This is a genomic window from Aquimarina discodermiae (assembly GCF_040786235.1).
Classification (GTDB): Bacteria; Bacteroidota; Bacteroidia; order Flavobacteriales; family Flavobacteriaceae; genus Aquimarina.
Map to the genome: position 1 here is coordinate 1 of NZ_JBFMKP010000010.1, position 161671 is coordinate 161671.

Below are 161671 nucleotides of genomic sequence, written 5' to 3' on the forward strand. Positions count from 1 at the left end.
ATCAACTATTTGGTCATACTCTTTACAAAATTCATCAATAATACAGAATATTTCAGTAACTTTAGCATAAGATATCATAGATAGGTTTTTAGATTAATAAATTGAAATTCAGTACTTTAATTCACTAAAAACTTATCTTTTTTGCTACAAAAAATCCTCTAAATATTAATCGAACTCAGGTTAATACAACAGATCAAAAAGTCATTGATAGTATTCTTAAATTAAAAGAAAAACACAAGCGGTGGGGTGCTAAAAAAATCAGAGTTTTATTGTTTAAAGAATTTACAAAAGAACAAATTCCATCTGTGGTGACTGTTCATAATATTCTTCGAAAAAACGGTTTGGTATCTCCTCAAAAACGCATGCGAAGAATAAAGCCTCTCTACCCTATTTTTGATCCAAAATCGTGTAATGAAGTATGGAGTGCCGACTATAAAGGAAAGCTCTTAATGGTATAATCCCCCCTATGTTTAGGACAGAATATTAAAAAAATAATATGTTAATGATTTTTAAAGAGGGGGTCTGGGGGGGGGGAGACTCATAACTTCCCTTTTTTGTTAACAACCCTTCTTTCATTTTGTTTTTCATTTAGGTTTTGTTTATAAACCGCTATTGGATGTTCATTATCCAGATTTTGATGTCTACGCTCTTTGTTATAATAGTTGAACCAAGTTTTTACTCCTTGGTAACATTGTATTCCATCATCAGCTGGGAACAAATATACATGTTCATATTTTAGACTTCTCCAAAGGCGTTCTATAAAAATATTGTCAATGGCTCTTCCTTTTCCATCCATGCTTAATCGGATATTTCGATCTTGGGTTACATAGTTACTAAATTCCAGAGCAGTAAACTGGCTACCTTGATCGGTGTTTAGAATCTCTGGAGTTCCATATTTTTCTATAGCAGTATTCAAAGTCTGTTTGCACCATTCAGCAGTCATGGTATTAGATAATGACCATCCGACTACAAAACGACTATACAGGTCAATAATGGCAACTAAATACAGATAACCACCTTTTACAGGAACATAAGTAATATCCAACGTGTTTTACAACAGTATAATCACTATATAACTTAAATATATCTTCTATATGAGATTCATTAATTTCTATTAAATCAAATCTATCAGATTTCAGGGTAGGGAAATTTTTCAAATCAATTCTTTATGTGATATAAGTTGCTAACTTTAGAATAAGCTTCTAAAATTTTCAAATAACTATAAAATTTGTTTGCTCAAATTATGAGGTCTGGTCACAAGCTGCTATCCGTTTTTTATAATAATCTTCTAAGGTAAATAGAACAGGTGAGAAAAATTCGTGCGTTTCTATTAAGTTTATGATTCTATCGGTTCTAAATTCTCGATAGTCTTTTCTTAATTGACAATAGGCAATCATAATCCAAGTATTGTTGGTAAAATAAACTCCTAACGGCTCGATCAACCGTTCACTATATTTTTTTGATGCGGTCGCATATTCTATTTTAAGTACTCTGAAATTGGTAATTGATTGCTGTATGACCGATAACGAGGTACTAGCGTTTAGGCCGTCATGACGAAATGTAAAAACTCGTTGATCCAAAATTTCAAGTTTCTTTTTTTGATTTCCTCTTAACACTGCAATTACTTTATCTACAGCTTCCTGATATTCATTAATCAATGACTGATCATTATTTGTCTTTATTATTTTTGCAGCGGTAAGCAAAGCATTTGCTTCTTTTTCTGTAAACATTACTGGAGGCAATGTATATCCATCTACCAAATAATATCCTGTTCCTGCTTCTGCACCTACAGGAACCCCTGCCTCTGTTAAAGCTTGCATATCTCGATATATGGTTCGTACACTAACCTCAAACTTTATTGCTAACTCTGAAGCTTGTATAACTTTTCCCGATTGTAGTTTTACCAGGATTGCGGTTAATCTATGTAAGCGTTTCATTATTGACCTTCTTGTTCTTCTGCAGATGGATTAATTCCTTCAATTTCATTTAAATCGGTAATATTCTCCATAAAATATTCAATTTCTTCACCTTCTTCTTCAGGTTCGGTTTGTACTACTTCTTCATTACTATTTCTTTTATCTTTTATCATACCCCCAGTCATTATCAAACTGGTTCCTATAATTACAAATAATAAAATGCCAGGTTCAAAACCTTCTATCGTAGCTTCTGCGGGAATCGCATAAAATAATAATACAGTAATCAAGCCTCTGGGAGCAATATATAATTGAGGAGAAATATCTTTCCCCATAAAAAGACGAAGCAACCCAAATCGAATCACGTATATAGAAATCAATATTAAAATACTTATCAAAGTAACTTTTAGACTTAATAAAGAAGAAAGAACAATTGTAATTCCGAAAATCACAAAAAATAATGTCCTTACTACAAAAGCAGTTTCTGCGGTAATCACATGTAGCTCATGATAAATAGACTTTGCTTTTTCGAGATCGAGATACTCTCTTAATTTCCCTCTAAAAAACAATTTCATATTGGCTATTACCAATCCAAAAATAAGAATAATGATGAGCGAAGATAGGTGCATTTTTTTTCCTAAAGCGTACAATAACAACAATACTGCAATCAATAAGAATAATTTTACCTGACTTTTTATTTTCTGAAAAATTAGAATAATCGCATAACTTACCACCAATGAAATTACAACAGTAAGTATTAGGTTTAAAAAGAAACCCACTACTCCAGAATCTTCTGCAGGATTTAGTCTTCCTGCCAGAAAATAGAACAACATAATCCCCAAAATATCAGAAAAAGTACTTTCGTAAATATGAAATTCTTTCTTTAAATCTGATAAACCGGAAACACTAGGTATAATAATGGCGCTAGAAAGTATCGATAGCGGAGTTGCATATAACCAGGCAGATTGCATTGTCATTCCATCTATTAGTGCTTTTAATATTACAGCGGCTATAAACGTAGAAGCTACCAAACCTAAAAGAGCAATCGAAAAAGATTTTACTATAGGAATAAGTTTATCTCCTTTAAGCTCTAGTTCGAGAGCAGCTTCTAAAACAATCATTATTAACCCAACAATTCCTAATACCTCGAGCATAGGAAAAAAATTAATGGCATCTCCTACTCCAAATGCTTTAAGAATATACTGTAAAATAATTCCTAAAACAATTAACAGAAGTACCGCGGGCACATTGGTTTTTTTTGCAACCCCATTAAATATAAAAGACAAAATAATTGTTATTGAGATGCCGATGATAACATTGTACGAAGAAAAAATTTCCATAGGTTGGTTTAAAGATAATGCTTGAGTAAACGGATGAAAAGATAATAAATTATTTAATTTTAAATACTAATAAAGAGGAGTATACTTATCTTTATTGAGTTACTTACTTTTAGCGTATGATATTCGAAACAGAAAGATTAGTAATTAGAAAACTACATACATCAGATATTAAAGAATTTTATGACATGCAAAACAACCCTAAGGTTATGCAGTACATAAAAGATACTATGAATAGGCATCAAAGTGAGTTAGAACTAAAAAGATTTATTGATTACTATACTAATGATACACTTTACTATAACATATGGGCCGTAGAAGAAAAAAAAGAGCAAATATTAATTGGTATATGTGGTGTATATAAAAACATACGATCCGAATATGAAATAGCTTATAGATTAAGAGAATCATATTGGCAGAAAGGATTTGGAAAAGAAATAGCAAAAAGTTTGATTAACTATTGTTTTCTTGAAACCAATATCGATGAACTCACTGCATATGTAAGAACACAAAATAAAGGATCTATAAGTATTCTCGAAAAAGAAATGCAATTTGTATCCGAATTTTATTGCGAAAAGGCAAGTACTTATGAAAGAGTGTACAAGCTAAAAAAGAAAAACTGGGTAGTTGCATAAAGTTTCTAATTTAAAACTTTTTTTATGTCAAATCAGGGATTGATTATTGAAGAACGCAGTCGGGATATTGGTGATTTTATTGTTGGCAGACTTATTCCATTTAGAAAAAAAAGAATGGTAGGTCCTTTTATTTTTATTGATCATATGGGACCAACGACCATCAAAAAAGGAAACTATATCGACGTTGGACAACATCCTCATATTGGTTTATCTACCCTTACGTATTTGCTAGAGGGTGAATTAATCCATCGAGATAGCATTGGTACCTCACAACGTATAAGTCCCGGATCTGTAAATTGGATGGTTGCAGGTAAAGGAGTTACTCATACAGAACGAACCCCTATAAATTTAAGAAATGATCTTGAGCATAGGGTTCATGGATACCAAATATGGGTAGCATTGCCAAAAGAACTCGAAGATATAACTCCAGAATTTCATCATTTCGAAGTTAATGAATTACCTAACTGGCAACATAACGGAGCAAATTTCAGGCTTATTGCGGGTAGCGGATTTGGAAAAAAATCTCCGGTACCAGTACACTCTGATCTCTTTATGGTCGAAATAATTACAGATAAAAATTATGAACTACAAGTAAAAGGAGAATTAAAAGGTGAAATCGGTATCTGCATTGTAAAAGGAAAAATTAGAGCATGTGATAACAATATAGAGCAAGGAAATATGTTAGTGTCTAAAATCGAAAATGCATGTAATATATTAATAGATCCCAATACCCATATTATTTTGTTTGGCGGTCAACCTTTTAATGAAAAACGTCATATCTACTGGAATTTTGTATCTAGCAGCTTAGAAAAAATTGATCATGCAAAAAAGCGATGGAAAAATCACGACTTCCCAAAAGTAAAAGACGATGATTCTTATATTCCACTACCCGAATAAAGTATTAAAAAGGTTATACTAGTTCTCTTCTTAATTCATTCAAGGTCATGTTACTATTAATTAATTTGGTAATTACTTCTTCTCTAAATTCATCCAAATCATCATAGTCATAATACTTAGCCCATTTATGTGTTTCTAGTAAGTTTTTAATTTGTTTAATCAGTTTACGGGTTGCATCTGCAGATCTTACCACCGCCATTTGATCATAATCGGGGTTATCCTTATGCATATAACTTACTTTTTTGTTCTCAAAATCTACCGAAATGTAATATGCATCTACATCGGGGTCTAGGTTTTCTCTAAAATCACTCCAATCGGCATATCCCAATCGAAGATCGTCTATCTCTGCAGGGAAATCTGATACCAATCGCCATTGGCATTTTGCTGCTCTTCCCCAATGGTTAGACATTCTATATACTCCATGTTTGGTATAATAATAAGTACTTCCAGACTCGCTTCTGTAGTTTGGTTTACGTCTAGAGATTTCTCGTAAAGAAGCTCCTCTAAACACACAATATGTCTTATTAAAAAAATTATAGCGAGTATAGACCTTTACCTGCTTTTTTTCCTGATGTTCCAATTACTTTTGTTTTTCCAATTGCAAAGAAATCATAATTTTATCAGAAAATGAAAACAAGTTTTTAACATAATTTAAGAAACCCTATTAATGTCAAAATGATTGCTTTATTAAAACTGTTTAAAGTTTATTTATTAAATTCATAAAAAAAAGTAAGGAAATGGGGTCAAACAAGACTTTTAATCTCATTATTCTATATATTTACCCGAGTTTTCAAACCAATTGCAATGTCTAAGGAAAGAGAAAAGATTATAGCCAAGTTAGAAGAACAAAAGAAGAACCCAAATCTTAGGTTAAAATTAAAAGAGCGAACAGAGTATTTTACAAATTTGCTTTTTTATACGTTATTCGATATCGACACAGAAGTAGCTAAAAATATTGATCTTCTGGAAAAAACTTTTGAAGAACTTGTTGATTTAGCATGTTGGGATACCGAAAAACCTTGCAGTAAACTTTGGCAATCTTATCTAGAGACCTTACCTGGGATTCTGGAAAAACTAAACCTGGATGCCCAAGCGTTTATAGAAAGCGATCCGGCAGCCAATTCTATAGAAGAAATTTATATGGCTTACCCTGGGTTTTATGCAATTGCTATTTATAGACTTAGTCACGAATTGCAAAAATTTGGTTTACCATTGGTCCCTCGTTTAATGACAGAATACTCACATAGATTAACAGGTGCCGATATTAATCCAGGTGCCGAAATTGGAGATTCTTTCTTTATCGATCATGCCACTGGTATTGTTATTGGTGAAACTGTTATTATAAAAAACAATGTAAAAATCTATCAGGGAGTTACATTAGGAGGGTTATATGTTGCTAGAAAATTACGTAATGTAAAACGTCACCCTACGGTAGAAAATAATGTTACCATCTATGCCAATGCAACCATATTAGGAGGTAGTACCATTATTGGTGCAAATAGCACTGTTGGTGGTAATGCATGGGTAACTTCTTCTGTACCAAAAAATTCAATCATTTCTAATACTGCAGAAATCAAGATAAAAAAAGTTATTTAATGTCACATAGCATCTTAGACCTTATCGGAAATACACCTTTGATAAAGGCTACTTCGTTAATCAAAAATCCAAATATTTCATTATATCTAAAACTAGAAGGTCACAATCCAGGTGGTAGCGTAAAAGATCGTGCTGCCTACAACATGATAAAATCTGCACTAGATCGAGGTGAAATCAATTCTGAAAGCAGACTTATTGAAGCTACCAGTGGTAATACAGGAATAGCATTGGCAATGATCGCAGGTATTTTTAAGCTTAACATAGAGCTTGTCATGCCAGAAAACTCTACCAAAGAACGTGTACAAACCATGCGTGCTTATGGCGCAAAAGTTACCCTTACACCGGCAGATGATGGTATAGAGGGCTCTAGAGATTATGCAGAAGCCAAAGTGGCAACAGAAGGTTATGTGATGCTTAACCAGTTTGCGAATAATGATAACTGGAAAGCGCACTATAAAACAACCGGACCAGAAATCTGGAAAGATACCGAAGGAAAAGTAACACATTTTGTTTCCTCTATGGGAACAACAGGTACCATTATGGGGACTTCTACTTTTCTAAAAGAACAGTCCCAGGCAGTACAAATCATAGGTGTACAACCTACTGACGAATCCAGAATTCCTGGAATAAGAAAATGGCCAAAAGAATATTTACCTAAAATATTTGATGCTTCTAAAGTAGATCAGGTAATAGAAGTTAGTCAGGAAGAAGCTACCACTATGGCCAAGCGACTTGCCAAAGAAGAAGGTGTATTTTCTGGTATGAGCAGTGGCGGAGCGGTAACTGCTGCTGTTAAGCTTGCAGAAACTTTAGATAGCGGTGTACTTGTAGCCATCATATGTGATCGTGGAGATCGTTATTTGAGCGCTGACTTATTCGATTAAATTATTTGTATCGAATAAACTCACAATACACCAGCAAAAAACAATTTTTAGATTTCTAAACTTACCGCAAATAATTATCATGAATTAGATTATTGACCTAAGCCAGGAAATCTTTTCTGGAATGCCTGTATACAAAAGTTTACCCCAGGTAAAAATAAGCATGTACAGCTCTCATGAAGAATGGGAAGGTATAAAACATCCTTAAAATCCTACCCAAATGTTAACAAATTAGAGGAGGTACAGGTTCTCCCATAAGAGCTGTTGCTATATTTAAGTAATGATTCTAATTTATAGTAATAGTATCATATATCGAAAACATACTCCATAGAAGTAACAGTTTATCTGTAAATACCATAACCTTATCAAAAACCGATAGTTTTTTTCAGAAGTAATATAGGTTCACACACTTTCCCACTATTATTTTTTAATAATGCATGTTTATTGCATTAAGAATTGCATTTTTTGATAAAAACCTGTAAAACAACCTAATACTCAAGAGTAAAAAATCATTTGACTTATTTTACCATTTTTTGAAGAATTCTTGACTTATTTTACCTATTTGTAATTAATTATTTGATTTTTAACATAATAATTTACGTAGCTTTTTAAAAAAACATATTTTTATACTATTAACTAATTTAAATACCCGATCACTTTATTGGGGGTTTAACTCAACAATTTTACTTCACATGTACACAAACATTTTAAGCGGAAGGCTTTTTCTTCCCATGATTTTTCTGGCATTATCACTAAGTGTTAATGCACAAAACAAGAAAGAAGCTCAACAAATTCGTAGTCAATACAATTTGTCTAAGCTTCAAAAAATTGAACAGGATTTTTCTACAGAATCCCAAATCCAAAAACAAGAGGCCTTAAAGATGGCTAAGCAACGTGGCTGGGAAACAAAAGTTACCAATCCCGATGGAAGTTATATGGAGCTTCAAAGGGTTGAAAACGGTAGACCTATCTACTATTGTACTACCAATGTAAACTCGGCTAGATCCTCCCGAACCAACCATCTAAATAGTGGTGGCTCATTAGGTCTCAATCTTATGGGGCAAAATATGACCGCTTACGTTTGGGACGGCGGTGTCGCCGATCGTAATCATCGCGAATACGATGGACCCGGCGGAAATAATAGATATACCCCAGGCGATGGAAGTGCCTCTAGAGATCATGCAGCACACGTAGCGGGCACCATTATGGCTTCTGGCGTTACTGCCAGTGCCAAAGGTATGGCACCACATGCAAGAGTCATTGGTTACGATTGGAATAGTGATTTATCTGAAGCTACTTCTGCTGCTGCTAACGGAATGTTGGTTTCTAACCATTCTTACTCTCTGAGAGGAGAACCTGCTTCTTCTTACGGGGCATATATTACAGAGTCAAGAAATTGGGATCGAATCATGTTTAATGCACCAAACTATTTGGTAATTACTTCTGCAGGTAATAATGGAACAGCCAACATCAATAATAATCCGGTAGGAGGAGTAAATGGCTACGACAAGTTAGTAGGGCGTGCAGCTGCAAAAAACACTTTAACAGTGGCTAATGCTCGAAATGCTAATATAGACAATAATGGTAATTTAATTTCTGTATCTATTAATAGTGGAAGTAGTCAAGGGCCTACTGATGATTTAAGAATTAAGCCAGATATTGCAGGAAACGGAACAAATATATATTCGACGCTAAGAAATAATACCTATGCATCCTATACGGGTACTTCTATGTCTTCACCAAATGTAACAGGTACACTTTTACTTTTACAACAACATCAAAGAAACACACACGGTTTTTTTATGAAAGCAGCTACCCTAAAGGGATTAGCACTACATACCGCAGATGATGCAGGAACTAATGGCCCTGATCCTAATTTTGGTTGGGGATTACTTAATGCAAAACGAGCCGCAGAAGCCATAACTCAAAAAGGAAATCAATCCAGAATAGAAGAATTAACACTTAGTGCAGGTCAGACCTATACCATAACTGTAAATTCTGATAATGTAAATCCATTATTAGCATCTATTTCCTGGACAGATAGAGCAGGAACAGTTAATAACTCTGCAAACTCACCCAATCCAGTTCTTGTAAACGATTTGGATATTAGAGTAACTAAATCGGGAACAACTTATTCTCCCTGGAGATTAACAGGAGTTACTACAAACGGGAGAGGTGACAACACTGTAGATCCCTATGAGCGAGTTGATATTTCGAGAGCTTCAGGAAGCTATACCATCACCGTTACTCACAAAGGTAGCTTAACTGGTGGTAGCCAGGCATTTTCGCTAATTATTACAGGGGTGACCGATACGCAAACTCCTTGTACTGCTACGGTTCCTACCGGAGTTACAGCTTCTTCTGTATCAGGAACCAGCGCTACAATTTCGTGGTCTGCCGTATCTGGTGCTACTTATGATGTTAGATATCGTCAAACGGGTACTTCTTCATGGACTACAGTTGCTTCATCTGGTACATCGGCATCCTTAAGCGGATTAAATACTACTACTCAATATGAAGTTCAAGTACGCAGTAAATGTTCATCAGGAAACTCTAATTACAGTTCATCGATAAACTTCACGACTACCACTGTTGAAATCGATTATTGTACTCCATCAGCAGGGAGTCCCGACGGGCAGCACATCACTAATGTCACTATTGGCAGTATCAACAATAATTCTGGAGCTGGCAACAACGGGTACACCGATTATACGGCTCAAAGTACTGACCTAAGCGGAAGTGGTACTTTATCCGTTACAGCTCAATCTACTTGGGCATTAACTAAAGCAAAAGCCTGGGTAGACTGGAATAAGGATGGTACGTTTAGTAATTCTGAAGAAGTACTTAATGGAGCAGGAACTGTAACCAATAGAACATATACAAGTACCATAACAGTTCCTAATGGAGCTTCAGGAGCGGTTAGACTTCGTGTTAGAGTAGCATACTCTAGTGATCCTACCCCATGTGGAAACATCCATTTTAGTGACACAGAAGATTATACCCTTAACCTAGGAGGTATAAATCCTGGCGATACGCAAGCACCAACTAAGCCGACTAATTTAACAGTAACCAGTGTTACAGATGATGAAGTAAATTTAAGCTGGACTGCATCAACTGATAATGTTGGAGTAACTGGATACGACGTTTACAGAGATGGTAATTTTCTGGGAACTACCGATAATGGAGATACAACGGCTAGAATTTTTAATTTAGAGCCAAATACAAGATATACCTTCTATGTGATTGCAGTTGATGCCGCTGGTAATAAATCAACCGCTAGCGATACAATAACTGCTACTACAGGAGGCACAAACCCTGGCGATACGCAAGCACCAACTAAGCCGACTAATCTAACAGTTACCAGTGTTACAGATGATGAGGTAAATCTAAGCTGGACGGCCTCGACCGATAATGTTGGAGTAACCGGATATGACGTTTATAGAGATGGTAATTTTCTAGGAACTACCGCTATTGGAGATACAACAGCTAGAGTTTTTAATTTAGACGCAGATACAAGATATACCTTCTATGTGATTGCAGTTGATGAAGCTGGTAATAAATCAACCGCTAGTGATACGGTAACCGCTACGACTACCGGAGGAGGAGGTACAAATCCAGAATATTGTACCCCATCAGCAGGAAATTCAGGAGGACAACACATCACTAATGTTACTATTGGTAGTATCAATAATAATTCTGGAGCTGGAACTAATGGGTATACCGATAATACATCACAAAGTACTAACATAAGTGGTAGTGAATCTTTATCGGTGACTACTCAAGCTACTTGGGCATTAACCAAAGCAAAAGCTTGGGTAGACTGGAACGGAGATGGTACTTTTAGCAATTCTGAGGAAGTACTTAATGGATCTGGAAGTGCGACCAATAGAACCTATACCAGTAATGTAAGCGTTCCAAATGGGATTTCTGGTGCGGTTAGGCTTCGTGTAAGAGCATCTTATTCGAATGACCCAACCCCTTGTGGAACAATCTATTTTAGCGATACAGAAGATTATACCATCAATGTTTCTTCATCTGGTGCTAACGTAAATTTATCTAAAGCAGAAAATGCTGGTATTTCTTTCTTCCCGAACCCTGCAAGTAATTTTGTTACGATACAAGGAAACTCCTTAGTTTCTTATAGAGTCATCAATATTATTGGGCAAACGGTTCAAAAAGGTAAATTAACTACGAATCAGGTTAATCTTTCTAATTTAAGAAATGGGATTTATACAATAGAAGTTGTTCGTAATGATCAAAAAACATTTAGGTCTAAAATTCTTAAGAAATAAACGATAGTAATTCCTAACTAAAAGAATTAAACCCCAAACTAAATAGTTTGGGGTTATTTTTTGCCCTATTTGAAAAAAACAATAACTGTATAAGTAACATTCTATAAACTCATGACATATACTGATACTTCATAAAGTAACTACTAGTAAAAATTATTTAACTAAGTATATGAAAAGAGAACAACATTTAGTATTCTGTAAAAAATGCACACATCGAGAAATGGATTTACAACAAGGGCTTATTTGCTCGCTTACTCAAAAAAAGGCTGATTTTATAAATGAGTGTCGTAATTTTACTCTTGATCCTAATTATCAGGAACGCTTTGATGATACAGAGCTCTTAGAGAATCATGTCATGAAAAGCTTGATTGATGATAAAATATTAAATAAACTAAGATTAGAACAAAACTACCCTTTTGGATTAATTTCTGGAATAATCACCGGTATTATTGGGGCAATACTTTGGGGAGTAATCTCTTTGGCCACCGGATACCAAATTGGTTATATGGCACTTGCCATAGGGGCTGCAGTAGGGTTATCCATTCGATTTACTGGTAAAGGAGTAGATCAGATCTTTGGGATCTCTGGTGCCGTAATCTCTATACTAAGCTGTTTATTAGGTAACTTCTTTAGCATTATTGGTTATTTAGCTCATCAGGAAAATTTGGGATATCTAGAAACGCTAGTGCTATTTGATTATTCATTATTACCAGCAATATTACAGGAAACTTTTAATTTTATGGATTTATTATTTTATGGAATCGCTGGTGCCCAGGGTTATAAACTTGCCTTTAGGACTTTTACAGAAAAGGATATCGCAGTAATAAAAAATTAATTGAATGTGCGGAATGAATAATAACTCATCATTATCAACCTGACTTATTTCAGGTTCTTGTTATAAATTATTGCATATGAGTGTAATAAGATTCCGAAATAAATTCGGAATGACATTGAAAATATCATTATTACACAAAGCGGATAATCATAAAATTAATTATGGATATTCACAATACAATACTAACTTTGAAATCGAATATAAAATCTACTACTTTAGTTTAAAAGAGCCAAACATGCTTCCTGATCAAAAACTGCTTATACAAACATTAAAAGAATATTTTGGTTACGATAGTTTTCGTCCTTTACAGCATACTATTATTACCTCTGTTTTTGAAGGGAAGGATAATTTGGTCATCATGCCTACAGGAGGTGGTAAATCTATTTGTTATCAATTACCTGCTACATTACTACCAGGGGTTACTTTGGTCATTTCGCCACTTATCGCATTAATGAAAGATCAGGTCGATGGACTTATTGCTAATGGTATCGAAGCCGCTTATATAAATAGTAGTCAGACAGAAAGTGAGCATCAGAACATCATTCAAAAAATAATAGATAAGAAAATTAAGCTATTATATGTGGCTCCAGAAAGTCTTTCTTTTTTGGATGTTATTTTTTCAGAAATTAAGATAAGCCTAATTGCTATAGACGAAGCCCATTGCATCTCTGCCTGGGGTCATGATTTTAGGCCCGCCTATACCCAATTGGGCTACTTAAAAAATAAGTTCCCTCAAACCCCGGTAATTGCATTAACCGCAACAGCAGACAAAGCAACCCGCCAAGATATTTGTGATCAATTAAATATCCCTAATGCCACGCAACATTTAGCATCTTTTGATCGTAAAAACCTAAGTCTTGAGGTACGACCTGGTAATAAAAGGATCGAACAGATTATCGATTTCCTTAAAGATAAAACAAATGACTGTGGAATTGTATATTGCTTAAGCCGAAAAACAACAGAATCACTAGCAGAAAAATTAAGGCAACAGGGATATGCTGCCGAGGCTTATCATGCAGGGATAGAACACCAGAAAAGATCGCAAGTACAAGAAAGCTTTATTAATGATACTATACAAATTGTCTGTGCAACAGTCGCTTTTGGAATGGGGATTGACAAATCTAATGTTCGTTGGGTAATTCATTATAATCTACCTAAAAATATAGAAGGATATTATCAGGAAATCGGTCGTGCAGGAAGAGATGGTCTCCCATCAGAAACACTATTGTTTCATAGTTATGCAGATGTGGTGCAACTACAAAAATTTGCGAACATGTCTGGTAATCAAGAGGTACAACTGGCAAAGTTAGAACGAATGAAACAATATGCCGATTCTCTAAGCTGTAGACGTAAAGTATTATTAAGTTACTTTGGAGAACTAATACAAGAAAATTGTGGTAATTGTGATGTCTGCAAAAACCCACCAATATTTATCGATGGCACTATAATTGCACAAAAAGCATTATCTGCAGTAGCTAGAGTGAAGGAACAAGAACCTATAGGCACCATCATAGATACCCTAAGAGGGGCGCAAAATGCCGCTGTGTATGATAAAGGGTATCAACAACTAAAAACTTATGGTATTGGCAAAGACATTTCATGGAGAGATTGGCAACAATATATCATCCAGTTAATCAATCAAGGGTATCTGGAGATTGCATTTCATGAAAATAACAAACTTAAGCTCACTTCGCTCTCTCGACATATTCTATTTGAAGGAAAAAAAGTAAGCCTGGCTCATTTAAAAGAATTTGAAAAAACAAAACAGGTAGCCATAGAAAAGATCGATAAAGGTAAGGCTCCTGATCTCTTCGAAAAGCTACGATTGTTACGCCTAGAATTGGCAAAAGAAGCAGGTATACCTGCCTACCAGATTTTTAATGATGCTACATTAAAGGAAATGGAAAAGTTTCGCCCAATGACCGACGAAGAATTTATGCAAATCAACGGAGTTGGACGTCAGAAAATGCAAAACTATGGATATCAATTTATAAAGTCGATTATCGATTTTTCTAACGAAAAAAAGAAAAAAAGAAAAACCAGTGTTAATAAGGGAAATACACATAAAGAAACCTTCGCCCTATATCAACAAGGATTGTCTATAGAAGAAATATCGTCGCAACGTAAACTAGCGACATCTACAATTTTTTCTCATATTATGAAACTGTATAGTGATGGCGAAGCTATCGATCTGAATACCTTTATTAGCAAAGAAGATATTGATGCGGTCAAAAAAGCTAAAACAGAATTAGAAAACCCAGAAACCCTAAAGCCTTATTTTGAATATTTTGAAGAATCAATGTCTTATAATACCATAAAACTAGCACTCACTATTCTCGATCAGGACTCTTAATATTTATACCAGTTCTATATTTTATTTTGAAATATGGAGCAAAAAGAAACAATTTTAATAGGTAATATCATTTGAGAAATGGTATTACTATATATTCGATCCAAATTTATTTAAAATACTCACTTTATTATTGGTAGTAATATAAGGATCATCAATAGCTTTTTTAATCAATTCACGGGTATTATTTTTATGCAACAATAATGCATACATCTCTAATATTGTGATTCCATTTATATGTTCTTCTTTGATAGTTAACACATCACCTTCTCTTACTTCTCCTGGCTCAAGTACTCTTAAATACACCCCTGGATATTTCCCTAAAACAAAGTCTTTTACCATTTTTTGTGTTTTAAAACGTACTCCCAATTTATAACAGGGTTGCCTGGGTTGAGAAATTTGTACTATAGCTGTACCCACCGAATAAATAGATCCGATCTTAACGATACTTTCATCTAATTCTTTTACTGTAAGGTTTTCACCAAACATTCCATAATCCCATTTTAAATCAGGGTACTTTTCTTTCCAGAATGGATAGTGATCTGCCGAATACATATAGCAGGCTTTATCAACGCCTCCATGTACTCTTCTATCCATTACATGATCTTTTTTAACATCTTCTTTTTCCAAATAAATAGGTTCATTAACGGGATATTTATAGATTCCTGTTTTCACTTCTTTATTATTCCATATAATAGTTGTCGGTACTCCAATATTAGTTGATAAAATCTTCATGCTAGTCATTTTTAAAATCAACAGTATTCAAAATTAATCCAGATCCAGGTACAATATGTTCCAAAACAATTTCTTCTGATTTTGGATCTAGCGTTTTACGTATATAATCCAAATCTATTTTTCCTTTTCCCAAATCTAATAATGCTCCCATCATTAATCTAATTTGATTTCGCTTAAAGCCCTCTCCTTTTACTCTTAACAAATAACTTTCTTTAGGAAAAAAATTCGCTTTATAAATTTCATTTTTCACTATTTCACAACAACTAATCTCACCTTCTAAAATTGTATGTTTTGTAGGGCGATGACAATACGATCTAAAACAATGTTTCCCTTCAAACAGTTTAGCACCAAGTTTCATAGTTGCTATATCAAGTTCTTCTGCTATATTATACATAAAAGGAGCACAAAATGGGTGAAACTTTTCTCCAAAAGAAAATAGATATACATATTCCTTCACTTTGGGAGATTGAATAATATTAAATTTTTCATCCGTTTCTTTTATATCTAATGCCCTAATGTCTTGAGGAAGATTTTTATTAAATAGCGGAAAAAAAGATGTCATATCCAGGGGTTGGTGATCGACAAACAATTCTATATACGTTTGATTTGCAGAAACCTTTGCATCAGTTCTTCCCGAAGCCAATACTTTAAAATCTTTATGCTCTAGAACATACGATACGGTTCTTTCGACCATACGCTGTAGTGTATTTACATTTGGTTGTTTTTGCCACCCGTGATATCTAAAACCAAGATATTGTAACTGAATAATATAATAAAAACGTCTTCGAAACATTGAATATGTGTTTTACATAGATCGAATATAGATATTTTATGCATTTCACCGATAATTGTAAGGTTTTTATTATAAAAATATCATAAACCTCAATCTTTAATTTATTATATTTGGGTAAAGCTAATTAATAATTTAAAATCGACTTAGTTATGGTAAAAGCAAAATATCAAAGTGTACTTGATTTAGGACAAGAGTTAAACATTCAAAACGGTAATGTTTCTGAAGAAAAAGGAAAGTTAAAGATCAAAGGTACTGCTAAAACCCAGTATGAAAAAAATCAGCTTTGGGACAAAATAAAAGAAATAGGAGGAGATTCTCCATCAGATATCATAGCCGATATCGATGTAGAAGATAGCTCTGTATATCATAGACATATTGTAAAAAGCGGTGAATCTTTAAGCAAAATTGCAAAACACTACTATAAGGATCCTATGAAATATAAAGCAATTTTTGAGGCCAACACAAATATTCTTTCAAATCCAGATGTGATTCATCCAGATCAAGAATTAGTGATTCCTAACTTATAACAAGTACACTCTACTATAATCAATTAAAAAGGCCACTCAAAAGGTGGTCTTTTTTGTATATAGTGATATGTAAATTTTATATGTATATTAGCCCTCCCCCCATAAAACGTTAACTAATTTTTAAGTAAAACGTTGGTTGTTAAACACAAGTACGAATTCTTTTTAATAAATAATTAACAAAATTGTACAGAAATCCCTATTTTTGTCTATTAAGCAAATATTAATCCTACTTATATGAAGACACGACTATTTATGATCGTGGGTCTAATGGTTTTACATTTGAGCTATGCTCAAGATAAAAACTATTGGAATCAAAGCCCCAAAAAATCTCAACTAGAAATTATCCCCAATTATAATAAACTAAAAACATCCAATAACAATGTATATGGCTTAAATATAGATGGGCTTAGAAATGCATTATTAGCTGCTCCAGAGCGAAGCAACTTGCAACATCGTTCTAACAATATTATTTCTTTTCCTGACCGTGATGGTACCATGTTAGATTATGAAATGAAGGAAATTTATATACTTCATCCCGATTTAGCGAAAAAATATCCCTCTATCAAATCTTATGTAGGTACCCAGGTTGTAAATAGATTAAACACTATAAGAATTAGTATATCTGACAATGAGTTTCACGGTATGATCTTAAAACCTGATGCTCCTTCTGTATATATTGATCCAATCACTACCGACAGAAAAACATATGTCACTTATAATAAAGCAGATATAACCAAAAACAAAGAGTTTAGATGTCTTTTTGATGGTAATAATAATCCTTTAGAAAAAAACAACATTGACTTTAAGCTGGGCCATCAAAAAAATGCTAATGACGGTACCCTTAGAAAATATAGAATCGCTATTGCATGTACTGATGAATATTCTCAATTTCATCTTAATAATCAAGAAATACCCTCAGGTGCTTCAGATACTGCTAAAAAGGAAGCTGTACTTTCTGCTATAAATACTACAATGGTTCGAGTAAGTGGTATTTATGAAAGAGATTTAGGTGTTACTTTTGAGATCGTACCTAATAATACAGATATTATTTATTTGTACCCAGGTACCAATAATCTAAATAACAATAATGCAGATGTTCTTATCAATCAAAGTCAGGAAGTTTGTGATGATGTCATCGGTTCTGCAAATTATGATATAGGACATACTTTTAGTACCGGAGCAGGTGGTCTCGCTGGTTTAGGAGTAGTCTGTAGTAATAATCGTAAAGGAGAAGGAGTAACAGGATTGTCTAACCCGATCGGTGACCCTTATTATGTTGATTATGTTGCTCACGAAATAGGACACCAATTTGGTGCTAACCATACCCAAAACAATCCATGTAATAGAGTTCCTACAACTTCTGTAGAACCAGGAAGTGCATCTACCATTATGGGATACGCTGGTATTTGTACCCCCAATGTTCAAAATCAAAGCGATGATCATTTTCATGCCATTAGTATTCAAGAAATGTGGGCACATGTTACCAGTACTTCTTGTGCAGAAACTACTTCAACAACAAATGTTGCTCCCGTTGCCAATGCAGGAAATAATTTTACGATACCAAAATCTACCCCTTTTATTTTAAAAGGTAATGCAACTGATGCCAATGCAGATGAACTAACCTATAATTGGGAACAAATGGATACGGAATTTGCAACAATGCCTCCTAGTAGTGCATCTACTGTTGGACCCGCGTTTAGATCATTACCATCTTCTATGTCACCTGATAGATATATGCCAGAGTTAATAACTGTTGTTGGTGGGAGCACAGCATCTACATGGGAAGTAATCCCTTCTGTTGCCAGAACAATGAATTTTAGACTTACGGTAAGAGATAATCAATCCGGTATCGGAAATACTGATTCTGATGACATGGTGATCACCGTAAACGGAACAGCAGGACCCTTTTTGGTGACAACACCAAATACAAATGTAAATTGGATGTCAGGTACCACTCAAACCATCAATTGGGATGTAGCAGGCACAACAGCTAATGGTGTAAATGCCGCTAATGTTGATATTTTATTATCTATTGATGGAGGATTTACTTACCCTATTACACTTGTTCTTGGCACACCAAATGATGGTACTCATGATATTATTGTACCTAATAGCCCCGGTACAAATAATAGAATTATGATAAGAGGCTCAGAGCATATTTTTTATGATATATCTAATGCTGATTTCCAGATTAGCAGTGGTGGTGCTGATGATACCGAACCCCCTTCTGATCCAACCAACCTGGTAGGTTCTAACTTAACTCATGCAACTATTGATCTTTCATGGAATCCGTCTACGGATAACGTTGCTATAAACGGATATGATGTATACCAAGGAAATACTGTAATTGCTACAGTACCCGAGACAACTTATCTTGTTACAGGATTAACTCCAGAAACCGAATATTCTTTTAGAATAAGAGCAAAAGATGTTGCTGGTAATGAATCTGGGTTTAGTAATACGGTTACTGTAACAACTTTAGAAGACATTAATTTAGATTCACAGCCCCCAACAATACCTGGTAATCTAAGTGCCAGTAACCCAACGTCAACTACCATAGATCTTTCCTGGTTTCCTTCTACAGATAATATAGGAGTTACAGGATATGATATATACAGCGGTGATGATATCATTGCCACTGCAACTTCTTCACCATATACTGTTACCGGATTAACTCCCGAAACTACATATTCTTTTAGAGTAAGAGCCAAGGATGCCATCGGAAATGTTTCTGACTTTAGTAATATTGCTACAGCAACAACATTACCCGCATGTATCGAGGTAACCTTAAATTTAAATGTAGATCAATTTCCTGAAGAAATAAGTTGGCAAATCACAGATGGCAATAATCAAATAATTGTTTCTAATGAAACTGTAGCCTCATCCTCTTCCACAACACCTACAGCATGCTTAAAACCAGGAACTTATACTTTTACTATTACCGATAGTTTTGGTGATGGCCTCTGTTGTAATTACGGCGAGGGTTCTTATACATTAACTGCAAACCCAGGAAACAAAGAGCTCGCATCGGGTAGAGAATTTGGTACTTCTGAAACTACAACATTTACCATAAATGATTCTATAGAAGGAGTTGTTATTAATGAATCAAGCTCTACAACATATTCTGAAACTATTATTATTTCACCAAACCCATTAGGCGGTGCCAATTCTATACTAAATTTTGATGGGCCCTTTAGTAGTCTTTCTGTAACAGTAATTGATTTTTCAGGAAGATCTGTTTTTAAAGAAAATAATGTACAAAATAAGTCTATCGATTTACATGCACTTTCTAGTGGTACATACTTTGTTAAAATATTATCTGGTACTAAAACAGAAAATCAAGTTAATCAATCAGTGTACAAATTGATTATAAAATAGACTTAATACTATAATAATCAACTTATTATATGCGCTAAAAAACTAACATGATGTTTTTTAGCGCTTTTTTTTGCGATATCTTCAATTATTTGTCTTAAAACAAAGTATTTCACATAAAACCTTTATAAAGTTACGGTTTTACTGTATTTTTGTAAAGAAATTATTAAATTTTGTTAATGAAAAAATTATTACTACTCATTTTGCTATGCACAATAGTAGAGATTAATGCACAATCTTTATCCAAAACCCATATCATATACGAACGTAAAGATCAAGTTGTTTTAAACGATGGAAAACAATATCAAATAGTGCTTAACCAACCTTTCTACGAAGTATCAGATAATACTATAGCACCTTACAAAGAATCTAATGGTCATGTTTTGAGATTAAATCGTGTTTTGAGACTAAAAGATAAAGATGGTATTTATATAGAATTAATTGAATGGGTAAAAGAAGAGCATATTAAACTATATCTTCTTAGAGGTATTGGTAACGAGCAATAGTGCTTGTTACAAGAGATAAATTATGCTAATTGTAAAATTTTTACTTTAGCCAGTTTCAAAATTTGATCAAACTGCTGATCCAAAGTAAGATTAGAATTATCAATTTTAACAGCATCTTCTGCTTTTTGAAGCGGTGAGTCTTTTCTTGTACTATCGATATGATCTCTATTCACTACATTTTTAAGAACATCTTCATAGGTAACATCGTCTCCTCGTTCTTTTAGTTCAAGAAATCTGCGCTCTGCCCTATCTTTGGCTGTGGCAGTCATAAAAAGCTTAAGTTCTGCATCAGGAAAGACAACCGTACCTATATCTCTTCCATCCATCACAATACCTCTATTTTTACCCATTGCCTGTTGTTGTTCTACCAATTTTCGCCTAACACTGGAAACAGCTGCTACCTTGCTTACCACTCTAGAAACAGACAATGTACGTATCTGATGCTCTACATTTTCACCATTAAGTAATACTTCTGCTAATTTTGTTTTAGGGTTAATTCTAAAAGTTATGTTAATTTCTGGAAGCTTGTTTTCTAAAATTTCCTTATCAAAATACGAATCATCAATAATCCCCTTACGCATAGCATAAAGCGAAATTGCACGATACATTGCTCCTGTATCTACATAAATATATCCTAGCGCTTTTGCCAATTGTTTTGCAACGGTGCTTTTTCCTGTTGAAGAATGCCCGTCTATAGCAATAATAATCTTTTGCTTACTCAATTCCTGATAAATAAAGGGTTACAACGTTTCAAAAATAAACCAAACAATCCTGAAAATACAAGTTTAATCCAAAAAATGTAGTATTTAAATTCTCTTTTTCTAATTCTCTCTTTCATATACTTTCAATATTGTTAAAGATTTCTAAAGACAACAATATTTGATCTGATCAATGGTTATTCAAACTTAACCCCCTTGCACTATGAACATAAGTTACTTTAAAATAAAATTCATTCTTAATAACCAAAGTAACCTATTATATTATGAGTTTTTTTGATTTTCTTAACCAAAAAATTGCTGTAGATCTTGGTACTTCTAATACACTCATTATCCATAATGGTAAAATTGTAATAGACAAACCATCTATTATTACCATTCACCAAATAACAGGAAAAATAATAGCTGTTGGTAAAGAAGCGGGTATGATGCGTGGTAAAATCAATAAAAATATAAAGACGATATATCCTTTTAATAATGGTGTTATCTCCAACTTTGATGCGGCAGAAAAAATGTTAAAAACATTTATCAAAAAACTATCTTCTTTTAATTCATCTATATTTTCCACATCGTATAATATGATTATATCGATACCCTGTGCCAGTACAGAGGTCGAGATGAGAGCTGTGCAAGAGTCTGCCAAACGGTTAAACGCCAAACAGATATTTTTAATACCAGAGCCTATTGCTGCAGCTCTTGGTAGCGGTATTGACATTTTGGAACCCAAGGGTAATATGGTAGTAGATATAGGGGGCGGAACTACAGAAATTGCAGTTATTTCATTAGGTCGAATTATTAACGGACAATCTATTCGAATAGCAGGTAACATATTTAACCAGGATATTATTCAATATATACGAGAACATCGTAATTTACATATTGGAGAATCGATGGCAGAAAAAATAAAGCTAAAAGTAGGTGCTGCAATTACTAATTTAAAATCACCCCCAAAAACAATTCAGGCAGAAGGTAGAGATATGCTCACAGGTAAACCCAAGCAAATACAAATATCTCATAAAGAAATAAAGAAAAGCCTGAATGTTTCTATTTCGCAAATCGAAAACGCCATTCTTGAAACACTTTCTGAAATTCCTCCAGAAATTTCTGCAGATATTTATAATACAGGCATTTTGTTAACTGGTGGTGGTTCTATGCTAAGAGGATTAGATGAACGATTATCAAAAGCAACCGAATTACCTGTTCATTTGGGTGATCATCCTTTAAAAGCAGTTGTTAAAGGAAGTAGTAAAGTTTTGAAAAATTTGGATTACTATAAAAATGTCCTTGTCAAAAAGAAATAAAAAAGAGGAGTTAAAAACTCCTTTTTTTATTTTAGTCAACTACCTCGGAGCAAGCTCACGAGGCATCCAGCGGAAAAACAGTTTTTACATTTCGAGGCGGCAAGCCTCGAGAATTAAACTCCACAATGTGGATTAAAAACTATAATGTCTTAGCGTTCGCTACTTTGTTAGCTGTGATAGCTATCTTCAAAACATCCTTCATTTCTCTGACATAATGAAATTTCAATCCTTTTAGATATTCAGGTTTGATTTCATTTATATCTCGTTTATTATCCTCACAAAGTAGTATTTCTTTTATATGTGCTCTTTTTGCAGCCAGTATTTTCTCTTTAATTCCGCCTACGGGCAACACCTTACCTCGCAAAGTAATTTCTCCCGTCATAGCTAGACTTTTCTTTACTTTACGTTGTGTAAATAAAGAAACTAATGAAGTTAACATTGTCACACCAGCACTAGGACCATCTTTTGGAGTAGCTCCCTCAGGAACATGTATGTGTACATTATATGTATCAAAAATTTCTGGATTTATCTTCAACTCCTCTGCATTGGCTTTAATATATTCCATCGCAATGGTTGCAGACTCTTTCATAACCTTTCCTAGGTTTCCAGTAATACTTAAGGTTCCTTTACCTTTAGAAAGAATTGACTCTATAAATAAAATATCTCCTCCTACACTAGTCCAAGCCAACCCAGTAACAACCCCAGCTACATCATTATTTTCATATTTATCACGCTCTAACTTTGGTGGGCCTAATACCTCTATAATATCTTCATTACTGATCTTAATATTATAATCTTCTTCCATTGCTATATTTTTAGCAACGTATCTAACCATTTTGGCTATTTGCTTTTCTAAACCACGTACTCCAGACTCTCTCGTATACCCCTCTACAATTTTCTCTAATTGTGCTTTACCTAGTTTGATATGTGATTTACCTAAACCATGTTCTTTTAACTGCTTTGGCAATAAATGTTGTTTGGCAATCTCTATTTTTTCTTCTATAGTATACCCGGTAACATTAATTATTTCCATTCTATCTCTTAGAGCCGGCTGAATGCTTCCCATGTTATTAGAAGTAGCAATAAACATAACCTTAGAAAGATCAAATCCCATTTCAAGAAAGTTATCATGAAACTCAGAGTTTTGCTCTGGATCCAAAACTTCTAACAATGCAGATGATGGATCTCCTTGATTACCAACAGATAATTTATCGATTTCGTCTAACACAAATACCGGGTTACTGGTTCCTGCCTTTTTTAGACTTTGAATAATTCGACCAGGCATTGCACCAATATAGGTCTTTCTATGCCCTCTTATTTCGGCCTCATCTCTTAATCCTCCAAGGGATATACGTACATATTCTCTCCCCAAAGCCTCTGCTACAGATTTTCCCAAAGATGTTTTACCAACACCAGGAGGGCCGTATAAACATAAAATCGGAGATTTCATATCATTACGTAATTTTAGCACTGCCAAATATTCGATAATACGACGTTTTACTTCATCCAGACCATAATGATCTCTATCCAAAACTTTCATAGCACGTTTCAGATCAAACTTATCAGTACTATAGGTATTCCAAGGTAAATCCAAAAAAAGATCTAAGTAATTGCGTTGTATAGAATACTCGGCTACCTGTGGATTCATTCTTTGCATTTTTGCTAATTCTTTATCAAAATGCTTTTTGACCTTTTCATCCCATTTTTTATCATTTCCTTTCTGGCGCATTTCTTCAATTTCATCCTCATGAGATACTCCTCCTAATTCTTCCTGGATAGTCTTCATTTGTTGATGTAAGAAATACTCTCGCTGTTGTTGGCTCATATCATGCTGAACCTTACTCTGTATTACATTTTTAAGTTCCAATTTCTGAAACTCAACGTTCATATACTTTAACGTGGATAATGCTCTTTTTTTAAGGTCATTTATTTCTAACAAATTTTGCTTTTCCTCTACAGGAAGATTTAAATTTGAAGAGACAAAATTTATCAAAAAAGAGTTACTCTCAATATTTTTAATCGCAAAAGAAGCTTCTGAAGGTATAGCAGGACTTTCCTTAATAATTTCTAGAGCCAGTTCTTTTATAGAATCTATAATAGCACTAAATTCTTTATTTTCTTTAGCGGGTCTCGCTTCTGGAACTTCTCTTATTTTTGCTTTTAGATAAGGTATCTCTTCTACTACTTCGTCTATATAAAACCTCTTTTTACCCTGTAAAATCACAGTAGTATTACCATCTGGCATTTTAAGAACTCTTAAAATACGTGCTACTACCCCTACTCTATTAATATCATTTAAAGACGGGGACTCTATTCCTTCTTCTTTTTGTGATACCACTCCTATAGTTTTACTCCCATTATTGGCTTCGTTAAGCAACTTTATAGAAGTATCTCTTCCTGCAGTGATCGGAATAACCACTCCTGGGAAAAGCACAGTATTTCGTAATGGTAAGATTGGTAATATTTCTGGTAGATCTTCTTTATCTATTTCTTCTTCATCTTCAGGAGTCATTAACGGGATTAACTCTGCATCTTCATCTATCCCCTGAAATGACAAACTGTCAAGAGTTGTAAATTTGGTTTTTGTCATATGTATATATAAAGTCATTTTGTCACTATAACAAAATACTATTCTTTTTTTAAATTACTGAATCTAAACGATATCTCTGTAAACACTAAATAATCTAAGCTTTTTACATCGATTCTTACTTTAATGTTTCAATTGTTATGCCATAAGTTTTGAAAAAAAAAATTAAAAACTGTAACAAAACAAATCAATCAATATCTTTATGTAAAAGTAAATTAATTTTTTGGCACTAACCCAACTAAATACAGAGCAACTCGTTGCAAAATGTCGAGAGCAAAATCAAAATGCTCAACTCGAAATTTATAATAGATATTATAAAGCGATGTATAACACGGCATTAAGAATTATTAAAGACCAGGCAGAGGCAGAAGATGTGATGCAAGAATCTTTTTTAACAGCATTTACAAAATTACACATGCTAGACGATAATTTATTATTTGGAGCATGGTTAAAAAGGATAGTAATAAATGCAAGTTTGACAGTAACTCGTAAAAATGATTTACATCGTGAGGTTGCCTTAGAAAATATTGAGTACACATTGACAGATACAAGTGAAACCATAGAAAAAGATGTAACAAAAGAAAAAGTGCACACAGTAATAAACACACTAAGTCAACTAAAAGGAAGTTATAGTACTGCCTTATCATTACATCTGATAGAAGGGTATGATTATGAAGAGATTTCTGAAATTATGAATATATCTTATGGAAATTGCCGTACACTGATATCAAGAGCAAAAGAAAGTTTACGTAAAAAATTACAATTCGTATGAAGAAGGATGGAATAGAACAATTATTTGAAGATATGCATAACCAATTAGACATATATGAACCTTCAGTGAATCATGAAGCTCGTTTTCTCGAAAAATTGCAACAACAAAGCAAGGTTGTAGTGCTTCATCCCAAAAAGACAAATTGGTATAAGCAAATAGCTGTTGCCGCATCTATAGCAGTGCTTTTAGGCACCATATTTTTTACGTCTATAAATCCTGCAAAGGAAGAAGTGGATCTTGCAAATATTTCGCCTCAGATGCATGAAACCCAAAGCTTTTTTGCTTCTGCAATTCAGGTGCAACTTGAAGAAATAGATGAAATTTCTTCTCCAGAAACAAAAATACTAGTTACTGATGCTATGAAGCAACTAGAAAAATTAGAGTCAGATTATGAAGTATTAAAAAAAGATCTTTTTCATAGTGGTAATGATAAACGCGTAATCAGTGCCATGATTAAGAATTTTCAACAACGTGCCAACTTATTAGAAGATGTACTTGATAAAATGAACACCATTAACGATTTAAAATTACACAAAAATGAAAACTATATACTTTAAAATATTTTATTTACTCCTCTTTCCTTCGCTGATTTTTGCACATGAAGGAGGTTTAAAAGGTAAATACACCAAACAAAAGACTATCAAAAAAGAGTTTAAGGTAAACGAAAATGCATTGCTAAAAATAAGTAACGATTACGGCAATTTAGATATCACCTCTTGGAATGAAAACAGGGTCGTTATAGAAGTTTCTATCAAAGTAAGTGGTAATAACGAAGAAAAAGTGATAAAAAAACTAGAAACGATCGATGTACAATTCAATACGTCTACTCAAGAAGTTAGTGCCAAAACTATTTTCAACAAAAATAATAACTCGTGGTGGGATAAATGGACGGGAGGATGGAATAGCGACATTAATATGAAAATTAACTACACAGTTAAGGTACCTGTTTCTAATAGAGTTGACCTCAATAATGACTACGGAAATATTACTTTGGATAAAATAAAGGGTGATTCTAAAATTAATTGTGATTATGGCCAAATTATTCTAGGTGAACTATTAGGCAACAATAACTATATTAATATTGATTATACCAACAACAGCTCTATAGCATTTATTAAGAACGGAAAAATTAATGCTGATTATTCTGAATTTGAAATCGGGAAAAGTGACCGAATAGATCTCAATGCAGACTATACCCGATCAAAATTTAAATCTATCAAAAACTTAAATTACAATTGCGACTATGGATCTATTCGCATCGAAGACGGAGGTAGAATTGTTGGTGATTCTGATTATGTAAGTACCAAAATTAAAAACATCCATGACGAATTAATCATTAATTCTGATTATGGTTCTATAGAAGTACAGGCGCTACAACCTTCTTTTAGAAATATAAGTATTAAAACAGATTATACCGGGGTTAATATAGGCTATAGTCAAGGTTGCAATTTTGACTTAGCTATCAAAACATCCTATGGAGGTGTTAAACTTGATGAAGGAATAGAGATTAATAAAAAATATGTGAAAGATTCTAAAAAAGACTATCAAGGATATTACGGAAAAACAAATAGTGGCAGTGCAATAAATATTACTTCTAGTTACGGAGGAATTAAATTAAGAAAGAATTAAATCAAAAAATCAATCATTATAATGAAAACAGTTGTGTTAATTATGGGCATTGTCCTGTGTAGCATCTCCTCATTGCATGCGCAATGGGGTGCTACACAAAAAGTAAAAGGAAATGGTAATTCAATTTCCAAAGCTAGAGAAACATCAGATTATGAACAAATTAAAGTAAAGGGTAGTTTGGATGTATCTCTAATATTTGGCACAGAAGGTAAAATAAATATTGAAGGGGAAAGTAACTTAATCCCATATATCATTACTAAAGTCGAAGATGACGTGCTAAAAATTTATGTGAAAAAAGGATATTACTTAAAGCCATCAACAAGTAAAAAATTAATTATCACAGTACCTTTTAAAGATATTAATAAGGTTACTCTTTCTGGGTCTGGTGATATATATAGTTCTGATACTATAAAAGCTACAGAATTTGTAACGGGTGTATCCGGTTCTGGTGATGTAAAATTAGTTGTCGAAGCAAAAAACGTAAAAGGTCAGGTTTCTGGTAGTGGAGATCTAACCATAAAAGGAACAGCCGATAGTTTTACAGCAGGTGTATCGGGTTCTGGAGATATTTCTGCGTATGATCTAAAAGCAAAAAATGCATCTGTCAAGGTAACTGGATCGGGAGATATCGAACTAACAGCAACTTCTACCCTAACTGCTCGTGTATCGGGATCAGGAGATATTTACTATAAAGGAAATCCTGAAAAAGAAGATAAAAAAGTTTCGGGGTCAGGAGATATCACAAAAAGGTAATTCTTTGTAATAAAAATAGTATAGTATAAACCGTTTAAAATAGGATTCATTATTTCAGACGGTTTTTCTTTTTTTATATGCTATTATATAAATATCTTATAAGAGAAAATAAATAACCCGAGATTTGTTGTCGACAATAAAGGCTATCAAAAAAACAAACACTATTACAATACTCTCTATTCTTTATGTTTATTAAAAAATGCTGTCGGGGTCGTTTGAGTTACTTTCTTAAAAGCTCTATAAAAACTGGTTTTACTACTAAAACCACACTCTTCTCCAATAGCTTGAACAGATAGCTTTTCTAACGCTCCAGAACACAACATCTCTTTTGCTTTTTCGATACGATGGGTATTGACCATTTCATAAAAATTAACTTTTAGCTGCTCACTTAACACCTGCGAAATATGGTGTGAAGGTACATTGATCGCATCAGAGACGTCTGCAATTTTTAAATTTGGGTTTAAATATGATGCTTCTTCTTTAAAATAAGTTTCCAACTCTTTCTGTATTTGTTCTGCCCTAATATCTGATAATGGTGAAGTTTTATATTTTATTCCTTCCAGTACCGGTAGTACCTGTTTTATATCAACAATCCAATACCCTAATACCAATATAGCTATTGACATCAACCCAGATAACACAATTTCTGCTGTAATTGCCGATGCTCCTGACAACAAAAACCCCGTTTGCAATACTAATTCTGTTAAAGCTAACAACGTAAGTAATACACAAAAACGTTTCAATAAAATACTATTCTTTTTGTCTCTTTTATTTATGTACAAAAATGAAACAATTGCATAACCAAGTAATAAAATTAAGTGCAGGCTATTCTGAAGCCAAACTGAAAACGATACCATTCCATTTGGAAGAATTTCGTAGTAATAATTAATCATTACTAGTTTTGTTGTCGCATCCTCAAAATATTTAGGAATCAATATTCCTAAAACTATTATAAAGGGTAAAAGATGTAAAATATCTACCTTTTTTAATCGGAAAGTAAAATCTCCATAGCTTTTAACAAACAAGTAAAAAGATGGCCCTGCCAAAAACAATAAAGGGTATCCTATCCCAAAAAGGTGCGGCCATTGTTTAATAAGTTGAGTAGTAAACAGAAGATAGGTTACCAAATGTTGCACTATCCCCAAAAGAGCTAATGCCAAAAAGTATCTAGACAATTTTAAAGATTTACTCTTAAGAATAATTAATATCATAAAACAGCCTATAAGCGTAACGCCCCCTAATAAAAAGGTAATAAAAAAGGCAAAAGATTCAATACTATTCATATCATAAAAATAGTACTCCATAATTAAATGAGAAAGTATCTATACACATAATTATTAGCAAGGTGTTTCAATTAATTGAGTGCACCCTATTTATTAGCAACTCATGGGTTTTCTTAGGTACTTTTACTCAAAAAACAAATAGATATGATACACAAAATTTTAAAAGGATTAGCACTATTCTTAGTAATAGATATTGTACTACTATTAATTTATGGATTTGTTCAATATCCAAAGGCAAAAGGCAAACAACATTTTACTGCTGAAAGAGTTATACATACTCCAAAAGAAAAAGTCTGGAAAGTAATATCTGATGTAGGCAATTATCATCAAGTAACGGCTCCTAGCATTCATCATGTGAAAATTGTTTCTGGTAGTGGCCTTGGTATGAAACGTGTATGTAGTGCTCCTGATGGCAGTAGTTGGGAAGAGACCTGTATTCTCTGGAAACCAGGAGAAGAGTTCAGGTTTAAGGTAAACACAGAGAAAGAAGACTATCCTTTTCCTCTAAAATCTCTAGCAGGCTCCTGGAAAGTGGAAACAGTAAGCCCCCTACAAACGAATTTAGTATTAGATTTTACCTACGAATTTGACAACCCATTTCTAAGTGGCTATTTTCTTGATATTGGTACAAAACAAGCAAAAGAGGATACAGAATATTTATTAGATAACTGGCAGAGGTTAGCAGAGAAATGATCTGTAAATAGCACTATTGATATCAAAACACCTTATAGATGATCATTAGCTTGATAAATTATACCCTAACAAACCAGATTGCATGTTACACATGTTCTTAAACCATATTAACATTATTTAGAAAGCCCCTTTAAATACAGTATTTTTTTCTAAAGAAAAGGGAATCTATCTAAATTCTTTAATGGTAAGTTTTATACAAAAAACTTCATGCAACATTTTATGCTATAGAAAATAATAGTAATTTTAATTACGGGCATACAAATAAAAATTTTATGTTATATTATACCCACATACTAAAATAGTATTTTTTGAAATGCTATTTTAGTATGATTTTTCACCCCAAAAAAACCTTTGTATTGCAATTCTTCAAAAAAAAAGAGACTCCTCTAAAGGAGTTCATACCAAATGGCTATGTGGATATACATTCGCACTTACTTCCTGGCATTGATGATGGCGTAAAAACAGCATATCAATCTGCATATATATTAGAACGATTTGAAAACCTTGGGGTAAAAAAAATTATTACCACACCTCATGTAATGAATGACATATGGCCCAATACATCCCAGACAATCACTAGTAAACTAAGTGAACTAAAAGAAATTATAAGTTCATTAGGCATTAAAAATATTGAAATACAAGCGAGTGCCGAATATATGATGGATGATTTATTTTACAAGCGATTGAAGAGTAAAGATATTCTTCCTATTCATAAAAACTATATTCTTGTTGAGATGTCTACATTTAATCCTCCTATAAGTTTAAATGAAATTTTATTTGAAATTAAATTAGCAGGTTACACTCCTATACTTGCTCACCCAGAACGTTATACTTTTTATCAAAATGATTTAAAGAAATATGACGAATTGAAAGAATCTGGTTTTCAATTTCAGCTTAATCTACTCTCTTTAACGGGGTATTATGGAGAAGAAATTAAAGCTTTTTCTAAAAAACTAGTAAATCTTGGATACATAGACTACACCGGTACCGATATTCATAATTACCATCAATTAGAAGTTTTGGAAAAAGGAATTGATTTCAAATTTATCAAAAAAATCACCTCATTGATGGAGAATAATTCTATCTTTATTTAGCTATAGACAAAAAGTAAAATTATTTCTTACCATACCCATATCCATAGTTATAACCTGTTTTGGTATCTGCCGCGTTTAGCAATACGGCTATATTAGGCAGACGTTTTTCTTGATATAAGTTCTCAGGTACCTGTAAAACTCTTTTATCAGAATAATTCTCCCTAACTATATAAACACTCAAATCTCCAAATTTTGCTAACAACAGTGTATCTGTTACCAAACTAACAGGTGCTGTATCAACAATAATATAATCGTATACTTTTTCTAAGTATTCAAAGATATCTGATACTCTATCATGCATCAAAAGTTCTGCAGGATTAGGTGGTATGGCTCCAGATGGTATAATATCAAACGAGGCTTCTTCTTTATCTTTATAAATTATATCTTCGGGTTTTAGATCCGAATTCATTATATAATTAGTAAGTCCTTTAGAATCTTTTCCATTAGGTAGATCCAAAAATTTATGAAATTTCGGATCTCTTAAGTCCGTCCCTAAATAGGCTACATTTTTACCAGAAATTGCCAAGGTTTTTGCCAAATTAGAAGATACCAATGTTTTTCCTTCACCAGAAATAGTAGAAGTAACAAAGACAACTCTTCCTTTTGTTTTATTACTAGAAGCCATTAAGAAATCCAAATTAGTTCTTAATATCCTAAATGCTTCAGCGATTCCTGATCTATCATTTTGAGAGATCATTATTCGCTTTTTAGATTTTTTTACTTTGGGTATCGATCCAATGATTGGCATACTAAGCATCTTTTCTATTTCTTCTCTAGAGCTTATCTTAACATTAAGTAATTGCGATATATAAATGATCATAAAAGGCAATATCAACCCAAAAAAAACAGCTCCTGCATATATCATTTTCTTATTAGGTGAAACAGGAAAAGAGCTTAATGTTGATGCTTTATCAATGACTCTGGTATTTGATAACGTAATATGACTTGCAATTTCTGCTTCCTCTCGTTTTTGCAGTAAATAAAGATATAACTGTTCTTTTATGGTTTGTTCACGCTCTATAACCCTAAGATCTTTTTCTCGTATAGGAGCACTATATAGCTTCCCACTAAAATACTGATCTTGGGTTCTCAAGCTTTTAAGCCGAATATTAATTGAATTTTTTAAACTATTTAAACTACCTAGCAAGACCTGTCGTAAACCATCTATCTGTTGATCTATATTTACCACAACCGGGTTTTGTTCACTAGAAGTCTTTAACAAACGTTGTCTTTGCAAAATCAATAGATTATACCTGGATACAGTAGATGATATTGTTGCATCAGAAAACCCGAGGTTAGCAGGTACAAGATCATGTTTCCCTTCTTGACTAAGCACAAACCTCTTCATGGATGCAATAAGATTGAGCTGTGTATTTAATCCCGCTGTTTCTTGTACATTTTTAGTGTCTAGATTAGAAAACTGCTGAGCTTGTGCTCCAATATCTGTTGTTAATCCATATTTTGAAAGGTATCCAGCAGCTTCATCATCGACCTCTGTCAAATCACCTGATATCAATGCCAAACGATCATTAATAAACTCTGCTGTTCTGGCGGAAGCTCGTTTTTTATTCTCTATAGTTGCTTTGCTATATTCTTCGACCAGATTATTAACAACATCCCTCGCCTTATTCACGACAGGGTCATTAAGAGAAAGTCTCACAATAGACGAACCTTTTAAAGAAGATACCGCAACTCTATTTCTATAACCTTCGGCAACCAACCTAACAGGTGTTATTTGTATTTTTATTATTTTACCAATGTTATTTTCTATTTTTTCAACACTTGGTGTAATCACAATATCCCCTACATCACTATTAATAGTTTTTCCGAAAGAGTGATTACTAAGCTTCTCCCCTTTTTTATTTACAAACGAAAAAGAAGTTTTAGAGTCAATTCTAACATTAAAAACTTTAGATTTTTTGTGCACTATCGAATCATCAGATAAAAAATTGATTTCTACTAACGATCTAGGATAATTTTCTACTTCGAGAATTCTACCTTCCGTAAAATAACGAACATTTAATTTCAAATTATTTACAACATTGGTAAATAAAGTTCTTGATTTTAGGATTTGTATTTCATTTTCTCTCTTATTTTCGCCTTCTTCTAATAGTCCCAAATCTTTAAATGCAGACAATTCTGGTGCACGCACATTATCATCTGAAGATATCATTATGGTAGAAGATACATTATACTGAGGAATTGTATATCTAACCTTTAGAAAAGCTAATGTTCCAAAGATCAAAACGCTAATCACAAACCAATACCAATATTTTAGGTATTTAGCTATTTGATCTCTAAGATTAAAACTAAATCCAGAAGTAGCTTCAAAAATAGTATTAGATTGAGGTGTATTATTAGAAATCATATTGTTTTATCTTATGATCAAAGTAATAACTGATAAAGTAACCCCTATCATACTTATAATAACATTAAGTAAATTACTGCGAGTTTTTGATTCTTTTACTCTAGACTCGTTTGGTTCGATGTACAATACATCATTTTGTGCTAAATAATATACGGGGGAATCAAAAATAGTTTTAGAAGTTAAGTCTATTCGATGATACGTATTTACTCCTTCATTTTCTCGAATTACCATTACATTTTCTCTTTGCCCTTTAATGGTCATATCCCCTGCTAAGCCAAGGGCTTCTATAATCGTAATCCTTTCATTTGGTATTGTAAAGGATCCTGGTCTTACCACTTCTCCCATAACGGTAATCTTAAAATTCTTAAGTCTTACACTTACTATAGGGGCATTGATGTATATTTTTAATTTTTCTTTAATTAATTCTTTAACCTGAACGCGATTTAACCCTGCTATTTTGAGGCTTCCTACTACCGGGAAATCAATATTTCCATTTTCATCTATAAGATAGGTGGGCTCTACAGAACTATTTCCACCGCTACTCTCCCCTAACACTGCGCTAGTCGAAGACCCTTGCATAAGGTTAAATGGTCTTGCCGCATCCATATCTGCTGCAGAAACCAATATGCTTATGATATCATCAACTTTAAAAACAGGTGTAAAAGTGGTGGTTGACGGAATTTTCTCTAAATTTTCTGAGTTTTGAAAATAAACCACATTGGTTGGAGCTTTACATGAGAACAAACCAATAAACACGATACCAAAAAACAGTAATCTATATTGCATATTATTAATACTTTAAAAGTAATCCCTTTATATAAGACAAAAATATAACTTTATTTAGTTTAGCAATGATATTTTGTCTTACTATTATTTATTTATCTAATTAATAAAAGTTCGGGGAAGAATTTGTCAAAATAGACAAATGAAACTTTTTTGTGTTATACGCAATTACATTAAAATTATTTATCTTTCAAAATTCTAACTAATAATTATTTAAACAAGAATTTTTCTGTTCTCATTAGTATTTCCTTTAACCACTTTAGTAGCAATACCTTTGTTCATTTTATCAATGCTTTCGAAAGTAGAATTATTAGAAATAAACTCTGGAACAATTTCTTTTAGTTTGCCTACGATTTGATGGTCTTGATTCAGTAAATTCATGATACAAAGGTCATCAATTTTATCCATTATCATTTCACAATCATCTCCATCGCTAAACTTACTTATCATAATTTTTTTATGATAAGTCGGCAATGTATTTTCTGTATCAGCAAGAAGTTCCTCATACAGCTTTTCTCCAGGTCGTAAACCACTAATCTCTATATCTATATCCTCTGGGTATTTAAGTCCTGAAAGTCTAATCATCTTTTTAGCAAGGTCAAATATCTTTACAGATTCACCCATATCAAAAATAAATATCTCACCTCCATTACCCATGGTACCTGCTTCAATCACCAATTGTGAAGCTTCAGGTATTGTCATGAAGAAACGTGTTACATCCTTATGCGTAACAGTCAAAGGTCCTCCCTTTTGAATTTGTTTTTTAAACAAAGGAATTACAGAACCGTTTGATCCTAAAACATTACCAAATCGCGTTGTTATAAATTTTGTCTTACTTGTTTTGTGTAGACATTTTATATACATTTCTGCAACTCGCTTTGTTGCTCCCATTACATTTGTTGGGTTTACTGCTTTATCTGTTGATACAAAAACAAACTTATCAACACCGAATTGAGATGACAAGTCAGCCAATCTCCTTGTTCCTAAAACATTAATTTTTATAGCTTCGCATGGATTGCTTTCCATTAAAGGTACATGCTTATAAGCAGCGGCATGAAAAACCATATTAGGCCTATGCTTTTCAAAAATTGTTTCTACTCTTTTATGATCTCTAATGTCAGCAACAATTGGAGTAAAGTTACTTACTCCTTTACTTAATAATTCTTGTTGCAAATCATATAATGGAGATTCAGCCTGATCTACTAATACAAGATGTTTATAGTTATAAAACGAAGCTTGTCTCACTATTTCACTTCCAATAGAGCCTGCTGCTCCGGTAATCATCACAACCTTACCATCTAACTCTTTCTTAATATTTTGATTCTCCATATTAATAGGAGCTCTTTCTAATAGGTCTTCTATTTGTATTTCTTTTATCTGAGAAACCTTTAACTTTCCATCAATCCAATCATTTACAGCAGGAATAATCTTTACAGAAACTGAGAGCTTTAACAAATCATCAGATATTTCTGATAATCTTTTCTTGCTGATATGAGGAATCGATACTATTATCTCTTTAATATTGTGTTTTGCAACAAAATCTTTATTTACTTTACCAGAAGAGTATACTTTGATTCCATTAATGGTCTTACCAAATTTTTGAGGGTTATCATCAATAAATCCAAATAACGACAATGATCTATTAGAATCATTTGTAATTGCAGCTTGGGTAATTAATCCAGAATCACCAGCACCGTAAATAAGAATTCTTGAGTTCTTCCCTATTTTAGATTTTATATAGTAATAACAGTATTTAAAAATCAAACGACTTGTAGTAAGCGTAATTATATTTAATAAATAATGTATGCAAATAATAGACACAGGTATATTTAAAAGCTCTGGCAATAACGATAGCCTACTAGAAGCCATCAAAAATCCAGTTAAAGCAATCAAAATGGTTACAGCCAGAAACAGATTATAAGCATCTTTCATTCCAGTATGCCTTACCACTCCCTTGTGCGATCCTATTAACAAAAAACTAAGTGTTGCTATACTTGTAATGATTGGTAATTGGTATAATAAATTGGTAGCTTCAAAGTCTAGTGTGATTCCAAATCTTATCACATATGCCAAAAAGAAATTAAAAATCGTGATAAAAACATCGATTGCTAATACCACCCATTTTGACGCGTGTTTATGTGAATTATTAATTAAAAAGTCTTTTATCATTTTAATACATTTTTAATTACAGATACAATTCTAAATAAATCTTCTTCCTTCAGGTTTGATCCACTTGGCAGACACAAACCACGATCAAAAAGATCGTCAGAAACACCATTGAGGTAGGCATCACAATCTGCAAATACAGCTTGTTGATGCATGGGTTTCCATAAAGGCCTTGATTCGATATTCTCTTCTTGAAGTGATAATCGTATTGACTCTCTTAACTTATATGAAGTGGTTTCTATACAGGTTAACCATCTATTTGAGCTATATCCTGTTGGTTCTTCTAAAAATTTTATTTCCGAGGAATCTTCTAAGTGCTTTTTATAAAATTCAAAATTTCGACGTCTATTAGCGACATGAGCATCAAGAACTTCCATTTGTCCTCTTCCGATACCTGCCGTTATATTACTCATTCTATAATTATAACCTATTTCTGAATGTTCATAATGAGGAGCATTGTCTCTGGCTTGAGTAGCCAGAAAAATAGCCTTTTCCTTGTGTGCTTGATTTTTAGAAATCAAAGCACCACCTCCTGAGGTGGTAATAATTTTGTTTCCATTAAAAGAAAGAATAGCTATATTTCCGAAAGTACCACATTTTATACCTTGATAACTACTACCTAATGCTTCTGCACTATCTTCTAAAACGGGAATTTTATAAGAAGAAGCTACTTGATGAATAGCATCTACATCATATGGCATACCATACAAATGAACAGCAATTATAGCTTTAGGTTTGTTACCTTTTGCTATTCTATCTTCTATAGCTTTTTCTAATTGAAGTGGACAAATATTCCATGTCTTGCGTTCACTATCTACAAAAATAGGTTTTGCTCCCAAATAAACTATTGGATTAGCAGAGGCAGCAAAAGTCATACTTTGGCAAATAACCTCGTCCCCAGATGTAACTCCTAGTAGTTGCAGTCCTAAATGCAAAGCCCCTGTTCCTGAACTAAGTGCAGCAGCATGTACCTCCCCTTCTAAGTAAACTTCAATATCTTTCTCAAAACCATTAACGTTTGGTCCTAACGGAGCAACCCAGTTGGTATCAAAAGCTTCTTTTACAAATTTCTGCTCTGTTCCTCCCATATGCGGTGAAGAAAGCCATATTTTTTTCGAATCAATTATATTCATATTTTCCCATTAATAATGAACAATAAGACATACCCATCAAAAATTATCATATAATAACTTTTGATTAACTCTTTAATGACGATCTAAAAAATGGTGGAAGAAGGGGGTAGACTTCCTATCAATTTTAACTATACAATTAAATGTAATTCCGGTAGCTAAAATAGTATAGTTTAACGAATTATCAGCTTAAATTATCACTTTTTAGACAGAATACTGAAATAAACGCCCAAGTACCAAAAATAGTGTAAATATCCCCATTTTTTACGGAAATCCCGTAAGAAAAATAGCATACCCTACGTACAGAACTACTTGTGAAAAAAATGTAAAATAATTCGATAAACGCAATTTTAACTCTCTTTAACCTAAGAAAATAACATTATTTCAATTAACTCAAAAATTTAACATTTCTCTTATCTGACATCAATTAGCCACCACAAATATACTGTATAAACTCATTACATTTACCGGAAAAACACCTTTTTATCATAGGGTTAATTTCCCCCTATATAATTTAACAATTCTCTATTTTCACTTGTGATTTTCTATCTAAGTTGCATTCTTTTAAGATTTATAAAAAAAAATCATCAAATACTTGATTTATACAATTAATTACATAAAATTTACCGCCTTAAAGTATAGAAACAAGCAATATACTTTACACAAAAAACAACATCTTTATTTAGATTTTTAATAGTATAAATGGTATTTAACTCCTTAGATTTTTTCATATTCTTACCAATAGTGTTTATAATTTATTGGTTTGTTTTTCATAAGAAAGTTACTTTACAGAACACATTCGTTCTTGTTGCCAGTTATATCTTTTACGGCCTATGGGATTGGCGATTTCTATTCTTAATTTTGGCAAGCACTATTGTAGATTTTTTTGTAGGGCAAGCAATACATAACAGTTCATCAAATAAGGATAAAAAAGTTTTTTTATGGGTTAGTATTGTTTTTAATATTGGTCTTTTAGGTTTTTTTAAATACTATAATTTCTTTATAAATTCCTGGGAAGATCTACTAGCAGGTTTAGGCTACGAAACACATAATTCCTGGACACTTCAAATAATTTTACCGGTTGGAATCTCATTCTACACTTTTCAAACAATGTCTTATTCGCTAGACATTTACTACAAAAGGTTAACTCCTACCAAAAACTTTATTTCTTTTGCAGCTTTTGTTAGTTTTTTTCCTCAATTGGTAGCTGGACCAATAGAAAGAGCTTCGAATCTATTGTCACAGATTACTACCAAGCGGGTATTTAGTTATGATCAATGCACAGCTGGCCTAAAGCTCATCCTTTGGGGGCTGTTTAAAAAAGTGGTGATTGCAGATTCTATTGCTCCAATAGTAGATGATATTTTTCTAAATTATAATGATTATTCTGCTTCTACCCTTATTCTTGGTGTATCGCTGTTTAGTTTTCAAGTATACGGGGATTTTAGCGGTTATTCTGATATTGCTATTGGTACTGCTAAATTATTTGGAATCGAACTCATGTCTAATTTCAAGTTCCCAACATTTTCGAGAAATGTTGCAGAGTATTGGCAAAGATGGCATATTTCTTTATCAACTTGGTTTAGACATTATTTATATATACCTCTTGGAGGTAGCAGAGTAAGCAAACTTAAATCGGTGCGAAATATTATTATTGTTTTTTTAGTAAGTGGTTTTTGGCATGGAGCAAACTGGACATTTATAGCTTGGGGAGCTATTCATGCTGTTTTATTTATACCCGTATTTTTGATGGGCAGAAATCGTATTTATATGAATTCGGTAGTTGCAGAAAACAGTTGGTTCCCATCTTTAAAAGAGATTGCCCAAATCCTTTTAACATTTATACTTGTTACATTTTCACGAGTTTTCTTCAGATCACAGTCTATTACAGATGCTTTTGGTTATTTAAAACAAATTTGTACGAACTTCTCTTACGAAGCTTATCAACACCCACTAGGATATCGAATGATAGATTATTTTGTTTTAATCGCTATTTTTGTGCTATATGAGTTTAGGATGAGAAGAGATGAACGAGCTCCTTTTAAATTTAAATCAAAAATTATACGATTTATTGTTTACACTATAATAACTCTATGTTTACTATTATTCTTTGACGATAGTATTGATCGATCATTTATTTATTTCCAATTCTAAACTATTAAATGAAAAAACTTGTTATCAAAAGTGCGATTTATTTCTTCTTTATACTACTGGTATTAGAAGTTATTGTTCGTATTTTTCATTTAGGCAAAGATACTCCTGCTCGTTTTCTTGACAGTTATGAAGTAGAGAAATGGAAACCAAACCAAAATGGGTTTTCTGTTACAGGTAATAGAAGGCAAAATTTTTCTGAGTATCATATCAACTCTTCTGGTTACAACTCATATCGAGAATTTACTCCTACAAAAGATAAGATCGAAGTAGCATTAGTTGGTGACTCTTTTATAGAAGGTTTTCATCAGAACTATTATAATTCTATCGGTAAGAAAATTGAAACTAAAATCCCGAAGATTGAAGTATACGAATATGGATATGCTGGTTACGATTTTGCTGATCAATTACACCTGGTACACTCTTATAAAAAACAGTTTGATCTTATTGACCATGTTATTTTAGGCATCAAATTTTCCAACGATCTTACTCGTGGGGAATATAATATTATGAGAGGAAGATTAGATCTCGAATCCCCGATAAATAAACTTTTAAAGAAAAGTAAACTGTTAGTTTATTGTAAGAGCATAGGAGTTCTTGATCCGCCACAAGAACTTATTTATCGAATTAGAAAAACCCTTAGACCGCAACAGAAAGATGCTGCCATAGATAAAAATGAAGCATTACGAATACAACAAGAAAATGAAAAAAAATATCTTGAAAACTTCAAAAGCTTGGTTTCAAAATACAATTATGATAAAAAACGATTTACGCTACTTTTAGATTCGAGGATCACAAATTCTACTTTTCTCTCTTATTTAAAGAAAAATAACTTTACATATATAGACTTTGCTACTTCATTCGAGGCGAGTAAAAAATCCACCACCCTAATTTATGACAGGCATTGGAACAATCATGGCAGAAATCTAATAGCAAAGACCATTATAGAACATCTTACTACGATTAAGATATTCAGGTAATTTTACTTACCCTCATTACCAATATCTTTTAGCTAACTATTACTTTTTGCATTTTTGAGCTTCCGAGAATCAAAAAAGATTTCTCTGTTTTAGAAATTTCAACCACGCTAACATTAGAAATATGCTCTATAGAAGTGTAAACAAAATCGAAAACTATTTTTCTTAAAAAATCATAATCAGAATGATTATAATCGATTACTGTATGCTTATCATTATAATTTAGATCTTCAATTTTAGATACTTGACAAAACATTTCGTCATTAGAAATAGCCTGTTTCTTTCGAGTTTTATATTTTTTATACTTAACGTAAGTCTTTTTATATACAAATTCTTTAAAACTGACTTTGATATATTCTATCATTGCCTTTAATACTCCTAAAAAGGAGTTTTTGGGGTAAATAATTTGATGTTCAAAATTATAAACATGGTTACACCATTCTCTTTTATAACTAAGATCTCCCATCCCCATTTCATAAGATTTATGACCATTTTGGATACACCAATCTAATTTTTTAAGAATTTCTACATTACCTAAACTAAATTTTCTAAAATCGATATCATATGAAGAAATTGCGCTAAAAAGACGTTCTTTAAAGTGATGATTAAGTGATACTACAATCGGAGTCTTCTTATGATAAACAACAAACAATGAAGCTTGCTTTTTATTAATCAATGAAAAATACATATCCTTATAATAATCCCAACGCAAAAGACTTTGACTTACATCATTACGTTCTTCAAATCTTTTTACCAACATTTCCTCTAAACGATCCATTAGTTCATGATACTCTTCTTCTTCTATAGCCCCATAATAAGTTTTATAAGAGATATCAAAACATGTTTCTAATCGTTTTACCCTGCGCCTAATTGCTTTTGCATTACTTCTAAAACGATGCTTAACATAGGCATCTGCATCTACAAACCCATCTAAAAAGATTGTATACCCTTTAAAAAATTGCTTTACTTTTTTAACAGCAAGAACCTTATGATCAATTTCTGGCTTAAAATAATCTGGAATAAAAAAAACAGAATAAACAGAATCTTTCTTGTCGACTATTTTTTTATCATAATCTGGGTTTAATATTTGTTCTTGATTTTTGGACGCACTTAATTTTGAAAAAATATTTGGTATTGACTTCTTCTCGTATAACTCAAAAAAATAATCGATATGAATCTTTTTCATTTTTAACATCTATAATAAGGAAAGAAATAATCCTTAAGATTTTCTTTATGAACCGAGGAGTAATCATGACTAGCTTCTTTGCATAATTCGTCGTATACCACTTCATTAACGATTTTTCTGCCAGTACAAAATACCACGTCTTCATCTTTTGGAAAAAGTGATTTTTTATTTTTATACAACCCATCTCCATCTTTCATTCCTCCTCCTAACACATAATATTTAACTCCATTATGAATAGCCCATTCTATGATTTTTACTCTAAGAAAATCATTCGGTCGATAACTAAAATACTCGGCATTGGTACCTCCTAAAAATGCAAAAAAGGTATCTTTATAGTTAATTATCAATTCAATAGATATAGGGATATCCTCAAAATAAGTTACTGCAATAGAAAAGTTATCAAGATTCGATAATATTAAATTTTCGAAATAGGAAGCAGAAAAAAAGTAAATACTATCTGCATTATTTCGATTCATAGTGCTTACATAAATTTCATTAAAAATACTTATAACTTCTTTCGTTATTTGATCTTTATGAAAAATCTTAAATTCTAATTGATAGTTTGTTGCTTTTCTAAAATTATTCCTGACTTTAGGCAAGAAAGAAGTCCATTGATCTTCAAAATTTTCTAATAGATTACCTTTTACATTTGATAATGTTTTAACCAAACATCCCGAATACCCTGTAAAATTTTTATTCAGGCTAAATCGAATAAACTCGGCTACTACATTATTATCTTGATACCATTGATCTACTTGGGTCCAAAAATAGGTAATATCGTCTTCTAAAACTGTATCTTCATTATATAAAGGTCCGCTATAACCATAAGGGCTAATAACGTCAAAGTAGGGGGTTACTTTATTATTTATACCTATTTGTCTAAAGACCATAGGCATTAAAATAATAGGGGTATCATCTTTATAAAACAGAAAATAACACAGTCTATCAGTATCTTTTTCAAAATGCTTCAAATGCTCTACAGAATAATACACATTATTACCCCATTGATTTTGGAGAAGCGTCTTATACTCTATTACATCAGAAGTATTATCAAAATGTTTAATTATCAGTTTGTAGTTTTGCTTCAATTGTAAAATTATTTCATACGGGTTTATAGCTTAATTTAATTAGGGGAAACGTATTTATGAACTTTAATTTATTCGATTTTTTTCAAAGAAATAATCATTAATTTTTTTAGACAACACCTGTGATAACCATATAATTCTTCCACAGTGTTCTACATGCCAAACCGCTTTTCCTTCGAATATATTTCCGGCAAGCAGCGGTCCTGCTATATGTAAATTTTCGGTCGCCTCTAATGATTCATTTACTTCAAAACCAATCTTAGAATCATTTGGTTTACAATACCCTTTACGAATCATATTTTTTAGAAGAACGGGGACATTCTGTCTATCAAAATTAGTACTTCCTACACAATTAATTACAATCTGTATTGGGCTTTTATATGTTTTATTATTTGATGATTTTGTATCTAAATACTCTAACTCATATAAACCAAGTGCATTTTTATTTATATTTATAAATCTTCCGGCAAGGTGTTCAAACCGATTTTCATTTTTTAAACTATCCACTGTTTTCGAATAATGAAATCCAGCACATCGTTGTCGTCTACCAATTTGATTACCGTGATGACAAGCAAATTTTTCTAATTCTTCATAAGTCAATTTACTCAATAAAGAACCAAAAGCCTTAGAAATAATATCAACTGTAGATGCGGCTCCTAAGTTTATCTCATCTGCATAATCAAGATCCTTATAAGCAGCTTCGGCAATTATTTTTGCTGTAATATCATTTTCATTGGCAAGTGCCAACAGATTATAAGGGGTATACTCTTCTCTCTTTTTATGATCTATCACCGCATCTGGTAATAAACCTTGCGTAGACAATATAATAAATTTATCAATATTGGATTTTATTTTTTCAATATCATTTAATTTATATAACATCTCTAGGCCACTTGCATTTGCACCTACAATAAGAGCATTTACTTTACTTTCTGGATGTTTAGCCGTAAAGCTCTCTATTTTCTTAAGTATTTCGGCAAGCTCTGGAGTATATGGATTATTTACAAAAAGTAGGTTTTCTTCTTCTACCAAACTCTCATCACGCCAGAGATTATTAACTGGTAAAGATCCAACAGAAACTATTACTTTTTCTGAAATTATGCTTTCTTTACCTTCTAAGAACAATTCGTAATAGTCTTCTTTTTTATCCAGGTCAATTACTTCTGCGTTAACATAATTTATAGTAACAATCCCTTTATTTTCAAAAAACTCTAATCTATTTTTAACTTTCTCATGTATGTACAATCCAAAAAAGCGTCGTGGAATAAATAGATCTTCCCATTCATTATTGGCTATTTCTTTAGCATGTACGGTTAACCAATCCAACGACAACTTACCCCCATCATTTTTTAATTCATCAAGTAACCATTCTTTATTAGCATTTAGCCATTTCAGAAACTTACTAAGTTCTGGTTCTGGCAAAAAATTTCTTAACGATGTTATTAAATGTACAGAAAACCCAGATCTAGCTCCATAAGGTATCCCTGTATGAAATTCATGATATTTATCTATTATTGTGATATCTATAGTATTGTTTACAGATTGCTCTTCAATACGATCCAGCAAGTGTAAAATGGTAAAGGAAGATGATATTCCAGAACCAATAAATACAATATCCGAAGTTTTAATTTTATTTTCAGAATGCATGAATTATGGTTGTTTTGTTTTTATTATTCTGCCAGGATTACCAACTATCGTGACATAATCAGGAACATCTTTTATAAGTACGGTTCCTGCTCCTATTAATGTTTCTTTTCCTATTTCTTTTATTCCGGTCATTGCTGTAACTCCCATGCCTACATATGCATTTTCTTTAACATGTATCAATGCTCCTATATTCACTCCAGAAGACATAAACACTCCATCTTCGAGCGTTACATGATGCGCAATGGTGCTATCCATATTTATCATGATATAATTACCAATGGTTGTATGAGGCATTACAATATTGCCAGCAAGCATATATACTGCTTCCCCTATTGTTACATCGGGCGCAATGGATACGGTATGATGCAAAAATCCAGGAATACCATACCCTTCTTTCTTTAAAGTAGAAAGATACTCTACACGGACAGCATTTACTCCTATTGGGCAATATACGTCTTGAATTTTATTCTTGAACTCATCCAAAAATAAGTCTCTATAGGTCCCTAATACAGGAATATTAATCACCTCTTTACCTTTTAAATCGGGATTATCATCTATAAAGCCGATAATATTAACTCCCGCTTCTTTAAGATAAGAAGCATATACCTGCCCTTGTGTACCGGCTCCAATAATTACTGCACTTTTCATTTTACTAGTTATTTCCATTAAAAGTTGGCATGTTTATATTCTCACCACTATTAATATCTTCTTTAAAGAATACTTTTTTGATCGTTAATAAAATTATTTTAACATCTGTCAAAAAACCTATGTTATCTGTATACCAAACATCAAGCTTAAATTTTTGTGCCCATGAAATAGTATTTCTACCATTTATTTGAGCCCACCCTGTTATACCTGGTTTAACTAAATGTCTTTTTCTCTGCTCTTCATTATACAAAGGTAAGTACTTTACCAAAAGTGGCCTTGGGCCAATAAGACTCATATCTCCCTTTAAAACATTAAATAATTGAGGGATTTCGTCTAACGAATATTTTCTAATAAACTTACCAATACTTGTTATTCTTTGTTCAAAAGGTAACAACTCTCCATTTGCATCTTTTTTATCATTCATACTCTTGAACTTGATAATCTTAAATATTCTTTCATTTTTACCTGGTCTCGGTTGAAAGAAAAATGGTTTGCCATTATTTGTAAATAGCAATATTACCATCACCACAAAAAAAACAGGAAATAGGCATAAAATACCAACCAAGGAAATGCAAAAATCCAACACACGTTTAAAAAACAATTTGTACATAGTAATGTTTAATTCTACCTAACGTATTATTTATATTAATTTTATATCTAACTATCTACTTTTGACAAGTATCGTTCTCCCTTTTGTAAGGTTCTAATTTCTTTTCCGGGAACCCCAAAAGCTAATTTAAAATCCACTATATTTTGCAATATTAATGAACCTGCTCCAATTACACTATGGTTTCCTATACAAATACCTTGTATTAAATTTGCACCTAATGATATGGCACTGCAAAAACCAATAGTTACATTTCCTCCTACCGTAACACCAGGAGCAATACTTGAAAAATCTCCTAAAACACTATCATGACCAAAACTTGAGTTTGTATTAACAATACAGTTATCTCCTATTTGCGCATCTGCATTTATCTTGACAGCTATTAAAATAGCAGTTCCTTTTCCTATTTTAGCACTATTACTTACAATCGCAGTTGGATGAATTACTGTAATAAACTCAAAATCTTTTACAATTTGTCTAATTTTTTTAGACATAGTATATCTGATCCAATTATCCCCAATTGCAATTATCCCTCTTTTTATACCTTTTTCAGCAAGGTTTCTTATCTCATCTTCAGGCCCTAGAATTTTGTACCCATGCACTTTTATACCTTTAGGTTTAAAAGAATCTACTAAGCCATAAATACTATACTTTGCAGTCATCTCGACCACTTCTATAATCACCTTAGCATGACCAGAAGCCCCTATAATCACAATGTCTTCCATGATTTTCAAGTTTTATAATGCGTGCTAAAGAAATAAATCAACGCATTATAATTCTATGATAAAAATCATGAAACCCTTGTTTGAATTCTTTACTGATTAAAGGGAATCCAACTAACTATTGTAATTCTAACTCGATTGTATTTAATAAATCTCCTACATTACTCATATTCATCAAGTCCATTAGTTTAAACTTAATACTAAAAGTTTTCTCTACTTCAGAAATAATCATCATATGCGTAATAGACTCCCAACCATCTACATCATCGGCAGTAGTAGCATCTGTTAAATCAAAATTAGTATGTTCTAATACTGTAACAAAGGCATTGGTTACCTTTGATAAAATTTCATCTCTTGTCATTCTAGTTTTAATTTATATCAAAATATGTTCTTAATTTTTTTCTATCGATTTTTCCGTTAATACTATGGGGAAATTCCTTTACAAAGCTTATATGTCCTGGAATCATATATTCTGGCATCTTGGTTTTCATATGCTCTACGATTTTCTTTGTATCAAAAGAATCTCCTTCTATCGCCAAGCCTAATTCTGCATTCCCTAGATTATTGGTTATATCTAATGCAACCATATTCACTTTCTTATCAGACATCGCTTTGGCATGAAATTCTATTTCGGCCAATTCTACTCTATAGCCTCTAATTTTTACTTGGAAATCTGCCCTTCCAACATATAGAAAATCATTTTCATCGTCCTTAAAACAAAGGTCTCCTGTCTTGTAATATCGTATTTTCTCTGTATTATCTTCTTTGACAAAAAAACTCACTGCATTTCGTTCTTCATTTTTCCAATAACCAGGTGTTATCTGTGGGCCTCCCAGACACAATTCTCCGGTCACCCCAATAGGGACTTCTTCATTTTTTTCATTTACAACCAGGTAATGTGTATCTTTTTGAGGTGTTCCTATTGCTATAATACCATTATGAGCTTTTTGATGTGTTTCTTTGTGATATGGATAAAACCCACTATAAACGGTAAACTCTGTTGGCCCATAGTAATTAAATATTTTACAATTCGGAAGGCAATCACTCCACTCTTTTGCTATATCACTATGCAAAGCTCCTCCTCCAAAACTACAATACCTTACATCGGGTGCATTAATCTCTGAAAAATACGGTCTAAGATAATTTATAATAGATGGCACCATGGTAAGCACGGTTAATCTTTGTTCTTTTATCAGTTTAAATATATAAAAGTACTTTATTACATTTTTGGGAATCGTATAGATACAAGCCCCTGATAAAAAAGGGAACAAATACGTTACCACAGAGAAATCGAAGGTAAGTTCAAACATCTGTAAACAACGATCTGAAGAGGTTAGATTAAAAGTTTCCTCGGCGTCTATGGCATTGACTAATGCATCTACATTGTTAAATGTTATAGGAACTCCTTTTGGCAAACCTGTAGTACCTGATGTAAACAAAATATAAGCTAATTGTTCTCCTGATACTTTATTCGGAGATAAATTAAGTGCCGTATTTTCTAATTCAGACGAAGAAATCACCTTATAATCCTCATATAAAGAAGTTTTTGATGAATCCAACACATATTTTGTTTCTGTAAGTTCGAAAACCTTGGTGTTTCGCTCTAACGGAGATGATGGGTTTACAGGTACATATGCCTTCCCTTCAAACCACAATGCGATAATACTGGCATAGGTTTGTAAATCATCATTAGTAACCAGCCCTATTAGTTTTTCTGTATCATCTATTGTTGTTGCAATTGCTGCACGTATCTTAGAAATTTCTAATGCAAAATCCTGATAGGTATAAAACGTTCCGTTGATACAAAGTGCATTTTGCGTCAGATTACTTTCTATAGATGCTTGTAATTGTTTTACAAATTTCATTTTATCATTATTTATCTAAAATACTATTTCTAATATCGGTACTAACCTATTCGAGATTTCTTATTTTCTCAATAATAAACTAATTAGTAAAAATGTCCATCTCTGTTAAGCATAGTTGTATTTTCAAAATCCAATTTTGTTTCATTATGTGCCAAACCTTTTTTTGTCACCTTATGTGTAAAAACGGTAGTATACTTTTTGGTAATACTATCAGATAACCTGGTGTCATCTGTAAAAATAAATTTCGCTTTCTTTTTAATACAATTCTCTACTAAAGCATCTATACATACATCATAATATTGATCTTCTATAACCAAAAAATATTTTACATTAAATTCATTATAATTAATCACATATGAAAAGAAGCCGATCAATTGTTCTCCATTCATTACCTTTACATTATGCATTTTAATGTTGGTACTCACTCCTGTTTGTAACGATGTATATGGATGTTTTTTCGGAATTGGAGTCTGCATATATTGACTTGTTGAAATTTGCCAATTTACATACTCTTTGGTTTTATAAATTAGATCATTTTTACACAAAGGCTGTAATAATTCCCAAGTTTTATTATCTAACTGAGGAATATACTCGTATTCTAATGACTTTGTGTTATTCTTCAATCTTGAACGATTTATAAATCTTAAAAATGAAGCTACGGTATCATCTATGACTTTTAAGATGGGATTAAATGGTTTTAAAAATGAAAACCTGCCTATTAACATCGAGGCATCTAAACTAAAAAAAATAGTATGTCTTAATCTAGAAGCTATTACAGTAAAAGGTTGTTTTTCATAGAATGAGGTCACGTTTTCTGCATAGGACTTAATAAGCACTTGTTTACCTGTTAAGTTGACCGCCTCATTATATATATAGGTTCCTAATACGGTGTCTTTATATTTTTTATCGACCCACCAGGAGATCATCCAATAAACCTTACTACCTTTTTTACCATTCTCATTTAAAAAATCTGGAAACATGAAGACAAAAGAAATCATTTTGTCATCTTCATACCCAAGAACTCCGCAATAATCTTCTTCTTCTATTCTATCATTGGCTACCAACCATAAAGCTTTACTTTTTGGTAATGGAGTAAGATCACCTTTCCAATATGTATTTTGTTCTATGCCCTCCCTTAACATCCTTTTTGTTAAGGCTACTATTTCCAAATTCTTACCCATATGTCTTGTCTAAAACATTATTCGTTTAGTTATTGCCATTAAAATACTCTGACGATAACTCTTCAGATAAGTTTACATCTTTTTTCTGAAGTACTTTTTTAAGTGTTAAGCCTAGTATTTTTATATCAAGCAAAAAGCTACAATTAGCAACATACCATACATCATATTCAAACTTTTTTGTCCAAGAAATAGAATTTCTTCCATTTACTTGTGCCCAACCTGTGATACCTGGTTTTACATCATGACGTTTTTTCTGAATACTATTATAAATGGGGAGGTATTCTATAATTAGGGGACGTGGACCGATTAAGGACATATCTCCTTTTACAACGTTAATTAATTGAGGAATTTCATCCAAAGAGGTCTTTCTCACAAAAGCTCCCACTTTAGTAATTCTATCTTTATCCTCTAATAAATTACCTTGTTGATCCCTCTTATCATTCATAGTTTTAAATTTCAGGATACTAAAATTTTTCTCATTCTTTCCTGGTCTTTTTTGCACAAAGAAGGGTTTACCTCCATTTGCTATCGCCAGAAAGATAACTAGCACTATAAATAATGGGGAGATCAAAATTAGTAAAATTAATGATATACTAAAATCGAGAATCCTTTTTAAAAAAAATGTATACACAATTGCAAAATTTAATCACTAAACGTTTGCCATTTCATTAACCATGACCCTTCTTTTTCCCGATGCAAGTAACGGAATTTCATCTACATATTCTATAGTAATTTTTGCATCTTCGCCCAAATACTCTTTAAACTCGTTAACGAACTCTTCTTCTCGTAAAAATTTATCTTCAGAGTTTATTTTAAAACAATAAGTTCCTGGCGCTTTTTGTATCAATTGACATTGATTTAACTCCTGATAATTGTTGGCTAGCATTATTAAATTACTAGTTATAATCTCTCCTTTTGTATCATAGATCACATCAATTTTTCTACCACTAACTTCTAGAAAAACAGGCTTAGAGTTAATCACATCTTTAATCCCTATATCCCCCGTATCATATCGTATTAAAGGCATGCAATAGTTAAACAAATCTGTTATTACAATTCTACCGGGTTGCCCATCTGGCACTCTTTTATTAGAATCAAGTGCTAAAATTTCTATCAAATAGCTAGCCTCATTAATTTCGAAATATTTTTTATCTCCCAAGGGTTGCTGCGCCATAATACCGTTCTCTACATTAGAATATCTAGAAACTACTTCGGTTCCGAAGTGTTTATATACCCCCTGTTTTGTGTAGTCATTTAATCGTTCTGACATTGCAATAACAGATTTCAACTTCCCTTTTACTTTTGGTGTTTCGTTTTTGTCCAGATACCTACAAATTGTTTCATATCCAGAGGCGTATCCTAGCCAACTATTCGAATCGTTGCTTTTAGAAAGTCTATCGATTACATCTTTGACAACTTCTTTATTTTTAAGTTCGAATATTTCTACGGGAACTACATTTTGTAACAATTTTGAAATAAACCCTTTCTTTTCATAAGCGTTCCATAATCTGAAATAAGTCAATTTATTACCGATTTTAAAACCTGCTTTTTCAGAGAAATAGATTGTATCAGCCATATTCCTGACTCTCTTGTTAGTATTCTGATGCGCTGTAAACGGTGTTCCTGTAGAACCACTGGTACTAACTGTAAACTTTGGAAGATCTATATAATCTTTGGATTGGAAACCTTCATAATTATCCTTTATAATATTTTTATTAATAACAGGAAAATCTTCTATACTATCATACTTTTTATAAGCATCATAAAACCCTGTTGATTTTACAGCGTGCTCTAGTAGATACTGTAAATTTTTATTTTTTAAATCAATAGATTTTTGAGAAGTGGGGTTCTCTACAATAAATTTAATTTCATCATAGTGGTTTCTTTTTTTTCCTCCCTTAAGCGTATCTACTGTCCAGAATGCTTTGTTTCTAAGTAACTCTAATGGTTTCATTATCATTTTATTTTAAGCTTCTTCCATAATTTCTTTGGCCAAAGGATGTTTTAACAATCCTTGGTATACCAGATCAGGTCCCAAAAGCGAATTATTATCGTTTCCTTCTATTACCACGGGTCCATTTTTACTAATGGCAATATCCCAACCTATAATTCTATCAGGTATATGAGTAACACATTTCCTAACAACTTCGCACGCTTCCTTAAAATACGGTATTTCATATCCATCAAAAATCACTTTAGAATCAGGATGTCTATCCAAACGTTTACCGCCATGTTGCATAAATTGGTAACTTTTCCCTTTAAGTTGTCCTTTCTCAATATCGATTCCAACCCAAAATCCTCCAGAAGTACTATTATCTAAAACACTCCCTCCTCTACCAAAACGCATATAAGCACATAAAATATGTGTAGTTCCGTTTTTATCTCGGTATGTATCAAAACGTATAGAATTAACACTACCTTCATATATGGTATTGATTAAATCGTGTTGAATAATTAACTCTTGATGTATACAATCATTAGCTAGGATATAGGCACCATATTGATCTAATTCTTGTTCGAGATTATCTTTTGTGATAAGATATGATCCAACACCACCCATCTCTGCTATTGCCTTAACAAAAACTTTTGTATTTGATGTTTGCACAAATAGATCATTAAAATATTTATATAAATCATCTATAGTAGCGACATTATATACCTTAGCCCCTAAAAAAAAGTTATGCTTAAAATTATAACTTACCATTAAAGGGACAGGCATGTTATTCCGTTCCATAAAAATAGCAAAGGTTAATTTATTTCTTAGTAACGAAGCATATTGATAAAGATGAAGATTTTTGGATAACGTTATTTTATCAACTTCTTTACTACTCAAATAATCTTTATAATTCCCAACATCTTTTCTGTATAAAAACTTTCCAAAATAAAAAAATGGGAACTCCTTTTTTACGATCCAAAAGATTATACTTTCTTTTATTATTTGAAAAATCCCTTTTTTTTCGTTCTCATCATTTACAACAACGGATACTCTTTTTTTTAATAAAGTTAGCTTTTGCTTCATCCAAAAAATGTTAATTAATTAATTAATGATCTATATTCGCTTAACAATTGATCCCAAACATACTGATTATTATATCTACTTACAATGGATTCTCTTGCATTCGAGGCCATAAGGTCTCTTAATGATTTATCCTCTACTAACTTTTTTATACTCTGATATAATCGCTCTGTATTCTTAACTGGTATAATTTCACCATTTACCTGATCTGTTATTATTTCATTGCAACCATTAATATCAGTTACAATACTTGCTAATCCCATAGCTCCTGCTTGCATTACAACATTCGGGAATCCTTCTCTATAACTTGGAAATGCTAAAATAGTTGAAATTGCAAAATAAGGTCTTACATCGGTTTGCCAACCAACAAAAATTATATTAGGATTAGTATTAATTTCATGTTCTGTTTCTGGTAATAAAGGGTCTAAATCCTTCTCATAAGTTCCTACCAATAAAAGCTTACAGTTAGAATGCTGACTCCCTATTTTCTTAAATGCGCCAATTAATTCATTAATTCCTTTATCTTTTACCAATCTACCTACATAAATAATGACAGTATCTGAAGATTTTATCTTTAATTCATCCCGTAAATTTTGATTATCCTTATCTGAATAAAGTTGAGGGTCAAAATGAGAAGTATTGATACCATTAGAACTTCCTTTACCAATAACTTTAAGTTTTTTTTCTGTAGTATAACCGTTTTCTTTTATAATATCATTAAGACCATACGAGTTAGGGTAAATCATAGTAGCACATCTGTAAGTAAGTTTTTCTACTGTATCCAATAAAATACGTTTCTTACCAGTTGCTTCTAATAAAGGTAATCCGGCTATTGTATGTAATCGATGTGGTACTCCTGCAAATCTAGCGGCAATCATCGAAAGTGTCCCAGCTTTGGGAGTATGACTATGAACAATCGTTGGTTTCTCTTTTTTAAAAATCTTATAAAGCTTATAAACAGCCTTTAGATCTTGTATAGGAGTAATTTTTCGTGTCATTTCTACAGGATACACCTCTATTCCTTCTTCTTTAGAAACCCTGTCTAAGCGATCTCCTCCTTTACCAGATATACCAATAATAGTATAGTGTTGAGACATGAATTTTAATTGCCCCTTTAAAAGCCCCCCTAATGACATCGGAACAGTAGTAACACGAATAATTTTATTCATAGTGTAAATTTAAAAATACCAGTAATTAATTTCTTAAAATTATACTACAAATCTATAACTTATAACTTGCTCAAGTAATAATTTATTCGGTTTTTTATTGTTCAAAAAACATTATTGAATTTATCACAAACATATTTCTGATTAACATAAAAAAAAGCAATTAACAATATGTTTTTTATGGATATCCCGTAATTATTTAATTATCTATATACAAAAAATATAATTTAACTAAAAAATTAACTAAACTAATCACTATAGAACCCAATTAATCGACGAAACTACATTTTTGATGAATGAATCTATAAAATAACATCTATCACATGGAAAGAATACCAATATAATGTTACTTTTCTTTTTGTACTCTGCTTGTACACTTGTAATCAAGAAAGTGTAGACGATTTAGTTCCCGAAACCGAATAGACTTCTAACACAAATCCTACAGATGGTGTAACTTCCGACGATGTGGTTTCACCAGACCTACCAGAAAACGTAGTTACAACTCCTTGTGATTTTGACTTATCTAAAGTTGTTGCCAAATCTACCATTATATTAAATTGTGTTATAGATTTAAACGGTGCTACAGTAACACTACCTTTTAATGTAAAAGTAGAGTTTGAAGGAAGAGATATTGTTGGCGGTGGTAAACTAGTTTTTTCTGGGGGTTCCATCGATGATAGATTATTAAGCTCTGACCTTACGGTGATGGGTAACGTAAGTTAAAAAAGTCCTGTTTTAAATTTTACGGATCTAGATGGGGTATTGTAGAAGGCATAACTAATAAAGAAAATGCTTTAAATAATAATACACGACTAGAAAACACAATGAATCTTGTAAAAAAACTAGGAGCAATCACTTTTGAAATAGATAAACTTGATGCCTATTTTGAAGTTGCTACTGTGACAAGTACCACTTACCTATCAAAATTTTTATTCATCACTTGAAGCTATAAACGTTCCTTCTAATTTTGTACTCAAAATGACTGATAATACAGTTTTAAGAGTGCAACCCAATAGTAGAAAAAACTATGTGTTATTAGCAATACGTGAAGTATCTAATAGTAAGGTTTATGGAGGGATTCGTATTGGTGATCGCTTAAAACATGATGATCATTCTCAACCGGGGCCACATGCATTTGGACATGTAATGATGATTCATGGAGCTAATAATGTAGAGGTTAATGGTGTTACTATGAAATATGGTTTGGGCGATGGTCTGCATATAGCCAGTATTGGATTTACCTTTGAAGCTGGTTATGTACCATCTAAAAATATAAAAGTAACCAATTGTATATTTGATAGTAATAGACGAAATAATGTGTCTATAACAGATGGGTTTGATATTGATATCGACAAAAATACATTTTTGAGGGCAGGTATCGACCTTCCTAACTCTGAAGGGAAAGCCCCTGGTTTTGCTCTTGATATTGAAGCATCTAGGGCATCTGTAAATGGTGAGCTAGTATTTTATGAAGATGCACATCATATCACCATTAGAAGCAATGTAGAAAAAGATAGTAAATATGGATCATTTATAGTTGCCATTGGACATGATGTTACTATAGAAAATAATAAAACTGAAAAAGCTATATCAATAGGTGCAGGATACAATGTCACAATTTCTGATAACGAATTGACAGCTAATCCCAATAACAAAAGTAGTGCTGGTATCGTAACAGGGCACCCTGATGCCAAAGATACTTACAACAATGTGATTTCTAATACTACAATAAAAGGATATAACGTTGCTATTGCTGCTTACCAAAGGGATACAGAAATTTATGGAAATAATATTATAGATTTTGATATTGGTATACAACCAAAAAACATCAAAAATTATGAAATCTATAATAATACATTTACAAGTACGGTAAGTAATAGTATCGGTATTTTTGGGAACCTAACTACTATGGAGAATGTAAATATTTATGAAAACAATTTAAAAAACGTGGCTCGTGAAAGTTTTAAGTTCGTAGCAGTAAATGAAGGTGTAGAAGCAGAAAATTTCAAAATAACAGTAAGAAATAACCAACTTGCAAATTCTGGAACATTTAGTCGTTCTAATGGTATAGACTTTATGAATAATCAAACAAAAGAAGGTATCATATTTATCAATGCCAAAAATATGAGCGTATCTGGTAATAATATAGAATCAACAGGGCAAGATGCAATTAGAATAAAAGAAGGTTGTAGTAATCTAACAATACAATCCAATACAATAAAAGTAATTGGTAACAACTTGGATTGTATTGATCAAACATCTGGAGGAACTAATATTACTATAAGCAACAATACTTAACCAGAAATCATTTTTGTTGTTATTAAGACGAAAAGGTCCAGGGTTTGTAACTCTGGACCTTTTTTTATTCAACAAATATATAAAGGTTACTTATTTTATTAGAAGATTAAGACATTCCTTCAAAAATATTAAACTTGGTATGATACTTTATAATTTTAGGTTTATTAGAAATCCATTAGATTTGTATGAACCGTCTAGAATTAAATAGTAATTACTATGATACCTTTTTAATTACCTATCAATTAAAAAATTGAATAAAGATGAAAGTTACTGCCGAAAAAAATGAAAAGGTTGCCAATATGATATTTGCATCCATTTATCCACTTTACCTGAGTAAATTAGAAAAAAAAGGTAGAACAAAAGAAGAACTCAACCAAGTAATTACATGGTTTACTGGTTTTGATCAAGATACTTTACAAGCACTTATTGATGAAAAAGTAACGTTTAGAACATTTTTTCAAAAAGCTAAAATAAATCCAAACGCACACTTGATTAAAGGAGTCGTTTGTGGGTATAGAATTGAAGAAATAGAGGATGAATTTGAAGTGTATAAACAATGTAGGCGCATGGAAAAGCTGATTGATGAATTGGCAAGAGGTCGTAAAATGGAAAAAATTTTACGTGAAGAAAAAAAGTAGAAACTGGTACCAACAAACCTAAACTGAATTAAAGCGCAGTATAGCCAGAACGTTAGCCACAAATTAAAAAAACTTTATAAATGAAAATTAAACCATACCCAGAATTTAACGAAGTTTTTGATTTTGATATAGATTATTATTTACAGACATTTTATGAATTCTCTATAAACAAAAGCTAAACTTTCAGCTTAATAATCAATTTGGGGCTTTTAGAAGTGTAATAGAGATTGGTCGAATAATGAAGAAATAAGCCCAATTGTATATGATGAAAACACCGATGAACTAAAAGACACTGAACCATTATGATAAACCAAAAATCAAAAATATAAATTCGTTTCAGGTAATTGATAAAATAGTTGGTTTTAAATTTTTTACTGAAGGAAATGATACAGTATTATTTTATGATGATGCTGGTAAAATATTAAGTTTAAATTTATATTCGTAAAAATATCTGGTAACAAAGTATCTAAATTACAACTCTTTTTCATCGCTACGCTTCATATACAATCGTTGCAGGTAATTAGGAAAAATCAGTAAATGAATGAATCGCGAAATCATAGACATAAATGATTGTACAATTTTATTGGAAGAAGCTTCTACCAATAAAACTTTGGTGGACTCATGTTATTTTGACGAACCTGTTATCGCTATTGCCTTTTATGGTGCAGGAGATGTTAGTCTTAAAATTAAATACAAAGGCAAGACAAAAGAATTTCAACATACTAAAGGTATGGTTCTCTCATTTTATGCTGATGAAAAGGTAGAGTTCGAACATTTTGTTTCAGACCAAAAACCGTTACAATGCTTGGTGATAGCAACCGCCATTAAAAACTTAGACAAGTTACCCAATGGAGAAGGACAATTTTTAGAACAGTTTTTGTCGCAACTGGTACACCCAAAAGATCATTATGTAGAAGGCCCTGTATTTAAGATGACTCCAGAAATGTTTCTATTGGTAGAACAATTCTTCAGCAATTCTTATGAAGGTGAAATTAAAATGATGTTCTACAAAAGCCATATGACCGCTTTACTTTCACATTATTTTGGGCAATTAGCAAATCAACAATCCACCAAAATAGATACGGCAAAACTTAAACAAATTAACCTAGCTCAAGAAATTTTATTATCCGATTTTGAAAACCCACCTTCCTTAACCGAACTTGCCCATAAAATTGGAACCAATACCAATAAACTCAAAAAAGAGTTCAAAGCTCAATTTGGCGTTCCGGTGTTTAAATACTTACAGAATGAACGTTTAAAGAAAGCCTATAATCTAATTAAGAATGAGCAAAAGACCATTCAAGAGGCTGCTTGGGCTGTGGGTTATGATAGTTTAGGTTCTTTTTCTAATGCCTTTGAAAAAAAGTTTGGTTATAGACCTAGTCAAGTATAAATTCTTTTCGAATAAATCATAATTCTTTCTAAATAAGTCCCTGATTCACGACAGCTATAGATTTGTATCATAATTTAAAATCAAAGATTATGATACATAATAAACTACTTAGCATTGTATGCGCCATTTTAGTCTGGATTTTAGGCGTTAGCTTTTACCTCGCATCGTTTTATGTTCGCATTCTGGAAAATCCAGAGCAACAAGCCAATATCGTACTTGCATTAGTCATTATCCCTAGTGCTTGTTTTGGAACTTATTTGTTCTATAAAAATGGGTTCCTAAAACCATCTACACTGGCACTTACGTTTGTAATCGTAGCTATTACATTAGATACATTGATAACAGTTCCTGTATTTATAATTCCAAACGGTGGTAGCTATTCGTTTTTTTTCGGAGACCCTATGTTTTATACCATTGTAGTTGAGTTTTACTTCATTGTATTGTATTACGGGAACCATTTAACTCAAAAATTAAAAGTATGAAAAACGCTATTTTCTTTACAACTGTTTTATTGAATGCACTTTCTGCAGGTTTTTTCCTCGCTTGGTCAGTTTCGGTCATATTAGGAACGAAAAAAGTAAGTGATTTTACTTACTTAGAAACCATGCAAAACATTAACAGAGAAATCCTAAACCCTGTATTCTTTATAGTATTCTTCGGAAGCCTGATTACATTGATTATAAGCACTTATGTGCAATTTAATAACAAACCTGTGTTTTGGCTGGTCTTGGCATCAGCAATCATTTATCTAATTGGCACTTTTGGAGTTACTGCCTTTGGCAATGTTCCTTTAAACAACAAATTAGATGCATTCAATATTACCAAATTTAGTGCATTAGAGTTAAAAAATTTCAGGACCTATTATGAAAGTACATGGAATCATTATCATAGCATTCGAACTATTTCTGGTATGATTTCATTCGTATTATTACTTATAGCATCATTTATTCAAAAAACATTTTAAAACAACACATTATGAAAACAAACATTTTGGTTATTGGAGGAACCGGTAAAACTGGTCGTCGAGTTGTAGAACAATTACAAAATAAAGGCATTGAACCTAGAATTGGCTCAAGGCAAGCATCTCCAAGCTTTGATTGGAATAATAAAGATACTTGGGTAAATGCCTTAAACGGTATTGAAAAAATGTATGTTACCTATTATCCAGACTTGGCTGTTCCTGGAGCAAAAGAAGCTATACAGAGTTTAATTCATTTATCTAAAAAACTTGGTGTAAAAAAAATAGTTTTGCTTTCAGGAAAAGGTGAAACCGAAGCAGAAGCTTGTGAAAAAATTGTAATGGATTCTGGGATGCAATATACCATAGTTAGAGCTTCTTGGTTTAACCAAAATTGGAGCGAAAGTTTCTTTTTAGAACCTATTCTATCGGGTGAGGTAGCATTACCCATGTCTGATGTTTTAATTCCATTTGTAGATACCAATGATATTGCCGAAGTTGCTGCCAATCTCCTATTGGATGATACATATAATGGTGAGATCATTGAGGTAACAGGACCAGAATTAATTACTTTTAAGGATATCATTAACATCATTTCAAAGACCAGCAACAGAGATTTAAATTTTTATGACATCACATTAGAACAATATATAGATGGCATGAAAAAAATGCAAATACCAAATGATGTTGTTTGGTTAATAGATTATTTATTTAGTCATGTATTAACTAACCCAAAAAACCAACAGGTTGTTAATGATATAGAGCAAGTTTTAGGTAGAAAGGCAAAAACATTCTTAGAATATGCAGAAGAAACTGCTAAAACTGGGGTTTGGAGTCAAGTTAAAAACAACATAAACACCTGAAAATAAACATATAATTGTTAGTAATTTCCAAAAGAGTCTATAATTTCAAAACGTTTTTTGAAATATCAATCCCGTAATAGATCGTATCGTTACTTAAGTTACTAAAGGAATAATCTAAACATATAACAACTATATAAAATCAAACCTTAGCCTCACATAATTAAACAAAATTAAGGTAGAAAAAGAGAGAGGATTATCTATGTTGACGAAGTTTGAAACTTCTATTTGCATCTAATCGTAATCCTCTCTTTTATTCTTTCTGATAACTTCTTAACTTTACTATCTTTTCAAACTTAAGAAGTGTTTAGATCATTTGTCATCTTTGGTAGGTAAATTGAACACAGAAAGACGTTGCCAACAATTAAATGAAACATCCCCTAAAACAACATATTGAAGAAATAATTAAGCTAACAGAAGAAGAGTTTGATTTTATCTTGAGTCATTTCGAAAAAACAACGAAACGTAAACATCAATATATTTTACAAGAAGGTGAAACTGCTGATAAGGAATATTGGGTAGTAAAAGGTTGCTTAAAAAGTTACTATTTGGATGAAAACGGAAAAGAACATATTTTACAGTTCGGAATGGAAAATTGGTGGATAACTGATTATGAGTCTTTTGTAAAACAATCTAAATCAAAAATCAATATTGATTGCATAGAAGATTGTGAGCTACTATATATAACATTTGAAAACAGGGAAAAACTCACTAGAGAATTGCACAAAATGGAACGATTCTGGGCAAAGAAAAGTAAATTTGGTAGAATAGCACTTCAAAACAGAATCTTATCGTTACTAAAAAACTCTTCAAAAGAACGATATCAATTACTACTAGAACAATATCCAAAACTTTTTCAAAGAGTACCTAAAAAACTTATAGCTTCCTATTTAGGTGTTAGTAGAGAAACATTAAGTCGATTAAATTCGTAATAGAAATTTCTTTAGCGTGTGACATTTATCACAAATAAATAGTGACAATGGTCCTGTGGCCCCTCCTACCCTTTTTTGACATTTGTATCATAATAATTTTAAAAAATTAAATGATATGAACACTTTAGAAAAATTTAAAAACAAGGATATCGGATTACTCTTACAAAGGCTAAGTATTGGCATTCTTATTTTATTACACGGCATTGCAAATTTCACCTCTAATTATTCATTCATCAAAAGTTTACTAAACGATATTGGTATTCCAGATTTTGTTGCATATTCGGTTTTTATAGGCGAAATAATAGCACCAATACTAATTATCATTGGTTGGAGAGCACGATTAGCAAGTTTAATTTTAGGATGTAATATGCTAATTGCTATTCTATTAGCGCATTCAGCAGATATTTTCACCCTAAATCAATTTGGAGGTTGGGGAATAGAACTACAAGGCTTATATCTATTTGGTACTATAGTCATCTTTTTCTTGGGAGTAGGAAAATATGCAGTATCAACCACTTCGAAATGGGATTAATTCTTAAAACTCAAATTTTAAAATCATTAAAACAAATTATGCCGTACATCAATATAAAAGTTACAGAAACCAATGTAACAAAAGAACAAAAAAGACTTTTAATCGAAGGAGTAACTCAATTATTAGTTAACGTTTTAGACAAAAGTCCCGAAACTACACATATTGTAATAGATGAAATACCTTTTGAAAACTGGGGATTTAATGGAAAACAATCATCAGAAATTAACAAATAATCCAATATATATGAAGAACATTGAAGAAATTAATGATCTAATTAATAATTACATTGAAGGTATTTTTTATGGAGATGTAATAAAACTAAAAGCATGTTTTTATAAAAACACATGTATACATGGGCATATCAAAGGGGTTAACTATGTAAAAACTGTAACAGAATATCTAGAAAGTGTAAAAAACAGAAAAAGCCCAAAAGATGTAAACGAGGTTTTCAACATGAAAATCATTGGGATAGATAGTACCTATAAAATAGCCATGGTAAAAGTACATATGCCAATGTTAGGTTATAATTATTATGATTATTTATCTCTTTTTAAAAGAAATGATGCTTGGGAGATAGTTAATAAAGTATTCATTCATGTAGAGTAGTCTAATCCTACTTTGTTATTTTTAATCAATAGATTTTAGATTAAATACATTTTAAGGAAAATACAGTTTACATCCCTCTAAATCTACCTTCAGAAGGGAGACTTAAAACCTCTTCCTTTGAAGGAAGATTGCGATGGATGTTTTATAAAAATCCTAAAATAACAAAGTAGAGCTAATTTCTAATTGAGCAGATAACTGTTATAACATCATATAAAATTAAATACTGGGTTCTAACTTACTTGGTTTGTTCTATTTTTAGTAAGTTACATAACCAAAAAGAAGGGGTTAATCGCTTGGATGATGAAATCACCTCAAGTTAGATTTCAGAAAAAATGTAAAGAACGCCATACTGAATAACTCAAATGAAAGCTAAACTTATAACCATAGTATTTTTGATCTTACTAGGAATTTCTTTCAAAACGATTGAAAAAGAAAATGGTTCTATTAAAAAAATAAAAATTGAATGGGTAAAAAATCTTAAAGGAGATTTTTCTTTCAAAGAAGAATGGAGTTATCCTGAATGTGTTTTTAAGAACAAATTTGGGCAATTAACTTGCGATGGAATTTGCCCACCAGAAATATACCAAATGAAAGATAAATCAGGGAGGATTTATAAAGATTCATTACAAGCATTTTATAAAATAGTCGATACTACGCATATGTCCCATTCTTTAAAATCAGAAAATAGAATGTATGAATATGTAGGAACCAATTTTATCAACTTTGAAAAACAGAAAAATGGAATAATAAAAGGAGAGTCATTAACAGGTGTTTCTACACATAGTAAATTGATGATAGAAATAGAAAACAACTATTGTTCTGCTTGGGTTGATTTTAATAGTATTAGAGATTTAGGACAAAATACGTTTCCTTTAGAAAATGAAACCATCAAAATTGATAAATTACTATTTGATAAAGGAATTATTAAGGCTGTATTTGATTTTAGTTTTAAAAATACAATAGCATCTGATGAAAAACTCTTCTGGAAAGGAAAGATCTATAGTAAAATCAAAAACTGATCTCAAATAGTATCTTTATAAAACAAATGTATCCAAATAGACCTTGACAATTTAAAATTGACCGTACTCAATAAAAAAGCTATCAGAGCAATAATAGTAAAAACTCTTAGAGGTGATAAATCAATAAAATACCAAAACACCACAAGACTTATTATCATTTGTGCCACAGCAAGTCCATAACTCACAAACATAGCCCCAAAAAAGAAACCTGTTTCTCGCTCAAATTTATAGTTACATACGAGGCATCTATCGTTCATTTTAGGAATGTTCAACAATAGGATACTTCCCTTATTTTTAAAAATATTTCCTTTTTTGCATTTCGGGCACTTACACTTCATAGTATCAATAACTCTACTCATAACATAGGATTTATTATACTGCAAAATTAAGACCTAAAATTACTTTTATTACTGTAAAATATACACCATTTTTTGTACTTTTAGGACATTTTCATGAAAATCCCTGTTCTAAATATTAGTCAATTTAATGAATCTGTATCGCTCAACGATGTGTACATTAATTCTTTTTCGAATCATATACAACTCAACAAGAATTTAATCGACAAACCTCATAGTCATAATTTCTATCTCTGTGTACTCTTTACTGAAGGCACAGGTATACATGAAATTGATTTTAATTCTTATACTATAACACCGGGTAAGGTATTCTTTCTAAAACCAGGGCAAACACATTTTTGGAAATTTGAAACACAACCCGAAGGATTTATCTTTTTCCATTCTCTAGAATTTTATGAATTAAAGTTTTTAGAGCATAAACTACATTCATTTCCATTTTTTTATTCATATCAAAACCCTCCTGTATTAGAATTAGCCTCCAAACAGCTTTACGAATTAAATCTAAAATTTCAGGAAGCCTATACCGAATATTTACAAAATAATCTTCTAAAAGAGTTAAAAATAGTAAACTCACTAAACAGCATTTATATAGAATTAACAAGAGCTTATACAGTAAATATCAATTTAAAAAAACTTAATTCTTCTAATTATACTAACATACTAGAAACATTAGAAAATTTAATAAACACCCATTTCTATAAAGAGAAATTCCCCAAATTTTATGCTTATAAATTAAATATAACCACCAAACATCTTAACAGAGTAGTAAAAAAAACAATTAATAAAACTACAAGTCAATTAATTTCTGAAAGAGTAATCCTAGAAGCAAAAAGATTGATTGTACATTCTCAAGACGATTTATCAAATATCGCATATACACTCGAATTCTCTGACTATGCCTATTTTTCAAAATATTTTAAGTCAAAAACTGGTATGACTCCATTAGACTTTCGGAAAAAGTACGATAATAACATTTTATAAAACTAGTTACTGTACTCCCCTACTTACATGTTTAATATTTGAATTGTATTTATTAGATTCGATGATAAATACAACGCTATTAAACCAGTATAAACACGATAACATTAATAGACAAAATGAAAAAAGCATTTTTAGTTTTTCAAATATTGATAATGAATTTAAGTTTTACTCAAACAACTGCGACGGAATAAAAGAGATCTCAGAAAAAAATGCGAAATGCGACCAGAAAATTGTTTTCAAACTAATATTAACATTACTTAAAATCTAAAAGTATGGTAACATTTTGCTCTGCTTAGACATATATATTAAACGTAGTACGTAATTAATAACTTTAAACCGAATCTAGTTGGGAATAATTTGCGAATTATATAGAATTAATGACTCAAAAATTGAAGAGTTGAAAAAATTAGATCACGAAGTAGCTGAAGAGTATCTTGATGAGAATTACGCTTACGTTCATGGAAAATATCATAAACAAAATGATACGGTTTTCTCAATGGATAAAGGGTGGGGAATTACTCTCTTCTTGATTCAAGAATGTGATAATTCTACAGGCAAAATTTTAGATAAATTAAATGACCGATTTATAAAATCTAATGATGTCAAATTAATAAATAAAATATTAGAATCTATACAAATTGAGGATTTGAAAAATGTATATGACAAAGAAAAATTAATTAAAAATCATGTTTACGGTGCCAAATACGAAGTACATTGGGAATATATAAATAATTATCATTTAAAATTGTACAAGTCTGGATTTAAACGAGCTTCCGAGTTAAATGACGGGATAGCAATAAATTATAGTTAAAAAGAAAACAACATATTACAATATTTGAGCTATGAAAAAACTTACTTACTTTTTATTTCTACTATCAACTCTTGCAATAAGTCAAAATAATGGGTTTATTGAAGTAGAGGTAAGAGATTCCATAAGAATTGATCCTATAAGTTTTATTTATGAAATTTCCATTGACGATTCTAAATTTTTAAGATATGAAGAAGATGGAACTAGAAATGATATCGAAGCCAGAAAAAAACTAAATGAGAAATACGTAGAGTTAGGTTCATTTTTAAAATCAGGAGGTTATCAAACAAAAAACCTAAATAAACAAAATTATGAATTACATAGTTATGTTGGTTTTTTAAAACTGGGATATGCAGTTAAACTCAAAAGCGCAGAAGAGTTGGATAAACTCCTAACAGAATTAAAAAAACTAGATTTTGTTAGAGCTTCAATTGGGGAATTTGAATTACCTGAGGAGTCTGTTTCTAATAAAAGGCTTTTTAAAAAGCTTATGGAAAAAGCATTCTCAAAAGCAAAAACTATAGCAGAACTTTCAAAGCTTAAATTAGGTAGAATTGTAGAGTTTAAAGAAGTTCGGGAAATAGATAACATCTCTTTTAATTTAATGGACATCTATGTGAAATCCCAAGAAAAAAGAACAATAGGTAATACCAACGGAACTTTATACGCTCTAAGTTGGAAAGCAGCGGTTATTAAATTCGTTGTAGAATGATACTGCATACAATACTATATATTATTTAAAAACAATAACGGTTTGAGTCATAACTCGAACCGTTTTTTTATTTAGAAGGTATACACCTAATTGTTATGGCTTATTTCATGTGAATTCATTACTTTTAATGTCAAACATCGTTATCAACCCTAATAGACCTCTGCTTTGAAGATTAAAAGATTCTGGAAACGAATTTTGGTAGTACTAATTTTAGTTCCTACTATATTGATAGGTGCTCTAATGTTATACATTCAGAGTAACCAATCTGAAATTATTAAAGGAGAAATCGCAAAACTAAACGAAGAACACAAAGGGCTGATTCGTATTGGCGAAAGTAAATTATCTCTTTTTGGTAACTTTCCGTACATCTCTATCAAGGTGTATGATGTGCAAATTTTTGAAACAAAAGAAAACAATGCCCCCATCATCATGGATGTAAAAGATATCTACATAGGCTTTAACCTATGGGATATGCTAGGCGGCAATTATGATATCCAATCTTTATTCGTTGAAGAAGGTGTTTTTAATATTGTTATCCACGAAAATAATACAACGAATATTCAAAACTCTTTAGCAAGCACTTCTGAAACAGAAACTCCGGCTACCAATATTCATCTCAAAAAAATTAAACTCAAAAACCTGGATATACATACCTTAGATGAAGCTACCAATACAGATGTAGAAAAATTTATCTATACAGGTAAAGGTGGTTTTAGCCAAAAAGATAGTGTTATTGCAGGTCATATCGATACCGATCTTGAGTTAAATGTAATCAAAGACGGAGACACTACTTTTATCCGTAAAAAACATTTTGAAATTCATACCGACCTGGTATTTAATGAATACACTGGTATTCTGGATATATCACCCTCGGGTATTGCTATGGAAAATGGTGATTTTGAATTAGAAGGTTCTATAGACACCAAAAATGATGTAGATCTTGACCTTTCTATAAAAGGAACCAAACCTAATTTTGATATGCTCATCGCATTTGCTCCCGCAGATGTAATACCTGTATTAGAAAAATACAAAAATGCTGGTGAAATCTATTTTAACGCAAGTATCCAAGGGCCTGCCAATAAAGGAAATAGACCTTTTATCAATGCCAAATTTGGGGCCGGAAAAGCCTTTCTAGAAAATACGGCAAGAGAGAAAAGGATAGATAATATGGGTTTTAATGGTCATTTTACCAATGGAGAAAATAGAGATGCCAGTACTATGGAGTTTTCTCTAACCGATATGACCGCGACTCTGGAAAAGGGGGAATTTAAAGGGGCTATTTTTGTAAAGAATTTTGACTCTCCAGAAGTTGATATGCAAATAGATTCGAATTTTAATCTCGATTTTATTGCAGAGTTTTTAGAACTGGAGCAAGTACAAGAGGCCTCTGGACAAGTTTCGCTCAAAATGAATTTTCACGATATTATTGATATTGATAACCCAGAAGTAGCCTTACAAAAACTCAATCAAGCCTACTTTGCAGAATTGATTGTAAAAGACTTGAGTTTAATAGCCGAAAAACTTCCTGCTCCCCTGCATGATCTAAATGTGCATTTAGTCATGAATGGTAAGGAAGCTACCCTGAAACAGTTCGAATTATTACTAGGAAAATCGGATCTATCCATAACCGGTTTTCTTTCTGACTTACCTGCCGTTATACATCATACCAACATCCCGGTAGAAACGCATTTAGATATTGCTTCCAAATACTTAGATATTGCCGAACTAACCCGTTTTTCAAAACAAGATACTACCAAAACTGGTTTCGACGAGCAAATAAAAGATTTAAGCCTGGGGCTTTCTTTTAAAGCTTCTGCAAAAGATTTTACAGAATCTGCCTATTTACCAAAAGGTGAATTTTTTATCGATAGCTTGTATGCAGACCTAAAACATTATCCGCATAAACTACATGATTTTCATGCCGATGTATTAATAGATGACAAAGACTTAAAAATAGTAGATTTTACGGGGTATATAGATGATAGTGATTTTCATTTTGACGGTTTAATACATGATTATGCTTTTTGGATGCAACCCGAACTTAACGGAGATGTAGATTTGGATATCAATATTACTTCTAAAAAATTACGACTAGAAGATGTCTTTTCATATAAGGGTGAGAATTATGTTCCAAAAGAATACAGGCACGAAATTTTTGATGATTTAGCATTACATTTTGCTTCTAGTATGCATTATAAAGATTCTGCTTTACACTCTATCGATTTGGCTTTAGATAAGTTAGATACAAAAATGGAAGTACATCCGCTTCGCTTTCATGATTTTAGAGGAAATATACATTATGAAGACCAACATATTGTTATAAAAGACTTTCATGGAGAAATAGGAAACACTAACTTTAATTTTGATTTAAACTACTATTTAGGAAAAGATCCAGAAATAAAGAAAAGAGATAATTACCTGGCAGTAAAGGCTAACTATATTGACTTTGACGCGCTTTTCAATTTTGATTTAAGTCCACCAAAACCTGCTGCAGGTGTTACTTCAAAAACTGCAGATGTTCAGGAACATGCAGAAGCCTTCAATTTATACGAGTTGCCATTTACCGATATGCAGTTTAAAGCAGATATCGCTCACTTTATATACCATAGAATAGATCTTCAAAATATCATAGCAGATTTAAGAACAACTCCCGATCATTACATTTATATAGATACGTTACATATGAACGCTGCAGGAGGGAATATTCGATTAAATGGATATTTCAATGGTAGTGATCCAAAACATATCTACATGCAGCCGGATTTGGTGATGAATAATGTTGATCTGGATAAACTGTTATTCAAATTCGAAAATTTTGGGCAAGACCATCTCGTTTCAGAAAATTTACAAGGAAAACTTACCTCTAGAATTAAAGGTAAGATTAGAGTATATCCGGATATGGTACCAGATCTGGATCAATCCACCATAGAAATGGATGTAAAAGTATTAAACGGAAGGTTAAAAAACTATGATCCCATGCAGGCACTTTCGGACTATATGGGTGATAAAAACCTGCAAAACATTCGGTTTGACACTTTACAAAATAGCTTGGATATAAAGAAAGGTAAGATTACTATTCCTGCAATGAGGATCGAATCTACTTTGGGTCATATAGAATTGTCAGGCACCCATGATAACGATCAAAATATTGATTATTATGTGCGTATTCCCTGGAAAACCGTAAGAAAAGCTGCATGGCAAAAGTTATTTGGAAAAAAGAAGGATAGTATTAGCGGTGAACCACAAGAAGATGAGATAGTAGAAGTAGATCCTAATGAAAAAATAAAGTATCTTAATCTAAAGATCAAAGGGAGCATAGATGACTACAAGGTATCATTGGGAAAGAAAAAAGAAAAGTAATAGCCGATTTTGAAATTTTACTAGCTAGTTAAAAAACAACTTATTCATTTAGATTGGTCTTGCTCTGATGTATATCTTTATGATTAACCACAACAAAATTATCACTTTATACATGAATGTAGTTACCAGAAAATCCGAAGTTAAAGAATACCTGCGTAGTTGTATTTCGGCTTATCAGGAAAATGGAGTATCTGCATGCGTATTAACACTTAGCAATCAAATACTAAACAGAAAAGTAAAATTCCCATTACTAGAATTTTGCGCACATGAACTGTCGCAAACCATAAAAGAAAGTGAGCAAATTTTGTTGTGTGATAAGATAGAAGCTTTAAAAACAGAAGGCGGTAATGTTATTCTCGGTATCATGCTACAGAATAGACTCGAAAATCATTTCCAGGAATCTATTGACAAGGCTACCGAATATACCTCGAAAGCTACTATTTGGTATGTATGTGATATCATAGGCGAAAGACTTTATGGCTATGCAATGCTGCACTACTCTACTAAAACCATCCCCGAAATACAAAAACTTTCTACTCATCCAAAAAGATGGGTCGTACGCTCTTTGGGTGCCGGAGTGCATTATGCGGTTAGAAAAGGATTAGATAGACAAAATATATCTTCTTTGTTTATGATTTTGATGTCTAAGGCAAATAGTAAAGATAAGGAGATCAGACAAGGTATAGGATGGGCTGCAAAAACAACCGCAAGGTATCACCCTGATATTATTGAGCAGTTTGATGAAGAAATTCGAAACCAGGAAAAAGTAGCCAACTGGTTTAGAAGAAAAATTGCTATAGGACTAGAAAGAAATGAGTATGATAAAAGAAATTGAGGTTACGTCTGTCCTAAACAAGACAAAGAAAAGAGACCCTTGGTTTTTAGATGACTATACCTTCAATCCGTATAGTAGTTGCTCATTTAATTGTCTGTATTGTTATATCAGAGGAAGTAAGTATGGTACTAATCTAGAAAAAAAACTATCGGTTAAGACTAATGCAATCGAATTATTAGATAAACAATTGGCAAATAGAGCCAGGAAAGGGCAATATGGAATCATTGTACTGTCATCTGTAACTGATCCATATCTTCAAATTGAGAAAGAATATAAGCTAACCCAGCAGGCTTTAGAAGTCATTCTAAAACATAAATTTCCGGTTCATATCATCACCAAGTCAGATATGATATCTCGTGATTTTGAATTATTAAAAGAAATAGAACAAAATGCCATACTCCCATCGGATTTATCACAATTAAAAAAGGGAGTCATCATTAGTTTTTCGTTCTCGACCATACAAAACAACATAGGTAAAATCTTTGAACCTGGAGCTCCCCTACCTACCAAAAGAATAGAAGCGCTTCGACATACCATTAATCAGGGATTTCTAACAGGTGTAAGTTTTATGCCCTTGATTCCGCACATAACAGATACTTCAGAACAACTACATCAATCTTTCAAATTATTCAAAGATATAGGTGTTGACTATATTTTTCCAGCCACAATAACTTTGTTTGGAAATGGAAAAGCAGACAGCAAAACGCTTATCTTTAATGCCATAGAAAAATACTACCCAGAACTACTAGAGAAGTACAAAAAGTTTTTTGCTACAAGCACACAAATGCCTGCCTATTATCAAAATGCATTTCGAAAAAAAATGAATGAACTTTGCCAGGAATATGGATTACATAATGATATTATCAAAGCAGCCGTTAGCAAGTATACTTCATAGTCGTATACTGGGTGATTGTGCTACAACTTAATATTAGTAACAATTATAAAGAAAAACATTCGTTCTAGATTTTACAAACTAAGATGTACACTTATGAAAGTTTTTCTACCCGATTTCTTAAGTAGTAAAAATACCGTTCCCAAAAAAATAGTATTGCTATTACCGTTATTATGTTGCTTGTACAATGTAAACGCTCAGGTACTATTTAGAATAGAACCTGGATTTCTTATTGAAAATGAATCCAAAAATTTAGGGCTATTACTCAATATTGAACCTAAAGTTCAAATTTCTGAAAATAGCATCATTGGATTGAGGTTTGGAATTGCATTAAATTCACAAAAATTTAAAAATATCGACAACTCTCAATTTCTTATCGATAACCAAGACAATTATGCAGTTATTTCCTTTGTACCGACCTATGATTATTTTTTTAATAAAAATAAATATCGCCGCCCTTACCTTGGGTTAGGTTTAGGATACTATTTACTTTTTGATGATTTAGATGTTTTGACTCCAAACGGTTCTAGAGAGGTAATAAAAGGAAGTACCAAAAATCAATTAGGTGTTTTATTAAGAGGTGGACTTGAGGTAGGTACTATTAGATGTGGATTAGAATATAATCTCATTAACAAAGCTGATATTGAAATGCCAAATGGACAAAAAATTGGAGTAGTAAATAACAATTACCTTGGACTATCCATTGGATTTATAATTGGTCGCAAGAAAAACTAAAAGTTTGACTGTTTTCTATACTAGATGATTGACCAAGTAACTATTCGCACAAGGCGTTATTTTTATTTTAGCACCTTTTAAAACAAATCTGCCAAAACCTTATTTCCCTTACTATTTAAATGCCCATTAGACACAAAATAGTTTTTCAAATCATCTGGAAAATCAATCACATCTATAGATACCTTGGGAGTCTTGTAAGCATAAGAATGAATACCGTTTACTTTGATTCTACCCAAATTGTTAATCACAATTATTCTTATTTCCTGGTCGTAGTTTTCTTGTATGATATCATTAAGCCCATAAAAATTAGGATAAATTATGGTAGCGCATTAAAGGTAAACTTTTCTGTAATGTCCAATAAAACATGTTAATTAACAGTTATTTCTCACAAAATAAGTCCTGTAATAGTATACAATCAATGAGAGTACTCCTTGAAAATCTAGCAGCAATTATAGAAAGCATACCTGCTTTGGGTTTGACTATGAATAATGGTTGGCCTATTTTTTTAAAGTCTTATAAAAGAAGTAATTTTTCGCATATTTTCTAATGCATATATGGCTATTCCCCCTTTCTATTGAAACCCTGTCAAAGTGTAATGATTTTTAAAAGTGTCTTAGCTGGTCAAGTTCTAATTTATTTTCGGTCAAAACCAAAAAAACAAGATAAATTTATAGTGACCTTTTACTTCGTAACGCTGCTATGAAGTTTAAAAACACTTCAATTGACCAAAAAATCATCTTTTCGTATAAATCAAAAAAGTTTACACCAGTTGGATATAAATTTCAAAATACCAGGAATTAATTTGTTAAAAATTATACCGTAAATCTATAACTTACAACTTACTGAAATAATAAATTGTTCACCTTTTTATTCATCCAAAAAACAATATTGAATTAATTTTAAAATATTTTACATTACTACAAAAAAGAAATTATTCGAATCATTTTCAAGTAAATACGGGAACATTTTTGTTTTTTAAATTTTTTTTAACAAAAATTTAACCTAATTAATCGCTATAAAACACAATATTATCGACGAAAATATGTTTTAAAATAAAGACTGTATGAAATAACATATAAAACCAAACCAAATAAATTTCCCCCAACATGAAAAGAATTCCAATACTGCTATTTTTCTTTTTTGTTTTCTGCTTATATGCTTGTAATCAAGAAAGTGTAGAAGATTTAGTTCCTGAAACCGAAGAAACTTCTAACAACGATCCTTCAAGTGATGAAACTTCTGATGATGAGGTTATACCAGAATTACCAGAAAATGTAATTACAACTCCTTGTGATTTTAACCTCTCTAACGTTGCGGCCAATTCTACCATTGTGTTAAATTGTGTTTTGGACTTAAATGGTGCTACTATAACATTACCTTCTAACGTAAAATTTGATTTTGAAGGAGGTGATATTGTTGGTGGTGGTAAACTAGTTTTTTCTGGTGGTACGATTGACGGTAGATTGTTAAGCTCTGACCTTACCTTAGAAGGAGACGTAACTTTGAAAGATTCGTCATTTAAATTCTATGCATCCAGATGGGATATTGTAGAAGGTATTACAACATCAGATATTGCTTTACAAAATACAGCAAAATTAGAAAACTTAATGTTTCAGGTTAAAGAGTTAGGTGCTACTACCTTTATTATAAATAATTTTGATGCTTATTTTGAGGTTACAAAAATAACCCCTCCTAACGTTCATGTGTTTAAAGCTAGTAAAGAAGCTATTAATGTGCCTTCGGATTTTCATTTAAAAATGACTAACAAGACTCATTTACGCACATTTCCTGCAGAAGCGGGAGTAGAAAACGGAGCGATTATATCTATTGAAGATGTTTCTAATGTCATGGTTAGCGGAGGTACTTTACATGGGGATAGAGATCAACGTGTTTATTCTTCTTCTGATAATGGATTAGAGGGGTCACACCTTTTTTACATAAACTCAGGAAGAAATGTAACTCTTGATGGTATTACATTTATAAATGGTTCTAAAGGAGCCCTAAGTATAATGTCTAAAGGCTTTTCATATAATCCAGATACTTATAAGCCTACTACTGGGGCAACCATTAAAAATTGTACTTTCAAAAATTCTAGAAGAATGGGTATTGCACTTACCGATGGGCGTGATATCTATATAGAAAATAATACTTTTATTAATTCTGGACAGCCTTCTTCTAATTCTGACGGCGGCGAAGTTGGTTATGCGATTAATATAGAACCCGCAAGAAGAAGAGATGAAAATGGTGAATTACAAGAGCAGCAAAAAGTATTTGATGTTTTTATTAGAAACAATACCGAAACAAATAGTAGAGGTGGTTTTGTAACCGTAACAATTGGCCAAGATATAACTATAGATGATAATGAGATCGATACAAGAATTGTATATTCATTAACATCAGGTACCCGAATCATAAACAATCAGTTTACGGCCTCTGCAAAATCTTCTGAAAGTTTTGCAATTTTTGCAGCAGGTGTAGGTGAAACCGTTTTTAATAATGAAGTAAGCGGAAACCATATCTCTGGATATAGTTTAGGAATTTCTGTAGGCTCGCGAGAAGCTCATATTAACAACAATACAATAGTGAATTGTGAAAATGGTATCCAATTGTCCAAACCTTATGATGCTGTAATAGAAAACAATAAAATAACTGTTTCAGGAAGAGGAATTACAGGTACAAACACTTTTGCGAGTAATACCCAAATTAATAATAATGAAATTAACGCTAGTGGTTTTCATTTATACTTTGTTCAGTTAAATAACAAAGATGGACAAGAAAACTATCAGGTAAATGTTGAAAATAATAAATTTGTTACCAACTCTAAAAAAGTAGTATTTTCTAATATCAATGGTGTTAACTTTAAAAACAATCAAGTTATTGGTGGATTAGAGATTGGAAATTCTTCCAACATAACGGTATCCGAAAACACTTTTAAACCCGATGAAAGTGATGGTATTAGATTGTATAGCACCAATTTAGATGTTTCAATTCTTGAAAATACAATTTCAGAGCCCACCGGAGCAGCTAGATATGTCTGTATAAATGACGACTCTAATGCTTCTAGCGTTATTACAAACTCTGGAAACACTTGTAATTAAACTTTTTAAAATACAGTAAAACAATAAGGCCTATATACTAAAAATATAGGCTTTATTTTGTGTTAATTTTTTCTATTATTTTTTTTGTGAAAATTCGAGCGCCTGTGTCGTTTAAGTGAGATTTATCATGAAATAGTTCTTCTTTACCATAAAATTCTTCATCATTAAAAAAATCTAAGAATTGAATGTTCTCCTTTTCTGATAATTCTACCATCATATTGTATGACAAATTTTTGGATAAATCCACTTCATAAAAAGTTGGAGAAGTTACAAAAATCAACTTTACATTATTCTTCCTTGCATTATATATAAACTCGGTAAATGAGTTTACAAAATTCTCGTCAATTTCTTCAATATATTCTTTTTCAAAAACATCATCATGTTGTTGATCTTTTGAAGGGTTGATTTTACCATATAAAGGTCGATACCCATTAGTATCGATTTGTGGAGATAAAAAATAACGTATTACATGAACAATTGTCGAATTAGATTGATATGCCTTAAAAAAAAGTTGAAAATTTAAAAGTTTGGATTTTAAGCTCAAAATGGACTCTAATTCATCTTTGTAGTCTTCATAATACGGGTATAAATCCGCCAATCTGTCATAAGCAATATCTGACTTAAACAAAAAGTTTTCATCAATGTTTAAAATCATGATATCCGGCTTTTTATTTCTTAAAATCATTCTTTGCATTGCAAGATGAAACAAAAGTTGTTGTCCCTCTGCTCCATTATTGTAACAAGAAGTTTTCAATTCTTTTTCAAATATTTCAGGAACATAATGTCTATGAGCATGCGAGCTTCCAAAAATCATTATTTTGGCATTCGATTCTCTAATAGCATAGATAGATCTAGCATATTTACCCGTTTTTTGTTGAAAAAAAAGTTGCTTTGTAATCGACCCTAAAGCAAAATCTATTATTAGAAACAAAATAATAAACTTCGAAAGTTTTAATAATGTTATTTTATATTCCATTTTTATAGTTTTCAAAATTGAAAATATATAAACTGACTTTCTCCAAACACTCCTAAATATAGAATTATAAATACTATAGTAGCATACCAAGCCATTCGTATTAACCCAAATTTATTTTTTGAAAATGAATAAAAGGAATTAAAATACTCTCTCTTTAGTTCAACCGTAAAAAGAATACTAATTGCCAACAAAGCATACAACAAAGCAGCTATGTCATCACCACTACCAATGTATAGATTCCCTGGTACTGTTAAAACCTTATAAATAATATAAAAAGCATCATTAACACTATTAGATCTAAAAAAAACCCAAGTAAAATTAACAATACAAAAAGTTATAAAAACGTTTAAAACTCCTTTTCTTTCTTTTTTAAACAATAAGGTTTCTATAATTAAATATATCCCGTGGATTGCACCCCATATGATAAACGTCCAATTTGCTCCATGCCACAAACCACTAATCAAAAACGTAATAAACAGGTTAAAAAACCATCTGGGTTTTTCTACACGATTACCCCCTAACGGAATATATACGTAATCTCTAAACCACGTTGACAAGGAAATGTGCCATCGACTCCAAAATTCTCTTAAAGATGTAGAAAAATAAGGCCTGTTAAAATTTGTTATAAGATCGAACCCAAAAAGCTTTGCTGTACCTATGGCAATTAGAGAATAGCCGGCAAAATCTCCATAAATTTGAAAGGCAAAAAGTATGGTAGCTACTATAAAACTAATCCCTTCATGATTCTCGATATTATTATAAACTGCATTTACATAAATTGCTGCTCTATCTGCTACAACCAATTTCAAAAAAAAACCCCAAATTATAAATTTGATACCAGTAGAAATATAACTGTAATTATATTTTCTTGGTCTCAAAAATTGCGGTATTAAATTACTGGCTCTTTCTATTGGACCTGCCACTAACTGAGGAAAAAAGGAAACAAATGTGGCAAAAGCAATAAAGTCACTAGTGGGTATTATTTTTTTCTTGTATATATCTATAGAATAGGATAAGGTTTGAAACGTATAAAAAGAAATTCCCACTGGCAGAATTACTTTGATCAACCATGAATTATCGGATTGATAACCAATAGACGACAAAGCACTGATCCAAGATGTTATAAAAAAATTATAATATTTAAAAAATACCAATAACCCTATATTAAATATAATACTAACTCCTAGCCATTTTTTTCTGGTAAGCTTATTTTCTGAATTATATAAGCATTTTCCAACAAAAAAATCGACAATCGTACTTAATGCAATTAATACTAAAAACCTATAATCCCACCAACCATAGAAAGTATAACTTGCTATTAATATTAAACAATTTTGTCCCTTTACACTTTTCCCTAAAAAAAACCAGTATAAGACAAAAGTTATTATTAAAAAAAATAAGAAGTCAAACGAATTAAAAAGCATGCATCAAATTCTTTGTTTTAATAATAAAGAAAACTATGTGACATCATAAAATTATACTTTAGCATACTTATCAATAGAAAAGTTTCTCTTAACTGCATCAAATTTTCCATTAGGCCCTAAAGGAATATCGGTCACAATATTAAACTTAAAATCAATACTACTTCCTAATCTCTCTTTTAGATTTTTAAGTAAATTATCTCTCATTACCTCATTAAAATTTTGATCTGCTATAATATTTACTATAACATCTTGAGGACTTTCCTGTATAATCTGACTTTTAAGAATTCCTTCTAATCCTTTATAAGCTGTATCCATTCGCCCCACGTATCCCTTTTCTTCTGTCCATAAAATATCGTCTTCTCTACCTGTAAGTTTTTCGATAATTGGCATTACACAGTTACAAGGACATTTTTTTGATGCTTCACTTAATAATACAGTATCTTCTATATTATATCTAATCAATGGTGTTTTTAAATTCGTAAAACTAGTTACCACTAATTGTGCAACATCTCCCGGTTTTGCAACTTCTCCACTACTATTAATAAACTCAAAATAACCAGAATCCATATTTAAGTGTAAATTTCCTTCTATACATTCTGTGATAAAAGGACTTCCTTCACTAGAAGCATATTGATTGAATACTTTACAGTTAAACGCTTTTTCAATTTCCAACCTTTGATAATCATATAAAGTTTCTGCTGTTACCGCTATTGCTTTTGGCTTAAAATTTAGTTTAATATTATTTTGATTTATGAATTTACTAATGATATACACTGCAGAAGGATATCCGTCTATTAATACGGGTTTAAATCGCTTAATTTTTTTTACATAATGGTACATATTATCCTCTGTTAGATGATATGTAGACATTAACAATTGGTTTTCAAAATAATTATACACCCAAAAAGGTGGTTTTCTGGTAGAAGGATGTACTATCAATCTTCCTGAAAAACGAATTTGCCTTACTCTTTTAGTATGTAATCCAATAGTGTAATGAAATCTTCTCCACAAAGCAAAAGATCTATTTATTGACTCTTTGTCCAGATAATTTATAGTAGGAGAACCCGAAGTTCCACTGGTATACCCAACTGCATCTTTTGGTCTTTTAGTATTAACAATAAGATCTGCATTACTTTTCCTTTCTGCCTTTTTTAGAATAGGCATTTTATTAAGAACTTCATAAGGATCTTCTTGAATCATTTGCATTGTTATACCCAATGATTTCATGATTTTACTATACCATTCGGAATACTCATACGCTTCACTCAACAAAACTACAAGTCGATTCTTTTGATATTGGATTATGGTTTTTTCATCAGCATTCCATAAACCTATATATTCTTTTAAATATGCTTCAAACTCTTTGGTATATCGCTTCTTACTATTTTGATATGCTTTTATATTTAAAAGAAGAAATTTAAATGGGTATGGTAACTTATTGTATATGTTTTCTTGTAGTTTCCCCATAATTATTTACTTATCTGTTTTAAATAAAATTCTTCAATTTTTCTAGTATTCGATATAATATCATACCCTCCTTTAACAATGGCTTCTTTAGTGTTTTGCTTTTCATAACCTTTACTATTTAAAATTTGATCTGCCCAAAACCGGGGAGAATCTTGTATTGAAAGAAATTTGATATTACTCGTTAATTCCACTTCTTTAGTGATCGTATCTGATGCAAGAATTTTTAATCCAGATGCCTGAGCTTCTATTAGGGTAACTGGCAAACCTTCATAAAAAGAAGGAAAAACAAAAAAATGCAGCATTTGGCATAATTTAGGGATATCAGGGCGTACTCCCAAAAATTGAATTTTATGATCTACTTTCATTTTTTTAGCCGCTTGCTCTATATTACTTCTTAAAGGACCATCTCCTATTAATACTAAGCTAACATTCTCTTTTTTATTTAATACTTCTTCAAATATTTTCAATAAAAACTCATGATTTTTTTGGCTTACAAACCTTCCAATATGACCTAGAACCAACTCATCACAAAGGCCAAGTTTTTCTTTATAAGCTGCTTCAATTGTCTTGTCATATAAAAAACTCTCTGTATCAATTGCATTATTCATTGTGGTAAAAGGAGAGTTATCAAATAACCACTCCCCTGCTTTTTGACCACAGGACAGAAAATGTGTTGCGTGATTTTTAATTCTTTTCTTTAACTGAAGTTTTATTATTTTTTTTATAGTTTCACTTTTACTTTCTTTTGATTTAAAAAGTGAAAATATATTTACCTTATCAATTGCAATATGAGCATGTGCAATACGACATGGAATACCAAACTCTTCTGCTATTTTTAAAGGAAAGCAACTAAATGTATTTAAATGAGAGTGAATTATCCTGTACTCATTATGTTGGTTCAAAAATGCTCTAAGTTCTTTATAATACTTGTTTGGAAATAATGGGTTGATTGCATCAAATCGGTAAATATTACCTCCCATTTCTTCTATTTCATCATCAAAAGCTCCTCTATTTTTCCTATGTACTAAAAAATCAAATTGAATCCTACTTTTATCCAATTTTCTATAATAGTTCATAATCATAGACTCTGCCCCTCCACGATTCATGACCGTAAAGACTTGTAGTACTCTAAAGACTCCCATTAAAATTCTCCTTTTGTTTTAATTCTTATATAAATATTTAATGCAACTCCAAACGGAATTGCTAATATGGTTATTAACTTTTGAGGAGACTCCTTTAAAAATGCAATATTTTTAACAAACATAGAGCTAGACACATAATGAATAGCATTTTTAAACTTCTCTTTAAAACCACGACCTAATTTCATTCTGCTTTTTCTTGAAAATGCAAAACCATTTGGGTGTCTTCTATATTGTTTAAGCATATTCATACTAGAACCATCCTGAAGATATTCTACAATACAAAACACTTCATTTACTGGCAATAATTTATAATCCTGATCTATCAACTGGTATAAATATCCTAGTGGTACAAAACGCTCTCCTTCAAAAATAGGATATGCAGGGTATTTTTTCACTACCTCTGTTCGATATACTAATTTTTTATCTCCCAACACCTTATGAGTATGATATATATCATACAAGGTGGTCTCTTTTACATGGTCTGGTATTGGGGTACCAATAATATCTCCTTTTATATTGGCATCAAGACCAGCTATTCCTGCAAAATGAGGTTTATCCTTGATTGTCTCCCAATGTATCAGTATTTTTTGGATGGCATCGTCTGGCATATAATCATCACTATCAATACAAACGTTAAGCGTAGTCTCTATAAGTCTATATGCTGCATTATGCCCACCATGCATACCTTGATTTGCTTGATAGTGATATATAATATCTATACTGTTCTCATCGATCCATGACTGTACCAATGTTTTTGTATTATCGGTAGAACCATCATCAATAATAAGCCAAACAAAATCCTGGTTAGTTTGCCGTATCAAACTTTGATAACATTGATCAAGGCAATATGCTCTGTTATAAGTAGGAGTAAATACTGTAATCGTTTTCATGTTTTATCATTAATTTGTCTCTAATTAAGAGTATAAATAGTACATTGAATAGGTAAACATAAAGTAAACTAATAACACTTTACCTATCATAAAATGGTGATCTTTAAAAAATTTTTGTTTAAGAAAAGGGTAAACTATAATTAGTCCCATCATAAACCATGATAAATAAGCAAATCTATTAGAGTAATTAGCTCTAATAATTAATACCCAAAATCCATTACAAATTAGATATGTATTAAGAAGCTGATAATAAAGAGTGTCTTTAAAATCTTTCTTATAAACAAAATACCAACCAGCAAAAACGGCAAAAGCACTATGAAATAAAAAGTCCCATCTAAACCCTGTACTTGCAAACGTCCCCTCTTCTGATTGAGATGTTAAATATCCAGAAAGTCTATCATCTGCAAATCCTAAACTACTAAAAATGGATATCCAAACTCCGCCCATAACTAACGACAAAGGAATACACGCCAACCAACCTTTTAAATATGTTTTAGGGTTATTATAGAAATAGGTTACTATAAAAGCCAAAATAGGTAAAAACATTGTTGAATGAAAAGACGATGATAGTATAAATAATATTGCCATAACAATCTTGTTTCTATAATAACTAACTCCCAATAAAAAAACAGAAGTAGCGGCTCCATTTCTAATACCATTAACACCATAGGTATAGAAAGAGAAAGAAACAACAAACATTAAAAACGCATAAAACCAATATTCTTTAAAAAATGTCTTTGAAATTTTATACAATGGAAGAATATATATAGCAGCAGTAACTGTAAAAAAAGTACGTGTTGTAACTATATAGGACAGCGCCTTCATGTATACATGAAAAAAAATATCTTTTGTCCCCCGTATTTCTCCACCTAAACGATAATAATCAAAATATCGGGTATAGGTACGCATATCTCCAAAATATCTACCACTTAACTGTCTTTGACCTAAGTATAAAATCAAAAAGACAATAATAATATATCCAGTAACATTGATATAACTAACATTTATTTTATCCTCTATTTGTAATATACGAGTATGCAACAAAGTAAATAACACAAAGAAAAAAAGAATATTTATGTAAACCGGAAAATATATTTCTACAGGAACAAAATCAAACATGTTCTTTTAATTTTACGTTTTTGCCTTTAGATTCATACAAAAGCTAAATGATTCTATAAGCTCTGTCAAACATATGAATTCTTTTTTACTTTATATTTTACTATACATTATATCTTAAATTCCATAAATAGAATCACATAGGTTTTTGGTAAACTCTTTACCTGAAAATTTATCTATATGGTGCCCATCATATGTTTTATACTTGATCTCTTTACAACTGTTAAAATCAAAAAAAGGAATATCTTTTGCGTTTGACAATGAATCAATAATGTGTCCAAATTTTGGGTAAAACTGTTCTTCATAACCTAAATACTCTTTGCTTATTGGCATTCTTACCATGTATACATTTCCATGCTGCTTCAATTTTGTAATCAAAGTATCTAAGCTTTTAATTCGCATTTTAGATAATTTGAATTTTTCCCGATCTCTTAAAAACACTCTAATTTGTTTCTTCTTCCAATTTTTAAAAACTAATTCATTTTTAGGCAAATTGGTTTCCTCTAACCAACCATCTTTATGAAGAACAGAACTTTTTCTATAAACCCCTTTAAAATGAAAAAAAGACAAGTTTTTGATTAGGTATTCATAATTTGGGTTGATAGATACAAAACTCATATTATGTGGAGGTTGATCTGACTCTCTAAACTCTCCTTTTTGGTTATCATAATCTTCATGAGACGTTAACATTTCTGGCGTAATAGAAATTATAAAAATTCCATCCTTAGATGCTTTATCTAATTTTTTAAAAATACTTTTATTATATAAAGGACCTATAATAGCTTGTGCAATGGTAAAGCTATAATTAAAAATGGGTAAGTCTAAATCAGTATCTTTAAAATACTTATTAATAACTCTAGGTTGAATTCCTTGCAAACTTCTTGAGTCGCCTATAATCATTGACTTTGCTTTAGGTGTTGTGAATTTTTCGTAAAAATAATCTATGGATCCTCCATAATTCATAAGAACAAATGTCAATACTCCAAGGCATATCATGAAAAAAAGACTTAATTTAAAAAGTAAACGTTTCATATTGATTTAAAATTGAAAATAGATAAAAGTACTCGCGCTCTTTCCAAAAAACAGGATTAACAAAAAAATAGATATGTAAGCTCCCCATCTTACATAAACAGGAAAGTTACTAATATCAAAATCATGCTTTTTTTCTCTGTTATACCACTCTACTCCCACAAAAAAACCTATTAGACCTATGGTTATAATGGCTACATTACTAAACAAAACCGTTGGATTAGTAAACAAACTTGAAGAAAAAATAATCCCCAAATAATCAAATGCCATGGTAACACTCTCTGCTCTAAAAAAAATATCTGTTAGCATGATCAAAACAAATAGCAACAACATTTTAGCTATTTCTTTTACAGACGGAAACAATTTTCCTTTGGCTACAATCTCTGATGAGTTCATTTTTCCAGAATATACCAGTGGTATAAAATAGAATCCATGTAACAACCCGTAGGCTACAAAAGTCCAATTGGCTCCATGCCAAAATCCAACTAATACAAAGGTTGCAATGATGGCAAAAATAAGCCCTATTTTTTGGTACTTTCTAAGGGTAAAAGAAAGCGGAGTAAATACATAATCCATCATCCATGTAGTTAAAGAGATATGCCATTTTCTCCAGAAATCACTAATATTTACAGAAAAGAACGGCGTTGCAAAATTGCGCATTAGTTGTATTCCAAAGAGTTTTGAAATGCCTATGGCCATATTAGAATATCCAGAAAAATCTGCATATAGCTGTATGGCATAGAAAAAAGTACCTACTAATAATACACTTCCTGATTTGTCCTGATAATTCTCGAAAATAGTATTCGAGAAATGTGCACAATTTTCTGCTACCACTACTTTTGCAAATAGTCCCCATAAAATTTGTCTTAACCCATCTACAATAGTATCATAAGATAACTTTCTTTTTTCCTGGATTTGAGGTAAAAAGCCAGATGCTCGTTCTATAGGACCTGATAATATCTTTGGAAAAAAACTAACAAATACAGAAAATTCTAATAAATCGGTATTAGGTTCGATCTCTTCATTATACACATCGATCAGATATCCCAGAGTTTGAAACGTAAAAAAACTGATTCCCAAAGGTAATAATATCGACAATGCAGAATGATTAGACTCAACCCCAAATACACTTAGAAGATCATAAAACCCTTCATAAAAAAAGTTGAAATATTTAAAATATAACAACAGTCCTACATTAAAAATTAGTCCTATATATAAGAAAATACTTTTTTTACGCTCTTCTGGCACCTTATATATTTTTAACCCCAAATAGAAATTTACAAGGATACTAACCCCTAGTAAAATCAAGAATCTCCAATCTGCCCAGACGTAAAACAATATGCTTACCAACAGTAAAAATATGTTTTGATACACACTGGATTTACTAAACACCAACCAGTATAATAAAAAGACCGGAATAATAAAGCCTACAAAATCTAATGAATTAAAAACCACTTGTTCTTATTTATATTTTTGCCTGAATCACTGTAACAAGCGATCCCAGATTTTTTAATTTATTTAAATCTCTAAGTTTAAACTTAATATTTAACCCTTCTTCAATTTTGGTAATAATCATCATATGAGATAATGAATCCCAACCATCTACATCTTTGGCAGTCAACTCATCATGTAATTCGAATCTATCATGATTAAGAACAGATACCAACACCTCTTTTAACTTCTCTTTTATTTCACTTGCTTCCATAAATATGTATTATTCAAATAATTCCTTTAATTTTTTTCGATCAATTTTTCCGTTTGTATTTAGAGGAAAAGTACCTACAAACTTAATTTGCGTTGGGATCATGTAAGGAGGTAATTTTGTTTTTAAAACTTCTAACATCTCCTTTGTATCAAAAGTCTTTGTTTCTAGCACCAATCCAATTTCTGTATTATGGATGTTGTTTACAAAAGCTAATGCAGCAACATTTATCTTGTCTAATGCGGCTTTAGAATGAAACTCGATCTCTGATAACTCTACTCTAAATCCTTGTATTTTTGCTTGAAAATCTACTCTTCCCAAGTATAATATATCTCCATCTTCATCTACAGTACACAAATCGCCTGTTCTATAAAATCTTATATTTTTCCCTTCTATATCCAAATTAAAAAAAGAAGCTTTGTTTTTTTCTTCGTTTTTCCAATATCCAGAAGTAAGTTGTGCACCACTAAGACACAATTCGCCTTGTTCTCCCTGGACAACCGGTTTATTTTCATCATCGACTATAATGGTTTTGGTATTTTGCATACCCTTACCTATGGCCAAAACTCCGTTATGAGTTTTATTTATGTCTTCTCTATTGTAAGTATATTCTGTACAAAAAATTGTACATTCTGTTGGGCCGTAAACATTAGCAATCGCCGCATTAGGAACACATTTTGCCCACTCTTCTGTAACATCCAATGGCAACGCCTCTCCACAAAAAAGACTTAATCTCATTTTAGGACAATCAATTTCATCAAAATAAGGTCTTAGATAATGTAGGATTGATGGAACCATGAGCGCAAAAGTTAACTCATAATCCTCCATTAGTTCAAAAATATAGCTATACTTTATCTCTTCTTTTGGTATGGTATAGATACTCGCTCCATTCAGTATTGGTACCAAGTATGAAATAACAGATAAATCAAACGTTAATTCAAACATTTGTAAACATCTGTCTGTACTACTTATATTATAACTAAGTTTATCAAAGGCATCTATAAATCCTGACAAATTACCATAGGTAATTGGTACTCCTTTTGGAGTTCCTGTAGTACCCGAAGTAAAGAAAATATACGCTAGGTCATCATCTGATATCGTTACAGGTGTTAAGTCAATAGGAACATCTGATAAATTAGAGGTTGATATAACTTCTACATTATGAATAATTTTTTCTGTAGAAGAATCTAAGATAGTAGTAATTCCCGCTTGAGCAATCACCGCAGTATTTCGTTCTTCAGGAAAATCTGGATGAATAGGTACGTAAGTCTTACCTTCTAACCATAATGCTATAATAGAACCATATGTATAAATATCATCATTAGTTATTAAGCCTATAATTTTTTCGTCTTGCTTAATAGCATTTTGAATGCTTGATCTAATATTTGTAATTACCTGAGCGAACTCTTTATACGTATAATGCACATGGTTAATACAAAAAGCATTATTTGTATAATTATTCTCTATTGATCTTTGTATATCGTGTATTAAATTCATTTCACAAGTCATTAACTACAAAGCAAGTAAGTATAAAATTATACTTTTTTACCATCTTTTTTAATAATTCTTCCAGGATTACCTACCACCACACAGTTATCTGGTACATTTTTTACGACCACCGCTCCTGCTCCTATAACGCAATTATCTCCAATCATAATATCACCAATGATAATAGCTCCCGTATAAATGGAAACGTTATTTCCTATTTTTGGTCTTTTTCCGTTTACTTCTCCAACAGTAACCAAATGATTTACATATAGATTTTCTCCAATACTGTCTGCATTAAGAATTGTACTATAAGGATGACCAGAAACAATTCCGCCCCCTAATCGCATTGTTCTATCTAATTTAAAATACTCTTCTCTTCTACAATATACATTAAGAATACTAGCAAATAACCCTTTGTTTCTAAAATAAAAAATGGTTCTAAAATCAGACGAATATGTCAAGAAGTATAATAACAAAGAAATTTTCCCTTTTTTCACTCCTTTGGTAATCGCCCACTGTTCCAGATCTTTATCTATCTCATCTCTATTTTTACTTCTTAAGTACATAAAAATATGAGGAATCAATACTATTTTATAAAATAGCGCAATTATTTTTTTCATGTGTTTATAATATTGTTTTAGATGTCATACCTCGACTTAGCTCAGTACAAGTATAGAACTCGTCAAACAATCATTTTTGGGATGTATCAAAAACGTCGTTATGACCTGTTTCATTTTACACTCTTTTTACTGTTAAATCTTCAAACATATTCTGCCACTTGTTCATTATTTTGGGAACCTCATAATTGGCAGCATTTTCTCTTGCATTTTTACCCATTGCTACTAATCGTTCGTGATCATTCATTAAATCTATCAATTCATTTGCAAAAGTTTCGTTATCATAAAGTGGTACTAAAACTCCAGTATTATTATCTATAATACTTTTGGGTCCATGTGGACAGTTATAAGATACGATAGGTAAACCACATGCTTGGGCCTCTAATAATACCAAAGGAAAACACTCATTATGTGATGACATAACATATATTGAGGAATTCAGCATTTTTTTCTGAACTTCACTGGTAGCCCCCATAAGTTTCAAACTATCATTTAATCCCTTTTCATTAATCTTTTTTTGTAATTTCTTTTCATAAGCTTCATCACCACTACCGTATATATGCAATTTCCAATCCGTACATTTTTTTTGTACTAAATCCCATATATCAATTAATAGGTCATACCCTTTTACTCTAGCTATTCTTCCTGCCGATATAACTACTTTATTTGATATATCAGAAATAGTTTCTGGGTAAAATGTTAACGGATTAGGAATTACAGCCGTATTATTCGATTTGTAATAAGGTGCTTCATTATGATTTAACACTACTAATCTATCGTATTTAAGCTCTACATAATCTGCGAATTTAAAAAAGTACTTTTTTAAAATATTTTTAGAATGTAAACGAGGCCCTGTTTCTATGGATTTAGAAAAATGAAACTCTTTTACTTTAGGAACTTTTTTACAAATAAAAGGCATGAAATATGTATCTGTACTATGACTACACACTACAATAACATCTGGGTTTATGCTCTTTATATACGATTTTATACGACCTATGTGTTTAGGCAGTTTTAAAAGGTTAACTGGATGAAAATATGATTTTTTTCTATTGTAATTAACCTCTAGGTCTTCAAAAGAAATTTTGGAGTTAAAATCATAACAAGACGCGTTATCTTTTTGCTCGGTAGTTATGATATGAATTTTATACCCAGGTTGTTCTGCCAGGTAATTAGCCTTAATAGACAACACCCTTTCTATACCGCCGTGCATATAAACTTGATCAACAATAAAAATAATTTTCATCCTTAATCTAATTTTCCTGTTATCTTTTTAAACAAATCATTCCATTCTGCAGTAATTTTCTCTGGTAAATAACGCTGCACATCTTTTCGAGCATTCTTACCCATTGCAGATCTTGTTTCGCTATTTCCGACAAGAAGCTTAATACCATTAGCCAATCCGGTAATATCATTATTAGCCACTAATACTCCATTATGCTGATCAGAAATGATATCTGATGGCCCGTAAGGGCAATCAAAAGAAACACATGGGACACCATAGGCCATAGCCTCTGTTAGTACCATACCAAATCCTTCGTATCTTGATGACATCACATATACCGAAGCTTCTTTATACTTCTCTGCTATATTCTTTACCGGGGCATAAAAATTAACACGTTCTGATATCCCTAAGGTATCGGCTTGTTCATCTAATCCTTCTTTCTTACTAATGGTACCGTAGATATCTAATGTCCAATTGGGATATTCCTCTAATACCATTTTCCAGCTATCTAATAGTCTGTCATATCCTTTCTGAAAACTTTGTTTACCAACGGCCAGTACCTTTTTATTTTGCAAACTACTTTGCTCATCAGGATAAAATGATAAAGGGTTAGGAATTACCATAAGATTTTTAAAATTCCATTCATTAAGGTTGCCATTTGTTAGTACTACAAAACGATCATAAAACTTGCCTCCAAAATTCATCAACCCGTACTTAACTTTAGTAAGTAATCGGCTTGTAAAAGATGGGTTCTCTTTTCCTATTTCGACATTTTTTGACACATGTCGTTCATAAATCATTGGGCAAGGTTTCCCTATAATCAAGGGCACAAAAAAACCTTTTAGTCCATCGTCACAAACCGCAATAACATCTGGATTTATTTTTTTTACAACATTTCTCAACCTAGAAACATATTGGTATACATGTTTTAAAGGGTTTCCTTTTGCGTTAATATTATGATACGTTAATTTTGGGCTAAAATCATAAAAAAGATCTTGATTTTTTTGATTCAATGTAATCACATGTACATCATAATCAAATTTATCTGCAAGCATAGAAGCTTTAATAGATAATACCCTTTCTAACCCTCCAGGGCCATCAATCATATTCGTTATATATAACAACTTTTTCATCTATCTACTTCCTGTTAAGAGAGAATATATTTTAGGAGTTTTCTTTTGAAGTAACTTTGCAAAAGCAACACAAATAAGTGTAGCTAGTATTGAGCTCACAAAAAATAATATCAACAAAACAACATCATTTTCTCCTATAAGTTTCACATAAACCTTAGTAAAATAAGTTAAAGCAACACCATGTGCTGCATAAATAAAAAATCGATATCCATAAAGTGCTTTATTCGTTAGTTCATATTTTCTATTAATAAAATCATACATCGTCCACACTGTAAAAAATCCAACGAACATAGTAATTCTTTTACAAACTATATGAATCAAATGTGTTTCTTCGTACGTTTCTCTTACGTAAAAATTAAAAAAGATAAGTATCGCCCAGACTACTATAGACAATAAATGTGTAGATGTTTTAAAGTTAGAAATTATATTAAGTTTAGCAATAGAAGTATATGCCCCACATGTAAAAGAAAATAATCCTAAATATTGAAATAAATTTACATTATTTACATAGAGTAAGCTCGGTTGTTCTAAAAAGAGTAACGCACATAAAAAAATTAAGAAATAAATTTTTAAATATTTTATTCCCAAATAAATTAATGGTGTCATTAACACATAAAATATAAGCTCTCTAATAAACCAAAATGTATAATTTATCGGATCAACAAACGCTAGCCAAATTTGTTTCCATAATGGCATATCTAATAATCGTTTTTCAAAAAAATCCGATAGCATAGGAATCAATTGAATAACAAATACAATTAAAAACCATAGCCCACACCATAAAAAATATGGTATTACCAATGTTTTAAACCTATTTTTTATTTTTCTTTTAAAAGTAAATACAGATAAATCATGGTTCTTAAAAAAAAGAAACCCTGAAATAAAAAAGAACATTGGGATAAAGATATTTGACAATTCTAATGCAAATAGGTACTCTATATAATAGACTATTTCTCTATTAGTTTCAATACTTAAGCTAGTTAGGTTATAGGCATGACAGACGACAACCATAAAAATAGAATAGAAAGAAAGAATCCGTATTTTATCACTTACATTTTGATCAATAGGTTTCATGAAACTCTTTATTTTAGTTTACTTTTTACTTTCTCTTTTAGAGCATTTGCCAAATCGTGATGTTTTTCCAGGTTTTTCACACTCGTACCTAAATCAATTTTCCCTTCTAACGGGAAATTTGCTTTAAATGATCCTGTTTTACTATCAATATCGATACGATTAAACAATTCTAAAATCCCATCAAAACGACAAGAATCAACAAAACTATCAAAACCGTTTACAAAAATTACCGGTGTTCCTAGTGCCAGACAAGGCAGTGCACAGTGAATTCTAGAAGTAATAACTAGTTTGGCACGAGCATATTTTTTTAATAACGTCTCTGCCATTTCAAATTTCTCCTCATCAGAGTATTTATTAGAAGGCGGTTCTTGGTTAATAAACTCTGCAGAGTTTAATACTTCCTGGCTTATAAAATTTTTAAGATGCTTATTCTTTTTAGTAAGTTGAAAAGCACTACCATTTAGAATGTTCTTTATTGTCGCCTTTGTATTATAAAATATCTTTTCGGGCCTTGGATAGCTGTACAAAGGATCTACGATATAAATATCATCTCCTCTTTCTGAATCATCAACTTTATAAGAATCTAAGGTTAGTGTTAGACATCCTGTAAAGTGAGCATCAATTCCTTTTGCTTTTAAAGTATCAGCTGTAAACTGATCTCTACATCCAATAGGCTCGTGCTTTTTTAGATAGGCGATTCCCTTTTCACTAAGCATTGCTGGTGCTGCAGTATTGTTCATGTGAAAAGAAACAAACACCGGGTCGATATCTTCTGAAGGTACCCAGTTATGAATATTATGAGTAAACCAACCATTCATGATAAGAGATACAGGATCTCCTTTGTATTCTCCTAATCTTTCTCTATTAAGAAAAACATCAACTTTTGGTAAAAACTGCTTTGCTGCAAGACTTTGGATATTGTCCCCAACATTAAAAAAGCGTTTATTTTCGTCATAGGTAAGTAATCCGTATTTCATAAGTACTGTCTTTTATCAAATTGATTGTACGTAATTATTTTAGTTTTGTATACAACTTCATTAACCAGGGAAATTTATTTCTAACAATAAATTTCATTCTTCGCAATCCTTTATTGGGGTTATTTATTTTTTCTTCTAAAAGTTGATCTATTTTGCCTTCTCTAATGGCATTAATCTGTTTTGTTTCTGATTCCTTATCATTAAAGATGTAAAATTCATCCACATTTTTGGCTTTTTCCATAAGTTCCCACCAAAAATATCTAACTCCTTTACTAGCTCCACCAATATTTAATACTTTATAAAACTTATCGTAGACATTTCCATCTACTTTAAAGCCATAATCATTAGGATCTTTTCCGTTTAATATCAATCCGAGAATAGTTCTAAAACATTTCTCACATGAACTACAATTAAACTCTGTTCTTCTTTCAGAATAACAAACCCTAAGCTTAAATTTCACATTGGTTTTTGAGGCAAATTGTGCTATCAAATCTACCTTATCTTGTCTTTTTAAATCATAACCATCATGAAAAACCTTTACTCCTCCTCCCCAGGTAATCTTTTCATCCATTTCTGGAGTTGATCCCCAATCAATATCAATATGATCTGTATAGGAGGACGCAATATAAATCGCTCCATAATTATGGATATAAGATAGTGGTGCCAAAGACCCAACCAATGCCAGACCGTGTTGTACTTTACCCCACCAACCAATATCACCAAGTAATAACTCTACTTGATACGTATAGAAATCTCGTAAATTGGTTTCTATAAATTCTTTACGATTATTTTTTAATAGCGTTTCAGTTTCTATAAAACTGGCAAAATCATTCCATTGTTCTGTATCTGAAATTTCTATATCAGCTCCTAGTAAAGTTACCAAATCTGGTTTTTTATCATAGATCCTAATATATGTAGCGTAAGCATCTACTCCCCCGCTAAAGAGCATTGCGGTATGATCACTCTTTATAGTATTCTTTACCTTATTTTTAACAATAAGTTTTCCTTCAAGTTTTTTCCCTCTCTTTTCAAATTCTTTTTTTACTGCTTCCTGAGAATTATAAAAATCTTCATCTACTTCGTCTATTTCTACATCAAACCCTGCATACCATGCTATTGGAAGTATATTTGATAAAAAAGGAATTATGGCAATACTATTAGGTGTATTACTAACATCTACCTGATACTTTATATAAAACGGATTATTTTCGACAAAATATTTCTGAATTTGCCCACTTACCTTATAATCGTAGGCAATTTTCTTACCTTCTTCTGTAAATGAAATGTTATGAAGTACTAGTTTTTCCATCACCATTTATTTTCGCTTCAATCTTGAAGCAATTGGTTTTATAATTAATTGCTTCTCGTATTCAAGAAGCCCCATATAATACATCAAGACTGCAAATACAAGTGTAAATGCACTTCCTTTTATAATAAAATTTAGCCAGCCAGAACCTGGTATATAATTAATCGCATATCCTATTGCGGCAACAATAATTATCGTAAGAACTGTTTTATTAGCGAGTTCTTTAAAAAACCTAGGAATATTTAGTTTGATAACCTTATGGTAATAAAAATTCATTACGTTTTGAACAATGACCCAACCTATAACAGAACCAGCCATCATTCCTATAGCTCCATACGAATATGCAAAAATAGCTCCTAACCCAGTACCAATTATCATAAAGGATAAGTATAGAATGGCTTTAAAAGATAATTTACTTTTGGCTTCTAAAATCGAATTACCAAAGTGCTGAACTAATGGTAATGTATATGCTACCATGATCATCAAAGCAATTACCCAGGACTGAAAACTTCCTTCTTCCCCTATAGTTTTACCAACCCATAAAAAAACGAATTGGCGGCCATATAACGCAAAAGCCGTTAAAATAAACATTAATGCGATAAAAGATAACCTACCTATCTTAATCATCATATCTGTAAGTTGTTCTCCAGTAGCATTATCAACAGACATTTGCGTGGCTCTTGGTAAAAACACTCCAGAAATAGCAGTTGAAAAAGCACCATAATATGTACCTAATGTAATACCAATACCGTATATCGTAAGAACAGATGGAGGACTTATTCTTCCTAAAACCCAGTGTCCGGCTTTCCATTGAAAAAGCCCAACCAAAGCAAATACAAACACCCAGACCGAGTATTTTAGAATATGGGCTATAAAACTTCTTTTAAAGGAATGAAGTTTAAATCTAACCTTTAACTTTTTAAATACGTAAAAAGCTGTTACAGCTACCACAGAAATATTAAAAATTGTATCTACAATAACCAATGCTATTGATCTTCCTCCATACAAAAGAACTCCAACAACTGTTAATGATCGCAAAACATATCGAACAATATTTAATGTTTTTGGAAAAACAAATGCTTCATACCCCGAACAAATACCTGTAAACGAACCTCCTGGAAGTCTTATCGCAAGATTAAAAATCAAAATAACAAACATTATTTTTGCTATTTTAATTTCTTCAGCGGTCATTTTGGTAAAATAAGATTCGATATTTAAATAAAAAAAGAATCCCGCTACAAGTACTAAAATAGAAATTATCATATAGATAATCATTGCTGTTGCCAGAAAATTCTCTTCTCCTTTTTTATCTTTCTCTGCCCTATATTTTGCAACAAACCGAACTATTGTATTGTTAAGACCAAAATCTAAAATAGAAATTGTACCTACCAAGGCACCGATAGTTATAAATATACCATATTCATCTTTTCCTAAATACCTAAGTATAAAAGGAGTTAACAATAACCCTACAACATTTGTTAGAATAATTGTTAGGTAATTTAATACTGCACCTTTTTTTAATTGGCTCAACTTAGTGGGTTTATTAGTTATTTTGTGCTATCAATTACAATCGACCATGCACCTCTTGTTTCACTATTCCTTTTACATCGTATAAAACGCCATTAGAAGTAAGTAAAGACTTAAGATCTAGGTCTAAGTATTCTTTATGCGCAACAGTTAGTACTACTGCATCGTACGTATCATTAGGTAATTCATTAACCGTAGCTAATCCATACTCATGTACTACCTCTTCTGGGTTTACCCATGGGTCGTAAATAGTTACTTCTGTACCAAACTCCTGCAGGTTACGAATCACATCAACCGCTTTTGTATTACGAACATCTGGGCAATTTTCTTTAAACGTAATTCCTAAAACCAGTACATTGGCACCTTTAACTCTAATATCGTGTTGTACCATTAGCTTGATAACCTCTGAAGCTACATATTGCCCCATACTATCATTTAGTCTTCTCCCTGCCAAAATAATTTCTGGATGATACCCAAACTCTTGTGCTCTTTGTGCAAGGTAATATGGATCTACTCCAATACAATGCCCACCAACAAGTCCTGGTTTAAAGGGAAGGAAATTCCATTTAGTCCCTGCTGCTTCGAGAACATCATTGGTATCGATATCCATAAGGTTAAAAATCTTTGCTAACTCATTTACAAAAGCAATGTTGATATCTCTTTGTGAGTTTTCTATAACTTTTGCGGCTTCTGCTACTTTTATTGTAGGTGCCAAATGTGTTCCCGCGGTAATTACAGAGGCATATAGTGCATCTACTTTTTCACCAATCGCTGGTGTAGAACCCGCAGTAACCTTAAGAATTTTTTCTACCGTATGTAACTTATCTCCTGGATTAATACGCTCTGGGGAATAACCCGCATAAAAATCCTTATTAAAAGTTAAGCCACTTACTTTTTCTAACACTGGGATACATTCTTCTTCTGTAACTCCTGGATAAACGGTAGATTCATAAATAACAATATCTCCTTTTTTCAGCACCTTACCAACAGTCTCACTAGATTTATACAATGGTGTAAGATCGGGTCTATTATTTTTATCTACCGGTGTAGGAACCGTAATTACATAATAATTACAATCTTCAATATCACTCAAATCTGAAGAGCAATATAATCCTTTATCCATTTTTGAAGAATCCTGCAATACTGATTTTAATAAATCATCTTCTACTTCTAAAGTAGAATCTGTACCGGATTGAAGTTCTTCTATCCTATTTTTATTAATATCAAAGCCGACAACGGCATATTTAGTTGCAAATAGTCTTGCCAAAGGTAGGCCAACATAGCCCAGCCCTATAACGGCTATTTTAATATTTTGCATAATTATATATTAGAAAGTTAGTTTCATTGTAAGTTTTCCCAATACCATTTTACCGCTTCTTTTAGTCCTGATTTAATATCATAATCAGGCTGATACCCTAAAAGTGTTTTTGCTTTCTCTACAGATGCTAAGGAATGAGGCACATCACCTTTTCGCTCTGGACCAAATTTAACTTCAACATCCTTAATTGCATTATCATATTCTCCTAGGTATTCTTTTAACAAGCCCGTTAACTCGTTCAGTGTTGTTCTTTCACCAAACGCAGTGTTATATACATTGTTTAATGCTTCGGGATTATCTGCTACCATCGCCAATAAGTTCATCTGGATAACATTATCGATATATGTAAAATCTCTAGAGAACAAACCATCACCGTTAATCACAGGAGATTCGTACTTCATAAACTGCATTACAAATTTTGGAATTACTGCTGCATAAGCTCCATTTGGATCTTGTTTTCGCCCAAACACATTAAAGTATCTTAATCCTACGGTATCTAAATCATAGGTTTTCTTAAAATTATTTGCGTAAAGCTCATTTACATATTTGGTAATGGCATACGGAGATAATGGGTTCCCTATTTTTTCTTCAACTTTTGGTAAGGACTTAGAATCCCCATAAGTAGAAGAACTAGCCGCATAAACAAAACGTTTTACGCCTGCGTCTCTAGATGCTACTAACATATTTAGAAAACCTCCTACATTAACATCATTTGAAGTTATTGGATCATTAATTGATCTTGGCACAGATCCCAATGCTGCTTCATGCAGTACATAGTCTACATCTGCACATGCTTTATGACAATCATCCAAATTCCTAATATCCCCTTCAATAAAAGTGAAATTTGGATTTTCGTTACATACAATTAGATTCTTTTTATGGCCTGTTGCAAAATTATCTAATCCAACAACAGTGCTTCCTATTTCTAATAATGTCTCGCACAAGTTAGATCCTATAAATCCTGCGGCTCCAGTTACCAATATTTTTGAAGAACGAAGTTGTTCTAATTGTTTTGTGTTCATGAATTCGTTTTTAACCCCTTATTTTTTTAGTCCCAAAGATTATTTATAATAATCAGCGCGAAATTAACATATCCTTATAGAACATACAACATAAGTTACAGGGGATTTTAACCCTTTTTTTATTTTACTTTCTTAATTATGTCGACAAAACGTATGTTTATCCAATAAGACAACAAAAACTAAACCTTAAACACTTTACTTGAACACCATTATTAAAGAATTTTCTTACTTAAAATAACTCAAAATTAATATTCCAATAATGCTAACAACTCTGTTTCGAACCTGTCTTTTGGCAAATATTGTTCTTCCAGGTTAGTATCAAATGGTATTGGTGTGGGTATACTACCCACTCTTTTTACTGGGGCATCTAAATACTGAAAGCAATTTTCTACAATCATTGCAGAAATATCGGATGCAATACTTCCAAAAAGAGTATCTTCTTGTAAAATAATAGCTTTAGACGTTTTGGTAACAGATTGATAAATTGTCTCTGTATCCAAAGGCTGTAATGTTCTTAAATCTATTACATCGGCACTTATTTGAGGATACTTTTCTAAAACATCCAACACCCAATGAACTCCAGCACCATAACTTATGATTGATACATCATTTCCTTCTCGAATTACAGATGCCTTTCCTAACGGTAGATTGTAATATCCTTCTGGCACCTCTTGCCTAACACTTCTATATAATGCTTTATGTTCAAAAAACAATACCGGATTTGGATCCTCTATTGCTGTCATCAATAATCCTTTAGCATCATAAGGGAATGCAGGGTAAATTACCTTTAGCCCTGGTGTTTTGGTAAACCACGCCTCGTTCGTTTGACTATGAAAAGGCCCCGCACCTACACCAGCACCACAAGGCATTCTAACTACAACATCGGCCGATTGCCCCCATCTATAATGTGATTTTGCTAGTAAATTCACAATAGGATTAAATCCAGATGACACAAAATCAGCAAACTGCATCTCTATAACAGTTTTAAAATTATTTATTGATAATCCATATGCTGTAGATACGATACCTGATTCACATATCGGAGTATTTCGTACCCGTTCTTTTCCAAAAAGCTCAACAAAACCTTCAGTAATTTTAAACACCCCTCCGTATTCGGCAACATCTTGCCCCATAATCACAAGGTTTTCAAACCTATGCATACTCTCTTTTAATCCATCAGAAATCGCATCTACCAATCTTACTTCTTTTGATTTTAATTTTTCAGGGAGTTTTTCAACTTGGTCAAATTCTTCATACACTTCTTTTAACTCTTTTTCTAAATCAACATGAATCTCAGGTTCGTTATTTGCACGTTCCCAATGAGATTCTATTTCTTTCTTTATCAATTCTTTTTTTGCATTGTCCTGATCTATAGAATATATCTTTTTTTCTAATAAGTAATTTAGATAATTATCTATTGGGTCTTTTGATTTCCAGTAATCCATTAAGTCTTGAGGAACATATTTTGTACCACTTGCCTCTTCATGACCTCGCATTCTAAATGTCTTAAACTCTAATAACACCGGACGTGGTTGCTTTTTTATTTTTTGAATAACTGTTCTAACGATATCATATACCTCTAATACATTGTTACCATCTACTACATAAGACTCTATCCCATATCCAATACCTCTATCTGCTAGATCTTTACATCGATACTGCTCGCTAGTAGGAGTAGACAGACCATATCCATTATTTTCGATACAAAAAAGAACCGGTAAATCCCATACCGAAGCAATATTAAGGGCTTCATGAAAGTCTCCTTCACTTGTTCCTCCTTCTCCGGTAAACACGGCCGTAATCTTATTATTTTTCTTTAAAACATTTGCCAAAGCAATTCCACAAGCAACACCTAGCTGTGGTCCCAAATGAGAGATCATTCCAACAATATTATAATCCTGTGTTCCGAAATGAAAAGACCTATCCCGGCCGTTGGTAAATCCATTTGCTTTTCCTTGCCATTGACTAAACAATCTATACAAAGGAATATCTCTCGATGTAAAAACTCCCAAGTTACGATGCATTGGCAAGATAAACTCTTCCTGCTCCATTGCCATGGTAACTCCAACAGATATTGCCTCCTGCCCTATACCGCTAAACCATTTAGAAATTTTACCTTGTCTTAACAACACCAACATTTTCTCTTCAATGCTTCTGGATAAAAGCATCTTTTCATACAATAAAATCAATAGATTATCACTATATTCTTTCCTGTCAAAAAGTAACTGTTGTTTTTCCTCTGAAATGTGCTCCATAAAAGAAAGTTTATTAGTAAATGTACTTATTTTTATTTCAGAACCCACGGTTGGCAATCAATATTATCTAAGTAGATGTTAATTTGGTCATAACAATCCACTAAAATGGTTAAATTTACTACATATTAAAAATCAAACATTTAACTTTTAAAAAACCAAATACTTTTTGTTTCAATAAATAAATCAAAGTAATTATTCTAGGTTTTCATCAAAATACACCTATTTTAGTTCTTAAATACACAAAGATTACATCAATGAATACTATACCCAGCGTAGATTTGGCTGATTTTTTATCTGAAGACATTTCCAGAAAACAAAAATTTGTCAATGAAATAGGAAAGGCCTACGAAGAGATAGGTTTTGTTGCATTAAAAAACCATTTTTTAAGTGATGGATTGGTGAAAGACTTATACAAGGAAATCAAAGCTTTTTTTAATTTGCCACTGGCAACCAAATGCAATTATGAAATTGAAGGATTAGGTGGTCAACGAGGTTATACATCTTTTGGTAAAGAACATGCTAAAGGAAAAAAAGAAGGAGATCTTAAAGAGTTTTGGCATTTTGGGCAAGAACCTGATGTCGATGCTAATCTTATAGAAGAATATCCTGCTAATATCACCGTTAATGAGCTTAAAAATTTTAATACTACAGGAATGGAAGCATATAAAATGCTTGAAAAAACTGGTATTTATGTATTAAGAGCACTATCACTTTATATTGGTCTTGACGAACATTATTTTGATCATTGGGCCAGTAATGGCAACAGTATACTTCGTCCTATTCATTACCCTCCTATTGTAGATGAACCTAAAGGAGCAGTAAGAGCGGGTGCGCACGGAGATATAAACCTAATAACACTACTAATGGGAGCTTCTACCGGTGGGCTACAAGTACAACGTAAAGATGGAGTATGGATTGATGCTATACCACATGAAGATGAATTGGTCATTAATGTTGGAGACATGCTAGAACGTCATACCAATAATAAATTAAGATCGACCATACACAGAGTAATAAATCCTCCTAAAGAAGAATGGGATAAACCAAGGTATTCTATACCCTTTTTCATGCACCCTAGAAGTGATATGAAATTAAATTGTCTAAAAGAATGTATAACACAAGAGAATCCTAAGCAGTATGACGATATTACTGCCGGAGAGTTTTTACATCAAAGACTGGTTGAAATTGGATTAATAAAACAATAGCGATAATTTTATGGATTTACAGGATCAATTAAAAAATTTATTCCCGGATCATGTACCACAAGAGGAGGAGACAGTAAAAAATGATACCAAAGACAAAATATGGATGCAAGATGATCCAATTATTTGTAAATATGAAAAACGTAAAGGCAAACCTATTACTATATTAGAAGGATATACTGGTGCAGATAGTGATTTTAAAAAACTCGCAAAAGAGATTAAAACACGCTTAAGTGTTGGAGGCAGTTTTAAGAATGATACTATTATTATACAAGGGGATTATAGAAATCAAATTATGGAAATCCTAACAAAAAAAGGGTTTAAAGTTAAACGTGTAGGAGGGTAAAACAAAAATAGATATATGAAAACCAAAACATTGCACATTACCAATGGAGATAGTTGTACTCAAAGAATACAAGAGTTACAAATAGCTAATGGTGATTTTTTGGTTTGGCGTGAGATGTTATGTGAAGGGCCTACAGATATTGCAATAGAAGAGAAAAGTACTATTAAAAAACGAAAACACTTTTTTAAAAAGTATTATAGAATTTCTGCAGAAGATTATGAAAGTAAATTTGTTTCTCAATTAGAGAAAATAACTTCTTTCCAACAATATGACAAGATTATTTTATGGTTTGAGTATGACCTTTTTTGTCACATTAATATGATTGCGGCAATAAGTCTTTTATTGCGAAAAAACATTACTAACACACCGATATATCTTGTATGTAGTGGACGAATAGAACATGAAAAAAAACTATATGGACTCTGCGAATTATCCGATACTCAATTAAAAAAACATTATCAGGATAAAGTATTATTAACCCTAGATGATATGGAATTGGCTGCACATGTCTGGACATTGTATTGCGAATCCAAGCCTCAAAAAATCGCAGGTCAAATTAAAAATAAATCTTCTTTTAAATACCTTTCTATATGCTTAAGAGCTCATTTACAACGATTCCCTAACATGATGACAGGGCTTAATGTATTAGAACATAACATCCTTGAAATGATCGAGAATTACGAGATTAAAAACATCAAACAATTAATGGGGTATGCATTAGAATACCAAGGGTTTTATGGGTATGGAGATATGCAATTAAAACGTGTTCTTGCACGTTTGTTTCAGTTTTTGCATCAAACTACAGATCGACTTTTATTATCAGAAAGAGGGAAACTAGCTTTTCAACACAAAAAAAACTTCTATAATACTCAAATCATAGATTGGCATTACGGAGGAGTAAAAAAATATGACTACCTCTATAATAATGAAACCCATATGCTACTAAAATTATAATATGCCAATAGCTAACTCAGAACTTATTCTTAACGAGGATGGAAGTATTTATCACCTACATCTTAAACCAGAACATCTAGCACAAACAATTATTACGGTAGGAGATCCTGATCGTGTAGATCAGGTAACCCAACATTTTGACCATATCGAATTCAAAATTCATAAACGAGAGTTTCATACGCAAACGGGAGCATATAAAGGAAGGAGAATCACCGTAATTTCTACAGGTATAGGCACAGATAATATAGATATCGTATTTAATGAGTTAGACGCTTTGGTGAACATCGATTTTTCCAGTAGAGAAATTAAAAATAATCTAACCTCTTTATATATTATACGTATCGGAACTTCTGGTGCCGTACAAAAAGATATTCCTGTAGACAGTTTTCTTATTTCTGAAGCAGCTATAGGGTTTGATAGTTTACTACATTTTTATGATAGTAACGCAATACAATCACATGATATTTCTAAAAAACTAATCCAACATTTAAAATGGGATAAAAATAAGTCTACACCCTATGTGGTCTACGGAGATAGAAACCTAATAAATCACCTGTTAGGTGACTCTATAGAAAAAGGAATTACTGTTACCAACGTAGGCTTTTATGGTCCACAAGGAAGAGTACTAAGATTACCATTACAAGACAAAGAACTGAATGACAAAATAGCCTCGTTTTCATACAAAAACAAGAGGATAACAAATTTAGAAATGGAAACTGCGGGCATCTACGGCATTGCAAAATTATTGGGTCATAAAGCCATATCAATGAATGCCATATTGGCAAACAGAACAACTGGAGAATTTAGCAAAACACCTCAAAAAACGATTGATCTTTTGATCAAATATACTCTTGATAAATTAATAGAACCCTTAGTGCATTTAGGGTAAGTTGATTTTAATACTGTTAATATTTCTGTTATAGACGAAATAATTTAGGTACTGTATCATTGTAAGCGCAGTAATTTTTGATAATATCCTTGTTCTGAATCCTCCAAAAGATTTGGTATAATTTCTTCGTATCATGAATTGATCACATAGCTGTAAAAAAAGGGTTTCAATTCTTTTTCTGGATTTTCTAAATATATAGGGTTGTTTTACATATCCGTATTGATTTTTACGCATTGGGATATTAAGCTTGATACTGCTTTTCTCAAATAAGTTAAGTTGATATTCACTTGATAAATATCTAGCGTCCCCAATTAAGGTCCAATCTTTGAGCTGACTTTGTATGTCTTTTAGGTAATTGACATCATGTACGTAGACAGGGCTGATATCTAAACTTTTAAAGACACTTTTTACAGAACATACTGCGTGTAGTTTGTAGCCATAGTAGTTTACTTTTTGCGAAGCACCGTAGCCTTTGTCAGGACCACAGCCCTCTGTTTTTTTACAGATTACCGAACGCATGCCTCTTGATAATTTGCAAACTTCCAAGGGCATACTATCCACTATAAAATATTCTTCAAACTCATTAAAAGCATCTGATAATTTTAACCGTATTTGCTCTATATATAGGAATAATCTACGCTTTCTCCGATTATAGAAGCTCGGTTCTATGAGCGAAGATAAAAATACAGGTGAAATCCTGAACAATTGATGTTTACTATAGATACTCACACATTATGACGCTATGTTATTGTTTATCAATTATTTATCTAATAGTTTAGAAATCCGTATTTGAAACAAAAAATTGGATGTAGCCTCTATTTTATTTAATACTTCTAGAATATTCTCGTAATTTGCTTGAAAGTTGTGCATTGGAATTGTTTTGTGGCGATTACAACTTGCTTATTTTTAGTAGTTTGCACAAATTTTTATAAATGCACTACGGGTTAATAGACTATGATCCAATAGCATAAAAGCGTTATAGAAAAAAGGATGGTAGTACCATCCTTTTTAACGCAATCATAATTAATTTAAAGAAACAGATAATAATCTAAATCTTTTTAATATTTTAAGTATTATCCCAATAATATTTTTAGACTAATTAAAAAATTAGTTAATAACAATACAGAAATAAAAATCACAATACCATTCTCAATAGAATTATTTTTTAACTTCGCAACCTTTACATACGTATTTTTATTTTTTAAAAAGTTCTTTTTCATAGCAATATTTTTTATTTGGGGTTGATACTTTATCTAATATACCTCATTATCAGAATGAATATTAGCTCAAAGATAATAAAATAATTGATTTTTGTCGATAAAAAACAATAATAATCGTCAAAACACATAAATAATATATTTTTTGCAATATGCATACCGTAAAAATTGGAGGTGTTCCAGAGCATTTTAACCTACCATGGCACTTAAATATCGAGGATGGAAGTTTCCTAAAAAACAATATAGAATTAGAATGGGTTGAATACCCAGGAGGAACGGGTGCCATGTGTGAGGCTCTTAGAAATGAAGAGATTGATATGGCGATCATTCTTACCGAAGGAATTATAAAAGATATCATTGCAGGTAATCCTTGTAAAATTGTACAAACCTATATCCAAACACCTCTTATATGGGGAATACATGTTGGGGCACATTCTAATTATAATTCTTTATTAGAACTAGAGCATGCCAAAGCAGCAATCAGTAGATATGGATCGGGATCACATCTTATGGCTCATGTAAATGCACAAGAGCAAAATTGGAAAACTTCTGAGATACAATTTGAAGTTGTGAAAAACCTTAACGGTGCAATAGATGCATTGACCAATGGAGATGCCGATTATTTTATGTGGGAGCACTTTACTACAAAACCTCTGGTTGACAAAGGTATTTTTAGAAGAATTGCTGATTATCCTACCCCCTGGCCTTGTTTTGTTATCGTAGTTAGAAATAACATACTCGAAGAACAATCAGGAATCATAAAAAACATTCTTGATATTATTAACACCACTACTTCTGACTTTAAAAACATCCCTAGTATTGATAAAACATTATCTATAAGATACGAACAACGGTTAGAGGATATACAGAAATGGTTACAACTTACAGAATGGAGTCAATCCCAAATTGATTTGAATTTGCTTAACACCATACAAGATCACCTTTATAAAGTGCAAATTATTGAAAGTAAAATCGATTCAAAAAATCTAATTTTTGACGTTTGATTAGAAGATAACACCCTCTTATTTTTTTTATTTATATAAATTTTGCCATAGGGTATTTCCAATATAAATCGTTATTTAATAAAGATGCATAAATAAATTAAGATCAAAAATAAAAGATGGTTGCTATTTATAATTAATAATTAAGAATCCCCTAATTATTTCTAATCACATTATTTAAAGGTGTTTGCACTAAATAATTTTGTACATTTGCAACGCCTACCCCAACAAACATGAACTAATTATTAACGTATTACGCAACCCTTTTTGATTAAGTGCATCTAATAGTTAACTAACAATCTCTTATGATAACCTTTTTAATAATATTGGCTGGTCTTGTCGCTTTCAACTTTGTTTTATTAAAGATAAGTACAAAATCTATTGACAACGACTCAAAGAACTTAAAGACAAAAAAAGTTAAGATGGATTCGGTTTCAGATAAATCAAAAACTTCTAAAGTACCAAATGCAGCATAAACTACCAGTTAATGCTCATTTGATTTGTATCTGTTAAATACGAATTGGTTTTACTAAAGTGTTCATTCCCGAACCAATATCCCCTATTAGCACTTAATGGAGAGGGGTGACCGCTTGTTAAAATACAATGTTTTGTTTTGTCGATTTTTGCGCCTTTTTTCTTTGCATATCCTCCCCAAAGCAAAAACACCACATTCTCTTTTTTATCAGAAATAGTTTGTATAACAGTATCTGTAAATGTTTCCCATCCTTTATTTTGATGAGAACCGGCTTCATGAGCACGTACCGTTAAGGTTGCATTTAGTAATAATACACCTTGCTTTGCCCATCGTTCTAAATTACCACTAGACGGAAATGGAAGCTTCAGATCTGTTTCTATTTCTTTAAAAATATTAATTAAAGATGGTGGCATCGCAATTGTATCTGCTACCGAAAAACATAAACCATTGGCCTGCCCTACTCCATGATAAGGATCCTGACCAATAATAACTACTTTTACATCGTTAAAGCTACAATGATCAAAAGCAGCAAAAATATGATTTCCTTTTGGGTAACAGGTATAATTTTTATATTCAGCTTTTACAAAATCAGCCAAGGACACAAAATAAGGTTTATCAAACTCTTGTTGTAACTGTTGATGCCAGCTAGTTTCAATATTTACATTCATATTACTATAAAAAAATTGTTGTATTTGTGTACTTTTACACCGTTAAAACCGACCGAATATAACCCAAAAATAGGGTAAAAAAAAGTATGATTCGCATTTCAAAAAAAACACTTGATGATTTAGAGTTTGATATTGTACTCGATCATATTGCAGAACAATGCAATACCGATTTGGGTAAATCAAAAGCATTACAAATAACTCCATTTCATACAAAAGAACAATTACACATTGCATTGCAAGAGGTTTTTGAGTATAAATCTTCTGACTTACACGATACCAGTATCCCAAATCATGGGTTCGATAGTATTACAAAAGAAATTCAATTATTAAATATTGAGAATACTTTTTTGGAGGCTTCTAACCTAAAAAGATTAATATCCATAAGTCTAACTACCAATGAGTTACTAGTCTTTTTTAGAAAAAATCAAGAAACGTATCCTTTTTTGTATCAAACTTCTTCTGAGGTTATTTACACCAAAGAGATTATTAACCATATAGAAGCAGTAATCGATAAATTTGGTGAGGTAAAAGATAATGCTTCTTCGGTCTTGTTACAACTTAGAAAAAGTATCAATAGAGTACAATCACAATTAAACGGAAGTTTTGGAAAAGATCTTGCAAGATACAATAGCCTTGGTTATTTAGATGAAATAAAAGAAAGTGTTGTTGATAACCGCAGGGTTCTTGCAGTAAGTGCTATGCATCGACGTAAAGTTAAGGGCGCTATTATGGGAAACTCAAAAACTGGTAGTATCGTCTATATCGAACCCGAAGCAACGATCCAGTTTAGTAGAGAACTTAGTAATTTATTGTATGAGGAGCGTGAAGAAGTTGTAAAAATTCTAAAAGCACTTACTAATAAGCTAAGACCATATATAGAATTACTAAAACAGTATCAGGAATACTTAAGTCATATTGATATTGTAGCTGCCAAATCAAAATTTGCAAAACAAATTAATGCCGTATTACCTAAAGTAACAAAAGAACGAGAATTACATCTTAAAGATGCATATCACCCGTTACTTTATCTCACCAACAAAAGAAAAGGTGAAAAAACACTTCCTCAAACCATTTCACTTGATCAAAATAACCAAATCATTGTTATTTCGGGACCTAATGCAGGAGGAAAAAGTATTACGCTAAAAACAATTGGTTTATTACAAATAATGTTGCAAAGTGGTATGCTAATCCCTGTTCATGAATATAGTAGGGCATGTATTTTTGATACCATTTTAACAGACATTGGTGATAATCAATCCATAGAAAATCATTTAAGTACTTACAGCTATCGTTTAAAGAACATGAATAAGTTCTTAAGAAAGTGTAATGATAGAACACTTTTTTTAATTGACGAATTTGGTACAGGTAGTGATCCCGAACTTGGTGGTGCTCTTGCAGAAACGTTTTTAGAAGTATTTTATGAAAGAAAATCTTTTGGAATCATAACCACTCACTATGCTAATTTAAAAATGTTAGCTAATGAATTACCAAATATGAGCAATGCAAACATGTTATTTGATGCAAAAACATTAGAACCTTTATTTAAGCTCTATTTGGGAGAAGCAGGAAGTTCATTCACTTTCGAAGTTGCTCAAAAAAATGGTATCCCCTATAGTTTAATCAATAAAGCAAAGAAAAAAGTTGAGCGAGGTAAAATTCGCTTTGATAAGAGTATTGCAAATTTGCAAAAGGAAAGATCTAAATTACAAAAAACAACTGCTGTACTAAAAAACCAAGAGCAAAAAGCCGCTGAAGAAAAAGATCGTTTAGACAAAATAAATGAGCGTATACAACTTAAACTAGAAAGTTATCAAGAGCTATATGATAGTAATCAACGAATGATCTATTTAGGACAAAAAATAGATGACATCAGTGAAAAATACTTTAACAATAAAAGAAAAAAAGAACTTATCACCGAGTTTATTAAAATTGTAGAAGTAGAAAACTCTAAACGCAAAAAAATAACTCCAAAACAACGAAAAGTAGAAAAATCCAAAGAAAAACAAGTTATAAACGAAGTAAAAGAAAAAGTTGCGGTCATTAGACAAAAGAAAAAAGAAGAGAAAAAGAAAGAGGAAAAAATTCTTAAATCAAAACCCAAAGTAGTTTTAAAAATAGGTGATCGTGTACGAATGATTGATGGAAAATCAATAGGTACAATAGATACCTTAGAAAAAGGAAAAGCAGTAGTTAATTATGGCATTTTTACAACCAATGTTGCTGTGGATCAACTAGAATTTGTAGAAAAAGGAGCACCTAAGAGAAAATAAATGATTCTATACTATCAAAAATATGTTCTTGCTTTATAGGAACTCTAGAAAATACATATAAAATATAGAGTTGCAATTTTTTAAAAAAAGAGCTGCAGAAAACAAGTTGTTAAAGTATCCTTAAACCATAATCGCGAGAATTTTATCTTTATATATTTGAAAGAATTCAAATAAAATTACTTCTCTAATGATGCGAAAAATATTTTTTGTAGCTTGTATTTATATTATTTTTCCTTTTGTTCTTAAAGCGCAACAACCCCAAAAACCTTCTTCTGTAGAAATCTATAATAGTATCAAGAAGCTTAATTTTTTAGGTTCTGTATTATATGTTGCAGCACACCCCGATGATGAAAATACCAGGCTCATCTCCTATATGTCGAATCAGATAAAAGCAAGAACAGCTTATTTATCGTTAACAAGAGGAGACGGTGGTCAAAATTTAATTGGGCCAGAAATAAGAGAATTATTAGGTGTTATTAGAACTCAGGAATTACTTGCTGCCAGAAAAATTGATGGTGGAGAACAATTGTTTACAAGAGCTAATGATTTTGGATATTCAAAACATCCAGATGAAACACTTTCTATCTGGGATAAGAAAAAAGTTCTTGGTGACGTCGTATGGGCAATTCGTAAGTTTAGACCAGATATTATTGTAAATCGTTTTAATCATAGAACTCCCGGATCAACACATGGTCATCATACTTCGTCTGCTATGCTTAGCGTAGAAGCTTTTGATGTCGTAGCTAATAATACCATGTACCCAGAGCAACTTAATAAAGTAAATACGTGGCAACCAAAACGTTTGTTTTTTAATACTTCATGGTGGTTCTACGGAAGTAGAGAAAATTTTGCCAAAGCAGACAAATCAAAATTACTATCATTAGAAACGGGAATATTCTACCCTTCTACTGGATTGTCTAATACAGAAATTGCGTCTCTGAGTCGTAGTCAACATAAATCTCAAGGTTTTGGAAGTACCGGTACGCGAGGTACTCAAACCGAATATCTTGAAATTATTAAAGGTGAATTACCCAAAAACAAGGGTAATATTTTTGAAGGTATTGACACCTCCTGGAATCGAGTAAAGGGAGGAACAGAAATTGGAGCTATTCTCAATAAAGTAGAAGAGGATTTTAATTTCAAAAATCCTGCTGCATCTCTCTCCCAATTAGTAAAAGCTTATCAATTAATTGAGCAATTAGAAGATACACATTGGAGAACTATTAAATCAAAAGAAATTAAAAAAATCATTACAGCCGTAAGCGGTTTGTACTTAGAGGCCGTTGCAACTGCTCCCTACTCTACAAGAGGAAACAAGATAACTATTAAAATAGAAGCTATTAATAGAAGTACTGCCAATATAAATTTACAATCTATTGCAGTAAAAAGTATTGGTATTTCTAAATCGTTAAATACTGCTTTAGAAAATAATATTTCATCTAAACTAGAATATGAAGGACTGATTCCTACTGATTTTGAATACACAAACCCTTATTGGTTAGATACTCCTGGAACTCTTGGTATGTATACTGTTGCAAAACAAGATTTAATCGGCACACCAGAAACAAAATCTAAAATAAGTGCGCTATTCGACTTAAATATTGAAGGTGTAACTGTTCCTTTTGAAAAAAATATCGTTTACAAAACAAATGATCCTGTAAAAGGCGAAGTATACATGCCTTTTGAGATAATCCCTATAGTCTCTGCTAGTATTCAAGATAAGGTTATAATTTATGCTAATGGTGCTTCTAAGCAAATTCCTGTTACTATGAAAGCAGGAAAAGCAAATATAAAAGGGAATGTCACACTTTCACATCCCGATGGATGGAAAGTTTCTCCTGATCAAATTGCCATTGACTTTGCTCAAGAAGGAGAAGAAAAAACTGTATCTTTTACACTTACCTCACCAGAAAATCAAAGTGAAGGATATATTGCTCCTATAGTAAAAGTTGATAATAAAGCTTATTCTAAAGAATTAGTACATATTAACTATGATCATATACCTTATCAAACGGTAATTCTTCCAGCAAAGACCAAGGTGGTACGATTAAATATTAAAAAGAAGGGTCAAAACATTGGATACATAGAAGGCGCAGGTGATGTAGTTCCCCAAAGTTTGCAACAAATAGGTTATAAAGTGACTACTATTAGTCCAGAATCAATAACGGTTCAAAACCTACAGTCATACGACGCTGTTGTTGTTGGGATTAGAGCTTATAACACCATAGAAGAATTAAAATTTAAGCAACAATACCTCTTAGAATATGTAAAGAATGGAGGAAATTTAATTGTTCAATACAATACCAACAGAAGATTAAAAGTAACCGATAATTTAGGGCCTTATCCTTTTAAATTATCAAGAGATCGGGTAACCGATGAAAACGCAAAAATTAACTTTCTGGTTCCAGAACACCCTATACTAAATACCCCTAACAAGATTAGTGCTGCTGATTTTGACGGATGGGTACAAGAAAGAGGGCTTTACTTTCCAAACGAATGGTCTCAAGAGTATACTGCCATTTTTGGATCAAATGACAAAGGAGAGTCTGAAAAAAAAGGTGCATTATTGGTTGCCAAATACGGCAAAGGGCATTATATCTATACTGGACTTAGTTTTTTTAGAGAATTTCCTGCAGGAGTACCTGGTGCTTTTCGACTTTTTGCTAATCTATTATCATTAGGAAAATAAATCAAAAATGGAAGAAGTAAAAGAAAAAATTATTTGGAAAAAACGCTATTCAATTTTACTTATTGTTAATGCGATATATATACTCCTCTTTTATATTTTGACAAGTATCTATTCCTAATTACTAACCCTATCAATATTAACTTATGCAGACCATAGATTGGATCGTACTTATCATTACCTTATTATTTATTGTTGTATATGGTGTTTGGAAAACCCGTGGAAGTAAAAATGTTCAGCAATATATTAAGGGTGGTAATGAAGCAAAATGGTGGACCATTGGTCTTTCTGTAATGGCTACCCAAGCCAGTGCTATTACCTTCTTATCTACACCAGGGCAAGCATTTCATAGTGGAATGGGCTTTGTACAATTTTATTTTGGCCTTCCTATTGCTATGGTGATCATTTGTATGGTATTTATTCCGCTATATCACAAATTAAAAGTTTATACTGCATACGAATATCTTGAAAGCAGATTTGATTTAAAAACCAGAACATTAACTGCAATTTTATTCTTGATTCAAAGAGGTCTAGGAGCCGGAATCACCATTTTTGCTCCGGCAATTATACTATCGGCTGTATTGGGATGGAATTTAACCATACTTAATATTGTTATAGGTATTCTAGTAATCATATATACAGTATCGGGAGGAACAAAAGCGGTAAGCATTACTCAAAAGCATCAGATGGCAATCATTTTTACGGGAATGTTTGTTGCTTTTTTTCTAATAGTCAACTATCTACCAGACAACATTACCTTCTCCAACGCTTTAGAAATAGCTGGTGCTAGCGGAAAAATGGAAATCCTAGATTTTTCCTTTGACCTAAGTAATCGATATACCTTCTGGACAGGTATATTAGGTGGTACTTTTCTAATGTTATCCTATTTTGGTACGGATCAAAGTCAGGTACAACGATACTTATCGGGTCGATCTGTTAAAGAAAGTCAATTAGGATTATTATTTAATGGGTTATTAAAAATACCTATGCAATTTTTTATCCTTTTGGTAGGAGTTATGGTCTTTGTTTTTTATCAATTTAACCCTTCCCCTCTTCATTTTAATCCCAACACTAAAATTGCTATAGAAAACTCACAATACAAAGATGAGTATAAAGTACTCGAACAAAATCAATCAGACATTTTTCAACAAAAGCAAGATGCTATAAAAGCATATCTCTCAGAAGAAAATAATGTAAAAAATAATAGTTTCATTCAAAAACTAAATGAAAGCGATCAAAAAAACAAGGATGCGGCAAAAGAATTGATTAAAAAGGCCGATCCCACAATAGAAACCAACGATAAAGATTATGTTTTTATACATTTTATATTAAACAATCTTCCTCGTGGATTAATTGGTTTATTACTTGCCGTTATTTTATCGGCGGCCATGTCTTCTACGGCTTCAGAATTAAATGCCTTGGCTTCTACCACTACAATCGATCTATATAAGCGGAATGTTCCTGAAGAAAAAGCAGAAGGACATTATGTCGTGATGTCAAAAATATTTACGCTTATATGGGGGATACTGGCTATTTTTGTAGCCTGTTTTGCTAATTTATTTGACAACCTCATTCAATTAGTAAACATCATTGGTTCCATATTTTACGGAAATGTTCTAGGAATATTTCTACTCGCATTTTTTATAAAGTTTGTAAAAAGTAATGCTACATTTATAGCCGCATTAATTACACAAGTAATTGTTGTTTTTGGGTGGTATTTTGATTGGATGCCCTATTTATGGTTAAATTTATTTGGATGTACACTGGTTATTGTAATAGCCAGTATTTTACAATTATCCATGACCCAAAATACAACAGAGCCCTCTTAATAAAATGGGGTTCTTTTTATTTCGGTCTTACTATTTTTTTAACTTAATATCACAATTTATACTCAAAACCGAATACATACTATGTTTTAATAAGCATTAAAATAAATTCCTCCATAAACTTTTATATTTGTTGATCAGTATCTTTCTAAGGATTTTAGAATTATGATGTAATTTGTCTAAAGTTTATGAAAATCTCGTCTTTCTACATTGTTGGTTTTCTCTTTTTCTTGTCACATATAGGAATTGGTCAAAATGCTCATTTTAATAACATTAACAGAGAGGATGGGTTAGCCAGTAACTTTATTAGAGTAATATATCAAGATTCTTATGGTTATATGTGGTTTGGAACTGATAATGGGCTAAATCGATACGATGGTATTGAAATGGATACTTATAGACATAACAGTGATATCCATTCTTTAACTCATAACTATGTAAAAGACATACTACAGACCAACAATGGTAAACTCCTTATTTGCACTTCGAACAATGTTGATGTTTTCAATTATAAAACGGAAAAATTTGAATCCATAAATTTTATAGGCGATTTTAATTATAAAGGTATGGTAGAGACTCCTAAAAATGAAGTTTGGGTGCTTTCTAATAATAACATAATCAATGTATTGAATAAAGACTTACAAATCGTTGATTATGTAAACCTAAAAGAATTAGAAGAATGGAAAAAATTGCCGAAAAATAACATTAATCTATTTAAGTATGATAAAAATAACATAGTTCTTCATATTAAAGGTCAAGGTTTTTACCTTTTAAACATAACATCAAAAAAGATAAGTTTTCTTTGTGATGATCTACTTCCTAAATCAACTATTATATCCAAAATAGTCCCAATTAGTACCTCAGAATTTTGGGTATTAACACACTCTGGTGCTTTTACAATTACAAATGGGCAATTATCTAATAAATATACCGCAGGAGATACAAAAAATGGGGATCATTTAACTAGTAATTTTATTTTAGACTTTAAAGTAATGCCGAATAACGAATTTTGGCTATTTACAGATGGAGGAGGAATCAATATATATAATACCATAACCAAAAAGTTTAGGTATATCCTCAATGATTTAAATAATACTTATTCCCTAGCTTCTAATTTTATTTTTACTGCCTATGTCGATAAAAACTCATCATTATGGTTAGGAACCATAAAAAATGGTGTTAGTCAATTAGATGCTGATAACCCTTTTAGTACCTATAAATTAATTAGTACAGAAAATAATCAGAAATTTAACATCCCTATTTCTTCGTTGTTTTTAGATTCAAGAAATCGAATTTGGGTAGGTTGTGACGGTAAAGGATTGTATCGATTTGAAAATAATATTTTACAACCAATCATATATGACAAAACTATAAAAACGATAACGAGCATCAATCAAATATCATCAAATACATTAATTCTGGGTACTTATAAAAATGGAATAAGCACCTACAACACAGTAGAAAATAGGTTAACAAAACAAAAGTATTTGGATGATGAATTAAACTTGGATACTAAAATTACTTTTATAGAAAAAGACAAAGGAGCTTTTTGGATCGGCGGCAGTAAAGTTTTAAAACTGAATGTAGCTAATAAAGGTACTCTTCTAAAACCTGATATGCATTTTAGTTCAAACAATATTAGGGCTTTATCATTTAAAGCAACTCCCAAAGCCACTCCTCTTTTTGGAACTTTATATGGTTTGTATAGTTATACAGGTAAAAAATTTGAGGAGATCTCAAATCAACCAAAAAAAACAAACAGTATATATAAACACAAAGAAAATGAATATTGGTTAGCTACTAATAATGGATTGAATCTAATTAATATTCGTACAAAAGAAAATGTACTTTTTGGATCAGAATCAGGTTTAAACAATGATGAGATAAGATCTTTGCTAGCTTATGACAAAAAAAATATATGGTTGGGTACAGGTCAGGGAGTTTCTAAATTCAATTTAGAAACTCAAAAGTATGTAAACTTCACTTATAAAGATGGTTTTTTAGACAACTCATTTAATGCGTTAAAATCACTCAAATTGAATGATGGTCGTTTGGTTTTTGGCGGTGTAAAAGGATTATTGATTTTTCACCCCGATAGTATCAAAATCAAAACAAAAACTAATAAGGCATTATTTACCAAATTGTTGATAAATCACAAAAGAGTTTCATCTGTTCAAAATCAAATTCTAGCAGGAAAATCTATTGAAGAAGCAAAATTAATTACACTAGACCATACCCAAAAAGTAATTACTTTAAATTTTTCTTCTTTTAATTATAATTATACAGATAACATAAGCTTTTCATACAAATTAGAAGGATATAATAACGATTGGAGTATCACAAAAGACAAATCTTTAACCTTTATGAATCTTGCTCCAGGAACTTACAACCTTAAAATTAAAGCTTCAAGTTTGTCTGGTTTGTGGGATGAATCATATACCAATGTAAAAATAAAAGTGCTACCTGCTTGGTGGCAAACCACATGGTTTAAACTTTTTATAGCTTGTCTTGTAATTTTTATTACCTACTTAATTAATAGAGCTATTTTAAATAGAGAACGACTAAAAAGAAATTTTGAGTTTGAGAAAAAGTCCTTAGAAGATCAAAAAGAATTAGATGAACAACAATTACGTTTTTTTACCAATTTATCTCATGAAATTAGAACTCCGTTAAGTTTAATCCTAAGTCCTTTAGAAGCCATTATTGGGCAAACAAAAAACGTAACAATCAACAATAATTTATCTCTCATTCAAAAAAACGCGCTCAGAATTAATAGATTGATAAACAGGGGAATAGATTTTAGGGAAACACAATTTAAGGAGCCTAATATTCAGGTTGAATATGCAGATATCATTATTTTTCTTAAGGAATTAGCCGGAAGTTTTAGTGATTATTCGATGAGTAAGAATATCAAATTACAATTTAACAGCAATATAGATTCTCTCTTTTTATGGTTTGATAAATATATGGTCGAAACTATTTTTTACAACCTTTTATCAAATGCCTTTAAATATAGTATACCCCATTCAAAAATCATATTAGAGATTAATAAATTAAATGAACATGTTATCATTAAGGTTCAAGATTTTGGACAAGGAATTTCTGTAGAAGATTTGCCTAACATTTTTAAGCGTTTTTATCAATCAAAAGCGCATAAGGGAGGTTCGGGAATAGGTCTGGCACTCACTAAAAAATTCGTCGATGCCCATAAAGGTAATATTACGGTAAAAAACACTTCTGACAAAGGAAGTATTTTTGAAGTAACTTTTCTTTTGGGAAATGATCATTTTGAAAAAAGTGATTTATTAGAAGTAAACAAGGACTATAAATCGAATACTCTAAAAAAAGAAACTCTTGATACAGAAATAATTTTTGATCCCAAACTAAAGAACAAAAACATACTAATTGTAGAAGATGAGGATAATTTAAGAGACTATTTATTAGAAAGTCTTTCTAAAACTTATACATCTACTGCCGTAGAAAATGGTTTGGATGCCATCGAAATCATTCATAATCAAAAAATTGACCTAGTGGTCACCGATGTTGCAATGCCATTCATAGATGGTATAGAATTATGTAAAATATTAAAAGAGAATTTAAAAACATGCGACATCCCAATTATTTTATTAACCGCAAAGACACTTAATCAAGAAAAAATTAAAGGGTATGAAACGGGTGCAGATGCTTATCTAGAAAAACCTTTTTCGCTTAATGTTTTAAAATCGAGGATCAACAATCTTTTACAAAAAAGAAATAGGGTTACTAATAAAATGGCTGACGTATTAAAGATTTCTATAGATCCAGAAACCATTAATACCTCTGATCAGAAATTTTATGAAGAATGTATAGCAATCATAGAAAAACACATCGATGATGTGGATTTTAATATTACTAAGTTCTCTAAAGAATTAGGTATGAGCAAATCTCTTATCTATAATAAAATGTCAAAAATAACCGATGTTAGTATTAATGGTTTAATACAAATTATTAGATTAAATAAAGCGGCACAGATGCTGATTCATACCAAAAAACCTATCACAGAAATCTCTTTACTAGTAGGTTTTCAAAATGCAAAATACTTTAGTACTAGTTTTAAAAAGAAATTTGGTGTAACACCATCTAAGTATAGAACAGAAAAAGTTGTTGACTAAATAATAAACAAGTAAGGTTAAACTTTTTTATATTTAGGTTAGCAATTTTCTTACCGCTAATATTGTTCTAAAGTCCCCATTAGTTGTATTATTAATCAACTCTGTCTATTCATATAACTTTCAAGAAATTGTTTATCAAGACTATCACTATCACCATATTTTTTTCTCATCTCATTCAATTTCTCATGCATCATTTCTCTTATTTCTTTATAGCTATTATCCTCATAAACATTATGCATTTCTGAAGGATCTTTTTCCAAATCGTATAATTCCCATTGGTTACTATCAAAATAGAAATGAATCAATTTGTATTTATCTGTACGTACTCCATGATGTCTCGGTACATTATGTTCTCCCGGAAATTCATAATAGGTATAATAAATAGCATCTCGCCATTCACTCACTTCTCCTTTTACCAATTTACGCAATGATCTACCTTGAATATCTGAAGGTATGGTCACACCAGCATAGTCCAAAAACGTAGGAGCAAAATCAATATTCTGAACCAAATCATCTATAACTGTTCCTGCTTTAATCTCTTTGGGATATCTCATTAATATAGGAGTACGAAAAGACTCTTCATACATAAACCTTTTATCAAACCAACCATGTTCTCCCAAATAAAACCCCTGATCAGAAGTATATACTACAATAGTATTTTGACTTAAATTATTCTCATCTAAATAATCCAATAGGGTTCCAACACCGTCATCTACCGATTGAACTGTACTCAAATAATCCTTCATGTATCTATTAAATTTCCATAAAGCCAAATCCTCCCCCGTCAATTTAGACTTCACAAAATCTTCAATAATTGGATCATAGTGTGCATCCCAAACTTGTTTTTGCCTTTCATTCATTCTATCATACATTTTTTGATACGCTGCTCTATACTTTGTTTTTAATTTCTCTTGTTTGTCTAGCATTTTTAAATCATACACCACGTCCATATCCTTAAAAATACCCATTTCATGATTTGAAGCAGAGTTTCTACCCTTATATCTATCAAAAAAATTATGAGGAGGATTAAAAACTGTGCCATCAAATAGAGACATATGCTTTTGTTCTGGCATCCAAGAACGATGCGGAGCTTTTTGATGATACAGTACTACAAAAGGTTTTTTCTTATCTCTTTTATTTTTAAGCCAGTCTAGCGCTATTTCTGTTGTGATAGTAGTTACATACCCTGGAATTCTTTTTTTTACTCCGTTTTCTATAAAATCCGGATTGTAATAGTATCCCTGACCAGGAAGTACATTAGAATAATCAAATCCTTGCGGTTTACCGTCCAAGTGGATTTTACCTACTAAAGCAGTTTGATATCCCACTTTTTGAAGTGACTTCACAAAATTATCCTGATCCCAATTAAATGCGTGAAAATTATCCACTTTACCATTAATATGACTATGCTTACCGGTTAACATTGCTGCCCTGCTTGGAGCACAAATCGAATTTGTAACAAAACCTCTGTTAAAAATTGCTCCTTCTTTGGCTATTCTATCAATATTAGGGGTATGATTAAGTTGATGACCATAAGCACTTATTGCCTGATATGCATGATCATCACTCATAATAAACACAATATTAGGTCGTTTAATAACCTCGGGAAATGTCTTACTCATCCCCTTTTCTGTTTTGCTATTGCAGTTTGTAAGAGCAACAGTAGCTATGACTACCCCTAATAATCTAAAATAGTTTAATTTCATACTTATCTCCTAATTTATGCTATTTAATGCTTGTAACACATTTGATACCAACAAAAGTAGATTCCTGTTCTAAAAACAATGTTTAAAATATTCTCAAAAACATCTAATTCTGTCCATAATTAGCCTCAAGACACCTTATCAATTCTATAAAAACAACTGTTTAAAAACCCACAACGGGAACTGATTAAAAAAAACAAATACAAACCTTTTTTAGACAATTACAAACATTAGTTTTTACACTGATAATTAAGTTTGCACATGTTCTGGATGATGCTCATTAAAAAACAATTTCAAACCAACTACGAATTCAATTTAACACATCATAAATAAAACAAACTCTTAATTATGAAAACCAACAAGTACTTATTCGTAATCCTTATTTCTTTTTTGTTCTTTGGCTATAGTTTTGGCCAACAGTACATAGTAGGATATGCCCCTTACTATAGAACATACCATCAAAACTTTGACTTTGGTAAATTTACACATGTACATTTCTTTTCTGTTTTCCCAACGGCCGAGGGAGGCTTAGCCTGGCCTAAAAATCAGGATTCTATCTCTATGTACAACAAATACATGGATGTTTATAGAAGAAGTAAAGATGCAGGTTCAAAAGTTATATTAACTTTTGGTGGAATCGCAGAAAACGGTTCTAAGCACTTTGCAACTATGGCAAAAAATGATATATCACGAGCCAAATTTGTAAGCAATGCTATTAATATTTGTAAAGTCTGGAAAGCCGATGGTCTTGATATTGACTGGGAAAATAACGAACGCCCCTTACCTCAGGAAGATATGGATGCTTATACCGATCTAATGACAGATTTACGAATTGCTGCAGATGCTAACAATCTTTTATTATCTACAGATGTTTCTTCCAGTGCATGGTTTGGGATTAATCAACCTGTAGAGGCTGTAGATCAAGCGCATTATATTAATGTAATGACCTACTCTTACAATGGGTCCTGGTCACCGTCTGCCAAACATCATACAGACATTACTACATCTGTTAATCAAGGGCTTGGATACTGGACCAATCAAGGAATTAGTAAATCAAAGCTAAATTTGGGTGTTGCTTTTTACGGAGTACGTTATAAGGGAGCAAGTGCTCCTGGGCAACCATTTAACAGTACTGATTATCGAACTTTTACACAAGTCGAAGCGCTTATTGACTCAGGATATACCGTAGTAGAAAACAATGAAAATGGAACGTATTGTTTTTCTGAAGCAACCAACGAAATTATCTTTTATGATAGTCCGGCAAACGTTGCTAATAAAATCAATTTTACCAAAACAAACGGATACGGAGGTGTTATTATATGGGAAATAGGGCAAGATAATCTTCAACAAACCCTTGCCACAGCCGTTGCAACAGGTAATACAGGTAATTTATTGCCAGTAGCAAATGCTAATGGGCCATATACCGCTGCTATGAACGAAACTATTACCTTTAGTAGTGCTGGTTCTAACGATCCTGATGGCTCTATTACATCGTACTCTTGGGATTTTGGAGATGGTGCAACCAGTACTCAAAATAATCCTAATCATTCCTACAGTACATCTGGCGTATTTACTGTTACTTTACAAGTATCAGACGATGCAGGTTCGACAGCTTCTGCGACTGCAACGGTTACTATTGCAGATCCCAATGGATGTACAGCTGCACATTATACACAAGGTGGTGGCTATGTAGCAGGAAGCCAAGTACAAAACAACGGAACTCTTTATGAATGTAAACCATTTCCTTTCTCTGGTTGGTGTAATGGTGCTGCATGGGCCTATGCTCCAGGTACCGGTACCTATTGGGGCTCTGCATGGACAGCAATTGGGCCCTGTCAATCATCAAAAACAACTTCTTTGAACACTTCGGCATATATACTTTATCCTAACCCCATTATCGATACGAATGAGATACATCTAAAAGTTAGTAAAGCTTCTAATGCTTCTATCATATTATATAATCAGATAGGACAACACATTACTTCAATAGTATCACAAAAAGAATTGGCGCAGGGAACACATACATTTACTATTGGTAATTCCTTAAAAACAGGAATATATTTTGTAAAAGTAACTATAGATGGTAAAGAGGAAATAATTAAAATATTGAAACGATAAAACTAAATAGTAAGTTTCAATAACCCTATGTAGCTATTGGTTTTTTGGGTTCAATAGTTATAAAAATATCCCGATAGGAGCATTAAAACACTCATATCGGGATATATTGGTTATTTAACCGTTACTTATTTCTTTAGTAATTGTTTAACGGTCTGTTGACCATCAACAGTAACTTTCATAAAATATTGACCAACAGGCAAATTAAGATTTGATATGGTAAGTGTACTTTCAGCTTTGAAAGTTTTAGAATATAACAATCTTCCTATGTTATTGAATATTTGAACTTTTGCTTCACTATAATTATCGTTATTCATAGTAATATTCAATACATCTTTAAATGGATTAGGCGATATCGATAATCCAATAGTTTTATTGAGTACAATTTCATTTGGCTCTTTAGTATTCGAAGATACATCTGCTGAGTTTTCTACTGCCAAGCTTTCAACATTTGTTTGTTCTCTCACTGCCGGACTTGGGATACATCCATTTATAACTACATCATCAATATATACCCAATCCTGGTTACCAGAAGCATCTGCTCTAAATCTAAGTTGTGTATTAGTAGTAAAAGGCCCTGCTATCACAACCTGATCATTATATCTGGTATCATTAACAAATTCATCATTTAGATTCCACTCTTCTACTGTTGTAAAGTTTGCCCCTCCATCACTAGACAATTGTAGCCAAAAATCCTCATTTACATTATCCATACTTCTACAGTAATATGAAAAATCAATAGTTAACTCTTCATAAGTTGAAAGATCAAGGTTAGAAGTGGTCATGACAGAAGTTGAAGTATTATCTCGCAATCTTATGCAATAGGTACCCGAGTTTGCATATGCGGCATCACTTGCACTTCTTCGAGCATCACTTCCACCACCTGTCCAGATTCCCCATCCTGCTTCAAAATCTTCAGAATTGATTACAGCATACGTACATTCTCCAGGAGGGTTAGGATCTTCTAAACATGCTGCAGTTAATACTTGTGCCGCAGAAAGCGCAAAACTATACACCGTTACAGCGTCCATTTTTCCGGTATAAAAACTATCTGCTGTGGTACCAAAACTATCTCTTGTTTGCACTCCTCCTAATCCACCAGACCCCGTATGAGTAGGAACGTTAGCTGGAGCTGCATTACTTGAGGCAGCCAAAACGCCATCGATATATAATTCATGACTTGTTATACTACCATTATACACAAGTGCAATATGATGCCAATCTCCATCGTTTGGAAAAGCCGTTGTTAATTGATTGGTAGAAACATTTAAACTTTTCACAAGAGATTCCAAATTAGTTCCATTCAATCGCATTACTATACCATTCGACCCTCCTCCTTCTTCAAAAAGGTTCTGAATACCGGATAATGATGTAGGTTTTATCCACATACCAATACTTCGCTGTGAAGTTGCAGCTATTAAAAATGGACCTGGGTTTTGGCTATACTGTATTTTAGTGGCTCCATCAAAAATTGCAGATTGATCGCCTTCTTTAAAATCTACCGTATCAAAAGTGAGTGTCCCCACCGTAGAAAGTGGATTATTACCATTACTAGAAGCATCGTTTGCAGCATTAGCGGTATCGAAATTCCAAAACGCGATATAAGTATCAGGAGCTACACATGATGGATCAACTGGCGTTGAAATATCAATAATTTCTGGTAATGGAACCGTATTTCCATTACTACGGTATGTTGGTAAAGGCGCAGATACATCAATAAGATGTGTTCTTAGATCTGTACTCATGTCATTTGCAATTGTTAAAATAGCATTGTCTGGTGATCCTGCTAGCAAATTTGTAGTTTCACTTATATCAGTAGTTAAATTATAAAGTTCGTATGAAGCAGTTTCATAGTAATGAATTAATTTATAATCCCCTTTTCTGATAATAGAAACCGGCCTTTGGTCTCTTTGGGAATTTGCTATATATCCTGGAAAATGCCAATACAAAGCATCTCTATTTAAATTTGAGTTTGTACCATTAAGCATAGACCATTGGCTTACTCCATCGATTGGATAATTTGATGGTAACGTTCCCCCGGCCATATCAATTACTGTAGGATATAAATCAAAAGCCACAATTGGAGTATTATTTACAGTACCCATATTGGCTAATAAACCTTGAGACCATGCAAAGGTAACAGAGCGAATTCCTCCTTCTGTATATTCTCCTTTCATACCTTTTAGCGGCGTATTATCTTCTGGTCCATTGGCTCCACCATTATCAGAAATAAAATACACCAAAGTATTTGCAGACAACATATTACCTGGATTTCTAGGATCGGGAGTTGTTTTCAAATAATCAACAATACGACCTATGGTCTGATCCATTCCTTCTAAAATTGCTGCTTGCGCTACATTATCATGTCCTATTTGACTAGGGTTAGTGTTATTTTTTGCTACGTACTTCGCATACAAATCTGGTCTGGCATTAGCTTGCCCCCATGGACCATGTATTGCATAGTTACTGAAATGCATAAAGAATGGGGAATTATTATTAGCATTCATAAAATCTATGGCAGCATCTCCCATTGCATCGGTTACGTGCTTTGCTGTTCCTGTAAGAGAATTATCTCCCGCTAATGCCATAGATTCTGCAGAGGTATATGGGTCTGCATACACATCTAATTCGGGACCTATTCTAGGATGAAATTCCCAATTACCTCCACTGCTAGCTGCAAAATATGAACCCGGAGCTCCATCAGAATCTCCGCCATAATTAAAATCAAACCCTTGATCTGTAGGAGCATTGTTTTGGCTACCTCCAGAGTGATACTTTCCAAAATGTGCAGTGGTATACCCTGCAGTTTTAATGGTTTCTGCTATGGTAATAGCACTCGCAGGGATTTCGTCTTCTCCATTCGACAATCCTTGATCAGGACCAACCAGCAGAGATGAACTACTTCCCCTATTCAAGCTATTTACAGCAAATACGTTATTATCTGGTCTGGAAGCCCATTGACCACTTAATATTGCTGCTCTTGTAGGTGCACAATTCGCTCCATTCACATAAGCATTTGGAAAAGCTATTCCCTCACTAGCCAAAGTTTCAATTATAGGAGTTTCATAAAAATCACTGGGGTTGTTTAAACTGGTTTCGTTAGAACTTACCTGTGACCACCCCATATCATCAGCAATAATAATAACAATATTGGGGGATTGGGAATACAAAAGACTACTTATTCCAAAAGTAAAAAGTAATAATAAAGACTTTGTAAATTTTTTCATAGCATATAGTTTATAATTAATATTTGACAAATCGGTTTCTAATAACTTCAATTAGTTTTGTCAATAAAACATTTTCAGTTTTATCTGTTCACAGCATACAACAACGCCATGATCACTATGTATTTACATTTTAAGGGTAAGTGTTTACGGTAATATGCTTTTAAAAAGCTTAAAAAGGAATAGGACACTAAACAAATACTGTTGCATATACAATACTAACACTGTAAATCATATTTATTTAATGATACAAACAACCATTAACAGGGGTAAAAAGTCAAACGCTTTCTTGATGTTTGTAATATATCATGTCAATCAAAACAAAAAATTTATGTTTTTTTTAACATTACAAAAGTAAAGATAAAAACAGGAATATCAATACATATAAAGCTCAAAATAATTACGTAAAAACCTTACTTTCAATATATTAAAATATCAAAACATACTATTTTAATAACCATATTTTAAAAATCATGTTGTCTAACTATAGTAGGCATAAATTTTTAATTTAATGAGAAATCTAACTTTGTTACTTCCTTTTAAATCATTAATTTAGAACATTAATATCCCATGATATGTTATTTCCGAGAACAAATATAGAGCAAGAGCTTGGTCGACTAAGAGATAAAAAAATTGAAAACTCTAACTGGAGGCAACAGGTATATCAAATTCTTAACGAAAATTACAATACTACGCTTAAAGATGTGGTTGGAGATCAAAAAACCTCATCCATACCTATCTCAGAAAACACCTTTGATTTTGATTTGTTAGAAACTCACAATATTTATCATATTGATCAGATTAAAAAGATTTGTATTGATTATCGATTACGTTTTTTAGATCTCACTTACTTTAAAGGAAAAATACCTAAAAGAGTAATTACAACTATTAAAAGTCTGGAAGAACAACATACTACCAAATTACTACGTCTAAAAATTGTAGCTCCATCCAAATTGTTTAAACTAGAAAACATGGATGATCCGTTGCTATTTGCTCCTATGGGAAATGACTATTTTTATTTAGTTGATAAATGGGGGGATGATCTTCACCCGTTACGTAAGTTCTTCATGTGGTTTTTCAAATCTTTCGAAAATTTGCTTTTTCTTACCTTTTTAATTAGCCTTTTACTTACTTTTATGGTTCCTATAGGTTTATTTAGCAAGCAAAGTGATACGACTACCTTTATAATAACATTTTTCTTTATGTTTAAATCGGTAGCTGCCATTGTATTATTCTATGGTGTAGCACTGGGTAAAAACTTTAATACAGCCATTTGGAATAGTAGGTATTTTAATGCATAATAAATTTGCAATATGTTTCACGAAAGCGAATATGAAAGGGTATACACCGGTAGTTTGGTAATTGTTCAATTTTTACAAAATTTGTTACAAGAAAATGAAATTGGTTCAATTACAAGAGATGATATGAAATCAGGTATGATGGCAGGTTTTGGAGGTGGAGTTCCTCATCATATTCAACTATTTGTGAAAAAAAATGACCTGGAAGAAGCACTACCAATTATTAAAAACAACATCTAATAAAATGGAAAACGAAAACAAGCCTACCCGAAAAAATTGGGATTTGATGATAGGTATTGCCTTAATACTATTTGGAAGCTTAAGATTATATAATAGATTACAAGCGCAAGCTGAATGGAATTTTAGAACCATATTAACCCTTTCTTTTATATTATATGGTGGGTTCTTGGTATATAGGCATATTCAAACTACCAAGAAGAATTAATCCGGTATAAAGATTATCGTTTTCTCGAACAACCTGAAACCTGCAAATACACCATAAACATCTTTCCCTTCTATATTGTTGGTCAGGATAATGGGTTGAAAGAACGGATTACCCTTTTGGTTTTCATTTAGAAAAACTGCTTTTAAAGTGGTGAAAATTTTTTCATCTACATTGGCTACTTTTATCGTTACTTCTAAACTCTCTTTGGTGTCAGAAATAATTCCATTACTAGATATATTCAATCCATCGCCATTAACATCGGTAACAAACCTTTTCGATATCAAAATCTATTACAAAAGGTTTTTCAGAAATAATACCAATGATATTATATTTTGCACCAACGATATAAAAATTGTCTTCATTTTTTTTATCTTCAAAACTTACACCAAGGTTATCTGTTATAGTACCAAATTCATCAGTTTTTAGTCCTGTAGATACCTCTATATTAAATATTGTTTTTTCTGTTATTCTACAAGAGGCAGTATACTCTCTTTCATCTATTATAACTTTTAATTTATACTGTTCTCCAGGTACTGGAAGTGGTTTAAGCTTTTTTTGGATTAAAAGCAAGGGTTGAAGAGATTTGTGTTGCGAAACATAAGTCAAACCAAAATAACCCTTTATGTATTTCATACTTGACAAAGATATAATAGAAAAATCAATTGTAGCATACACCTTCCTCTTCCTAGTCGTGGATTTGCACCTACGGTTCCATTGGATAAGATAGTTAATGCAATACTTTATAAACTTAATGCTGGTGTTCATTGGCGTCTATTATCTGTAAAAGCTTTGTTTTCCGATAAGGTATTATGTTGGCAATCGGTCTACTATCGTTATCGTAAATGGTGTTTATCTGAAACCTGAAAGAATTGTTGGATAAAATTTCTTGAAGCCCATAAGTATGATCTAGCTCTATCTAGTGTAGATTTTGATGGCAGTCATACTCCTGCTAAACGAGGTGGTGAAAACGTTGAATACCAAGGAAGAAAAAAGACAAAGACTACAAATTCTCTATACTTGACATATAGGCAAGGACTTCCTTTAGCAATGCCGGAACCCATAGCAGAGAATCATAACGACCTATTCAATATAGAGGTACAGTTTGAGGTGGTCACAGCCACGCTCGAACAAGCTAAAATTGCTGTAAATGGACTATTTCTAAACGCAGATGCAGGGTCTGATTCCAAAGACTTCCGAAACTCTTGCGATAAAAAGCAAATCAATGCCAATATATGTTTCAACAAAAGAAATGGAAATAGCCATAGAAGTGAATATTTTGATCAAAAACTATACGATCAAAGATATGCAGTAAAACTCACAAATGCTTGGATGAACAGTTATCGTTCACTTCTAAATAGGTTCGATACCACAACTGAAAGCTCGAAAGGATTCAATTATCTGTCTTTTATTGTGATAACCGTTAAAAAATTCAACAAAAAGAAAAATAAAAAAGTTTAAACCACTTCACCATCAAAATGGATATCCATAACTTTTTTACAATGTAAAGTTATACCCAATTACTATGACAACTGGCCACGATTTTGTACATCCTGAAATACGAGGATCGTTTTCTGCACATTTTTTATCACTTTTATAGAGTGAAGATCGAATGGGTAGCTCAAAGACTACATGTCAAAAGTTGCCTTTTCTTTTTTTGAATTCATTTTCATTTGTGCTTGATCAAAAATAATTACCCAGTTTAGAGAACAAATTATTAACTATAGTAGATCGATCGAAATATCCTTTTCTGGTTTAAAATGCTACTTTTGTGATTTACTAGAGTTTATATATAGCAATCACTTTAACACACTTTATTTATATGTACAAGGCACTAAGAGTTTTTATTTTCATAAAAACCATACTCTTTTGTTCATTTCTGAACGCACAAATTCATAACGATTCAACGCTAAATAAAAGTTTTAGTGAGCTTCAACAAATGTATGACAACCATAAGCATACAGATTCAATTAAGGCTAAACAAAGCGCAAAACTGTATCTGGATAAAGCAAAAAAACTAAAAGATACCCAAAGAATTATTGATGGGTTTCATTTACTCTATGACATTAAAAGTGATAAGATAAAATATCTTGACAGTGTAATTCCTATTATAAAAAGAACTAATAACGATAATCAACTTGCATACACTTACTATAAAAAAGCAAAATTCTTTTTGTACGAAAAAAGGGAAATTCAAAAAACCCTGAGTTTTTTGAATAAAGCGCGTAATCATAACTCTAAAGAAAGGGATACCACTGATTTGTCTTATAGAATACAATATCTGTTTGGTCTTATTAAAAGTGAACATTTGAATGAAAAAAAAGAAGCTTTAACCATATATAAAACGTGTGAGCAATTTTACGGACAACAAGATAAATATGTTTACCGGGTTAGGCATTTAAGTATTTTGCACGTAATCGCAGAGACATATATCAGCTTAAAAAAAACTGACTCTAGTTCTTTTTACAATGCTATTGGATATCACAAGGCAAAGAATAGTGATCATAGTAACTTACAACAAATGGGAAATTATTTTGTGCTTTGCGAAGGAATTAACCAACACACTAAAACTCAATATAAAGCTGCTATCGATAGTATTTCTAAAGCACTTCCTACTATGATTAATTTTCATGATATCTCTAATATCATTGATAGCTATTACTATTTAGGAAAATCATATTACGAATTAAATCAAAAAGAAAAAGCAATCCCTTATTTTATAAAAACCGATTCTATACTAGAATCCTTAAACTCTATCCCACAATACAAGCACGTTAAAACCTATGAATATTTAAAAAATTACTATAGATATCAAGGCGAGTTAGAAAATCAAAATAAATATCTTGACAAATTAAATGCTGTATTAGAACAATACTTAAATGATCAAGCATCTATTCAGAAAAAAATACACCAAGATTATGATATCCCATTATTACTAGAAGAAAAAGAAGAGCTAATCAAAAAACTAAATACCAATAATTCAACCTACTTATATTGGATAGCAGCCTTATTGCTATTGCTACTAGCTTGTGGGGGATTAATTTATCATCAATACAGAAAAAAGAAAATCTATCGATTGCGATTCGAAAAGTTAATGACAGAATCAAAATCACCTATACACCCTAATCCTACGAAACCTATAAAATCGATCCCGAAAACAGAGGGTTCACCAGTCCCTGAAAAACATATTCTAGATATACTTGAAAAACTAGAGGACTTTGAAAAAAACCACAATTATCTTAGTCAGGGTTTAAGTTCTCAAACGGTAACCAATCAATTAGGAACCAATCTAAAATATTTTTCGTTTGTCATTAATCATTATAAAAACAAAAATTTCACCCAATATATAAATGAACTTCGTATCAACTATGTGATCAAAGAATTACAAGTAAATGCCCGATTAAGGAAGTATACCATCAAAGCCATTGCGCATGAGTTAGGATACAATAGTGCAGAAACATTTTCGAATGCCTTCTACAAACAGGTAAAAATCAAGCCTTCTTTCTATATCAAAGAGTTGATCAAAAAAAAACACATAAAGAACTGATTTTCAAATTTTAAAAATAAAAAAACAACACGATATTCATATATTTCGTGTACTACTTTTTAATTTTAAAATCAACTCTAAAAACTTTTATATAGTTTTAAGCAAAATTAAATTATTTAAAATTCACCGTTATGAAAACAAAAACTAACAAAGGAAAAACACTAACCTTAAAAAAATTGGAAATTAGTAAAATTACCAATACAAATACTATTCGAGGTGGTGGTGGTGCTTCACTTGATTATAAAGGAGGATGTCATACTGGACGTGATGGAAACCCTTAATTATATCAATAATTATTAATATTTAAAAACCTTAAACATTATGAAAACAAAAGCTAACAAAGGAAAAAAACTAACCTTAAAAAAATTGGAAATTAGTAAAATTACCAATACTAATACTATTCGAGGTGGTGGCGGTGGTTCACTTGGTGGTTGGACGGGATGTAATACTGGACGTGATGGAAACCCTTAATTATATTTAGAATTATAAATATTTTCTAAAAAAATCCCATTGCGATTAACATAATCGCAATGGGATTTTTTTTATGCTGCTACTATGGGGTTGGCTACCTTTATCGATACAAGCTGTCCATTTTGCAATACCACCACATGATCTGCCATAGCAATGGTATCAGGGCGATGTGCAATGATAATTCTGGTAATATTCAACTTTTTCACAGTATCATTTACCACAGATTCTAATCCTACATCCAAATGTGAGGTTGCCTCGTCCAAAAACAATATTTTCGGGTTTCTGCATAAAGCTCTAGCCAATAGTAGGCGTTGCTTTTGCCCGCCTGATAAACTACTACCCATATCTCCTATCAAGGTATGATATCCCATGGGCATAGCACTTATATCATGATGTATCGCGGCCATTTGTGCAGCTTCCTCAATACGTTGTTGATCAACTTCTGGATCAAAGAAACATATGTTATCGGCAATACTACCCGATAATAATTGATCATCTTGCATAACCGTACTAATCAAATTTCTATACGTACGCAATCCTACTTTTCTAATATCATGACCATCTATGGTGATGGTTCCTGTTTTCGGCTTTAGTAACCCTAACATAATTTTCATCAACGTAGTTTTACCACATCCCGATGCCCCTACAATTGCAATAGAACTTCCCTCTTCTATCATAAAATCAAGATTCTTAAATAAGTAGGGTTCATTATCCGAATACCTAAACGATACATTACTAAGTCCTAGTCTTCCACTTACATTAGGTAATTGTTGTTGGCTGTCAATATCTTTTTCCTGTTCGGTAAGAATAATATCCCCCAAACGTTCCATATGCAACGATAACATTTTAAACTCTATAAACTTGTTCACCAAAGCAGATGCTTTACCTGTAAATTGATTTTTGTACGACATAAATGCATATAACATTCCGATGGTCATTAAACTATCCATCACCAAAGAAGCTGCAAGATAAATCACTATAATATTTTCGAGACCAAATAAAATCCCATTGATAAAATTATATCCAATATCAAGTTTACCTATCCTAATCCCTGTATTCATAGCATCGGCATAATAATTATGCCATACGGTTTGTCGCTGGCTTTCGTTGCCAAATAACTTAATGCTCTGTACTCCTCTTACAGTTTCCATAAAATTAGAATTCTGCTTGGCATCGGCTACAATAGCCTCTTCATTAAGTTGTCTATAAGGACGATATAATGCTAATCGTATTCCTGTATACAGTATTACTGCACCAATTACAATAAAAGCCAACATCGGATTATAAATAAATAGCATGACCAATAACCCTATTGCCATAATACCATCTACAATGGTTTCTATAAGTCCCGTGGTAAGTAATTGTTTTACATCTTCTAGAGATCCAAATCTAGAAACGATATCTCCTATATGCCGCTTCTGAAAATAATCCATAGGGAGTTTGAGTAAATGACGAAACAAATTGGCTGCCATTTGTATATTAAGCTGTGTACCCATATATAATAATACAACCCCACGTAGTGCTGTTACCGATAGATTAATTAACTGCATGATCCCAAAGCCCAAAGCCAGCACAATTAATAAATCAACATCTCTACTTATAATCACATCATCGACGACTAATTGCATATAAAAAGGAGACGCAATGGCAAACACTTGCAATAATAAGGACAACACCAAAATTTGCACAAGTACTCTTTTCAGTCCCGTAATCTTTGACCAAAAATGCGATAGTTTCGCTCTTTTGGTTATCTTTTCTGGTTTAAAATCAGGAGTTGGTGTTAGTTCTAATGCCACTCCCGTAAAATGTTTGGAAACCTCTTCTAACTTAAGAGTTTGTACTCCTAGTGCAGGGTCATGAATGGTGATCTTATTTCCTTTTACAGCTTTAAGTACCACAAAGTGATTGAGATCCCAATGTAAAATACAGGGTGTTTTTAGTTGCGAAAGCTCTTCTAGCTCTAATCTCAAAGGTCTGGAACTAAACTGTAAATTATCTGCTAGTTTAATTAGTCCTTGTAAGGTAGCTCCTTTTGAGGATATGGCATATTTATGCCTTAACGCATTAAGATCCGCTTTATAACCATAGTAATTAGCTACCATTGCCATTGACGCCAATCCACATTCGGCTACTTCTGTTTGTAAAATTACAGGTAAGTGTTTCTTAAAACTGTATCGTAATAACTGTACAGGGTTTTCCATAATGAATTATAATTTTCCTTTTAGGCTATAAATAGGTTCAAGTAGCCACTCTCCTAAAGTTCTTTTTTCTAAAATAATATCTGCCGCAATAGACATTCCAGATTGTAGCGGCATTTCTTTACCATACGCGTTAATCGATTGTGAATCTAGCGCTACCTTAATACGATAGACAGGTTCTTGTATGGGGATCGGTATTGCTGCTTCATTAGGATGGATTACCGTTTCTGCTATCTGAACAATTTTGCCTTCATACAATCCATAGCGTTGGTATGGAAAAGCATCATAACGCACTAATACCTGTTGTCCTTTTACTACAAAACCGATGGCTCGTGAGGGTAAGAATAATTCTGCAAAAAGTTCGGTGTTTTCTGGTATGATCGTTAATAAACCTGTTGATGTAGAAACTTGCTGCCCAATGACCATTTGGGATGCCGTTACTCTACCACTTATAGGAGCCTTAACAACATAAGAACTGCTGTTTTTAAGCTCGATAATGCGCTCTTCTAATTGTGTATATTGACTTTGTAGTTCTTGTAAGCGATTATTTTTACGCAGCGGTAATTGCTCAGATTGCTTTTGCGTATTAGTAATTTCAGTTCGTTTATTGATCAGTTGACGTTGCATAGCATTATATGTAGATTTTATACTGAAATAGGTATTGCGCTTACGAATCAATTCTTCTTCTGAAACTAACCCCTTTTCTCTAAGCTTTGTATATTTTTTTACTTGTGTTTTATGCAAGGCTACTTCTTGTTGTTGCGATTGCAATTGTTGTTCTAACTGTACATATTCACCATTGGTATTTCCTAAAGCGATTGATAAACGGCTTTCTTCACTATCAAAAACTCCTTTTTCATCGGCTATACGTTCTTCTAAATTTGCTTTTTGGTCTAGCAACCTATATAATAATTGTTGTTGTATGCTTAGGCTATCTTTGGTACCGCGCTCTGTGGTTACTTCTAGTAGATTTTCTCCTTTTTTGATATATTGTCCTTCATCGATATACCGTTGATTGATAGTACCACTAATAGGTGCATGTACGCGTATTACCCCTTTATCTGGTATCAAATACCCAGTTACCATTTCTTTACGGGCAAACGTACCAAAGCCCAAAAAGGCACTTACCAATATCACAATAAGTAATGCGGTGATCGTAAAAATCCAAAAAGATATGGGACGTACCAACAATACGTCTCCCAATAACCGTTGGGTATTATTTTCTATAGCTTCCTTTCTAAATAGAGAAGTACTCATATTTTTATTTTAGATTTATAATCGATTATAGTGATGCTGTATTTATGTATTTTAATCCTACTTTGTCATCTTAGAGTTTTCATAAAAACATCCATCCCAACCTTCCTTCAAAGGAAGGGGCCTTAAGCCTCACTTCGAATGTAGATTTAGAGGGATGTAAATAGCATTTTCCTTAAAATGTATACATTTTAAATCTATTCATTAAAGATGACAAAGTAGGATTAAAAGCCTGATGCAAAAGTCTCAACCATTTTTGCATCAGACGCTAAAAACAGTATTCCAAATTTTTATCGTAATGAATATCTTGGATCTACAGGAAGTATTGGATAATAAGGTTCTTTTACACGTATAGGTGGTGTCGGTGATGTTCCTACCACAGGAGTTGGCCATGCAATCAGCCCTAGTTCATTAGCATCCCTAACTCGACGTGGTAATGGATACACATTACCCCCATTTACCATCAATAATTCTTGTTTTTTAATTATTTTCATTGTTTTTTAATTTTTGTGATTATTAAACTATACCAAATTTATCATACCGGTACCCCATGAAGTATAGGCACAATAGGATTTATTGGCAGAATTATAGGAAATGGAAACGGAAAGGGAGCGGGAAACGGAAAAAACGGTTCAACTCTTATTAGTCCTTCTGGTAGCTCTGGCATTTCCCTTTCATTACTACTACCCCCTATTACCGAAACAATCTCTTTTACTTCTAAATTTCTCATGGTTTTAATTTTTTTACTTTTATACTTTTGGAACTGGATTAAACTTTTTTCAATTCGCTATAAAAATGCTCTTTTTCACTCAATTTTCATCTTTTTCTTACTTCGTAGCGCTGCTATGAAGTGCAAAAAACATTTCAATTGATCAAAACATTATCATTTTTCGCATGAATCAAAAAAGTTTAAACCAGTTCATGGTATTAATAGGCTACCCCATTCTGGTATCGCATCTTTTAATGGATTTTCTATAATAGGTGATGGTAATGACGGGATTCCACCACCTTGTACTTCTTTGATTTCTTTTACTTCAAGAGTTCTCATATAGTTTAGTTTTTATTTAATTTATTTCAATACGTGATGGACTTTCCACAATCAATACTACTAGAAGTACAAGTTTCTCCTATTAACTGTAATCTCTAAAATTCGATATCCAATACTTTTATAAGAAGCTTTTCTTTGTTCTCTTTTCAGATTTTATTTTCTTGATATAACAAGGCAAAAAACAATATTTTTCACTTTGTTATAAGTACTATAAGTAATCTAAATTAGCTACGAAATAGCTGAATAAGAGCATTGATAATTGTGATGTCTTAATAACCTATCTAAAAACAACCTGATTCAAAAAATGCATGAGGTTATTTTAATTGCATCCCTAGCTTATCGCTTTGAATATCTTGGATTTACCGGAACAATTGGATAATACGGTTCTTTTATTCGTACTGGAGGTACCGGAATTAACCCCTTAACTATTCCTACTCGTGATACTGGAGGAAAAGCAAGCCCCACTCCCCCATTAATAATCGATAATTCCTCTTTTTTTAATGTTTTCATTGTTCTAAATTTTAATTGTTTAATTTCTATTTATTAAGCCTATTTCACCGGTAATGGAAGTACAGGAATTATAGGTAGTATTGGAACTATTGGAAAAAATGGTTTTTTTATTCTTATAAGACCTACCGGTAACTCAGGTTCTTCTTTTGGTTCACATCCATTGATATTACAACTACCTCCGTTAATCAATGCTGTTTCTTTGTTTTCTAAATTTCTCATGACTTAAAATTTAATTTTTTGTTATTAAACCATATAACGTCTGATTTTATGCATAAAATCATCAAAACCAGACGTTATCACTTTACTTTTTAATTATAATTTTCACGAATACCTTAAGGTTGTCCATACGATCCGCTTTCTACAAAATCGTTATGTATCCCACTACCACTGCTATAACTACCCGAAGAATATAATCTAATAACTGAGGCACTCCTTGGTGGTTTTGGAAGGCTCATACCACCGTTTATACTCGACAATTCTTCTTTTTTTAATGTTTTCATTATTTTAATTTTTAAATAATTTTTTATTACTATTTTTTATTGATGCTTTATGACATTCCTTGTGATCCAGGAATTTTGTGTCCACGAGAGCCATAGTTTTCAAGTATGCTTTCCCAAACCCAACTATTATCCGGAAAAATTGGTTGCGGAGGAAAAGTCAAATTAGGAATATTAAATCCTCCGTTAACACTTGACACTTCTTCTTTTTTTAATTCTCTCATTATTTTAAATTTTAAATTGTAAAATCTTATGTGTTTTTTTAACACTGCTTAATTAGCTCCTGCATATCCTACTATAACACTCACACCTGCAGCTATACCTATCGCGGTGCCAAGAGGACCTAATGGGGCAACTAATGCCAAGCCAATAAATCCTCCGTTTACTTCCTGTACTTCTTCTAATTTTAATGTTCTCATTGTTTTATTTTTTAAATTGTTTTTCGCTCTTTTTTTAAACACAGATAATAAGGTCTGATTCTATAAGTAGAATCAGACCTTATACGTTCATACTATTTTGTTCCTGATTTTCCTTGCTGCTTTTTATTCTGATTATTTATAGTACCATTAACAGCTAAACCTACTCCACTACCTATACCAACACCATTCGCACCGAATATCGCATTTGCTACTCTACCGCCACCTGCTAAGGCACTAAATCCACTAGTATATGCTCCTGCTACAACAGCCCCTGTGAATCCTCCTAAACTTATGCTACCACCATATGCACCACCAAGTAAATAAAGTGCACCTCCTGCAATCGCTCCTACGGCAAAATTACCTAGCCCACCATTCACTTCTTCGATTTCTTTTACTTCTAAATTTCTCATTACTTTAATTTTTAAAATTTCACTAAATTATTTATGTCAGTCAATGCGCATTGACAGGAACAAACATAAGTCTACAAATGAGGGAATTGCAAGTCGCTATTTTGGGTATTCATGAATTTCGAGTGCTATTCATGAATTTAGATGCACAGTGTATGTGCACTTTTGAATTGTAGTATATAAATTGACTGGAAAGTGAAAAATGGAATATCAAAACTCCTTAAAATATATAATAACTAACTTTCTTTTCTTTTCTTTTTATGAGAAAAATAGAATTAGAATCGTAGCGCATAATAAATAGTAATTGGATAGGAACATCCTTTATTTATAAAATACTATTTTTGCCATCATTACAAAAAGTGTTTTCTACTACATTTTTAGTCAACTACCTCGAAGCAAGCTCACGAGGCATCCAGCGGAAAAACAGTTTTTACATTTCGAGGCAAGCCTCGCAGAATTAAACTCCACTATGTGGATTAAAATCATTTTATGCACAAGATATTAAAGGCAATTTTTTTTTGTAAAATCATACTTTTTTGTTCGTTTATAAACGCCCAAACTTATATCGATTCTTTTCAAAACAAAAGTTTTAGCGAACTTCAAAATATCTACTCCAGACATAAACGTACAGATTCAATAATAGCAAATCAAAGTGCTAAAACATATCTGTATAAAGCCAAAACCGAGCGAGACACTCATAAAATTGTTCATGGATTTAATATGCTCTATGATTTAAAAAAGGATAAAACGGCATACTTGGATAGTATTATACTAATTGAGAAAAATAAAATACAAAGTAATATTACTGCAAAGGCATATTTTAAGAAAGCTCAATATTTTTTATATAACAAAAGAGATATTAAAGAGACATTAAAATACCTTAATAAAGCACGTAGTACCTACATAAAAGAAGTTGACTCTATCGATGTATCATATAGAATACAATATATGAATATGATTGGGATTATAAAAAGTGAACATCTAAATGAAAGAGAAGAAGCTTTAGTTACTTTTAAAAAATGTGAAGCTTTTTATGAAAAGCAAACAGAATATATTTATAAACTTAGGCACTTAAGGGTTTTACATGCAATCGCAGAAACCTATATCAGTATGCAAAAACCTGACTCTAGCTCTTTTTATAATACTAAAGGATATACCAAATCGATTAGAAATACTGATAATAATCTAAGAAGGATGGGAGCATATTTTATTCTTTGTGAAGGTATTAATCAACACCATAAACAAAATTACAAAACTGCTATTGATAGTATAAACAATGCATTACCTACTATCATTGATTTTGAAGACATCCCTACTATTATTGATGGGTATTATTATCTGGGAAAATCTTATTTCGAGCATAATCAAAGAGAAAAAGCGATTCCGTATTTTATAAAAACCGATTCTTTATTAAAAACGTTGGATTATGCACCAGAATATAAACATATTAAGACATATGAGTATTTAAAAAACTATTATAAAGAACAAGATGACTTAGAAAATCAAAATAAGTATCTCGACAAATTAAATACAGTACTCGACCAATACCTAAACGATAAGGCATCAATACAAAAAAAGGTGAATCAAGATTATGACATTCCCTTACTCCTAACTGAAAAAGAGGACCTTATAACAAAACTAAACAAAAACAACACAACATACCTTTTAGGGATACTTTTACTAATTTTATCATTAATAATGTGTGGTGCACTACTATACCATCAATATAGAAAAAGGAAATTATATCGACTACGATTTGAAGAATTAATATCAAAACCAAAAGTAGGAGATCAACCTAAGTTAATCATAAAAAATGACGACGTACAAATACCCGAAAAACATGTAACCGATATACTAGAAAAATTAAATGAGTTTGAAAAAAATCTTGACTATCTTACTTCTGGCTTAAGCTCTCAATCTTTAGCTAATGTACTAGAAACCAATGTCAAATATTTATCATATGTGATCAATCAATACAAAAATAAAAATTTTACTAGCTATATAAATGAGTTACGCGTTAATTACGCAATTAAGGAATTACAAGAAAATAAGCGATTAAGAAAATATACAATTAAAGCAATTGCACATGAATTAGGGTATAATAGTGCTGAAACATTTTCTAAAGCCTTTTATAAACAAGTCAAAATCAAACCATCCTACTACATTAAAGAACTTATCAAAAAAGAAAACACTCACTCTTAAAAAATTGAAACTTTTAGACTTAATAGAATTGACTCTATTATTGGAGTTGTATACTATGTACAAAATCGTACCTTAATTCTTAAGTATGAGTCTAGAACTACCATTATAACTTATGATTATAGAAGTTTAACAAACGATCATACTGAATCCTGAATAGTTATAATTATTTGATAAAAATAAATTTATACCATTTACACTTTAAATCTACCGGAATAAAATGTTCTTTTTTTACCTCAGTTTTAGAATAAAAATAAACCGTAGCCCTGCTATGCTTGATTTTTCTTCTTCACTGAAACAAAAAAATCTTAATTTTCTTTTCCAGTAAATTCAAAATATAAATGGTATTAGAAATAAAGAAACATCCTTTTTTTGCAAATTATAAAAGAAGGATGTTTTTTTATTTAAGTAATAATCTCAGTTTAAAAACGATTATATCCATAATAATTTAGATACCCCAAACCGCCTCCGGTAGCTCCTCCAGGTCCAAAACACTCTCCGGTTGAAGTTGTTCCAGAAGGCACATCACTTCCTCCATTTACTACTCGCATTTCTTCTAATTTTAATTCTTTCATTTTTAAATTTTTTAAATTGTTAAGTACTATTTAACCCGGATTATGAATTAGAAAATCTATTACAGCTTCCAATTGCTTCAAAAACTGGCGCTTTGCTATATTTTTTAATATAACCATAGCGATGCTATGCTGAAATTAAGAAAACATCAGTTTTTATTGCACTTGAAACCTTCATAACGAAGTTCTAATGCATAATCCGGGTTTAAGTTGATCAATGCGCATTGACCGTAACAAACATAACACTGAAAAAGAGACAATTACAAGAAGTCATAATAGAAATTCATGAATACCGCCTTAGATTCATGAATACTCTGAAAAAACAATCAATTACCACTTATCTTTCGATAAGTTTTTATATAAACACCTTATTGACAATCAGGTACTACATTATGAAGATCAAATTATTAAAGCTAAAAACCAGTTTTAATAATTTAAAAATCAGAAGGTTATTCATAAAGACTGAAACAACCTCTTTCGATAAATACCCGGCTCACTATTTTAAGTCTAATAAGATTTATGGAGAGAATTTCGTAAATCGCATAACTATTAAATTATAGAGTACATCCATAAAACACCCTATCTTACTATATAAAGTCGGGTGTTTTCATATCGTGAAATAATTAACTAATCAACAAACACTCATCCCATTTCGCCATAGAAGGAGTTAAATAAGATAGTATTGTCAATCCAATACCAGCAACACCTTCTAGCAAACTCACCTCGGGGAGCCATTCTTCTTTTGCTCCTTGCCACGCTGCATATCCAGCATATCCTTCTTTTATAGTGGCCATTTGCAAGGCTTCTTGTGCCCAAAAATCCGCTGCTTCTTTAAACAAAGAATCTCCTGTTTTCTTATATAGATAGTTATAGATCTGAAGTATCCCATAAGCACCATGACACAACCCAGCATCTATTACAGAAGCTTCTTCTTTATCTCTTCGGTGCGTAGTTTTCTGAAGTATACGTATTGATTCTTCATATAATTTTTGATCTTTTAACGTTTCGGCAACACGCAACAAAGAGATACCAATTCCTAAATCACCATAGCACCAAGCTAGTCTGGAGTTAAAATCAACAACTTCTCCAGCTACAATCCAGTTGGGAAATGTTGAGGTTAAAGAGGTGTCCTTATTTTTATAATCCAATATATAATTTGAAGTATACGCTATAAGGTCCTTTACATCATCAAAAAACTCATCATATGTAGCCAGGCGAGATAAAAAATTAATGTTACTTGCTATTCCGTGGGATAGACTTAGATTACATCCAATGACTCCTTCTTCTTTCTTTAAAACCGAATCCCACCAAATTTTATCCCCTTCTTTTGTTGAAGATTCTTTAAGTGCCCGAATTAGTTCATCCAAATATGCTTTGTACTTCTTCTTAGATGTTTCTGAGGTTATATTTTTATACCGTTTCAGAAAATAAAACCCATATCCCATGGCACCATGTAAAAAATCAAAGTTATCATCTTTTATATCTGCTCTCATCGCTTCTAGCAAATGTCCATCAACACTATGTGATAGAAAGTCTTCATCGAGCTCTACAAAATCTTCTTCTCTAAGAATTTCTAATACCCAACATGCACCTGCAATTCCTGTACAAAATGTTGGATAATTAAATCCGTTATTAATATAATCTACCATTTTGGTGATGGTCTCGACACCTTTATCAGCATGAACATCATCATCCAAAAATCTGGAATAATAAAACTGGAACAACGCCACTCCAGAGGTCCCCGACAACACTCCAATTTCTTTGTTTTTAGAGGTTTCCTGATCCAAAACCTCACTTATTTCTTTTAATTTTTCCCTAAACTGACTTTCCAAATTCATGTATATATACGATTCTTTATTTTCTTAATTATTTGTGGGATAAATGTAAAACTTAGACAGGGATCTTATAGTATACTACCTGTCGAAATTCAAGAATTTTAGCTATAACTTTATAGCGTTTGTTAATGTTTAAAATTACATCTAAAACTACCGATTGGAGAACCATCAGGAATCTTTGGCGAAGCAGTAATTATTAGCTTTTCTGGATTTTTTTGATACCGCTGGATTTTATCAAGATAGTATTGATTATAAATCTTTTCCAAATCATCATTGGTATCTACTTTTAGCATTGATTCTATACTTTTGATTTTTGCATACGCTATCGCATTTGCCTGAGTATAGGCTTGCTTGTTAGATGCTAAGATCATTAAATGCTCTAAAACAGTACTTCTTACGACATGAAGAATTTCTCTATGATAAGAATTCTTTACTTTTAGTTTGAACGTTTTCTCAATTAATTGATCTAAAGTTTCTGATAATCCTATTTGATTTTGATCTAAACTTTTTTGTTGTACTAATCTAGAGGCTCGCTCTGGATGTAATAAAAGAGAAATGCTCATATTACTAGCGGTGGCAACAGCTCCCAAAGCATCAAAGCCAACTCCTGTTTTTCCATGAAATGATTCTCTGGTTCTATTATATTCATACGCCCTTGGCGGAAACAATTTCAATTTTTCTTCTGGAATAGCCAAAACAGTAGGTGAAATTGTTTTTAAAACTTGTGATAAAGCATTTCTTTGTTTCTCTACACTTATCGTTTCAACAATAGTCTGATGATCTCCTTTTACGGCATAATTATAATTTAACCCACCAATAAGTTTTACAGCTGCTTCTGTCTGATATCGATGAAAAAAGTAAAGCGGTACAAAAACATCTTCGAGAACAGAGTACGGTTCACCACTGCGTATATTTTCTTCAGAAAAATTCTGAATGGCAACCTCGCGTACTTTTAATACATTTTCCAGCTCTTTTATAGCACTATTGCCATTATCCCATAAATGAGCAAGTTCATGAGCTCCTCCTTCTGCTCTGGCATCTGTATCTGTAATAAAACGAAAACCTGATTGATATGATTGGTCCAATAGTTGATTCAACGCTTCCTTTTCATCAACAGATTCTTCAAACTCAGAATAACTGTATGCTACTGTAATTTTATCCCATTCGCCTATTTTTGTATCATACGCATCCGAAATATCGATATTACCTCCTTTTATGAAAACTTTAGGATGTGGGTAATCCATTACCGACGCTCTATCCTTAGCACTTGCAGCAAAATTATGAGCAAAACCAATGGTATGTCCCACCTCATGTGTCGATAACTGTCTAATACGTGCCAATGCCATAGTCATCATTTTATCGTGTTGATCGTCTCCTTCTTTAAAAGGCTGATTTAAAATAGCTTGAGCTATTAAAAAATCTTGTCGTATTCGTAAACTTCCCAGGCTTACATGTCCTTTAAGAATTTCTCCTGTTCTAGGATCTACTACACTTGCTCCATAGCTCCACCCTCTAGTTGATCGATGAACCCACTGTATGACATTATACCTCAAATCCATAGGATCTGCTCCTTCTGGTAACATCTTTACCTGAAATGCATTTTTAAAGCCAATGGCCTCATAAGCTTCATCCCACCATTGCGCTCCTTCAATTAGCGCAGATCGTATAGGTTCTGGCGTACCTGGGTCCAAATAATAAATAATAGGTTCTTTAGCTTCGCTAACCTTTTGACTCGGATATTTTTTTTCTAATCTGTGTCTTGTAATATATCGTTTTAAAATAGGTTCATAAATCGGTGTAGCATAATCCATATATGAAATTGATATTGCTCCACATCTTGGATCGAAGCTTCTCTTTTTATAACCATCATCAGGTAACGCTACAAACGAATGATGCTGAATAACGGTTAAATACTTAGGATTGGGAGCAATCGATTTAATACGTTCGCTTTTAGGTGTACCTTTGTATGTGATCAAAGCTTCAAACTCTACATTTTTAGGAAACCCCTTGGTATTTTCCAAATAAATACTACTTCTGCCAAGATCCACCTGGTAACTACCGGATTTATTAGCTTTTATTTTATCTATAACCCCATGTGCGTCTTGCATTAAAAATGGCGTGAAATCAACAATATATTTTCCTGACTTTTCTTCTTTTATAGAAAACCCGAATAGTACCGATCTGGTAAAAGCTTCTTCTACACTCTTTTGTTCTGGGATATTCTTGGTAATCGCTTTATATTTCTGATTAGGTTGGACAAGTAATAACTTGTTACCTGCTTTTTGAAACTTTACAATAACCCCATCACCTATCTGACCTCTATCCAAGCCTATATCATTAGAACCTAAGCCCGTTTTTAACGAGCGAACATATAAAAACTCTGTATCCAGTTTATCAACTTCTAAATAGATTTTATCCTGTTCATTACTATAGTAAAAATTAAAAAACCCAGTAAATGATTTTAGGTTTTTTTGTTTTTCTAAAAATTGAGCTGTGATAAAGTTGCTGATAAGCAAAAATATACAAGCTAAAAATAGTTTCGTGGGTTTTAAATAATTTATCACTGGTAAAAATTAAAAGTTTTTTATATGCTATAATAGACAGAATCACATTACATTTTATCATTATTAATTGGAAATTGATTTCCCTCATATATCTTCAAAAACAATGATTCTGTTTAAAACTATAAAATAATGTAAAAAATACTTCTTACTGAACTGTTAAACCCTATTTTTGTCAAAAAAATAATAAATTATGATCAATACTGAGACTTTACAAGATCTTAGGGAGCGCCTGGTTGCGTTAAGGAGGTATCTTTGACATTGATGCCAAGCTTATAGAAATTACCAATCAAGAAGAAAAAACATACGCCCCTGATTTTTGGGATGACGCGCAGCAGGCAGAAAAATTAATGCGAACTCTTAATGCAGAAAAGAAATGGGTTTCTGATTATGACAAAGGAGTTACATCTGTTGATGACCTTGAAGTTCTTTACGAGTTTTATAAAGAGGGAGATGCCGAGGAGTCCGAAATTTCTGAACGCTATGAAGCTACCAAATCTTTAATTGAAGGTTTAGAATTCAAAAACATGCTTAGTGATGAAGGAGACAGTATGAGTGCTGTACTTCAGATCACTGCAGGAGCTGGTGGTACAGAAAGTTGTGATTGGGCGAGTATGCTCATGAGAATGTACTTGATGTGGGCAGAAAAACAAGGGTATAAAGTAAAAGAGCTTAATTATCAAGATGGGGATGTTGCCGGAATAAAAACCGTAACTCTCGAAATTGAAGGAGAATATGCATTTGGATGGCTAAAAGGAGAAAATGGAGTACATCGCTTAGTACGTATCTCTCCTTTTGATAGTAACGCAAAAAGACATACTTCTTTTGCTTCTATCTACGTATACCCACTTGCTGACGATAGTATCGAAATAGATATCAACCCATCTGATTACGAAATTATCACATCAAGATCAAGTGGTGCTGGTGGGCAAAACGTGAATAAAGTAGAAACAAAAGTCCAGCTTACCCACTTCCCTACGGGAATACAAATATCTTGCTCTGATTCGAGATCCCAACACGACAATAGAGAAAAAGCATTACAAATGCTTAAATCTCAATTATTTGAATTAGAACTTAAAAAACAACAAGCACAACGTGATGAGATTGAAGCTTCTAAAATGAAAATAGAATGGGGGTCTCAAATTCGAAATTATGTTATGCACCCTTATAAATTGGTAAAAGATGTGCGTACCGCCGAAGAAACAGGTAATGTAGATGCAGTTATGGACGGAAACATAGATCAGTTCTTAAAAGCATATCTAATGATGATGGGGCAAAAAACAGAAGATGTTTAAGTCAAGTATCTCTGAGTAAGCTCACGAGGCATCCATCAGAAAACAGTTTTTACATTTCGAGGCAAGCCTCGTAGAATTAAACTCCACAATGTGGATTAAAATCAAAAAAAAAATGACTACGATATATCACAATCCCAGATGTAGCAAATCCAGACAATGTCTTGCAATTCTTGAAGAGCATAAAGAAGACCTTGAAATAGTTAAGTATTTGGACACACCTCTTACTAAAGAAAAATTATCTGAGATCATTGATCTATTACAAATAGAACCTATTACATTGGTTAGAAAAAATGAAGCCATATGGAAAGAAAACTATAAAGGTAAAGATCTATCTAATGAAGAAGTAATCACCGCTATGATAGAGAATCCTAAATTGATAGAGCGCCCCATTGTTATTAAGAATGGTAAAGCTATTATAGGAAGACCACCTGAAAAAGTAATTGATTTATTAAAGTAATAGATAATCATCATAAAAAAAGTAGCAGCTTAAGTAACCACACTTTTAAGCTGCTACGAATAATCAAAACTTAACTTATTAAGTTCAAACACAAACCCCTGTTTTAAACAGTATATCAATTACTTATTGATGAAAATTGAAACCAGGGTATCCCATTATAATCAAATCTGAATATATATCTTTAAAAACGTGTTTTTGTCTATTATAAACACTACCATTTATTTTAATTTGGTCAACCGATAATAAATCTGCCAATCCAAGTTTTAGTTCTTTTATTTTACTATTTAAAAAAGCCGAAAGAATTAAATATTGATCATTCCATGTTTGCCATGAAATTTTCGAATGTTTCTTTTGTTCTAAGATTTGATCATGAAGACTTTTTAAGCAAAGTATTTCAGCATAGCATTGATCTTCTAAAGCATCCAAAACGATACGGTTGTCGTTAGAAAGCACAAAAGAAATTTCATTAATTTTTTTCGTTTTAATTATATTTTTTGTTTGTTCTAATAAATTATTGTCAAATGATGTAGAATTACCTAACGAACTATAATAATAATTCTCTTGTTTAAATGTATTGTTAATAATAGGTTCTAGGTAATCTGTTGGACAAATAAAATATAAGATTTTCTTCATTTATTTTAGGCAGTAACTTCTTGTGCCTTAAAAGGAAATGAAGAATGATGCAAATCAATTTTTAATGCATCACCAGCTTTTCTATAACCAAAAGTATATTCTACCTTTACCTCAATACCATCTAAACCGGTGAAAAAATAATTCCCCATTGCAATTGCACGATTTTCTTCCAAAACAATCTCTGAGTTTTCGAATCTTACTTTAGTCCATGGTGCAATCGCAAAACCATGATCCTCATTACATTCTCTATGATCTCCTGCTATAAAATAGGATAATGCTTTTGCTTTGGTTGGTCTAAATTGCTCTATCTCGCATTTGGTTGGTTTAAACAACACCTTACCTGCTTCAAAAGCATACAACGTATCAAGAAATTCATTGGTAAAAACTTCACAGTTAGATCTATCTTCCTTCAAAGATCCTATCTTAACCACACCTTCGCCCCATTTATTTTGAGCTTCAATTACCTGTTCCTTTGTTACCATCTTAAATTAAGTTTTAATTGAGTTACTTATTTTTTGTGCTATATAAAAGCATATCTGTTAATGCAATACAGTTGCAAATATAATAAAATAATTCATTAATGCAACATAGTTGCAAAAAACTTTGATAGTTTACTATACCAACAAATATTTGTCATTTGATATTTAAATCCTGAAAATATATTTAACATCACTTTAAACCTTTTAGAAATAAGAGAGTCTTACTTTTGGACACTATATTTCTTTTCACATGAATAAAATAACACTACTATTATTCCTTTTTATTTTAAATACTACGTGGGCTCAAAATCAAGAATTCACCATTTCAGGAAAAATAGTCGATAACGAATCTCAGGAACCTTTAGAATATGCTACGATTAGCATTCTAAGTTCGAAAACAAGTAAAGTTGTAACAGGAGGCATTACCAATGAAAAAGGCGATTTTAAAATTACGCTTTCAAGAGGGGTTTATGATATTAGTTTTGAGTTTATTTCTTTTAAAACCAAAAAGCTAGTAAGACAAAAAATACTACAAAATAAATCTTTTGGAACCATCTATCTTCAAACAGATACAGAATCTCTGGAAGAAACCATTATCATAGCAGAAAAAACAACGGTCGATATCAAGCTCGATAAAAAGATTTATAATGTTGGTAAAGACCTTACCGTACGAGGAGGAACCGTAAGCGATGTACTAGATAATGTTCCTTCTGTCTCTGTAGATGTAGAAGGCAATGTTGCTTTACGAGGAAATGATAATGTTAGAATACTAATTAACGGAAAACCCTCTGGTTTAGTAGGAATAAGTAGCACAGATGCGTTACGACAGTTACCTGCAGAATCCATAGAGCGTGTAGAGGTCATCACCTCTCCTTCTGCAAGATATGATGCCGAAGGAACAGCTGGAATTTTAAATATCATTTTACGAAGAAGTAAATTACAAGGACTTAATGGTGCTATTACCCTCAATAGCGGCTATCCATATACTGCCGGTATCTCTGGTAATCTTAATTACAGGACAGGAGATTTTAATTTTTTTACTACCTCTGGTTACAATTATTCAGAAATACCTGGATATATCATTAATGAAACACAATATATTTTTAGTGGTTTGCCTAATACTTTTTTGCGAGAAGAAAGAAACTTTGACAGAATTCGAAAAGGTTACAACACTAACGTGGGGTTAGAATGGTATATCAATGAATCGTCATCTATCACTACTTCATTTTTATACAGATCAAGTGATAATAAAAGAAATACAACCAACCTAATATCAGAATACAGTAGTCTAGGGGGTACTTTATTGAGCGAAAATAAACGATTTGATCCCGAAATAGAAGATGATATTACCAAACAATATTCGCTTAATTATACCAAAAACTTTGAAAAAAGTGGACATAAACTTACTGTAGATTTTCAAAAAGAGAATAGTGAAGAAGAAGAAGACTCAAGAATCACACAGGAAAATATTAATACTATAGAACTCGTAAATACATTAGAAAGTCAGGATCGTATTTTGCTGCAAACAGATTATGTACTTCCATTAGGGAAAAACAGTCAATTCGAACTGGGATATCGTGGCAATTTTAACACCCTAAAAACAAACTATTTGGTACAATATGAAGAGGAACAAAATATAACCACAGATACAGATTTATCAAATAACCTTATTTACAAAGAACATATCAATGCTGTTTATACACAATTTGGAAGCAAATGTGGTAAATTTTCTTACTTACTAGGCCTACGTTTAGAAGAAACTCGCATTACTATTGATCAACAAACTAGTCTGGATTTTAGTAAAAAATCCTATATAAATGGTTTTCCGACTATCAATCTGGGATACGAATTTACAGAAAATCAAAGTATTCAATTAGGGTACAATAGAAGAATACGAAGACCGCGATCCAGATTTATAAACCCTTTTCCATCTAGATCAAGTCCAACAAACTTGTTTCAGGGAAACCCTGATTTAAATCCCAGTTATGCCAATGCATTGGATCTGGGGTATTTAAATAAAATGGGTAAGCTAACACTAAATACTTCTGTATTTTATACTCGATCTACACAAAATTTCACTTTTATTGCAGAAAACACTGGGATAACAACAACCATTGGTAGTGATGAAAATAATCCAGGTACCCAAGTATCTATTATAAAAAGAACTCCTATCAATCTAACAAGTTCTGATCGCTACGGATTTGAAACAACCGTTACTTATAACCCCAACAAGAAATGGAGAGTAAATGGAAACATCAACATTTTTCAGGAGAGTATCAAAGGAAACCATAATAACGAAGTTCTGGATGCTGATAACTTTAGTTGGTTTGCTCGTTTAAGTAATAAAATAACATTACCAAAAAAGATAGAATGGCAAACCAGTTTTTTTTACAGGGGGCCAAGTAAAAATGCTATAACAGAAAGAAATGGAATCGGTAGTATTAACCTGGCTTTTAGCAAAGAACTATTTAAAGAAAAAGCATCTTTGACATTTGCTGTTAATGACTTGCTAAACTCCAGAAAGCGAAAAATCACATCGTTCGATGATCGTTTTATCTCTGATGTAGAGTTTCAATGGAGAGAGCGTAGTTTTAACCTATCCTTTACATATCGATTTAATCAAAAAAAGAAAAGACGACGTTCTAATGGTAGGCAAAATGGCCAAGATGAAGAATTTGGTAGTTAAATTTCTATATCCCACCCCATTCTATATTAAAATGAAACACATCATTGAAACTGAAAGATTAATATTAAGAAACTTCTCATTGGATGATGCGCAAAACTTATATGATCTTAATCTGGACCCAGACGTTTTAAAGTACACAGGTGATAGAGCCTTTGACTCTGTGAATAGCGCTAGAACATTTTTGAAAAACTATGTTGATTATAAAGAAAATGGATATGGTCGATGGGCTGTTATCAAAAAAGATACTGATCGGTTTATAGGTTGGTGCGGACTTAAGTTTAATGAAGAAAATTTAATAGATGTTGGTTTTAGGATTTTTAGAAAAGAATGGAACAAAGGGTATGCAACTGAATCTGCAAAGGCTTCTATACAATATGGTTTTGAAACGTTACAGTTAAATGAAATCATAGCCCGGGTTTCTGCACAAAATAAGTCATCATTGCGTGTCATAGAAAAACTGAAAATGGTATTTTGGAAATACGATTATTGCAGTGGGATAGAAAATGCTATGTATTTTAGAATGAATAAAAATAATTACGATCCCCTAGTGTAATTCTGCACCATATGCAACTAATATTTTACATTTGATATATCAATCATATATCAAACATCAATACATGTCTTATAAACAAATACCCGATTATCCAGAAAATTTTTCATCAGGCAATATAGTCTCAAGATTTCTTGATGGCTTAGGAAACAGATATTACTGGGCAACAGAAGGTTTATCTGAAAAAGATTTACATTATAAACCTTCTAAAGAAGCTATGAGCGCCTATACCACTATCGAACATATGTATTGGCTCTCTATTCTAATTGTTAATTCTCCACAAGGTAAGACTTGTATCAGGCTTACCCAAAATGATTTGTCTCCTCTTACATTTAATGACTTAAGAGAAAAAACATTACAAAATATCAAAAAAGCAAGTGAACTTTGCTTAGGGAAAACAGAAAAGGAGATTGAAAAATTTAAAATTATTATCCAGAACACTAAAGAATCTGAGAAACGTGAGTTTCCGTTCTGGAACGCAATCAACGGCCCTATTGCAGACGCTATGTACCATACGGGTCAGATTGTTTCTTTTAGAAGAACTACAGAAAATCCTATTCACTCAAAATACAATGTGTTTTTAGGAAAAGTATTAGAATAATATTATGCTCAAAGACCTGTAAAATATAAAGTTTTACAGGTCTTTGAGTATATAATGTAGGTTTTATCTTAATAATTTTGTTACTCTACCAATCGTATTCCGTCTTTTTCAATAACAATCTTTCGCTCTTTATAAAGTGTACCTATGGCTTTTTTAAAGCTTTTTTTACTTAATTGAAAAGCTTCTTTAATATCCTCTGGATCAGATTTATCATTCAAATCCATAAAACCTCCATTTGCTTTTAGTTCTTCTAATATTTGCTGTGCATTGGGTTCTATACCTCTATACCCATGTCGTTGTAGTGTAAGATCAATTTTGCCATCTGGTCGAACTTTCTTTATATATCCTTTTAGCTCATCTCCTACAGTAATTTTTTGAAAAATCTCATCACTATATATCAATCCAAGATACTTTTGATTAACAATCATATTCCAACCCTGTGGTGATGGATGAGACGCAATCAAATCTACTTGATCATAAGAGGATAATAATACTAATGAATTATCTAAAAACGCGTTTGTTTTACTAGAAGCTACCAGTCTATCAGTTTTTTCATCTATATATACATAAACAAGATACCAACTCCCTACACGCATTTTTGAAGCCTGCTCTTTAAATGGTACAAAAAGGTTTTTTTCTAACCCCCAGTCCAAAAAAGCTCCAACATCAGAAACACTGGTGCATTTTAAATACCCAAAAGTGTTTACTGTAGCATAAGGCTCTAGGTTGGTTGCAACAATTCGTTCTTCGCTATCCAGGTATAAAAATACTTTTAGCTTATCACGAATATGAAAATGTTCTGGAACATACTTATTGGGTAATAAAACCTCGTTTCCGTCATCATCACAAAGGTAAACTCCCTGATCTCTTTCTCTTACTATTTCTAAAACGTTGTATTCCCCTAGTTTAAGCATTACTTGATTTTTTTTGCAAAGATAATTTTTTAAGACAATATAAAAGAAGCATACAAATCTTTATTCTATATAAATAAAATTTTAAATCTTTTAAATACTATTCTAAATCAAAAAACCATCCAAATTACTTTGGATGGTCCTTTAGGATTTAAGAGTTTTTATTTTTAAATAGGATTAATACTCTTTAAAACAGGTTCTCCCTTTAGTGGTTGATAAATAACCACAACCGACTCCCAAACAATAGGAATTGATGGGTTTTTAGGTTGAACATTGCACTTATATTTGTAATTAACTCCTGCAACAACCTGGTTAGCAACCTGAAAAGGAGTGTAAACAGCATTTCCGTGCACTCCATCAGGAAATACTTCATAAAAAATCTTTTTAGCTTCTGGAGTTAAAGGTCCATAAGCAGTATATCCTCCTACTGTTATTTTTTCTTGTGTAAGTGTATCAGACATTTTAATTATCTTTTATTGGTTAATATCCTTATTGTTTTTGGCCATAAGGCTTTGCCATTTTAAATAATCCTAGCGCTTTGTATTATTTAACCTTTTCCGAATTTATAAAATTACTTGTAAAAAAAATATTTCATCATATTTCACGAACCGACAATAACAAACTAAAAAACAATAAGTTAATATGAAACTCAACTTCCCATAAGATATAATAGCTAATTTCAGAAACTATACAAAACAAAAAAGGTGTACAAAATTGTACACCTTTTTGATACTATAAAAAAGTCTTATTAGTTATAAATTGCTTCTTTTCCAAAATGCTTTGTTAAAAGATAATATACAACTGCTCTATACTTATTTCTATTTGATTTTCCGTATTGATCGATTACAGAAGCAATCGCATCGTCTAGTTTTGGCCCATCAGAAAGACCTAATTTTTTAATCAAAAAGTTTTTCTTTACTGTGTCCAATTCACTTTGGTCACTACCAGATACAGTTGCAGCATCTGCATTATAAATTGAAGGTCCGCAACCGATAGTAACTTTTGTCAAAAGATCCATATCCGGTGACTGACCAATTTTATCTTTAATATCAGCAGCGTACTTAACTATTAATTCGTCTCTTTTACTCATAGGATGTTAATGTTTAGGTTTTTAGTTAATATTATTATAAATCAAATATAGATGAATCATAAATGAATAATTAATCTTAAAAGTATATTAAATTACATTTTTTAGTTAAAATGCTTAAAATAATCGATTAACGTACTATCATTTTCTTTTCTTGGTGTGAAAATTTCTAGTAACTGGGGTTTATTATCATTTTGACATATCCTTTTGACTCCTTCAGTTACTGCTTCCAAATCAGAAGCGGCACTGTAATCAAAACCAAACATTTCACATAAATGAATTGCGGTAAGATTGTGTGTTGTTTCAAAATATGTATTAAAGTTACTACTTTCTTCTTTACCAGGCAAGATTCTAAATATCCCTCCTCCTTCATTATTAATCAATATAACCTTAAAATTAGCGGGTATATAACTGTTCCACAAGGCATTACTATCATAAAAAAAACTTAGATCACCAGTCAACAAAATTGTAGGTACTTTAGAGATTAAAGCAGCTCCTATAGCAGTAGATGTACTTCCGTCAATACCGCTGGTACCTCGATTACAAAACACTTTGAATGTAGGGTTAAGGCTAAACAATTGTGCATATCGTACTGTAGAACTATTACTAAGCTGAAGCATTTTGTGATCAGGAAGCTCCTTAAAAATTGCTTCGTAAGCTTTGAGATCTGTAAAATCTATTTGTTCTAAATATCTTTTATGTTTTTCTCTTCTAGCGTCTCTAACCGAAATCCAATAGGGTTTATAATTACTATTGACTCCATCAATTTTTGGAGCAAACCTACTAAAGAAAGTATTGGGTAATAATTTAATATGCTCTGTAAGACAGAAATACGTATCTAAAGCCTTTTTAGAATCAATATGCCAGTGAGATTTGGGTTGATATTGTCTCAAAAACGCTTTTATTCGCTTAGAAACTACCATTCCTCCTATGGTTAGTAATATATCGGGACGTAAAACTTCGAATTCTTTATCATCTAACGTAGATATTAATTGGTCTATACAATTTATATGTGATTGGTGATGTAAATTTGAAGTCGTTTCTGTAAGTACCAAAACAGAAGGGTCATTAGCAAAATGTGTTATCCATTTTTGATCGATAGTATCTGGCGAATTAACCCCTATAAGAATCATTTTTCGTTTCGCATGATTCCATTTATGAATCATCTCAGTTTCTAACTCTTCAGAGAATTGATAATACGGTTTTTCTAACGGAATATTTATGGGAGCAACGGTAGGGGCTTCTATTTTATCATATAACGGTTCATAAAAAGGAACATTAATATGAACAGGCCCCATTTGCTCTATTGCCCTATTAAGTGCAATATTTATTTCTCGCTCATTATGTTTTTGTGCTTCGTGTTGTTTCTGAAGGACTTTATGATCACTTATTTCTGATTGTGGTACAATTTCAGAATATAAATTTGCAGAATATAAAATATGATTCCTAAATACATTTTTTTGGCGAATCGTTTGCCCATCGCCAATATCAATTCTTTCGATAGGTCGGTCTGCACTCAATACAACCAAAGGTATATCACTATAAAATGCTTCTGAAATTGCTGGATAATAGTTTAACAATGCACTCCCCGAGGTACATACCAGAGCAACAGGTTGTTGGATTTGTTGGGCAATTCCCAACGCAAAAAACCCAGCACATCGCTCATCAACAATACTATAACAATGCATATCTGGGTACTCTGTAAAACCAATTATTAAAGGAGCATTACGAGATCCCGGAGAAATAACAACATGATTAATTCCTTTTGCTTCGCACAACGTTACAATCGATTGTGCTACCGGAATTTTAGAATATAAACGTTTCTTCATTAGGGGTGCTAAAATATAATATCTTGCTTACTTACCATAAGTTTTTGGTTTTATTGTTTTCCTATTAGAGTAGCACTTTTTTCATTGTCTCTGTTTTCTTTACCGTTTCTTCCCATTCTTTTTCTGGGTCAGAATCTTTGGTTATTCCTCCTCCAACATAAAGCTTTACCCTATCCTGAGCAAGCTCCATACAACGAAGATTGACAAAAATATTAGTTTCCTTCTTATCATCTCTAATAATATTGAGCTCACCCAAAAATCCTGTATAGTACTTACGGGCATATCCTTCGTTTGCTAAAATAAAAGATTTAGCTTCACTTTTAGGAAGTCCACAAACAGCAGGTGTAGGGTGCAATACCTCAATAATATCTTTTATGCTAGAATTTTTAATTTTTAAGGCTCCTTTTATATCTGTGCGAAGATGTAACAATGTCCCAGCTTTATGAGTATAAGTATCAGAACATTGTACTTCTTGAACAATAGAAGACAATTGACTTACTACAAAAGAAGTGACCATTTTCTGTTCTTCTAATTCCTTTTTACCCCAATCTACATTCAATGTATCTACATAAGCTTGTGTCCCAGCCAGGGCCATCGTAAAAAAGTTATTATCCTCTATCTTAATTAAAGTTTCTGGTGTTGCTCCCAACCAAGTACCTACTTTTGGATGGTACCATACGTATACAAATGCATTATTATAATTGTGCAACAAACGTTTAAATAACTCTATAGGATCTACAACAGGCCTTTTAATCGCTTCGCAACGAGACAATACCACTTTCTTAAAATGATTTGCAGAAATAGCTTCAATTCCTTTGGTTACCAAATTATGATGAATAGATTGAACTGTATCGCTTTTATAATTCGAATTTGAGAAATGCTCAAAAACTTTTCGATCTTTTATCGTTTGGGTCGTATTGTTTAGTTCAACAATAGCTGTAGCATACGTGCTATGCTCTGAAGGAATTATAATTGCCTTATCCTGGCTATCAAACGGAGCAAATACAAATCCAGTATCAGCATAATCCTGGGTTTTAAATAAAGTATCATTTTTCTGAAGAAAAGTTTGAATACTATTTTCTCCAGCTTTTCTATACGCAACAAAAGGTAATTGTTTTTCTAACTGCTTTTGGATACTAGCATAAAAATGTGTTATGCTCATGCTATTTTGTTTTTGGAAGCGCTATGGTAGTTAATTTAACTACCGAAATTAAATTATCTTCCTCATCTCTTATTTTTATATCCCATAATTGTGTTGTTCTACCTTTGTGAACAATCTCTGCTCTTGCAAAAACATACCCTTCTCTTACACTCTTAACATGATTTGCAGCAATCTCTATACCTCTTATATAAAAATCTTTGGCATCCAGAAATATAAAAGATGCCGCACTTCCTACACTCTCTGCAAGTGCAACCATTGCCCCTCCATGCAAAACACCATCTGGTTGGTATACTTTTGATGTAACCGGCATTTTTGCCGTTAAAAAATCTTTGCCAACATCACAAAATGTGATATCCAGTGTTTCCATTAATGTGTTTTTGCATATTTTGGCACACCCCTCTAATATTTCATCTTTGGTCAGATTCATTTGCAGAAAATTTAAAACAAAAATATACAATGCAAACTAATAATTCTAGTACCATTGATTTGTTATTATCTAAAGTTTGAAAAAATAAGCTTTCTTGATCAATAAAACCTGTGCTTTCTATTTCTTAAAAAAGAAAAACAGGATATCTTGCACCCAATTAATAATGAACTTTTAATACCAATTCTATGTAGAATTGGTATTAGAAGTTCCTGTAAATTTGTAGAACACTTAAGTAATCAAGTGTTTTATATCGATATAATATGAGTACGACAGAAAAGGAAATATCTTATAGCACAACAAATACATACACGACACTTAATAATCTTACTTCTCGTACTAAGAATGTTTGGTTGGTTTTTCATGGAATCGGATATCTAAGTCGTTATTTTATAAGGTCTTTCGAAAATTTAGATAAAACAGAAAATTATATTATTGCTCCTCAGGCACCGTCTAAATATTATAAAGGAGAAGATTATCGTAGAGTTGGGTCTAGTTGGTTAACCCGAGAAAATACATCTATAGAAACCGATAATGTTTTGCGATACATCGATTCGATTGTAGCCTCAGAAAATATTTCAGAGGATACACATTTAGTGGTTCTAGGATACTCTCAAGGAGTTAGTATAGCCGCCAGATGGATTGCTACCCGTAAAGTACAATGCAAAGCGTTGGTTATGATTTCTGGTGGGTTTCCAAAAGAATTGACCAAAGAAAACCTTTCATTTTTGACCGAAACAACAAAAATCACACACATTTTGGGCGAAAAAGATCCTTATTTTAAAATTGAGGAAATCATAGAAGAAAAAAAACGTCTTCAAGAACTACTTCCCAGAATAGATTTTAGAACGCATTCTGGAGGTCACGAGTTAGACTCAAAAACCCTTATTAACTTATATTGAAGGTAATAGTAAATTTCCCCATTATTTTATTTAATATTGGCAAATTAGCTAGATTCAAGCACATTTATTGTTAACCTCAAACCAAAAAATAAACTATTAAAAAGTAAACATAGTATCATAACACACTGGTTTTTATAAAAATAACTTGCATATGTTACGGTTTTTCCGTATTTTTACATTGCCCTTAATTAAAATGATAACTTATGCAAAAAATTACTCTTGAGAAAGAATTCAATTCTCGTCACCTAGACCTAAAATACAAAGACATTTGGAACCGTGGAATGCACTTATTTTCCATAAATGATAGAAACCGTGATTTTTATTATAGTATCTTTTATGTAGACTTATTATTTGTCGAAGTAATCTATGATAAAATTAGCGGAGAAATCCTTACCATTAAAAGTTTTACCGACAAAGGCAAACTTATGTATTATCTTACCGAAGATTTTTCATAATAAACTATACAAAATAAAACTTTTATTGCACATCGCTTGTGTAATATAGTTGCTATGGTAAATGCAATAATTTTTCTTTTCCCCAATATAAATTATTGCATTTCAATTATTTAACTATTCATTTTCCATAAGTAAATTCTATTTTTTTTATTGGTCTTTGGCATGATAATCGTACTATAATTAATATATTTTGTTATTTTAGTCCTAAAATCCCCATTGACCCCATGAAAAAGCTGTTCCCCTTATTACTGCTTTTTTTAGCACAACTTACCTATTCTCAGACCTATTCTATTATTGATTCGGTGCAAAACACCTCTATTTCATATGCAACGATTTCGTTTGGTAATGGAAATGGTACATTTGCAGATGCAGATGGTATGTTTAGATTCTCCAAAAAGTGGTATCCAGATATAGATTCCCTTTACATTTCTTCTGTAGGGTACAAAGAACGAAAATTAGCAACCAATTCATTACCATCAAAAATATTCTTAGAACAGGAGGTCGATGAATTAAAAGAGGTACTGGTTACTGCAGAGAAAAAAAGGAAATTCAAAACAAAAAAAATAAATTCAGAAGTACATAATGATTATTTTAGTTGTTGGTTACCTACTGTAGAATCTGAGATTGCTGTTTTTTTTCCAAAAAACTCTGCAAAACCTACCAAGATTGCTTCTATCTACCTGCCTATTAAAACAGAATCTTCTAATAAGAATACAACGAGGCCCCAGTATTTCTCTACCTTATTTAAAATTCAATTTTATAGTAATAATAATGGATCTCCGGGCAAAAGGTTAGCATATGATGATATTATCTTTAGGATTACCAATGAAGATAAAACTAATTTTGAATTAGATATTCTGAAGGATAAAATTTATATCCCTAAAGAAGGATTTTTTATTTCTATGCAAGTGCTAGGATATGCTGATAAAGAAGGGGTTTTGCAACAAACTAAAAAATATAGTGAAATAGAAACCCGTAGAGGAGTTGTCAAAGTTTCTACTACCTTTAGGCCACTATTACCGTTTACCAATAAAATAAATAACTATAGAACATTTACTAGAAGAGTATTTTTTAAAAACAAGGCTTGGCAACGCTTTGATCATAACTATAGTAAAACCAATAATTTGATACAAAAAAACTTTACTAATTACGGAATGGGATTAAAATTACGTCTATACGAAGAAGACTAATAACCACTTTTTTATTCTATAACAATATATTCTCTTAGTAAAAGCTCAGCTTAGTCCAAAAATGATCTGCGTTTTTGGTTAAATTGTATAGCCGCTTCATGTATGTCTGTGTGTGCCTTTCTATTTTCTGCATAATCTACGGCATCTGTAATTGTCAAATAATGATGAGATATACCTAATGTATCTGTAAAACCTGATCTTTTCAAAAAGTCTCTAACTGGCCCAATAGTTCCAACCATCAACAATCCAATATTTAGAGTATCAAGATATTGTTTAATATCTTCTAAAACGTGCAAACCTGTACTATCGATATCATGCATATTTGTGTTATCAAGAATCAGAAATTTAGGTAGTGGCTTTCTTTTTGAAATATAACCCAAAATAGTATCCTTAAAATAACTTGAATTACCAAAATACAATTGATTATCGAACCTTATTATCAAATACTCTGTAGACTGAATTGCATCGGGAAACCTATTAATATTTCGATAATATTCTGTACCAGGTATATTTACCAATTCTGCAATATGAGGCCTGGCGCTATAATATTGTAAGAAAACAAAGGATAAAATTACTCCTATAAAAATACCATTTTCTACACCAAAAATCAGGGTGCCAAAAAAGGTAATAATCATCACAACAAAATCCCTTCTTCTAAGTTTGAACAAATATTTAGCTTCCTCATAATTAATCAACCCCAATACAGAAACCAAAATAATCGCTGCCAACACTGCTTTTGGAATATAATAGAAAAAAGAAGTCAAAAAAAGTAAGGAACAAATAACCATGACCACCGCCATAATAGAAGAAACAACAGTCTTTGCCCCAGCCTCATCATTAATAGCAGTTCTACTATAACTACCAGAAGAAGGCACTGCTAGAAAAAACGCCCCAATAATTTTGGAAATACCCAACGCAAATAACTCTTGATTAGGCCTAACAATATGATCTCGGTTTTTCATTTCCATAGACTTAGCAATACCAATACTGCCAACATACCCTATAAAAGTAACAGTTAATACCGTTGGGATAAGTGTCATTATCGTTTCATAATTCATTGTCGGAATATCAAAAGAAGGTAAACCACTTGGTACGTCTTCTATAATAGCTACTCCTTTAGATTTTAAATTAAAAAAATAGGTCAACAATGTAGTAAGTGCCAACATCATTAATGCTCCAGGAAAAGAACGCTTCCACTTTTTTAATAGACTAATAATCAATATAGAAGATATACAAATACCTAATGTTAACCAATTTACTTCTGTAATATGGGTAATGGCATACCATATTGTTTGATGTGTATGTTTAAAATCTGGAATTATAATCCCCAAACCTCCCTTCAATTGCGAAGCTATAATTATAATTGCAGCAGCAGAAATGAAACCAGAAATAACTGGTTGAGAAATCAGATTTACCAAAAATCCCATTTGTAATAAACCCATTAAGATTTGTACGACTCCAATTAATAACCCTGCTAAAATTGCAAGTTCTACAAATTCTTCTGTAAATGGTGTTGCAAGTTCACTCACACCACTCATAACAAGTATAGCGGTGACCGCTACAGGTCCAATGCTTAATTGTCGAGAGGTGCCAAAAAATGAATATACCAACAAAGGAACTAAACATGCATACAACCCATAAATTGGAGGTACCCCCATAAGCAGTGCATAGGCAATTGCTTGCGGAATTAAAACGACTCCAACCGTTATACCGGCTATACTATCGGCTTTAAAAGATGAAGTATGATATTCTTTATCTCTAAATATCTGAAGAAACGGAATTATTTTATATAATGCTTTAACGACGTACTTATTTTAGTTAGTTAGGTAAATCTACAATAGTTTAACAAGTTATACCAAAAGAATTGATCATTTTAATGTTTTGTTTATTTTTGATATCCAAAATGGAAATTAACGAAACTATTCTATTACCAAGTTTAGCAATTATCGGGTTTATTGCCGGAGTGATAAACACACTAGCTGGCGGTGGGTCATTGCTTACTTTACCCATGTTAATTTTTATGGGGTTACCTCCTGTTATTGCCAATGGCACCAATCGTATTGGTATACTAATACAGTGTTTTACTTCTATTGCCGGTTTTAAAAGCAAAGGCATTAAACCAAATAAATTTGGTGCTTACTTAGGCATATCTGCTCTTATTGGTTCTCTTATAGGGGCACAAATTGCCATAGAGATAAAAGGAGATCTTTTTAATAAAATTTTAGCAATTGTCATGCTTGTTGTGGTCATTTTTATGGTGTTAAGACCAAAAACTACGATCTCAAATTTGATAGAAAGAACCAAAGGAAAACATTTCTGGTTAGCTATGATTGCATTTTTTTTTATCGGAATTTATGGTGGTTTTATACAAGCAGGAGTTGGTATATTTATTTTATTAGCATTAACAGCTATAAATAAATTAAATCTTGTTACATCTAATGCCGTTAAGGTATTTGTCGTTTTTATCTATACCATCGGAGCCATTACAATATTTGCATACAATAACCAAATAGATTATCTATATGGTATTATCCTTGCTATTGGCAATGCTACAGGAGGATGGATTGCCAGCAGATGGTCTGTAAAAAAAGGAGATGGTTTAGTAAAATTGTTTTTAATTGTTATGGTCATCGCTATGGCTATTAAGCTTTGGCTAGACAATTGATTGCAATTGCCAAATTATTTGCAGGAATATCCTTATCTTTTATCATTCTAAAAAACACCCTCCTTGCCATGAAAGCTCTTTTATATATCGTTTTAATTGGTTTCTTGTTGACAGGTTGTAAATCACAACAAAAAGAAGAAGAAACTACCAATAGCAATAAAAACACTGCCGAATTGGCAAAAGTCGCTCCCACAAAAATACAAGTTGATAATATCCTTATTGATGCTATAGGACATGCTTCGAGTATTATAGAATACGATCAAAAAGTCATCTACATTGATCCATCCGGAGGAGCCAATTTATATACCGATAAGAAACCTGCAGATATTGTATTGATTACGGATATTCATGGGGATCACATGAATATTGAAACATTAAACAATCTGGATATTGCAAAAGCAAAAATTGTGGTTCCCCAAGCGGTAGCAGAAAAGCTACCTGCTTATTATACCGAACAATTAATTATTATAAATAACGGTGAAACAAAAGAAATACAAGGTGTCCCTATTGAAGCTATCCCTATGTATAATCTACGAGAAGAAGCTTTAAAGTTTCACCCTAAAGGAAGAGGAAATGGATATGTTGTAACATTAGGAAGCAAACGACTATATTTTTCTGGAGATACAGAAGATATCTCAGAAATGAGAGCACTTAAAGCCATAGATATTGCCTTTGTAACCATGAACTTACCTTATACAATGACTGTAGAAAATGCTGCCGATGCAGTATTAGCATTTAAACCCAAACAAGTATATCCTTATCATTATCGTAGCACAAAAGGGTTAAGTGATGTAGTAAAATTTAAAGAATTAGTAGCAAAAGACCCTACCATAGAAGTAGTTCTACTGGATTGGTATCCTACTATTGATTAGTACTAAAAGCTGTATATGGCTACTTTTTTAAAAACTCAATACCATATTTACCTGCAATAGAATCTATAACAGGTTTTGATAACGTTCCTGCTTCCGAATATTTAGATATTTCTATAAAAAAGTTCTCAAAACCTCCTGGCGTAATAGTGTTCATAGTAACACCAGTAATCGTATCTTTATTAATAAATCGATGAGGCACCCCTTTTGGCAATCGAATAAAGTCCCCTTGTTTGGCATATATCACCTCATTCCCATAAAGAAAAGTGTAGTTTCCTTTTAAAACATAAAACAGCTCATCTTCATGTGTATGTACATGCATTGGTGGTCCTCCGTTAGGAGGTGTTTCTGTAACAATAACCGAATATTCACCATCGGTTTGATCACTCATAATTTTACCAATAATCTTAGCTCCAAAAATGTTCCATTCTTTTCCTTTTTCTGATGAAACATGTACATAACTCGGTACAGCTCAGGGCAATTTCATTTAAAACCCTAAGATTTTTTCTCTGTATTTAGTATTCAACAATGCTTTGAGTCGTTTTTTGTTTTTACTTTTCTTGAAGGTTTGTTCTTGATTTAGAAGAGTTAA

General features: G+C 32.0%; 144 protein-coding genes and 2 pseudogenes. 67 read left to right on the forward strand and 79 right to left on the reverse strand.

The features are described 5' to 3' along the window. Positions 1 to 269 precede the first annotated feature (269 nt). Positions 270 to 458, forward strand: coding sequence for a hypothetical protein (locus tag ABW636_RS07660; RefSeq protein ID WP_367589379.1), 189 nt, complete (start codon positions 270 to 272; stop codon positions 456 to 458). A gap of 80 nt (positions 459 to 538) precedes the next feature. On the opposite strand, the gene ABW636_RS07665 is transcribed toward ABW636_RS07660, so the two are convergent. The 3 genes from ABW636_RS07665 to ABW636_RS07675 all read right to left on the reverse strand — a co-directional run bounded on the left by ABW636_RS07665 (position 539) and on the right by ABW636_RS07675 (position 3253). Further along, positions 539 to 1045 carry a DDE-type integrase/transposase/recombinase gene (locus ABW636_RS07665; protein WP_445012682.1) on the reverse strand — a complete coding sequence of 169 codons (507 nt, stop codon included), beginning with the start codon at positions 1043 to 1045 and terminating at the stop codon, positions 539 to 541. A 196-nt stretch (positions 1046 to 1241) separates the two neighbouring features. Further along, positions 1242 to 1937, reverse strand: a complete 696-nt coding sequence (locus ABW636_RS07670) for a helix-turn-helix transcriptional regulator (RefSeq protein WP_367589380.1) — start codon at positions 1935 to 1937, stop codon at positions 1242 to 1244. Continuing rightward, positions 1937 to 3253 carry a cation:proton antiporter domain-containing protein gene (locus ABW636_RS07675; protein ID WP_367589381.1) on the reverse strand — a complete coding sequence of 439 codons (1317 nt, stop codon included), beginning with the start codon at positions 3251 to 3253 and terminating at the stop codon, positions 1937 to 1939. The genes ABW636_RS07670 and ABW636_RS07675 overlap by 1 nt, the downstream gene beginning before the upstream one ends. Before the next feature lie 116 nt (positions 3254 to 3369). Between ABW636_RS07675 and ABW636_RS07680 the strand changes: the two genes are divergently transcribed. Together ABW636_RS07680 and ABW636_RS07685 are read left to right on the forward strand one after the other, a co-directional pair. Beyond that, complete coding sequence (locus tag ABW636_RS07680; RefSeq protein WP_367589382.1) at positions 3370 to 3885, forward strand: GNAT family N-acetyltransferase; 516 nt, start codon at positions 3370 to 3372, stop codon at positions 3883 to 3885. A 24-nt stretch (positions 3886 to 3909) separates the two neighbouring features. After that, complete coding sequence (locus tag ABW636_RS07685) at positions 3910 to 4782, forward strand: pirin family protein (protein ID WP_367589383.1); 873 nt, start codon at positions 3910 to 3912, stop codon at positions 4780 to 4782. Between the two features lie 13 nt (positions 4783 to 4795). Here ABW636_RS07685 and ABW636_RS07690 read toward each other — a convergent pair whose 3' ends face one another. Beyond that, positions 4796 to 5362 carry a hypothetical protein gene (locus tag ABW636_RS07690; RefSeq protein WP_367589384.1) on the reverse strand — a complete coding sequence of 189 codons (567 nt, stop codon included), beginning with the start codon at positions 5360 to 5362 and terminating at the stop codon, positions 4796 to 4798. Positions 5363 to 5586: 224 nt separating this feature from the next. On the opposite strand from ABW636_RS07690, the gene epsC reads away from it, so the two are divergent. The 5 genes from epsC to recQ all read left to right on the forward strand — a co-directional run bounded on the left by epsC (position 5587) and on the right by recQ (position 14739). Then, positions 5587 to 6378, forward strand: coding sequence for a serine O-acetyltransferase EpsC (gene epsC / locus ABW636_RS07695; protein ID WP_367589385.1), 792 nt, complete (start codon positions 5587 to 5589; stop codon positions 6376 to 6378). Beyond that, the gene (gene cysM / locus ABW636_RS07700) at positions 6378 to 7262 is read left to right on the forward strand and encodes a cysteine synthase CysM (protein ID WP_367589386.1); all 885 of its coding nucleotides are present in this window, start codon (positions 6378 to 6380) and stop codon (positions 7260 to 7262) included. The genes epsC and cysM overlap by 1 nt, the downstream gene beginning before the upstream one ends. Before the next feature lie 689 nt (positions 7263 to 7951). After that, on the forward strand, positions 7952 to 11551 hold the full coding sequence (locus tag ABW636_RS07705) for a fibronectin type III domain-containing protein (RefSeq protein ID WP_367589387.1): 3600 nt from the start codon (positions 7952 to 7954) through the stop codon (positions 11549 to 11551). A 169-nt stretch (positions 11552 to 11720) separates the two neighbouring features. After that, positions 11721 to 12386: a hypothetical protein gene (locus ABW636_RS07710; protein WP_367589388.1), complete on the forward strand. Its 666-nt coding sequence runs from the start codon at positions 11721 to 11723 to the stop codon at positions 12384 to 12386. Positions 12387 to 12621: 235 nt separating this feature from the next. After that, complete coding sequence (gene recQ / locus ABW636_RS07715; protein ID WP_367589519.1) at positions 12622 to 14739, forward strand: DNA helicase RecQ; 2118 nt, start codon at positions 12622 to 12624, stop codon at positions 14737 to 14739. Positions 14740 to 14826: 87 nt separating this feature from the next. On the opposite strand, the gene ABW636_RS07720 is transcribed toward recQ, so the two are convergent. Continuing rightward, a complete protein-coding gene (locus tag ABW636_RS07720; protein ID WP_367589389.1) occupies positions 14827 to 15471 on the reverse strand; it encodes an MOSC domain-containing protein in 645 nt (214 codons plus the stop codon). A 1-nt stretch (position 15472) separates the two neighbouring features. Beyond that, on the reverse strand, positions 15473 to 16264 hold the full coding sequence (locus tag ABW636_RS07725) for a tRNA pseudouridine synthase A (RefSeq protein ID WP_367589390.1): 792 nt from the start codon (positions 16262 to 16264) through the stop codon (positions 15473 to 15475). 149 nt (positions 16265 to 16413) lie between these two features. On the opposite strand from ABW636_RS07725, the gene ABW636_RS07730 reads away from it, so the two are divergent. From ABW636_RS07730 to ABW636_RS07740, 3 genes are all read left to right on the forward strand, one after another. Beyond that, positions 16414 to 16791, forward strand: coding sequence for a LysM peptidoglycan-binding domain-containing protein (locus tag ABW636_RS07730; RefSeq protein WP_367589391.1), 378 nt, complete (start codon positions 16414 to 16416; stop codon positions 16789 to 16791). Between the two features lie 234 nt (positions 16792 to 17025). Continuing rightward, positions 17026 to 20169 carry a reprolysin-like metallopeptidase gene (locus ABW636_RS07735; RefSeq protein WP_367589392.1) on the forward strand — a complete coding sequence of 1048 codons (3144 nt, stop codon included), beginning with the start codon at positions 17026 to 17028 and terminating at the stop codon, positions 20167 to 20169. 176 nt (positions 20170 to 20345) lie between these two features. After that, positions 20346 to 20672, forward strand: coding sequence for a hypothetical protein (locus ABW636_RS07740; protein WP_367589393.1), 327 nt, complete (start codon positions 20346 to 20348; stop codon positions 20670 to 20672). A gap of 20 nt (positions 20673 to 20692) precedes the next feature. Here the strand turns inward: ABW636_RS07740 and cmk are convergent, their stop codons facing one another. After that, positions 20693 to 21394, reverse strand: coding sequence for a (d)CMP kinase (cmk, locus tag ABW636_RS07745; protein ID WP_367589394.1), 702 nt, complete (start codon positions 21392 to 21394; stop codon positions 20693 to 20695). 260 nt (positions 21395 to 21654) lie between these two features. Here cmk and ABW636_RS07750 point away from each other — a divergent pair, with 260 nt between their 5' ends. After that, the gene (locus ABW636_RS07750; RefSeq protein ID WP_367589395.1) at positions 21655 to 22689 is read left to right on the forward strand and encodes a rod shape-determining protein; all 1035 of its coding nucleotides are present in this window, start codon (positions 21655 to 21657) and stop codon (positions 22687 to 22689) included. Positions 22690 to 22828: 139 nt separating this feature from the next. On the opposite strand, the gene lon is transcribed toward ABW636_RS07750, so the two are convergent. Next, complete coding sequence (gene lon, locus ABW636_RS07755) at positions 22829 to 25279, reverse strand: endopeptidase La (protein WP_367589396.1); 2451 nt, start codon at positions 25277 to 25279, stop codon at positions 22829 to 22831. 220 nt (positions 25280 to 25499) lie between these two features. Here lon and ABW636_RS07760 point away from each other — a divergent pair, with 220 nt between their 5' ends. From ABW636_RS07760 to ABW636_RS07775, 4 genes are read left to right on the forward strand one after another with little or no spacing between them, the layout of a single operon-like run. Continuing rightward, positions 25500 to 26048 carry an RNA polymerase sigma factor gene (locus tag ABW636_RS07760; RefSeq protein WP_367589397.1) on the forward strand — a complete coding sequence of 183 codons (549 nt, stop codon included), beginning with the start codon at positions 25500 to 25502 and terminating at the stop codon, positions 26046 to 26048. Beyond that, on the forward strand, positions 26045 to 26605 hold the full coding sequence (locus ABW636_RS07765; RefSeq protein WP_367589398.1) for a hypothetical protein: 561 nt from the start codon (positions 26045 to 26047) through the stop codon (positions 26603 to 26605). The genes ABW636_RS07760 and ABW636_RS07765 overlap by 4 nt, the downstream gene beginning before the upstream one ends. Beyond that, positions 26586 to 27677 carry a DUF4097 family beta strand repeat-containing protein gene (locus ABW636_RS07770; RefSeq protein WP_367589399.1) on the forward strand — a complete coding sequence of 364 codons (1092 nt, stop codon included), beginning with the start codon at positions 26586 to 26588 and terminating at the stop codon, positions 27675 to 27677. The genes ABW636_RS07765 and ABW636_RS07770 overlap by 20 nt, the downstream gene beginning before the upstream one ends. 21 nt (positions 27678 to 27698) lie before the next feature. Continuing rightward, positions 27699 to 28430, forward strand: coding sequence for a head GIN domain-containing protein (locus ABW636_RS07775; protein ID WP_367589400.1), 732 nt, complete (start codon positions 27699 to 27701; stop codon positions 28428 to 28430). Positions 28431 to 28606: 176 nt separating this feature from the next. On the opposite strand, the gene ABW636_RS07780 is transcribed toward ABW636_RS07775, so the two are convergent. Further along, positions 28607 to 29734: a helix-turn-helix domain-containing protein gene (locus ABW636_RS07780; RefSeq protein WP_367589401.1), complete on the reverse strand. Its 1128-nt coding sequence runs from the start codon at positions 29732 to 29734 to the stop codon at positions 28607 to 28609. A gap of 123 nt (positions 29735 to 29857) precedes the next feature. Here ABW636_RS07780 and ABW636_RS07785 point away from each other — a divergent pair, with 123 nt between their 5' ends. Next, positions 29858 to 30406: an SRPBCC family protein gene (locus tag ABW636_RS07785; RefSeq protein ID WP_367589402.1), complete on the forward strand. Its 549-nt coding sequence runs from the start codon at positions 29858 to 29860 to the stop codon at positions 30404 to 30406. Positions 30407 to 30762: 356 nt separating this feature from the next. Beyond that, positions 30763 to 31500 (forward strand): tyrosine-protein phosphatase, encoded by a 738-nt coding sequence (locus tag ABW636_RS07790; RefSeq protein WP_367589403.1) that lies wholly within the window; start codon positions 30763 to 30765, stop codon positions 31498 to 31500. A 19-nt stretch (positions 31501 to 31519) separates the two neighbouring features. On the opposite strand, the gene ABW636_RS07795 is transcribed toward ABW636_RS07790, so the two are convergent. From ABW636_RS07795 to ABW636_RS07810, 4 genes are all read right to left on the reverse strand, one after another. Further along, positions 31520 to 33868 carry a GumC family protein gene (locus ABW636_RS07795; protein ID WP_367589404.1) on the reverse strand — a complete coding sequence of 783 codons (2349 nt, stop codon included), beginning with the start codon at positions 33866 to 33868 and terminating at the stop codon, positions 31520 to 31522. 6 nt (positions 33869 to 33874) lie between these two features. After that, a complete protein-coding gene (locus ABW636_RS07800) occupies positions 33875 to 34654 on the reverse strand; it encodes a polysaccharide biosynthesis/export family protein (protein ID WP_367589405.1) in 780 nt (259 codons plus the stop codon). Positions 34655 to 34864: 210 nt separating this feature from the next. Further along, the gene (locus ABW636_RS07805; protein ID WP_367589406.1) at positions 34865 to 36820 is read right to left on the reverse strand and encodes a polysaccharide biosynthesis protein; all 1956 of its coding nucleotides are present in this window, start codon (positions 36818 to 36820) and stop codon (positions 34865 to 34867) included. Continuing rightward, complete coding sequence (locus ABW636_RS07810; protein WP_367589407.1) at positions 36817 to 37950, reverse strand: DegT/DnrJ/EryC1/StrS family aminotransferase; 1134 nt, start codon at positions 37948 to 37950, stop codon at positions 36817 to 36819. The genes ABW636_RS07805 and ABW636_RS07810 overlap by 4 nt, the downstream gene beginning before the upstream one ends. An 858-nt stretch (positions 37951 to 38808) precedes the next feature. Between ABW636_RS07810 and ABW636_RS07815 the strand changes: the two genes are divergently transcribed. Continuing rightward, the gene (locus ABW636_RS07815) at positions 38809 to 40101 is read left to right on the forward strand and encodes an MBOAT family O-acyltransferase (protein WP_367589408.1); all 1293 of its coding nucleotides are present in this window, start codon (positions 38809 to 38811) and stop codon (positions 40099 to 40101) included. A gap of 8 nt (positions 40102 to 40109) precedes the next feature. After that, positions 40110 to 41078, forward strand: a complete 969-nt coding sequence (locus ABW636_RS07820) for a hypothetical protein (protein ID WP_367589409.1) — start codon at positions 40110 to 40112, stop codon at positions 41076 to 41078. A 28-nt stretch (positions 41079 to 41106) separates the two neighbouring features. Here the strand turns inward: ABW636_RS07820 and ABW636_RS07825 are convergent, their stop codons facing one another. From ABW636_RS07825 to ABW636_RS07890, 14 genes are all read right to left on the reverse strand, one after another. Beyond that, positions 41107 to 42261, reverse strand: coding sequence for a GNAT family N-acetyltransferase (locus ABW636_RS07825; protein WP_367589410.1), 1155 nt, complete (start codon positions 42259 to 42261; stop codon positions 41107 to 41109). 2 nt (positions 42262 to 42263) lie between these two features. Continuing rightward, a complete protein-coding gene (locus tag ABW636_RS07830) occupies positions 42264 to 43349 on the reverse strand; it encodes a GNAT family N-acetyltransferase (protein WP_367589411.1) in 1086 nt (361 codons plus the stop codon). Between the two features lie 63 nt (positions 43350 to 43412). Beyond that, complete coding sequence (locus tag ABW636_RS07835; RefSeq protein WP_367589412.1) at positions 43413 to 44993, reverse strand: FAD/NAD(P)-binding protein; 1581 nt, start codon at positions 44991 to 44993, stop codon at positions 43413 to 43415. 3 nt (positions 44994 to 44996) lie between these two features. Next, positions 44997 to 45641: an acetyltransferase gene (locus ABW636_RS07840; RefSeq protein ID WP_367589413.1), complete on the reverse strand. Its 645-nt coding sequence runs from the start codon at positions 45639 to 45641 to the stop codon at positions 44997 to 44999. A 4-nt stretch (positions 45642 to 45645) separates the two neighbouring features. Beyond that, on the reverse strand, positions 45646 to 46251 hold the full coding sequence (locus ABW636_RS07845) for a sugar transferase (protein WP_367589414.1): 606 nt from the start codon (positions 46249 to 46251) through the stop codon (positions 45646 to 45648). Positions 46252 to 46298: 47 nt separating this feature from the next. After that, on the reverse strand, positions 46299 to 46973 hold the full coding sequence (locus ABW636_RS07850; protein ID WP_367589415.1) for an acetyltransferase: 675 nt from the start codon (positions 46971 to 46973) through the stop codon (positions 46299 to 46301). Between the two features lie 115 nt (positions 46974 to 47088). Beyond that, positions 47089 to 47331, reverse strand: coding sequence for an acyl carrier protein (locus ABW636_RS07855; RefSeq protein ID WP_367589416.1), 243 nt, complete (start codon positions 47329 to 47331; stop codon positions 47089 to 47091). A gap of 7 nt (positions 47332 to 47338) precedes the next feature. Then, the gene (locus ABW636_RS07860) at positions 47339 to 48835 is read right to left on the reverse strand and encodes an AMP-binding protein (protein ID WP_367589417.1); all 1497 of its coding nucleotides are present in this window, start codon (positions 48833 to 48835) and stop codon (positions 47339 to 47341) included. Positions 48836 to 48918: 83 nt separating this feature from the next. Continuing rightward, positions 48919 to 50016: a hypothetical protein gene (locus tag ABW636_RS07865; RefSeq protein WP_367589418.1), complete on the reverse strand. Its 1098-nt coding sequence runs from the start codon at positions 50014 to 50016 to the stop codon at positions 48919 to 48921. A 25-nt stretch (positions 50017 to 50041) separates the two neighbouring features. Further along, positions 50042 to 50647, reverse strand: a complete 606-nt coding sequence (locus ABW636_RS07870) for a sugar transferase (protein ID WP_367589419.1) — start codon at positions 50645 to 50647, stop codon at positions 50042 to 50044. 18 nt (positions 50648 to 50665) lie between these two features. Further along, positions 50666 to 51970, reverse strand: a complete 1305-nt coding sequence (locus tag ABW636_RS07875) for a phenylacetate--CoA ligase family protein (protein WP_367589420.1) — start codon at positions 51968 to 51970, stop codon at positions 50666 to 50668. Positions 51971 to 51982: 12 nt separating this feature from the next. After that, on the reverse strand, positions 51983 to 53035 hold the full coding sequence (locus tag ABW636_RS07880) for a sugar-transfer associated ATP-grasp domain-containing protein (RefSeq protein ID WP_367589421.1): 1053 nt from the start codon (positions 53033 to 53035) through the stop codon (positions 51983 to 51985). Positions 53036 to 53049: 14 nt separating this feature from the next. After that, the gene (locus ABW636_RS07885) at positions 53050 to 54201 is read right to left on the reverse strand and encodes a glycosyltransferase family 4 protein (protein WP_367589422.1); all 1152 of its coding nucleotides are present in this window, start codon (positions 54199 to 54201) and stop codon (positions 53050 to 53052) included. Positions 54202 to 54581: 380 nt separating this feature from the next. Next, positions 54582 to 54869, reverse strand: a complete 288-nt coding sequence (locus tag ABW636_RS07890) for a hypothetical protein (protein ID WP_367589423.1) — start codon at positions 54867 to 54869, stop codon at positions 54582 to 54584. Positions 54870 to 55176: 307 nt separating this feature from the next. Between ABW636_RS07890 and ABW636_RS07895 the strand changes: the two genes are divergently transcribed. The 11 genes from ABW636_RS07895 to ABW636_RS07945 all read left to right on the forward strand — a co-directional run bounded on the left by ABW636_RS07895 (position 55177) and on the right by ABW636_RS07945 (position 63434). Beyond that, complete coding sequence (locus ABW636_RS07895; RefSeq protein ID WP_367589424.1) at positions 55177 to 56496, forward strand: NosD domain-containing protein; 1320 nt, start codon at positions 55177 to 55179, stop codon at positions 56494 to 56496. A 260-nt stretch (positions 56497 to 56756) separates the two neighbouring features. Continuing rightward, complete coding sequence (locus ABW636_RS07900) at positions 56757 to 57134, forward strand: DUF2200 domain-containing protein (RefSeq protein ID WP_367589425.1); 378 nt, start codon at positions 56757 to 56759, stop codon at positions 57132 to 57134. Positions 57135 to 57675: 541 nt separating this feature from the next. After that, complete coding sequence (locus tag ABW636_RS07905) at positions 57676 to 58527, forward strand: helix-turn-helix domain-containing protein (RefSeq protein ID WP_367589426.1); 852 nt, start codon at positions 57676 to 57678, stop codon at positions 58525 to 58527. Between the two features lie 89 nt (positions 58528 to 58616). After that, on the forward strand, positions 58617 to 59009 hold the full coding sequence (locus ABW636_RS07910; protein WP_367589427.1) for a DUF5367 family protein: 393 nt from the start codon (positions 58617 to 58619) through the stop codon (positions 59007 to 59009). Then, complete coding sequence (locus tag ABW636_RS07915; protein ID WP_367589428.1) at positions 59006 to 59491, forward strand: anthrone oxygenase family protein; 486 nt, start codon at positions 59006 to 59008, stop codon at positions 59489 to 59491. The genes ABW636_RS07910 and ABW636_RS07915 overlap by 4 nt, the downstream gene beginning before the upstream one ends. Before the next feature lie 11 nt (positions 59492 to 59502). Then, positions 59503 to 60348 carry an NmrA family NAD(P)-binding protein gene (locus ABW636_RS07920; protein WP_367589429.1) on the forward strand — a complete coding sequence of 282 codons (846 nt, stop codon included), beginning with the start codon at positions 59503 to 59505 and terminating at the stop codon, positions 60346 to 60348. Positions 60349 to 60713: 365 nt separating this feature from the next. Beyond that, entirely contained in the window at positions 60714 to 61277 is a 564-nt protein-coding gene (locus tag ABW636_RS07925) for a Crp/Fnr family transcriptional regulator (RefSeq protein ID WP_367589430.1), read from the forward strand. 115 nt (positions 61278 to 61392) lie between these two features. Further along, the gene (locus tag ABW636_RS07930) at positions 61393 to 61809 is read left to right on the forward strand and encodes a DoxX family protein (RefSeq protein WP_367589431.1); all 417 of its coding nucleotides are present in this window, start codon (positions 61393 to 61395) and stop codon (positions 61807 to 61809) included. Next, a complete protein-coding gene (locus ABW636_RS07935; protein ID WP_367589432.1) occupies positions 61800 to 62042 on the forward strand; it encodes a tautomerase family protein in 243 nt (80 codons plus the stop codon). Before ABW636_RS07930 ends, ABW636_RS07935 begins: the two co-directional genes overlap by 10 nt. Before the next feature lie 10 nt (positions 62043 to 62052). Beyond that, a complete protein-coding gene (locus ABW636_RS07940) occupies positions 62053 to 62415 on the forward strand; it encodes a nuclear transport factor 2 family protein (RefSeq protein WP_367589433.1) in 363 nt (120 codons plus the stop codon). Between the two features lie 362 nt (positions 62416 to 62777). Continuing rightward, a complete protein-coding gene (locus ABW636_RS07945) occupies positions 62778 to 63434 on the forward strand; it encodes a hypothetical protein (protein ID WP_367589434.1) in 657 nt (218 codons plus the stop codon). A gap of 2 nt (positions 63435 to 63436) precedes the next feature. Here the strand turns inward: ABW636_RS07945 and ABW636_RS07950 are convergent, their stop codons facing one another. Then, the gene (locus ABW636_RS07950) at positions 63437 to 63793 is read right to left on the reverse strand and encodes a DUF983 domain-containing protein (RefSeq protein WP_367589435.1); all 357 of its coding nucleotides are present in this window, start codon (positions 63791 to 63793) and stop codon (positions 63437 to 63439) included. Between the two features lie 93 nt (positions 63794 to 63886). On the opposite strand from ABW636_RS07950, the gene ABW636_RS07955 reads away from it, so the two are divergent. The 7 genes from ABW636_RS07955 (at position 63887) to ABW636_RS07985 (ending at position 72113) form a co-directional block, all read left to right on the forward strand. Then, positions 63887 to 64771 carry an AraC family transcriptional regulator gene (locus ABW636_RS07955; protein WP_367589436.1) on the forward strand — a complete coding sequence of 295 codons (885 nt, stop codon included), beginning with the start codon at positions 63887 to 63889 and terminating at the stop codon, positions 64769 to 64771. 346 nt (positions 64772 to 65117) lie between these two features. Then, positions 65118 to 65582: a DUF1877 family protein gene (locus ABW636_RS07960; RefSeq protein WP_367589437.1), complete on the forward strand. Its 465-nt coding sequence runs from the start codon at positions 65118 to 65120 to the stop codon at positions 65580 to 65582. A 31-nt stretch (positions 65583 to 65613) separates the two neighbouring features. Further along, complete coding sequence (locus ABW636_RS07965) at positions 65614 to 66291, forward strand: SIMPL domain-containing protein (protein ID WP_367589438.1); 678 nt, start codon at positions 65614 to 65616, stop codon at positions 66289 to 66291. A 165-nt stretch (positions 66292 to 66456) separates the two neighbouring features. Then, positions 66457 to 69651: an AsmA-like C-terminal region-containing protein gene (locus tag ABW636_RS07970; protein ID WP_367589439.1), complete on the forward strand. Its 3195-nt coding sequence runs from the start codon at positions 66457 to 66459 to the stop codon at positions 69649 to 69651. Positions 69652 to 69763: 112 nt separating this feature from the next. Continuing rightward, complete coding sequence (locus ABW636_RS07975) at positions 69764 to 70486, forward strand: DNA alkylation repair protein (protein WP_367589440.1); 723 nt, start codon at positions 69764 to 69766, stop codon at positions 70484 to 70486. Next, positions 70470 to 71381 carry an SPL family radical SAM protein gene (locus tag ABW636_RS07980; protein ID WP_367589441.1) on the forward strand — a complete coding sequence of 304 codons (912 nt, stop codon included), beginning with the start codon at positions 70470 to 70472 and terminating at the stop codon, positions 71379 to 71381. Before ABW636_RS07975 ends, ABW636_RS07980 begins: the two co-directional genes overlap by 17 nt. 93 nt (positions 71382 to 71474) lie before the next feature. Continuing rightward, entirely contained in the window at positions 71475 to 72113 is a 639-nt protein-coding gene (locus tag ABW636_RS07985) for a hypothetical protein (RefSeq protein ID WP_367589442.1), read from the forward strand. Positions 72114 to 72190: 77 nt separating this feature from the next. On the opposite strand, the gene ABW636_RS07990 is transcribed toward ABW636_RS07985, so the two are convergent. Then, positions 72191 to 72361 carry a hypothetical protein gene (locus ABW636_RS07990; protein WP_367589443.1) on the reverse strand — a complete coding sequence of 57 codons (171 nt, stop codon included), beginning with the start codon at positions 72359 to 72361 and terminating at the stop codon, positions 72191 to 72193. Positions 72362 to 73219: 858 nt separating this feature from the next. Here ABW636_RS07990 and ABW636_RS07995 point away from each other — a divergent pair. Further along, entirely contained in the window at positions 73220 to 75211 is a 1992-nt protein-coding gene (locus ABW636_RS07995) for a right-handed parallel beta-helix repeat-containing protein (RefSeq protein WP_367589444.1), read from the forward strand. Positions 75212 to 75263: 52 nt separating this feature from the next. Here the strand turns inward: ABW636_RS07995 and ABW636_RS08000 are convergent, their stop codons facing one another. From ABW636_RS08000 to ABW636_RS08095, 20 genes are all read right to left on the reverse strand, one after another. Beyond that, entirely contained in the window at positions 75264 to 76187 is a 924-nt protein-coding gene (locus tag ABW636_RS08000) for an SGNH/GDSL hydrolase family protein (RefSeq protein WP_367589445.1), read from the reverse strand. Between the two features lie 11 nt (positions 76188 to 76198). Then, entirely contained in the window at positions 76199 to 77341 is a 1143-nt protein-coding gene (locus ABW636_RS08005) for an MBOAT family O-acyltransferase (protein WP_367589446.1), read from the reverse strand. A gap of 321 nt (positions 77342 to 77662) precedes the next feature. Beyond that, a complete protein-coding gene (locus tag ABW636_RS08010; RefSeq protein ID WP_367589447.1) occupies positions 77663 to 79078 on the reverse strand; it encodes a phenylacetate--CoA ligase family protein in 1416 nt (471 codons plus the stop codon). A gap of 2 nt (positions 79079 to 79080) precedes the next feature. Next, positions 79081 to 80220 carry a glycosyltransferase family 1 protein gene (locus ABW636_RS08015; protein ID WP_367589448.1) on the reverse strand — a complete coding sequence of 380 codons (1140 nt, stop codon included), beginning with the start codon at positions 80218 to 80220 and terminating at the stop codon, positions 79081 to 79083. Further along, entirely contained in the window at positions 80220 to 81110 is an 891-nt protein-coding gene (locus ABW636_RS08020; RefSeq protein ID WP_367589449.1) for a glycosyltransferase family 2 protein, read from the reverse strand. Before ABW636_RS08020 ends, ABW636_RS08015 begins: the two co-directional genes overlap by 1 nt. A gap of 24 nt (positions 81111 to 81134) precedes the next feature. After that, a complete protein-coding gene (locus ABW636_RS08025) occupies positions 81135 to 82229 on the reverse strand; it encodes an EpsG family protein (protein WP_367589450.1) in 1095 nt (364 codons plus the stop codon). A gap of 114 nt (positions 82230 to 82343) precedes the next feature. Next, positions 82344 to 83258 carry a hypothetical protein gene (locus ABW636_RS08030; RefSeq protein ID WP_367589451.1) on the reverse strand — a complete coding sequence of 305 codons (915 nt, stop codon included), beginning with the start codon at positions 83256 to 83258 and terminating at the stop codon, positions 82344 to 82346. A 6-nt stretch (positions 83259 to 83264) separates the two neighbouring features. Beyond that, positions 83265 to 84710, reverse strand: coding sequence for an MBOAT family O-acyltransferase (locus ABW636_RS08035; RefSeq protein WP_367589452.1), 1446 nt, complete (start codon positions 84708 to 84710; stop codon positions 83265 to 83267). A gap of 10 nt (positions 84711 to 84720) precedes the next feature. Beyond that, complete coding sequence (locus ABW636_RS08040; RefSeq protein WP_367589453.1) at positions 84721 to 84960, reverse strand: acyl carrier protein; 240 nt, start codon at positions 84958 to 84960, stop codon at positions 84721 to 84723. A gap of 9 nt (positions 84961 to 84969) precedes the next feature. After that, complete coding sequence (locus ABW636_RS08045; protein ID WP_367589454.1) at positions 84970 to 86454, reverse strand: amino acid adenylation domain-containing protein; 1485 nt, start codon at positions 86452 to 86454, stop codon at positions 84970 to 84972. Positions 86455 to 86492: 38 nt separating this feature from the next. Continuing rightward, positions 86493 to 87065 (reverse strand): hypothetical protein, encoded by a 573-nt coding sequence (locus ABW636_RS08050; protein WP_367589455.1) that lies wholly within the window; start codon positions 87063 to 87065, stop codon positions 86493 to 86495. A gap of 115 nt (positions 87066 to 87180) precedes the next feature. After that, on the reverse strand, positions 87181 to 88308 hold the full coding sequence (locus ABW636_RS08055) for a glycosyltransferase family 4 protein (protein ID WP_367589456.1): 1128 nt from the start codon (positions 88306 to 88308) through the stop codon (positions 87181 to 87183). 2 nt (positions 88309 to 88310) lie between these two features. Further along, positions 88311 to 89420 (reverse strand): glycosyltransferase family 4 protein, encoded by a 1110-nt coding sequence (locus ABW636_RS08060; RefSeq protein ID WP_367589457.1) that lies wholly within the window; start codon positions 89418 to 89420, stop codon positions 88311 to 88313. Continuing rightward, entirely contained in the window at positions 89421 to 90494 is a 1074-nt protein-coding gene (locus ABW636_RS08065; protein ID WP_367589458.1) for an acyltransferase family protein, read from the reverse strand. 8 nt (positions 90495 to 90502) lie between these two features. Next, positions 90503 to 91471, reverse strand: a complete 969-nt coding sequence (locus ABW636_RS08070) for a polysaccharide pyruvyl transferase family protein (RefSeq protein WP_367589459.1) — start codon at positions 91469 to 91471, stop codon at positions 90503 to 90505. A gap of 34 nt (positions 91472 to 91505) precedes the next feature. Then, positions 91506 to 92780, reverse strand: coding sequence for a hypothetical protein (locus ABW636_RS08075; protein ID WP_367589460.1), 1275 nt, complete (start codon positions 92778 to 92780; stop codon positions 91506 to 91508). A 6-nt stretch (positions 92781 to 92786) separates the two neighbouring features. Further along, entirely contained in the window at positions 92787 to 94307 is a 1521-nt protein-coding gene (locus ABW636_RS08080; RefSeq protein ID WP_367589461.1) for a lipopolysaccharide biosynthesis protein, read from the reverse strand. Between the two features lie 34 nt (positions 94308 to 94341). Further along, positions 94342 to 95622, reverse strand: coding sequence for a nucleotide sugar dehydrogenase (locus ABW636_RS08085; protein WP_367589462.1), 1281 nt, complete (start codon positions 95620 to 95622; stop codon positions 94342 to 94344). Positions 95623 to 95645: 23 nt separating this feature from the next. Further along, positions 95646 to 96644: an SDR family oxidoreductase gene (locus tag ABW636_RS08090; protein WP_367589463.1), complete on the reverse strand. Its 999-nt coding sequence runs from the start codon at positions 96642 to 96644 to the stop codon at positions 95646 to 95648. A 245-nt stretch (positions 96645 to 96889) separates the two neighbouring features. After that, on the reverse strand, positions 96890 to 98899 hold the full coding sequence (locus tag ABW636_RS08095) for an alpha-ketoacid dehydrogenase subunit alpha/beta (RefSeq protein WP_367589464.1): 2010 nt from the start codon (positions 98897 to 98899) through the stop codon (positions 96890 to 96892). A gap of 254 nt (positions 98900 to 99153) precedes the next feature. Here ABW636_RS08095 and ABW636_RS08100 point away from each other — a divergent pair, with 254 nt between their 5' ends. The 4 genes from ABW636_RS08100 to ABW636_RS08115 are packed head-to-tail and all read left to right on the forward strand — an operon-like array spanning position 99154 to position 102290. Beyond that, complete coding sequence (locus tag ABW636_RS08100) at positions 99154 to 100104, forward strand: isopenicillin N synthase family dioxygenase (RefSeq protein ID WP_367589465.1); 951 nt, start codon at positions 99154 to 99156, stop codon at positions 100102 to 100104. Positions 100105 to 100114: 10 nt separating this feature from the next. Beyond that, a complete protein-coding gene (locus ABW636_RS08105) occupies positions 100115 to 100447 on the forward strand; it encodes a translation initiation factor (RefSeq protein WP_367589466.1) in 333 nt (110 codons plus the stop codon). A 15-nt stretch (positions 100448 to 100462) separates the two neighbouring features. Further along, positions 100463 to 101401: a DUF1835 domain-containing protein gene (locus ABW636_RS08110; protein WP_367589467.1), complete on the forward strand. Its 939-nt coding sequence runs from the start codon at positions 100463 to 100465 to the stop codon at positions 101399 to 101401. Position 101402: 1 nt separating this feature from the next. Further along, complete coding sequence (locus ABW636_RS08115; RefSeq protein ID WP_367589468.1) at positions 101403 to 102290, forward strand: nucleoside phosphorylase; 888 nt, start codon at positions 101403 to 101405, stop codon at positions 102288 to 102290. Here ABW636_RS08115 and ABW636_RS08120 read toward each other — a convergent pair. After that, positions 102282 to 103160, reverse strand: a pseudogene (locus ABW636_RS08120) (IS982 family transposase). The gene ABW636_RS08115 and the pseudogene ABW636_RS08120 sit on opposite strands and share 9 nt — an antisense overlap. Before the next feature lie 499 nt (positions 103161 to 103659). Here ABW636_RS08120 and ABW636_RS08125 point away from each other — a divergent pair. Then, complete coding sequence (locus ABW636_RS08125) at positions 103660 to 104511, forward strand: substrate-binding domain-containing protein (protein ID WP_367589469.1); 852 nt, start codon at positions 103660 to 103662, stop codon at positions 104509 to 104511. A 474-nt stretch (positions 104512 to 104985) separates the two neighbouring features. Here the strand turns inward: ABW636_RS08125 and ABW636_RS08130 are convergent, their stop codons facing one another. Further along, positions 104986 to 105651, reverse strand: a complete 666-nt coding sequence (locus tag ABW636_RS08130) for a uracil-DNA glycosylase (RefSeq protein WP_367589470.1) — start codon at positions 105649 to 105651, stop codon at positions 104986 to 104988. 86 nt (positions 105652 to 105737) lie between these two features. Between ABW636_RS08130 and ABW636_RS08135 the strand changes: the two genes are divergently transcribed. The 4 genes from ABW636_RS08135 to ABW636_RS08150 all read left to right on the forward strand — a co-directional run bounded on the left by ABW636_RS08135 (position 105738) and on the right by ABW636_RS08150 (position 116584). After that, positions 105738 to 107921, forward strand: coding sequence for an endonuclease MutS2 (locus ABW636_RS08135; protein ID WP_367589471.1), 2184 nt, complete (start codon positions 105738 to 105740; stop codon positions 107919 to 107921). A gap of 190 nt (positions 107922 to 108111) precedes the next feature. After that, positions 108112 to 110610 carry a PIG-L family deacetylase gene (locus ABW636_RS08140; protein WP_367589520.1) on the forward strand — a complete coding sequence of 833 codons (2499 nt, stop codon included), beginning with the start codon at positions 108112 to 108114 and terminating at the stop codon, positions 110608 to 110610. Positions 110611 to 110753: 143 nt separating this feature from the next. After that, positions 110754 to 112436, forward strand: coding sequence for a sodium:solute symporter family protein (locus tag ABW636_RS08145; RefSeq protein WP_367589472.1), 1683 nt, complete (start codon positions 110754 to 110756; stop codon positions 112434 to 112436). Positions 112437 to 112621: 185 nt separating this feature from the next. Further along, positions 112622 to 116584 (forward strand): hybrid sensor histidine kinase/response regulator transcription factor, encoded by a 3963-nt coding sequence (locus ABW636_RS08150; protein WP_367589473.1) that lies wholly within the window; start codon positions 112622 to 112624, stop codon positions 116582 to 116584. Positions 116585 to 116679: 95 nt separating this feature from the next. On the opposite strand, the gene ABW636_RS08155 is transcribed toward ABW636_RS08150, so the two are convergent. Continuing rightward, positions 116680 to 118290 (reverse strand): sulfatase family protein, encoded by a 1611-nt coding sequence (locus ABW636_RS08155; protein WP_367589474.1) that lies wholly within the window; start codon positions 118288 to 118290, stop codon positions 116680 to 116682. 345 nt (positions 118291 to 118635) lie between these two features. Between ABW636_RS08155 and ABW636_RS08160 the strand changes: the two genes are divergently transcribed. After that, positions 118636 to 120405: a glycosyl hydrolase family 18 protein gene (locus ABW636_RS08160; protein ID WP_367589475.1), complete on the forward strand. Its 1770-nt coding sequence runs from the start codon at positions 118636 to 118638 to the stop codon at positions 120403 to 120405. Positions 120406 to 120530: 125 nt separating this feature from the next. On the opposite strand, the gene ABW636_RS08165 is transcribed toward ABW636_RS08160, so the two are convergent. Then, positions 120531 to 123629: a sulfatase-like hydrolase/transferase gene (locus ABW636_RS08165; protein WP_367589476.1), complete on the reverse strand. Its 3099-nt coding sequence runs from the start codon at positions 123627 to 123629 to the stop codon at positions 120531 to 120533. Positions 123630 to 124201: 572 nt separating this feature from the next. Between ABW636_RS08165 and ABW636_RS08170 the strand changes: the two genes are divergently transcribed. Genes ABW636_RS08170 through ABW636_RS08180 form a run of 3 tightly spaced genes read left to right on the forward strand, consistent with a single transcriptional unit; the run spans position 124202 to position 125369 of the window. Then, on the forward strand, positions 124202 to 124927 hold the full coding sequence (locus ABW636_RS08170; protein WP_367589477.1) for a hypothetical protein: 726 nt from the start codon (positions 124202 to 124204) through the stop codon (positions 124925 to 124927). A gap of 12 nt (positions 124928 to 124939) precedes the next feature. Further along, on the forward strand, positions 124940 to 125164 hold the full coding sequence (locus tag ABW636_RS08175) for a putative signal transducing protein (protein ID WP_367589478.1): 225 nt from the start codon (positions 124940 to 124942) through the stop codon (positions 125162 to 125164). A 4-nt stretch (positions 125165 to 125168) separates the two neighbouring features. Beyond that, positions 125169 to 125369 carry a hypothetical protein gene (locus ABW636_RS08180; protein WP_367589479.1) on the forward strand — a complete coding sequence of 67 codons (201 nt, stop codon included), beginning with the start codon at positions 125169 to 125171 and terminating at the stop codon, positions 125367 to 125369. Here ABW636_RS08180 and ABW636_RS08185 read toward each other — a convergent pair. Together ABW636_RS08185 and ABW636_RS08190 are read right to left on the reverse strand one after the other, a co-directional pair. After that, entirely contained in the window at positions 125366 to 125653 is a 288-nt protein-coding gene (locus ABW636_RS08185; RefSeq protein ID WP_367589480.1) for a hypothetical protein, read from the reverse strand. The genes ABW636_RS08180 and ABW636_RS08185 overlap by 4 nt on opposite strands. Next, on the reverse strand, positions 125622 to 126002 hold the full coding sequence (locus ABW636_RS08190) for a hypothetical protein (protein ID WP_367589481.1): 381 nt from the start codon (positions 126000 to 126002) through the stop codon (positions 125622 to 125624). The genes ABW636_RS08185 and ABW636_RS08190 overlap by 32 nt, the downstream gene beginning before the upstream one ends. Between ABW636_RS08190 and ABW636_RS08195 the strand changes: the two are divergent. The 4 genes and pseudogenes from ABW636_RS08195 (at position 125992) to ABW636_RS08210 (ending at position 129384) form a co-directional block, all read left to right on the forward strand. Further along, a pseudogene (locus tag ABW636_RS08195) lies at positions 125992 to 126827 on the forward strand (transposase family protein). The gene ABW636_RS08190 and the pseudogene ABW636_RS08195 overlap by 11 nt on opposite strands. A gap of 361 nt (positions 126828 to 127188) precedes the next feature. Next, the gene (locus ABW636_RS08200) at positions 127189 to 128913 is read left to right on the forward strand and encodes a helix-turn-helix domain-containing protein (protein WP_367589482.1); all 1725 of its coding nucleotides are present in this window, start codon (positions 127189 to 127191) and stop codon (positions 128911 to 128913) included. Between the two features lie 131 nt (positions 128914 to 129044). After that, positions 129045 to 129194, forward strand: a complete 150-nt coding sequence (locus tag ABW636_RS08205) for a hypothetical protein (protein WP_367589483.1) — start codon at positions 129045 to 129047, stop codon at positions 129192 to 129194. Positions 129195 to 129234: 40 nt separating this feature from the next. Further along, positions 129235 to 129384, forward strand: a complete 150-nt coding sequence (locus tag ABW636_RS08210) for a hypothetical protein (protein WP_367589484.1) — start codon at positions 129235 to 129237, stop codon at positions 129382 to 129384. Between the two features lie 71 nt (positions 129385 to 129455). Here the strand turns inward: ABW636_RS08210 and ABW636_RS08215 are convergent, their stop codons facing one another. The 11 genes from ABW636_RS08215 to ABW636_RS08270 form a co-directional block, all read right to left on the reverse strand. Beyond that, positions 129456 to 131585, reverse strand: coding sequence for a peptidase domain-containing ABC transporter (locus ABW636_RS08215; protein WP_367589485.1), 2130 nt, complete (start codon positions 131583 to 131585; stop codon positions 129456 to 129458). 6 nt (positions 131586 to 131591) lie between these two features. Next, positions 131592 to 132839 (reverse strand): HlyD family secretion protein, encoded by a 1248-nt coding sequence (locus ABW636_RS08220; RefSeq protein ID WP_367589486.1) that lies wholly within the window; start codon positions 132837 to 132839, stop codon positions 131592 to 131594. A gap of 287 nt (positions 132840 to 133126) precedes the next feature. Further along, complete coding sequence (locus tag ABW636_RS08225) at positions 133127 to 133330, reverse strand: hypothetical protein (protein WP_367589487.1); 204 nt, start codon at positions 133328 to 133330, stop codon at positions 133127 to 133129. A 41-nt stretch (positions 133331 to 133371) separates the two neighbouring features. Beyond that, positions 133372 to 133566: a hypothetical protein gene (locus tag ABW636_RS08230; RefSeq protein WP_367589488.1), complete on the reverse strand. Its 195-nt coding sequence runs from the start codon at positions 133564 to 133566 to the stop codon at positions 133372 to 133374. A gap of 189 nt (positions 133567 to 133755) precedes the next feature. Then, positions 133756 to 133884 (reverse strand): hypothetical protein, encoded by a 129-nt coding sequence (locus tag ABW636_RS08240; RefSeq protein WP_367589489.1) that lies wholly within the window; start codon positions 133882 to 133884, stop codon positions 133756 to 133758. Between the two features lie 336 nt (positions 133885 to 134220). Further along, positions 134221 to 134394 (reverse strand): hypothetical protein, encoded by a 174-nt coding sequence (locus ABW636_RS08245; protein WP_367589490.1) that lies wholly within the window; start codon positions 134392 to 134394, stop codon positions 134221 to 134223. A 39-nt stretch (positions 134395 to 134433) separates the two neighbouring features. Beyond that, entirely contained in the window at positions 134434 to 134613 is a 180-nt protein-coding gene (locus tag ABW636_RS08250) for a hypothetical protein (protein WP_367589491.1), read from the reverse strand. 113 nt (positions 134614 to 134726) lie between these two features. After that, entirely contained in the window at positions 134727 to 134894 is a 168-nt protein-coding gene (locus tag ABW636_RS08255) for a bacteriocin (RefSeq protein ID WP_367589492.1), read from the reverse strand. A 47-nt stretch (positions 134895 to 134941) separates the two neighbouring features. After that, complete coding sequence (locus tag ABW636_RS08260) at positions 134942 to 135115, reverse strand: hypothetical protein (protein WP_367589493.1); 174 nt, start codon at positions 135113 to 135115, stop codon at positions 134942 to 134944. A gap of 48 nt (positions 135116 to 135163) precedes the next feature. After that, positions 135164 to 135310: a hypothetical protein gene (locus ABW636_RS08265; protein WP_367589494.1), complete on the reverse strand. Its 147-nt coding sequence runs from the start codon at positions 135308 to 135310 to the stop codon at positions 135164 to 135166. Positions 135311 to 135402: 92 nt separating this feature from the next. Then, positions 135403 to 135720 carry a hypothetical protein gene (locus ABW636_RS08270; RefSeq protein WP_367589495.1) on the reverse strand — a complete coding sequence of 106 codons (318 nt, stop codon included), beginning with the start codon at positions 135718 to 135720 and terminating at the stop codon, positions 135403 to 135405. A 486-nt stretch (positions 135721 to 136206) separates the two neighbouring features. On the opposite strand from ABW636_RS08270, the gene ABW636_RS08275 reads away from it, so the two are divergent. Next, a complete protein-coding gene (locus ABW636_RS08275) occupies positions 136207 to 137919 on the forward strand; it encodes a helix-turn-helix domain-containing protein (RefSeq protein WP_367589496.1) in 1713 nt (570 codons plus the stop codon). Between the two features lie 419 nt (positions 137920 to 138338). Here the strand turns inward: ABW636_RS08275 and ABW636_RS08280 are convergent, their stop codons facing one another. From ABW636_RS08280 to ABW636_RS08290, 3 genes are all read right to left on the reverse strand, one after another. After that, entirely contained in the window at positions 138339 to 138491 is a 153-nt protein-coding gene (locus ABW636_RS08280; RefSeq protein WP_367589497.1) for a hypothetical protein, read from the reverse strand. A gap of 620 nt (positions 138492 to 139111) precedes the next feature. After that, on the reverse strand, positions 139112 to 140326 hold the full coding sequence (locus ABW636_RS08285) for a lanthionine synthetase C family protein (RefSeq protein ID WP_367589498.1): 1215 nt from the start codon (positions 140324 to 140326) through the stop codon (positions 139112 to 139114). Positions 140327 to 140448: 122 nt separating this feature from the next. Continuing rightward, the gene (locus tag ABW636_RS08290; RefSeq protein WP_367589499.1) at positions 140449 to 142839 is read right to left on the reverse strand and encodes a zinc-dependent metalloprotease; all 2391 of its coding nucleotides are present in this window, start codon (positions 142837 to 142839) and stop codon (positions 140449 to 140451) included. Positions 142840 to 143077: 238 nt separating this feature from the next. Here ABW636_RS08290 and prfB point away from each other — a divergent pair. Continuing rightward, a protein-coding gene (gene prfB, locus ABW636_RS08295; RefSeq protein WP_367589500.1) for a peptide chain release factor 2 occupies positions 143078 to 144179 on the forward strand; the annotation gives its coding sequence in 2 pieces (ribosomal slippage) (positions 143078 to 143140 and positions 143142 to 144179; 1101 coding nt in all). Positions 144180 to 144291: 112 nt separating this feature from the next. After that, positions 144292 to 144636, forward strand: a complete 345-nt coding sequence (gene arsC / locus ABW636_RS08300) for an arsenate reductase (glutaredoxin) (RefSeq protein ID WP_367589501.1) — start codon at positions 144292 to 144294, stop codon at positions 144634 to 144636. A 123-nt stretch (positions 144637 to 144759) separates the two neighbouring features. Here arsC and ABW636_RS08305 read toward each other — a convergent pair whose 3' ends face one another. Both ABW636_RS08305 and ABW636_RS08310 read right to left on the reverse strand, forming a co-directional pair. Then, positions 144760 to 145269 carry a hypothetical protein gene (locus ABW636_RS08305; protein WP_367589502.1) on the reverse strand — a complete coding sequence of 170 codons (510 nt, stop codon included), beginning with the start codon at positions 145267 to 145269 and terminating at the stop codon, positions 144760 to 144762. Positions 145270 to 145274: 5 nt separating this feature from the next. Then, a complete protein-coding gene (locus ABW636_RS08310) occupies positions 145275 to 145751 on the reverse strand; it encodes a metal-independent carbonic anhydrase family protein (RefSeq protein WP_367589503.1) in 477 nt (158 codons plus the stop codon). 247 nt (positions 145752 to 145998) lie between these two features. On the opposite strand from ABW636_RS08310, the gene ABW636_RS08315 reads away from it, so the two are divergent. The 3 genes from ABW636_RS08315 (at position 145999) to ABW636_RS08325 (ending at position 149585) form a co-directional block, all read left to right on the forward strand. Next, the gene (locus ABW636_RS08315) at positions 145999 to 148434 is read left to right on the forward strand and encodes a TonB-dependent receptor (protein WP_367589504.1); all 2436 of its coding nucleotides are present in this window, start codon (positions 145999 to 146001) and stop codon (positions 148432 to 148434) included. A 31-nt stretch (positions 148435 to 148465) separates the two neighbouring features. Continuing rightward, positions 148466 to 148987, forward strand: a complete 522-nt coding sequence (locus ABW636_RS08320) for a GNAT family N-acetyltransferase (RefSeq protein ID WP_367589505.1) — start codon at positions 148466 to 148468, stop codon at positions 148985 to 148987. A 64-nt stretch (positions 148988 to 149051) separates the two neighbouring features. Next, positions 149052 to 149585, forward strand: a complete 534-nt coding sequence (locus tag ABW636_RS08325) for a DinB family protein (RefSeq protein ID WP_367589506.1) — start codon at positions 149052 to 149054, stop codon at positions 149583 to 149585. Between the two features lie 80 nt (positions 149586 to 149665). On the opposite strand, the gene ABW636_RS08330 is transcribed toward ABW636_RS08325, so the two are convergent. The 6 genes from ABW636_RS08330 to ABW636_RS08355 form a co-directional block, all read right to left on the reverse strand. Next, positions 149666 to 150499 (reverse strand): CvfB family protein, encoded by an 834-nt coding sequence (locus tag ABW636_RS08330; RefSeq protein WP_367589507.1) that lies wholly within the window; start codon positions 150497 to 150499, stop codon positions 149666 to 149668. 164 nt (positions 150500 to 150663) lie between these two features. Next, positions 150664 to 150957, reverse strand: a complete 294-nt coding sequence (locus ABW636_RS08335) for a hypothetical protein (protein ID WP_367589508.1) — start codon at positions 150955 to 150957, stop codon at positions 150664 to 150666. 287 nt (positions 150958 to 151244) lie between these two features. Beyond that, the gene (locus tag ABW636_RS08340) at positions 151245 to 151586 is read right to left on the reverse strand and encodes a DUF2853 family protein (protein ID WP_367589509.1); all 342 of its coding nucleotides are present in this window, start codon (positions 151584 to 151586) and stop codon (positions 151245 to 151247) included. A gap of 101 nt (positions 151587 to 151687) precedes the next feature. Next, the gene (menD, locus tag ABW636_RS08345) at positions 151688 to 153412 is read right to left on the reverse strand and encodes a 2-succinyl-5-enolpyruvyl-6-hydroxy-3-cyclohexene-1-carboxylic-acid synthase (protein WP_367589510.1); all 1725 of its coding nucleotides are present in this window, start codon (positions 153410 to 153412) and stop codon (positions 151688 to 151690) included. 64 nt (positions 153413 to 153476) lie between these two features. Next, the gene (locus ABW636_RS08350; protein ID WP_367589511.1) at positions 153477 to 154574 is read right to left on the reverse strand and encodes a chorismate-binding protein; all 1098 of its coding nucleotides are present in this window, start codon (positions 154572 to 154574) and stop codon (positions 153477 to 153479) included. A 1-nt stretch (position 154575) separates the two neighbouring features. After that, positions 154576 to 155001, reverse strand: coding sequence for a PaaI family thioesterase (locus ABW636_RS08355; RefSeq protein WP_367589512.1), 426 nt, complete (start codon positions 154999 to 155001; stop codon positions 154576 to 154578). Positions 155002 to 155261: 260 nt separating this feature from the next. Between ABW636_RS08355 and ABW636_RS08360 the strand changes: the two genes are divergently transcribed. From ABW636_RS08360 to ABW636_RS08370, 3 genes are all read left to right on the forward strand, one after another. Next, positions 155262 to 155900 carry an alpha/beta hydrolase gene (locus ABW636_RS08360; RefSeq protein ID WP_367589513.1) on the forward strand — a complete coding sequence of 213 codons (639 nt, stop codon included), beginning with the start codon at positions 155262 to 155264 and terminating at the stop codon, positions 155898 to 155900. A 203-nt stretch (positions 155901 to 156103) separates the two neighbouring features. Then, positions 156104 to 156355, forward strand: a complete 252-nt coding sequence (locus tag ABW636_RS08365; protein WP_367589514.1) for a hypothetical protein — start codon at positions 156104 to 156106, stop codon at positions 156353 to 156355. Positions 156356 to 156579: 224 nt separating this feature from the next. Continuing rightward, positions 156580 to 157545 (forward strand): peptidase associated/transthyretin-like domain-containing protein, encoded by a 966-nt coding sequence (locus ABW636_RS08370; protein WP_367589515.1) that lies wholly within the window; start codon positions 156580 to 156582, stop codon positions 157543 to 157545. 50 nt (positions 157546 to 157595) lie between these two features. Here the strand turns inward: ABW636_RS08370 and ABW636_RS08375 are convergent, their stop codons facing one another. Beyond that, positions 157596 to 159329 carry a SulP family inorganic anion transporter gene (locus ABW636_RS08375; protein ID WP_367589522.1) on the reverse strand — a complete coding sequence of 578 codons (1734 nt, stop codon included), beginning with the start codon at positions 159327 to 159329 and terminating at the stop codon, positions 157596 to 157598. A gap of 119 nt (positions 159330 to 159448) precedes the next feature. Between ABW636_RS08375 and ABW636_RS08380 the strand changes: the two genes are divergently transcribed. Together ABW636_RS08380 and ABW636_RS08385 are read left to right on the forward strand one after the other, a co-directional pair. Continuing rightward, positions 159449 to 160210 (forward strand): sulfite exporter TauE/SafE family protein, encoded by a 762-nt coding sequence (locus ABW636_RS08380; protein WP_367589516.1) that lies wholly within the window; start codon positions 159449 to 159451, stop codon positions 160208 to 160210. Next, the gene (locus ABW636_RS08385; RefSeq protein ID WP_367589517.1) at positions 160195 to 161082 is read left to right on the forward strand and encodes an MBL fold metallo-hydrolase; all 888 of its coding nucleotides are present in this window, start codon (positions 160195 to 160197) and stop codon (positions 161080 to 161082) included. The genes ABW636_RS08380 and ABW636_RS08385 overlap by 16 nt, the downstream gene beginning before the upstream one ends. A 19-nt stretch (positions 161083 to 161101) precedes the next feature. Here the strand turns inward: ABW636_RS08385 and ABW636_RS08390 are convergent, their stop codons facing one another. Then, on the reverse strand, positions 161102 to 161470 hold the full coding sequence (locus tag ABW636_RS08390; RefSeq protein ID WP_367589518.1) for a cupin domain-containing protein: 369 nt from the start codon (positions 161468 to 161470) through the stop codon (positions 161102 to 161104). Between the last annotated feature and the right edge of the window lie 201 nt (positions 161471 to 161671).

What these genes read in the sequence shown, in the direction of transcription:
- ABW636_RS07670 (WP_367589380.1), bottom strand. Translation starts at nt 1,937, where the DNA reads ATGAAACGCTTACATAGATTAACCGCAATCCTGGTAAAACTACAATCG.
- ABW636_RS07675 (WP_367589381.1), bottom strand. Translation starts at nt 3,253, where the DNA reads ATGGAAATTTTTTCTTCGTACAATGTTATCATCGGCATCTCAATAACA.
- ABW636_RS07680 (WP_367589382.1), top strand. Translation starts at nt 3,370, where the DNA reads ATGATATTCGAAACAGAAAGATTAGTAATTAGAAAACTACATACATCA.
- ABW636_RS07685 (WP_367589383.1), top strand. Translation starts at nt 3,910, where the DNA reads ATGTCAAATCAGGGATTGATTATTGAAGAACGCAGTCGGGATATTGGT.
- epsC (WP_367589385.1), top strand. Translation starts at nt 5,587, where the DNA reads ATGTCTAAGGAAAGAGAAAAGATTATAGCCAAGTTAGAAGAACAAAAG.
- cysM (WP_367589386.1), top strand. Translation starts at nt 6,378, where the DNA reads ATGTCACATAGCATCTTAGACCTTATCGGAAATACACCTTTGATAAAG.
- ABW636_RS07705 (WP_367589387.1), top strand. Translation starts at nt 7,952, where the DNA reads ATGTACACAAACATTTTAAGCGGAAGGCTTTTTCTTCCCATGATTTTT.
- ABW636_RS07710 (WP_367589388.1), top strand. Translation starts at nt 11,721, where the DNA reads ATGAAAAGAGAACAACATTTAGTATTCTGTAAAAAATGCACACATCGA.
- recQ (WP_367589519.1), top strand. Translation starts at nt 12,622, where the DNA reads ATGCTTCCTGATCAAAAACTGCTTATACAAACATTAAAAGAATATTTT.
- ABW636_RS07720 (WP_367589389.1), bottom strand. Translation starts at nt 15,471, where the DNA reads ATGAAGATTTTATCAACTAATATTGGAGTACCGACAACTATTATATGG.
- ABW636_RS07725 (WP_367589390.1), bottom strand. Translation starts at nt 16,264, where the DNA reads ATGTTTCGAAGACGTTTTTATTATATTATTCAGTTACAATATCTTGGT.
- ABW636_RS07730 (WP_367589391.1), top strand. Translation starts at nt 16,414, where the DNA reads ATGGTAAAAGCAAAATATCAAAGTGTACTTGATTTAGGACAAGAGTTA.
- ABW636_RS07735 (WP_367589392.1), top strand. Translation starts at nt 17,026, where the DNA reads ATGAAGACACGACTATTTATGATCGTGGGTCTAATGGTTTTACATTTG.
- ABW636_RS07740 (WP_367589393.1), top strand. Translation starts at nt 20,346, where the DNA reads ATGAAAAAATTATTACTACTCATTTTGCTATGCACAATAGTAGAGATT.
- ABW636_RS07750 (WP_367589395.1), top strand. Translation starts at nt 21,655, where the DNA reads ATGAGTTTTTTTGATTTTCTTAACCAAAAAATTGCTGTAGATCTTGGT.
- lon (WP_367589396.1), bottom strand. Translation starts at nt 25,279, where the DNA reads ATGACAAAAACCAAATTTACAACTCTTGACAGTTTGTCATTTCAGGGG.
- ABW636_RS07765 (WP_367589398.1), top strand. Translation starts at nt 26,045, where the DNA reads ATGAAGAAGGATGGAATAGAACAATTATTTGAAGATATGCATAACCAA.
- ABW636_RS07770 (WP_367589399.1), top strand. Translation starts at nt 26,586, where the DNA reads ATGAAAACTATATACTTTAAAATATTTTATTTACTCCTCTTTCCTTCG.
- ABW636_RS07775 (WP_367589400.1), top strand. Translation starts at nt 27,699, where the DNA reads ATGAAAACAGTTGTGTTAATTATGGGCATTGTCCTGTGTAGCATCTCC.
- ABW636_RS07780 (WP_367589401.1), bottom strand. Translation starts at nt 29,734, where the DNA reads ATGGAGTACTATTTTTATGATATGAATAGTATTGAATCTTTTGCCTTT.
- ABW636_RS07785 (WP_367589402.1), top strand. Translation starts at nt 29,858, where the DNA reads ATGATACACAAAATTTTAAAAGGATTAGCACTATTCTTAGTAATAGAT.
- ABW636_RS07795 (WP_367589404.1), bottom strand. Translation starts at nt 33,868, where the DNA reads ATGATTTCTAATAATACACCTCAATCTAATACTATTTTTGAAGCTACT.
- ABW636_RS07800 (WP_367589405.1), bottom strand. Translation starts at nt 34,654, where the DNA reads ATGCAATATAGATTACTGTTTTTTGGTATCGTGTTTATTGGTTTGTTC.
- ABW636_RS07805 (WP_367589406.1), bottom strand. Translation starts at nt 36,820, where the DNA reads ATGATAAAAGACTTTTTAATTAATAATTCACATAAACACGCGTCAAAA.
- ABW636_RS07810 (WP_367589407.1), bottom strand. Translation starts at nt 37,950, where the DNA reads ATGAATATAATTGATTCGAAAAAAATATGGCTTTCTTCACCGCATATG.
- ABW636_RS07820 (WP_367589409.1), top strand. Translation starts at nt 40,110, where the DNA reads ATGAAAAAACTTGTTATCAAAAGTGCGATTTATTTCTTCTTTATACTA.
- ABW636_RS07825 (WP_367589410.1), bottom strand. Translation starts at nt 42,261, where the DNA reads ATGAAAAAGATTCATATCGATTATTTTTTTGAGTTATACGAGAAGAAG.
- ABW636_RS07835 (WP_367589412.1), bottom strand. Translation starts at nt 44,993, where the DNA reads ATGCATTCTGAAAATAAAATTAAAACTTCGGATATTGTATTTATTGGT.
- ABW636_RS07840 (WP_367589413.1), bottom strand. Translation starts at nt 45,641, where the DNA reads ATGAAAAGTGCAGTAATTATTGGAGCCGGTACACAAGGGCAGGTATAT.
- ABW636_RS07845 (WP_367589414.1), bottom strand. Translation starts at nt 46,251, where the DNA reads ATGTACAAATTGTTTTTTAAACGTGTGTTGGATTTTTGCATTTCCTTG.
- ABW636_RS07850 (WP_367589415.1), bottom strand. Translation starts at nt 46,973, where the DNA reads ATGGAAGACATTGTGATTATAGGGGCTTCTGGTCATGCTAAGGTGATT.
- ABW636_RS07855 (WP_367589416.1), bottom strand. Translation starts at nt 47,331, where the DNA reads ATGACAAGAGATGAAATTTTATCAAAGGTAACCAATGCCTTTGTTACA.
- ABW636_RS07860 (WP_367589417.1), bottom strand. Translation starts at nt 48,835, where the DNA reads ATGAAATTTGTAAAACAATTACAAGCATCTATAGAAAGTAATCTGACG.
- ABW636_RS07865 (WP_367589418.1), bottom strand. Translation starts at nt 50,016, where the DNA reads ATGGGTAAGAATTTGGAAATAGTAGCCTTAACAAAAAGGATGTTAAGG.
- ABW636_RS07875 (WP_367589420.1), bottom strand. Translation starts at nt 51,970, where the DNA reads ATGAAACCATTAGAGTTACTTAGAAACAAAGCATTCTGGACAGTAGAT.
- ABW636_RS07880 (WP_367589421.1), bottom strand. Translation starts at nt 53,035, where the DNA reads ATGAAGCAAAAGCTAACTTTATTAAAAAAAAGAGTATCCGTTGTTGTA.
- ABW636_RS07885 (WP_367589422.1), bottom strand. Translation starts at nt 54,201, where the DNA reads ATGAATAAAATTATTCGTGTTACTACTGTTCCGATGTCATTAGGGGGG.
- ABW636_RS07890 (WP_367589423.1), bottom strand. Translation starts at nt 54,869, where the DNA reads ATGGAACCCCCAGAAAAAACTAGTTTACCACCGCCAACAATATCTCTT.
- ABW636_RS07895 (WP_367589424.1), top strand. Translation starts at nt 55,177, where the DNA reads ATGACTGATAATACAGTTTTAAGAGTGCAACCCAATAGTAGAAAAAAC.
- ABW636_RS07900 (WP_367589425.1), top strand. Translation starts at nt 56,757, where the DNA reads ATGAAAGTTACTGCCGAAAAAAATGAAAAGGTTGCCAATATGATATTT.
- ABW636_RS07905 (WP_367589426.1), top strand. Translation starts at nt 57,676, where the DNA reads ATGAATCGCGAAATCATAGACATAAATGATTGTACAATTTTATTGGAA.
- ABW636_RS07910 (WP_367589427.1), top strand. Translation starts at nt 58,617, where the DNA reads ATGATACATAATAAACTACTTAGCATTGTATGCGCCATTTTAGTCTGG.
- ABW636_RS07915 (WP_367589428.1), top strand. Translation starts at nt 59,006, where the DNA reads ATGAAAAACGCTATTTTCTTTACAACTGTTTTATTGAATGCACTTTCT.
- ABW636_RS07920 (WP_367589429.1), top strand. Translation starts at nt 59,503, where the DNA reads ATGAAAACAAACATTTTGGTTATTGGAGGAACCGGTAAAACTGGTCGT.
- ABW636_RS07925 (WP_367589430.1), top strand. Translation starts at nt 60,714, where the DNA reads ATGAAACATCCCCTAAAACAACATATTGAAGAAATAATTAAGCTAACA.
- ABW636_RS07930 (WP_367589431.1), top strand. Translation starts at nt 61,393, where the DNA reads ATGAACACTTTAGAAAAATTTAAAAACAAGGATATCGGATTACTCTTA.
- ABW636_RS07935 (WP_367589432.1), top strand. Translation starts at nt 61,800, where the DNA reads ATGGGATTAATTCTTAAAACTCAAATTTTAAAATCATTAAAACAAATT.
- ABW636_RS07940 (WP_367589433.1), top strand. Translation starts at nt 62,053, where the DNA reads ATGAAGAACATTGAAGAAATTAATGATCTAATTAATAATTACATTGAA.
- ABW636_RS07945 (WP_367589434.1), top strand. Translation starts at nt 62,778, where the DNA reads ATGAAAGCTAAACTTATAACCATAGTATTTTTGATCTTACTAGGAATT.
- ABW636_RS07950 (WP_367589435.1), bottom strand. Translation starts at nt 63,793, where the DNA reads ATGAGTAGAGTTATTGATACTATGAAGTGTAAGTGCCCGAAATGCAAA.
- ABW636_RS07955 (WP_367589436.1), top strand. Translation starts at nt 63,887, where the DNA reads ATGAAAATCCCTGTTCTAAATATTAGTCAATTTAATGAATCTGTATCG.
- ABW636_RS07965 (WP_367589438.1), top strand. Translation starts at nt 65,614, where the DNA reads ATGAAAAAACTTACTTACTTTTTATTTCTACTATCAACTCTTGCAATA.
- ABW636_RS07975 (WP_367589440.1), top strand. Translation starts at nt 69,764, where the DNA reads ATGAATGTAGTTACCAGAAAATCCGAAGTTAAAGAATACCTGCGTAGT.
- ABW636_RS07980 (WP_367589441.1), top strand. Translation starts at nt 70,470, where the DNA reads ATGATAAAAGAAATTGAGGTTACGTCTGTCCTAAACAAGACAAAGAAA.
- ABW636_RS07985 (WP_367589442.1), top strand. Translation starts at nt 71,475, where the DNA reads ATGAAAGTTTTTCTACCCGATTTCTTAAGTAGTAAAAATACCGTTCCC.
- ABW636_RS07995 (WP_367589444.1), top strand. Translation starts at nt 73,220, where the DNA reads ATGAAAAGAATTCCAATACTGCTATTTTTCTTTTTTGTTTTCTGCTTA.
- ABW636_RS08000 (WP_367589445.1), bottom strand. Translation starts at nt 76,187, where the DNA reads ATGGAATATAAAATAACATTATTAAAACTTTCGAAGTTTATTATTTTG.
- ABW636_RS08010 (WP_367589447.1), bottom strand. Translation starts at nt 79,078, where the DNA reads ATGGGGAAACTACAAGAAAACATATACAATAAGTTACCATACCCATTT.
- ABW636_RS08015 (WP_367589448.1), bottom strand. Translation starts at nt 80,220, where the DNA reads ATGGGAGTCTTTAGAGTACTACAAGTCTTTACGGTCATGAATCGTGGA.
- ABW636_RS08020 (WP_367589449.1), bottom strand. Translation starts at nt 81,110, where the DNA reads ATGAAAACGATTACAGTATTTACTCCTACTTATAACAGAGCATATTGC.
- ABW636_RS08025 (WP_367589450.1), bottom strand. Translation starts at nt 82,229, where the DNA reads ATGTTTGATTTTGTTCCTGTAGAAATATATTTTCCGGTTTACATAAAT.
- ABW636_RS08030 (WP_367589451.1), bottom strand. Translation starts at nt 83,258, where the DNA reads ATGAAACGTTTACTTTTTAAATTAAGTCTTTTTTTCATGATATGCCTT.
- ABW636_RS08040 (WP_367589453.1), bottom strand. Translation starts at nt 84,960, where the DNA reads ATGGAAGCAAGTGAAATAAAAGAGAAGTTAAAAGAGGTGTTGGTATCT.
- ABW636_RS08045 (WP_367589454.1), bottom strand. Translation starts at nt 86,454, where the DNA reads ATGAATTTAATACACGATATACAAAGATCAATAGAGAATAATTATACA.
- ABW636_RS08050 (WP_367589455.1), bottom strand. Translation starts at nt 87,065, where the DNA reads ATGAAAAAAATAATTGCGCTATTTTATAAAATAGTATTGATTCCTCAT.
- ABW636_RS08055 (WP_367589456.1), bottom strand. Translation starts at nt 88,308, where the DNA reads ATGAAAATTATTTTTATTGTTGATCAAGTTTATATGCACGGCGGTATA.
- ABW636_RS08060 (WP_367589457.1), bottom strand. Translation starts at nt 89,420, where the DNA reads ATGAAAAAGTTGTTATATATAACGAATATGATTGATGGCCCTGGAGGG.
- ABW636_RS08065 (WP_367589458.1), bottom strand. Translation starts at nt 90,494, where the DNA reads ATGAAACCTATTGATCAAAATGTAAGTGATAAAATACGGATTCTTTCT.
- ABW636_RS08070 (WP_367589459.1), bottom strand. Translation starts at nt 91,471, where the DNA reads ATGAAATACGGATTACTTACCTATGACGAAAATAAACGCTTTTTTAAT.
- ABW636_RS08075 (WP_367589460.1), bottom strand. Translation starts at nt 92,780, where the DNA reads ATGGAAAAACTAGTACTTCATAACATTTCATTTACAGAAGAAGGTAAG.
- ABW636_RS08085 (WP_367589462.1), bottom strand. Translation starts at nt 95,622, where the DNA reads ATGCAAAATATTAAAATAGCCGTTATAGGGCTGGGCTATGTTGGCCTA.
- ABW636_RS08090 (WP_367589463.1), bottom strand. Translation starts at nt 96,644, where the DNA reads ATGAACACAAAACAATTAGAACAACTTCGTTCTTCAAAAATATTGGTA.
- ABW636_RS08095 (WP_367589464.1), bottom strand. Translation starts at nt 98,899, where the DNA reads ATGGAGCACATTTCAGAGGAAAAACAACAGTTACTTTTTGACAGGAAA.
- ABW636_RS08100 (WP_367589465.1), top strand. Translation starts at nt 99,154, where the DNA reads ATGAATACTATACCCAGCGTAGATTTGGCTGATTTTTTATCTGAAGAC.
- ABW636_RS08105 (WP_367589466.1), top strand. Translation starts at nt 100,115, where the DNA reads ATGGATTTACAGGATCAATTAAAAAATTTATTCCCGGATCATGTACCA.
- ABW636_RS08110 (WP_367589467.1), top strand. Translation starts at nt 100,463, where the DNA reads ATGAAAACCAAAACATTGCACATTACCAATGGAGATAGTTGTACTCAA.
- ABW636_RS08115 (WP_367589468.1), top strand. Translation starts at nt 101,403, where the DNA reads ATGCCAATAGCTAACTCAGAACTTATTCTTAACGAGGATGGAAGTATT.
- ABW636_RS08125 (WP_367589469.1), top strand. Translation starts at nt 103,660, where the DNA reads ATGCATACCGTAAAAATTGGAGGTGTTCCAGAGCATTTTAACCTACCA.
- ABW636_RS08130 (WP_367589470.1), bottom strand. Translation starts at nt 105,651, where the DNA reads ATGAATGTAAATATTGAAACTAGCTGGCATCAACAGTTACAACAAGAG.
- ABW636_RS08135 (WP_367589471.1), top strand. Translation starts at nt 105,738, where the DNA reads ATGATTCGCATTTCAAAAAAAACACTTGATGATTTAGAGTTTGATATT.
- ABW636_RS08140 (WP_367589520.1), top strand. Translation starts at nt 108,112, where the DNA reads ATGCGAAAAATATTTTTTGTAGCTTGTATTTATATTATTTTTCCTTTT.
- ABW636_RS08145 (WP_367589472.1), top strand. Translation starts at nt 110,754, where the DNA reads ATGCAGACCATAGATTGGATCGTACTTATCATTACCTTATTATTTATT.
- ABW636_RS08150 (WP_367589473.1), top strand. Translation starts at nt 112,622, where the DNA reads ATGAAAATCTCGTCTTTCTACATTGTTGGTTTTCTCTTTTTCTTGTCA.
- ABW636_RS08155 (WP_367589474.1), bottom strand. Translation starts at nt 118,290, where the DNA reads ATGAAATTAAACTATTTTAGATTATTAGGGGTAGTCATAGCTACTGTT.
- ABW636_RS08160 (WP_367589475.1), top strand. Translation starts at nt 118,636, where the DNA reads ATGAAAACCAACAAGTACTTATTCGTAATCCTTATTTCTTTTTTGTTC.
- ABW636_RS08165 (WP_367589476.1), bottom strand. Translation starts at nt 123,629, where the DNA reads ATGAAAAAATTTACAAAGTCTTTATTATTACTTTTTACTTTTGGAATA.
- ABW636_RS08170 (WP_367589477.1), top strand. Translation starts at nt 124,202, where the DNA reads ATGTTATTTCCGAGAACAAATATAGAGCAAGAGCTTGGTCGACTAAGA.
- ABW636_RS08175 (WP_367589478.1), top strand. Translation starts at nt 124,940, where the DNA reads ATGTTTCACGAAAGCGAATATGAAAGGGTATACACCGGTAGTTTGGTA.
- ABW636_RS08180 (WP_367589479.1), top strand. Translation starts at nt 125,169, where the DNA reads ATGGAAAACGAAAACAAGCCTACCCGAAAAAATTGGGATTTGATGATA.
- ABW636_RS08190 (WP_367589481.1), bottom strand. Translation starts at nt 126,002, where the DNA reads ATGAAATACATAAAGGGTTATTTTGGTTTGACTTATGTTTCGCAACAC.
- ABW636_RS08200 (WP_367589482.1), top strand. Translation starts at nt 127,189, where the DNA reads ATGTACAAGGCACTAAGAGTTTTTATTTTCATAAAAACCATACTCTTT.
- ABW636_RS08205 (WP_367589483.1), top strand. Translation starts at nt 129,045, where the DNA reads ATGAAAACAAAAACTAACAAAGGAAAAACACTAACCTTAAAAAAATTG.
- ABW636_RS08210 (WP_367589484.1), top strand. Translation starts at nt 129,235, where the DNA reads ATGAAAACAAAAGCTAACAAAGGAAAAAAACTAACCTTAAAAAAATTG.
- ABW636_RS08215 (WP_367589485.1), bottom strand. Translation starts at nt 131,585, where the DNA reads ATGGAAAACCCTGTACAGTTATTACGATACAGTTTTAAGAAACACTTA.
- ABW636_RS08220 (WP_367589486.1), bottom strand. Translation starts at nt 132,839, where the DNA reads ATGAGTACTTCTCTATTTAGAAAGGAAGCTATAGAAAATAATACCCAA.
- ABW636_RS08225 (WP_367589487.1), bottom strand. Translation starts at nt 133,330, where the DNA reads ATGAAAATAATTAAAAAACAAGAATTATTGATGGTAAATGGGGGTAAT.
- ABW636_RS08230 (WP_367589488.1), bottom strand. Translation starts at nt 133,566, where the DNA reads ATGAGAAATTTAGAAGTAAAAGAGATTGTTTCGGTAATAGGGGGTAGT.
- ABW636_RS08240 (WP_367589489.1), bottom strand. Translation starts at nt 133,884, where the DNA reads ATGAGAACTCTTGAAGTAAAAGAAATCAAAGAAGTACAAGGTGGTGGA.
- ABW636_RS08245 (WP_367589490.1), bottom strand. Translation starts at nt 134,394, where the DNA reads ATGAAAACATTAAAAAAAGAGGAATTATCGATTATTAATGGGGGAGTG.
- ABW636_RS08250 (WP_367589491.1), bottom strand. Translation starts at nt 134,613, where the DNA reads ATGAGAAATTTAGAAAACAAAGAAACAGCATTGATTAACGGAGGTAGT.
- ABW636_RS08255 (WP_367589492.1), bottom strand. Translation starts at nt 134,894, where the DNA reads ATGAAAACATTAAAAAAAGAAGAATTGTCGAGTATAAACGGTGGTATG.
- ABW636_RS08260 (WP_367589493.1), bottom strand. Translation starts at nt 135,115, where the DNA reads ATGAGAGAATTAAAAAAAGAAGAAGTGTCAAGTGTTAACGGAGGATTT.
- ABW636_RS08265 (WP_367589494.1), bottom strand. Translation starts at nt 135,310, where the DNA reads ATGAGAACATTAAAATTAGAAGAAGTACAGGAAGTAAACGGAGGATTT.
- ABW636_RS08270 (WP_367589495.1), bottom strand. Translation starts at nt 135,720, where the DNA reads ATGAGAAATTTAGAAGTAAAAGAAATCGAAGAAGTGAATGGTGGGCTA.
- ABW636_RS08275 (WP_367589496.1), top strand. Translation starts at nt 136,207, where the DNA reads ATGCACAAGATATTAAAGGCAATTTTTTTTTGTAAAATCATACTTTTT.
- ABW636_RS08280 (WP_367589497.1), bottom strand. Translation starts at nt 138,491, where the DNA reads ATGAAAGAATTAAAATTAGAAGAAATGCGAGTAGTAAATGGAGGAAGT.
- ABW636_RS08285 (WP_367589498.1), bottom strand. Translation starts at nt 140,326, where the DNA reads ATGAATTTGGAAAGTCAGTTTAGGGAAAAATTAAAAGAAATAAGTGAG.
- arsC (WP_367589501.1), top strand. Translation starts at nt 144,292, where the DNA reads ATGACTACGATATATCACAATCCCAGATGTAGCAAATCCAGACAATGT.
- ABW636_RS08305 (WP_367589502.1), bottom strand. Translation starts at nt 145,269, where the DNA reads ATGAAGAAAATCTTATATTTTATTTGTCCAACAGATTACCTAGAACCT.
- ABW636_RS08310 (WP_367589503.1), bottom strand. Translation starts at nt 145,751, where the DNA reads ATGGTAACAAAGGAACAGGTAATTGAAGCTCAAAATAAATGGGGCGAA.
- ABW636_RS08315 (WP_367589504.1), top strand. Translation starts at nt 145,999, where the DNA reads ATGAATAAAATAACACTACTATTATTCCTTTTTATTTTAAATACTACG.
- ABW636_RS08320 (WP_367589505.1), top strand. Translation starts at nt 148,466, where the DNA reads ATGAAACACATCATTGAAACTGAAAGATTAATATTAAGAAACTTCTCA.
- ABW636_RS08325 (WP_367589506.1), top strand. Translation starts at nt 149,052, where the DNA reads ATGTCTTATAAACAAATACCCGATTATCCAGAAAATTTTTCATCAGGC.
- ABW636_RS08330 (WP_367589507.1), bottom strand. Translation starts at nt 150,499, where the DNA reads ATGCTTAAACTAGGGGAATACAACGTTTTAGAAATAGTAAGAGAAAGA.
- ABW636_RS08335 (WP_367589508.1), bottom strand. Translation starts at nt 150,957, where the DNA reads ATGTCTGATACACTTACACAAGAAAAAATAACAGTAGGAGGATATACT.
- ABW636_RS08340 (WP_367589509.1), bottom strand. Translation starts at nt 151,586, where the DNA reads ATGAGTAAAAGAGACGAATTAATAGTTAAGTACGCTGCTGATATTAAA.
- menD (WP_367589510.1), bottom strand. Translation starts at nt 153,412, where the DNA reads ATGAAGAAACGTTTATATTCTAAAATTCCGGTAGCACAATCGATTGTA.
- ABW636_RS08350 (WP_367589511.1), bottom strand. Translation starts at nt 154,574, where the DNA reads ATGAGCATAACACATTTTTATGCTAGTATCCAAAAGCAGTTAGAAAAA.
- ABW636_RS08355 (WP_367589512.1), bottom strand. Translation starts at nt 155,001, where the DNA reads ATGAATCTGACCAAAGATGAAATATTAGAGGGGTGTGCCAAAATATGC.
- ABW636_RS08360 (WP_367589513.1), top strand. Translation starts at nt 155,262, where the DNA reads ATGAGTACGACAGAAAAGGAAATATCTTATAGCACAACAAATACATAC.
- ABW636_RS08365 (WP_367589514.1), top strand. Translation starts at nt 156,104, where the DNA reads ATGCAAAAAATTACTCTTGAGAAAGAATTCAATTCTCGTCACCTAGAC.
- ABW636_RS08370 (WP_367589515.1), top strand. Translation starts at nt 156,580, where the DNA reads ATGAAAAAGCTGTTCCCCTTATTACTGCTTTTTTTAGCACAACTTACC.
- ABW636_RS08380 (WP_367589516.1), top strand. Translation starts at nt 159,449, where the DNA reads ATGGAAATTAACGAAACTATTCTATTACCAAGTTTAGCAATTATCGGG.
- ABW636_RS08390 (WP_367589518.1), bottom strand. Translation starts at nt 161,470, where the DNA reads ATGAGTGATCAAACCGATGGTGAATATTCGGTTATTGTTACAGAAACA.